This window comes from Phocaeicola coprocola, from assembly GCF_041333015.1.
GTDB classification, from domain to species: domain Bacteria; phylum Bacteroidota; class Bacteroidia; order Bacteroidales; family Bacteroidaceae; genus Phocaeicola; species Phocaeicola coprocola.
In genome coordinates this window covers 1,499,457-1,730,142 of sequence record NZ_JBGKGM010000001.1, presented here as the reverse complement: position 1 = coordinate 1,730,142, position 230,686 = coordinate 1,499,457, and the positions used below count along the sequence as shown (strand labels likewise).

At 41.6% G+C, this 230,686-nt stretch carries 169 protein-coding genes, 5 tRNA genes, 3 rRNA genes and 3 pseudogenes (2 of these 180 only partly in view); 93 read left to right on the top strand and 87 right to left on the bottom strand.

What is annotated here, in order from left to right:
• The 9 genes from leuC to ACDG22_RS07095 form a co-directional block, all read right to left on the bottom strand.
• Positions 1-455, bottom strand: partial view of a 3-isopropylmalate dehydratase large subunit gene (leuC, locus tag ACDG22_RS07135; RefSeq protein ID WP_007566940.1) — the 5' portion only. The gene continues 943 nt to the left of window position 1, outside the view; the window shows 455 of its 1,398 coding nt (coding positions 1-455); it begins with the start codon at positions 453-455; its stop codon lies off the left edge, out of view.
• A gap of 18 nt (positions 456-473) precedes the next feature.
• On the bottom strand, positions 474-1,970 hold the full coding sequence (locus tag ACDG22_RS07130) for a 2-isopropylmalate synthase (RefSeq protein ID WP_007566942.1): 1,497 nt from the start codon (positions 1,968-1,970) through the stop codon (positions 474-476).
• Positions 1,971-2,251: 281 nt separating this feature from the next.
• Positions 2,252-3,418, bottom strand: coding sequence for a nicotinate phosphoribosyltransferase (gene pncB / locus ACDG22_RS07125; RefSeq protein WP_007566944.1), 1,167 nt, complete (start codon positions 3,416-3,418; stop codon positions 2,252-2,254).
• Positions 3,419-3,476: 58 nt separating this feature from the next.
• Complete coding sequence (locus tag ACDG22_RS07120) at positions 3,477-4,799, bottom strand: alpha-L-fucosidase (RefSeq protein ID WP_178269875.1); 1,323 nt, start codon at positions 4,797-4,799, stop codon at positions 3,477-3,479.
• A gap of 122 nt (positions 4,800-4,921) precedes the next feature.
• Positions 4,922-5,031: ribosomal RNA gene (gene rrf / locus ACDG22_RS07115) — 5S ribosomal RNA — on the bottom strand.
• 86 nt (positions 5,032-5,117) lie between these two features.
• Positions 5,118-7,997 (bottom strand): 23S ribosomal RNA (locus ACDG22_RS07110).
• Between the two features lie 104 nt (positions 7,998-8,101).
• A tRNA-Ala gene (locus tag ACDG22_RS07105) sits at positions 8,102-8,178 on the bottom strand.
• Positions 8,179-8,259: 81 nt separating this feature from the next.
• Positions 8,260-8,333 (bottom strand) — tRNA-Ile (locus ACDG22_RS07100).
• A gap of 124 nt (positions 8,334-8,457) precedes the next feature.
• Positions 8,458-9,985, bottom strand: a 16S ribosomal RNA gene (locus ACDG22_RS07095).
• Together the 16S, 23S and 5S rRNA genes with 2 tRNA genes alongside form the textbook arrangement of a ribosomal RNA operon.
• Positions 9,986-10,506: 521 nt before the next feature.
• Between ACDG22_RS07095 and ACDG22_RS07090 the strand changes: the two genes are divergently transcribed.
• The 6 genes from ACDG22_RS07090 (at position 10,507) to ACDG22_RS07065 (ending at position 15,252) form a co-directional block, all read left to right on the top strand.
• Positions 10,507-10,686, top strand: a complete 180-nt coding sequence (locus tag ACDG22_RS07090; RefSeq protein WP_370858826.1) for a hypothetical protein — start codon at positions 10,507-10,509, stop codon at positions 10,684-10,686.
• Positions 10,687-11,222: 536 nt separating this feature from the next.
• Positions 11,223-11,747: a carboxypeptidase-like regulatory domain-containing protein gene (locus ACDG22_RS07085; RefSeq protein ID WP_270230848.1), complete on the top strand. Its 525-nt coding sequence runs from the start codon at positions 11,223-11,225 to the stop codon at positions 11,745-11,747.
• 2 nt (positions 11,748-11,749) lie between these two features.
• The gene (locus ACDG22_RS07080) at positions 11,750-11,863 is read left to right on the top strand and encodes a hypothetical protein (RefSeq protein WP_270213012.1); all 114 of its coding nucleotides are present in this window, start codon (positions 11,750-11,752) and stop codon (positions 11,861-11,863) included.
• Between the two features lie 932 nt (positions 11,864-12,795).
• Positions 12,796-14,151 carry a SusC/RagA family TonB-linked outer membrane protein gene (locus ACDG22_RS07075; RefSeq protein ID WP_333492532.1) on the top strand — a complete coding sequence of 452 codons (1,356 nt, stop codon included), beginning with the start codon at positions 12,796-12,798 and terminating at the stop codon, positions 14,149-14,151.
• A gap of 18 nt (positions 14,152-14,169) precedes the next feature.
• Positions 14,170-14,325 carry a hypothetical protein gene (locus ACDG22_RS07070; protein ID WP_270230842.1) on the top strand — a complete coding sequence of 52 codons (156 nt, stop codon included), beginning with the start codon at positions 14,170-14,172 and terminating at the stop codon, positions 14,323-14,325.
• A gap of 18 nt (positions 14,326-14,343) precedes the next feature.
• The gene (locus tag ACDG22_RS07065; protein WP_270673065.1) at positions 14,344-15,252 is read left to right on the top strand and encodes a hypothetical protein; all 909 of its coding nucleotides are present in this window, start codon (positions 14,344-14,346) and stop codon (positions 15,250-15,252) included.
• A 399-nt stretch (positions 15,253-15,651) separates the two neighbouring features.
• Here the strand turns inward: ACDG22_RS07065 and ACDG22_RS07060 are convergent, their stop codons facing one another.
• The 8 genes from ACDG22_RS07060 to pepT form a co-directional block, all read right to left on the bottom strand.
• On the bottom strand, positions 15,652-17,856 hold the full coding sequence (locus ACDG22_RS07060; RefSeq protein WP_270669074.1) for a DUF4838 domain-containing protein: 2,205 nt from the start codon (positions 17,854-17,856) through the stop codon (positions 15,652-15,654).
• 114 nt (positions 17,857-17,970) lie between these two features.
• Positions 17,971-19,137 carry a DUF1735 and LamG domain-containing protein gene (locus ACDG22_RS07055; protein ID WP_270669075.1) on the bottom strand — a complete coding sequence of 389 codons (1,167 nt, stop codon included), beginning with the start codon at positions 19,135-19,137 and terminating at the stop codon, positions 17,971-17,973.
• Between the two features lie 6 nt (positions 19,138-19,143).
• Positions 19,144-20,244: a glycoside hydrolase family 18 gene (locus ACDG22_RS07050; protein WP_270673067.1), complete on the bottom strand. Its 1,101-nt coding sequence runs from the start codon at positions 20,242-20,244 to the stop codon at positions 19,144-19,146.
• A gap of 47 nt (positions 20,245-20,291) precedes the next feature.
• Positions 20,292-21,455: an IS4 family transposase gene (locus ACDG22_RS07045; RefSeq protein ID WP_370858825.1), complete on the bottom strand. Its 1,164-nt coding sequence runs from the start codon at positions 21,453-21,455 to the stop codon at positions 20,292-20,294.
• Between the two features lie 149 nt (positions 21,456-21,604).
• Positions 21,605-23,185: a SusD/RagB family nutrient-binding outer membrane lipoprotein gene (locus tag ACDG22_RS07040; protein WP_270669077.1), complete on the bottom strand. Its 1,581-nt coding sequence runs from the start codon at positions 23,183-23,185 to the stop codon at positions 21,605-21,607.
• A gap of 12 nt (positions 23,186-23,197) precedes the next feature.
• On the bottom strand, positions 23,198-26,269 hold the full coding sequence (locus tag ACDG22_RS07035; protein WP_370858824.1) for a SusC/RagA family TonB-linked outer membrane protein: 3,072 nt from the start codon (positions 26,267-26,269) through the stop codon (positions 23,198-23,200).
• A gap of 636 nt (positions 26,270-26,905) precedes the next feature.
• Positions 26,906-27,997 (bottom strand): glycine cleavage system aminomethyltransferase GcvT, encoded by a 1,092-nt coding sequence (gene gcvT, locus ACDG22_RS07030; protein ID WP_370858823.1) that lies wholly within the window; start codon positions 27,995-27,997, stop codon positions 26,906-26,908.
• A gap of 137 nt (positions 27,998-28,134) precedes the next feature.
• Entirely contained in the window at positions 28,135-29,361 is a 1,227-nt protein-coding gene (pepT, locus tag ACDG22_RS07025; RefSeq protein WP_007570258.1) for a peptidase T, read from the bottom strand.
• A 211-nt stretch (positions 29,362-29,572) separates the two neighbouring features.
• On the opposite strand from pepT, the gene ACDG22_RS07020 reads away from it, so the two are divergent.
• Positions 29,573-30,781, top strand: a complete 1,209-nt coding sequence (locus ACDG22_RS07020; protein ID WP_370858822.1) for a BamA/TamA family outer membrane protein — start codon at positions 29,573-29,575, stop codon at positions 30,779-30,781.
• Positions 30,782-30,888: 107 nt separating this feature from the next.
• On the opposite strand, the gene ACDG22_RS07015 is transcribed toward ACDG22_RS07020, so the two are convergent.
• The gene (locus ACDG22_RS07015; protein WP_270213123.1) at positions 30,889-32,295 is read right to left on the bottom strand and encodes an amidophosphoribosyltransferase; all 1,407 of its coding nucleotides are present in this window, start codon (positions 32,293-32,295) and stop codon (positions 30,889-30,891) included.
• 618 nt (positions 32,296-32,913) lie between these two features.
• Between ACDG22_RS07015 and ACDG22_RS07010 the strand changes: the two genes are divergently transcribed.
• Together ACDG22_RS07010 and ACDG22_RS07005 are read left to right on the top strand one after the other, a co-directional pair.
• The gene (locus ACDG22_RS07010) at positions 32,914-33,081 is read left to right on the top strand and encodes a hypothetical protein (RefSeq protein ID WP_370858821.1); all 168 of its coding nucleotides are present in this window, start codon (positions 32,914-32,916) and stop codon (positions 33,079-33,081) included.
• Between the two features lie 662 nt (positions 33,082-33,743).
• The gene (locus ACDG22_RS07005; protein WP_370858820.1) at positions 33,744-34,250 is read left to right on the top strand and encodes a hypothetical protein; all 507 of its coding nucleotides are present in this window, start codon (positions 33,744-33,746) and stop codon (positions 34,248-34,250) included.
• 241 nt (positions 34,251-34,491) lie between these two features.
• Here ACDG22_RS07005 and ACDG22_RS07000 read toward each other — a convergent pair.
• Positions 34,492-34,565, bottom strand: a tRNA-Thr gene (locus ACDG22_RS07000).
• A 19-nt stretch (positions 34,566-34,584) separates the two neighbouring features.
• A tRNA-Thr gene (locus ACDG22_RS06995) sits at positions 34,585-34,658 on the bottom strand.
• 309 nt (positions 34,659-34,967) lie between these two features.
• Here ACDG22_RS06995 and ACDG22_RS06990 point away from each other — a divergent pair.
• The 13 genes from ACDG22_RS06990 (at position 34,968) to ACDG22_RS06930 (ending at position 52,484) form a co-directional block, all read left to right on the top strand.
• On the top strand, positions 34,968-35,504 hold the full coding sequence (locus tag ACDG22_RS06990) for a DUF4199 domain-containing protein (RefSeq protein ID WP_178270116.1): 537 nt from the start codon (positions 34,968-34,970) through the stop codon (positions 35,502-35,504).
• Positions 35,505-35,507: 3 nt separating this feature from the next.
• A complete protein-coding gene (locus ACDG22_RS06985) occupies positions 35,508-36,458 on the top strand; it encodes a glycosyltransferase family 2 protein (RefSeq protein WP_007570246.1) in 951 nt (316 codons plus the stop codon).
• Positions 36,459-36,460: 2 nt separating this feature from the next.
• On the top strand, positions 36,461-37,027 hold the full coding sequence (locus ACDG22_RS06980; protein ID WP_007570245.1) for a DUF6452 family protein: 567 nt from the start codon (positions 36,461-36,463) through the stop codon (positions 37,025-37,027).
• Complete coding sequence (locus ACDG22_RS06975; RefSeq protein ID WP_178270117.1) at positions 36,975-37,688, top strand: DUF6048 family protein; 714 nt, start codon at positions 36,975-36,977, stop codon at positions 37,686-37,688. The genes ACDG22_RS06980 and ACDG22_RS06975 overlap by 53 nt, the downstream gene beginning before the upstream one ends.
• A gap of 6 nt (positions 37,689-37,694) precedes the next feature.
• Entirely contained in the window at positions 37,695-38,264 is a 570-nt protein-coding gene (locus ACDG22_RS06970) for a manganese efflux pump MntP (protein ID WP_007570242.1), read from the top strand.
• Positions 38,265-38,286: 22 nt separating this feature from the next.
• Entirely contained in the window at positions 38,287-39,300 is a 1,014-nt protein-coding gene (locus ACDG22_RS06965) for an FAD:protein FMN transferase (RefSeq protein WP_022125409.1), read from the top strand.
• 14 nt (positions 39,301-39,314) lie between these two features.
• Positions 39,315-41,306: an OPT family oligopeptide transporter gene (locus ACDG22_RS06960; protein WP_302309594.1), complete on the top strand. Its 1,992-nt coding sequence runs from the start codon at positions 39,315-39,317 to the stop codon at positions 41,304-41,306.
• A gap of 269 nt (positions 41,307-41,575) precedes the next feature.
• Positions 41,576-42,418 (top strand): alpha/beta hydrolase, encoded by an 843-nt coding sequence (locus ACDG22_RS06955; RefSeq protein ID WP_370858819.1) that lies wholly within the window; start codon positions 41,576-41,578, stop codon positions 42,416-42,418.
• 109 nt (positions 42,419-42,527) lie between these two features.
• Positions 42,528-43,046, top strand: coding sequence for a 30S ribosomal protein S16 (locus tag ACDG22_RS06950; protein ID WP_370858818.1), 519 nt, complete (start codon positions 42,528-42,530; stop codon positions 43,044-43,046).
• A 536-nt stretch (positions 43,047-43,582) separates the two neighbouring features.
• Positions 43,583-46,840 (top strand): SusC/RagA family TonB-linked outer membrane protein, encoded by a 3,258-nt coding sequence (locus tag ACDG22_RS06945; RefSeq protein ID WP_370858853.1) that lies wholly within the window; start codon positions 43,583-43,585, stop codon positions 46,838-46,840.
• A gap of 13 nt (positions 46,841-46,853) precedes the next feature.
• A complete protein-coding gene (locus ACDG22_RS06940; RefSeq protein ID WP_370858817.1) occupies positions 46,854-48,890 on the top strand; it encodes a RagB/SusD family nutrient uptake outer membrane protein in 2,037 nt (678 codons plus the stop codon).
• A gap of 24 nt (positions 48,891-48,914) precedes the next feature.
• Positions 48,915-51,224, top strand: coding sequence for a hypothetical protein (locus tag ACDG22_RS06935; RefSeq protein ID WP_370858816.1), 2,310 nt, complete (start codon positions 48,915-48,917; stop codon positions 51,222-51,224).
• Positions 51,225-51,491: 267 nt separating this feature from the next.
• Positions 51,492-52,484, top strand: a complete 993-nt coding sequence (locus tag ACDG22_RS06930; protein ID WP_370858815.1) for a quinone-dependent dihydroorotate dehydrogenase — start codon at positions 51,492-51,494, stop codon at positions 52,482-52,484.
• 82 nt (positions 52,485-52,566) lie between these two features.
• On the opposite strand, the gene ACDG22_RS06925 is transcribed toward ACDG22_RS06930, so the two are convergent.
• The 4 genes from ACDG22_RS06925 to ACDG22_RS06910 all read right to left on the bottom strand — a co-directional run bounded on the left by ACDG22_RS06925 (position 52,567) and on the right by ACDG22_RS06910 (position 60,163).
• A complete protein-coding gene (locus ACDG22_RS06925) occupies positions 52,567-53,583 on the bottom strand; it encodes an endonuclease/exonuclease/phosphatase family protein (RefSeq protein ID WP_181975865.1) in 1,017 nt (338 codons plus the stop codon).
• A gap of 14 nt (positions 53,584-53,597) precedes the next feature.
• Positions 53,598-54,881 (bottom strand): DNA/RNA non-specific endonuclease, encoded by a 1,284-nt coding sequence (locus ACDG22_RS06920; protein WP_370858814.1) that lies wholly within the window; start codon positions 54,879-54,881, stop codon positions 53,598-53,600.
• Between the two features lie 94 nt (positions 54,882-54,975).
• Complete coding sequence (locus tag ACDG22_RS06915; protein ID WP_302451906.1) at positions 54,976-57,429, bottom strand: choice-of-anchor J domain-containing protein; 2,454 nt, start codon at positions 57,427-57,429, stop codon at positions 54,976-54,978.
• A gap of 25 nt (positions 57,430-57,454) precedes the next feature.
• Positions 57,455-60,163: a TonB-dependent receptor gene (locus ACDG22_RS06910; RefSeq protein ID WP_007570221.1), complete on the bottom strand. Its 2,709-nt coding sequence runs from the start codon at positions 60,161-60,163 to the stop codon at positions 57,455-57,457.
• 766 nt (positions 60,164-60,929) lie between these two features.
• Here ACDG22_RS06910 and radA point away from each other — a divergent pair.
• The 4 genes from radA (at position 60,930) to ACDG22_RS06890 (ending at position 65,013) form a co-directional block, all read left to right on the top strand.
• The gene (gene radA / locus ACDG22_RS06905) at positions 60,930-62,303 is read left to right on the top strand and encodes a DNA repair protein RadA (protein ID WP_007570213.1); all 1,374 of its coding nucleotides are present in this window, start codon (positions 60,930-60,932) and stop codon (positions 62,301-62,303) included.
• Positions 62,304-62,330: 27 nt separating this feature from the next.
• On the top strand, positions 62,331-62,504 hold the full coding sequence (locus tag ACDG22_RS06900; RefSeq protein ID WP_007570211.1) for a DUF3791 domain-containing protein: 174 nt from the start codon (positions 62,331-62,333) through the stop codon (positions 62,502-62,504).
• A 241-nt stretch (positions 62,505-62,745) separates the two neighbouring features.
• On the top strand, positions 62,746-64,395 hold the full coding sequence (locus tag ACDG22_RS06895) for an NAD(P)/FAD-dependent oxidoreductase (RefSeq protein WP_270230864.1): 1,650 nt from the start codon (positions 62,746-62,748) through the stop codon (positions 64,393-64,395).
• 30 nt (positions 64,396-64,425) lie between these two features.
• Entirely contained in the window at positions 64,426-65,013 is a 588-nt protein-coding gene (locus tag ACDG22_RS06890) for a helix-turn-helix transcriptional regulator (RefSeq protein ID WP_178270059.1), read from the top strand.
• Positions 65,014-65,026: 13 nt separating this feature from the next.
• On the opposite strand, the gene ACDG22_RS06885 is transcribed toward ACDG22_RS06890, so the two are convergent.
• The 12 genes and pseudogenes from ACDG22_RS06885 to ACDG22_RS06830 form a co-directional block, all read right to left on the bottom strand.
• Entirely contained in the window at positions 65,027-65,572 is a 546-nt protein-coding gene (locus ACDG22_RS06885; protein ID WP_178270060.1) for a hypothetical protein, read from the bottom strand.
• A gap of 65 nt (positions 65,573-65,637) precedes the next feature.
• Positions 65,638-65,943: pseudogene (locus ACDG22_RS06880) on the bottom strand (RagB/SusD family nutrient uptake outer membrane protein); the annotation flags it as partial.
• A gap of 145 nt (positions 65,944-66,088) precedes the next feature.
• Positions 66,089-66,667, bottom strand: coding sequence for an alpha/beta hydrolase-fold protein (locus ACDG22_RS06875; RefSeq protein ID WP_370858813.1), 579 nt, complete (start codon positions 66,665-66,667; stop codon positions 66,089-66,091).
• 10 nt (positions 66,668-66,677) lie between these two features.
• On the bottom strand, positions 66,678-66,887 hold the full coding sequence (locus ACDG22_RS06870; protein ID WP_370858812.1) for a hypothetical protein: 210 nt from the start codon (positions 66,885-66,887) through the stop codon (positions 66,678-66,680).
• A gap of 505 nt (positions 66,888-67,392) precedes the next feature.
• Entirely contained in the window at positions 67,393-68,625 is a 1,233-nt protein-coding gene (locus ACDG22_RS06865; RefSeq protein ID WP_118483951.1) for an anaerobic sulfatase-maturation protein, read from the bottom strand.
• Between the two features lie 67 nt (positions 68,626-68,692).
• Positions 68,693-71,041 (bottom strand): beta-glucosidase family protein, encoded by a 2,349-nt coding sequence (locus ACDG22_RS06860; RefSeq protein WP_178270061.1) that lies wholly within the window; start codon positions 71,039-71,041, stop codon positions 68,693-68,695.
• Between the two features lie 17 nt (positions 71,042-71,058).
• Entirely contained in the window at positions 71,059-72,741 is a 1,683-nt protein-coding gene (locus tag ACDG22_RS06855) for a sulfatase family protein (protein WP_118483955.1), read from the bottom strand.
• 90 nt (positions 72,742-72,831) lie between these two features.
• Complete coding sequence (locus ACDG22_RS06850) at positions 72,832-74,319, bottom strand: sulfatase (protein ID WP_118483957.1); 1,488 nt, start codon at positions 74,317-74,319, stop codon at positions 72,832-72,834.
• A 48-nt stretch (positions 74,320-74,367) separates the two neighbouring features.
• Positions 74,368-75,585 carry a transposase gene (locus ACDG22_RS06845; protein WP_370858811.1) on the bottom strand — a complete coding sequence of 406 codons (1,218 nt, stop codon included), beginning with the start codon at positions 75,583-75,585 and terminating at the stop codon, positions 74,368-74,370.
• A gap of 228 nt (positions 75,586-75,813) precedes the next feature.
• A complete protein-coding gene (locus tag ACDG22_RS06840) occupies positions 75,814-77,541 on the bottom strand; it encodes a sulfatase family protein (protein ID WP_118483959.1) in 1,728 nt (575 codons plus the stop codon).
• A gap of 10 nt (positions 77,542-77,551) precedes the next feature.
• Positions 77,552-78,943: a sulfatase-like hydrolase/transferase gene (locus tag ACDG22_RS06835; protein ID WP_118483961.1), complete on the bottom strand. Its 1,392-nt coding sequence runs from the start codon at positions 78,941-78,943 to the stop codon at positions 77,552-77,554.
• Between the two features lie 26 nt (positions 78,944-78,969).
• Complete coding sequence (locus ACDG22_RS06830; RefSeq protein ID WP_147334974.1) at positions 78,970-81,240, bottom strand: TonB-dependent receptor; 2,271 nt, start codon at positions 81,238-81,240, stop codon at positions 78,970-78,972.
• Between the two features lie 251 nt (positions 81,241-81,491).
• On the opposite strand from ACDG22_RS06830, the gene ACDG22_RS06825 reads away from it, so the two are divergent.
• From ACDG22_RS06825 to ACDG22_RS06810, 4 genes are all read left to right on the top strand, one after another.
• On the top strand, positions 81,492-85,526 hold the full coding sequence (locus ACDG22_RS06825; RefSeq protein WP_178269933.1) for a response regulator: 4,035 nt from the start codon (positions 81,492-81,494) through the stop codon (positions 85,524-85,526).
• Between the two features lie 126 nt (positions 85,527-85,652).
• Positions 85,653-88,028 carry a TonB-dependent receptor gene (locus tag ACDG22_RS06820; protein WP_204461885.1) on the top strand — a complete coding sequence of 792 codons (2,376 nt, stop codon included), beginning with the start codon at positions 85,653-85,655 and terminating at the stop codon, positions 88,026-88,028.
• Between the two features lie 242 nt (positions 88,029-88,270).
• Complete coding sequence (gene fldA, locus ACDG22_RS06815; RefSeq protein ID WP_178269935.1) at positions 88,271-88,777, top strand: flavodoxin FldA; 507 nt, start codon at positions 88,271-88,273, stop codon at positions 88,775-88,777.
• A gap of 37 nt (positions 88,778-88,814) precedes the next feature.
• Positions 88,815-89,177, top strand: coding sequence for a DUF2023 family protein (locus ACDG22_RS06810; protein ID WP_007570183.1), 363 nt, complete (start codon positions 88,815-88,817; stop codon positions 89,175-89,177).
• Positions 89,178-89,188: 11 nt separating this feature from the next.
• Here ACDG22_RS06810 and ACDG22_RS06805 read toward each other — a convergent pair whose 3' ends face one another.
• Genes ACDG22_RS06805 through metA form a run of 3 tightly spaced genes read right to left on the bottom strand, consistent with a single transcriptional unit; the run spans position 89,189 to position 92,884 of the window.
• The gene (locus tag ACDG22_RS06805; RefSeq protein WP_007570182.1) at positions 89,189-90,145 is read right to left on the bottom strand and encodes a hypothetical protein; all 957 of its coding nucleotides are present in this window, start codon (positions 90,143-90,145) and stop codon (positions 89,189-89,191) included.
• Entirely contained in the window at positions 90,132-91,961 is a 1,830-nt protein-coding gene (locus tag ACDG22_RS06800; protein ID WP_022125574.1) for a peptidase U32 family protein, read from the bottom strand. Before ACDG22_RS06800 ends, ACDG22_RS06805 begins: the two co-directional genes overlap by 14 nt.
• Complete coding sequence (gene metA, locus ACDG22_RS06795; RefSeq protein WP_007570177.1) at positions 91,961-92,884, bottom strand: homoserine O-acetyltransferase MetA; 924 nt, start codon at positions 92,882-92,884, stop codon at positions 91,961-91,963. The genes ACDG22_RS06800 and metA overlap by 1 nt, the downstream gene beginning before the upstream one ends.
• 344 nt (positions 92,885-93,228) lie before the next feature.
• Between metA and ACDG22_RS06790 the strand changes: the two genes are divergently transcribed.
• Positions 93,229-93,660 carry a hypothetical protein gene (locus ACDG22_RS06790; protein WP_178269937.1) on the top strand — a complete coding sequence of 144 codons (432 nt, stop codon included), beginning with the start codon at positions 93,229-93,231 and terminating at the stop codon, positions 93,658-93,660.
• Here ACDG22_RS06790 and ACDG22_RS06785 read toward each other — a convergent pair.
• Entirely contained in the window at positions 93,657-94,874 is a 1,218-nt protein-coding gene (locus ACDG22_RS06785; protein ID WP_007571179.1) for a transposase, read from the bottom strand. The two genes, ACDG22_RS06790 and ACDG22_RS06785, sit on opposite strands and share 4 nt — an antisense overlap.
• Positions 94,875-95,534: 660 nt before the next feature.
• On the opposite strand from ACDG22_RS06785, the gene ACDG22_RS06780 reads away from it, so the two are divergent.
• The 4 genes from ACDG22_RS06780 (at position 95,535) to tnpC (ending at position 99,941) form a co-directional block, all read left to right on the top strand.
• Entirely contained in the window at positions 95,535-96,881 is a 1,347-nt protein-coding gene (locus tag ACDG22_RS06780) for an IS1380-like element IS616 family transposase (RefSeq protein WP_004295325.1), read from the top strand.
• Between the two features lie 477 nt (positions 96,882-97,358).
• On the top strand, positions 97,359-97,727 hold the full coding sequence (locus ACDG22_RS06775; protein ID WP_227994625.1) for a hypothetical protein: 369 nt from the start codon (positions 97,359-97,361) through the stop codon (positions 97,725-97,727).
• A 1-nt stretch (position 97,728) separates the two neighbouring features.
• On the top strand, positions 97,729-98,073 hold the full coding sequence (gene tnpB, locus ACDG22_RS06770; RefSeq protein ID WP_370858786.1) for an IS66 family insertion sequence element accessory protein TnpB: 345 nt from the start codon (positions 97,729-97,731) through the stop codon (positions 98,071-98,073).
• Between the two features lie 86 nt (positions 98,074-98,159).
• Positions 98,160-99,941, top strand: coding sequence for an IS66 family transposase (gene tnpC / locus ACDG22_RS06765; RefSeq protein ID WP_227994627.1), 1,782 nt, complete (start codon positions 98,160-98,162; stop codon positions 99,939-99,941).
• 340 nt (positions 99,942-100,281) lie between these two features.
• Here the strand turns inward: tnpC and ACDG22_RS06760 are convergent, their stop codons facing one another.
• The 6 genes from ACDG22_RS06760 to ACDG22_RS06735 all read right to left on the bottom strand — a co-directional run bounded on the left by ACDG22_RS06760 (position 100,282) and on the right by ACDG22_RS06735 (position 107,862).
• Positions 100,282-100,470, bottom strand: coding sequence for a DUF6722 family protein (locus ACDG22_RS06760; protein WP_007570169.1), 189 nt, complete (start codon positions 100,468-100,470; stop codon positions 100,282-100,284).
• A gap of 84 nt (positions 100,471-100,554) precedes the next feature.
• Positions 100,555-101,730, bottom strand: a complete 1,176-nt coding sequence (locus ACDG22_RS06755; RefSeq protein WP_007570167.1) for a TolC family protein — start codon at positions 101,728-101,730, stop codon at positions 100,555-100,557.
• A gap of 2 nt (positions 101,731-101,732) precedes the next feature.
• Entirely contained in the window at positions 101,733-104,837 is a 3,105-nt protein-coding gene (locus ACDG22_RS06750; RefSeq protein WP_178270081.1) for an efflux RND transporter permease subunit, read from the bottom strand.
• Between the two features lie 47 nt (positions 104,838-104,884).
• Positions 104,885-106,024 carry an efflux RND transporter periplasmic adaptor subunit gene (locus ACDG22_RS06745; RefSeq protein WP_178270080.1) on the bottom strand — a complete coding sequence of 380 codons (1,140 nt, stop codon included), beginning with the start codon at positions 106,022-106,024 and terminating at the stop codon, positions 104,885-104,887.
• Positions 106,025-106,112: 88 nt separating this feature from the next.
• The gene (locus tag ACDG22_RS06740; protein WP_007570161.1) at positions 106,113-106,544 is read right to left on the bottom strand and encodes a DUF6769 family protein; all 432 of its coding nucleotides are present in this window, start codon (positions 106,542-106,544) and stop codon (positions 106,113-106,115) included.
• Positions 106,545-106,563: 19 nt separating this feature from the next.
• Positions 106,564-107,862 (bottom strand): hemolysin family protein, encoded by a 1,299-nt coding sequence (locus ACDG22_RS06735; protein ID WP_022125565.1) that lies wholly within the window; start codon positions 107,860-107,862, stop codon positions 106,564-106,566.
• A 262-nt stretch (positions 107,863-108,124) separates the two neighbouring features.
• Here ACDG22_RS06735 and ACDG22_RS06730 point away from each other — a divergent pair, with 262 nt between their 5' ends.
• The 7 genes from ACDG22_RS06730 to ACDG22_RS06700 all read left to right on the top strand — a co-directional run bounded on the left by ACDG22_RS06730 (position 108,125) and on the right by ACDG22_RS06700 (position 113,621).
• Complete coding sequence (locus tag ACDG22_RS06730; RefSeq protein ID WP_007570156.1) at positions 108,125-108,700, top strand: hypothetical protein; 576 nt, start codon at positions 108,125-108,127, stop codon at positions 108,698-108,700.
• Between the two features lie 63 nt (positions 108,701-108,763).
• Positions 108,764-109,993: a 3-phosphoshikimate 1-carboxyvinyltransferase gene (locus ACDG22_RS06725; protein WP_040312097.1), complete on the top strand. Its 1,230-nt coding sequence runs from the start codon at positions 108,764-108,766 to the stop codon at positions 109,991-109,993.
• Positions 109,994-109,999: 6 nt separating this feature from the next.
• Complete coding sequence (locus ACDG22_RS06720) at positions 110,000-110,419, top strand: hypothetical protein (protein WP_007570151.1); 420 nt, start codon at positions 110,000-110,002, stop codon at positions 110,417-110,419.
• A 39-nt stretch (positions 110,420-110,458) separates the two neighbouring features.
• Positions 110,459-111,274 (top strand): metal ABC transporter permease, encoded by an 816-nt coding sequence (locus tag ACDG22_RS06715; RefSeq protein WP_007570149.1) that lies wholly within the window; start codon positions 110,459-110,461, stop codon positions 111,272-111,274.
• Positions 111,275-111,324: 50 nt separating this feature from the next.
• Positions 111,325-111,750, top strand: a complete 426-nt coding sequence (gene tsaE, locus ACDG22_RS06710; RefSeq protein WP_178270079.1) for a tRNA (adenosine(37)-N6)-threonylcarbamoyltransferase complex ATPase subunit type 1 TsaE — start codon at positions 111,325-111,327, stop codon at positions 111,748-111,750.
• Positions 111,751-111,756: 6 nt separating this feature from the next.
• Positions 111,757-111,978, top strand: coding sequence for an immunity 17 family protein (locus ACDG22_RS06705; protein WP_007570145.1), 222 nt, complete (start codon positions 111,757-111,759; stop codon positions 111,976-111,978).
• 14 nt (positions 111,979-111,992) lie between these two features.
• Positions 111,993-113,621 (top strand): alpha-galactosidase D, encoded by a 1,629-nt coding sequence (locus ACDG22_RS06700; protein WP_370858810.1) that lies wholly within the window; start codon positions 111,993-111,995, stop codon positions 113,619-113,621.
• 127 nt (positions 113,622-113,748) lie between these two features.
• Here the strand turns inward: ACDG22_RS06700 and ACDG22_RS06695 are convergent, their stop codons facing one another.
• The 3 genes from ACDG22_RS06695 to dnaE are packed head-to-tail and all read right to left on the bottom strand — an operon-like array spanning position 113,749 to position 118,268.
• Entirely contained in the window at positions 113,749-114,084 is a 336-nt protein-coding gene (locus tag ACDG22_RS06695; protein ID WP_007570142.1) for a hypothetical protein, read from the bottom strand.
• A 24-nt stretch (positions 114,085-114,108) separates the two neighbouring features.
• Positions 114,109-114,426 carry a thioredoxin gene (trxA, locus tag ACDG22_RS06690; protein ID WP_007570140.1) on the bottom strand — a complete coding sequence of 106 codons (318 nt, stop codon included), beginning with the start codon at positions 114,424-114,426 and terminating at the stop codon, positions 114,109-114,111.
• Between the two features lie 44 nt (positions 114,427-114,470).
• Entirely contained in the window at positions 114,471-118,268 is a 3,798-nt protein-coding gene (dnaE, locus tag ACDG22_RS06685; protein WP_178270077.1) for a DNA polymerase III subunit alpha, read from the bottom strand.
• A 186-nt stretch (positions 118,269-118,454) separates the two neighbouring features.
• Between dnaE and ACDG22_RS06680 the strand changes: the two genes are divergently transcribed.
• The 3 genes from ACDG22_RS06680 to ACDG22_RS06670 are packed head-to-tail and all read left to right on the top strand — an operon-like array spanning position 118,455 to position 120,218.
• Entirely contained in the window at positions 118,455-119,150 is a 696-nt protein-coding gene (locus ACDG22_RS06680) for a phosphatidylserine decarboxylase family protein (RefSeq protein WP_007570135.1), read from the top strand.
• Between the two features lie 20 nt (positions 119,151-119,170).
• Positions 119,171-119,875, top strand: a complete 705-nt coding sequence (gene pssA, locus ACDG22_RS06675) for a CDP-diacylglycerol--serine O-phosphatidyltransferase (RefSeq protein ID WP_022124779.1) — start codon at positions 119,171-119,173, stop codon at positions 119,873-119,875.
• 55 nt (positions 119,876-119,930) lie between these two features.
• Positions 119,931-120,218 (top strand): DUF4834 family protein, encoded by a 288-nt coding sequence (locus ACDG22_RS06670; protein WP_007570131.1) that lies wholly within the window; start codon positions 119,931-119,933, stop codon positions 120,216-120,218.
• Between the two features lie 121 nt (positions 120,219-120,339).
• Here the strand turns inward: ACDG22_RS06670 and ACDG22_RS06665 are convergent, their stop codons facing one another.
• The gene (locus ACDG22_RS06665) at positions 120,340-120,822 is read right to left on the bottom strand and encodes an Lrp/AsnC family transcriptional regulator (protein WP_007570128.1); all 483 of its coding nucleotides are present in this window, start codon (positions 120,820-120,822) and stop codon (positions 120,340-120,342) included.
• A 134-nt stretch (positions 120,823-120,956) separates the two neighbouring features.
• On the opposite strand from ACDG22_RS06665, the gene ACDG22_RS06660 reads away from it, so the two are divergent.
• Entirely contained in the window at positions 120,957-122,246 is a 1,290-nt protein-coding gene (locus tag ACDG22_RS06660) for a M64 family metallopeptidase (RefSeq protein ID WP_178270076.1), read from the top strand.
• A gap of 13 nt (positions 122,247-122,259) precedes the next feature.
• Positions 122,260-122,805 carry a GNAT family N-acetyltransferase gene (locus ACDG22_RS06655; protein ID WP_178270075.1) on the top strand — a complete coding sequence of 182 codons (546 nt, stop codon included), beginning with the start codon at positions 122,260-122,262 and terminating at the stop codon, positions 122,803-122,805.
• A 539-nt stretch (positions 122,806-123,344) separates the two neighbouring features.
• On the opposite strand, the gene ACDG22_RS06650 is transcribed toward ACDG22_RS06655, so the two are convergent.
• The 8 genes from ACDG22_RS06650 to ACDG22_RS06615 all read right to left on the bottom strand — a co-directional run bounded on the left by ACDG22_RS06650 (position 123,345) and on the right by ACDG22_RS06615 (position 128,613).
• Complete coding sequence (locus tag ACDG22_RS06650; RefSeq protein ID WP_007570123.1) at positions 123,345-123,809, bottom strand: ExbD/TolR family protein; 465 nt, start codon at positions 123,807-123,809, stop codon at positions 123,345-123,347.
• A 2-nt stretch (positions 123,810-123,811) separates the two neighbouring features.
• On the bottom strand, positions 123,812-124,399 hold the full coding sequence (locus tag ACDG22_RS06645) for an ExbD/TolR family protein (RefSeq protein ID WP_007570122.1): 588 nt from the start codon (positions 124,397-124,399) through the stop codon (positions 123,812-123,814).
• Positions 124,400-124,435: 36 nt separating this feature from the next.
• Positions 124,436-124,900, bottom strand: a complete 465-nt coding sequence (locus ACDG22_RS06640) for a hypothetical protein (protein WP_007570121.1) — start codon at positions 124,898-124,900, stop codon at positions 124,436-124,438.
• A gap of 10 nt (positions 124,901-124,910) precedes the next feature.
• Positions 124,911-125,714 (bottom strand): MotA/TolQ/ExbB proton channel family protein, encoded by an 804-nt coding sequence (locus tag ACDG22_RS06635; protein ID WP_007570120.1) that lies wholly within the window; start codon positions 125,712-125,714, stop codon positions 124,911-124,913.
• A gap of 74 nt (positions 125,715-125,788) precedes the next feature.
• A tRNA-Ser gene (locus ACDG22_RS06630) sits at positions 125,789-125,876 on the bottom strand.
• Positions 125,877-126,034: 158 nt separating this feature from the next.
• The gene (locus ACDG22_RS06625) at positions 126,035-126,823 is read right to left on the bottom strand and encodes a TatD family hydrolase (protein ID WP_204459838.1); all 789 of its coding nucleotides are present in this window, start codon (positions 126,821-126,823) and stop codon (positions 126,035-126,037) included.
• A gap of 19 nt (positions 126,824-126,842) precedes the next feature.
• Positions 126,843-127,826 (bottom strand): polyprenyl synthetase family protein, encoded by a 984-nt coding sequence (locus ACDG22_RS06620; RefSeq protein ID WP_118485246.1) that lies wholly within the window; start codon positions 127,824-127,826, stop codon positions 126,843-126,845.
• Between the two features lie 100 nt (positions 127,827-127,926).
• Complete coding sequence (locus tag ACDG22_RS06615) at positions 127,927-128,613, bottom strand: energy transducer TonB (RefSeq protein WP_022124784.1); 687 nt, start codon at positions 128,611-128,613, stop codon at positions 127,927-127,929.
• 173 nt (positions 128,614-128,786) lie between these two features.
• On the opposite strand from ACDG22_RS06615, the gene cmk reads away from it, so the two are divergent.
• The 3 genes from cmk to pfkA all read left to right on the top strand — a co-directional run bounded on the left by cmk (position 128,787) and on the right by pfkA (position 131,406).
• Positions 128,787-129,479 carry a (d)CMP kinase gene (cmk, locus tag ACDG22_RS06610; RefSeq protein WP_118485247.1) on the top strand — a complete coding sequence of 231 codons (693 nt, stop codon included), beginning with the start codon at positions 128,787-128,789 and terminating at the stop codon, positions 129,477-129,479.
• Complete coding sequence (locus ACDG22_RS06605; protein ID WP_270230364.1) at positions 129,472-130,341, top strand: 4-hydroxy-3-methylbut-2-enyl diphosphate reductase; 870 nt, start codon at positions 129,472-129,474, stop codon at positions 130,339-130,341. Before cmk ends, ACDG22_RS06605 begins: the two co-directional genes overlap by 8 nt.
• Before the next feature lie 84 nt (positions 130,342-130,425).
• On the top strand, positions 130,426-131,406 hold the full coding sequence (gene pfkA, locus ACDG22_RS06600; RefSeq protein WP_007570112.1) for a 6-phosphofructokinase: 981 nt from the start codon (positions 130,426-130,428) through the stop codon (positions 131,404-131,406).
• A 65-nt stretch (positions 131,407-131,471) separates the two neighbouring features.
• Here pfkA and ACDG22_RS06595 read toward each other — a convergent pair whose 3' ends face one another.
• Complete coding sequence (locus ACDG22_RS06595) at positions 131,472-132,314, bottom strand: CvfB family protein (RefSeq protein ID WP_007570110.1); 843 nt, start codon at positions 132,312-132,314, stop codon at positions 131,472-131,474.
• A gap of 252 nt (positions 132,315-132,566) precedes the next feature.
• Between ACDG22_RS06595 and ACDG22_RS06590 the strand changes: the two genes are divergently transcribed.
• A complete protein-coding gene (locus ACDG22_RS06590) occupies positions 132,567-133,436 on the top strand; it encodes an endonuclease/exonuclease/phosphatase family protein (RefSeq protein WP_270230362.1) in 870 nt (289 codons plus the stop codon).
• Between the two features lie 86 nt (positions 133,437-133,522).
• Here the strand turns inward: ACDG22_RS06590 and ACDG22_RS06585 are convergent, their stop codons facing one another.
• Genes ACDG22_RS06585 through ACDG22_RS06575 form a run of 3 tightly spaced genes read right to left on the bottom strand, consistent with a single transcriptional unit; the run spans position 133,523 to position 137,041 of the window.
• Positions 133,523-134,173 (bottom strand): ABC transporter ATP-binding protein, encoded by a 651-nt coding sequence (locus tag ACDG22_RS06585; protein WP_007570106.1) that lies wholly within the window; start codon positions 134,171-134,173, stop codon positions 133,523-133,525.
• Positions 134,174-134,177: 4 nt separating this feature from the next.
• Positions 134,178-134,900 (bottom strand): tRNA threonylcarbamoyladenosine dehydratase, encoded by a 723-nt coding sequence (locus tag ACDG22_RS06580; protein WP_007570105.1) that lies wholly within the window; start codon positions 134,898-134,900, stop codon positions 134,178-134,180.
• Entirely contained in the window at positions 134,897-137,041 is a 2,145-nt protein-coding gene (locus ACDG22_RS06575; protein WP_270668825.1) for a cation:proton antiporter, read from the bottom strand. Before ACDG22_RS06575 ends, ACDG22_RS06580 begins: the two co-directional genes overlap by 4 nt.
• A 217-nt stretch (positions 137,042-137,258) precedes the next feature.
• Between ACDG22_RS06575 and ACDG22_RS06570 the strand changes: the two genes are divergently transcribed.
• Both ACDG22_RS06570 and ACDG22_RS06565 read left to right on the top strand, forming a co-directional pair.
• A complete protein-coding gene (locus tag ACDG22_RS06570) occupies positions 137,259-138,266 on the top strand; it encodes an aspartate-semialdehyde dehydrogenase (RefSeq protein ID WP_007570102.1) in 1,008 nt (335 codons plus the stop codon).
• Positions 138,267-138,371: 105 nt separating this feature from the next.
• Positions 138,372-138,920 (top strand): methylated-DNA--[protein]-cysteine S-methyltransferase, encoded by a 549-nt coding sequence (locus ACDG22_RS06565; RefSeq protein WP_007570100.1) that lies wholly within the window; start codon positions 138,372-138,374, stop codon positions 138,918-138,920.
• 182 nt (positions 138,921-139,102) lie between these two features.
• Here the strand turns inward: ACDG22_RS06565 and ACDG22_RS06560 are convergent, their stop codons facing one another.
• The 6 genes from ACDG22_RS06560 to xseA all read right to left on the bottom strand — a co-directional run bounded on the left by ACDG22_RS06560 (position 139,103) and on the right by xseA (position 144,392).
• The gene (locus ACDG22_RS06560; RefSeq protein WP_007570099.1) at positions 139,103-140,203 is read right to left on the bottom strand and encodes an Mrp/NBP35 family ATP-binding protein; all 1,101 of its coding nucleotides are present in this window, start codon (positions 140,201-140,203) and stop codon (positions 139,103-139,105) included.
• A gap of 20 nt (positions 140,204-140,223) precedes the next feature.
• Entirely contained in the window at positions 140,224-140,982 is a 759-nt protein-coding gene (gene trmB / locus ACDG22_RS06555; RefSeq protein ID WP_204459817.1) for a tRNA (guanosine(46)-N7)-methyltransferase TrmB, read from the bottom strand.
• Positions 140,983-141,132: 150 nt separating this feature from the next.
• Positions 141,133-141,744, bottom strand: coding sequence for a DUF975 family protein (locus tag ACDG22_RS06550; RefSeq protein WP_270230360.1), 612 nt, complete (start codon positions 141,742-141,744; stop codon positions 141,133-141,135).
• A gap of 30 nt (positions 141,745-141,774) precedes the next feature.
• Entirely contained in the window at positions 141,775-142,794 is a 1,020-nt protein-coding gene (locus ACDG22_RS06545; RefSeq protein WP_270230359.1) for a branched-chain amino acid aminotransferase, read from the bottom strand.
• Positions 142,795-142,872: 78 nt separating this feature from the next.
• Positions 142,873-143,091: an exodeoxyribonuclease VII small subunit gene (gene xseB, locus ACDG22_RS06540; protein ID WP_270230358.1), complete on the bottom strand. Its 219-nt coding sequence runs from the start codon at positions 143,089-143,091 to the stop codon at positions 142,873-142,875.
• A gap of 2 nt (positions 143,092-143,093) precedes the next feature.
• Entirely contained in the window at positions 143,094-144,392 is a 1,299-nt protein-coding gene (xseA, locus tag ACDG22_RS06535; protein WP_007570089.1) for an exodeoxyribonuclease VII large subunit, read from the bottom strand.
• A 98-nt stretch (positions 144,393-144,490) separates the two neighbouring features.
• Between xseA and ACDG22_RS06530 the strand changes: the two genes are divergently transcribed.
• Complete coding sequence (locus ACDG22_RS06530) at positions 144,491-145,852, top strand: MATE family efflux transporter (protein WP_270211984.1); 1,362 nt, start codon at positions 144,491-144,493, stop codon at positions 145,850-145,852.
• 51 nt (positions 145,853-145,903) lie between these two features.
• Positions 145,904-146,536, top strand: coding sequence for a cytidylate kinase-like family protein (locus ACDG22_RS06525; protein ID WP_007570085.1), 633 nt, complete (start codon positions 145,904-145,906; stop codon positions 146,534-146,536).
• Positions 146,537-146,680: 144 nt separating this feature from the next.
• Here the strand turns inward: ACDG22_RS06525 and ACDG22_RS06520 are convergent, their stop codons facing one another.
• Positions 146,681-148,798 carry an RNA degradosome polyphosphate kinase gene (locus ACDG22_RS06520; protein WP_270211981.1) on the bottom strand — a complete coding sequence of 706 codons (2,118 nt, stop codon included), beginning with the start codon at positions 148,796-148,798 and terminating at the stop codon, positions 146,681-146,683.
• A 61-nt stretch (positions 148,799-148,859) separates the two neighbouring features.
• Between ACDG22_RS06520 and ACDG22_RS06515 the strand changes: the two genes are divergently transcribed.
• Both ACDG22_RS06515 and rfbB read left to right on the top strand, forming a co-directional pair.
• The gene (locus ACDG22_RS06515; RefSeq protein ID WP_204459810.1) at positions 148,860-149,351 is read left to right on the top strand and encodes a metallophosphoesterase family protein; all 492 of its coding nucleotides are present in this window, start codon (positions 148,860-148,862) and stop codon (positions 149,349-149,351) included.
• 60 nt (positions 149,352-149,411) lie between these two features.
• Entirely contained in the window at positions 149,412-150,551 is a 1,140-nt protein-coding gene (rfbB, locus tag ACDG22_RS06510; protein WP_007566281.1) for a dTDP-glucose 4,6-dehydratase, read from the top strand.
• Between the two features lie 488 nt (positions 150,552-151,039).
• On the opposite strand, the gene thrC is transcribed toward rfbB, so the two are convergent.
• The 3 genes from thrC to thrA are packed head-to-tail and all read right to left on the bottom strand — an operon-like array spanning position 151,040 to position 155,999.
• On the bottom strand, positions 151,040-152,341 hold the full coding sequence (thrC, locus tag ACDG22_RS06505) for a threonine synthase (protein WP_270230357.1): 1,302 nt from the start codon (positions 152,339-152,341) through the stop codon (positions 151,040-151,042).
• A 6-nt stretch (positions 152,342-152,347) separates the two neighbouring features.
• Positions 152,348-153,562 (bottom strand): cofactor-independent phosphoglycerate mutase, encoded by a 1,215-nt coding sequence (locus ACDG22_RS06500; RefSeq protein WP_270230356.1) that lies wholly within the window; start codon positions 153,560-153,562, stop codon positions 152,348-152,350.
• A 4-nt stretch (positions 153,563-153,566) separates the two neighbouring features.
• Positions 153,567-155,999, bottom strand: coding sequence for a bifunctional aspartate kinase/homoserine dehydrogenase I (thrA, locus tag ACDG22_RS06495; protein WP_177593352.1), 2,433 nt, complete (start codon positions 155,997-155,999; stop codon positions 153,567-153,569).
• A gap of 553 nt (positions 156,000-156,552) precedes the next feature.
• Here thrA and frr point away from each other — a divergent pair.
• Genes frr through ACDG22_RS06480 form a run of 3 tightly spaced genes read left to right on the top strand, consistent with a single transcriptional unit; the run spans position 156,553 to position 159,188 of the window.
• A complete protein-coding gene (gene frr / locus ACDG22_RS06490; RefSeq protein WP_007571899.1) occupies positions 156,553-157,113 on the top strand; it encodes a ribosome recycling factor in 561 nt (186 codons plus the stop codon).
• Positions 157,114-157,165: 52 nt separating this feature from the next.
• A complete protein-coding gene (rsgA, locus tag ACDG22_RS06485) occupies positions 157,166-158,146 on the top strand; it encodes a ribosome small subunit-dependent GTPase A (RefSeq protein WP_007571896.1) in 981 nt (326 codons plus the stop codon).
• A 19-nt stretch (positions 158,147-158,165) separates the two neighbouring features.
• Positions 158,166-159,188 carry a M28 family metallopeptidase gene (locus tag ACDG22_RS06480; RefSeq protein WP_370858809.1) on the top strand — a complete coding sequence of 341 codons (1,023 nt, stop codon included), beginning with the start codon at positions 158,166-158,168 and terminating at the stop codon, positions 159,186-159,188.
• 245 nt (positions 159,189-159,433) lie between these two features.
• Here the strand turns inward: ACDG22_RS06480 and ACDG22_RS06475 are convergent, their stop codons facing one another.
• A complete protein-coding gene (locus ACDG22_RS06475; protein WP_004295325.1) occupies positions 159,434-160,780 on the bottom strand; it encodes an IS1380-like element IS616 family transposase in 1,347 nt (448 codons plus the stop codon).
• 240 nt (positions 160,781-161,020) lie between these two features.
• Between ACDG22_RS06475 and ACDG22_RS06470 the strand changes: the two genes are divergently transcribed.
• On the top strand, positions 161,021-161,845 hold the full coding sequence (locus ACDG22_RS06470; protein ID WP_004295324.1) for a class D beta-lactamase OXA-347: 825 nt from the start codon (positions 161,021-161,023) through the stop codon (positions 161,843-161,845).
• Between the two features lie 202 nt (positions 161,846-162,047).
• Here ACDG22_RS06470 and erm(F) read toward each other — a convergent pair whose 3' ends face one another.
• On the bottom strand, positions 162,048-162,848 hold the full coding sequence (erm(F), locus tag ACDG22_RS06465; RefSeq protein WP_004295323.1) for a 23S rRNA (adenine(2058)-N(6))-methyltransferase Erm(F): 801 nt from the start codon (positions 162,846-162,848) through the stop codon (positions 162,048-162,050).
• A gap of 241 nt (positions 162,849-163,089) precedes the next feature.
• Here erm(F) and ACDG22_RS06460 point away from each other — a divergent pair, with 241 nt between their 5' ends.
• The 12 genes from ACDG22_RS06460 to ACDG22_RS06405 all read left to right on the top strand — a co-directional run bounded on the left by ACDG22_RS06460 (position 163,090) and on the right by ACDG22_RS06405 (position 180,671).
• Positions 163,090-164,436: an IS1380-like element IS616 family transposase gene (locus ACDG22_RS06460; protein WP_004295325.1), complete on the top strand. Its 1,347-nt coding sequence runs from the start codon at positions 163,090-163,092 to the stop codon at positions 164,434-164,436.
• Between the two features lie 443 nt (positions 164,437-164,879).
• Entirely contained in the window at positions 164,880-165,956 is a 1,077-nt protein-coding gene (locus ACDG22_RS06455) for an efflux RND transporter periplasmic adaptor subunit (protein WP_007571890.1), read from the top strand.
• A gap of 14 nt (positions 165,957-165,970) precedes the next feature.
• Positions 165,971-169,006: an efflux RND transporter permease subunit gene (locus ACDG22_RS06450; protein WP_022124880.1), complete on the top strand. Its 3,036-nt coding sequence runs from the start codon at positions 165,971-165,973 to the stop codon at positions 169,004-169,006.
• Positions 169,003-170,325 carry a TolC family protein gene (locus ACDG22_RS06445; protein ID WP_270230616.1) on the top strand — a complete coding sequence of 441 codons (1,323 nt, stop codon included), beginning with the start codon at positions 169,003-169,005 and terminating at the stop codon, positions 170,323-170,325. Before ACDG22_RS06450 ends, ACDG22_RS06445 begins: the two co-directional genes overlap by 4 nt.
• A gap of 230 nt (positions 170,326-170,555) precedes the next feature.
• Positions 170,556-172,220 carry an amino acid permease gene (locus ACDG22_RS06440; RefSeq protein WP_270230617.1) on the top strand — a complete coding sequence of 555 codons (1,665 nt, stop codon included), beginning with the start codon at positions 170,556-170,558 and terminating at the stop codon, positions 172,218-172,220.
• 112 nt (positions 172,221-172,332) lie between these two features.
• Positions 172,333-173,145, top strand: a complete 813-nt coding sequence (gene cysQ, locus ACDG22_RS06435; protein ID WP_040312266.1) for a 3'(2'),5'-bisphosphate nucleotidase CysQ — start codon at positions 172,333-172,335, stop codon at positions 173,143-173,145.
• Between the two features lie 7 nt (positions 173,146-173,152).
• Positions 173,153-174,700: an SLC13 family permease gene (locus tag ACDG22_RS06430; RefSeq protein WP_022124876.1), complete on the top strand. Its 1,548-nt coding sequence runs from the start codon at positions 173,153-173,155 to the stop codon at positions 174,698-174,700.
• Positions 174,701-174,716: 16 nt separating this feature from the next.
• Complete coding sequence (cysC, locus tag ACDG22_RS06425; protein WP_204459794.1) at positions 174,717-175,319, top strand: adenylyl-sulfate kinase; 603 nt, start codon at positions 174,717-174,719, stop codon at positions 175,317-175,319.
• 122 nt (positions 175,320-175,441) lie between these two features.
• On the top strand, positions 175,442-176,353 hold the full coding sequence (gene cysD, locus ACDG22_RS06420) for a sulfate adenylyltransferase subunit CysD (protein ID WP_007571877.1): 912 nt from the start codon (positions 175,442-175,444) through the stop codon (positions 176,351-176,353).
• A gap of 14 nt (positions 176,354-176,367) precedes the next feature.
• On the top strand, positions 176,368-177,873 hold the full coding sequence (cysN, locus tag ACDG22_RS06415) for a sulfate adenylyltransferase subunit CysN (protein WP_022124875.1): 1,506 nt from the start codon (positions 176,368-176,370) through the stop codon (positions 177,871-177,873).
• 30 nt (positions 177,874-177,903) lie between these two features.
• Entirely contained in the window at positions 177,904-179,010 is a 1,107-nt protein-coding gene (locus ACDG22_RS06410; protein WP_007571873.1) for a sulfotransferase family protein, read from the top strand.
• Between the two features lie 233 nt (positions 179,011-179,243).
• Positions 179,244-180,671 carry a Na+/H+ antiporter NhaC family protein gene (locus ACDG22_RS06405; RefSeq protein ID WP_177593374.1) on the top strand — a complete coding sequence of 476 codons (1,428 nt, stop codon included), beginning with the start codon at positions 179,244-179,246 and terminating at the stop codon, positions 180,669-180,671.
• Positions 180,672-181,082: 411 nt separating this feature from the next.
• Here ACDG22_RS06405 and ACDG22_RS06400 read toward each other — a convergent pair whose 3' ends face one another.
• A complete protein-coding gene (locus ACDG22_RS06400) occupies positions 181,083-182,291 on the bottom strand; it encodes an ROK family transcriptional regulator (protein WP_007571868.1) in 1,209 nt (402 codons plus the stop codon).
• Positions 182,292-182,539: 248 nt separating this feature from the next.
• Between ACDG22_RS06400 and ACDG22_RS06395 the strand changes: the two are divergent.
• The 10 genes and pseudogenes from ACDG22_RS06395 (at position 182,540) to ACDG22_RS06350 (ending at position 200,655) form a co-directional block, all read left to right on the top strand.
• Positions 182,540-184,881, top strand: a pseudogene (locus tag ACDG22_RS06395) (glycoside hydrolase family 20 protein).
• 301 nt (positions 184,882-185,182) lie between these two features.
• Positions 185,183-186,349: a n-acyl-d-glucosamine 2-epimerase gene (locus ACDG22_RS06390; RefSeq protein ID WP_007571866.1), complete on the top strand. Its 1,167-nt coding sequence runs from the start codon at positions 185,183-185,185 to the stop codon at positions 186,347-186,349.
• Positions 186,350-186,391: 42 nt separating this feature from the next.
• Entirely contained in the window at positions 186,392-189,535 is a 3,144-nt protein-coding gene (locus ACDG22_RS06385) for a SusC/RagA family TonB-linked outer membrane protein (RefSeq protein ID WP_007571865.1), read from the top strand.
• A complete protein-coding gene (locus ACDG22_RS06380) occupies positions 189,522-191,186 on the top strand; it encodes a SusD/RagB family nutrient-binding outer membrane lipoprotein (RefSeq protein WP_270230619.1) in 1,665 nt (554 codons plus the stop codon). Before ACDG22_RS06385 ends, ACDG22_RS06380 begins: the two co-directional genes overlap by 14 nt.
• A 78-nt stretch (positions 191,187-191,264) precedes the next feature.
• A complete protein-coding gene (locus ACDG22_RS06375; RefSeq protein WP_270211966.1) occupies positions 191,265-192,350 on the top strand; it encodes an acyltransferase family protein in 1,086 nt (361 codons plus the stop codon).
• A gap of 27 nt (positions 192,351-192,377) precedes the next feature.
• A complete protein-coding gene (locus ACDG22_RS06370; protein ID WP_007571857.1) occupies positions 192,378-193,484 on the top strand; it encodes a DUF4434 domain-containing protein in 1,107 nt (368 codons plus the stop codon).
• 15 nt (positions 193,485-193,499) lie between these two features.
• Positions 193,500-194,915 (top strand): sugar porter family MFS transporter, encoded by a 1,416-nt coding sequence (locus ACDG22_RS06365; protein ID WP_007571854.1) that lies wholly within the window; start codon positions 193,500-193,502, stop codon positions 194,913-194,915.
• 14 nt (positions 194,916-194,929) lie between these two features.
• Positions 194,930-196,393, top strand: coding sequence for a calcineurin-like phosphoesterase C-terminal domain-containing protein (locus tag ACDG22_RS06360; protein WP_227994669.1), 1,464 nt, complete (start codon positions 194,930-194,932; stop codon positions 196,391-196,393).
• A gap of 164 nt (positions 196,394-196,557) precedes the next feature.
• Complete coding sequence (locus ACDG22_RS06355) at positions 196,558-197,961, top strand: DUF5009 domain-containing protein (protein ID WP_270230620.1); 1,404 nt, start codon at positions 196,558-196,560, stop codon at positions 197,959-197,961.
• Between the two features lie 126 nt (positions 197,962-198,087).
• Positions 198,088-200,655 carry a beta-N-acetylglucosaminidase domain-containing protein gene (locus tag ACDG22_RS06350; RefSeq protein WP_270230621.1) on the top strand — a complete coding sequence of 856 codons (2,568 nt, stop codon included), beginning with the start codon at positions 198,088-198,090 and terminating at the stop codon, positions 200,653-200,655.
• A 90-nt stretch (positions 200,656-200,745) separates the two neighbouring features.
• Here ACDG22_RS06350 and ACDG22_RS06345 read toward each other — a convergent pair whose 3' ends face one another.
• From ACDG22_RS06345 to ACDG22_RS06320, 6 genes are all read right to left on the bottom strand, one after another.
• A complete protein-coding gene (locus ACDG22_RS06345; RefSeq protein ID WP_007571846.1) occupies positions 200,746-202,389 on the bottom strand; it encodes a fumarate hydratase in 1,644 nt (547 codons plus the stop codon).
• A 156-nt stretch (positions 202,390-202,545) separates the two neighbouring features.
• Positions 202,546-204,315, bottom strand: coding sequence for a TlpA family protein disulfide reductase (locus tag ACDG22_RS06340; protein WP_270211963.1), 1,770 nt, complete (start codon positions 204,313-204,315; stop codon positions 202,546-202,548).
• A gap of 14 nt (positions 204,316-204,329) precedes the next feature.
• Complete coding sequence (locus ACDG22_RS06335) at positions 204,330-206,321, bottom strand: DUF4954 family protein (protein WP_302451951.1); 1,992 nt, start codon at positions 206,319-206,321, stop codon at positions 204,330-204,332.
• A 2-nt stretch (positions 206,322-206,323) separates the two neighbouring features.
• Entirely contained in the window at positions 206,324-207,580 is a 1,257-nt protein-coding gene (gene hflX / locus ACDG22_RS06330; protein WP_007571840.1) for a GTPase HflX, read from the bottom strand.
• Between the two features lie 225 nt (positions 207,581-207,805).
• A complete protein-coding gene (locus tag ACDG22_RS06325) occupies positions 207,806-209,299 on the bottom strand; it encodes a RagB/SusD family nutrient uptake outer membrane protein (RefSeq protein ID WP_007571838.1) in 1,494 nt (497 codons plus the stop codon).
• Between the two features lie 21 nt (positions 209,300-209,320).
• Positions 209,321-212,608: a SusC/RagA family TonB-linked outer membrane protein gene (locus ACDG22_RS06320; protein ID WP_302451895.1), complete on the bottom strand. Its 3,288-nt coding sequence runs from the start codon at positions 212,606-212,608 to the stop codon at positions 209,321-209,323.
• Between the two features lie 437 nt (positions 212,609-213,045).
• On the opposite strand from ACDG22_RS06320, the gene ACDG22_RS06315 reads away from it, so the two are divergent.
• The 10 genes and pseudogenes from ACDG22_RS06315 (at position 213,046) to ACDG22_RS06265 (ending at position 224,010) form a co-directional block, all read left to right on the top strand.
• A complete protein-coding gene (locus ACDG22_RS06315; RefSeq protein WP_007571834.1) occupies positions 213,046-214,203 on the top strand; it encodes a site-specific integrase in 1,158 nt (385 codons plus the stop codon).
• A gap of 187 nt (positions 214,204-214,390) precedes the next feature.
• A complete protein-coding gene (locus ACDG22_RS06310) occupies positions 214,391-217,372 on the top strand; it encodes a SusC/RagA family TonB-linked outer membrane protein (protein ID WP_270211959.1) in 2,982 nt (993 codons plus the stop codon).
• 21 nt (positions 217,373-217,393) lie between these two features.
• Positions 217,394-218,890, top strand: a complete 1,497-nt coding sequence (locus tag ACDG22_RS06305) for a SusD/RagB family nutrient-binding outer membrane lipoprotein (protein WP_007571830.1) — start codon at positions 217,394-217,396, stop codon at positions 218,888-218,890.
• 21 nt (positions 218,891-218,911) lie between these two features.
• A complete protein-coding gene (locus tag ACDG22_RS06300) occupies positions 218,912-219,598 on the top strand; it encodes a BT_2262 family domain-containing protein (RefSeq protein ID WP_270231032.1) in 687 nt (228 codons plus the stop codon).
• Between the two features lie 13 nt (positions 219,599-219,611).
• Entirely contained in the window at positions 219,612-220,109 is a 498-nt protein-coding gene (locus ACDG22_RS06295) for a lipid-binding protein (protein WP_007571827.1), read from the top strand.
• A gap of 387 nt (positions 220,110-220,496) precedes the next feature.
• A pseudogene (locus ACDG22_RS06290) lies at positions 220,497-221,712 on the top strand (transposase).
• Between the two features lie 94 nt (positions 221,713-221,806).
• The gene (locus ACDG22_RS06280) at positions 221,807-222,259 is read left to right on the top strand and encodes a lipocalin family protein (RefSeq protein ID WP_270230561.1); all 453 of its coding nucleotides are present in this window, start codon (positions 221,807-221,809) and stop codon (positions 222,257-222,259) included.
• A 121-nt stretch (positions 222,260-222,380) separates the two neighbouring features.
• Positions 222,381-223,340 carry an SPFH domain-containing protein gene (locus tag ACDG22_RS06275; protein ID WP_204481454.1) on the top strand — a complete coding sequence of 320 codons (960 nt, stop codon included), beginning with the start codon at positions 222,381-222,383 and terminating at the stop codon, positions 223,338-223,340.
• 15 nt (positions 223,341-223,355) lie between these two features.
• Complete coding sequence (locus ACDG22_RS06270; RefSeq protein ID WP_007571823.1) at positions 223,356-223,547, top strand: Arc family DNA-binding protein; 192 nt, start codon at positions 223,356-223,358, stop codon at positions 223,545-223,547.
• Position 223,548: 1 nt separating this feature from the next.
• Complete coding sequence (locus ACDG22_RS06265; protein ID WP_270211957.1) at positions 223,549-224,010, top strand: hypothetical protein; 462 nt, start codon at positions 223,549-223,551, stop codon at positions 224,008-224,010.
• A 218-nt stretch (positions 224,011-224,228) separates the two neighbouring features.
• Here the strand turns inward: ACDG22_RS06265 and ACDG22_RS06260 are convergent, their stop codons facing one another.
• The 6 genes from ACDG22_RS06260 to ACDG22_RS06235 form a co-directional block, all read right to left on the bottom strand.
• The gene (locus tag ACDG22_RS06260) at positions 224,229-225,710 is read right to left on the bottom strand and encodes an MBOAT family O-acyltransferase (protein WP_270230563.1); all 1,482 of its coding nucleotides are present in this window, start codon (positions 225,708-225,710) and stop codon (positions 224,229-224,231) included.
• Positions 225,688-226,644: a GDSL-type esterase/lipase family protein gene (locus ACDG22_RS06255; RefSeq protein ID WP_177593109.1), complete on the bottom strand. Its 957-nt coding sequence runs from the start codon at positions 226,642-226,644 to the stop codon at positions 225,688-225,690. Before ACDG22_RS06255 ends, ACDG22_RS06260 begins: the two co-directional genes overlap by 23 nt.
• Before the next feature lie 6 nt (positions 226,645-226,650).
• Positions 226,651-228,027, bottom strand: coding sequence for an SGNH/GDSL hydrolase family protein (locus ACDG22_RS06250; protein ID WP_177593108.1), 1,377 nt, complete (start codon positions 228,025-228,027; stop codon positions 226,651-226,653).
• Positions 228,028-228,088: 61 nt separating this feature from the next.
• Positions 228,089-228,727, bottom strand: coding sequence for a TetR/AcrR family transcriptional regulator (locus ACDG22_RS06245; protein ID WP_118483101.1), 639 nt, complete (start codon positions 228,725-228,727; stop codon positions 228,089-228,091).
• Between the two features lie 9 nt (positions 228,728-228,736).
• Positions 228,737-229,504, bottom strand: a complete 768-nt coding sequence (lpxA, locus tag ACDG22_RS06240; protein ID WP_177593107.1) for an acyl-ACP--UDP-N-acetylglucosamine O-acyltransferase — start codon at positions 229,502-229,504, stop codon at positions 228,737-228,739.
• 24 nt (positions 229,505-229,528) lie between these two features.
• Positions 229,529-230,686, bottom strand: the 3' portion of a protein-coding gene (locus ACDG22_RS06235) for a TolC family protein (protein WP_177593106.1). Its footprint extends 225 nt past the window's final position; 1,158 of the gene's 1,383 nt are visible here — the last part of the coding sequence; its start codon lies beyond the right edge, outside the window; the stop codon is at positions 229,529-229,531.

Here is a 230,686-nt window from a genome sequence, read left to right as displayed (position 1 = left end):
ACCATTTCTACTTCACTGGTTCCGATACCGAAAGCAACTGCTCCCATCGCTCCGTGAGTAGACGTATGTGAGTCACCACATACGATGGTCATTCCCGGCAAAGTAAGTCCTCTTTCCGGACCTACCACATGAATGATACCATTCTTCTTGTTCATCATACCGAAATGAGTCAGTCCGAAATCGGCAGCATTTTTGGCAAGCGTATCTACCTGCGTACGCGAAACCGGATCTTCGATAGGCTTATCCTGATCGTGTGTCGGAGTATTATGGTCGGGCATGCAGTAAATCTTTTCCGGACGGAAACATTTCAATCCACGGGCACGCATTCCCGCAAAAGCCTGAGGACTGGTCACCTCATGGCAATAAAGACGATCGATATACAACTGGGTAGGTCCTTCGTCCACCTTCTGCACCACGTGTGCATCCCATATCTTGTCGAATAATGTATTAGCCATACTTAAAATCTCATTTAGTTATTTTCTGAATTTATTGATACAATCTATATAAGCTTCTACTGATGCTGCAATGATGTCGGTATTTGCTCCGAAACCATAATACATCTGTCCGTCATATTCCACCTGCATGTGAACTTTACCAACATCGTCACTACCTTTGCTGATAGCCTGAATTGTAAATTCCTTCAAGGTCATCTGACGTTTAATAATCTGTTTTACTGCCTTGATGGCTGCGTCTACCGGACCGTTACCCGTTGCAGCAGCTTCAAAGTGTTCACCGGAGATGTTAAGTCCCAGACTGGCAACCGAACGTACTCCGACACCGCTGGTGACTTGAAGATATTCCAGCTTAATGTGATGGTTTACATTGCGATCGGCTCCGGCAAGTACGAGAATATCATCATCGGTGATATCTTTCTTCTTATCAGCCAGTTTCAGGAAGTCTTCGTACACTTTGTCCAGTTTTTCCTGATTCATTTCTACACCCAATACATGCAAACGGTGTTTCAACGCTGCACGACCGCTGCGGGCTGTCAGTACAATTGCATTATCGTCGATACCAACATCTTTCGGATCGATAATTTCATACGTCTGTACATTCTTCAATACACCATCCTGATGAATACCTGAAGAGTGTGCAAAAGCGTTTCTTCCTACAATAGCCTTATTGGGCTGAACCGGCATATTCATCAGGCTAGAAACCATGCGGCTGGTAGGATAGATTTTCTGAGTATTAATATTTGTGTCAATGTCAATGTCATTGTGACAACGTAAAATCATGGCAACTTCTTCCAGTGAAGTATTTCCGGCACGCTCACCGATACCGTTGATGGTAACTTCTACCTGACGAGCTCCATTCAACACACCGCTGATAGTGTTGGCTGTTGCCATACCTAAATCGTTATGACAGTGGGTAGAAATAATGGCTTTGTCGATACCGTCTACATGGTCAACCAGATATTTGATCTTTGCACCATATTCATCGGGCAAACAATATCCCGTTGTATCCGGAATATTCACTACTGTTGCCCCTGCCTTAATAACAGCTTCTACCACACGAGCCAGATATTCATTGTCTGTACGACCTGCGTCTTCAGCATAAAACTCCACATCGTCTACATATCGGCGAGCATATTTTACGGCAGCAACCGCACGCTCTATAATTTCCTCGCGGGTAGAATTGAATTTATATTTGATATGAGAATCTGAAGTTCCGATTCCTGTATGAATACGTTTGTGTTTGGCATACTTCAAAGCTTCGGCTGCAACGTCGATATCTTTTTGTACGGCACGAGTCAGTGCACAGATAGTAGGCCAGGTTACAGCCTTTGAAATCTCAATTACCGAATTAAAATCTCCCGGACTTGAAATAGGAAATCCTGCCTCAATTACATCCACTCCCAAAGCTTCGAGTTGCTTGGCAACCTGAATTTTCTCGACTGTATTCAACTGACATCCGGGAACTTGTTCTCCGTCGCGCAATGTCGTATCAAAAATAAATAATCTGTCACTCATAAACGTATATCTTTTATTGTTTCATTTTAAAGAAAAAGCCTTTCGCACCAGAAGTGAGAAAGGCTTTATATCATAAATCTTATACCGTCATGCACACGGCTCACTTCCCACTGGTTTCACCAATAGAATAATAATACCGCCTAGCAAAATATGTATAAGAAATGTATTCATAATTATCTGTTACTTGTTCTAAACGCTTGCAAAGGTAGAGAATATTTCGACAATACAAAATAAAATGAAAGTTTTTTATTCATTTTAGCAACAAATTAGTATTTAGCATACTATTTTAAGCGTAATTCATACAAGCATGCTTCGACTTCAGCGTTACTTCCCATGTGTTTTCCCATATCATCTGACAGTTTAACACATTCTCTCCATTCCTGGTTGTGATTCATCTTACAACGGGATAATTTCATAACAATATTTGACGGATGATATCCCGTATCATTTGTAAGATTCGTTCCGATACCGAAAGAACAGTTTATCTTGCCTTTACAATAATCGAAAAGATGCAAAGCCTTCTCAAAGTCAAGTGCATTGCTGAAAATAATTGTTTTCGTCCGCGGATCAATACCCAGTTCTTTATACCTGGCAATCAAGCGGTCAATAAATTCAAATTCATCTCCTGAATCGCATCGCACTCCATCGAAAAGCTTTGCCTGCTTCCGACTAAAGTTCGACAAAAATGAATCGGAAGTATATGTATCCGAAAGAGCTGTTCCCAAATCTCCGTCATATACATTCACCCAGTTTTCCAAAGCCATATAATTGGCATGCTTATAACCGAACTGTGCTCCATGGAACATAAACCATTCATGCGGATGGGTTCCCATCGGACGCATGTCATATTTCATGGCAAGATAGCAGTTTGACGTTCCGGTACAATAACGAGCATGTTCTTTCAGATAAGCGACAACAATATCGTGTACATCAAATGAGAAACGACGACGTGTTCCAAATTCTGAGAACGGCATCTGATGCTCATTGGATAATTCAACTTTCCCAGCCAACTTAGCTATAATTGATTCTTTATCCGGTATCCGGTTCAGGAACTGGTTTTTTATCTCAGAAACAATAGCCAGCAAAGGAACTTCATAAAGTGTCACTTTATAGAGGTAGTCTGTAACTTCGATATGCAAATGGTGTTCTTCGTCCAGATACACTTCTATCTTTTCAGGATCAAAACGGAAAGAAGACAGCCACTCCCAGTAAACATGCGGCAGGAAACGACAATGTGTATACATATACTCCAGTTCCTCTTTACGCAATGCAACCAGTGACAGATTATGAATCTCGTTTTTCAATGCTTCCAGGAAACCTTCTGTATATTCTGTTTCATCTCTATCTTTAAAAGTAAACGTACCTAATGCATAAGGAAAGAGTTTTATATATGCATATGAAGTAGTAAACTTATACAAGTCTGTATCTAAAATTGTTTTTATTACCATAACATCACTTTTATTTCTTTTTGTAAAGATAAACAAGAAAAATCATTTCCTATACATTTTACTTCAACTTAAGTGATATTATGCAGTCTACCGAAGGTTTCAAATTGGCTGTATGCAGAACTATACCTCCCTGAATTTTTTCATATTTTACCTTTTCTCCCGTATCAAACAAGGTAGCAGATATCACCTTTTCGTTCAATGGCAAAGTAACAAATTCAGGCATCTTCTGTGATAAAATATGTATATAGAGTGTGTTTCCTTTTCTGGTAGTAGTTCCCCAAGAAGCTGTAACAACATTGCCGGAAGTAGAACCGTAAATTGTTTCTCCATACTTCGACATCCACTCACCTACTCCTTTCAAACGTTCAACAGCTACTGCAGGTAATTCTCCATTAGGCTGAGGGCCAATATTCATCAATAAATTGGCTCCTTTTCCGGCAGCACGCACCAACAGATGAATCAACTCATTAACAGACTTATAATTCTGATCTTTGATCTTATATCCCCACATACCATTCATTGTTTCACAAGTTTCCAATGGCAAAGTACTGATAGACTGACCAGAAAGTCCAGCTTTATTTTCTCCGGGAAGATCACGTTCAAACATCTGAAAATCTTCTCCTGGGAAAGGAGATTTGTGATGATTGTTTCCGATCAAACAAGCAGGTTGTAATTTATGAATCAAAGCATACTGTTTATCCAGTCCCCAATTAAAATCGTCTGGCTGATCCCATAAACCGTCAAACCAAATAGCTCCTATCGGCCCATAATTGGTCAGTAACTCAGTCAACTGGTTATTCATGAACTGATAGTATGTACTCCATTCGCCATGGGAGGTACGTCCAGTTCCATGGCCAGTTCTACCTAAAGGATAATAATCCTCTCTACTCCAATCCAAGTGTGAATAATACAGATGCAATTTTATTCCCTGTTTCTGACACTCCTCCGCCAATTCTTTAATAATATCCCGCTTAAAAGGTGTAGCATCTACAACATTATAATCAGAATATTTAGTATCAAACATGGAAAATCCGTCATGATGACGAGAGGTGAAGCAAATATATTTAGCTCCAGAAGCCTTTATAGCTGCAACCCAATCGTGTGCATTGAAGCGTGAAGGGTAAAAGCCTGATGCAACCTTAGCATATTCGTGACAATCAATATCGGCATTATGCATATACCACTCTCCTTGCCCAAACATACTGTAAATTCCCCAATGGAGAAATATACCAAACTTACTGTCTTGAAATTCTTTTCTAGCTTGCAGATTCTCTGGAGCAGGTACGTAATCTGCTTCTGAATTCTGCGCATAAAGAGAAGATATCCCCAAAAGGCCACTTAAGCAAATAGCTTGCCAAAAACGAAAAGCACGTGTTTTCATATTCTTCCAATAAATTTATAAATGAGAAATTAGATTTGGTTTTCCAAAGATACAATAAAATTCTGAGTTTACAGAAAAAAAGAAAGCCCCGCGGCACTTGTGATGCTGCAGGGCTTCTCCTAAGACGGCGACTACCTACTCTCCCACTTGCGCAGTACCATCGGCGTGACGAAGCTTAACTTCTCTGTTCGGAATGGGGAAGAGGTGGAACCTTCGTGCAATAGTCACCTGAATATCCTTTATGTATTCATGACTAACAAGCAGGTAATTCAAGCACTTCTCAAGAAGCTGAAAGTATATATCACCCATCCTTCCTGACAAGGAAAGCATACGGGCAATTAGTAATGCTCGGCTTTGGTATCTCTACCTTTACACCTGCATCCTATCAACGTCATCGTCTTTGACGACCCTGAGAAATCTAATCTTGTGGCCGGCTTCGTACTTAGATGCTTTCAGCACTTATCCGATCCCGACTTAGATACCCGGCGATGCACCTGGCGGCACAACCGGTAAACCAGAGGTCGGTCCAACACGGTCCTCTCGTACTAGTGTCAGAGCCACGCAAATTTCATACGCCCACGATAGATAGAGACCGAACTGTCTCACGACGTTCTGAACCCAGCTCGCGTGCCACTTTAATGGGCGAACAGCCCAACCCTTGGGACCTTCTCCAGCCCCAGGATGTGACGAGCCGACATCGAGGTGCCAAACCACTCCGTCGATATGAGCTCTTGGGAGGGATCAGCCTGTTATCCCCGGAGTACCTTTTATCCTTTGAGCGATGTCCCTTCCATACGGAAACACCGGATCACTATGCTCTAGTTTCCTACCTGCTCGACTTGTCTGTCTCCCAGTCAAGCGCCCTTCTGCCATTACACTCTGCGGACGGTTACCGATCGTCCTGAGGGCACCTTTAGAAGCCTCCGTTACGCTTTTGGAGGCGACCACCCCAGTCAAACTACCCACCAAGCAATGTCCTCTTACCAAGAGTTAGAATTCAAACAAACAAAGGGTCGTATTTCAACAGCGGCTCCACAAACACTGGCGTGCCTGCTTCAAAGCCTCCGACCTATCCTACACATCGCGTGCCCAAATTCAATGCTAAGCTATAGTAAAGGTTCACGGGGTCTTTTCGTCCCATCGCGGGTAATCGGCATCTTCACCGATACTACAATTTCACTGGGCTCACGGTTGAGACAGCGTCCGGATCATTACACCATTCGTGCAGGTCGGAACTTACCCGACAAGGAATTTCGCTACCTTAGGACCGTTATAGTTACGGCCGCCGTTTACTGGGGCTTCAATTCAATGCTTCTCTTGCGATGACATCTCCTCTTAACCTTCCAGCACCGGGCAGGTGTCAGGCTGTATACTTCTACTTTCATATTCGCACAGCCCTGTGTTTTTGTTAAACAGTTGCCTGGACCTATTCTCTGCGCCCTCTCTTGCGAGGAGGGACCCTTTATCCCGAAGTTACAGGGTCAGTTTGCCTAGTTCCTTAACCGTGATTCACCCAAGCGCCTTAGTATATTCAACCCGACTACGTGTGTCCGTTTGCGGTACGGGTACCTCTGAAGTTATGTTTAGCGGATTTTCTCGGCAGTCTGATTACCTGCGCTGTTGGATTGTCCCGAAGGACGCTCCATACTGTCAAGTTCGGCTCTTTCCGTGGATTTGCCTGCGGAAATCAACGCCTACACTCTTTAACGGGCTATTCCGTCAGCCCGCGGCAGTGTCACTACTGCTTCCCCACGTCACCCTCAAAGGTAGTAACGGAATATTAACCGTTTCTGCCATCGGCCTCGCCGTTCGGCTGAGCCTTAGGACCCGACTGACCCTGATCCGATTAGCGTTGATCAGGAAACCTTAGTCTTTCGGCGAGGGGGTTTCTCACCCCCTTTATCGTTACTTATACCTACATTTGCTTTTCCATACGCTCCAGAATGGCTCACGCCACGCCTTCGACGCGGAATGGAATGCTCCCCTACCGATCATTGCTGATCCCACGGCTTCGGTAGACAACTTCATACCCGATTATTATCCACGCCCGATTCCTCGACTAGTGAGCTGTTACGCACTCTTTAAATGAATGGCTGCTTCCAAGCCAACATCCTAGCTGTCTTAGCAATCAGACTTCGTTAGTTTAACTTAGCTGTCATTTCGGGACCTTAGCCGGTGGTCCGGATTCTTCTCCTCTCGGGCACGGACCTTAGCACCCATGCCCTCACTCCTGCGGTAGAACTGATGCGCATTCGGAGTTTGTCAGGACTTGATAGGCGGTGAAGCCCTCGCATCCAATCAGTCGCTCTACCTCACATCAGTAACCCGCAAGGCTGCACCTAAATGCATTTCGGGGAGTACGAGCTATCTCCAAGTTTGATTAGCCTTTCACCCCTACCCTCAGCTCATCCAGAAGCTTTTCAACGCTTATTGGTGCGGACCTCCATCTGGTGTTACCCAGACTTCATCCTGGCCAAGGGTAGATCACTTGGTTTCGCGTCTGCCGCCGCTGACTTGACGCCCTGTTCAGACTCGCTTTCGCTTCGGCTGCGGGACTCATGTCCCTTAACCTTGCCAAAGACGGCAACTCGTAGGTTCATTATGCAAAAGGCACGCCGTCACACTTTCGTGCTCCGACCGCTTGTAGGCGCACGGTTTCAGGTACTATTTCACTCTTCTGTTCGAAGTGCTTTTCACCTTTCCCTCACGGTACTGGTCCACTATCGGTCTCTCGGGAGTATTTAGCCTTACCGGATGGTCCCGGCAGATTCACGCAGAATTCCTCGTGTTCCGCGCTACTCAGGATACCGCTATGCTTCGTCTTGCTTAGAATACCGGGCTGTCACCGTCTTCGGCCGAACTTTCCAGATCGTTCTTCTCGCAAAATTTCTTGCAACGACGCGGTCCTACAACCCCGTCCATGCCGTAACATGAACGGTTTGGGCTCTTCCCCGTTCGCTCGCCACTACTGGGGGAATCATTGTTATTTTCTTTTCCTGCAGGTACTAAGATGTTTCAGTTCCCTGCGTTAGCCTCCATCATTGATGGATGTTACCTCTTCAAGGTAACGGGTTGTCCCATTCGGAGATTCACGGATCAAGGGTTATTTGCACCTCCCCGTGACTTATCGCAGCTTATCACGTCCTTCATCGCCTCCGAGAGCCAAGGCATCCGCCATGCGCCCTTTCCTACTTTCCTTATCACGTGCACACTATATATTATAGTGCGGGATGATATATACTTTTAGCTTTCGTACTAAAATTACTTTTTGCTTGTTACATCATGTCATAGACCTATCTTTATGGTGGAGAATAACGGATTCGAACCGTTGACCCCCTGCGTGCAAAGCAGGTGCTCTAGCCAGCTGAGCTAATCCCCCGTTTTTTGCGGCTGCAAAGGTAAGCGTTTTCCTTCGTTACTGCAAATTTTTAAGGAAGTTTTTTTCTTCCTTCCTTTCGGGTAGTCCCAGGCAGAGTTGAACTGCCGACCTCTACATTATCAGTGTAGCGCTCTAACCAACTGAGCTATAGGACTAGCTTTTGTGATTCAGTTCAACCTAGTCTGTTACCGACTCGGCTTCATCTTTCTCTCTTCTATATCGTTAAACAAACCCCCATGCAGCACAAGGGACAAAACCCTTATTCAGGTCACGCTCCAGAAAGGAGGTGTTCCAGCCGCACCTTCCGGTACGGCTACCTTGTTACGACTTAGCCCCAATTACCGGTTTTACCCTAGGGCGCTCCTTGCGGTTACGCACTTCAGGTACCCCCGGCTTTCATGGCTTGACGGGCGGTGTGTACAAGGCCCGGGAACGTATTCACCGCGCCGTGGCTGATGCGCGATTACTAGCGAATCCAGCTTCGTGGAGTCGGGTTGCAGACTCCAGTCCGAACTGAGAGAGGTTTTGGGGATTGGCATCCCGTTGCCGGGTAGCAGCCTTCTGTACCTCCCATTGTAACACGTGTGTAGCCCCGGACGTAAGGGCCGTGCTGATTTGACGTCATCCCCACCTTCCTCACATCTTACGATGGCAGTCTGGCCAGAGTCCTCAGCTTAACCTGTTAGTAACTGACCACGAGGGTTGCGCTCGTTATGGCACTTAAGCCGACACCTCACGGCACGAGCTGACGACAACCATGCAGCACCTTCACAGACGCCTTGCGGCTTACAAGTTTCCTCGTAATTCGTCTGCAATTTAAGCCCGGGTAAGGTTCCTCGCGTATCATCGAATTAAACCACATGTTCCTCCGCTTGTGCGGGCCCCCGTCAATTCCTTTGAGTTTCACCGTTGCCGGCGTACTCCCCAGGTGGGATACTTAATGCTTTCGCTTGGCCGCTGACAGTATATCGCCAACAGCGAGTATCCATCGTTTACCGTGTGGACTACCAGGGTATCTAATCCTGTTTGATACCCACACTTTCGAGCATGAACGTCAGTTACAGTTTAGCAAGCTGCCTTCGCAATCGGGGTTCTTCGTGATATCTAAGCATTTCACCGCTACACCACGAATTCCGCCTGCCTCAACTGCACTCAAGGAAACCAGTATCAACTGCAATTTTACGGTTGAGCCGCAAACTTTCACAACTGACTTAATCTCCCGTCTGCGCTCCCTTTAAACCCAATAAATCCGGATAACGCTCGCATCCTCCGTATTACCGCGGCTGCTGGCACGGAGTTAGCCGATGCTTATTCATACGGTACATACAAAATCCTACACGTAGGAAACTTTATTCCCGTATAAAAGAAGTTTACAATCCGTAGGACCTTCATCCTTCACGCTACTTGGCTGGTTCAGGCTCTCGCCCATTGACCAATATTCCTCACTGCTGCCTCCCGTAGGAGTTTGGACCGTGTCTCAGTTCCAATGTGGGGGACCTTCCTCTCAGAACCCCTATCCATCGCAGGCTAGGTGGGCCGTTACCCCGCCTACTACCTAATGGAACGCATCCCCATCGTTTACCAATAAATCTTTAATGGTGTTATCATGCAATCTCACCATACTATCAGGTATTAATCTTTCTTTCGAAAGGCTATCCCTGAGTAAACGGAAGGTTGGATACGTGTTACTCACCCGTGCGCCGGTCGCCATCAAACTTAGCAAGCTAAGTTCATGCTGCCCCTCGACTTGCATGTGTTAAGCCTGTAGCTAGCGTTCATCCTGAGCCAGGATCAAACTCTTCATTGTAAAATATCTTTTTACTCTTGCGAGTACTTTTATCTCTGTTCAGGTGACCGAATGTTTCTTGATTGTTTAATCAGATTGACGGTTTTATCACTTCATCACGGATACACATTATATATATATATCACATGACTACTGCTTGTACTACATTTCGTTTGTTTATCTAAAGTCTTTCAAAGAACTATCTCTTATTTCTAAGCTTCCGTTTGTTAGCGAAAGCGTTTGCAAAGGTAAGAGGTTTTTTCTTAACCACCAAATTTTTTCGAAGTTTTTTTTTCGAAAAAATTTTCCAGCGGTCAGAAACCGGAACCGCAAGCCCTTCTCGCTCCCTTAGCACCGCTAAGGTAAGATACAAGGCAACAACCGAAAAACCGGAAACCTCACGTTCACTCTGTCAATGCTTCAGCGCGTTTCTCTCTCGAAAGCGGGTGCAAAATTACGCACTTTTTCGCAAACTCCAACTTTTACACGACTTTTTTTTGACTTTTCCTGAAAGTTTTTTCGTAAGACACTGGAAAACAGCTATGTTACGCGGCATATTTTTTTACCGGACGCAGAAGGAGGAGGAAAACATGCACAATAATATTTATTGCGCGGGCGGGCGCATGTGCGCGAAGGAAAACACACCGCATTATCCGCAAAAAACGGCACAATGGAAAAACAACGCCTTCTCTTCATCAAAACAACGGCATGTTTTCACCTAAAATACACCTTCTTTTTTTAAAATTACAGCATATTTTTTTCAGCATAATGAACAGACTGATTATCAGCAATGACGGAAAAAGGACTATATACTGAATTTTGCTATCAGTTTCTGACATAAATCCAGATCAAGCTAGCAGGTTAAATTCCCTATCATATACATGCAGGATATAAATTAAAGGTCTACACACATAAAAGTATTACAAATAGAAACTAAAACACAGAAAACAAATGCTTAAAATTTATCTTTTTCAAAAAAATTATACAAAATATTGATTCGTTAATATATTTTCCATACGTTTGCATCCGTAATCTTACAATAACTAATAACTATGAATTTAAAGAAGCATTCTAATTGCTTGTCGCAAGCCATCCCCCCAATCAAAAGTTGGCTACATGGCAACAAGCTTAACTATCTGGCTCTGGCCGTAAGTGTTTTTCCAATCGCTAGCCCACAGATACATGCAGCCACGGAAAACAATCTTAACCAAACTTTCAATCTGCTCAAAGCGATAAAGTTACCTACCAAGGCGTTGTCATCAATGAAAACGGCAATCCTTTACCGGGTGTAAACATTACCTATAAAAATGCTCATGGAGTAGGAGTCATAACAGATATAGACGGTAAATTTACTTTTGCCATCCCCTCAAACATCCACTCGCTCATATTCTCATATGTCGGAATGAAAACACAGACGGTTCGTGTTTCCAATCCTTCCGAGAAATTAAAAGTCCGCCTGGAACCGGATGCCGTATCCTTACAGGAAACCGTAATTACCGGCATCTATACCCGAAAGGCTGAAAGCTTTACCGGATCTATGGCTACTTATTCGGAAAAAGAATTGAAAACAGTCGGCAACCAGAATGTTCTGCAAAGTTTGAAAGTACTTGACCCATCTTTCATCATTCTGGAAAATAATCTTGCCGGATCTGACCCGAATGCAACCATGAACCTCAATATCGGAGGTAACACCAACATCGTAGGTCTGGAAACAGAATATAGCACCAACCCTAATTTATTCTGGATGGATTTGAAACCACTCTATCGACCATTACTGACCTGAGTATGGACCGAGTAGCAAGTATCACGATCTTGAAAGATGCTTCATCTACTGCTATTTACGGTTCGAAAGCAGCCAATGGTGTAGTAGTTGTGGAAACCAAAAAGCCAGAGGCCTGAAGACTGAAATTTAACTATAACGGTAACTTCGGTATCGAATGGGCAGATTTGACTGACTATAACCTGATGAACTCTTCCGAAAAACTTGAATATGAAAGACTAGCTGGCTATTATGGTTCACTCGACTCAAACGGTAATATCATCGATGAGTATTACAGGAGTCTTTATAACCTGCGTTTGCTGAGAAGTAAGCAGGGAATTGATTCATACTGGCTGAACGAGCCTTTGCAAACAGGTTTCACTCAAAGCCATAACATCTTTGCCGAAGGAGGTGATGCCGCTTTCCGCTACGGTGTCGGTATGACTTACACACAGACAAACGGTGCAATGAAAAACTCCAGCCGTGACATTCTGAACGGAAACGTACAATTGACTTACCGTATTGATAAGTTTGCATTTACCAACCAGACCAACATCACTAATACTGATGTAGAAAATCCAACAGTTTCGTTCAGTAAGTTTGCACAAACTAACCCATTTTACGACAAATACAATGAATATGGAGAAGTAGAGCAAGTCATGGAAGAGATTATATCTGCCACTTCCGGAACCCAGTACATCACCAATCCTCTGTGGGACTTCAATCAGAGCAGCTATGACAAGAGCAACCAGCTGACCTTTGTCAACAACTTCCAGATTGAATACCGTCCGATATCGGAACTCCGCATCAGAGGAAAGTTCGGTCTTACTGTAGGACGCTATAATGCCCAGGTATTCAAATCACCGGAAATGAGTGAGTTTCTGACTACCGAAGTTCTGAAAAAAGGAAGCTATAACGAATCGAACACAAAATCTTCTTCATACGACGGAAGCTTAGACGTTTCTTATGGTAAGACTTTCGGTAAACATACTGTCAACGCCATCGGAAGTATGCAAATCAGCGAAAACCAATCTAACTTATCTATCTTCCAAGCAATAGGTTATTCAGCGACATGTTCTCGAATCCGAACTTCTCAAACGGATATCCAGAAGGCGGTAAACCAAGTTCTTCGATTTCCAGAATCAGACATGCCAGCTATTATGCTAACTTCAACTACGGATATCAGTTGCGCTACTTGCTGGACTTCAACCTTCGTTCCGACGGTTCGTCTGTATATGGAGTAGATAATCCGTTCTCTACCATCTGGTCATTAGGTTTAGGATGGAACATTCACAACGAATCGTTCTTCCGTCAGAACAACATCCTCAACTACATGAAGCTGAGATACTCAGTCGGTAATCCGGGAAATGCCAACCTGAATGCTAAAATGGCTAACAGCGTATATACTTATTATACCAGCTATCCGAATATGTTCGGTCTGTCAGCTTTAGTCAAGACATGGGGTAACAGTGGACTGCAATGGCAACGTACCAATGAACAGAACTGGGGTCTTGATGTAGAAATGTTCCAGAACCGCCTGCGCCTGAACGTAGACTATTTCAGAAAGAAAACCGACCCGTTATTGCTGAACATCGACTTCCCGCCCTCTTCTGGTATTACATCTGTTCCGATGAACATTGGTGCCATGAGAAACCAGGGTGTCACTTTTACAGGAAGTTACATCATCATCAGAAAACCGAATATGAACTGGACAGTAAATGCCAACCTGCGTCATATTACATCGGAATATTACAACATAGGTGATCTGCTGGAGAAATACAACGAAAAAGAACGTACCAACCAAAGTCTGATCCGTTACTACGACGGAGCCAGCCCGACAGCTCTTTATGCAGTACGCTCAGCAGGTATTGACCCGATGACCGGTAATGAAATATTCATCCGTAAAGACGGTTCGTATACCTTTAAGTGGGATTCTGCCGACGAAGTAATCTGTGGTGACTCTACTCCGGATATGGAAGGAGCATTTGGTTCCAGCTTCTACTGGAAAGGATTCTCTATCAATGCAATATTCAGCTATCGCTATGGCGGACAAGCATTCTTGTCTACCCTGTTCAACAAAGTAGAAAATATCAGCGACGTTCAAGTAAAATACAATCAGGACAAACGAGCACTTTACGGCAGATGGCAGAAACCGGGTGATATCGCCAAGTTCAAACGTATCGACGATACCACTGTAACCAACATGTCTTCCCGCTTCATTGCCGACGACAACACACTGGAATTGTCTACTCTGTCAGTGGGATATGAAACCACTACCGAAAAATGGCTGCAATCCATCGGTGCTTCTTCATTCAATGTGCGCATCTATGGTAATAACCTCTTCCGCTTATCTACCATCAAAGAAGAACGTGGTATCGATTATCCGTTCTCCAGAAAAATATCAGCCTCTATAGGAGTTCGTTTCTAAATTATAAAACATACTATTATGAAAAAAACACTTATAACACTTTTATTTAGTCTGACACTGGCAACAGGTACCGTAACAGCTCAGACCAATTTCCGCAACATTGATTTCAATGAAGCGCTTAAACAGTCACAAGCAGAAAACAAACTTGTATTCATCGATTTCTATACAGACTAGTACGGTCCTTGCCGGAAGATGTCTAAAGAAGTATTCCCGCAAAAACAAGTAGGCGATTTCTTTAATGCACAGTTTGTCTGCATTAAACTGAACGCAGAAAAAGAAGGAAAAGCATTTGCACAGCAATTCAATATAAAGGCTTATCCGACTTTTATCATTGCCGACCAGCAAGGTAATGCAAAAGTAACCATTACCGGTGCTTTCCCCGCCGATGCTTTCATCACGAAGGTAAAGAACGAACTAAATCTGGAGCTGACTCCTGAGCGTATGAAACAACGTTACGAAAGTGGTGAAAGAACTCCGGAGCTCGTTAACGCTTATGCCATGGATTTCATGGAAAAAAAGAAATACGATGAAGGGTATAAAATCATTAATGACTATTTCAACTCACTGACTGACAAACAGAAACTTTCGGCAGAAAATCTGTTTGTTTTCTCACGATACACTTTTGACATCTCCGACCCGAAATGTCAATATTGGGTAAAACATATCAATCAGGCTGACGCAAAAGTAAAAGAAGAAGCATTGAGCCATATCCAGAAGCTATATCATTCGGCTCTTTCTACTTACCTGTCAGGCTATACGTTCGAAGAAAACAAATATAATGAAGCAGAATATCAGCAGACGAAAAAGGATATCCGTTCACTGAAACTTGACAAAAAGTATCCTTTCGCACCAATGTTCGAACTGATAGAATGTTATGCCAAAGGAGACAAAAAACAATTTTTCGAAATGGTAAAAAACAAGAAAGGAGAATTAGATCAAAAAGATTTCGAGCTTATTCTGCTCAATGTAACTCGTCTGTTCCCCAACTCACCGGAATTGACACCGGAAATTATCAGTTACATCAGAACTTCGCTTCCTGAGCTCCGTGGATCAACTATCATGATGCTGGGACGTGTATTAATGAATTTGGAAAAAAATTAATTGTCAGCTTTTTTAAAATTTCAAGAGAAACCTTGGCTTTTTGTCGGGTTTCTCTTTTTTTATATCCGGTACTTCCCAAAGTACGGACATAAAAAAAGGAGTACCGCTGTACTCCAACCTTTGTTAACCTTAAATCTAATACTATGAAAAACACAGTGCAAAGATACGGAGTATCTGGGAATTAGCAAATAACCAGGTCAAAAAACTGTGTTTTACAACATAAATTAAGAAAACAGACTCTGTTTGTAACAGTGATTCACAAATAAATGACTCCTTAGAGCCAAGAAAACAGACACAACCACAAAAGAAAACTGAGTTCCAAGAGGCAACATGCCATCTTTAGAACTCAGTCTATCTTAAAAAACTATGAAGCAAAAATATATTTTAAAGAAATAAAACTCATTGTACAGTAACTTCATCGATAAAGAACCAGGAAGGATGTCCTACTCCGTAATGCCAGTGAGGACATACCTTTGTTCCGGTAACCTCTACTTTCAGATAACGAGCCTGCAAAGGCACTTCCGAGTCGGCTTTTACACCTCTGAAAAGCACCATACCCGAACGCTCTTCAGGCATATCGATGGTCTTCCACAAATGATATTCTTTTCCGTCGGTTGAATAGCTGTATGATACACTCAGCGGGAAGAGAATCCACTGCCCTATCTGATGCAGGAAGTCAGTTTCAATACTTCTCACCTCTTTCACCTCGCCCATATCAAGAACGAAAGCTCCATCGGTTCCTTCCCAGCCTACCCAGCTCTCAACAAAACTGGAACCACCAAACAGTCCGTCGGTCAGTGCTGTTTCACCTAATTTCATATAACGGTCATGAGGTTTCTCCAGCCAGGTTACTTTGGCACCTTTAGCCAGATTGACTTCTTTTCTCGGCAAATAACGCTCGCGGTACAGTTTACAATAATCCATTGCATGATTATTACGTTCGTTTAAAGCCGGATCACCCATACGTTCTACTTCTTTTTCAAAATAATCTAGTTTCTGAACAACAGCAGTAAAGTCTTTTTCCTGTTCAGTACGCAAAAGTTCCAACTCAGAATAGAGCAGCGGAAGACGTGCTCTCTTTACACGTTCCAACAGCACCGGATCATTGCTTACCGAAGCTTCAGCCTCATCGAAAAGCTGCTGATAGCGCTTCATCAAAGCCGGACGAAGCATACCGTTTTTATGTGATACCGGAGAGTCGTAAATCCACAGACGCAATCCACTTCCCAGCAAAGCCCCTTCCATCACTTTGATATAGCGGTATAAATAATCTCCTGCTGCACCATAATAACCGTTCAGAAAATGCTTCATCAGCTTATCAACATCAGCATCCGGATTCCACATCAGTTTGGCAACAAGATAAGCTCTCAATTCGGCAAAATCGCCACACCAGCTACCTGCTATCTGAGAGAAATGCATCTTTACATGATGATCACGGAAGGTACGTATATTATCCTGCAGAATATGAAAATTCGGGAAAGGTGACAAATAATTGTCGAAATTAATTCCATAGTCCCATACAAAGAGATTGTCTGATATCTGCGACCAGCCTTCGAGGGCTTTCATAAACTGACGTCCACTGGCATTTTCGGTCAACGAAACTTCTCTCTCGCAATCAATATCACACAACATCACCGTTACATTAGGCAAAGGCTTGATATGCTTGGGAGGATTCATCGTATACAAATAAGCAAGTGTAGCAAACTCCTTGTCGGGGAAACGTGCAGCCAACTTATTCAAGAAATAAATCATAGAGCCAGACAAAGCTCCTTCTTCCTCGTCTATTTTCCGGCAATTTTCACATGTACAGTTTGTATAATTTCCATCATTCTGACTTACACAAATCAGCTTCCTGTCAGGATTCGCCTTAAAAATAGAATCTATACGCTGCGATACTATTTCGAATACGTCCGGATTGGTCAGACACCACTGACTGGCTTTTCCCGGATGTCTTTTTCCGTTGAAATATGCATAATACTCGGGATGTTTCTCGCCATATACTTCAGCCGGAAGCAACTTGTCGAAAGTATGTACCCAATATCCGGCTGCAAATGTTTCCTGAGGTTCTTCCAGGCGGTTCCACCATTTATAAATGGAATCGCTCCGCATGGCATAACACTGACTCTGACGATAGCGGAAAGCCGGGTTGTCCACTTTCTCTATCATGGGCAGGGAAATATCAGGCGACTGCTTCAGTGAATACTCGTTTTCTCCCCAATAATCTACTTCCAGATAATCTTCGAGCAGAGAAACCGCTCCATAAACTACTCCATTAGCCTCACCGGATATTTTTAAGATACCACCGGCAGTAGACAAAGCATAGCCGTCTTCTTTCACTCCGGCAGGAACCTGTCCACCAATCAGTATATCCCCTTTCTTTACTTTACGGTTTGCTACAACTGGAATATCAGCTCCCGAAATACGTCCTACAAAAAGTTGCAGGATATTTGCTGCTGTACGGTTCTCTCTGGTGTTATCTTGTAGAATAATTACCGATTTAGTCTTACCACCCCTGACTAAATCAACTTGTGCTTCTGCTTGCAGGCAGGAAGAAGCCAGCAAGGCACAAAAAGCCAATTTTGAAAATTGTCCTAGTGTTTTCATAATATATTTTATTAAATAAGAAAAAAGAAGGCGCCAAACCATCTTACTGGTAACGCCTTCTATATAATATTTTTACCTATTAAAAATAAATGTTGTAAATTTTAAAAACATCATTTATTGTTTTCCATCCAGACGTTCATTTGGTGACCACACTGTTGTACCAACTGAATATCCGTTATTACCGTGTCCTGTATAATCTTTAAAGTCATTTCCTGAACCTTCATCCATTTTCCAATAGGCTTCCAACCCTTCTGTTGTCGGGTCAATAGAATACATATTCTCTTTAATCTGAGTCTGAGATATAGCCTTAGTCCAGAATCTTAATTCTGAAACCTTTACATTTGCTTTCAAATAATCAGTATTACCAAATCCAAATTTATCCTTTCCAAGATTAGTAACCTTACCAGTCACTGCAATCTGATTATCCAATTCGCCATTCACATACAAAGAAAGAGTAACACCATCACAAACAACAGCCAAATGATACCATGTATTAGTACTAAACTCCATGTTAGAGTTAATCTGAGTACCCTGATTCTTTATCTGGAAGATATTCCCCTTTATAGGAGCATCACCAAAACGGGTATAAATCTCACCATCCATACCACCAGGAGCAAAAGCACTAAACATAGCCTGATTATTCAACTGTCCAATGCCAGTGCCTAGCCTGTCTATATTAACACAGAACTCAACAGACCATTGAGTTAATGAATAATCGTTTATCATGTTGAACTTAGCGTTATTCCCACTGTTAAGAATCGGAACTGTAACAATAGGAGTTTTTTCCAACTGATAAAGAATAGAAGAAGCACCTGCCAGCAAAGTTGTGTTAGCTCCTATAATCCCAACAGGAAGTGCATATTTTTTTCCACTATCCACCATTTCTTTCGACAAAGGCTTTATAGTTACTTCAACAGTTGAAGATAAAACCTCACCAGCTTTCAATGTGATTTCCTTATTCGAGAATTCTACATATTCATCTGGAACAACCTCTAAACTTGTACCATAACGAGCATTATATTGATTTAAAAAATCCTTATCAATGCCTAAAGACATAGTTACATCCTGATCCATTGGAGATATCAGACGTGGAGTAATTGTAAAATTATAATGTCCATCATCTGCTGAAATGATTTTCTTTCCAACCAAAGATTTTGTACTAGTCTCTGCCAAATAAAGTCCAGTATCTACAGGTTTATATTTAGCATCATCACAAGCACTGAAAGATAAGCCCATCAAAACAACGGACAGTAGTCCTAATTTTCTATATAATGATTTCATAGCCATTTATTTTTTTGCAGGATTCATAATCTGTATGGCATTGCGCAGGAACGGATAGTTTCCAGACATACCACTTACTTTATATTCATATTCCATGTGGAAAGTACCTACGCCTCCACTTCTGGAGAAAGTTTCACCATTATATTGCGGTTTCCAACGTGCCATACCTTCGAGCGACTTATAATTATTTCCCTCACGGTCGTAATAATATGATACTCCTCCTGTTTGTGCATAATTCTCAAAATTCTCACAAACGATGAATTTCTTAGCACATTCTTCCGGGGTAAGGACACCGTCATAATGGTTAATAATTCTAGCCAAACGTCCATCCAGGTCGCTATCACCCCATGAACTATACGCCTGTCCGATGAAATAATTGAAGTCTTTACCCATTTCAGCCGGTATTTCTGAATGTTCGGGCTCTCCATCGATTACGAGCAGTTTGCCTTTTCCAGCACGAGCACCCATTCCCCGGTCAATCAATGTTTGCAGGAAAATAGCTATTCGGCCATTCTTGCACATCTCCTTGTTAGTTTCGAAAGGCTGATCATATGAAGGCTCCCAATCCAGATCAAATCCATCCAGATTATACTTATCGATAGTATCAGCAAAAGCATTAGCAAATTTCACGATAGAAGCCTTGATAGCCTCTTCATCACCATCAACCCATCCCCAGAACTTATGACGGTCTTCGCGAGTAGCATTATATTCTTCCGGAGTAATCTGGTCACCCATTTCCATGATGATACAGCAAGCCAAAGCCTTTGTACCCTTTACAGTCTGTACATATTTCAGGTCTCTCTGCACTTCGGGAGTCATACCCTTCCAGCCTCCCCAAAGAGAAACAAAGTCGACACTATCAGGCAAACCTGCCAGACAGTTTTCGAGACTGACTCCAATACCTGTAGCATTACCATACCAACCAAAAGCTACCGCATGATCCGATTGCTTATAAGCTCTAAGTGCCTCGTAATATTCCTCAGATTTATCTGTCTGAGTCAAATCTTTTGCATATTTAGGTTCCAGTTCTGTCCAGTCACTACATGCAGTAATCATAAGTCCCAGTCCAAAAAACGGAATAATTATTTTATTCAATAAACTTTTCATATATTTATTCACATTAGTGTCCCGTTAAAATCGGGACGAATTAAATATTAATCAAACAACCCCGGGAAAAGGGGATTTAATTGCTCTTTGACATCATTGAAATTAGTCTTATTGAACAACTCTTGTAAAGGTGTTTTATCCGTTAATGAAATGCTCAAAATCTGTAGGACCTCATAGGTCGAACGGCTTAAGTGCAAATCATGTTGGATAATAGCTACCAAACAATAAGTGATAATAGCCACACTTATCTGAATACGGACTGCGTTTTCTGTGGCGCCCCAGAACCTTTTGATTTTAAGGTGCTGCTTCAACCATTTGAAGAACAGTTCTACAAGCCATCTCTTTTTATAGAGATTAGCTACATCAAGTGCAGATATATGTTTGGCATTTGTCAGGAAGGTAAATTCACGATCATCTTCTTCATCATAGAACCTGATAATCCTGAATGATTCCGGATACTTCTTTTCAGAGGTATATCCTGATAATTTCACTTCAGCATCAGATAGTATATTCTTTGGTAGTCTGCGTTTCCATTTGCAGAACTTAAATTTAAGATTCGACTTGGCTCTTACGACAAAGAAAGAGCCAGTAAGATGAATCCGATATAGTTCCTTAAACGAATCATACGCTCTATCAAAAATATAGTATGCATTTGGTTCATAATGAATTGCAGACATTGCTGTTGAGTCATGTTTTGAAGCTGTGGTTACTGTAAAAAAAGCCGGAACCTGAGCCTCAATGTCATAAAGGACATGTGCCTTGACTCCACCTTTTTTACTTCGAAATTTAGCCCAAGGAAATGTTGCCAAACATAACGGAATGGTGGTTGAATCAAAAGCGTACTTCTTTCCTTCGATATCCAGAATATGAGTAGCTCGTTTATCACTGGCTTCTTTCATCATGAAGAATGCAAAATCTTCAAAGATTCTGTAATCCCTATTTTGGTTAGCTGATGCAAGTGTGGTTTTGGCCAAGGGTTCACGACCCAATCCCAAATGATAACACTTGGCTTGATGTGCTTCCAATGCAACAATCAGGTCGCGTAGGCTCTCACGATTGCTTAGCTGTCCGAACATCATAGCAAGAAGCTGGTTCCAGCAAGTGAAATGTTTGACGTAACGATTTCCATCGTATTTGTCCACGATTCTTCTGAATTTATTGTTGTTCAAAAACTCTACCAATTGAGCGAAAACATATTTGTCTTGATTCATTTGAAGCCATTTGATTTGGTTTCAAAGGTACAATTTCAAATCGTCGCGCTTTACAAATAGAGTATAATAAGCTATATTTCAGTTATTTCAAAGAACTATTTATCCACTTTTACGGGACAGTAATGATTTATTCATTTAAAATTCTACCATTAGTTACCTTTCTGCCACCAAAGTTTAGTAGCAAAATTATCTTCTCCACCCAACAATCCAACAGCATTTTCTGTATTAGTCTTGTTGTTCAGATATTCATTGTAAGAGAATGGCAAACGATTTGGAACCGTTTCGATATTGTCATTTGCCTGATTTGGCAAGTTAAATACTTTAGGGAATCCTGTACGTCTGATTTCACTCCAAGCTTCCTGCCCCAGCGGATACAATGCAATCCATTTCTGAATCATTATCCGTTCCAGCTTTTCGCTAGCATTAGCAGATTCACTCCACTTGACAGTCATTGTACTAGGTGGATCCATCGTTCTATGCTTTCCTGCAGGATCAACATATTTATCAGGAACCGAAGTAGCATCTTCAATATAATCGGCAACCCCAGAAGCATTCCACTGCTCAAACGAAAGCTGTATACCTTGATTATAAAAAGTTTCAGGATCAGCAACACTTCCACCATCGCCAACATTCCATCCTAATAAACCGCCTTCAGCTCTACAAAAAGCAACTTCCGCTGCATTCAGCCACATCAAGCGGTCGGTCTTCATAATATTAGGAGCTGAATATTTTTTTGTATTAGTCTGCAAATCAACATACACTCCTGAAGGAATTGCCGCATATTCTACAGTACTCCAATCTCCTGTATGCTTCTGCATATATTTCTCCAGGCGCTTATCTTTATAACCGTTCATGTAGCACAAAATATCGGCGCACATACGAGCATCACCGTAACTATCCCACATCACATTGATTGGATTTCCTTTTTCATAATAATAGCTGGCATTATCTGAATTTGAAGTTATTACACCGAGCGAATGCTTAACAGCACTTTCAGCCTGTTCTCTAGCATAATCGGGCAACGCCTTACTAATACGCAATGCCATACGCAGTTTCAAAGAATTGGCATATTTAACCCATTGAGAGAAATTACCAGCATAAACATTATCATACTTAGCCATCGGAGCAGCTCCCGGATTGGCCTGAACGTAAGAAGTCAAAACCTCTATAGCTGCATTCAAATCATCAAACATTGCACGATACACATCCTCTTGAGAGTCGTAAGCCACTGTCAGTGAAGTAGAATTAATACTCTTATATGGAATAGGACCATAAGTATCAGTTAAACGCTGCATGAAACTTACTTTCAGAATCTGTGCCCAAGCATAGTTTGTACCTTTTTCTTCTGTCTGTTTTTTCACCTCATTATAAGCCGCATAAAACTCAGCCATATAATTAAAAGGAGAAGAATACCAATCTGAAGGGACATTACACAACGGAGGATTTTTCGCCGCGTTCCATCCATCATTTGTATACATCATATAACGTCCATAAATGTCACCTACCAAATTCTCTGCCATCTGATAGTGATTTTCCTGTGCCGGAACAACGAGGTCAGTCATAGGCAGGAAAAATGCTCCCAAGCCATAATTATCTCCCTCCAGATCTTCTTTAGAAATTTTATGTATTGGGTCATTCAGGTCATCGCTAATACATGAATTCAGCATGACAGTTCCCCCCATCATAAGCCCCAAAGCAAATATACTTAGTGTCAATTTATTTTTATTCATAATAATCAATGTTTAGAATTGAACTTTTACATTAAAACCAAAACTTCTTTGGCTCGGCTGCATAAAATAATCAAGCCCTTGATAATAAGTTCCTGTTGAAGCTGTAGCTTCCGGATCGAATGGAGCTTTACAGTAAATCATCCATAAATTACGTCCCACAACAGAAAGATTAATTTTCACAGCGTCATTAAACCACTTAGCAGGCAATGTATATCCTAATGACAATTCTTGCAAACGAAGGTTAGTTGCATCATACACATAATCCTCCAACAAACCGTTCGAACCACCCACTTTTGTATAATATGCTTGAGCATCGATTACCCCATTATTAACAGGAACTCCGCCATTATCACGAGCTATAGCCGTTGTTTCAGACACACCAAACTGATCCATAATAGCCTGAGTCTGCGAAAGAACAACTCCACCAAAACGAGCAGAGAACATAAATCCAAGATTTATTCCCTTATAATTGAAATCATTTCTAAATCCTAAATTTCCACTAGGCAATACCGAACCAACTTTCTTAGGTTCTGATAAAGTTTCAAGTACAACGTTGTTGTTTTCAATCATCACATTACCGTTCTGGTCGCGTTTCAATGCAGTCTTGACATACAAATCACCCATTGTACCACCTTCTGTTAAAATATACTGACAAGCATCGATTCCACCTTTTTCAATACGGTCTACAGAATAATGTATACCGGTTTCATCTACATAATCTTTCAACAATTCTGTCACCTTATTTCTATTAAAACTATAAGTTACATTAGAACTCCAGGAGAAATCACCCCATGTATTATTGAATCCCAAGGCAAACTCCATACCCCAGTTACGTACGTTACCAGACTGGCAATACATCTTTGTATATCCGGAAGTAGCAGACAATGGCACTTCTATAGTCTGATTTTTAGTATCCGATTTATACCATGTAGCATCCAAATTCAATTTTCCGTCGAAGAAACGTGCATTGATACCAGCCTCCCATGAATAAGTCTTTTCTGGAAGAAGTTCACCTAGCGGCTTATATGACATTGTCTGCCACTTACCTGTAGACTTATCCCATTCATAACTATAAAGTGAAGTAAGATTACGAGGAATAGAAGTACCCACAACCGCGTAAGAACCTCTTACCTTCAAATAGCTGAACCATTCAGGAAGCTTCACCATTTCTGAGATAACTCCAGAAAGACCCACTGAAGGATAGAAGAATGACTTATTAGGAGTATGTGCCAGAGCCGAATCCCAGTCATTACGTCCGGTTACAGTCAGATACAGCATATTTCTCCAGCCAGCTTCCACGCTTGCAAACAAAGCATTGGTACGCTGTCTCCATCCTTCGAATAAAGGATAAGTATCGCGTCCGTTCTTATCGATATTATAATAAGTAAATACATTAGGCATATCTCCAAGAGCTCCCTGATACCCAGAGTTCTTATAATTCAACTGAGTAGTACTTGCTCCTAAGTTGGCATTCAAAGTAAAACTTTCCCAAGTCTTAGAGATATTTGCGATAATATCGGCATATACCTGACGGTCATCTGTCTTATGGAATTTATAGAAACCCGTCGTACTAGCAAACAACGTATTAGTAGAAGCATAGCGTTTTTCTTCATAGTCAATAGAAGAGTTATCAATACGTACACGTCCTGTTACGTTCAACCAGTCTGTAATGTCGTATTTCAAGCTGGCATTGGCCATATAACGCTGCTTATTATTCGTACGTGGCATACGGTTCATCACCCAATAAGGATTCTGCATTTGCAGACCCTGGTCACCCCATTGCCAGTTTTGTGTATAGATATTACGTCCGATATCGAATGTTTCATAAGCCTGGATTGCACCAAAGTTCTCACCTCTCGGGAAAAGATAGACAGCTGAAAGAGGGTTAAAGTACTGGCCTTGAGCTGTCAAGTTCAAATCCTTCTGAATAATGAAACTGAATCCCACATCAAGAGTCAGCTTATCGTTCAGGAACTTAGTGGTATTACGTGAAGAGAAGTTATATCTCTCATATTCATTGTTAGGCAACATACCGTTCGCATTGGTTGTACCGACAGACAAATATGTCTGATTTTTTTCATTACCCACTGATAATGAAGCCGAATTCTGAATATTAGTTCCTGTACGGAAAAATCCCATAGGATCATAATCACCATAACTAGACGATCCCTTTTCACCCCAAGAAGAAAAACTTCCAGGCACATTTAAATAACTGTTTTGAAATTTAGGAGTAAAGAACGGCTTAGAAAAAGTTGTAGAGTTTGAGACAGTTACACTCACTTTACCTTCCTTACCTTTCTTTGTTGTAATCAAGATAACACCGGCAGAAGCAGCAGAACCATACAAAGCAGCAGCAGAAGGTCCACTCAACACCGACATACTTTCTATATCATCCGGATTAAGGTCCGAAATACCTTCACCTCTAGGCTGTTCAGAATAAGCACCTTCTGTTCCACCATTATTGGTATTAAAGATAGGTACACCATCAATTACGTACAAAGCATTATTATTATTGGCAATAGATTTAACACCACGCATAACTACACGAGTTGCACCACCAACACCCGAAGCAGAAGCATTGATATTGACGCCAGCCACCTTACCTGCTAAAGCATTCATAAAGTTAGCATCCTTTACAGTAGTTAATTCATCTCCTTTTACCTGCTGTACATTGTAGCTCAATGCCTTTTCCGAACGTTTGATACCAAGTGCGGTCACAACAACCTCTTCAAGCACTTCTGTATCTTCATGCATGACAATCTGGCCTAAATTAGGTTTAACAGCCAACTTCTGTGTTTTATAACCAATGTAGGAAATTTCCAATACAGCATTGGGAGAAACCTGCAAAGAGAATACACCATCAATATCAGTGATGGTTCCATTCGTAGTTCCCTGTTCGAGAATACTTACACCAATCAATGGTTCACCTTTTGCATCGACAACGACACCTTCAGTTTTCACATTGTTTGTTTGCTGGGACAGGGATGTCCTATTACTAGAAACATCATTCGAACCTGCCCACGCAACACCTCCTGGAGTTAACAACAAGAGCAACATTAGTTGCGCAAATTTACTTTTTTTCATAAAGATTAGTAAATTAAAGGTTTTTAACTTTTATTTTTTACACAGCATTTCAGTAAAGCCATAGTAAAGAATAAAGATTACAATAAAAAAATCAAATTTAGTTTAGTCTAATAACAAAATAGCAGTCAACAATATTGTCTCAGTTCCTGCAAAAAATAAACGTAGAGACCATTCCTTCTTTTTTACAAAACTTACACAATAAGATTTCAAACTTTCAAATAGAAATATTGAAAGCACTAAAAAGTTTCAATTGATTTTTTAAACAAAAAATTAACAAGGTATTTATAAGGTTAAACAAATAAAGAGAAAAGCCATTAAAGACTCTTTTCTTTAAAATATCGAGCAAATATAATAAATTTTTTATATAACTACCACAAGAAACAAAAAAAATAATAAATAGCAGATGTCATTTTATAACAAACAATCTGTATGTGAAAATAAATCAAACAAAAGTCAATAAGCGATATATTTATAAATCAGCTATGTATGAAAAGATCTAATTTAACAACAAAATAATGACATCCACAAAACCTGATAAATTATAAGCTTCTCATTTCAGAAAAATAAAAAATCGTTTCTTCCTTTTTAGATTAAAACAGGCAGAAACGACTTTTCTATGATTATTGCATCGAGGTATCAAATCATGTTCCGGAAAGGAGGCTTCACCACTTTCGCTTTCAGATGACGTCCACGATTATCCAGATAAATCTCCGTATCCGGTTTGGCAAATGCAATCTGTACATATCCTAATCCGATTCCGATTTTACGGGTTGGCGACATCGTTCCGGATGTTACATTTCCGATAACATTTCCCTCTCCGTCGGTCAGTGCATATCCATGACGAGGAATACCACGGTCTATCATCTCAAAGCCTACCAACCTGCGAGTTACACCTTCTGCCTTCTGTTTCTCCAGTGCCTGACGATTGGTAAAATTCTTGCCGCCGACAAATTTGGTAATCCATCCCAAACCGGCCTCCAAAGGAGAAGTTGTGTCGTCTATATCATTGCCATACAGACAGAATCCCATTTCCAGACGAAGCGTATCACGTGCTCCCAGTCCGACAGGTTTAATACCATATTCAGCTCCGGCTTCAAATATAGCATCCCAGATACGATCGGCATCCTGAGGATAAAAATATAATTCAAAACCACCCGCACCGGTATAACCTGTATTCGAGATTATCACATTCGGTACTCCGGCAAAATCACCTACACGGAAGGTATAATAAGGTATTTCCGAAAGATTAAGAGAAGTGAGTTTCTGTAAAGTATCAATAGCCTTTGGTCCCTGAACAGCCAACTGAGCAATACGGTCGGATGAATTTTCGAGTTCAGCCCCTACCGTATTATGAGCCACACACCAGTTCCAGTCTTTTTCTATATTAGCTGCATTGACCACCAGCATATATTTATCGGGTTCATAAAAATAGACAAGCAAGTCATCGACGATACCTCCGGTTTCATTTGGGAAACAAGTGTACTGCACTTTTCCCAGAGTAAGTACAGCCGCATTATTGGATGTAACCTGCTGAATAAACTCAAGTGCATGCGGTCCCTTCACCCAAAATTCTCCCATATGGGAAACATCGAATACTCCTACCGACTGACAGACTGTATGGTGTTCATCAAGAATACCCGAATACTCGATAGGCATGTTATAACCAGCAAATTCATGCATTTTGGCACCGAGAGCAATATGCTTCTCGGTAAAAGGAGTAGTTTTCATCAGATAGAATGTTTAAGGTTAATATTTTATATAATCACCACAGATTCCTAGCTTTCCTGTAAAAACCGACGGCTCATCTGGAAAAGCCAACAATCTGTGGTGAGATTGTGATAAATTTCTTTATCGGATCAGCTTTCTTAGTATCTCTTGGCAGTCAGTTCGGCTATCTTGACAATCACGTTCATAGCCTTTTCGATAGACTGAATAGGAACAAATTCGTAGCGACCGTGGAAATTCAGTCCGCCGGCAAAGATATTCGGACAAGGCAATCCCTTGAACGACAACTGAGCACCGTCTGTTCCTCCACGGATAGCCTTCACTTTCGGTTCCACTCCGGCTTCCTGCATGGCGGCAAAAGCAATATCGATGATATGCATCAACGGCTCTACCTGCTGGCGCATATTGTAATACTGATCTTTAATATCTACCCTAACCGTACCTTCGCCATATTTTTCGTTAACCTTTTCAGCACATTTCTGCATAAAAATCTTACGTGCCTCAAACTTCTGGCGGTCGTGATCGCGGATGATATAAGATACAGTAGCCTGCTCTACCTCACCTTCCATACCGATCAGGTGATAGAATCCCTCATATCCTTCGGTTGTAGCCGGTGTTTCGTTTTCAGGCAGCATACCTACAAACTCGTTAGCTACCAGCAGCGCATTAATCATCTTTCCTTTAGCATAACCCGGATGTACATTTCTACCCTTTACATGTACCTTGGCAGCAGCTGCATTGAAGTTTTCAAACTCCAGTTCACCTACTTCACCTCCATCCATTGTATATGCCCATTTACATCCGAATTTTTCTACATCAAACTTATGTGCTCCCAGTCCGATTTCTTCATCCGGATTGAAGCCTATGCGAATTTTTCCGTGTTCTATTTCAGGATGTTCTTTCAGATATGCCACAGCAGCAATGATTTCGGCAATACCAGCCTTATCATCAGCTCCCAGCAATGTACGGCCGTCGGTTACAATCAGATCCTCTCCTACATGATCGAGCAGTTCTGGAAACTGCTTGGGAGAAAGAATGATTCCCTCTTCCTTACACAGTGTAATATCCTCGCCTCCATAATTACGGACGATATTAGGATTTACATTTTCTCCCGACATGTCGGGGCTGGTATCCATATGAGCTATGAAACCGATTGTAGGTATATCTCTATCTACATTTGCAGGAAGAGTGGCAAACAGATAACCATTGTCATCCAACGAGATTTCCTCCAGTCCCAATGCCTCAAGTTCTGTTTTCAGATATTTGGCAAAAACCATTTGTTTGGGCGTACTAGGAGTTACACCGGTTGACTCGTCAGACTGTGTGTCGAAAGTTACATACTTCAAAAAACGTTCTATTACTGTCATTATTCTTTCGTTGTTAATAATTCTGTTGTGTAAAAATAGGAAATAGCTTTCGAACAGCCAAACGCATTACCATTTTTTAGCCGTTATTTATAAACGATACTCCCGTTTTAGCATAAAGCAGTTAAAAACACATACCATACCACAAAGTCTTATAAAAAGACGGGAGCTATAACGCTTTTTTTCTTACTTTTGTCATCGAAATTTATAATTTATGAAAAAAATAATTCTACTGTGCACCGCATGCTTGCTTACCATTGCCTGTCTTGCTCAAGAACCCACAGGCATCTTTGCAAGCGATACGCTTTCCACTCCATCTTCAAACATCAAAAAGAAGCATCAGAAAAAATCAGCAGAACGCAATTTACACTATAACATTCTGGGAGGTCCGAGCTTTAGCCCAGACTTCGGTCTTCTGGTGGGAGGTAGTGCGCTGATGACATTCCGTATGAATCCACAAGACACAACCATGCGGCGCTCTGTACTGCCCGTCGCAATGGCATTCATGTTTAAGGGAGGGCTGAACATCATGGTTAAGCCTCAGCTTTTTTTCAAGGATGACAAGTTCCGCATCTTCGGACAGTTCAGCTATAAAAATACTCAGGAAAATTTCTACGGAGTAGGATACAGCACAAACAAGGACTATGTGCGCAGCGATACTACCAGTCAATACCGGTACAACGGTATACAGATAAACCCATGGTTTCTGTTCCGTATAGGAGAAAGTAATTTCTTCGTCGGTCCGCAAATCGACTTGAACTACGACAAGATAACCGATCCTGCCAAGTATCTGACAGAACAGGAAGATTACAAAAGAGCCGGAGGAGGTACAAGCGGATACAGTAATTTCAGCTCCGGACTGGGATTCTTGCTGACTTACGATACACGAGATGTTCCCGCCAATCCGTACAAGGGAGTTTATCTGGACTTCCGTGGAATCATGTATCAGAAATGGCTGGGAGGTGATGACAACTTTTATCGCTTCGAGTTCGACTACCGACAGTACAAATCAGTTGGTCAGCGAAAAGTGCTGGCATGGACGGTGCAGACCAAAAATGTTTTTGGAAACAACATACCTTTAAATAAATATGTGCTTAGCGGTACACCTTTCGATCTGCGCGGTTACTACATGGGACAATACCGTGATAAAAGCTCGCACATCGCTTTGATGGAATACCGCCAAATGTTCAATACTGATCAAAGCAACCGGATAAAGAAGATCATTCATCACCTGGGTTTCGTGGCCTGGGGAGGAGCCGGATTCATGGGACCAACTCCCGGAAAAATTGAAGGAGTATTGCCTAACGCCGGAGTAGGTCTGCGCATAGAAGTGCAGCCTCGCATGAATGTCCGATTGGATTTTGGACGTAATTTCATCAACCGACAGAATTTGTTCTATTTCAATATGACAGAAGCATTCTGATACAGTGTAAACCTGCTTCAGAAGTCTATAAAAAGAATAAGCGCAGAATCCATCCGGAACTACCGGAATTATGGATTCTGCGCTTATTTCATATCAGAAAAAGCTGTTTAAAAGTGACTTGAACCGTCGAAACAGTGTGTGCACACCTTGCATTTCGGCAGACCGATAGCCTCTATCAGCGTTTCCAGTGTATTGAACTTCAATGATGTCAGTCCGAAGCGGGCACGGATGCGTTCTACCAGTTCCTTGTATTCAGGTGAGTCGGTAGTAGCATACTTGTCCAGCTTAGCATTTTCATCACCTTCTATTTCCTTAATGATACGGCGGGTAATCAGTTCCATATCGCTCTTTGAAGAAGTGAAACCGATAAACGGACAACCGTAAATCAGCGGCGGACAGGCAATACGCATGTGAACCTCTTTAGCTCCGTAATCGTACAACACATTCACATTGTCACGAAGCTGGGTACCGCGTACGATAGAGTCATCACAGAACAGAATACGCTTACCCTGCAACATGGCACGGTTGGGAATCAGTTTCATTTTTGCCACAAGCGAACGCATAGCCTGATTGCTGGGAGTAAAGCTACGTGGCCAGGTTGGTGTATATTTCGCAATGGCACGATGATAAGGAATACCCTTTCCTTCGGCATATCCCAATGCCATACCTACACCTGAATCGGGAATACCGCAGGCACAGTCCACTTCCGACTCATCGGTCTTACCCATTTTGTAACCGCTCATGAAACGAACTTCTTCTACATTACGTCCTTCGTAGCAAGATACCGGAAAGCCATAATAAACCCACAGGAACGAGCAAATCTGCATATCTTCATTCGGTTTGCGAAGCTGCTCCAGTCCGTCAGCACGCATACGGATAATTTCTCCCGGACCTACATAACGGTCGATTTCGTAATCCAGATTGGGCAGACTGCTTGATTCGCTGGTAGCTGCATAAGCACCATTTTTCTTTCCTATCACAATCGGAGTACGCCCCCACTTGTCGCGTGCCACGATAATGCCGTCTTCTGTCAGAATCAGCATCGAGCAGGAACCTTTGATTTTCTTGTAAACATTTTCAATACCGTCTACAAAATCTTTTCCCTGTACAATCATCAATGCAATAAGCTCTGTCTGGTTTGTTTTTCCCAAACTCATTTCCGCAAAATGCATATTTGCATCGAGCAAATCTTTTTCAAGTTCAGCCACATTGTTGATCTTCGCAACCGTTACAATGGCGAATTTTCCAAGGTGAGAATTTATCATGATAGGCTGAGGATCGGTATCGCTGATTACACCTATACCCGACTTGCCTCTGAATTTTGGAAGTTCCGATTCAAACTTGGTGCGAAAATAAGAACTTTCCAGACTATGAATAGAACGAACGAAACCTTCGCCTTCCGAATATGTTGCCATACCGGCACGTTTCGTACCTAAATGTGAGTTATAATCCGTACCGTAAAATAAATCGGTTACGCATTCAGCCATTGAGACTGTACCGAAAAAACCACCCATTCCTTTTTTATTTTATAATTAATAGTTCGATTTTCGAGTGCAAAAATACGCAAAAGACAAGAAGTACAGAAGAATGCAATGCGAAATCTTAATACGGTATATTGAAAATTTTCACTTCAAATGTTTTACAGAAGACTAAAGATTCAGTATATTTGTTTTATTACCTGCTTATTAACCTCTCTAATAATCAAACAAATGAGAAAGATCTCACTTACAAGGTCCGCGTTAGTTACCGGATGTATCCTTATCTCTTCCATACCACTTCAAGGGAAAGCAAAAAATCTCTTTCAGGAGCAAGACAACCGGATTACTGGATTAATCGTTTCGAGAATCACAAATACTTTGATACACACCAAGCACCTGTATTCGACTCAGTCAACATAAAGGCTTTATTACAGCAGAAACAACCAAGCAATATTCCCGAAAAAGAATAAACCTAATAACGGAATCCATTTTCCGCTATCAGGATACATCATACCACTGGCATGATTGCTGATATAATATTTTTTAACAAATAAATATAGGGGGATTCGGTTGCTTTGACGTTTATATGAAAAAGACATTAAAGACTTTCAGTCAAATCCGAAAAAACAATTATAAACCCAAACCATTACCTGCATGACAAAGATTATTTTACCACTAGACTTTCTTTTTGGGGGAGGCACGCAGACTGCCGCATGTGGCGATGAAGAACGAATGACTGAACCGACTGTTTCATCTGACCTTATGCCGAATCAGGGCAATCAGGAAATTCCTGCGAACGAATTGCAACAGTACATAGACTAAAATGTTAGTTGACAAACTGACATTTTGCATATTTTTCCCTTCGAGATTCGTTTCTTTTCAGCCTGCACCGAAGTCGATATTTTCAAAGGAACAATCTCGAAGAGATGCTGCTCATAACCAAGATGATAGATAAAATTTTAACACTTTATGAAGAACAAAACAGCTCCTTCCAGAAACATTAAAGCACCTTTTTTAAGGGTATCTGTACATGTTACCGGAAGAGTCAGCCAACTTATCGAGTCATTTTTTTAATTTATCTCGATGTTTTTTTAATTTTCCACAATATTTTTCCAAAAACATGAGGAAGAAATACGCATAAAAACAGACTTTTCTTTTATCTTTTATGCAGGAATCTGAATAATTTTTCAGTTTTCACTAGCTTACTTTTCTCTCGAACAACAAAATTTGATACAAGCCATGTCAATAATCTTCCGTTTTTCCTAACAAACAGACAACCGTTATCGCTTTATGCTTTCTTTTAGAATCCGGTTGTATACCTACGGCAAAGCCTGACTGAAAAATTTTAATAAAAAAACTGGAAGTTTTTTAAACAAAAACGGAACAAGATTGTTTTATATGCAGAAGAATTAAAGAGGAAAACGATTAGACTAGACTAATTTTATGTACACAAATGTCACCGCTACAACACCGGTGACATTTTTTTGCACTTAAATAAATTCTTTGGAGGGAATAATCGAGTAGGAGGAAAACGAAGTAGTTTTCTTCCTACTTTCGTTTTCCGACCTCTCACACCACCGTACGTGCCGTTCGGCATACGGCGGTTCTTTACTATGGATGCCTTTCGTATTCTTCGAAAGACACTTCCACGACATCTTCTTCAACCATCCATTTGTAGGTCTGCGCTCCTTTATACCCTTCGGATTCCGTCCTATCTCTTTAAAGGTAGCCCAATACTTCTGTTTTGGTTTTATGCATTCGTTCCAACAAACGGTAGTTTTCAGTTATGCCGTTTAAATAAAGTTTGGTCCTTCCCTATAGGCATACATGCCTTGGGTACTACGACCTCTGCTGACTTCTCACGGCAAGCTTTACTCCATCATGGTACTTCGAATCATTCATCCTCACCATATGTCCGTGAGACCTCCTCGGATAAGGGTATTAACTTTCAATCTTATGTCTGCTCCATTTACACTAACCGTCCCGAATAGCTATAGGGCTTTAGTTTGTTTCGCAACCTTACCCACGGTCATATGCCTTATATGAAGTTTCTGTTCGTCAGACCAGATGTTTGCCGCCAGCTTCTTTCAGATTCCAACTCGCGATGGACACCCTTGCTTTTGGCTGTATGATTCCCGCTATTAGGGCTCATTGGGGACTTGCACCCGTTAGCTAATACTCATGCCGAGCATACAAAAAGAAAAAGGTTGGATTCATATTCCAACCTTTTCGAGCCTCTTGTCGGATTCGAACCAACGACCCCGAGATTACAAATCACGTGCTCTGGCCAACTGAGCTAAAGAGGCAATAAATATGTTTTTTTCGAGCCTCTTGTCGGATTCGAACCAACGACCCCGAGATTACAAATCACGTGCTCTGGCCAACTGAGCTAAAGAGGCAGGTGGGCAAGCTTGCCATATCGCGCCGCTACAACCAACTACCTTTGCTGCGATCAAGCCCTGGAGGATTCGAAGGGAGCTGGCCGTATGGGACTTACCCATGTTATGTCTGCATCAGAGATTCATCATCGATGTTTCTCGATTGCGGGTGCAAAGGTACACATATTTTTTGAACCTGCAATACTTTGCCACAAAAAAATGCACAAAAATTGAAAGAAATACGTTTTTTACAAGTTTTATAGCCCGGAATATCTCCAAAAAGCGTACTTTTGTAGTCTTAATATATAAAGTTATAAAGTAAAGACAGAGATGCCAACAGACAAACCGATTACACTTCAGGAACACGCTATGCGGTTCGGTACTTTTATGGGAATATTCTGGATATTCAAATTCATTTTTCTTCCCTTGGGATTCACTATCCCTCTCCTTCAGCTATTGTTCGTACTGCTTACCCTGTTCGTTCCTGTGTTAGGATACATTTACGTACGCAAGTTCAGAAATACATACTGTAACGGTGAGATTTCATTTTTCCGTGCTTTTTTATTTACCCTGTACATGTATCTGTTTGCCGCATTGCTGGCAGCAGTAGCACACTATGTCTATTTCCGCTTTATCGATCAGGGATTTCTGACAGACTCATACCTGCAACAGCTGGAAAGCATCAAAGCAAGTGCCCAGGGCGAAATGGTATCTTCCATCGACCAGCTTATTCAGGCTTTTGATACGATTTCATCGTTGACTCCGCTGCAACTTACATTTCAGTTGATTTTTCAAAATATATTTTACGGCATCCTGCTGGCTATACCTACCGGCCTGGTGGCAATGAAACAAAAAAAACGTTTTTAAACTATGGATATATCAGTAATCGTTCCTTTATATAATGAGGAAGAGTCTTTACCCGAACTGCATGCGTGGATAAAGAGAGTTATGGACGCGAACGGATTCAGTTACGAAATCATCTTCGTAAACGACGGAAGTACCGACGGTTCATGGAAGGTCATCGAATCTTTAAGTAAGGACAACAAGGAGGTGAAAGGAATAAAATTCCGCCGTAACTACGGAAAGTCTCCGGCACTGTTCTGCGGATTCGAACGTGCGGAGGGAGATGTGGTCATCACAATGGATGCCGATCTTCAGGACAGTCCCGACGAAATACCGGAACTCTACCGCATGATTACTGTCGACGGATATGATCTGGTTTCGGGATGGAAGCAGAAACGGTATGATCCGCTGTCGAAAACAATTCCGACCAAACTGTTCAACGCTACGGCCCGCGCAGTTTCAGGTATCCATAACCTGCACGATTTCAACTGTGGACTGAAGGCTTACCGCAAGGAGGTTATCAAGAACATTGAGGTATATGGCGAAATGCACCGCTATATTCCTTATCTGGCAAAAAATGCCGGTTTCAGCAAGATAGGCGAAAAAGTGGTTCACCACCAGGCACGAAAATACGGAAAGACAAAATTCGGATTGAACCGTTTCGTCAACGGTTATCTGGATTTACTCACACTCTGGTTCTTGTCTAAATTCGGTATCAAACCGATGCACATCTTCGGCTTTCTGGGTTCTATCATGTTTATTCTCGGTTTCATAGCCGTAGCTATCATAGGAGTCAACAAGTTGTACGACCTGTATGCCGGTAATCCGTACAGACTGATTACAGACAGTCCGTATTTCTATCTGGCTCTTACAACCATGATTATCGGTACACAACTCTTCCTTGCCGGATTCATCGGAGAACTGATAGCCCGCAATGCTCCTGAGCGAAACAAATATCAAATAGAAAAAGAACTGTAACCATGAAGAAACTACCGGCCATATTAGGCTTGCTTTTATTAATATGCATATTCTTCCCGGGGTGTGAAGTAGAAAACTGTCCACCCAACTCCATGTCGTATGCATATTTTTCATTAGTAGACCAGCACGGAAGGTCTTTCAATACATCAGACACCATTACGATTGTGGGACAGACACATGCCGACATCGTAGTATACGATACCCTGCCCGACGGAAGCCTCCAGCCCCGTACCGTACAGGATTCACTCGTATCGGATACACTCATCAACAAGGAAGCGGGTGCCAGCAGTTTCGAACTCCCGTTCAGCTACGGCACTCATACACGGTTTGTCTTTATCTATCGCAGCCTGGAAAGACGGTATGCCGGTACTGATACCATCAATATCGAACACCGGAACATCCCGTATTTCACCAACCTGGACTGTGGCTCCATGATGTTTTACGAGGTCACCAAAGTAGAGAATACCCGTCACCGCCTCGATTCATTGACTATAACCAATCCGAATATAGACAATAATGAAAAAGAAAACTTTAAAATATATTTCACTGTTCTTGATACTGACGAGTAGTCTTTTCCTATTGCCGTCGCATGCATATGCACAAAAAAAGGACAAAGAGACATTGAAGGCAGAATACAAGGCTTCTCCGCTTTATCAGGGAACTTCCGTCGGCATAGAAGTTGCCGGCGCAGGAGGATATTTGCTGGGAGGTGACATTTTGAGCAGTGAAATCATCGTTCAGACTAACTTAAAAAACCGCTTCCTGCCCGTAGTGGAAATAGGATATGGAAAAACTGACGTCATCAATGATGCCAACGACATGCATTACAAGACGTCGGCTCCTTATTTCCGTATTGGTATGGACTACAATGTCTTCTACCAGAAACCTTATCTGCCGGGATACTTATATGTAGGCTTACGATATGGTATGAGCAGCTTCACTTACGATGCCAGCGGTCCTGACATGACCGACCCAAACTACGGAGGACATATAACAGTTCCTTTTGCCGATCTGGGTGTAAAGAGCAATGCCAGCTGGCTGGAAGGAGTTGTGGGGATTAAAGTTAAAATATACAAGCGTTTCCACATGGGATGGGCTGTACGATATAAAATGCGTATGAGCGTAGACAGTCACGAAAACTCTAACCCATGGTATGTTCCCGGTTTCGGTAAAAACGCCGGAAGCAGCTTCAATCTGACGTATAACTTAATATACAATTTACCTTTTTAAAAGCGCATGAGTACACTTGAAATATGGTTGCTTGCCGTCAGCCTGGCTATCGACTGCTTCACGGTTTCGGTGACAAGCGGCATCATACTACGCCGTATCCAATGGCGGACATTTTTAAAAATGGCTTTTTTCTTCGGGTTCTTTCAAGCTTTGATGCCACTGATAGGATGGTTCGGAGCCAGCCGTTTCAATCACCTTATCGAATCGTACGACCACTGGATAGCATTTGCCTTGCTGGCATTTCTCGGTATCCGTATGATACGCGAGCATTTTAAGGACAGCGAAGAATGCAGTTTCGACCCTACCAGCCTGAAGGTAATCCTTACCATGGCGGTAGCTACCAGCATCGATGCACTGGCAGTAGGAATCTCCTTCGCATTTACGGGATTCAACTCTATCGGCCAGTTGTTCTCTCCGCTCATTATCATCGGCATCGCTTCATTCGTTCTCTCGATAGTCGGAAACCTGATCGGTATCTTTTTCGGAAAACGCTTCAACCTGCGTATGGAACTTTTCGGAGGTCTGGTATTAATAGGTATCGGTGTAAAAATTCTTGTAGAACATCTTTTTTTATAAATTAAACTCAACGATATAATCTATGGCAAACAATAAAGGTTTAAAATGGCAACTGCCTTTTCTGGCATTCCTGATAATCGGAACGGTATTGATTCTCCGGAAACAAGCTCCTTTCCAGACAGACGAAGGACTGGTGTTCGGCACAATGTACAAGATAACTTACCAGTCGAAAGAAAACCTGAAAAAAGATATAGAAGCTGAATTGCAGAAAGTAAACAATTCGCTCTCTCCATTCAGTAAGGAATCGGTTATCACACGCATCAACAACAATGAAGAAATGACGGCCGACAGTATGTTTACTTATGTTTTCCGTCTGGCGAAAGATATTTCTCAGGAAACTTACGGAGCTTTCGACATTACCGTTGCTCCGCTGGTAAATGCATGGGGATTCGGATTCAAGAACGCCACAAACATACAGGCGCATACCATAGACAGTATACGTCAGTTTGTCGGATTCGAGAAAATAGACCTTATCGATGGGAAAATCGTCAAGAAAGACCCGCGTGTAATGCTCGACTGTAGCGCCATAGCCAAAGGGTTCGGAGTAGACTGTGTGGCACGCCTGCTCGACAGCAAAGGTGTAAAAAACTATATGATAAACATCGGAGGAGAACTGGTTATGAAAGGAGAAAACCAGAATATGGAAAGCTGGCGCATCGGTATCAACAAACCGATAGACGACTCACTGGCTGTAAATCAGGAATTGCAGACTGTGCTCGAAATCACCAACGCCGGACTTGCCACTTCGGGTAATTATCGCAACTTCTACTATAAAGACGGTAAAAAATATGCGCACACCATCGACCCGCGTACGGGCTATCCGGTACAACACAATATACTCTCGTCTACTGTCGTAGCAAAAGACTGTGCAACAGCCGATGCTTACGCCACTTCGTTCATGGTGCTCGGACTTGATTCGGCAAAGGCAATCTGCAATGCTCATCCTGAACTCGATGCTTATTTCATCTACGAACGTAAAGACGGGAAAATGGATATTTACTTTACCAATGGCATGAAGAAATATTTAAAAAACTAAATACCTGAAAAACCATGAAAGAAACAAACGAAAAACAGACAGGACTGCCGGAAAATGCATTCCGCCCACTGAAACCGGGAGAGCAGTATCACCCGCTGATGTCGCCCGACAAAAACTATCCGGAGGTAAACCTCTGGTCTGTATTATGGGGTATCGCCATGGCGATACTTTTCTCTGCCGCCTCAGCTTATCTGGGACTGAAGGTCGGTCAAGTATTCGAGGCTGCTATTCCTATCGCCATCATTGCCGTAGGTGTTTCGAGTGCAGCCAAACGTAAAAGTGCATTAGGTGAAAACGTCATTATACAATCCATCGGAGCCTGCTCGGGAGTTATCGTAGCAGGAGCTATCTTCACCCTGCCCGCATTATACATCTTGCAGGACAAATATCCGGAAATGACAGTCGACTTCTTCCAGATGTTCATCAGTTCACTGCTGGGAGGTGTGCTGGGAATCTTGTTCCTGATTCCGTTCCGCAAATATTTCGTCAGCGAAAAGCACGGAGAATATCCGTTCCCTGAAGCTACCGCCAGTACACAAGTGCTCGTTTCGGGCGAAAAAGAAGGAAGTCAGGCTAAACCGCTGCTCTTTGCCGGACTGATAGGTGGTCTGTACGACTTTATCGTAGCTACCTTCGGATGGTGGAACGAAAACTTCACAACCCGTGTCTGCGGATGGGGAGAAATGATAGCCGAAAAGGCCAAACTGGTTGTAAAAATCAATACCGGAGCTGCCGTACTGGGACTGGGTTACATCGTAGGTCTGAAATATGCTGCCATTATCTGTGCCGGTTCGCTTACCGTATGGCTGATTATCGTTCCGGGTATCTCACTGATCTGGGGCGATCAGGTACTGAACGCATGGAATCCGGCTATCACCGAAACTGTAAGCAGCATGTCGCCTGAAGCCATTTTCTCTCAGTATGCCAAAAGCATCGGTATCGGAGGTATCGCCATGGCCGGTATCATCGGAATCGTACGTTCATGGAGCATCATCAAGAGTGCCGTAAGTCTGGCTGCCAAGGAAATGGGTGGCAAGAAAGCGGAAGCCAATGTAGTACGTACACAGAAAGACCTTTCGATGAAGATTATTGCAATCGGCTCTATCATTACGATTATACTGGTAGCTCTGTTTTTCTACTTTGATGTAATGCAGGGCAATCTGCTTCACACCATTGTAGCCATTGTCCTGGTAGCAGGTATTTCCTTCCTGTTTACTACCGTTGCAGCCAATGCCATTGCCATCGTTGGAACGAATCCGGTATCGGGTATGACACTGATGACACTGATTCTGGCCTCTGTAGTGATGGTAGCTGTCGGTCTGAAAGGTGCAACCGGAATGGTAGCCTCACTGGTCATGGGAGGTGTAGTTTGTACAGCATTGTCAATGGCTGGAGGTTTCATCACCGACTTGAAAATCGGTTACTGGCTGGGTAGTACGCCTGCCAAACAGCAGACCTGGAAATTCCTGGGTACACTGGTATCTGCCGCTACCGTAGGAGGTGTTATCATGATTCTGAACAAGACTTACGGATTCTCATCGGGTGCTCTGGCTGCTCCTCAGGCTAATGCCATGGCTGCCGTTATCGATCCGCTGATGAACGGTGTAGCTGCCCCGTGGCTGTTGTATGGCATAGGAGCTGTACTGGCTCTCGTACTGACTTACTTCAAAGTACCGGCACTGGCTTTCGCTCTGGGTATGTTTATTCCACTGGAACTGAACCTGCCGCTTATCGTAGGTGGAGCAATCAACTGGTATGTAACAACCCGCAGCAAAGATGAAGCTGTCAACACCGCACGCGGAGAAAAGGGAACACTCCTCGCTTCCGGATTTATTGCCGGAGGTGCACTGATGGGAGTAGTCAGCGCTGCTATGCGTTTCGGAGGAATCAACCTCGTAAACGAAGCATGGCTTGAGAATCCGCTAAGTCAGGTTGCATCGCTAGTAGCTTACGTACTGCTGATTGTATATCTGGTAAAAGCAAGTATGAACATCAAGAAGTCATAATAATCAGATAGACATATATTTATACATTAAAGCAACATTCACCCACAGACATTCTGCTCCGACGGAAGTCTGTGGGTGTTTTTGTTATCTTAAAAGATTTATGCTATCTTTGAACCTGCCAATCCGACCATCCGGCAGTTATGATTCAAACCGTCATCGGACAACTTTATGTCCGAAAAAGCATATAGGCTCACTCCTATAACCATAACAGCGGATAAGGTACAAACAACCGGATAATATTCAAACAACCAAATAAAATTAATACACGTATGAAAAAACTATTTCTTATGAGCCTGGTCTTTTTTTCGACTATGCTCACAGCCCAAAAACCTGTGGAAATCAAATTATGGCCCAATGGAGCTCCTAACACAAACAACATGACTCAGCAAGTAGAAAACGGTCCGCTTTATGTAGCAGAACCCACTCTGACCGTTTATCCGGCTAAAGAAGGAAATGGAATGGCCATTGTTGCCTGTCCCGGAGGAGGATATACTCACCTTGCGATGAACCACGAAGGTCACGATCTGGCAAACTGGTTCAACAGTCAGGGTATCACCTATGCCGTACTTACCTACCGCATGCCAAATGGAAATAACGAAGTTCCGCTAAGCGATGCACAACAAGCTTTGCGCATCATGCGACAACATGCTGCTGAATGGAACATACAACAAGTTGGTATCATGGGATCTTCGGCAGGCGGACACCTTGCCAGCACTGCTGCCACTCATTTTACCGATGCTGAGACTCGTCCGGATTTCCAGATTCTTTTCTATCCAGTAATTACTATGGACCCGACTTATACTCACATGGGATCTCACGACAACCTGCTGGGCAAAAATCCATCGAAAGAACTCGAACAGAAATATTCCAATGAACTGCAAGTCACCCCACAAACTCCTCCGGCTTTTATCATGCATAGTAGTGACGACGGTGCGGTACCGGTAGCAAACAGCGTGAACTATTATATGGCACTGGTAAAAAACAAAGTTTCTGCCAGCCTGCACACCTATCCCATCGGAGGTCATGGATGGGGATTCCGTGATTCTTTTATCTACAAACGCCAGTGGACAGGCGAACTGGAAAAATGGCTTCGCGAAATAAATAACAAATAATAACTACTTAACCTTTTGTAATACAAATAAAAGTCGTACCTTTGCACCCGCTAATACGAGATATTAGCATAATTCAAATCATTAACATTAAAAAATTAACGTTTAAGAAATGGCAACTAAAATCAGATTGCAGAGAAACGGACGCAAAGGTTATGCGTTCTATTCAATTGTTATTGCAGATGCAAGAGCACCACGTGATGGTAGATTTACTGAAAAAATTGGTACTTACAACCCTAATACCAATCCTGCCACAGTAGATTTGAATTTTGAACGTGCATTACACTGGGTAATGGTAGGTGCACAGCCTACTGATACCGTACGCAACATTTTGTCACGCGAAGGTGTTTACATGAAGAAACACTTGTTGGGTGGTGTTGCAAAAGGTGCATTCGATGAAGCTGCTGCTGAAGCTCGTTTCAACGCTTGGAAAGAAAACAAGCAGAACGGTCTGGCTGCTTTGAAAGCTAAAGAAGAAGAAGCTAAGAAAGCTGAAGCTAAAGCACGTCTGGAAGCAGAAAAGAAAGTAAACGAAGAAATCGCTAAGAAAGTAGCTGAAAAGAAAGCTGCTGAAGCTGCTGCTAACGCAGAAGAAGCACCTGCTGCTGAAGAAGCTCCGGCTGAAGCATAATTCGTTACTTCAAAACGACATTACAAAGAGGTTGTCCGATGGGGCAGCCTCTTTTTTTATGCTAAAAAACAGAGATCTAAAAGGTTAAAAAAAGAAATGTTTAAAACATGTTAATAAATAAGACTTTTTCAACCAAATAAAACAAACGTTTATATATTTGCATCAAAATTTAATATAATTAATATTTGATAACCTAATCTATTACAAGATTCCTTTGTGGAAGATATATACAAACCAAACAAAATACGACACTAAAAAACATGATTTATGAAAACACATTTTTTTTTGATCTTTATCCGTGCGCGTTAACACACATTCTTTACTAGAGTTGATCTACTATTGACAGTCACATTACATCCGAAAATCTTCAATACAAGATTATTTCACAATTTAAGACACGGCAATAAAATTATTCATATGTATTGATCTAAACTTTATGTAACAACAAACTATTAATTACTATGAAAGACAAATTATCAATTTGGTGGAAATTCTGCCTGCTAACCCTTTTACTAGTATTAGCTCCACCTGAAATTATGGCACAAGGTTTAACCATAAAAGGACAAGTCTTAGATTCAAACAATGAACCTATCATTGGAGCATCTATCGTAGAAAAAGGGAACACTTCCAACGGAACCATCACAGACTTCGATGGTAATTTCAGTTTCAAGATCTCAGGCAAAGGAAAAACAATCGTTATTACCTACATCGGCTATCAGACTCAGGAACTGACTGTAACTTCCGGCAAAGCCTTGAAAGTTATAATGAAGGAAGATGCACAGGCTATGGACGAAGTCGTAGTCATCGGTTATACCAGCAAAGCACGTAAAGACCTTACAGGTTCTGTAGGTTCTGTTTCAGGAGTTAAAATCGCAGCTATTCCGGTCAGCTCGGCAGCTGTTGCATTGCAAGGTAAAATCGCCGGTGTACAGGTTACTACAGTCGATGGTGCTCCGGGAGCAGATATCAACATCCGTGTACGTGGAGGAACATCTGTAACCCAAAGCAACGAACCTCTTTATATCGTCGATGGTTTCCAGGTAGACAATATCAACGATATTCCTCCTACAGATATTGCATCTATCGATGTATTAAAGGATGCGTCTATTACAGCTATCTATGGAGCCAAAGGTGGTAACGGTGTAGTTGTAGTTACCACAAAATCGGCAAAAGCCGGAAAGATCCAGGTGAGCCTCAATGCTCATCTCTCTACCAGCCAGCTTGCTAAGAAACTGGATCTGATGAATGCAGCAGAATTTGCACGTTATCAGTATGAATGGTCTGCATGTAACGGTAGCCGTTCATCAAATGCCAAATTCTTCCGCGCAAACTTCGGTAACCCGCAAGACCTTGACATGTACAACACCTTACCTACTCACGACTGGCAAGATGAAGTTATGGGAGAAAATCCGATTAACTACTCTACCAATGTCAGCATCGGAGGAGGTACTGAAAAAATGCGTTTCAACGCTTCATTAACCCAGAGTGAAGATAAAGGTATCATCATGGGTTCTGGAGTTCGCCGTACTAACCTTAACATCAAGACAGCTATTGATATCACCAAGAACCTGACTTTGCAAATCAATCCTAAGCTCTCGTTCCGTCGCGATGAAGGAGCCGGTGGTGACAATATCGGTACAGGTGGTATCATCGATGTATTGCGCTATCGTCCTACCAATGGTTTACGTGAATTCGGATACATCGACCCGTCTTATGCAGACCCGGATGAAGAAGCTCTTTTCACTTACACCAATCCTAAGAGCGATATCAGCATTAACCAGCAGAAAAAGTATTCATACAACTATACCAATGCTTTCTCTTTGGAATGGAAACCGATCAAAGGTCTGGTACTCCGTTCTGAAGCAACAATCGGATTGACTTGGAAAGACCAGTACCGTTTCTATGGTGCACTAACCAGCGAAGGTCAGAAAAACAACTCACAGCCTGTTGCCAATATTCAGAAAGACTATACATTCAAGTATATCTGGACCAATACTGCATCATACGGCTTCACACTGAAAAATGTTCATAACATCTCCTTGCTGTTAGGACAGGAAATCTATCATAGCCAAAATACCAAGAACGTACAGAAGAACCGCTATTTTCCACGTGCATTCGAAGCTGATCAGGCTTGGGCAAACATGGGATTCGGTACTCCACAGGAATCGTATACACAGCTTTCTACTCCTGACCGTACAGCTTCATTCTTCGGACAGGCAAGTTATAACTACAACCACAAATACTTGCTTTCATTGACAATGCGTGCCGATGGTTCTACCAAGTTCGCACCAGGAAACCAGTGGGGCTACTTCCCTTCTATCTCCGGAGCGTGGGTGCTTTCTGAAGAAAACTTCCTGAATGATGTAGAATGGATCGATCAACTGAAACTTCGTGCTGCTTTCGGTCTGGCAGGTAATAACCGTATCGACAACGATATGTGGCGTTACTTATATTCTGTCAATTCTACTGGCGGTCCTGGTTTCGGAGAATCTACTCAGTTTGGTGAACAATGGTACGGCAACCAGGGAAATACTACCTTTGCCAACAAGGATATCAAGTGGGAAACTACATTGACACGAAACCTTGCTGCCGATATCACTTTGTTTGGCGGCCGTCTGACTGTAACTCCTGAAGTTTACTGGAATACTACCAAAGATTTGCTTTACAAATCAGACATACCTTCTTCTGTAGGTTATATCAGCCAGATGCAGAACATCGGTCAGGTAACAAACAAAGGTATCGAGTTGAGTATATCAGGCGATATCCTCAGAGGTAGAGATTATGTACTTTCTGCCAACCTTTCTCTTGGTATGAACAAAATGAAAGTAGACAAACTGAACGGTACCGACAATGTTATCTGGGACCAGAACAACCGCTGGAAATCAAGCTACAATGACTACTGTCTGAAAGTAGGCGACCAGGTAGGTCTGATCTACGGTTTCGTTTACGACGGACTGTACTCGATGGATGAATTCTATTTCGACCCGACAAATAACCTTCAGGCTCTGCCTTGGGGATCGACAGCTGCCGAAAACGGAACATCTAAAGACGCTCCGCTGGTAGATGAAAATGGAGTAGAACATCCTAAGACAGTCATCAACGAAGTATCAGGAAACTCTAACTCAGGTATTGCTACTCTTCCTGGAAAAATCAAATTCAAAGATTTGAATGGTGACGGCAAAATTACAGAAGACGACCGTACTGTCATTGGTAACACCAATCCGAAAGTACAGGGAGGATTTGGCGTAAGCGGACAATGGAAGAACTTCGACTTCGCCATGAACTTCAACTTTATGCTCGACTTCGATGTAAACAATGCAACAGCTTATCAGCTTTCTTCATCAGAAGGCAACGATAAAAAGTTCTATAATGTACTCGGTACATTTGCCGACAACGGATGGAGATATACTCGTGATGGCGACGGTGAATGTATGTACAAATGTTATTTCATCGATGGTTCTATCGACATGTACCGTCAGCTGAACGAAGGCAGAACACTTTGGAACCCAACCGATGTAACTCAGAAGATCACTCATTCTTACTTCATCGAAGATGGTTCATTCGTTCGTTGCCAGGACTTGACTATCGGTTACACACTGCCAGAAAAGCTGACATCAAAAATGGGTATTTCAAAAGCTCGTTTCTATGTTTCAGCATCCAATCTGTTTATCATTACCGGATATTCTGGTTACGACCCGGAAGTAGATATTCAGACAGGTCTGACTTGCGGTATGGACTACAACCGCTACCCACGTAGCCGCAGCTTCGTATTTGGAACAAATATCACCTTTTAAAACTTGAAAGTACATGAAACTCAAAAATATATTAGTCATAGGCTTGACTTCTCTGACATTGGCATCATGCAATGATTTTTTGGATGTCGAATCCCCGTCAAGCTACAGCGAAGAGTTCGTTTTCAGCCAGAAAACAGAAATCAACCGCGCACTTAATGGAGTATATGCATCTATCCTTGTAAACGACTTGTATGGAAAAGCTTTCCAGAGAAGCTTCATCCTCAACAGCGATGTAGAAATGATGATAAGCAGTACAAACGTAGCTACCCACAACAGTTATGCACGCTTCGACTGCGATGATCAGGGTAGCGAAATCAACAAGTACTGGCAAGCTGCATACAAAGCTATCGAAGATGCCAACCGTTTTATATACAATCTGGAAAACAGCCCGCTTTACAATGAAGAAGACGCTGAAATCATGCAGATGATGGGAGAAGCCAAATGTATCCGTGCTATGGTCTACCATGACATGGTCGTTATGTTCGGAGATATTCCTTTCACTTTCCGTCCGGCTTCACAACTGGGAGGTGATTACGTCATTCCTATCATGGACCGTAAAGAAATACAAGACAATCTGATAAATGACCTGAAGGCTATCGCTCCTAAAATGAGTTCATCCGCTTCTGTCACTGTAGAACATGCTTCACAGGAATTTGCATACGCCCTCATCGCACGTATTGCACTTACAGCAGGAGGATATTCACTCCATCCGGATAAAAACAATCCTAAAAGCTACGGTGTCATGAGCCGTCCGGAAAATTATCAGGACTACTACCGTATTGCCAAGGAATATACCAATCTGGTTATCTCGTCAGGTTCTCACTCCATAGGAACTTCTTATAAAGATGTATTCCTGAAAGAAAGTAATTTCGAACTAATCAGCAAGGGAGATCCTATTTTCGAAATACCTTTCGCTAAAGAATCAACAGGCGAAACTGGAAATATCCAGGGTCCTACCTCTACAGCCAATGAAGGACAGACACTTGGTAAGAACGTATGGGGAGCAGCCGACGGAAACGGCAGACTGAATGCATTCTACCGCTACTCATTCGATGAAAAAGACAAACGCCGTGATTTCGTCAACGGACTCTGGTATTACGGAAACAGTACAAACAATGTCAGTCAAGATTCCTGCCTGATCCGTTCAGACTACACCGTACACAACAACAAATGGTCTAAACTATGGGCCAATGCCGGACAATTCCTTAATACAAGTTCAGGAAGTACAGGTATCAACTTCCCTTACATGCGCTATGCCGATGTCTTGCTGATGAATGCCGAAGCTATCAACGAACTGGAAGGTCCGACTAAAGAAGCCCAAGAGTCACTCCGTCAGGTACGTAGCCGTGCCTTCGACGATCAGGGTGCTGTCAATACTTACGTTACCAATGCAGCTTCTTCGAAAGAGAAATTTCTCCAGGCCGTACTGGACGAACGTAAATGGGAGTTTGCAGGTGAAAACATCCGCTGGCGCGACCTTGTACGTAACAACCTGTACAGTCAGGAAGTAGTATACAGCTTCTTACGTTACCTGTCGGTTGCCATGTCAAACGCCGGTACATATACCGGATTTGAAGATGATATAGCCGAACACGACGGAAGCAATTATCTGGTCGAACTGCCAGAATATATGTATTACCATGTACTTCCTCAGAGTGCAGAATGGCGTGTAGATCCCAGTCAGGTATATGGTTATCCATACCCGAACACCACACTGGACATCCTCTATATTTACAATCCTTACAAATCGGCAAGCCAGCCGGCAACAGCTCTTACCGCTATCGATGGAAAAACATGGGAATCAGCCGAATTCTATCAGTGGAGTAGCGATTCTGAGCCAACCAACCAATGTAAATATTCATTCTATGGATATATCCGCCACACAGAACAAGGTACTATAGTATTGGTAAAAGACGGAACAGAAGTTCCATTGGAAGGCAACAGCGTTCCTTCAGTCAGCGCATTGCCTCCGGTACGTTATATTCTGCCTTATCCAAATGCAGCTATCCAGCGTTCTGCCGGAGCCTATAAGAACTATTATGGATATTAATAACAACACTCAAAAAAGATTACCATGAAAAAACTATTTCTATATTCCTTAATGCTATCATCTGTGCTTTCATTCAGCTCATGCTCTGACGAAGATGAAAGTTTTGGAGCGTCACTAGACCGGGAATGGATGACAATGTTCATCTGCGACAACAACAGAGGCAAGGGAGATGACTACGCATACAACTGTAAGGCAGAAGGTCCTAACGGAAACGATATTCATCTGTACTGGTACGGTGTAAATGACTGTGCCGGATACCAGATTCGCCAGGCACTCCAGCCTAATGTGTCAAACGGAGCTGATGCATGGGGAACATCTGCTGAAAACGGCTTACTGCTACTCGACACAATTGTGGGTCCCGACGTACTCGATCTGGTTATCAAAGACCAGCAGTACTCTACCGATTTCCGTTTTGCCATTCGTGTATTGTCGAAGAAAGATGACAATATAACCGACTTCTCACATGCATCCAAATGGTACGGACACGGCGATGGAAGACAATGGGCTGAATTTCTCGGTATTACTACAGCCGACCGTTATGCTACTCCATTCTGTGTATATGTCGACGGTTCAAAAACAACTGAAACAACCATGCGTGTCATGCTGAACCGTAATTTTGATGTAGTATCCGAAGGTGTATCCGAAGATGACAAAGCCATCTATCGTGAAAAATTTGAGCTGGATGCCAACAACAACTTCGTTTACCAGTGGCTGGAAGTAGCTCCTTCACCCAACAATCCGGAATCTACAGTAAACGAAAAATGGAAAAACTATAAACTCACAGAAGAAGACTTTGCAAGAGGTTATGTAGATATCGACGGACTTCAGAAAAACTCAGTATATGTCATCAACGTACGCAATGAAAACGTCAAGGTAAAATGGGATGCATATTACAATACCTATTCTGCACGTTCCGACGGTGAACCGGGAGAACCTATCCTTGTTACTCACGAACTGACAGCTCCAAGCCGTGACTACTTCGATACAGAAGAAGCTTACCAGACAGCTCTCGAACAACACGAAGTTGCACTGAAATATGACGCAATGCGTATCGACTTCATGCTGACCGACTTTATCTCGGATGTTAATCTGGCAGAAGGACAAACATACTATCTGGAAGGTGGAAAAACTTACTGTATGTTCGATAACCTGACAACCTGTAAAGGATTCATCCTCCGTACAAATCCGGAAGATGTAGCTGCTGGTAAACGTGCAAAAGTATTGCTTGGAGGTATGCATACAACAGGAACAAATGTCAACTCAATGAACCTGATGTTTGGTCGTCAACCACAAGCCGGAGAAGGTGGAGAAATCTACATGAAGATGCTTGAGTTCTATGACATCGATTTCGACTGTCCGCTTGCCCTCAACTATGGTGATAATATAGCTGGAGTTGGTTCTACTACAGGTAACTACTTCATCAATATGTTCTCTAACGGTATGGCAGTACACTTGGAAAACTTTGTTATCAAGAACTGTACATTCAAGAGACTTGTCCGTGGATTTATCCGTGAACAAGGACCTAACTACAAAATCTGGGATCATGTATTGATTGAAGACAACCAGTTCTTCGATTGTGGATACTACAGCAACGGAGCCGGAGGTTATCCTTGGATTGCTGGTTCGGGCAACAATGCCAACTCTAACCTTTACAAAGATTTTGTTGTTCGCGGAAATACATTCTACGATTGTCCGTTCCCGTCATTCTTCAATGAAACCAAACAGGCTAACTGGAAGGGCGGAGCATGGAATATCACATTCGAAAACAATACGCTGGTCAACTGGAATACCCGTGCTGCCGGCAATATCTTCGCCATGCGAAATATTCCTGACGGAAGTACCTATACCGTAAGAAATAACCTGATTATCCTGACCAAGCAAGATGGAGATGCCCGTAACATGATTATGGCAGGAGCTGATATCCGTAAGACTATGACTTTGCCAGACGGATCTGCCGGACATGTCACACTGAACTTTGAGAATAACTATTCTACAAATACTTTCCTCAGCAACGGACAGATATTCAGTAACAACCCATGGACTGCAACCAAGAACAACTTCGGTAGTCTGGTCAACGACGGTTCTGCAACTCTGAACGGTTCTCTGGAAGTTCTGGTAGACGACATCTCACCGCTGGAACTGATGATTGCTCCTAACCCACCTCACAAAGCTGCAACTAACAGTGACCGCTACATGCACCGTGCAGATGCATTGGACGGAACAGGTGGTGAACATGGTGTGAACCTGTACTACAGACAAGATAGTAAGGTATTGAATTCTAAGATTTACCAGCTGGGTATCGGTGCTCCAAAATGGAGAAACGGTCAGAAATAAGTCTGTAAAAAGAAATCTCAGAATCATTAAAGTCATATTCTGAAACCCCAAGCCCTATCATTACCCCGGAAAGGAGTTTTGATAGGGCTTTTTTATGTTCATCTTCTACACTGGCTATTGTCCGATAACAGTCAGAGCATCCTCAATACATTATTCCACAGCTGCCACCTAACAGTCGGGTAATAAGGGATAACTTTTTTTTATGGTAGATTCTCTTGAATATATTGTACCTTTGTAATGGAAAAAATCAAATAAACCATTACCACTATGTATAAATCAATTATTCGTCCCTGTCTGTTCCGTATCGACGCCGAAAAAATCCATGATCAGATTATAACCCTGCTTCATATATATCGCCATCTGGGGCCAATAAGAAGTCTGACTCGCTCACTGTTTCATCCCAAAGCTGTTCCCTTCCAATGGCATAATCTGAACTTCAGCAACCGTGTAGGATTGTCAGCCGGATTCGATAAAGAAGCAAGCTGTTTCGATGAACTGAGTGACCTGGGCTTTGGATTTATAGAAGCGGGAACGGTTACTCCACACAAAGTCGATGGAAATCCTTCTCCACGTATATTCCGGTTACCTAAAGACCATGCTCTCATTTCACGTACCGGATTCAACAATCCCGGAAAAGAAATGGTATTACAGAATCTGAGGCAGAAACAAAACGGGAAATATATATTGGGAGTCAATATCAATACCAATTATCCTGCCGACGAAGAGCTGGCTAGAACAGAAATTACAGATCTGTACAGCACTTTCAGCGAATATGCCGATTATTATACAATCAACTGGGGAAGCATTGCTCCAGAAATCCTCAGTTCCGTACTGATTGCAGTAGCAGACAAAAAGAAGCAGATTGGCAAACCTATATTTCTGAAGCTTCCGGCTGATGTACCTATAGAAAAGCTGGACGATATTATCAGCTTTGCCCGCCAGCATCATATCGACGGATTTATCGCAACCGGTCCGTCACAAGATCGCTCCTTGCTTATTCATTCTTCTCAAGCTGAAGTCACTCACGTAGGTGCCGGAGGAATCAGCGGACTGCCGATTATTTATAAATCAATAGAGGTTGTCAGATATCTTTCTGCACATGCTCCTAAAGAAATGCTCATTATCGGAGCAGGAGGAGTCATGACTCCAGCAGAAGCAACCAGCATGCTGAATGCCGGAGCACATCTGGTACAGATCTACTCAGCGTTCATCTACGAAGGACCCTTTGTCGTAAAACGTATTGCAGAAGCATGCAAATAAACAAGTGTTTGATATAAAAAGAAAATAGACCGTTCCGATTGGAGCGGTCTATTTTCTTTTTATATCATTAAAACGTAACGTATTACTTTTTAATAAAATATACTACAGTCGGAAGATGGTCGCTATATCCGTTCATCCATCTGCCTCCAGCCTGCGTACGCAAAGGATAGCCTTTGTATTTTCCATCCGCTTGCATCAGGTAATCACGCTTGAATATTTCATGAGTGAAATAACTCAGCTTTTTATGGCGCTTGTTCAGGAAATTACCAGTAAAAACAATCTGGTCGAACAAATTCCATTTACCTCTATACTTTAATGTACCATCGCCTCCGGCAAGCGTATTCCACCAAGGATTATATAAATCTTTCTTCTTCACATCTTTCATTTCACGCTTTGCTCCCAAGGCTTCTGCCATACTTTTATCCATAGGATCATCGTTCATGTCGCCCATGATTACAATCTTGATTTTCGAATCCAGACGTTGCAGCGAATCCTTCAGTGCACGTACCTGCATACCTGCACGCTCACGAGCCGGAGATTCAGCTCCACGCGACGGCCAGTGATTTACAATAAAGGCCACACGTTCGCCAGCCAGTTTACCGTCAGCAATCAGAAAACCGCGTGTCGGACGATCTGTCGGTTGAGCCAATACATAAGGAACCAGTTTGGTAGCTGTCACTGTATACAGTTTCGGGTTGTAAAAGAAAGCACAATCCACACCTCTTTCGTCCGGTCCTTCATAATGAATAATCTCATACCCGCGATCGGCCAGTGCCGGCTGTTTCAGCAAATCTTCCAGCACATGACGGTTTTCCACCTCAGCCATACCTATTACCGCAGCCCCCTCAGGTGTCTTGTCGGTAGCCAGCGATCCAAGTACCGTCGACATATTTTTCAGTTTCGACTGATATTTCTTATCGTCCCATTTATTTCTTCCGTCGGGCAGATATTCATAATCTTTCTTACCCTCATCGTGCTTCGTATCAAACAAATTTTCGAGGTTATAAAAGGCAACTCCGTAAACCGTACCTTTCTGCTCTTGAGCATAGCCCGCTATTACCAGACATGCCCAGAAAAACGCAAACAGATATTTCTTCATATATGTGCCTCCTGTTACCATGCCCAGTCATTCAGGTTACAAGCAGCCTCTACCTCATTTTCAAGTACATCAGGCAAATTACAGAAGAAATCAATGCCTGTTTCTTCTTCCAGTTTGTCTACAGAAACCACATATTCTTTCAGTTCGTCAGACGAAGGATTTCTGGTCATACCTTCTTTATGAGGTACCAGGAAAGCAATAGCATGGAATACATCGTCTTTCTGGCTCAGAACAGCCATATAGTAATATTCCGGACAAGCCAGTCCGTGTATAGTAAATCCGTTTGCGTCTGTTGTAGGAGTACCACCATCAACTGTAGTACCTTTGAAGTTTTTCAGCAGCTTATTCAGCGTACCACCTTTTGTAACATACACCTTATCGTATACACCATCGGCTGTAGAACGTCCCCATGTCTGTACACGAGTCTCCAGCTTACGCCAGAAACCACCATTGAAATCATTCAACTGCGGTGAAATGTTGCTGTAGTAGAAAGTCTGATCGTTTGCCTCCTTCAGGTACACACGGTCTTCCGAAGCGCACAGGTGTCCCCTATCAAAACCGTCGTTCTTATGATCGCTTTCCTGAACTTGCATTTCTGCCGGAAGCTTCGGATCTACGGACCAGGCATCTGTACGTTTCACATTATCAGCCGAAGTTGTAGTATCGAACGTAAAAGCTACCCAGTTGGCATGACGTTTTGTATTATCCCATTCTAATGCATAGTTCAGAATCTGTACTCCGTCCATTGTTACATAATGATCGGCGTATACATTCTGGTCATTCAAATGAGGAATTTCATAACCGGTTACCGAAACATTATCATAACCAGTATTTGCATTGACATTATCGTTCGGACGTTCTTCGGTCTGGTCGGTAACGACATACTCAATCGTTACATTGTTTCCATTAATATCAGATACACGGAATTTTACAAAACGATATACCGTTGAAGCAGCATAGCGAGCCCAGTAAGCCGCACCAGCTGTTACAGTAGCATCCGACTGCCATTCTACATTTGCAGGAACAGTTGTCATTTCATCCAGACGTGCAGCTGCTACCTGGGTAAAACTGTAAGCGTTTCCGGCAAACTTTTTATCCTGTATATAAAACGGAGAATCAAATCCTTCCGGTTGGAATACAGAAAAGCCTAATGCAGCATTTTCGTATCCTTTCAGAACAAGCGTAGATGCTCCTTCCTGAGTTGTCTGTACATAACCATTAGGTATGGTATTCTGATCATCACAACCGACATTGAACAAAGCCAGTGCCAGTCCTAAAATAAATAAATGTTTTTTCATGACTAAACCTGTTAGATTTCGTTAGTAAAGAGAAAAATATCCGCCGGTTCTCACCCTTCGGCAGAGAAAGAACCAGCGGATATACATTATAAAATTATTCTGCTTCGTTTACCAGAACATTCTTAATTTCCCAAGTAGGAGCAGCACTGCTTGTGCTCTTGTAAACAAAGGCAATACGGATAACCTGACCAACATATGCGCTCAAGCTATAAGGACCTACTTTGTAGAAGTCCCAGCTCTGTCCGTCAGACCACTGTGTTTCATCAACTTCAACGGTTTCCCATGTACAAGATTCTACATCGTCTATATAATCAGTAGAAACTTTTACCATCATGTATTCAGAAAGCGGATTACCGTTCAGGAACTTATGAGCTTCTTCGAATGACAGCTGAGGTGTCATAGCTTCCGACAAATCGATAGCCGGAGTCAGCAGCCAGCTTTCAGTTTCATAGTTCGTATTGTTCATAAACGCTGAAGCCTTCCATCCATAGCTTGCATCACTCTTCCATACATAACTTACACCTGTCAGTGCAATATCCTGTACGGTAAATCCTCCGTCATTGCCACCAGTCAGCGCTTCGTCCAGATAAACACCAGCCTGTGCTGTATATGTACCGTCGGCAGCTTTTTCGAAGATAGTAGTACGTGTAGAGTAGTTAGTAGAAGCAGCCCATCCACCGTTGAATGTATACTCTTCAACAATCGGGTTACTGTCGGCAGTCTTCTTATAGACTACAGCTACCTGTTCTCCCTTCACTGCATACGGGAACTTCTGTGCCAGATAAACCGGGAAGATAATAGATGGTTTAGAAACATAGTCAGTACCAATTTCAGCGTAGAACTTCGGATCAGCAACCAATACATTAACGTCTTCTTTAGCATATTCAGCCCATGTACCATTAGTGTAGACATACAATGCAGCAGTATTAGCATAAGCACCCGATGCACGTGTTGTCATACGCATCATAGCAGCAGCTACTTCGTTTTCAGGAACTTCCTTAAACAAGCATACATCCCAGTATTTTGCATCTTTTTCTTTCACTAAAGTGTTTTTCAGTTCTACAGTCGGAGCGCACTGGTCTGTACTCTTATAGCCGTATGCAATCACGATTTTCTGTCCCTTAAACTGGCTCAGGTCGATAGACTGATCGGTAAAGGTCCACGAGCTGCCCACCTTCGATGCATCGTAAGTCAGGTCTGTCCAGGTAGCGCCTGCCACATCACCCGTATAATTAGAAGAAACTCTCACGGTAAAGAAATCGGTAGCCTTGTTACCATTCAGGAAGTTGATAGCTAGGTTGAAGCTCAGCACCGGAGCAGTAGCATTCGAAAGATCGATTTCCGAAGATACCACATAACTTTCAGACGGCAGATTCTTTTTGTTTACGAAAGCAGAACCTTTATAGTAACCATATGAATCGATTTTCCATACATAATCAGAACCTTCCGGCAATTTTACATCCTTAATGGCAAACTTATCAGTTTCCTTATTCATCGGATCTGAGAAATAAGTATAAGTAGACTCCGGATAAGCACCGAAACTATATTTTTCGTTTACATACGTCAACTTCACAGTTTTGTTTTTCTCAACATTCTTCAGTGCGAATGTACCGTCACCGTTTTCACTCAAGGTCCATTCTCCACCTTCTGTCGGAACAGATGAAGTTACATTAAAGCTATTGAATGTACCGCTCATGTAAATATACTGCGACCAACCGTTCAGCAAGGTAAAGCCATTATCAGTCTTACCCAAAGTAACTACCTGTTCTGCACCGTCGGCATTTGCAATTACACCATTTTCACCAACTGTAATAGGCGACGGATTCATATATCCATAGTTATAGCTTTCCTTATCCAGCTTTCCGAACGGATAGTAGTTACCGTCGTCAGCCTTGGCAGCTATCACATAATTACCTCCCTCACCATCGAATGAAGTCACCTTCTGGTATACCATCGGAACAACTGAACCACCGCCACTACCGGGTTCAAATTCTGAATATGCATAATTCACAGCTACCATATCTCCTTCGGCAGGATTGCTCATAGCACCAGCCAGCACTTCCGGAAGTTTCTTCATCGTAGACGGAGAAAGGTAGGTAGCCGTAGCAGTTTCTGCCCATACCTTTTTATAATCAGCATTCGAAAGCGTATACTCTTTCAGATTCTTGAAGTCGGCCAAATAGGTAGACGGAGCTTTATACATGTTATATGAAACAGAAAAACGAGATCCGGCATCAGCCTGCGGATATTTTTCTGTAATAAAAGCTGGCAGGAACCATTCTGCTTCCGTTTTGTCTGCAAAATATCTGTTTTTACCAATTGCTTCAAGAGCAGCTACATATGTACCCTTTTCAGGATCTTTCGACAAAGCGATTTCCTTATTGGTTGCATTATTGGCAACTGTCGCATAATCTGCTGCAGCCAATTTGATAGCGACTCCCTTCTTGACATCCGAGATCTGAGAGCCGAGGTTAAACTGGTCATTGTAATCTTCACATGCAGTCAGTGAAGCTAACAATGCTGTAGATATAAATAATATTTTTTTCATAAATTCTTTTCTTTAAAACAGGTGATTAGAAATTAACTCTCAGTCTTAGACTATATGTACGTCCGAAAGCATAGTAACAGTAGATAGTTTCTTCCGAAACAACACCTGATTTAGGATTATATGCCTTAGAGATGTACTGGTAGTCAAGTAAGTTATTTACATTTCCTGACAATGTAGCATCCAGTTTGCCCAGTTTGAAACGATAAGAAGCATTCATATCGATCTGGCTTGCTGCAGGTACTTTCCATGGTTCAGCAATACTGATTTCCTTACCCAGTTTCAAATCGCTTCCGCTGAATGAATAGTAAGCATAGTTACGTCCGTAATAAGTCCAGTCAGCACCAACACGGATAGACTTGCCAATCTTGAAAGTTGCACCCAATGCAGCAGTAGTCTGTGCAGAACCACCCACACGTACACCCTTCAGGTTGATAGAAGCCGACACATGATCGGGAGCACCGATTCCGCTTGCCTGAGTACCGTCTTCCTTCAGCGGCATACCCTTGTCATCGTAAGCATAACCGGTAGCATTGCTGTCCCATTTCCAATCACCCAAAGAGAACATACCTGTAATATCCAACCATTTTACCGGAGTAACCTTCACATCCAGTTCCACACCTTTATGCAAGGCATTTACACCAGTCATATTCATATAGTATTCAGTACGTTCCTGATTATCCAGCTGACCAGATTTAGTCATCGCCTTATCCAGCCATTTGGTCCAGTAAGCATTGACATTAGCAGTCAACCAGCTGTTGCGGAAACCATAACCCAATTCGAAAGAAAGCACTTTTTCATTCTTAGCATCCTTGTTGATGGCATGACTTGCATTCGCCTGCATGAAAGCACCATAAGAGAATTTAGGCGCACGGCTAATATAACCCAAGTTGAAGAAAACGTTATGATTTTCAGTAATGTTGTAGTTAGCTCCACCTTTTGCAGTAAATCCGAGGAAGCTAACTTTATCTGATTTAGCATGAGCTTTGTCGTAGAACAAGCGGTCGTAACGCCAATAAGTAGTATTCGACAATGAACCGGCAACGAAAGCCGAAAGTTTGTCTTTATTGAATTCGCTCTGGAAGAAAGCACCTTCCTGCATTACATGTCCGTCATAATCACGGTAAACTACATCACCAACACCCAGCTTTTCATATTTCCACATCGGATCGGCAGCTGCGATATTATTTTCAGCCAACACATCACCACGAGTAGAGTCCATGAAATACTGACCACCGTACAAGTCCGAAATTTCATTGGTATGAGTTCCCTTGTAATAACGGAAGTCTACACCACCATAGAAGTCGATGTACTTACCGAACTTAGTGGTATAAGTCGACAGCAAACCATACCAGTTGTGATAGTTCTTTGACAAGCTCATGGCAAGCATAGAACCATATTCACTTTCCGCGTTGATATCCTGGATAGCTCCATAGTCGAATGTACCATCAGGATTACGGAACTTAGTCTGAAGCACACCATAGTTGGCACCTTTCCAATCCTGATAAGAATATCCGTAATATTCGTTACCTTGTCCGGAATAACCATAACCACGTCCGATAGAAACATAAGCAACAGTACTCAAAGAAGATTTGTCATCAATCTGCCACTGATGATTCAAGCTGATCTGCGGTTTGTGGTAAGAGTTGTACTCACTGGTTCTGCGACGACCTTCGTTGTCAAAACCGTAAGTTGAATTATATTTATAATTCTTAATGCCATACACTTCTTCAGTCATTTTCCAGTCAGCAATTGTCAAAGCGCCATTACGCTGATAGTGTGTTTGAGGAGCACCAAATACTGTAAACGACAGCTGATGAGCGTCATTCAATCGTTTTGAGACATTCAGGAAGTAGTTGTAGCCTTCAAAGTCAAGTCCTTGAGCATATCCGTTACCCCAGTTCTTAGAACCCAGCAAAGTCATAGCCCATCCTGATTTAGTAAGACCTGTAGAAACACTGAACAAGATTTTGTTCATACCATCGTTACCCAAAGAATACGATACTGTACCACCTTTCTTGCTTTCCAGACTCTGAGTAATGATATTGATAGTACCTCCCACAGAAGGAGCAGAAACTTTTGAAGCACCTAATCCACGCTGCGTCTGCATTGTACGAGTCACGTCAGTCAGTCCTGACCAGTTAGACCAGTAAACACCTCCCCATTCCATATCGTTCATCGGCACACCATTTACCATCACAGCAATATTCTCATTACCGAATCCACGCATATAGATTTCAGAGTCACCGTAACCACCACCATCTTTATTGGCATGCACACCCGGAGTAGATTTCAGGATTTCAGGAAATTCCTGAGTACCCAGTTTTTCTTCGATGAAGTCCATTGCCACGCTTGATACGGCAACAGGAGTTTTACGTGCTACCGCAATAGAAGAAGTTACTACGACATCATTCAGTACATGTGAATCGGCCTCCATCGAAACTGTACCCAAATCCACAGTACCCTTCTGAGTTATTTTCATTGTTTTGGTCTTATAGCCCAAATACTTAAATTCGACAGTAGTTCCCGATGTTGTAATTTTCAACGAGAACACTCCGTCGATATCGGTTACAGAACCTTCAGTAGAACCTTTTACGGAAACCGTTGCCCCGATAAGAGGCTCATTACTTTCCGCATCTACAATCTTGCCTTTCAATGTAGCCTGAGCTACTGCAGTGGCTGTACCAAAAATTACAAGCACCGCAAACAATAGAAAATGCTTCAATTGATTTTTCATACGTTTTCTTAAATTGTTTTTGTGTTATTAATAAATCAGAAACAAATATACTAAAAAAAATTAAAAAATCAGCATAAAAATTCAACTTTGTCAACACATTAACTTGTTTATGTTAATTATTCTATCAGCTTTCCAGACAGAATATTCAAGTAAAGCCAACTTATCCTTTTTATAACAAAACAGTATCACACTTAAACATGCAAAATTCCTTGCAAATTCAAACAACAATACACAAAACAACTAGCAAATTATCAGAAAGTCCAAATTTTAATCGGAATGTCACACACCTGCCGTACTTGCGATTTTAGCAAGTTTCCTATAACACAAAAAGCAGGCGGGCCACTAGTGTACCCAAAAGGTAGCATACCTACCACACTTATTTACAAGCTATTACAAGCTCCTACGGGCCACAACAGCACCACTAGTGTTGCCACCCTTTCCTATTATATATTAAAAGAAAGAGTAAAAGCAAGGGAAGTTTTTTCCGAAAAAACTTCAACCGGATTTTTTTTAAGAATTCGTCAGATCGTTTTTAACACTTCAAAGCATACTGTAAATCTCCTGCAAGAATACGATATATTTTGTACAAAGCATTTCTCTATTCGTACATAAATTAGAGAAAAGTTCGGCAAGTTTTCGCTAAAACACCAGCATTTTTCATTTTCAAAGACCACACAGCCACTAAAGAAAGACATCCAAACATGAGGAAAACAGTCCGGTTTTTAGTATCTTTGCAAAGATAAGCAATCAATCGGAATAAAAAATCATGGCGAAAGAAAAAACCGTATATGTGTGTACCAACTGCGGACAGGAATCTCCCAAATGGGCAGGCAAGTGTCCGTCGTGCGGACAGTGGAATACGTTTGTAGAGGAAGTGGTACGCAAGGAAATGCCCGTAGCCAAGCATGTGGCACACGGTATCGAATCGGTGCGTTCGAAACCCCAACGACTGCACGAGATTACCTCAGGCGAAGAACAGCGCATCGACATGGGCGACGACGAGCTGAACCGCGTACTGGGAGGCGGACTGGTAGAGGGCTCGCTTACGCTGATAGGCGGTGAACCGGGTATCGGAAAGTCGACGCTGGTACTTCAGACAGTGCTCCGCCTCACGGACAAGAAGGTGCTGTATATCTCGGGCGAAGAAAGCGCACGGCAGCTGAAATTGCGCGCCGACCGTATCCCCCATCCTGAAGCAAACAACCTGCTGATAGCGTGCGAAACGTCGCTGGAACAGATTTTCACAAACATCAAGAATACGGCTCCCGATCTGGTCATCATCGACTCGATACAGACCATCTCGACGGAAAACATCGACTCGTCGCCGGGCAGCATCGTACAAGTGCGCGAGTGTTCGGCTTCTATTCTGAAATTCGCCAAAGAAACAGGAACACCGGTTATTCTGATCGGTCATATCAACAAAGAAGGCAGCATTGCCGGACCGAAGGTGCTGGAGCACATTGTCGACACGGTGCTTCAGTTCGAGGGCGACCAGCACTACATGTACCGCATCCTGCGGAGTATCAAGAACCGCTTCGGAAGTACGGCGGAACTGGGTATCTACGAAATGCGGCAGGACGGACTGCGACAGGTGAGCAATCCTTCGGAACTGCTGCTTACGCAAGATCATGAGGGTATGAGCGGCATTGCCATCGCCTGTGCGGTAGAGGGTATCCGTCCGTTTCTCATCGAGGTACAGGCGCTGGTGAGTACGGCGGCGTACGGCATGCCCCAGCGCTCGGCTACGGGATTCGACCTGCGACGCATGAACATGCTGCTGGCGGTACTGGAGAAGCGTGTAGGATTCAAACTGGCGCAGAAGGATGTCTTTCTGAACATCGCAGGAGGGCTGAAGGTGAACGATCCGGCCATCGACCTGGCGGTAATCAGTGCCATTCTGTCGAGCAACATGGATACGGAAATCGAAGCAGGTGTATGCATGGCGGGTGAAGTGGGACTGAGCGGAGAAATCCGTCCCGTAAACCGTATCGAGCAGCGCATCAGTGAGGCCGAGAAACTGGGATTCACACGGATGCTCGTACCCAAGCATAACCTGCAGGGACTGGACCGCAAGAAGATTAAGATTGAACTGGTTCCCGTGCGCAAGGTGGAAGAAGCTTTCCGGCAGCTGTTCGGATAAAAGAGTGCAAAAAACAACATACAAGTCATGACGCAGAATGAAGAATTGGACAAGATTTTCTTTGTGACTTTCTGCATGGAACAGTACAAGCATGAGCACAATATGACAGGAAAAGAGGTTGCCGACCTTTTCTCCCAACAAGGAGCATTGACTTATCTGGAAGAAAATTTCGAAATTCTCCACACACAAAGCCGCCAGTGACTGATGGAGGAAATCAACCATCAAGGAGGTACATCTATGAATCTGGAAGTGACAGATAATAACCTGTATTTGTTTTTACCCGGCAAGATAGCCCGGATGATACAGATTTGCCCTGTTACGCTTTTACCGTTCTGATACATACCGCCGTCTTACAGACCAGTCAACCAAACTGTGGCATTATGATCCCACAGCCGTATGAAGAATTCATGGAAGAAGAAAACGTAAACAAGAACAACCAGTTATGATACAAGAATATCAGTTAAGAGTTCTGCCCGAGCAGGCAGCCAGCGAACAACATATCAAGCAATACGTGAGCCGTGAAAAGGGGCTCGACATTCGTACCATACACGCCGTACGGGTACTGAAACGGAGCATCGACGCCCGCCAGCGGACGATTTACGTAAACCTGAAGGTACAGGTGTTCATCAACGAAACGCCTACCGAGGAGGAGTTTGTACGGACGGAATACCGCAACGTGGAGGGAAAGCCTCAGGTGGTTGTGGTGGGAGCCGGACCGGGCGGTCTGTTTGCTGCCCTGCGTCTGATAGAGCTGGGACTGCGTCCGGTGGTGGTGGAGCGCGGAAAGAACGTGCGCGACCGCAAGACGGACCTTGCCCGCATCAGCCGTGAACACAAGGTGGACCCGGAATCGAACTACAGCTTCGGCGAAGGAGGTGCGGGAGCTTACTCCGACGGCAAGCTGTATACGCGCAGCAAGAAGCGTGGCAGCGTGGACAAGATTCTGAACGTGTTCTGCCAGCACGGAGCAAGCACATCTATCCTGATAGACGCGCATCCGCACATCGGAACCGACAAGTTGCCGAGGGTGATTGAAAACATGCGAAACACCATCCTCGCCTGTGGCGGAGAGGTGCACTTCCAGACGCGCATGGATGCCCTGCTCATCAAGGACAACAAGGTAGCAGGCATTGAAACGAATACTGGAAAGACTTTCCACGGTCCGGTGATTCTGGCTACAGGACATTCGGCACGCGACGTATACCGCTGGTTGTATGCCAACGGGGTGACCATCGAACCCAAGGGTATCGCCGTAGGGGTACGTCTGGAGCATCCGTCGATGCTGATCGACCAGATTCAGTACCACAACAAGAACGGACGCGGAAAGTATCTGCCGGCAGCCGAATACAGCTTCGTGCAGCAGGTAGAAGGCAGAGGGGTGTACAGCTTCTGCATGTGTCCGGGAGGATTTGTGGTTCCGGCAGCCAGCGGGCCTCACCAGCTGGTGGTAAACGGCATGAGTCCCAGCAACCGTGGCACGAAGTGGAGCAACTCCGGTATGGTAGTGGAATTGCGTCCCGAAGACCTGCTCCTGCCCGACTTGCAGCTTCAGGAGTGTGAAACCATTCAGGGTTCGGCAGAAGCGCAGACCGAAGAACTGATTGCCCGTTCGGGAAAACTGCCCGAGGGAAGCGTACATACACTGGCTGTAATGCACTTTCAGGAGAAACTGGAGCAACTCTGCTGGCAGCAGGGTAACATGCGGCAGACGGCTCCTTCGCAGCGTATGGCGGACTTCATCAACCGGAAAATCAGCTACGACCTGCCCGATACCTCGTACAGCCCGGGACTGGTTTCTTCGCCGCTTCACTTCTGGATGCCGAAATTCATCAGCAGCCGACTGAGCCGGGGCTTCCAGTTGTTCGGCAAGAGCTCGCACGGCTTCCTGACCAACGAGGCAGTGATGATTGCCGTAGAAACACGTACTTCGGCCCCTATCCGCATCGTACGCGACAATGAAACCTTGCAGCACGTCACCGTAGAGGGACTGTTCCCCTGCGGAGAAGGAGCGGGATATGCCGGCGGTATCGTGTCGGCAGGTGTAGACGGCGAACGGTGTGCCGATGCCGTAGCGGCGTACTTGCAAAAATGATTCTAATCCTCCAACAACCTATCAACCAAGATGCAACATATCCCTGAAATAACAATCGTAGAACAGAATACGCTGACAGCATTGGGCTTGCAGACCATTCTGGAAGAGCTTATCCCCGTAGCGACCATCCGTACGTTTCCGTCGTTCGCCAGACTGATAGACGATACGCCGGATATGTACAGCCATTATTTTGTTTCGGCACAGACATACTTCGAGCATACGTCGTTCTTTCTGGCACGCCGTCCGAAGACTATCGTGCTGGCGGCAGGCGAACAGCCTTCACTGAGCGGCATTCCCACGCTGAATGTCTGCCTGCCTCAGGACAAGCTGGTGAAAGCCATCATGCAGATGCGGAAACAGGGACACGAGGCGACACATCATCCCGTATCACCGCAGGAAATGCAGCAGGAGCATGATCTGTCGCCTCGTGAAATAGAGGTACTGACTCTGATTACCAAAGGGCTTATCAACAAGGAAATAGCCGACAAACTGAACATCAGCCTGACGACGGTTATTTCGCACCGAAAGAACATCACCGAGAAGCTCGGTATCAAGTCGGTTTCGGGGCTTGCCATCTATGCCGTGATGCACGGGTATGTAGAAGCGGACCGGATATGATACGGGGTACGTATCAGTCCAGTCTAATCTCCGCCAGCGGAAAGTCCATCTTCTCTCCGTCTACATACAGGCTGGAGTGTACGACAGGATTGTCTGTATTTATTCCGTCCACCCAAAAATCAAACGATATGTTCCACGTACGCCCTGTACCTAAATCGAGCGTAAAACATTCATTCTTGTACATCTTGGTCGGACCAAACTCACCGAACTTCAGGCAAGGTCCGCAGTCGTCTGTCATTCCCAGAGAAAGTCCGTTCCAAGCCGGTAAAAGCATACGTGTGGCTGGTACATCGGATTCCGGCTGTCCACCTCTTCCGGTTTCATCTGCCAACGGATAAACTTCTCCGGCATATTCTATCCGGATATCGTTTTCAAGAATATTTCCGGCAACACCGGCATCCAGCAGATTCGTTCCTTCCTGACTGGTAACATGCAGCACAATATCGGAAACGTTAAAGTCCCATTCGTAGTCAGCCGAAGGTTTTTCGGAATCATTGCAGGAAGTCAGACAACCCAGACTCAATGCCAGAAGCGAAACGATAAAGAAGAGCTTTTTCATATTCTCATTGTATTTAAGATTACGGATGCAATTTTAAAAAAAACGATAAAATAATTGTCTTAAGATAAATCTGTCAGACGACAGTTTTCGAGTGCTTTCTCCACACGACGTTCACGACGCATAGCCTGAATGTACTTGTCGAGGTTATGGAACGGATAATCAGCGTCAGTATTATATTCGCGGTCGAAATCTACATCCGGCATGTTCACACGAACGCGCAACGGATGCAAAGCTTTCTGAATTTCGCTGGCATTGTTTGCACCGTCCAGTTCAGCCAATGCCTCTGCATAGTTCAGCAGGATATCAGCATAACGTACCTGAATAGCCGGAGCCTGACTACGGTTTGCAGTAGTGTAGGCAGCTGTCTTAGCCTAAAAAAGGCTGACTGTTTTTTTAATTAAACCTGAAGTCTGTTGACTTCTTTATCTTATCCCTATAGTTTGTTGCCATAATATTTGTATTCTCACCCTTTGCCTGACGGTTTATAGCAGCAGAGAACAGACCTACATAACCGAACTAGTCAGGATTATTGGCAGAAATATAAAGAGAATGGAATCCACCCATCGACAGTCCGGCAATCGCACGGTGATTCTTATCATTTATAGTACGATAATGACTTTCCACATACTTCATGATATCCGGAAAGGCCTTTTCGAAAGAACCTTCCATTGTCTTCGGATTGGCAAACGAAGGCTTATACATACTGTTAGGATATTCACCTAGTACAGCTCCCTGAGCACCGTTTCCGTTAGGCATAACCACAATCATCGGCTCAGCTTTTCCTTGTGCTATCAGGTTGTCAAGTATCTGAATAGCTCTACCCAGCTCACTCCAGGCATTTTCATCACCTCCCGCACCATGCAACAGGTATAATACCGGATATTGTTTATTGCTGTCTTCATAACCGGCAGGTGTGTAAACCGTCATGCGGCGACGTTCCATACTCAATGTTGGACTAGGATACCAGACCTTCGATACGGTTCCGTGAGGAACTTCACGTACAAAATAGTTTTGAGACAATTCTCCATCGACCAGAAAATAATTGGTATACGTAGCAATATCACGAATCATATACACATTGCTGGGATCGAGCATACGCATGCCGTCAACGTAAAAACAATAAGTATGGAGTTCGTTCAAAAAAATCTGCCTCAACCACTACTTCTTTGGCATTTGAAGCCAGTAATTTAAAAGTTACTGTCTGGTTCTTCAACTCAGGAGAAACAATATCTCCCGTGTTTACAGCTACAGTTTCCTGAGCCCATGCGGAAAGAGAAATCAAACATCCTACCGCCAAACTTAAAAATGCTTTCATAACTAATTTATTTTTCATATAATTATCCTATCTGCTTATCGTTTCTCAAAGTTACAACTTTTCTTCCATCCAGACGCCGTATCAAAACAGCTTAGTAGAAAAATCAACTGGATGCCATCTTGTGTATCTGACAAGTTGGTAAGGAAAGTGACTACAGCATGGGTAACAACTTCCTGAACTTATACATTTAAAGTAGGAACATCAAGCAGAGATATTAAACTTGAAAAAGCTTTAGAAGTTAAATCGCATAAGCAAAAAACAACCAATAGCCTAAAACCGCAGATTACTTTGAATTTTTTGAAGCCATAAAAATAGCGAGCAATAAAATTTCTATAAACAAAGAATCATCAGAAAAGACGTTGTAAGTTCCTTTCTGATGATTCTTTTTGACACACAATATAATTATATACCTAAAGAAAATAGTCGCCGTCATTATACCCTATTCGGACAGATTGGACCAGCTAGGCCTATTCCGTCCAAATATAAGTATAACATCATATTACCTTTAAACAGTTATCTCGTTTTTGGCTACTGCTTCCATCACATTGGCTGGAGGACGCTGAGCCAGCAATTCTTTTTTCATGTAGTCCATATAAGGTGCAACATGCTTGAAGAATTGAAAATATCCTTTACACAAGTAATTCAGGCCAGGCTCTCCCGAAGCGGTTTTCATAAAACGGTTCTTCGGACATTCACCATTGCAGGCAAACAAGAACTCACATTCTTTGCACTGGGAAGGCAGGGAATCGAATTTATTCTTGCCAAAACGCAACTGCCGCTCACTATACATCATCTCCACCAAAGAATGAGTATAGATATTTCCCAGCTTGTACTCCGGAAAGACAAAATGATCGCAAGAATACACATCGCCATTGAATTCCATGACTCCTGCATGTCCGCAGGTCTTGGCCAACGTACAGATGCCCGGCTGACTTCCCACCCAGTTTGCCAGTGTAGCATCGAAAAGTTGTATGAAATACTCTCCCACATCCTCACGGACCCATTCATCAAAAATCGTACATAGAAAATTGCCCCACTGCTCGGGAGTGATGGAGAAATCGGCAAGTCCCTCTTCCGTTCCTTCATTCACGGCAGCAAGGTGTCTGCCGTCGCTGTGAGGAAGTATACGCTCCACAATCGGGGCAAACTGGATATACCGGCATCCTATCTGCTTAAAGAAGTGGTAAAACTCCAAAGGATAATCCGCATTGTAGTCGTTGACCACAGCCAAGGCGTTCCATTCCACATGATGCTTGTTCAACAGGCTGATTCCCTGCATCACCTTCACGAATGAAGGTTTCCCCTGCTTGTTCTTTCTGTATTCATCATGAAACTCCTGAGGTCCGTCTATAGATATGCCAACCAGCCAGTTGTTGTCATGGAAAAACCTGCACCAATCATCGGTAAGCAAAGTTCCGTTGGTCTGGATACAGTTGTCAACCGTACGTCCGCGGGCATACTTTTGCTGCAGACTGATCACCTTCTCGTAAAAAGAAATCGGACGCATCAATGTTTCGCCTCCATGCCAGGTAAAGAGAACCTGAGGCATCGTCTGGGCTTCTATATATTCTTTGATGAACTTTTCAAGCAGTTCGTCACTCATAATATGTTTTGGATTATCTTGGTAAAGATTCGACTTTTCCAGATAATAGCAATATTTACAAGCCAGATTGCATAAAGACCCTGCCGGCTTAGCCATTATATACAGAGGTTTTGCAAAGGGAGATAGTGTATTCATGTTATCAAATTTTTCAGGGTAATCCGGACATTGCTTAAAAATATGCAATGTCCGGATCGGTAGATTTCTATTTTATATATGTCAGTCTGTCCAACGGAGTTTTTAATAAAAGGATATTAGAAGTTTCTTGTTTCAAACCTTTGACTTCTGCACTCACTGATGCTCTGATGTCACGAGAAGAAGCACCAATCTTAAACTGATATTCTCCCTCATCGACCAACCACGAATGATGTGCCTCATCGTACGAAGCCAGGTCGGACACAGCAACCTTCAATGTGACTGTCTGACTTTCACCCGATTTCAGTTCTCCAGTCTTAGTAAAGTCCTTCAGTTCCTTTTCTGGTTTAACCAGACTCGTGTTCGAAGGAGCAGACACATACAGCTGTACCACTTCCTTTCCGCTGGCTTTTCCTACATTCTTTACTTGCAACGTCAGGACATAGCTTCCATTTTCAAACTTTATTTCCGGCTGTGAATAAGAGAACTGAGTATACGACAATCCATAACCAAACGGATAAGATACATTTTTGTGGAAAGTATCGAAATAACGATATCCCACATAAATGTCTTCTTCGTAATCCGTATAGTCCCAGTTTCTTACCTCATGCTGTTTATCCTTCGTGTCAGCATCAAAACTGACATAGGTTCCATCGGTAGGGAAATTCTTCGTAGAAGCGACATCTTCCAGTTTCTCGGGGAATGTCATTGTCAGCTTACCCGACGGAGATACCTTTCCGCTCAGGATATCTGTCACGCTGTTACCCCCCTCCTGGCCCGCAAGCCATGACAGCAGAATAGCATCCGGCTTATCTTTCCAGGAACTGGTTTCGATTACTCCTGCAACATTCAGAATGACCACCACCTTCTTATGACAAGCATGGAAGGCCTTGCATACATTCTCCAGCATCTGCCGTTCTTCCGAAGAAAGAGTAAAATCGGAAGAGGAACGATCGACAAACTCACCTGAACCACGCCCAAATGTCAGTATGGCCATGTCCGATTTCAAAGCCTGATTGTTCAAATCAGACACTGGCAGAACCAGTTCAGCAGGACGCTTCTTCGGCAGATATTGAGCCAGACGATCCTCGTTCTTTACCTTTGCCTGTTCCGCATAGAAGTCCGCATTGTACTTTTCATACAAATCTTTCAGGTTACCGTCGACTGTATATCCAGCATTGTTCAGGCCATCCAGAAGAGATACTGTATAAGCCCGGTTCACATTGCCAGATCCTGTTCCACCAGCGATGAAATCGTATGAAGTACAACCATACAAGGCAATATTCTTTATCGCATTGGAAAGTGGCAATGCCTGACCGTCATTTTTCAACAATACCATGCCTTCGGTAGCTGACTGACGTGTAACCGCGGCATGTGCCTTCAAGTCCGGCTTATTGCTATAAGCATATCCCTTGAAGCGAGGAGTCTTCACAATAAGGTTCAGGATACGTTTCACATTACGGTCGAGAACCTTCTCGTCAAGCGCTCCATTCTGCACGCCTTTTACGATAGCATCATACTGTTTAGGCAGACCAGGCTGCAACATATCATTTCCGGCATTCATCTGCGCAACGGCATCGCTTCCACCAAACCAGTCGGTCATCACCATTCCATCAAACTTCCATTCATCCCTCAGCAAAGTTGTAAGCAGTTCCTTACTTTCGGAGGTGTACGTACCGTTCAGATAGTTGTACGAAGACATGACTGTCCATGGGGAGGATTCCTTTATGGCAATCTCGAAGCCCTTTAAATAAATCTCACGCAGGGCTCTCGAACTGACATGAACTTTGTTCGATTTACGGTTACTTTCCTGATTATTGGCTGCAAAATGCTTGACGGAGGTACCGACACCATTGCTCTGCACTCCTTTTACATAAGCGGAAGCAATCTTTCCCGAAACCACAGGATCTTCTGAATAATATTCAAAATTGCGTCCGCACAAAGGATTACGATGGATATTCAATGCCGGTGCCAGCAGCACGTCGGCACCATATTCCAGAACTTCATTACCTATGGCTTTTCCCACATTTTCTACGAGTTCCTTGTTCCAAGTAGAAGCAAGTACCGTACCAATGGGGAAATGCGTACAATAATAAGTAGCCGTATCATTGTCACGGGTAGGAGATATACGGAGGCCCGCAGGACCGTCGGCCAGCACGATACCGGGAATGCCCAGCCGGGGAATAGGATAAGTAGTTCCCGCAGCACCGGGAACAAGTCCTTTTGTTTCACCCACAATGGCACTATCGCCCGACGTACCCTCCATGCCTGTACCGATTACAAGCCGTGCCTTTTCTTCCAATGTCATGGCAGCAATAACTTCGTCTATTGTATTCTTTCCCAACTGAGGCAAAGAAGGACCACACGAAACAAGCGTCATTGCTACAAACGACATTCCTATGAATTGAAGTTTTTTCATTTCTGTCTTTTTCAGATTTAATACTCAGTTACATTCAGTTTTGTACGATAATCATCAAGTAGCCCCTGAAGCTCCTTCGTAATTTCCTCATAACCGGGCTGACCGTAGAGGTTGTTCAGTTCGTTCGGGTCTTTCTCCAAATCATACAATTCATTGTAGTTTATATCCTCGCTCGAAGTCGGGAAATAATTAGCTTTACTCAACATGTTGAACGTACGGTTTTCACGCGTGCCAGGTTTCAGCATGTTCGGGGTAGCTCCTTCAACACCACCTTTGCCATAGAAATGAATCAGCTTGTAGCGGTCAGTGCGTACCCCATCATGACGACGAACCAGATGGAAGGTAGGATAATCATAATAATGATAGTAAAGGCTCTTTCTCCACTCTACTGTATCACGGTTTTCACCGAACAAAGGAACCAACGAACGGCCTTCCATCTGTTCGGGTACTTTTACACCGGCAACATCCAGCAACGTTGGCGCAAAGTCGAGATTCTGTACCAGACGGCTACAACGACTGCCCGCCTTGATAGCCTGAGGATAGCGGATGAGCAACGGAGTGCGGAACGATTCCTCATACATAAAACGTTTGTCGAACCAGCCGTGTTCTCCCATCCAGAAACCCTGGTCGGAAGTATAGACAATGATCGTATTGTCAAGCAGACCTTCCTTTTCCAGATAAGCCAGCAGTTCGCCGACACTGTCGTCTACCGACTTGATGCAACGGAGATAATCTTTCATGTAATTCTGATATTTCCATACAGTCAGCTCCTTCCCCGTTAGTTTGGCTTCCAGCAATTTCTTGTTTCTCGGGCCATAATGCTTGTCCCATGCAGCACGCTCTTCCGGAGTAAGACGACCGAGTTCTCCCATAAGACACACATAAGAGAAATGGCCTTCGGCTGTAGTTGTATCACATAATTCGGGAACTTTCAAATCTTGTGCCATCTCCATGGCATTGGCTATATTCAGTTTCTGTGTATGAGCCGCTACTCCACGGGTTTCATAGTCATCCCAGAATGTAGCTGGTACAGGAAATTCCACATCCTCATACAAATCAAGATATTTCTGTTCCGGCATCCAGTTACGATGAGGAGCCTTGTGGTGTACCATCAGACAGAAAGGCTTGCTCTTGTCGCGGTGATCAAGGAACTCGATAGCATGCTGAGTAATGAGAGAAGTAGCATAACCCTTTTCCTGAACATATTTTCCATGAGTTTCCTTACTTTTGAAAGTCGGATTATAATACTTACCCTGATCGTCCAGGATATGATAATAATCAAACCCTTTAGGCTCGCACATCAAGTGCCATTTACCTACGATTCCGGTTTCGTAACCATCGTCGTGCAGAAGCTCAGTAAAGAAAGTCTTTGTGGTATCTATGCCCTCGCAAAGCTGTTCCTGACCGTTCTGATGACTGTAAAGAGCTGTCATCAGGCAGGCACGGCTCGGAGCAGACAGGGAGTTCTCTACAAAAGCACGATCGAACAACATTCCTTCACTGGCAAGACGGTCAATGTTCGGTGTAGGAGCCAGTTTGGACACCTCACTGCCATAAGCACTGATAGTCTGGTAGGAATGGTCATCGCACATGATGTACAAGATGTTGGGACGAGTCTTTTCAACAGTCTGCTTAGTAGTACAACTGCTCAATACAGCTGTAGAAGCCAACAGTAAATTTATATAAGGAGAAATCTTCATAATTTGTTTATTTTTCAATTAATTGAAATAAAAATCTGTTTATAAATTCGATTCATGACGAAAAGTAAAAGAGCATTACTTTTTGATTCATTACTTTTCGATTTTTTTATAGAGCTTTTCCTGCAACTCTTTCTGTATTTTCTTATACTTTGGATTATTATACAAGTTATCGTTTTCATTCGGATCTACCTGATAATCGTACAATTCACCACCTTTTTCCCCATCGTTCCATTCTGTATATCTGTAGCGCTCAGTACGAATAGTTCTACCCAAAGCACGCTCTCCTTTTTTCATATATTTGATAAAGCGGTTAGGAGTACGCAACAAAACACTATAAGCAGCTCCGTCCCAGGCAGCATCCGGATTCTGAAGCAACGGAAGCAGATTCTTTCCCTGCAAATCCTGAGGAATATTCTTCAGATTACACAAGTTAGCCAATGTAGGATAGATATCCAGCATTTCTACCACACGTGAAGACTTTCCTTCATCGTTCGTCAATCCCGGAACAGAAATAATCAACGGTGTACGGGTAGTGTGTTCAAACAAGGCCTGTTTCTTCCACATACCATGCTGTCCCAGATTATAGCCGTTGTCGCCACAGAATACGATAATAGTCTTGTCTGCAACACCTTCTTCTTCCAACGTTTTCAACAGCTTGCCAATCTGTGCATCCATGAATGAAATGCCAGCATAATAGCCACGCTTAGCCTCTCTTAGTTTGGTTTCTTCAACTCCCCAGTTGATAGGATCGGTAAATCGTTCGTAAATAGGACGGTTTGCCCAGTCATCCTCAGGTACTTCCGGCAAAGTTATCTGATCCATCGGGTACAAATCAAAATACTTTTTAGGAGCGACATAAGGTGAATGAGGACGATAAAAGCCCATGGCGATAAAGAACGGCTTATTTTTGTTCTTCTTTATCATAGTGCAGGCTATATTGGCTCCAATTGCATCTGTATGTTCATCGTCAGAACCATCTGTAGCCATGTAGCACAAAGCAGTTCCTACAGGACGATCGGGAGTGACATTGATAACTTTATCTTCTTCCGTACGGTCAATGCCTATCGGATTATAAGTATCTATCCATGACTGTGGATCATCCATACCCGGTTTACCTATATCATTAGGCACATTTGCATGGAATACTTTACCGACTCGTGCTGTATAATATCCGTTCTTTTTATATAATTCCGGCAAGGTAACAGCCGCTGACAGATTGTCACGAAAGTTTGCCTTTAAATCAAGAACACCTGTACGGTCCGGAGTATATCCAGTAAGGAATGAAGCACGGCTTGGTCCTGAGAAAGGATACTGACAATAAGAATTGTTAAAACGTACGGCATGCTGACGCAGTTTATCCAAATTAGGAGTCTTCACGATAGGATCATCAAAACATCCCATATCACAATTCAAATCGTCAGCTACGATGAACAACACATTGTATTTTTTATTGCCATCATTCGAAGTTACATTTGATGCCACCTTCTCTTGTGCAAAGACATTGCCCTGATTGCACATAAGCATCGAAAACAAGATAACTTGTGCTTTTTCCTGAATATTAAAATTAAAAGGTCTCATATTTCTAATGTTTTAACTAAACAATAGTTCGTTAAAAATTCGCCAAGCCTAAGCGGCTCTGGCAGTAAATAAAATGAGTTCTTTGAAAAGTTTGTCAATAACTTGCGGGTCTGGGCTAATCCCAAACACGCAAATAAATCGTTCAAGCATATAAGCATTGTGTATGAATGACTTGCAGGAGGATATGGAATAGGCTATTCCGAGCCTCTTACATGCCGCTTTGGCCAAGTTGACAGCTGCGAGCGATGCATTGAAGTGAAAATCCAACTTCCTGAAGTCGGTTGACTGGCAGCTGGTGATTCCTGCATGCTGCTTGCCATCTCTAAAGCAAAATTCCAACTGGAACCTGGTTCTGTAATAATCCAGCACCTCGCGTCCATCCATGGAATCGTCTGTAGAGAAATAAAGTTGCCACTTGTCTGTTCTTCCGTCCATCGGATACCAGACGGCTAAGGAAACATACCTTTTGAAAGCTTTAGCATAAACCCTCAATCCGTATAGCTTTCCCTTGTTCACCTCGTATTCCTTGCACCGGGTCAAATCCAGATTGGCAAAGTCAATCCTGCCGTCAAACCACTTGGGATGGCCACGTTTTCCTGTTTTCTTTTCCAATGTCGGATAGTACAGGACAACATCATTCCTAAAGCGGCTGATAACATGGAAACCGTTCTCACACATAGGCGTTACGAAAGTTTCCTTGGAAAAGAATGCGTCTGCAACCACCGTTCTGGACAGGCTCTGTAGCTTGTCTTTTCTACTGATAAGATAGCTGCTGTACCAGTCAACGAGGTTCTTGTCCATATTATCCAAGGTCTTACAATCCGGTGTCTGAATGGAACCTAAAGTCATGCATTCATGATTGTCGATGTCAATGACACCGATGCCCATGATTTCCAGTCCACGCTTGTATTCTCCTGCACAACCGGACCAGAAGTAACCTATCCAAGGTGTCTTCTTGCCTGATTTGGGAATATAGGAAGGGTCGATGGCGATGGCTTTTCTTTTGCCTGTGAGATGCTTGCTGATGACAGATCCGTTGAACGCAAACCAGTCGAAAGTTTCATGCTCAAAAAGGTTGCGATAAGTCTGTTCTGAGAAACAGCCATATCTGCCCAATTGGAGGAAGTTTATACGATCCGGGATGGCCATGAATAATTTCATGGTGTCCATGAACGTTTTTTCAAAAGGTTTTTGTATATTCGCTACTGATTTGAGAGCCGACAGGCACTCGGATTGGTATTGCATAAGGAGTGTTTCTTTAGTCATAATCAGAAGAGTTCAGAGACTTCTTATTTACTAAGAAATAACGAATTATGCAATACTTTCCTCCTTTATTATCAGCAGGTTAGTTCTCTTTTTTCAGCACATTTCTTCATGCTTAACCATTCGTTTTTGACAACATTTCAATGACCTCTTTAGTGTTTCCGAACCAGCTTTTGCCGGTTCTGTTGTTTAACTTTTAATTTTTCGGTAAAAATTTACCGAAGTATTGAACTAAAAAGTAAAAGTTTTTATATTTTCCTCATATCCAATGCGTTTTGCATTGACAATCAGCGTATCACCCGGATTCAGTTTCAGAACAGTATTTTTCTGGTACACATTCCACGGAGTGCCGACCTGTATCTGCACATCATTCGGCTGAAGTCTGATCACGTAACCCATATCGAAAGACTTACGAGTCACATTTATTTTTTCGTCCTTTTCTCCTTTCTTTAAAATTTTATATCCAATGGAAGCTCCTATTGTTGGACATGACAACGTATATCCTCCCTCTACTTTATGCAGTTCAGGAGCTTCTGTTAACGGAGCATGCGATTCACCATGCCACCAGTTGGCGAGCATTTCTTTTTCAGGCATATACGACAAATCGCCGACTTCGTTCATCCAAGTACGGAAAGCTTTGCGCAATTCTTCCAATTTTTCTTTATAAGCAGGATCACTTGCCAAGTTATGCAACTCATCCGGATCATTCTCTACATCATACAATTCTTCCAGCGGTTTCGTTGGTTTAAACCAATCGTCCTGATATTCATTCAACTCACCCTTTTCATGAAGTTCCAACATTTCTTTCATCATCGGAAGGCCGCGTCTGTAACTTACATCCATGTATTTAGGCTGATTGGGCATAAAATTGTAAATATATCGGAACTGTTTATCACGAACACTGCGAACCCGATCGTAGCACTCATCCATACGGTCACGAGCTGCAAAAACATACCGGCGTTTTTCTGAAGAAGACTGTTTTCCCAAGAATGCCTGTCCCTGTATATAATTAGGAATATCAATCCCGGCCAAAGACAATATTGTCGGAGCGAAATCAACAGAACTAATCAAATCAGTATTCACTGTTCCGGCATTTTTTCCTTTAGGAAACTTCACGATAAACGGAATATGAGTACCCCTTTCCAGAATTTCCCGCTTCATCCATGGCATCGTACCTCCGTGATCGCTGAAGAAAAAGATATAAGCATTATCATATACCCCATCCTTTTTCAACTGCTTGATGATTTCTCCAACCTGATAATCCATCAGTTGCACGTTACTCAACATTCGAGCCATACATTTTCGAGCTTCCGGAGTATCTTTATAGTAAGGAGGAAGTGTAACATCCTCTGGCTTCACAAGCAGGTCCTCATGTCCTTTATACCACGGTGACTGCTTGAACAACTGAGATTCGTGCGTAATGAACAAATTGAATACACTGAAAAACGGTTTACCTTTCGGAGCTCTCTGATAGGTAGCAGCCGGACTACATTCATCCCAAACAGTAACAGGTTCTATAAATTGATAATCCGTTTTCTGATTATTCGATGTATAGTATCCATTCATACGTAAATATTCAGGAAAAGCCTTCACATATTCGGGAATAACTGCAGAATAAGGATATATGCCAAGTTTCTTGGAAACTGCCGGATTTCCTATCAAGGTACGCATGTGCTGTGTACCAATTGACATAGGATACATACCAGTGATTATACAAGAACGGCTTGGAGAACTGACTCCGGCAGTCGTATACACACTTTGAAACTGCTGACCTTCGGCTGCCAGCCGATCAATGTTAGGAGTCTTGACAACCTTATCTCCGTATGTTTCCATGTAGGGAGATATATCCTCGCACGTAATCCAGATAATATTGGGGTGCTCTTCTTGTGCATAAAGCCAAGTACCCTGCATAAACAGGGTACTACCGGCTAGAAAAATAGGATTAAACAGATTTTTCATTGAATCTTGATTATTTTGCCTTATTATGAGCAGCACCAGCTTTTACTGGTTCCAATCCAGGAAGAACTACCATCGGTACATTCTTTGAAGTCAAATCCCATTTAGGTAATTTGTCCATCATGGCTTTGAATTTTTCCTTGACAGCTTTCGCTTCCGGAGTCAATTTCTTCAAAGGACGCAATTCCTGAGGGTCTTCAACAAAGTCATAGAACTGTCCTGTAGAGTACAATTTATAACGATGATCTTTGAAATAACGTGCCGAATATTTTTCCAATCCTGCCTGTGGAACATGATTTGGTTTATAATGTACAAATACCCATTCTCTGGCATTTGGATTCTTTTCACCTTTCAAGACCGGCAAGAAGCTGACACCGTCTACATCCCATTCAGCTGGAACGTCAATCTTCATCGCTTCCGCGAATGTCGGCAGGAAATCTGTAAAGTCGACCAGGTCGGCAGTAGTGTGCTTCAGATATTCGTACTTGCCCCATCTTGCCAGCATGGGCACGGCTGTTCCGGTTTCCAAACTCATACCTTTACCTCCCTTGACAACTGAACCGTCTTTCATCGGTGTAAAGATATAGCGTGCTGTTCCGTTATCTCCTATAAAGATGACAATGGTATTGTCTGCTATTTTCAAATCTTCCAGCTTCTTCATAATTTTACCGAACAGTTTATCTGTATAGCTTACCATATCCGGGAAATATTTATCATTTTCGCTAAAACGCAATTTAGGATCAATATCCCAGTCATCGCTTTCCGGAGTCGGATTGAAAGGATCGTGCACCAAAGTCATAGCATAGTATGCAAGGAAAGGATGCTCCTTGTTCTCTTCCATGAACTTAAGCAAATAATCAGAGAAATAATCAGGTCCGTAATCGTTTTCCGTACAATTTTCATGACTTACTCCGTCTTCTTCAAACTGAGGCTGAGCATATTTGTTACCCTTGTAACGCAAATGGTACAGACAATAGTTATCGAATCCGAAATGTGCCGGCAACTTACTGTTGGTTCCCAACTGCCACTTTCCAGTAATCATAGTCTTGTAACCAGCCTGCTGTGCCAACTGTGCAAATGTATGCTCATCCTGATTCAAGAATCCGAACTTGGAATAATTTTTATGATTATAGCGTCCTGTAAGCAGTTCCACACGTGAAGGGGTGCTCAAAGGCTGTGAAGTAGCATAATTAAACTTCAGTCCTTCCTCTGCAAATCTGTCCAGATTAGAAGTATGGTATGTACTGCCATAAGTACCAAGACATTCTTTACCCATATCATCAGCCAAAATAAGCAGGATATTCGGACGTTCATCATTAGCCCTCTTATTTTGTTTGGCCTGAGAAACGGCAGGGATTAGGGAAAGACACCCTCCTACAAAGCATGATAAATAATGCAAATTCATAGTTCTTGTCAGTTAAAGGTTATACATTAAAATTTAATCTGTGTCTTGAATTCAACAGTGAACGGACGGATGTAAGTACCGGCAACCGGTGTATTATAATAAGGAGTCGGATCAATAGCTGTATTAGTTCCAGAAATACGTCCCTGAGCACCAGTCTGATTCAACAAGTTGACAACATTTACACTGAAATTGATATGCTTGTTGTATTTATAGTCAAATCCGGCAAAAGTTTCCCATCTTGAAGGGAAGTAAAGAGTAGCAGGATAACTGCAGGACTGTTTGCTGAAATAACGTGCGCTAGCCCATACTCTGAATTTGCTCCATGAATAGCTAGGGTCAATTTCAATCAATGTCTTCGAAGTAATACGTGCAGGCAGACCGCTATAATTATAATGTTCGCCAAATACATCAAATTCGAAATCCTGCATAACCGGATTCTGCAAAGTCAGCATCAAGTGCAGATTAAATCCCTTGAACGGAGTAATATTGGCATCGGTTGTCCATCCCAATGTTTCAATACCATAGTTAAAGCTCAGTTTTTCATTTTCACCAGCCGAATTATTGAAACCACCTGATGCAACCAGATTAGAACGGCTGATTCTGCTTACACGAGAAATAAGGCTGATCCACTTGCTGTTGTAGAAAATTCCACCAGCAAAATAAGGAACGACATTTGTTTTAGCCAGCGGGTCGTTAGCTGTCTTGTAGGCACTCAGACCATCGGTCACTTCAATATAATAAGCATCAGCAATCAGGCCGAAATTCTTTAGGATATTCCAAGTCAAAGTTGCTGTAAAACTCTTGTTGAAATTATCCTTTTGAATAGCTTGAGGATCTCCCGAAATATAAGTTTTATCATTCCAAGTATTTCTCACTTCATTAGGCGCCCACCATCCGTCAATATGATGCCATTCAAAACGAGCGCCTAAATCCAATGCAAGGTTGGAACAAATTTTCCAATTGGCAGTTGCATAAGCAGCATTCTTAAATTCAGAGCCATCGTAAAAGAACATAGATTTATTATAGTTCCATTGTCCATATTCGTCTGCCTGTGCATTTTGCCATACACCATCTACATTCTTCTGCAAAAGAACGCGTTGAGGATTCTCCGCAACTTCTTGTAAGAAAGTTACAATACCACTGGTATAATTATCGACCTTATAATAAGAAGAATTTAAACCAACCAACCACTGGATTTTATCATGCTTCTTGCTTAGTTCCAGACGTCCCATCACTGTATTTATAGGTACACCACTTGTATATTGTACCGTACCGTTCTGTACCAAACCGGAATACACCTGTGTTGTCGTTTTTCCAGCATAGATATATCGCTGATTGTCTGGCAAGTTTGTAGCATCTGTTATGGCAGAATAAGCAAACGAATTGGAACCGGCTTTTGAATGTTGATATCTAAAATTATAATCCAAATTCATGCCATTATCAAACTTATGATTACCCCAGACATCAAACATATGTGTACGTGAACCTGTATCACCCAACAAATCAATATCCTTATACTCTCCAGTCATCGGTTCTCTGAAATGCCATATACTCGAGTTACCCAGATAGTTTCCATGTGAGATATCAAATCCGTCCAAAGCAGTTACCTGTTCTCCATTTCTATAAATATAAGGAGACATCTTGGTATTAATCATCTGAGAGTTTGCATATTTGTATTGTACATTGAAAACACCTTTATCATAGCGTTTAGTCAACACTCCTTTATAAATCTGAGTTTTATCCAAAAAACGAGCAAAATTTACATTCGTAGTTCCGGGATCAAGATTGACAAAAGCATTGACTGCATATCCCCATCCGTTTTTAATAGGTCCACTTAAAGAAATATTACCATTTAGCAGACCAAATGAATTGGTCTTGAAATTTACAGCTCCTGCAAATTTCTTTCTACCTTGCTTGGAAACAGTACTCATAGAGACACCAACTTCACCAAGTTTAATAGCTGTTTCTGCCAAATTACGAGAAGCACCTTTTGTAAAACTACCATCCTGTCGCCATGCCTTATTAGTAGAAAGAGCATTTGTATCGTAGCTGACAGGCATACCATTTTCTGTTACAACCGTCCCTCCTGTCGCTTCTGGCAGCCCGACATTAATAAAACGTGGGGTACTTTCATCAGAGGCATTAAGCATCATGTTATCCGCATCTCTTCCTACAGAAGCTGTAGTAAGCGAATCCTTTTCAGCTATTTTAGCTTTCTTTTTCTGTGCATTCATCGGAACTGCACACATGGCCAGCAAAATCATTGTGGCTCCCAATTTTGCATTCACATTTCTCATAATGTATTAGTTATTGATTTCATCGGCAAAAATGGGAGTTTGCCGCACAACCGGCTTTTTCAGGCTTACAAATGATTTACATTTTATAAAATTTGATTTTCTTTTTCTTGCAATTTTTTATGTTATCTGACAAAACAAAATACATAAAGCACTAATTATCAACGCAATAAACACAAAATAAATTTCCGCATACGAACTGATATTTTTTTTCATTTTTTTAAGTTCTATCTTTGTAATATAAAATAATACCTATGAAAAAGCTTGTACAAACTTACATTTATATCATTCTATTGGGAGTATGCGCGTCATGTACTTCCCATAACAATCGATTGGTCAGATTATCAGCGACCAACCTTTTCCCGACTCTTTCTTCCGAAGATGTAACTGCTTTCGTCATGGATGAAAACGGATATATGTGGATTGGCACATCGAACGGACTGAATTTGTTCGACGGAAAAAATTACCGTCAATATATGTATATGCCGGGCGATTCTTCTAGCCTGATGGACAACTATATAAATTTTCTTTTCAAAGACCAGCGCAAAAGAATATGGATAGGAACAAATAGCGGTGTTTGCCAATACGCAGGCGCGGACCGGTTTAAAACAGTTGCCATCCCACAGGAATACAGAAAAATCAACCAAATCCTGGAGAACAGCGAGAAAGAAATATTTTTCGTGACAGAAACAGGAGTCTTATCGTATAATGAACAAAAGAACAAGTGCGAAGGAATCTTCACCTATTCATCATCCAGCAGAACCCGAAGTATCTTTTTTATTGATAATGAAAACCGCTTCTGGCAGGTAACGACCGATTCTATCTACTGCTATACCGACAGTCTCAATAAAATATTCTCCTGCTCAAATCCTGCCGCAAAAAATGTGGTGAACGCTGTCATGGACAATAATTGCATTTGGAGTGCCGGAGGAAACGGACTATTAAAGCTCGACCTTGCCACTCTAAAAACAACGGTCATACAAGATTCGGCATATTTCAACCAAGCTGATATCGTACCCCGGAATATCATTGCGTACAATCATAAGATATGGCTCATAGCCAAAAAGAACATCTACTCGTACAATGAATCTACCAACGAATTTCTGAATGAGAAAAAAATGACTACTGTCATTTTCAAACACTTTTCCTCACTCATCTCGGCATGGTACGCAGACAGCCAGAACAATCTCTGGTTCGGATTCCCCAACGGGGGGTATACCAATCTGAAACGGCTATCGAACGATGCCGCCCTGCATCATCAGCCATTGACAGAAAAACTGAACAATACTTCCATCCGTGCTTTGTCGGCCGAAGGCAATATGATATGGGGGCTTCAAGACAACAACAATGTTTTCTCTTACGATATTTCAACAAAAAAATTTCTACAGTTCAAAGGGGAGGAAGATATAGAAGGGATCTTCACACGAAGATTCCAACACAAAATAAACGACATATATTGTGTCAAAAACCACATATGGCTAGCTTCAAACTCCCGCCTGATGTGCTACAGCTATAAAAATGAGGCACTCTATCTGAAAAAGGTATTCCGTTTTGGAATAACAAACACATTCCTCGGTAGTACCTGTACAGACAATGAAGGAAATATATACGCAATCACGAACGACAACCGGATGTTAAAATTTTCTCCAGACGGCAGCCAAACGGAATCTGTCGCACTCAACTTTCCATTTTATGAGCGAGAGAGCGCCATTCTTTACTTAGAGCCGGAAATGATACTTGTCTGCACCAACAATTTACAACTGGCTACATGTACCTTTCCCGACGGTAACATAAAGCCTATCCGAACAAGAATACCGAATGACATAAAAGGAATCACCCCTATCTGTATGCTGGAGGACAAGCAAAGCAATATCTGGATAGGAACCAACAAGGGACTGTATGTAATGCGCATGGACTCCCAAACATTAACGCACATAGACGCTGTGCCAGATACCTATATCAGCAGCATAGTAGAAAATGGAAGCCAGGGATTATGGATCGGTACGCATCGAGGAATAGCAGAATATACACAGCAGGACAACAGAGTGACCTTCTATCCTACCACCATCAACTCACAAGATAAATATAGAGTCATATTCAACAAAAACAGCGCCGCCATCATGCAAGACTCTATTTATATCTTCGGGCATACCAAAGGATGTACGGTCTTTACAGCATCGGCAATGGAAAAGAGTGCACTGCCTACTGTTCATCTGGAAAAAATTCTGATCAACAAAGGTAACCAAAGCAAGGGTATCGACTTTCTGAACACTCCAGCTGAGTCAGTACGGTTAAACTATAAGGACAATGACATAACCATCAGTTTCGGAGCTGTATGCTACTCTGTTGCCCCACAATATTCCTGCTATTACAAAATGGAGGGATTCGATTCGGAATGGATTGAAAGCAATGAAAACAACCAAGCTATTTATTCTAATCTGCCGGCCGGCAGCTATACATTCAAAGTAAAGCTAGCCCTACCCGGAAAAGAAAATATCTTCTCAGAACAGCAAATCCGGATTTCCGTCGACAAAGCTCCATGGCTCTCGACCCCTGCCATATTTTTATACATCATCATAATCATCGGAGCCATTATGTATATCAACCGTCTATATCTACACATCAAATCAGACCGTCTGGTCATGCAGATGCTCCAACGTGACAAAGAGCGGGAACACCTCACCAATGAAATGAATATGAACTTCTTTGCCAATATATCCCATGAATTCAGAAACCCGCTGACCATGATTTCCGGACCAATCATCATGTTGCAGAATGACAAGAAACTATCAACGGAGAGTCACCAGTTACTTCATATCGTTTTACGCAGCATCAACCAGATGCTGAAGCTGATAGACCAGATGCTGGACTTCAACAAACTGGAAAGCGACGCCCTGAAAATGCAAGTAAGCAAACACGACATCGCCAATGAGATAGGCGACCTTGTAAAAATCTTCAGTGCAAGCACCGTTCAAAAAAATATTAAGGTGGAATATGCCGGAATGCAAACGTCTTTATTTGTATGGCTCGACAAAGACAAACTATCCAAAATACTCAGCAATCTGTTTACAAACGCCTTCAAGCATACTCCACAAAATGGCTGTATCAAGATAGGACTGGACTGCATCGACTATAAACAGGCCATTTCCATCATCGAAAATCTGCCCGAATATCAGAAATATATCCATATTTATGTGCAGGACAGCGGAAAAGGCATTCCCGAAGAACAGCTTAACGACATTTTCAAAAGATATTATCAGGCTGACAACAAATCCGGATTAAAATATGCCAACTGGGGCACTGGCATCGGACTGTACTATGTAAAGCGACTGGTCGAACTGCACCATGGAAATGTGAAAGCCCAAAACGTAGAGAACGACACGCAATGTACAGGAGCTATATTCCATGTACTACTTCCTGCTGACGAAAAAGCTTATGAGAAAGACGCCAGGATATCTGTCGAGAAAAACAATTTCGATGATATTTATTCGGAAACCCAATCATATATACCAATGAACGCAACTGTAGTAACGGATCCGTCAAAGCCTCACATGCTGATTGTTGACGATGACATACAAGCATCGGTGTACCTCAGAATGCTGTTCGAAAAAGAATATAATGTGACCAATAAATACGATGCCGAATCTGCTATAGCCGCCTTAGATAATTTAGAACCTGATATCATTTTGTCGGATGTTGTCATGAACGACATGTCAGGATACGAGTTTTGCAAAAAATTGAAGGCAAGTCAGCTTTATTGTCACATCCCGGTCATTCTGATTACAGCAAAATCGCAAATAGGAGAACAAGTAGAAGGGCTGAATATAGGGGCCAGTGGATATGTTACAAAACCATTTAATCCCGAATATCTGAAAGCGCTGGTTAAATCGCTCTTGCAGAACAGAGATAACATACGTTCCTTGCTGTTGTCATCATCGAAGCATTCACAAACAGTGACAAGCGCCCTATCTGCACAAGATATGACCTTCATGAATAATCTCTACCAACTAATGGATACGATGATGTCACAGGATAACCTAAACTTCAACCTCATAGCAGAAAAATTATGTATGAGCCGTTCCAAATTCAATTATAAACTAAAAGGGTTGACGGGAGAAACACCTATACACTTCTTCCTTAAGTATAAGCTCAACAAAGCGGCAGAACTGCTAAAAAGCGGAAAGTACAACGTTTCCGAAGTAGCAGACATCACCGGATTCGGAACCGTATCTCATTTTTCGGTAAGCTTCAAGAAATACTTTGGCGTAACCCCCAGCGAATACAAATAAAGAAACAGGTATTTTTTGAAAAAAGAACAGATAATTTCCTCCACATAATCCTCATAAATTAGGATTGCCGGATAAAGAGAATTGACGTTACTTTGCAACCGAATTACAAAAAACCACTAGACAGATATGAAACGTACAATTCTCGCTTCGCTGGCAGCAGCCGTGACAACAACCGTTTTTGCTGCCCCGACTGATACAGACAATGCATTGGTCAAAGATACAACTAAAGTGATAGACATCGAGGAAGTAGTTGTCATCGCTACTCCGAAGGAAAATAACCGTCTGCGCCAGCAGGCCATTTCGTCAACATCGCTTTCGCAAAATGAAATGCGTAACAACTCGGTGACCTCGGTCAAAGCGTTGTCGGGACTTGTACCCAATCTGTTCATCCCTGATTACGGCTCGAAGTTGACAACTTCGGTATATGTACGCGGTATCGGTTCGCGCATCAATACCCCAGCCGTAGGTCTGTATGTCGACAATATCCCATTCATCGACAAGTCGGCATTCGACTTCAACTACTCTGACATCGAACGAATAGACGTAATGCGTGGTCCGCAGGGAACACTGTACGGACGAAATACGATGGGGGGACTGATTCGTGTATTCACCAAATCACCTTTCACTTATCAGGGAACAGATATCCGTCTCAGCGCAGCTACATACAATGACTATAAGGCTTCTCTTACTCACTATCACCGTATTTCTTCACAGTTTGCGTTTTCTACGGGATTCTTCTACGAACACAAGGGAGGTTTCTTCAAGAACAACTTCAACAACAAGCGCATTGATACAGACGATGAGTTCGGAGGACGTTTCCGCGCCATTTATCTGCCTTCGGAAAATCTGAAGCTGGACTTCACGCTGAATTATGAATATACCAATCAGGGAGGATATCCATACGAATATACCGGACGTACCGATGACAAGACAGAAGACCGCGGTGAATATATCGGAAAAATATCTTATAACCGTGAATGTGGCTACAAGCGTAACCTGCTGAACGGTGGATTGAATCTGGAACATCAGGCAGACAACTTTATTCTGAGCAGTGTGACTGGTTTCCAGTATCTGTATGACCAGATGAATCTGGATCAGGATTTTACGGAAGCTGACATTTATACCATCATGCAGAAGCAGAACTCCAAGACTATCAGTGAAGAACTGGTGCTGAAATCGAAACCGGGCAATCGCTGGCAGTGGACTACGGGAGTGAGCGGATTCTACCAGTGGCTGAAAACCGACGGACCGGTTACTTTCCAGGAAGCTGGTATACAGAGTCTGATTGAAGACAATATCAATGCAGGGCTTTCTCATCTTCCTGCCGGAGCACCTACACTGGCAGCAAAGATTACCACACGTCCCTTGCCTGTTTCGGGAGTATTCGATACACCTATATTAAACGGAGCTATCTATCATCAGTCTACTATCAATGATGTGCTGGTAGAAGGACTGTCTGTTACAGCAGGACTTCGCCTGGACTACGAAAAGCTGAAACTGGATTATAACTCAGTATGCGACATGAACTTCGATTTCAGTGTATCGGCTCCTTTCCTTCCAACGGCGATTGTCAGACAACTGAATGCCAAGACACAGTTCATCGGAAAAGAATCGACCGACTACCTTCAACTGCTCCCCAAATTCACTATACAGTATGCATGGAACAGTAAGAACAATGTATATGCTACTGTCAGCAAAGGATATCGTTCGGGAGGATACAACATCCAGATGTTTTCCGACCTGATACAAAACAACATGCGAAGCGACATGATGAACGCCATCAAGCAGGACGAAGTACTCGGAAAGTTCGCAGGTATGATGCCTGACGTACCAGCCTCTGATGTAAACGTATCGGATGCAACACTTTATAAACCTGAATATTCATGGAACTATGAAGTTGGTTCACACACCACTTGGTTTGATGACAGACTGCAAGCCGACGTCGCTCTCTTCTACATGGATACTCACGACCAGCAAATCTCACGTTTTGCCGAAAGCGGACTGGGACGTATCACGGTCAATGCAGGAAAGAGCCGCAGTCTGGGAGCTGAAGCTTCCCTGCGTGCACAGGTGACTGATGCTTTCAGCCTGAACGGAAGCTACGGATATACATACGCTACCTTTACCGATTACGTAGTGAGCGATGAAGAAAACTATAACGGCAACTATGTGCCTTTCGTTCCCAAACATACATTTAATGCAGGAGCACAGTATGTGTTCGGTCTGCGTAACGGAGCTATATTCGACAACATTACTGTAAATGCCAACTACAAGGCTGCCGGACGTATCTACTGGACAGAACAGAACAATGCCAGTCAAGCACTGTACGGCACACTCAACGGACGTGTAAGTTTCAACAAAGGCAACGGACAGCTGGCTTTCTGGATAAATAACGCACTCAACACCGACTATCAGGCGTTTTACTTCGAAACCATGAACAGAGGCTTTGCACAGAAAGGTCGTCCGCTTCAGGTAGGTGTGGATATCCGCTGCCGCTTCTAAACTAAGGATTAAACAGAAGTTTTTTATTTTCTAACCGATATTTTATTAGTAAGGCTTTCTCAAACATAGAAAAAAATGAGAAAGCCTTGCTTTTTATATTTTCATACCAGCTATTACCTTCCGCCTATATTCACACTGTATTCCTCCTTGGAAATGCGCGCAAAATCATTATTTTTAGGTATTTCAAAACTCCTCCATACACCGTTACTTTGCAATGTCAAATCAACTAAAAGTATAAAGCAATGAAAAAAACTGGTGTATTTTACGGTTCTACAACAGGCACAACCGAGTCTGTTGCACGTACGATAGCAGAGAAGCTTGGCATTCCTTCAAGCGATGTATACAATGTAAGCAAAATGACTGCCGATGTAGCAGGAAGTTATGAAGCACTGATTTTGGGAACTTCTACCTGGGGCGACGGTGAATTGCAGGACGACTGGTACGACGGCATCAAGGTTTTAAAAGGAATGGACCTCTCCGGCAAGACGGTTGCCCTGTTCGGATGCGGTGATTCTGAATCTTACTCCGATACGTTCTGCGACGGCATGGGTATCTTGTTCGAAGACTTGAAAAACAGTGGCTGCCGCTTCATTGGTGCCGTTCCGGATGCAGACTATACATACAGCTCTTCCATTGCTGTAACTGATAGTAATTTCGTGGGACTCGCCATCGACGACATCAACGAAAGCGACAAGACCGACGAACGTGTAACGGCCTGGACTGAAAAATTAAAGACTGAACTGGGCTGAAAGCCTTGAATACAAACGTCACTAAAACCTAATCTCCATGACAGCTCCTGATATAAATCCCGTAGAACTGAAAGTTTTTCTAAACCACATCTACGAATACAAGAAAGGTGTACGCCAGATGGTGCTCTACACCACCAACCGAAAATACGAAGCATTCGCCGTAAACCGACTGAAAAGCCAGCGCATTAAGTTTGTGATTCAACCGGTAGATGAGGAACGTATCAACCTGTTTTTTGGTAAGGCAGAATGTATCAATGCTATCCGGCTGATGGTAACCCGCCCTTTAAATCTGCTTACGCCCGAAGAAGACTTTATTCTGGGAGCTATGCTGGGATATGATATTTGTGCACAATGCAAGCGTTACTGTACCCGCAAGGCACGCAGAAGCGTATCAAACTAAAATCATTTTTCCTATTCATTCAGTGCACCACAATGCGGACAAATCCCTTTTGTCCGCATTTTTGCTCCACACGCACCACAGGCGTACGGATATTTGTCCGATTTCTTTAAACGCTCGATACACCACACCGCATATACTGCCAGGCAGATGTATGCCGCATATACCCAGATGCAGGTAAAGAAGATATATAAGAAAATACAATACGAAGCCAGTCCCAGCAAATAGAAGAAAGCCGTTTCAAGCTTTACCTGATGGAAAAGGTCATCGAGCATAGCCACTCCAAAAAGCAAAATCATCCCTACACATACGATGAACAGTCCGAGAATAAAAGGAACTTCAAAAGGATTCAGTGTAGGATCATAATAATAATGCTCCCACGTTTCGGGAACGAAATGCTGAATACTGTTATATACGGTAGCCGCCACAGCCAGTAGAAATGACAGGATAATAGGAAATACACTGTCGATATCATTCAGACCTATCAGCTTAATCTGTTTCCTCTGTACTGCCCGATAGACAAACCATAGAAAGAATACGGCCAGCACCAGAAAGAAAGGCAAGGTATGCGAACTGCTGAACAAATGAATAAACTGCGAAATAGGATCGATCGGTACGATATTCTCCAGCAGCTTATGTTCCTGAATCCAGCCGATAGTTTCCTGGTCACGCGCGACCTTTACCCATACCGAATCGACTGAATCCTGAGGATGTACATCAAACTCCGCCACCACAAGCTGGTTCCCTTTCACAACGGGAATAGTATCCATAAACGGCAACTGATGAAGCCACAAAGTATCAGCCTCAACTTCAAAATTGCTGCTCAGTGCATAGGCACGCTTGTGTAAGGCCTCCGGAACTGAATCTGTCTTATTCTCTGAAGTCCCGTCTGCCGGCAGATCCGGATGATAATAACAAGCCACAAGCCCTACCAGCAACAGGAGAATCAATATGTACTTACTCTTCTGCATATACTTTCATCTGACACAGCTTACAGTCGAACTGTAAACGGAAACGTTTGCCATCGCTGCTCACCAAGAAATACGGTTCACGATAAGGAGAACGCACCTTATGATGTACCGGACACCAGCCCATGCTATAACGCAGACAATGCTTGCAGAACATCAGCACAGCCTTTTCGGGTGCTTCTTTCTCGAATGCCGGTGCAATACGACGTACCCCATGGTCATGATAGAAAGCAGCAGCAGCCCCATTCATGACATTTCCCAGATACGTCAGTTCCTGAGCCGGAAAAGCATGATGAGTTTCAGGCACACGCCATACTTCCCGCGGATAATTGATACGGCGGGCTTCCAGCAGTTTTTCTACTGCGCGTCGGCGTAAGTCTGACAGTTCGGATGAAGGAATAAACCAGTTGTCCGATAAAACGATTTCCACACTTTCCGCCTCGAACGGTGTATTTCCCAGCTTACTCAACTGATTCTTCAGGTTCTCCAGCTGAGGAGTACGAGCCAGTTCCTTCTCTCTAGGCATAGCCAGGCTGATACGGTTATCATCCTCATCAGTAACCGACAGGGTAAATCCGAAATTATTTTCTTCAAGTCTCAGCGTAACGGCAATTTTCCGTTCGGCCGACTTTTTCTGCATCACCCGCTCAAACTCCTGATCGAAGTTACGGTAAAGTCTGGTTTTAGGTTTCACACGAGGCATTTCCTGCGGATAGAGCTTGTTGCCGTCTACCCGGTTCACACGGAATCCGCACAACTTACCCCGCTCGTCAAGATAGCATAATCCATCGCCATTGCTGAACGACTTCACTCCCGCTACCGTCAGGTAATTGCCACGAATCTCTTTTACTGTTCCTACCTCTTCTCCCAGTGACTTCGGCGTATCGAACGAGAAAATTCCCGGATTACGCCCGTGAACAAAATAGTCGGTAAAGCCACGGCTGAAGCTCTTGTCCAGCTGCGGACGGAAAGCAAGCTTCACTGTACCCGACGAGGCACGTATGTACTCCTTACGACGTTTCAGAATGGCATCCAGTTTCTGACGATAATAAGCCGTCACATTCTTTACATACGAAACATCCTTCAGACGTCCTTCTATCTTGAGCGAAGAAGCACCAGCATCAAGCAAAGCCTCCAGATTCTCACTCTGGTTCATATCCTTAAGCGACAGCAAGTGTTTGTTTCGCGCAATGACTTTTCCATCGGCATCTACCATATCGAAACCTAAGCGACAGAACTGCGCACACTCTCCACGGTTGGCACTGCGGCCGAAGCATGCCTGACTGACATAGCACTGTCCGCTGTAGCTCACACACAATGCACCATGCACAAAAACCTCGAGCAACGTATCGGGACAGGCAGCATGAATTTTGGCAATCTCATCGAGCGTCAGTTCCCGAGCCAGCACCACCTGACGGAAACCGACATCAGCCAGAAACTTCACCTTCTGTACCGTACGGTTGTCCATCTGCGTACTGGCATGCAACGGAATAGGCGGCAGATTGAGCCGTGTTATTCCCATATCCTGAATAATCAGTGCATCTACACCGGCACGATATAAATCCCAGATCATCGCCTCGGTATCTTTCAGTTCCTCATCACGCAGGATCGTATTTACTGTAACGTAGATGCGAGCATTGTACACATGCGCATGCTGCACCAGTGCAGCAATGTCTTCCAGCGAATTGCCGGCTGCCGCACGCGCCCCGAAACGGGGAGCACCGATATATACCGCATCGGCACCGTGATTAATAGCCTCGATGCCGCACTCCAGATTCTTTGCCGGAGCCAAAAGTTCTATAGGACGTTGTCTGATCATTATTTAATCTGATTAATATCGTATGGAGTTTCCTGATATACATAATAGTTCAGCCAGTTGGAGAACAGCAGGTTTGCCGTACTCCGCCAGCGAACCAGCGGACCCTTTTCAAGATCATTATCGCGATAATAATTCTTCGGCATGTCGATAGGCAGACCTTTTCCCAGATCACGGCGATATTCTGTATCGAGGGTATAAGGAGAATATTCCGAATGTCCGGTCACGTAAAACTCACGTCCGCCACGAGCCATAACGATATGTACCCCCGAATCGTCCGACTCGGAAATAATAGTCAGCCCAGGATGTTTCTCGATATCCGCACGGCGTACCTCCGTATGGCGGCTGTGAGGCACGAAGAACACATCATCGAAACCACGGAAGATAGGCAGCTTGCTCATACCCTCGCAGATATGATGCTCGAAGATACCGAACATCTTCTTGTCGAGCGGATACTTGGGGATACCATAGTGATGATACAGTCCTGCCTGTGCTGCCCAGCAGATATAAAGTGTAGAAGTGACATGTGTACGTGTCCAGTTGAAGATATCCTGAATCTCGTCCCAATAGTTCACATCCTCAAATTCGAGATGCTCCACCGGTGCACCCGTAATAATCATTCCGTCGAACTTTTCATTCCGCATACATTCGAAATCGCGATAAAACGCCTTCATATGTTCGATAGGCGTATTCTTCGAAGTATGACTTTTCAGTTTCATGAAGCTGACCTCAATCTGTAGCGGTGAGTTAGACAACAGACGAATCAAGTCAGTTTCAGTAGTTATTTTTATCGGCATCAAATTGAGGATAACAATTTTCAGCGGACGGATATCCTGCGTACTGGCGCGTGAATTGTCGATGACGAAAATATTTTCCTCCTTCAGTATATCGATAGCCGGAAGTTTGTCTGGTAAATTAAGTGGCATTTCTTTATCCGTTAATTAGTTGCAAGTGCAAAATTAGGAAATAAAAATAAAATCTCCCTTATTCTTCCACCGGAAAGACTAAGTGAGAGAACAGATTATTTGAACATTACAGAGCTATCCGGACACTTTCTCTCTGTCTCAACAATAACCACCGATTACAATCATGCCACAATTACACTTTCTCCGTAACACAAACGAACGCTCACAAGCTTGCATATATTAAAAAATTTTACGAATATTGCATATAAGTTTGCCGATAACCTAATCTATAAGTCTAAACTTAAAAAAACCATTAACCTAAGTATCTATACAGCTACTTATATAATATTTAAACATAAAAGGGTATGAAAAAAATAAAATCATTCTATTATGAGATTGTAATTGCAAATATTTATTTGCTGGATATAAACAAACGAGAATATGATGAAAGCAGTGTTTACGATGGAATTTGGGTAACTTTACAGACATTTGTTGTATATACTGTCATAAGTTTTATCTTTATTCTTATACGCATCTTTGGTACTCTGCAAAATCCGTTAGCAACTGGCATAGGAGTTGTTATTTTGTGTCAAATAGCGGTTCATTTAATTATGAAAAAGCTTAAGAAAAGTAGTTATGTTCAGATAGTCCACGAAGAATATTTAAAAATGAATGTAGAAGAAAGAAAAAAACATTATAAGCGTGGATTATGGAAAGTAATACCTATATTCTTTTATCCTATTATAATTATTGCGTTCTTAAAGCTTAATAGTTCGTTAAAAATTCGCCAAGCCTAAGCGGCTCTGGCAGTAAATAAAATGAGTTCTTTGAAAAGTTTGTCAATAACTTGCATGTCTGGGTTAATCCCGAACACGCAAATAAATCGTTCAAGCATATAAGCATTGTGTATGAATGACTTGCAAGAGGATATGGAATAGGCTATTCCGAGCCTCTTACATGCCGCTTTGGCCAAGTTGACAGCTGCGAGCGATGCATTGAAGTGAAAATCCAACTTCCTGAAGTCGGTTGACTGGCAGTTGGTGATTCCTGCATGCTGCTTGCCATCTCTAAAGCAAAATTCCAGTTGGAACCTGGTTCTGTAATAATCCAGCACCTCACGTCCATCCATGGAATCGTCTGTAGAGAAGTAAAGCTGCCACTTGTCTGTCCTCCCGTCCATCGGATACCAGACGGCTAAGGAAACATACCTTTTGAGAGCTTTTGCATATACCCTCAATCCGTATAGCTTTCCTTTGTTCACCTCGTATTCCTTGCACCGGGTCAAATCCAGATTGGCAAAGTCAATCCTGCCGTCAAACCACTTGGGATGACCACGTTTTCCTGTTTTCTGCTCCAATGTCGGATAGTACAGGATTACGTCATTCCGAAAGCGGCTGATGACATGGAAATCGTTCTCACACATAGGTGTTATGAATGTTTCCTTGGAAAAGAATGCGTCTGCAACCACCGTTCTGGACAGGCTCTGTAGCTTGTCTTTTCTACTGATAAGATAGCTGCTGTACCAGTCAACGAGGCTCTTGTCCATATTATCCAAGGTCTTACAATCCGGCGTCTGAATGGAACCTAAAGTCATGCATTCATGATTGTCGATGTCAATGACACCGATGCCCATGATTTCCAGTCCACGCTTGTATTCTCCTGCACAACCAGACCAGAAGTAACCTATCCAAGGTGTCTTCTTGCCTGATTTGGGAATATAGGAAGGATCGATGGCGATGGCTTTTCTTTTGCCTGTGAGATGCTTGCTGATGATAGAGCCGTTGAACGCAAACCAGTCGAAAGTTTCATGCTCAAAAAGGTTACGATAAGTCTGTTCTGAGAAACAGCCATATCTGCCCAATTGGAGGAAGTTTATACGATCCGGGATGGCCATGAATAATTTCATGGTGTCCATGAACGTTTTTTCAAAAGGTTTTTGTATATTCGCTACTGATTTGAGAGCCGACAGGCACTCGGATTGGTATTGCATAAGGAGTGTTTCTTTAGTCATAATCAGAAGAGTTGAGAGACTTCTAATTTACTAAAAAACCAGCGAATTATGCAATACTTTTTTACCTTTATTATCAGCAGGTTAGCACATTTTTTTCAGCACATTTCTTCATGCTTAACCATTCGTTTTAGACAACATTTCAATGACCTCTTTAGTGTTTCCGAACCGACTTTTGCCGGTTTTATTGTTTAACTTTTAATTTTTCGGTAAAAATTTACCGAAGTATTGTAAAGCTGATAACTGTAATCTTTTAAGTTGACTCTTTCAGCTGTAACTGTTTATAAATAAGTACCTATGAAAGCAATACAAAACTGCTTACAGAAAATAGTTATCTATAAAATATATTCTTTAGAAAAGCAAAAAATGGAATATAATGACAATGAAGTATATAACCACATAGGAGTAGGTTTTTTGATTGTATTCTCATATATAGTAATTATATTGCTTTTTTTATCCGTACGATTATTTAATGAATTGAGAAACAATTCCACACTTATTGTTTGCGTTACAATATTATGTTTTTCGGCTAAGTATTTTTTCGTAAAACACTTAACCTGAATAATTCATAGTCTCCACAAAAAAGAGAACGCCCTTCTTGTATATTTGCAAGAAAAGCATTAACTTTAAGGTGTTAAAAATAAACTTAATACCGGCGTTCTCATGTGCAAAGATACAACAAATAACGGAGTCAGTCAAGAGAAAAATCTTTTTTCTTTTCAAGACGTGCTTCCTGACAGGAAAATTCAGGTCGATTTCAATGCCCCGGACATCTCGTCCAATGGAGGACTGGTGCTTGTCGGTCTAATGAAAGACAGCATAGCGCGAAAGATAGCGCGCCTAATTCCGGATTATCGAAATCAACTTTTCGTACAGCATTCCTACGAAGAGATGGTCTGCCAGCGTGTCGGACAGATAATGTGCGGCTACGAGGATGCCAACGACTGCGACCGCCTGCGCCACGACAGTGCCCTTAAGATGAGCGTGGGCCGCAAGGCATCGGATCCCGGCCTGTGCTCACAACCGACGATGACACGGCTTGAGAATCATATTGACAAAAGGACCTTATGGAAAATAGCAGAACTGTTTGTCAAGGACTACATCTCATCCTTCGACAAAGCTCCGCGTAAGATTATTCTTGACGTTGACGATACAAATGCCAACACATACGGGGCGCAGCAGCTGTCGCTGTTCAATGATTACTATGACGAATACTGCTACATGCCGATGGTTATTTTCGACGGTATGAACGGCAAGCTGATACTTCCTCTACTGAGACCGGGACGACGCAACAAGTCGCTGAACATCTTCGGTATACTGCGCAGAGTCATTGAATACATCCATAAGGAATGGCCTCACACAATAATAGAACTCCGCGGGGACAGTCATTTCTGCAGCCATGAGTTTATGGACTGGGTCAAGACACATCTTTATGTGAGATTTATCACAGGGCTGTCGGGCAATCCTGCGCTTATGAAGAAAATCGACAAGCAATTGCGCCGTGCCAAGGGGGATTTCGAACTTCACCATGAGGATGTACGCCGTTACTACAGCTTTGAGTACAAAGCCAAATCATGGAAATACAGACAGAGGGTGATTGCAAAAATCGAAGTCTCCGACAAGGGTGTAAACGTCCGCTTCATAGTCACAAGCAACCGTAACAACAAGCCCGAGACAGTATATCGACGTTACTGTAAGCGCGGCACAATGGAGCTATGGATAAAAGACCTGAAGTATTTTCGAGCCGACAGGATGTCGTGCAGTTCTTTCAGAGCCAATATGTTCCGGCTGTTTCTATATGGCGCGGCATATGTGACCGCATACCGTCTCAGGTCGAAGGCTTTCTCCAATACAGAGGTCGGCGCCTTCACGATGGACAGCTTCATGAAGCGGATTATGCTGAGTGCCGTCTTCATAGTCGAAAAAAAGACTTTTATAAGGTTCAGCTTTTCCCCACACCATCGACACCTTGAAGCTTTGTCGCAAGCCTTGACGAGACTCTCTGCCTGACAAGTGGAATAATCTGAAATCAACCTGAGTCCGATTCTGTAATCGGACTTATAAGTCATATCCGCTCCATAAAAATGGACGTGATAATCAGACCTGAGCATGCCGAAATCAAGGCTTCGGACAGGATTATAACTCTACATCAAGCGGTCATTCGATGATAGACATTAGTTGGAGGCTTCAGATTGTCCCCATATCTGTTTTGATAACCTGAAATGAATCCACTATGAATAATGTAGGTTAAAACAAAAAAATATGTTCAGGCAATTCACGAAGAATATTTACAAATGGATTTAAAGAAAAGAAAGGAAAACTATAAAATTGGATTATATTACGTTGTATTTGTTATTTTATTTCCTCTATTCAGCATACTGATCATGGAATTAATGACTATCATTATTGTAACCATTCTATTTTCCGCCTTGACACGCATGTTCCCTAAACCTACCTTTGCGCCGTAACCCTTAAACAACAATGATTATGGCAAAAGAAAAAGTAAACTACCAGGAGGTATATGACCTCTATCAGTTATGCAGTGAGACCAAGGATCTTCGTGAGTTCTGTGCGGATTATGGAGTAAATTACGACAAGTTCATGAACTGGCAGCGTCATCAGCTATGGAGCGAAAAGTTAGGCAAGACAGTTCAGGTTGAGCAACCCAAGGTTGCCAAAGTCCGGATAACCGGCAAGCCTTGCAACAGTCCAACCGTAAAGTTGGAGGTGAAACAACCTGAAGGTGAATCTCCTATAAGATGGGTTAAGCTGCAATTGACATCAGGTGCCACACTGTTCCTGAGAAACACCACAGTTCTTGACTTGAGCCTGTTGCTTAATAAAATGATAGGATGATATGCTTGGACTGAGTGCTAACCTGAACTATTACCTGTTTAACGGTAATGTGGATTTGCGGAAAGGAATCTTCCGCCTGTGTGAGAGTATAAGGGAAGAGATGTCACTTGACCCGAGCGATGCATCCAATGTATATATGTTCATGTCCAGGAACCGGAAGGTCGTTAAGATACTTCATTATGAACGCGGATTTTATGTGCTTTACGAGAAACGTCCTGTCATGGGAAAGTTCAAGAAACCTGTGTTTGATGAAGTTTCCAAATGCTACCGGATACAATGGTCGGACATGACCTATCTTACTGAAAGTATAGTAGTTGACAAGATGTACGTCAGTCCGAAAGATTAATATTAATACATTGATTATCAACAAAATGATACAAAATAAACGATAAAGAGTTTGCGTAACTGCCTGATTTTTCGTACCTTTATATCATGATTGATGAAAGGGCATACGAGTTACTTTGCTGCCAGCTGGGTCTGGCGAATGAGGAAAAGGCAGGGCTTCGCAAACAAGTAAACGAACTGATTGCGAGGCTTAAGGCTATTGAAGAATCAAACAAAGAGAACTCCAAGGCTCTGGTTGATACAATCAATGACCTCAAAGAATCCCTCGAAAAGCAATCGAGTACGGTTGAACATTACAGGAAAGAGATGGAACTTATGAGAAAGCAGCTTGAGGCAAAAGACGAGGTGAACATGATGCTGGCAAATGAGATATCCAATCTCAGGCTTCAGCTTGAGGGCAGCAGGAAACACCGTTTCGGCCGTACCTCAGAGCAAAGAAGGCTGCTGAACAACCGTAACATCGACAAGTCTGCAATGGAGAAGTCCGAGTACGACGGTTCTGGCAAGAAAGGTGATGATGATAATAAGACCGATGGTAACGGTACCGGCAGCAATACCTCTTCCGGTAACGTACCTGCACAGAACTGCAGGCCTTCAAGGAAAAAGGAAACTGCTCCCCGTGCAGCAAAGACCAGGCTGAAGGTGGATAAGGTAATTGTTCATGAAATAGAAGACTATTACCAACTCCCGGATGGTGCAAGGCTTATGAAGCGTAACGGAATGGCTGATGTGTGGGAATACAGGTTTATAGAACATGTGCGTGCTCATAACGTGGAGCATGTGTACAAGGTGGCAAGGGTAAAGCTTGCAGACGGCACTTTCACTAACACGATGGAGCATCCCTTGAAAAACCTTGGAGGAATCTTTTCCCCTGATTTGCTTGCCCGTCTGCTTTGTCTGAAATATGACTTCAGTATGCCTGAGAACAGACAGATAAGACTGCTTGCAAGAGAAGGCATCCACATAAGCAATACCACGCTGAACGGCTATATCCATAACGGAATCTCCAGGCTTAGGGAGTTTATGGAAGATGTCTTCAAGGAGTTTGTACAACAGGCAAAATACCTTATGGTTGACGAGACGACCGAGCTTGTCGGAGTTGAAACACCGGAAGGCAAGGCTTACAGGAGAAAGTATTTATGGGCTTTTTTTGCAAAGCATGTCAAGTTGGTTTACTATCATTACAATAACGGCAGCAGAGCCTCTGATGTAGCAAAGACCTTCCTTGAACATTTTATGGGATCTGTATCTACAGACGGATATACGGTTTACAGGATGTTCGACGGAGAAGACTCAAAGGTGCTTCATATAGGATGCTGGACACACTGCAGGAGGCTGTGGGTCGATGCCTTGCCATCAGACAGAACTGCGATGGATATAATAGACCCTATCGGTGATATGTTCAGAAATGAAGACTTGTTCCGCACAATGAAACTCAGCGGTGAGCAGATTAAGGAAAAAAGACTTAAGCTTACGAGACCTATTCTTGAACGTATCCATCATAAGGTGGTCATGATGATGCAGGATACCAAACTCATGGCAAACGAACTGATGAGAAAGGCTGTGAACTATACGATAAACCAGTGGAAATCCCTGAAAAATATCCTCAAGGACGGTTCTGCGGAAATATCGAACAACCTCTGTGAGCAAAGGATGAAACCTGTAAAGCTGCTGCTCAAGAACTGTATGAACATAGGCAGTGAGGATGCAGCAGGAAACTCGGCATTCATCTTTTCTCTGATAGAAAGCTGCAAGCTTAATGATATAGCCCCTCAGGATTACCTGAAGCACTTGTTTGAATGTATTCTTCATGGTAAGGACTGCGACAAGAAGGTCCTTCTGCCATGTTTTTATAAATCGGAATGTTAAAACTAAACTATTTTCTTGCGGACATTTTTATTTTATCGGCTGAAAAACAGCCGATAAAATTGTCGTGGCGGAAAATAGAATGGTTACATCATTATTTAAGAAGATCCTTTACTTTAACAGAATCAATACAACCATTCACAAAAAAAGAAAAGCCACTGGAAATATACGTCTCCAATAGCTTTTCTAACTTTATAAACTCAGGTAGTTCGAACCAATGTGTGTTACAAACTATCCTTTATTATTATTTTTCAATGCTTCTTTCTTGTCTTGATGATTAAAGTAAATCACACCGACAATAGCTATAACCGACACAAGTACTGACATGATAATTGCTCCCATATCATTCTCCTTCCTTTTTTTCTTCTCTTACAAGCCATAAGCCTGAAAGTAGTGTTAATACTATGGCAATAGACACAACAAAGTAAATTATCCAAGAGTCCTTTATGTCGTTGAAAACAGAGGACAACAAAACCGCTGTCGTCAAATACTTGGCTATATCCATCAGCCATTTACCTAATTCTTTCTTCATATTTGCAAAGATACAAAACAACTCTTAATCCGACAATATCTTCTGTTACCAATAGCAACTTTCAGAGAACAAATTATAGCCATTTTACAACCGATTTTTGTAAATGCTTGCCATCAGCTTCTGGTACTGATTCTCCAGTTCCATGTAAGCCTGCAAGTTACGATATACGTTGTCGGCTTCCGTATAGTAATCGATGATGGAAAGTTGTCCTGCGGTAACGGCTTCTTTCAGCATGTCCAGCGTTTGATGCATCAGCTCCACGTCGTATGCCTGCATGGCGGTAGTCAACTGCTGCATTTCGTTGAACTGGCTCTGGACCTGAGCCTCTGCCTGCAAGCGGGCATTATCCAACTGATACTGGGCACTGATAGCTTGTGCACGGGCTATCTGGTGCTTCTTCCTATTCGAAAAGATCGGTAAACTTCCTCCGATAAGGAAACCGTTGCTCTTTTCATCGAGTGAAGTGTTTCGACGATAGCCTATTTCCAGTTTCGGCAACCAGCTCTGACGACTTACACTGATGTTCTTCTCGGCAGCACGCGCAGCGGCATCAGCAGCCAGCAGCGTAGCATCGGTAGCCATCACCTCATCGTACAAGGCGTTATAGTCTTTCAGCGCTTCCACCTGCGGATAATCGCGTGAGGTAAAGTCCATCGGAAGATTGCCGTTCATGGCAAGCAACTGCTGCAAGGCGGTACGATGAGCCGCATTGTTCAGCGAAACTTCTGTCTGCACACTCATCCGTTCCATCTTGATTTTATTGACTTCCAGTATGCCGGCATCCCCTTCTTCCAGCCGTTTTTCGAACAAGGCAAGCAGTTCGTCGGCATTCTTTTTCCGTTCTTCCAGCAGACCTTGCTGTTTATTCAGCATTACAAGATCCAAGCAGAGATTCTTTGCATTCAGCAGTATATCGCGACGGGTAGCCTCATACTGACGGTGAAGGGCTTCACGCTGCAACTTTCCCGAACGGCTGCGTGCCGCATACAAGGTGGGAAAATCGAATCCCTGTGTCACGACCAGTTCCGAACTCGACATACCGGTAATACCTTTGGTATAAAACGGACTATATTCTACCGAAGGATCTTCCAGGTTATTCTGCGTCTGGACTTCCAATTGTGCAGCTCGTGTAGCATGTTGCTGTGACTGCAATTCTTTATTATTCTGTTCTATCTGACGGAGCACCTCATCGATGCTCTGTGCCTGCATGCCTGCCGTAAAAAACAGACATGCAGCCAATGTAATATAGGTATGTTTCATAATTACTGTTTATTAGCATCTGACTTCTTGCGGTTCATCAGTTCGTACACAATAGGGATGACAAAAGCATTGAGGAAAGTTGAGGTAAGCAAACCTCCCAGGATAACCTTTGCCATCGGACTCTGGATTTCGTTGCCGGGCAGACCTCCACGCAAAGCAAGAGGTATCAATGCCAGAGCAGACGACAAAGCGGTCATCAGAATCGGATTCAGACGGTCGAGAGAACCTCGAAGGATACTTTCGCGCAATCCCATTCCTTGTTCATCACGCAACGCATTGTAATGGCTGATAAGCAGCATACCGTTACGGGTAGCAATACCGAATAATGATATAAATCCGATGATTGCCGGAATACTGACTTCACCTGTAGTGCACAGCAAGGCAAATACACCGCCTATCAGGGCAAGTGGCAGGTTCAGCAAAATCACGCCACTCTGTGAAGCATTGCGGAACTGCATGTATAGCAACAGGAAGATGACCACAATACTCATCAGGGAAGTAAGCAATAAGGTACGACTGGCGGCCTGTTCACTTTCAAACTGTCCGCCGTATTCGATGTGATAACCTTCGGGCAACTGTATCTTTTCGTTCACCCGTGTCTGGATATCGTTTACTACACTGCGCAGGTCACGTCCGCTGGTATTTGCCGAAATGACAATCTTACGCTTTACGTTCTCACGGTTAATGGTATTCGGTCCCATAGACGATTCCACGCGCGCCACGTAGCTCAACGGTATCTTGCGTCCCTGAGCATCGTCTATCATCAGGTCTTTGATACGTTCCATCGAGCCACGGTTATCTTCCGCTGCACGTACCACAAGGTTGAAGGATTTTCCTTTTTCGTATACCTGAGAAACAACTTCTCCGGCCATGTTTACCGTAACAAATTCATTGAACTGTGCCAGTGAAATGCCATACTTGGCAAGCATTTCCCGGCGAGGTATAATTTTCAGTTCCGGACGCTCAATCTGTTGTTCCACATTCAAGTCAGCAATACCTTCCACATCGCTTACAGCCTCTTTTATCTGATTACCCAAAGAGAACATCTTGTTCAAGTCATCACCGAAAAGCTTGATAGCGATATTTGCCTGCGTACCACTCAGCATGGCATCAATACGGTGACTGATAGGCTGACCGATTTCGATATTTGCCCCAGTCAGCACCGACAATTTATGACGAACCTCTTCGAGTACTTCCTGATGGGAACGACCGTCCAGTTCGAACGGAGCTTCTATTTCCGAAACGTTTACACCCAATGCATGCTCGTCGAGTTCGGCACGTCCTGTCTTGCGTGCTACGGTCTTTATTTCGGGAATGGTAAGCAGCAGTTCCTCTGCCTGACGACCAATCTTATCAGACTCTTCCAGTGAGATACCGGGAAGAGAGCTTACATTGATGGTGAACGAACCTTCGTTGAATGGTGGCAAGAAACTGTGCCCCAACGTAAAGAACGCTCCCAGTGCCACGATAAACAAGGCTATAGTACCACCCAGCACCGTCCGCTTATGTTCCAGTGCCCAGAGCAGTCCGCGTTCGTAATGCTTTTTCATCCATACGGCAACAAAAGCCTCTTTGGGCAACCCGTTTTTCTTGAAATCTCCTCCCAGCAGATAGCTGCACAGTACAGGAGTAAGTGTCAGCGCTACAACTGTTGAAGCGAATAATGAAACGATGAACGCGATGCCCAGCGGAACCAGCATTCTGCCTTCCATACCACTCAAGAAGAACAGAGGTACGAAACTCACTACGATAATCAGGGTTGAGTTAAGGATGGGCATACGCACTTCACGCGAAGCATGGAATACGACATCCAATACGGGTTTACGTTCGCCGGCAGGAAGCATACGGTTTTCACGCAGGTGCTTCCATACGTTCTCCACATCGACTATGGCATCGTCTACCAGCGAACCGATGGCAATGGCCATACCTCCCAGACTCATGGTATTGATACTGAGTCCCATATAGTTAAGTACCAGAATAGCTACCACCAGCGATAAGGGAAGTGTAACCAGCGAAATGATGGTAGTACGTGTGTTGGCAAGGAAAAGGAAAAGTACGATAACCACAAAGATAGCTCCTTCATAAAGAGATTCCTGTACATTGCCAATAGAGCTTTCGATGAAACGTGACTGACGGAAGATATCGGTAGAAACCTTTACATCTGCCGGAAGATTCTTTTGTAAGTCTTTCAAAGCAGCTTCCAGTTTTTCCGTCAGCTCGATAGTTCCTGTATTCGGCTGTTTGGTAACAGTTATCAGTACGGCAGGTTTACCTTTTTCCGAAGCAAGTCCCAGTTTAGGCTGCTGGGCTCCTACCTGTACGTCGGCAATATCTTCCAGTGTGACCGGAGCACCGTCGACTGTCTTTACAACCGAACGTGCCATCTGGCGTACATTATCCGTAGAAACGACTCCACGCACGATGTATTCGTTGCCATATTCATAAATTACTCCTCCGTTGGTATTCTGATTCATGCCACGAGTTACTGCCATGACTTCTCCCAATGTCACACCGTAGTGCTTCATACGCTCGGGATGCAGCAGTATCTGGTATTCTTTAATGTCACCTCCCAACACGGCAACCTGAGCAACTCCTCCGGTAGACAGCAAACGCGGACGGATAGTCCAGTCGGCAAGTGTACGTAAATCGAGCATAGAGGTACTGTCGGCAGTCAGTCCCACAATCAGCAACTCACCTAAAATAGATGACTGTGGACCGAGTGTAGGATTGCCCACATTATCGGGTAAATCCTCACCTACCGTTGCCAGTTTTTCAGATACAATCTGACGTGCCAGGTAAATGTCCGTATCCCAATCGAACTCTACCCATACTACAGAAAATCCCGTTGTCGACGATGAGCGTACACGACGTACTCCCGTAGCACCATTCACTGCCGTTTCGATAGGGAACGTAACCAACTGTTCCACTTCTTCGGCAGCCATGCCTCCCGCTTCCGTCATTACGACTACGGTAGGTGCATTCAAGTCGGGAAACACATCCACTTCGGTATGAAATGCCGTATAGGTTCCTCCTATCAGCAATAATATCGAAGCCACCAGAACCAGCAAGCGGTTCTGTAATGAAAAATGTATGATTTTATTCAGCATAATATTCTATAATGATATACGTGTCTGTAACAAAACATGTCCGACGATTAATGATTGTGTGTATGTCCCGGAATGGTATTGCCGGCAGCAGCCAGTTTCACATGCATGGCTCCTACAGTCACCACTTTTTCTCCGCCTTTCAGTCCTGAAAGAACTTCCACACGGCAGCCATCGTTCATGCCAAGCTTTACTTCCTGTTTCTTGTAACATTCCGCATCTACCTGCAAGTATACGAAATTCAGTCCCTGCTCTTCGGTAATTGCCGAAACAGGCAGGCTGATAACTCCCTGACGCTCTTCCGACAACAGATATACCTCTACGAAAGAACCAGGTATCACGTCGCCACGGTTATCAAATTCAAAAGTTACCGGGATGTAATAGGATGCATCGCCCGATGATTTGCCATACGACAGCAGACGTCCTTTCAAATCATCCAGCCGATATACTTTGTCATCGTAAGTAGTTGTGAAATTAGCCGAAACAATCGATTTCAGTCCAGCATAATAACGTTCGGACACTTCAGCTTTCAACTGTAAACGGCGAGTCTGGGTAACGGTAAGCAAAGGCTGTCCCACGGTTACATAGTCGCCTTCCTTTACCAGACACGACTTGACATAGCCTCCTATCGGCGACTTGACAGCCACTCCTTTTCCGTCCTTGCTGGGAGAAAGTGCCTCGTAAGCTATGCGGGCATTTTCATAATTTTCTTTCAGCTGATTAAAATCTTTCTGCGAAACGATTTGCTTGTCCACCAGCTTGGCCGCACGTTCGTATTCACTCTTTGCCGTTTCGTAAGCAATACGGGCACGCTTTACCGGATCCCCCTCCTGAATATGCTGTGAAGAAACTGTAAGCAGTGCCATACCGGCAGATACTTGTGTACCTTCAATCAATGAACGGGTAAAGTTCACAACACCCGAAACAGCAGCAACGACAGTGGCTTCATCGCCTTGAGCAGCCAATACCTGTCCGCTGGTAGGAATCACACTACGAAAAGCAGCTGGTTGTACTTCCTCTACTTGTACACCGGCGGCCTGAGCTTTTTCAGGAGTTAAAACTATTTCGTCTGCGTGGGCAGCATGCGCCTCTTTTGCTTCCCCCTCAGCTTCGTGGTCATGTCCTTCATGACCTCCACAAGAGCCCAGCATACACGCTGCCAGAGCTCCCATAAAAATATAATGCTTCATAATGATGTAATTAATGTATTAAAGACAAAAACTTATTTCTCCGCACCGCGAAGGTACGGACATTGTCCTGCAACCGGATTGCAGTTTTTTATACAAGAATTACAGAAGCGGGAGGTGCACGTAACCCAGCTGTCTGAATAAACTGGTACGCATGCAGACTTTCTACAAAGAGCGCCCAGTCGGCATCAGCATCGTCAGTCGGTAAGGCCAGTACGCCCAATACGTTAACCAACGGATAAAGTATGGAATAAAAAGAATAATCGGGAGTTATGTCAGACAGATGCTGGTCAGGTGTACTGCATTGAAAATTGGTAACACACACACTGGTACACGAATGGCGGTCGGCATCGTCGCTATGATGCATATATCTGCTGCATGTTGCAGTAGCCTCATGTGCCACCAGATCGGTCGACAAACAGAATATTTCCGAATGATGATGATGTGGGAAAACCTGAGCAACCAGCATCAGCATGCAGATTGCCAACAAAAAATATGATTTGAATTCCCTTTTCATCATCATTCTGTATCACTTAATAATATCAAGCTTCTTCATCACCGTTATCTTCGGCTATCGGTGTGGTGACGAGTACCTTATCGATACGCGCTCCGTCCATATCGACAACCTCGAAAGTAAATCCGTTCCACTGGAGTGTTTCACCACTGGTAGGAATGTGCTGCAATTCCTTCAGCAGCAAGCCTCCCAACGTATGATACTCTGAAGCTTCGAATAAGTCACTGCGGTTAAAATAACACAAGAAGTCATATAATGAACACTGTCCGTCTACCAGCCAGCCTTCCTTATTTACTCGTTTGATGATATCCGGTTCTTCCTCCGGATCGTCTACATTACCCACTAATCCTTCCAGAATATCACGCAGCGTAATAATACCGGTACAGATACCAAATTCATCACAAACCAGTGCACGACTGATTTTCTGCATCTTCATCTGCTCAAGCACTTTATAAACGTTCATGCTCTCATGAAAATACGTAGCCTCATGAATCAAAGACGCCAGCTTAAAATCGGGATTAGACAGATGTACAACCAGATCTTTCAAGTTTACAATTCCTTTCACATGATCCAGGTCACCGTCGGCTATCGGATAAAACTCAAACAAGTTTTCATTTACTACCGCTCTGACTTCGTCGGCAGTCATATCCATGTCCAGCCAGACAATATCACTCTTGTGTGTCATGATCGAGCTGACTTTCAAATCTCCCAACAAGAATACACGCTGCATGATATCTTTCTCTACAGGCTGTACCTCTCCTTCTTCGGTTCCCTCCTCGATGATAGATTTGATTTCCTCTTCGGTCACCTTATTGTCGGTTTCCTTGATCCCCAGTAAATTGAAAATAATCTCAGTACTCTTGGAAAGCAGCCAAACGAAAGGAAGTGCGATAGAAGCAAGTACCCGCATGGGACGTGCAACCACTTTAGCAGCCTTTTCGGCAACACTCAATCCGATACGCTTCGGTACGAGTTCTCCGAAAATAATCGTAAGGTAAGTTACAACGACTACAATGATACCCTGAGCCAATGCCGAAGCATAGGTAACAGATACTCCCCACGAAATCATGGTTTCGGTCAGGTCGGCAGCAATGCGGTTTCCCGAATAGATACCGGTTAAAATACCAATCAGGGTAATTCCAATTTGTACTGTTGAAAGGAAGCGGTCGGGGTCGTTAGCCAGCTTTAAAGCTACTTTAGCAGACTTGCTGCCTTTTTTTGCATCTGAAGAAAGCCGAGATTTACGGGCTGATATTAATGCCACCTCGGACATAGCGAAAATACCGTTAAGTACTATCAATCCGATAATTATGATTATCTCATCCATATAATAAACAAGTGTGTTTGCCTCACAAATATAGCGCAATGTTCCATGACTATAAAAGATAGTTCCTACAATTAAACAGTTTTAACAAAAAAAACTGAATCACTCACCCGAATGCATACATTTTGTACGCAAACGGAATTTATGATAGTAAATTCTGCCAGTATTTTTTGCCAATTCCCTAAAGTTTGATGTCTGTTTTTCTGTTCATGCCTAATTTCCTAAACGTAAAAATGCCTATCTTTGGCAAAAAATAAGAAAACAGATGAATACAGAATATTTAAACAACTTTGAAGAGAAACTACAGCAAGAGTTACTGCACTTGTGTACCAATTACGGCATGCTCGACAGCACGCTACTTGCTGCCGATGACATAGACAACCGCTGGCACGACCTGGCTCCCGAATATGTAGCCGATGCAGTAGGACAAATTCGTGATTATCCTGTCGTATCAGTAGCTTGGGCTGCTTATCTTGGCCTGGGAGTCGCTTTTGGATGGGATGAAGACTGGGAATATTACGCACAGGTCAGCTATCAGTCGTATTACGGTGAGCAAGGTTTCGATGATATGGACGAACACATCGTACGCGATCTGCTGCAGCTACCGCTCGACAGCAAAGAAGCGGGTCAGCTGGAAGACATTATCCGCCGCTGCGGACAAGCTACAGTAAGCATGATACGCCATGAACAGATAGAACCTCAGAGTCCGATGGCTTTTCATGTTTTCGCACGTGCCTGCCGCACAATGTTCCGTATCGGTGCAGCCATCGAGCTGAAACGTCTGGGATACAAGTTCGAGAAAATAGAATTGGGACGGAATTTGAATGAGTTGCCCTCATAAATTCTTCGTTTTTTTCTATCTTTGCCACACAACAAATTTGCAAACAACAAGAAAAGATATAGCATGAAGCGGATAAAAGTCACTTCCCCCCACGGAATAAATACTTGCATACAGCTTCCTTCATCGAAAAGCATCTGCAACCGTGCACTGATAATCAATGCCCTTGCCAAAGGAAACTGTCACCCGGAAAACCTGTCCGACTGCGACGACACACGGGTGATGATACAGGCTTTGCAACACATGCCTTCCATCATCGACATTATGGCGGCCGGTACGGCCATGCGTTTCCTGACGGCTTTTCTTGCCGTAGGCGAAGGCACACACATCATAACCGGAACACAGCGTATGCAGCAGCGCCCTATCAGCATACTGGTCAATGCACTCCGTGCACTGGGAGCTGACGTAGAATATGCAGGCAATGAAGGTTTTCCACCGTTGCGCATCGTAGGACGCAAGCTGGTAAACAGTGAAGTGACTTTGCCAGGAAATGTAAGTTCACAATATATCTCTGCCTTGCTGATGATAGGTCCGGCACTGACTAATGGACTAAAGCTTACACTGACGGGAGAAATTGTATCTCGCCCATATATCGACCTTACACTGAAACTGATGCGCGACTTTGGAGCCAATGTTGCCTGGATCAGTGAAAATCAACTGGAAGTAAAGCCTCAACCTTATCAAGCTGTTCCCTATTATGTAGAGAGTGACTGGAGCGCGGCTTCGTACTGGTATGAAATCTGCGCATTATCGGAACAGGCAACAGTCTGTCTGCCGGGATTATTCCGCGAAAGCCCGCAAGGTGACTCGGAAGTAGCACGGTTATTCGAACAGCTGGGGGTAGAAACAGTTTATGGGGAACGTGAAGTGACTCTTCGAAAAACAGGAAAAATCACTGCACGCATGGAATACGATTTCGTTAATCAGCCTGACTTAGCCCAGACATTTGTAGTGACTTGTGCCGTAATGGGTATTCCTTTCCGTTTCTCCGGACTTCAGAGCCTGAAAATTAAAGAAACCGACCGCATAGCCGCTTTAATAGCCGAAATGAAAAAGCTGGGATACCTCATTACAGAAAGCGAAGGTTCCGTACTGTCGTGGAACGGTGAACGTTGCACTCCTGACACCAGCCCTTGCATAGACACTTACGAAGACCATCGCATGGCTATGGCTTTTGCTCCCGTCTGCATCCGATTGGGAGATATATACATCAATCATCCGCAAGTAGTTACCAAATCATATCCGCATTACTGGGAAAACCTGATACATGCGGGATTCAACATCACGGAGGAATAAATCATCATGTGGATACTTATTGTCATACTGATAGGAGTAGCATTATTCGGACTGGTAGCCGGATATTTCTATAACCGGAACATACAAAAGAAAATCGATCGTGGAGAGCTGGAAGAAGCTCCTCCTGTAGTAACCGTAGACAGTGAATGCTGCGGTCAGCATCAGATTTGTGAAAAAGAAAGTCTGCTGGCAGCTGTAAGCAAGCAAATAGAATATTACGACGACGAAGAACTGGACCGCTTCAAAGGACGTCCTTCTGACGGATATTCGGAAGAGGAAATCGAAGAGTTCCGCGACATTCTGTACTCCATGCAGGAAGTGGATGTGGCAGGATGGAGCCGGAGTCTGCAACTTCGCGGCATTGAATTGCCCGACGAACTGAAAGATGAACTTTTCCTTATCGTAGGAGAACGAAGATTTCATTAATCTTCCTGCCGGTCTGTCTCATTACCGAATACAACTATCATGGATATATTAGAACTGTTACAATATACTTTTTTCCAACATGCCTTACTGGGTAGTCTGTTTGCCAGCATCGCCTGCGGAATTATCGGAACCTACATTGTCACCCGTCGGCTTGTTTTTATCAGCGGAGGAATCACACATGCTTCTTTCGGAGGTATCGGAATCGGACTCTATACGGGTATTTCTCCCCTACTCACGGCAGCCATCTTTTCGGTGCTGTCAGCTTTCGGAGTAGAATGGCTCAGCAAGCGGAGTGATATGCGTGAAGATTCTGCCATTGCTGTATTCTGGACATTCGGAATGGCTATCGGAATCATTTTCAGTTTCCTTGCTCCGGGATTCACTCCCGACCTTTCTTCATTCCTTTTCGGAAATATACTTACCATCACACAAAGTGACATACTGCTGCTTGGTATACTGAGTATAGTGCTTATCATATTCTTTTCACTGTTTCTACGCCCAATTGTAGCTATCGCTTTCGACCGTGAGTTCGCGCGTTCACAACATCTTCCCGTAGCCACTTTCGAGTATCTGCTGATGATGTTTATCGCTCTGACTATCGTATCATGTCTGCGCATGGTAGGCATCGTGCTTGCCATCTCGCTACTCACTCTCCCACAGATGACGGCAAACTTGTTTACCAGCCGTTTCAAGAATATCATCTGGCTGTCTATCGGCATCGGCTATATCAGTTGTCTGGGCGGACTGCTGTTCTCATACAAATATCAGATTCCTTCAGGAGCAGCCATCATCTTTATATCCATACTGATATATGTCGCAGCAAAAATCTGCCGGCAGTTCCGTAAACAGGAATAAATATTCGCGATTTTTACTTACTTTTGCAAGAACAATAAAAACAGATACTTATGGAAATAAAAATTACTTCACTCGATCATATCCACGAAGCTGCCAAAGAGTTTATTGCAGCTATGGGCGATAACACAGTATTTGCATTCTACGGCAAAATGGGAGCAGGAAAGACTACTTTTACCAAAGCTGTATGCGAAGAACTGGGAGTAACAGATGTCATCAACTCACCTACATTCGCTATCGTAAATGAGTATCGTTCGGAAGCTACTGGAGAACTGATTTATCATTTCGACTTCTACCGTATCAAGAAACTGGAAGAAGTATACGACATGGGGTATGAAGATTATTTTTACAGTGGAGCTCTGTGCTTTATCGAATGGCCTGAACTGATAGAAGACTTGCTTCCGGGCAATGCAGTAAAGGTATATATCGAAGAAAACGAAGACGGCACTCGTACCGTCCGCTTCGATGCCGAAGAATAATGCATTATGGTGACACACTATATCATACAGGGCATATTTGTCCTGGTGGGGCTGCTGGCGTTGCTGGCTGCCCTATTCAACTGGGACTGGTTTTTTACGGCCCATAACACACAATTCATCGTAGCCAATGCCGGCAGAAACCGTGCACGTCTGTTTTATGCCGCCATCGGTCTGCTGATGATAGCTACGGGAGTATTCTTCTTCCTTTCCATTCAGGGATGCATCTAAGTAACAACTAATCTATGAAAAACACCAACCTCAAAAAATGCTTCACAGCAAGCTTACTCGGAATCATTGCACTGGGAGGCTATGCACAAGTCAATTACGTAGAACCACCTATAATGGGATGGAGTTCATGGAACACTTACCGCGTCAATATCAACGAAGAGCTGATCAAGAAACAGGCAGATGCCATGATTTCACAGGGCCTTGACAAGGTTGGCTATCATTTCATAAACATCGATGACGGATTCTTCGGATTCCGCGATGAGAAAGGTATCCTGCATACCCATCCACAACGTTTTCCAAACGGAATGAAAGGAATAGCCGACTATATCCATTCACTGGGACTGAAAGCTGGTATTTATTCGGAAGCGGGAGCCAACACATGCGGTTCGCTTTGGGATGGAGATAAAAACGGAATTGGGGTTGGTCTTTATGGATTTGAACATCAGGACGCCAACCTTTTCTTCAACGAATGGGGATTCGATTTTATCAAGATTGACTACTGCGGAGCCGGACAGCAGCTCGACCTTGAAGAACAAGAAAGATATACGGAAATTGTTAATGCCATCCGCGAAGTTTGCCCACGAAATATTTCTCTGAATATCTGCCGATGGGCTTATCCGGGTACATGGGTAAGCAGTCTGGCACGTTCCTGGAGAATCAGCGGAGATATCAATCCGTCGTGGGAATCTGTCAAATATATAATCGACAAAAATCTGTATCTCTCAGCCTTTGCCAGTAACGGACATTACAATGATATGGACATGCTGGAAATAGGACGAGGATTAAAGCCGGAAGAGGAGGAAACTCACTTTGGCATGTGGTGCATAATGAGTTCACCACTGCTGATCGGCTGCGATCTGACTGCCATCCCGGCATCTTCACTGCAACTGCTGAAAAATAAGGAACTCATCGCACTGAACCAAGATCCGCTGGGACTTCAGGCGTATGTAGTGCAACACGAGCATAGAGGATATGTACTGGTAAAAGACATCGAAGAAAAAAGAGGAACAGTACGGGCAGTAGCTCTATATAACCCGACCGAAGAAACCTGTTCCTTCCGGGTTCCCTTATCAGTACTCGAACTGGAAGGTACAACACGTATACGCGACCTTGTGAAACAAAAAGATGAACGTTCGGTAACAGACTTCATACAGTTTGATGTACTCCCCCACGGAACAAAAATTCTGAGAGTAGAAGGTGAAAGACGTATGGAACCTACCCGCTACGAGGCAGAACAGGCTTATCTGAATCAGTTTGACGACTTGGGAAAACGTAAACGGGGAATAGCTTTCATGCCTTTCGAAACAGCATCCGGAGGCATGACAATAACCAATCTTGGCGGACATAAAGACAACTACGCACAATGGAATGAAGTTTTCAGTGAACAAGGTGGTACGTACCAGATGACAGTTCAATACATACCTGCCGAAAAGAAAGAACGTGAAATAAGTGACCGCCGCCTGGAAGTTACCGTCAACGGAAACATGACAGTGGCCGACAAACTGGAAACAGACCGTTCTAAAGGTGTCGCTCAAACGACATTCACCGTAAATTTGCAAAAAGGATATAATGTGATAAGAATAGGAAGCCGATTCAGCTGGTCTCCCGATTTAGACTGTTTTACCCTCACTCCTGTAAAATAAATTCGCAGTAGCTTATTACACAAGAAAACTGCATAACACAAATATAAAATTCTTAAAAAAAACATCAAAAAAAGAGGCTTCCTCATTTTTGAAGAAAGCCTCTTTTTCCCTATTTCTTGCTGACAAATCAATCGACTTGTCCCAATGAATTTCCGTATTCCATTTCGCCCTGAACTACAAAGAACACATCGTCGGATTCGAAAGGTCCCATACCGTCTTTTGCAGCCTCTTTGACTATGTAGTTTACAATTTCATCCTGGTCGATGTTGATGTAACCTTCTTCGTCAGGTTGAGCGTCCAGACATCCGCTGGTTGTATAATAGTCTACTATCAAGTCGAGAATGTAATACAAATCGTCGTCTGTAAACTTCTCTTTCAAATCCTGAGGCAAATAGTTCTTAATAAACTCGATGGTCTTTTCATCGTCCTCATCTTCCAACAAGAAATCGTCTTCCATTCCCATAGTCTTAGCGCGTTTTAAGTTATTTTATTTCAATAAAGCTTCAACTTTTTCTTTCAAAGCAGCCTTTGTAGTAGCACCAACCTGTTTGTCTACCACTTCACCGTTCTTGATGAACAATACGGTAGGAATATTACGTACACCAAACTGTGCAGGAAGATCAGCGTTATCGTCTACATCACATTTACCGATGTTTACAGTATCTTTATACTCTTCTGCCAATTCTTCGATGTAAGGAGCAATCTGCTTACAAGGTCCACACCAAGTAGCCCAGAAATCCAATACTACAGGTTTTCCTTCTGCTACAATAGCTTCAAAATTGTCATCTTTAATGTTCAATGCCATAATTCTAGTTGTTTAGGTTATTCAATTATATACGCAAATATATACTAATTTATTTTATAGTCCAACAATGGCTGACTTTTTAAATAATTTACAATGTCTTTTCGTACTGATATTTTCATCGTACGTGACATCAGATTGACATACATCTGTCCGTCTTCATCTCGGATATAGAAGTACAGTTCGGCATTTCCAGGATTTTCTTTTACCAGCGAACTCAGCTCCATAATCATCTCGTCGTTGACAGCAGACAAAGGAGCGGTAACCGTCAGCTTTTCTATCAGCCGGTCTTTTACTTCCGACAGCAGTTCGATGTTATTGATCTTCACTTCCCATTCTTCCTGCTTCCACTGGCGAGGCTGACACTTACCGTGCATAAATAAAAACATTCCTTCGGCAAAAAAGTTTTTCTTTTCTACCCATTCATTGCCAAAAAATGCAAATTCGGCCGTACCGGAATAGTCTTCCACTTTTGCCACGCCAAAAGGTTTTCCTGTTTTGGTATATCCTTCGCGTACACCGGTTACGATACCTCCCAGTGTCAGGTCATGATTCTGCAACGGAGTCAGATCAGACAGTTGTGCCATATGGGTATTGCATACATTTTCAAGTATTACAGAAAACTCATCCAGCGGATGTGCAGACAGATAAATACCTACTAGTTCACGCTCTTTGTTCAAGCGTTCCAGATCGCTCCATGCCGATGCACGGACAATTTCGGGAGTAGCTATTTCCACCTCATGCTCACCACCAAACAACGAATTGGCGGCAGCTGCCTTATCCATCTGATATTTGTTTCCATAACGCACCAGTACTTCGACAAATGTTTCGTCTTTGGCATTCTTTACAAAGAAGTCTTCGCGATGAATGTTCGGGAAGCTGTCGAATGCTCCGGCCAAAGCCAGATTTTCGATATTCTTACGGTTACATGCCGAAAGATTCACACGCTGCACAAAGTCGAAGATATCTTTAAACGGTCCGTTTTTCTGCCGTTCGGTCAAGATGCTTTGTACAGCAGATTCTCCCACTCCCTTAATAGCTCCCAGTCCGAAACGGATATCTCCATGACGGTTTACAGAGAATTTCAGGCTACTTTCGTTTACATCAGGACCCAGTACGTTCACCCCGGTAGCCTTACTTTCGTCCATCAGTTTGGTAATTTCGGTAATGTTCGAAATGTTACGGCTCATGGTAGCCGCCATATATTCCGACGGATAGTTGGCTTTCAGATAAGCAGTCTGATAGGCAACCCACGAATAGCAGGTAGCATGCGACTTATTGAAGGCGTAGGAAGCAAATTTTTCCCAGTCTGCCCAGATCTTTTCCAGAATCTTCGGATCATGACCGTTTTTCTTACCTCCCTCGATAAACTTAGGCTTCATATGATCCAGCTTGTCGCGCAACTTCTTACCCATCGCCTTACGCAAGGCATCCGATTCACCACGGGTAAAGTCGGCAAGCAGACGCGACAGCAACATCACCTGCTCCTGATAGACAGTAATACCGTATGTATCTTTCAGATACTTCTCCATGACGGGAATATCGTACTCGATAGGCTTACGTCCTTGCTTACGGTCGATAAAGTCGGGGATATAATCCATCGGTCCCGGACGGTAAAGGGCATTCATGGCAATCAAATCCTCGAACGTAGTCGGCTGAAGTTCACGAAGATATTTCTGCATACCAGCCGATTCGAACTGGAACGTACCGATGGTTCTACCCTCACTATAAAGGCGGTAAGTAGCAGGGTCGTCGATAGGTATCTCGTCTATATTCAGGATAATTCCTTTACTCTGCTTAATATTTTCGAGAGCTTCCTTGATGATGGAGAGTGTCTTCAGCCCCAGGAAGTCCATCTTGATCAGTCCCGTATCTTCAATAACCGAACCTTCATACTGGGTAACGAGCATCTTCTCGCCGGTTTCTTTATCGTCGGCCGTACTGACAGGAACCCAGTCAGTAATATCGTCACGGCAGATAATAGTACCACAGGCATGTACACCCGTATTGCGGACGTTTCCTTCCAACATCTTGGCGTACTTAATGGTATCACGAAGCACAGGATCCGACGATACTTCGGCTGCCTGAAGCTCGGGCACATAGGCTATTGCATTGGGCAAGTTAAGTTTCTTATCAGGAATCTTATCGGGTACAAGCTTACACAAACGGTCGGACTCCGAAAGAGGCAATTTCTGTACACGTGCTACATCCTTAATGGCAAGCTTGGTAGCCATCGTACCGTATGTAATAATATGAGCAACCTTTTCCTGTCCGTACTTCTCGGTTACCCAGTTCAACACGCGTCCTCGTCCGTCATCATCGAAGTCGACATCGATATCAGGCAAAGAAATACGGTCAGGGTTCAGGAAACGCTCGAACAGCAAATCGTATTTGATAGGGTCGATCTGCGTAATACCCAGACAGTAGGCTACAGCCGAACCGGCTGCTGATCCACGTCCCGGACCGACAGATACATCAAGTTGATTGCGGGCCGCAGAAATAAAGTCCTGTACAATAAGGAAGTAACCCGGGAAACCCATGGTTTTCATGATATGAAGTTCGAACTTGATACGTTCTTTTACTTCATCTTCCAGATGCTCACCATAACGGCGGCGTGCTCCGTCGTATGCCAGCTTTGCCAGATAATCGGCTTCCAGCTTGATACGATACAGCTTTTCGTAACCTCCCAGTCGCTCAATCTTGGCCTTTGCCGACGCTTCATCCATGACCACATTGCCATTTTCATCTTGGGTAAATTCATCGAACAAATCTTTTTCGGTGAATTTCTTACGATATTCCTCTTCTGTTCCGAAATCTTCGGGAATGGCAAAAGTAGGCATGATAGGCGCATTATCGATCGAATAAAACTCTACCTGATCGCATATATCGCAAGTATTCGCCAGTGCTTCGGGCACATCGGCAAACACTTCGTTCATTTCTTCACGGGTTTTCATCCACTCCTGTTTGGTATAAAGCATACGGTTAGGATCGTCCAGATCCTTACCCGTACTCAAACAGATTAGACGGTCGTGTGCTTCAGCATTTTCTTCATCGACAAAGTGTACATCGTTTGTACACACCAGTTTGATATTATATTTTTTTGAATACTCTACCAATTTTTGATTTACAACTTCCTGAAGCTTGTAAGTTTCATGATTTGCACGAGGTACAGTAGCCTTGTGACGCTGAAGTTCAAGATAAAAATCATCGCCAAACAGATTCTTATACCACTGGATAGCTTCTTCTGCCTCTGCAAACTGACCTGCCGTAATGCGGCGTGGAATCTCTCCACCCAAACATGCCGAACAGACAATCAGTCCTTCGTGATATTTTTCCAGTTCCACACGGTCGGTACGCGGACGCATATAGAATCCCTCGGTCCATGCTTTCGATACCAGTTTGATAAGGTTGTGATAACCCTTCAGGTTTTTAGCAAGTACCACCAGGTGGTATCCACTCTGGTCAGCCTTTCCTTCCTTATCAGTCAGACGACGGCGTGCGACATACATTTCACAACCGATAATCGGCTTGAAGAGCTTCTTCTTGGCAGCTTCCAACTGTTCACGGCAAGCAGCAAGGTCGGCTTCCGGATTCTCCGACTCAGCTTTTCCACTTTCCAGTGCAGCTATCTTTTTCTTCAAATCCTTTATTTCACCGTTGGTCCCGCCATTCTTCTTATTTACATAATTGAAGAATTCCTTTATACCGAACATATCACCATGATCGGTAACAGCAATGCCTCGCATGCCGTTGGCTATGGCTTTATCTACTAAACGGGGAATTGATGCCTGACCATCGAGAATAGAATATTGAGTATGGACGTGCAAATGAACAAAATCTTGCATATTTTCATTATTAAAAACAGAGTTCAAAGATACCGAGCTTTCGGAGAACAACCAACTACAAACGATAAAACTTGTAACGAATGAATACTTTTTAGTAAAAAAAAGGCATAAAGGACAATTCTAACGGTTGTTTATTTGGCAGGTTTTTAAATTAAATATATTTTTGCACGATAAATAAACTTTGTTATGACCCGATTGAACAAAATAAAAAAGATAAAGAAAATAAGATTACACCGGGAAGGTACTCACATTCTAATCACCAGCGCACTTTTATTGCTTATTGTCAACGCAGCATTGTATTGGGGATTAGAGTGCAAAATGCCTTTCTACATCATAGCTTTTGCCAGCATCATTCTTTACCTGCTGATGGCAAATTTTTTCCGTTGCCCTATCCGTCTGTTCGATGGTGAAACAGAAAAAATTGTCGTAGCCCCTGCCGATGGTCGTATCGTTGTGATAGAGGAAGTAGATGAGCATGAATATTTTCATGACCGTCGTCTGATGATTTCTATCTTTATGGATATTACAAACGTTCATGCCAACTGGTATCCGGTAGATGGAGTTATTCGTCACGTTGATCATCATAACGGGCGTTTCATGAAAGCATGGTTACCGAAAGCGAGTACAGAAAACGAACGCTCGATGGTGGTAATAGATACTCCGGAAGGACATACGGTCATGGCCAGACAGATTGCGGGAGCAGTAGCACGCCGTATCGTTACTTATGCAGAAAAAGGAGAAGACTGCTACATTGACGAACACATGGGATTCATAAAATTCGGATCACGTGTAGACGTATATTTGCCTCTGGGAACTGAAGTGTGCGTTAAGATGGGGCAAAAGACAACAGGTAATCAGACTGTCATAGCAAAATTAAAGTAATACAGGAAGGAAGCAAAAACATGGCAAACGCAATCGTTCGCAATATTCCCAATACACTTACAAGCTGCAACTTGTTTTCAGGTTGTATAGCTGCGTATATGGCTTTTCATGGCAATTATAAGGAAGCCTTATTATTCATTGTATTAGGTGCTATGTTCGATTTCTTTGATGGAATGACCGCACGTTTGCTACATGTATCATCTCCTATCGGTAAAGAACTAGACTCACTGGCTGATGACATTACATTCGGACTGGCTCCGGCAGCCATTGCTTTTTCCTTGTTCAAGGAAGTATATTATCCGGATTTTTTAATGCCGGTAGCAGGCATTATGCCATACACGGCTTTTCTGATTGCTGTATTCTCGGGATTAAGACTAGCCAAATTTAATATAGACGAACGCCAGACCAGTTCTTTTATCGGCATGCCTACGCCTGCCAATGCATTATTCTGGGCTTCATTGGCTGTAGGAGGACATTCTTTTTTAATATCCGACAATTTTAATGCTATCTATCTTTTTGTATTAGTGGTAGTCATGTCATTACTGCTTGTCGCAGAACTGCCAATGTTCTCATTGAAGTTTAAAGATTTGTCTTGGGGACACAACAAAGTCAGTTATATATTTTTGATTGTCAGTCTGCCATTGCTTATCATTTTCCAGTTAAGCGGTATAGCAGCGGTCATTATCTGGTATATTCTCCTGTCATTGGCAACACGTAAAAAATAATTAAAACAATAATCGCGGCACGGTTATTGTTACTTTATGAATAAAAACAATAACTATGTTTCATATTTTAGGATTTCTATTTTTTTTCATTCTGATAATTCTTGTTATCGGACTTGCCTTAATCTCCAAGGTGATACGTACAATATTAGGAATCGGTCGTCGTATGACAACCGGAAACGCATCTTCCTCGACTAATACGAGTTCGCGAAACAGTCAGTATAACTCATCATCTTCCAGCGAAAGCAATTCACAGCGTCAGCCCAATGAAACTACATCGGGCAGGAAAAAGATATTTGGAAGTGACGAGGGTGAATATATTGACTTTGAAGAGGTAAAGGAATAAGAAACTGAGAATATTCAATGTATATAAGTAATTTCCCCACTTAAAAAAGACTTTCTTTTTACAGATAAGTCTGTTTTTAAGTGGGGAAACTTTTTTATATCTCTATACTCAATATATCAGGTTATTCTTCATCATCGTCCACCAAATCTTGTATCGGCATCTGACGCTTAATAGCCTCACGGAAAGAAATAATGGTTTCCGAACGCGCCAATCCCAAAGGCTGCAACTTATCGTGGATAATATTTAGCAAGTGATGATTGTTTCTGGCGTAAATCTTTATGAACATGTCATATTGTCCGGTTGTATAATGACACTCTACCACTTCGGGAATACATTTTAGAGCTTCTGTCACCGAATCAAATTGTTCGGGATCTCTCAGAAACAAACCAATATAAGCACAAGTTTCATAACCGACCTTTTCAGGATCTATTATAAACTCGGAGCCTTTCAGTATTCCCAAGTTTGTCAACTTTTGAATACGCTGATGAATCGCTGCACCCGAGACATTACAAGCACGAGCTACTTCCAGAAATGGAATACGAGCATTGTCAGCAATCAAGCGCAAAATCTGTTCGTCTAATTTGTCTAATTGATGATGTCCCATTGATTAATGTTTTATTTGGTACAAATATAGTATATTTATTCCATACGCTAGATACCAATTATAACTTTTATCTTTGTTTTAGCAGTAAATTGGCAGATAGTCCTATCTTTGTAAAAATTTAAATCTTTTGAATTATGAGAAAAAATATATGGGCAGCATTGCTGATTTCAGCATGCACGCAGATTGGAGCATATGCACAAAACTTCGATGATTTCTTTATTAATAAAACACTGAGAGTAGATTATTTGTTCAACGGAAATGCGCAAAAACAAGAAATAAGCCTTGATGAACTGGTATCACTTCCCGGATGGGCCGGAAGAAGAAATTTTCTTGATAAACTTCCGTTAGAAGGCAACGGACAGATTACAATGAAAGATAAGGCATCTGGAAAGGTAATATACCGTACATCCTTTTCCAGCCTATTCCAAGAATGGGTAAGTGAAGAGGAAGCCAGCCGTGTGACCAGGGGATTCGAAAACACTTTTTTACTTCCCTGTCCTAAACAACCAGCAACGGTAACCATCGAACTGAAGAACGTTTATCATCAGGCCTGTGCTTCACTCACGCATGAAATCAATCCGGATGATATCCTTATTCACCAACGCGGTACAACGCATATAACTCCTCATCGCTATCTGCTTCAAAACGGTACACCCGAAAAATGTATTGATCTCGCTATCATGGCTGAAGGATATACCGAAGACGAAATGGAAACCTTCTACAAAGACGCCCAGACTGCTTGTGAAGCAATATTTGCTCACGAACCATTCAAGCATCTGAAAGAACGTTTCAACGTCGTAGCAGTAGCTACACCTTCTCACGATAGTGGAGTGAGCATTCCGAGAAAAAGGAAATGGAAAAATACTGCTGTCAGTTCTCATTTTGATACATTCTATTCCGACCGCTACTTGACAACTCGCAGCGTAAAAGCCATGCATAACTGGCTTGCTGGCATTCCTTATGAGCATATCATTATTCTGGCCAATACTGACACTTACGGTGGAGGAGGTATCTATAATTCATACTTGCTGACTACAGCACATCACCCGATGTTTAAGCCCGTAGTAGTACATGAGTTAGGCCATAGTTTCGGAGGATTAGGTGACGAATATGCGTATGACACAGCTCCCAGTCCGCAATACCCATATAGCGTAGAACCATGGGAACCTAATATAACTACACTGGTTGATTTTGAAAGCAAATGGAAAGATATGCTTCCGGCACAAACTCCTGTCCCCACTCCAGCAGAAACAGACCCTAATACGATATACACTAAAGTAGGTGTATACGAAGGAGGAGGATATACATTAAAAGGAATCTATCGTCCGACAACAGAATGCAGAATGAAAATAAACGAAGCACCTCGTTTCTGTCCTGTTTGCGAACGTTCACTCGAAAAAACAATTCATTTCTATACCGATTAAAATATTTAAAACCATGTTGACATTTACCAAAATCCAAACGAATCACAAACATTATGACTTTGTAGAAGAACTTTTACATCAGTCATTTCCTCTTAACGAGCGCAGAGATGATGATTGCCAACGGTTTAATACAGACAACAACCCGTTATTCCACTGCTATTTGATTACAGAAAACGTGGATGAAAAAGAAGAGAGTCTTATCGGATTGATTACAGTCTGGGAATTAAATGGTTTTCGATATGTAGAACATTTGGCTACCTCACCAGCCATACGTAATAAAGGCTATGGTAAACTTATCATGGAAGCTCTCAAAAAGAAATTCTCAGGAATTATCATCTTGGAAGTAGAAAGACCAGAAGATGAAATAAGCAAGCGCCGAATAGAATTTTATAAGCGATGTGGCTTTTCTCTTTGTGAAAAAGACTACATTCAGCCAGCCTACAGAAAGGGAGGTGAAGGAGTACCTTTATATCTGATGTATATTGGAACAGATAACATAGATCCGCAATATCCTGAAATAAGAAATGAGATCTATCAAAAAGTATATAATGTAAATTAGAAACGGCCTCAATTACCATCGCAATTCTCATAAACACATAAATATAGCTGAAGATATATCAATCTCTAATTGCATAAAGATAATCGTATAAGTTGACGCTTGAATATCTTTATCGAAAATAGAAAGACGCTACCAAAAGATAATGTGTTTTCTAAAAATGAGGCTATTTCAAAATAGAACAGCGAAAGTAAAAATCTTACAGATTAAAACTGAGAAATAAAATCTCCTGCTTTAGTCTTTATTTATTATAATAATAGGACTAAAAGCAGGAGTTTTTTATGTCGTAATTTATATAGATGATAAGTAAACCTATCTCAGTTTTTTATTTTGATACAGCTCCATTTTAATGGAGCATACTGGCCTTTTCATTATAGATTTACCTCCCTTTAATATTTCTGAATATTCGTTTTAATCTAACAGAATCTGCAAGAATAAGCCTGAAAGACAATAAGAAACGGCATACTTTGATTATCTCAATAAAAAAAGAGAGGTTACTCTTCAACGGAGTAACCTCTCTCATTATAGCTTATCTTAAACTATTACTGACGCTGTGTAGCAGAATAGTTAATCTTCAAAGCATAAGCCTGACGAAGTGCCTGTTTTACTTCTGTTACAATACCCATCTTAGTCTTAGCATCGACTTTCAATGATACAGTCATAAACGGCTTATCAGCTTCTTTCATGTTTTCACGTTCCTGATAGATGTAGTCCTGAACTTCTGATGCTTCAGCAAACTTATCATTCAACTGAATACGGTCAGTAGTACCCATCTTCTTCTGGAATTCCGGCAAAGGTTTACCGATATAGATGAAAGAAACCAAAGATTTCTTTTCAAGCTTTTCCAATTCTGTAGCCTGAGGAACCTTAAACTGAACCTTCAATGTAACTTCACGCATAGTTGTTACAATCATGAAGAAGAACAACATGGTAAAGATAAGGTCAGGCAAAGAAGAGGTGTTCAATTCAGGCATCTCACGCTTGCCACTCTTATTAAATTTTCCCATGATTAGTTTCCTCCATATTTTTTAGGTTCTGCTTCAGAAATCTTTTGTGGATAGTAATCCATAATAGCATCCTTCTCTTCCTCTGAACATTCTGCATATTCCTTACCAAACTTAGACTTAGCAAGTTCGCTACGTAATTCGTTATATGCAGCTACCAATTCATTCTGAACCTGAAGGTAAGCTTCATAGCTTGTACCAACGTCGTTCTGTACAGAAATTACATGCTTTTCAGTAATCATCACATCACCAAAGAATGGGATATTCTTTGCATGCTTTTCAGGCATGTTAGGATCATCATTCGGGTTTGCAATGAATTCTTTAGCCTTTTCTCTTAATTGCTTAATATCAGACCATTCTCCACCAACCATCAACTGGTCGTCTTTGTTCAAACGAACCTGGAGAACGTTTCTTTCCTTAACAATGATATCATCTTTCTGATCTTTGTTTTCTGGTGGAGGCGGCAAACGTCTCGCCAAACCACGGTCAGTATCCATTGATGTTGTAATAAGGAAGAAGATAAGCAACATGAAGGCGATATCTGCCGTTGAACTAGCATTAATTCCCGGCACTTTTCTATTCCTTTTTGCCATTTTTACTTACTTCGTTTAATTAAACTTCAATGATAATTACTTTTTAAAGATACCAGACAAGTTAATCAATGTACCGATAGCTGCGATACCGAACAATACATAAGTAGAGTAAAGCAACATATCAGAAACTTTCAACATTGTTACATCTGAATATTCAGATCCGTCACCTAAAACAACAGTTTCAGAAGAACCGATATTGTAAGTTACGATTAACAGTACAACCAATAAGATCAATCCCAGCAAAGATTTAACAGCGCCTTTCGGATTATCTTTCAATGCTCCACCAAACTGAGCGATAGCACCAATAAGTGTAGCAATAACAGTCACAGCAAACATTCCGTACATTAAGTACATCAGAGCTGGCGTATTAGCAGGTTCAACCAAACCTGCTGCATTTGTTTCGTTGTATCCTACTCCGAAGAACATGCCAAGCACAACCAAGATAAGGGCGATGCAGACATAGAATACGTAGTAAGAAACTTTGTATGATAATTTAGCCATTGTTCAAAAATTATTTTTTGTATTTCAAGTTGTATTTCATGATCATATCAAGCAATGTGATAGAAGAATCTTCCATCTGGCTTGTGATAGCTTCAATCTTAGAAAGAATGTAGTTATAGAATACCTGAAGAATCAATGCTACAATCAAACCGAAGATAGTAGTGATCAACGCAACTTTCATACCACCAGCAACAACTGTCGGAGAGATATCACCTGCACGCTGGATATTATCGAACGCCATAACCATACCGATTACAGTACCCAAGAATCCCAAAGACGGAGCCATTGCGATGAACAGTGTAATCCAAGAACATCCTTTTTCAAGGTAACCAGCCTGAACACCACCGTAAGATACTACAGAACGTTCAACAACGTCTACACCTTCGTCGATTCTCATCAGACCCTGATAGCAGATAGAAGCAACAGGACCACGAGTGTTACGGCAAATAGTCTTAGCACCTTCTACATCACCTTTTTCCAAAGCTGCTTCAACTTTAGCCATCAATTTTTTAACGTCAACTTCTGCCAAGCTCAAGTAAATGATACGTTCGATACAGAAAGCCAAACCAAGTACCAATGCGATAGCAACCAATGACATAAAGCCAGCGTCACCTTCGATAAACTTAGTTTTCAACTCTTTGTGCATACTGCCTTCTTCAACTGTAGCAGTAGCTACTTCTTCAGTTGCAGCAGGTGCAACCTGTTCTGTTTGTTCTGGAGCTGCTGTAGCTGTAGAATCCTGAGCCATAGCTGTCTGAGTCATTCCAAATGAGAGGACTCCCATCACTGCAAGAATTGCAAATAACTTTTTCATTGTGTGTCTAATTTTTAAGATTAAATAATTAATAGTTATAAATTGTTTTTAATTGTTTCATCTTTTTCTCACTGCGGAGAGAACGGGATTCGAACCCGTGATACGCTTTTGGCGTATACACGCTTTCCAGGCGTGCCTCTTCAACCACTCGAGCACCTCTCCTCATGACCTCGCTTGAAAGCCTTTTTCTTAAATCGAACGCAAATTACAAATAAAAATGCGAACGGCAAGCGATTTCAGCCACAAATGTATTCTTTTTTTTCGTCTTACATAACATTCACTAGCCAAAAGTTTATTTATACCCCTAAAATTAATAAACTTTAAAAACTATTCTCGGCATTTTTAAAAACTTTCAGCGCGTTTTCCGAGGTCACACGACCTATTTCCGACAAGGAAACATCATACACTTCGGATAGTTTTTCGGCCACTTTTACCAGGTATGCACTTTCATTGCGCTTTCCTCTATAAGGAACTGGTGCCAGATAAGGTGAATCTGTTTCCAGGACTAAACGCTTCAAAGGTACAGATTTCAAAACCTCCGGCAAAATACTTTTCTTAAAAGTTACGACTCCATTTATGCCAAACATAAATCCGGAATACTCCATCAGCTTATGTGCGTCCTCTATTGTACCGGTAAAACTATGAAATATTCCGGTAAGTGATGTTTTACGATAGGGTTCCAGAACTTCAAGCAACTCCGGATAAGCCTCACGACAGTGAATAATCAGCGGTAAATCATACTCAAGAGCCCATTTCACCTGAATATCGAGTACCTCCATCTGCTCTTTTTTAAATGTCTTATCCCAGTATAAGTCCATCCCTACCTCTCCGATACCATAGAAAACTTGCTCCGAGCGCAACCATTTTTCTACCGTACCCAGACGCTCTTTCCAGTTTTCATCTACCGAAGTCGGATGAAAACCAATCATAGGGTAGCACCCATCGTGAGAGTTACATAAAGCCAACATAGCTTCTACTGAAGTATCATCTATATTCGGCATAAAAAGACGTGTCACTCCTGCCTCTGTAGCACGAATAATTGCCAACTCACGATCTTCATCAAACTCTTCTGCAAAAAGATGTGTATGTGTATCGATTAAAGCTACCATATTGCTTATTTATTAAACGTTATAAATTACGTTCCATCAAACTCATTACAAAATCAGACAGATTTTTCTTGTATTCTTCTTCCACGTTCACCTCTTTCAGCAGCCTCATTCCTTCATGATAATATTCATTTATCTTATCTCGGCATATATTCTGCAAGCCCACCTTATTATATATAGCAGTAACAGCTTCTATCTTCTGGGCTGGTACATAGTCTTCAGCTTTCAACCATTCTTGCAAGGAAGCACGTGTCTTGTCATCCGACTTTTCCAATGCTGTTATCAGCATAAACGTTTTCTTATTACATAAAATATCACCTCCGATATTTTTGCCAAATACCAGTGGATCACCATATACATCCAAATAGTCATCCTGCAATTGGAAAGCAAGCCCTATCTGTATACCAAAATCATAAAGCAACTGTGCATCTTTTTCCGAAGCTCCTCCAAGCACCGCTCCTATTTTTAAAGCACCGGCAAGCAGAACTGAAGTTTTCAAACGAATCATTTCCATATATTCATCAACAGTCACATCTTCTCTGGATTCGAATTCCATATCCCATTGCTGTCCATCACAAACTTCCAGAGCCGTACGCGAGAAGATATCCATAACCTGATGTGTATATTCTACCGGACACCCCTGCATCATAAACTGAAAAGAAAGTATCAGCATTGCATCTCCGGAAAGAATAGCTGTATTTTCATCCCATTTTTTATGAACGGTAGGTTTTCCACGGCGCATATCCGCTTTATCCATCAAGTCATCATGCAAAAGCGTAAAGTTATGATAAGTTTCTATTGCCGCAGCCTGAGAGAATATTGCCTGCACATCTTCCTTAAACAGGTTATAGGCAAGCAGCATTAACACCGGTCTCAGTCTTTTACCTCCCAGTCCTAACACATATTCTATCGGGTCGTACAATCCTTTAGGTTCATGAGAATAAGGCAATGATTCGATATAAGCATGAATTTGCTTCAATAATTCTTTTGAAGTCTGTTGCTCCATGATTTTTCTTTTTATTAAGGTTATAAAAAATTTTTAGGCACGAATGCACAGTTTTCAATTCTGCGCAATCCGTGCCTAAACAATATTATCTAGGAAAAGCTTACTGCAACTTGAATGTTACAGGTACGGTATATTTTACACGTACAGCTTTACCACGCTGCTTACCTGGTTTCCACTTCGGCATCATCTGGATCACGCGAAGTGCTTCCTTGTCCAAATACGGGTCAACACTACGAACAACAACCGGATCGACGATAGAACCATCCTGGTTTACAACGAACTGTACGATAACACGTCCCTGTACACCATTTTCCTGTGCGATAGTCGGATACTTGATGTTCTTAGCCAAGAACTTCAAACATTCTGCCATACCACCCGGGAATTCCGGCATTTCTTCTACCACCTGGAAGATCTGCTGTTCTTCAACTTCCTCTTCTTCTACGACTTCAGGTACATACTTGATTTCAACAGCTTCACCTTTATCTTCGTTAGACTGAATAGTAGATTCTTCTACATCTGCATCATTTTCTGCAATCTGCAAAACTTCTTCTACTTTCGGTGCTTCGGGAGGAGGAGGAGCTTGTTTCGGTTCTTCCTGTTCCGTAATAGGAACCATTTCTTCTTCAAAAGGCACATCTACGATACCACTATCGGCAGTGATTACGACATCACGTTTGGTCCATTCAAACGCAACGAACATTGCTGCCAATATCAGCACGAGCCCGATCAGTAAACCAGTGGTCTTCTTGCCTTCAAGATCGGCTTTCGGCGATTTTTTAATTTCCATAAAAAAACTTTTATAGGTTAATAAATTCTCTGTTCGGCAAATGTAGTGCAAATCTTCGAATATGCAACAAGATAAGGGTAAAAAATTGCAAAATACGTTCATTCCGTACTATCTGTCACGAAAATAGACTATCTTTGACTTCTGATTCTTTTTAACTCTATAATAAATAAGGTATGAACAAAATCATCATTGCAATCGACGGGTTTTCTTCCTGCGGAAAAAGTACAATGGCAAAAGATCTGGCTAAAGAAATCGGTTATATATATATAGACAGCGGAGCAATGTACCGGGCTGTTACTCTTTACTGTATCGAGCACGGACTTTTCCTGGCGGATGGAAGCATCGATGAAGATAAACTAAAGCAGCAGATGAGCAATATTCATATATCATTCCGTCTAGATACAGAAAGCGGACGTCCTCGCACATTTCTGAACGGAACGGATGTAGAAAACCAGATCCGGACATTAGAGGTATCCTCACATGTCAGCCCCGTTGCAGCTTTGGGATTTGTACGTGAGGCTCTCGTACGCCAGCAGCAGGAACTTGGTAAAGAAAAAGGTATCGTAATGGACGGAAGAGATATCGGCACAGCGGTATTTCCTGATGCAGAACTGAAAATATTCGTCACTGCATCTGCCGAAATTCGTGCACAGCGACGCTATGACGAACTGAAAGCCAAAGGACAGGAAGCGTCTTTCGAAGATATCCTGCATAACGTAGAAGAGCGCGACCGCATAGACCAGACGCGTGAAGTAAGTCCTTTGCGCAAAGCAGACGATGCAATACTGCTGGACAACAGCAACATGACTATTGCAGAACAGAAAGAATGGCTTATGAATCAATATCTTCAGGCAACTCATGCTTAAAGTAGAAATAGACGAAGGATCAGGCTTCTGTTTCGGAGTAACTACTGCTATCCGGAAGACAGAAGAGGAGCTGGCAAAGAGCGATACGCTTTATTGCCTGGGAGACATTGTGCATAACGGACGTGAATGTGAACGCCTCAAACAACTGGGACTGAATACAATCGACCACGAGGAGTTTGCACGACTTAAAAACACCAAAGTTCTGCTCCGTGCTCACGGAGAACCTCCCCGCACCTACGAACTGGCTAAACAGAACAATATAGAACTTATTGATGCAACCTGCCCTGTCGTACTTCGCCTGCAGAAGCGAATCAAACAAGAATTCGACACTCCAAATCCGGAAGGACGGGAAAAACAAATCGTAATATTCGGGAAAAACGGACACGCTGAAGTATTGGGACTGGTAGGCCAGACCAACGGTCAGGCTATCATTATAGAAAATCTGGAAGAAGCCGAGAAGCTTGATTTCAGCAAAGACATCCGTCTGTACTCACAGACAACCAAGTCACTGGATGAATTCCGGCAGATCGTTGCATACATTCAAGAACATATTTCACCCAATGCGACTTTTCAGTATTACGATACAATATGCCGTCAGGTAGCAAACCGCATGCCTGATATACGCAAGTTTGCAGCCCGCCACAATCTGGTATTCTTTGTATGCGGACATAAAAGTTCAAACGGGAAGATTTTGTTTCAGGAATGTCTCAAGGTAAATCCTAATTCTTATCAGATAGACCGACCAGAGGAAATCGACCGGAAACTGCTGGAAGGCGTGCAGTCCATCGGAATATGTGGGGCAACCTCCACACCGAAATGGTTGATGGAAGCCTGCCGAGAAACAATTTTGTCGTATTCTTGACATCCAAAAATACAGACTTTTATTTGCTTGTAAACTAGTTTTTTAATACTTTTGCTCCAAAAGATTTTAATAAAGAAATAACATATGGGAATTATTAAATGTATTGGTATCTTGACTTCAGGTGGCGATGCTCCTGGAATGAATGCTGCAATCCGCGCCGTCACTCGTTCGGCTATATACAACGGACTGACCGTAAAAGGTATTTATCGAGGATACAAAGGCCTCATCACCGGTGAAATTCAAGAGTTCAAAACCCAAAATGTCAGCAATATCATACAGCAGGGAGGTACTATCCTGAAAACTGCACGCTGTCAGGAATTCAAGACTCCGGAAGGACGTAAAATAGCTTACGAAACCATGCAGCGTGAAGGCATTGACGCACTGGTAGTCATCGGTGGTGACGGTTCACTTACCGGAGCACGTCTGCTGGCACAAGAATTCGATGTTCCTTGTATCGGATTGCCTGGAACAATCGATAACGATTTGTACGGAACAGATACAACAATCGGATATGATACAGCTCTGAACACAATTCTGGATGCAGTCGACAAAATCCGCGACACTGCAACTTCACACGAACGTTTGTTCTTCGTAGAGGTTATGGGACGCGACGCCGGCTTCCTGGCGCTGAACGGAGCTATTGCAGCAGGTGCCGAAGCTGCAATCATTCCTGAATTCAATACAGAAGTCGACCAGCTGGAAGAGTTCATTAAGAACGGATTCCGTAAATCAAAGAGCAGCTCTATCGTACTGGTAGCCGAAAGTGAAATCACAGGTGGAGCTATGCATTATGCAGAACGTGTAAAGAACGAATATCCGCAATATGATGTACGTGTAACTATTCTGGGACACTTGCAACGTGGTGGTAAACCGACTGCACACGACCGTATCATTGCCAGCCGAATGGGTGTAGCAAGTATTCAGGCTTTGATGGAAGGACAGCGCAATGTAATGATCGGTATAGAAAATGACCAGATTGTTTATGTTCCGTTTACAAAGGCTATCAAAAACGACAAGCCTATCGACCATGAACTTGTCAATGTTCTCCACGAATTATCAATCTGATAAATAGAAGTTATATATATAAAAAACTCCTTCATGAAAACATGAAGGAGTTTTTTATGAGGTAGTTATTCTTTTACGAGCCTTATACCGTCATCTTCCAATACTATCAGACGCTTTTTATATAAATCTCCGACAGCCTTCTTAAATGTCTTCTTGCTTACCCCGAACGTATTATATATCTGTTCGGCATCTGTCTTGTCATTTATCGGTGTATATCCGTCGTTATCTTTGATATACTGCAACAGAAGTTCTGCAAAATCATCGACCTTCTTCACTCCTCTTTTCTGAAGTTCCAGGTCTATTTTTCCATCTTCACGCACACGTTTCACATAAGCATGCAAACGCATTCCCGGCTCCAGCGGCTGGAAAATCTCATTATGAAACAACATGCCCGAATATTTGTTATCTACAATAACCTTGAATCCCAAATCGGTTTTCTGCCATACAAGCACCTCAGCTTCATCACCCTGATTATACTCAGGACGTTCCTTCGACAGATAATGCTCTATCTTAGCCGATGCCACAATACGGTAACTTTCCTCATCCAGATGTACATGCACCAGATATCGTCCTCCTTTCTGCATCTTGGCCTTCTGTTCACGGAACGGAACAAAAAGGTCCTTCATCAGTCCCCAATCCAGAAATGCACCATACTGGTTTACCCATGCTACTTCCAGACAGGCAAATTCTCCTACTTGAACATAGGGCTCCAGCGTAGTAGCTACCAAGCGCTCATCCATATCAAGATAAATGAACACGTTCAGCACATCGCCCGGTTTACATCCCTGAGGCACATAACGCTTGGGAAGCAATATTTCGCCATCTTCATCACCATTAAGGTACATGCCGAAATCAACTTCCTTAACAACTTCCAACTGATTATATCTTCCTAACTGTATATGACTCATAACAATCACTTATTTCTGCCAAAGATAGCACAAAAAACTTATATACCCGACAAATGAGAGCTACAAAAGAAAGTCTGACAAACCTATTGACTACATTTGCTAAGTCTGAAAGTCATGAAATAAAGTTTTATGGTTATTTTTATCAGAAAATTTATTCCGCCTATAAGTGAAAAACATCATAAAATTGTTTTACTTAGCGGAACATTTTCAAACGAAAAACAACATATAGCATATCATTAAATTTTTTATTCTATGAAACACTCACTTTTCACTTTGGGAATCGTGGCAGCTTCACTTTCTGTCGCCACTCTTTCGTGCACAACTCAACAACAGCCTACAGAAGTTACTTGGGGAACATTCAACATCCGTTATGATAATCCAGGCGACAGCCTGAACAACTGGCAATACCGGAAAGACAATGTAGCTCAATTCATCAAATCACAGGACATCGACATCGTTGGTATGCAAGAGGTTCTTCACAATCAGCTGGAGGATTTAAAATCACGCCTGCCAGAATATGCAGAAGTTGGTGTAGGACGTGAAGATGGAAAAACAAAGGGAGAATACTCACCTCTATTCTACAAGAAAGACCGCTTCGAAGTACTCGACAGTAACACTTTCTGGCTCTCACAATATCCGGACAGTATAGGATTTATCGGATGGGACGGAGCTTGCAGCCGCATTGCAACATGGGCAAAACTGAAGGACAAGAAAACCGGAAAGATCTTTATGGCAGTAAATACCCATTTCGACCATGTAGGAACGGAAGCCAGAAGAAAAGGAGCCCTGCTGATCATTGAAAAAATTAAAGAAATTGTGGGCGATCAGCCGGCTGTACTGACTGGAGATTTCAACGTAACAGACCAGTCGGAAGCTTATGAAACTATAACAACCAATGAGTTTGTACTGAAAGATGCGTATAAAGAAGCTGCACAACGCGAAGGAGTAGATTACACCTTCCACGACTTCGGACGTATCCCTGCCGACTCTTGCGACAAGATTGACTTCATCTTTGTTACCCCACAGATCAAAGTTGAAAGCAGCTATATTCCTCAAGAAGCTGAAGAAGCCGGACAATTCTTGTCTGACCACAACCCTGAGGTAGTTCATCTGTCATTCTAAATGGATTTTATAAAAAAGATTTGCATCAGAAAAGACTGTTCAAAGTCAATTCTGATGCAAATCTGCATATGTAAAGATGTAGCTTGCTATTTTATCATTCCATCTACAATGTGAATTGTACGGTCAGTCTGCGCAGCCAGTTCCTCATCGTGGGTTACAATAACAAAAGTCTGTCCCAGTTTATCACGCAAATCGAAGAACAAGCGGTGAAGTTCAATCTTATTCTGTGTATCCAGACTGCCAGAAGGTTCATCTGCCAGTACGACAGAAGGATGATTTATCAGTGCACGCGCTACGGCAACACGCTGTTTTTCTCCTCCCGACAGTTCAGCCGGTTTGTGCGAGGCACGTTCGGCAAGTCCCAGAAAATCCAACATTTCACGGGCATTTTTCTTTGCCTCAGAAGCAGAAATTCCCTGAATTAAAGCAGGAATCATTACATTCTCCAATGCCGTAAATTCAGGCAACAGCTGATGAAACTGAAAAACGAATCCGATTTCCTTGTTTCTGAAAGCCGACAGTTCTTTCTCTTTCAGACGGTTTACTTCCGTATCATTCAGCACTATCCTTCCGCTATCAGGTTTATCGAGCGTACCCATTATCTGAAGCAAGGTAGTCTTTCCTGCCCCGCTAGGTCCGACAATACTTACTACTTCTCCTTTATTTATTATAAGGTCTATCCCTTTCAATACCTGCAGTGAACCAAAGCTCTTGGTTATTCCTTCCAACTGAATCATCGTTCTACAATTTTCGTATTACATATTCTGCCAGATAACAGCCAAATACGGCGGGCATATAGCTCACTGTTCCGGCTGTAGACTTTTTATTCTGTTCATCGTCTACCAGTATAACAGCATTCGGATCTGCCTGTTCGGTACTGAACACTACCGGCAACTTACGTTTCATTCCCATTTTCTGCAAACGTTTACGCACTGCCTTACTCAGTCCGCAATGATAAGTTTCCCATAAGTCAGCAAAACGCACCTGCGTAATATCTCGTTTGGCTCCGGCCCCCATGCTGCTTACAATCTTAATACCACGCTGCAAGGCATGGTAAATAAGATAACACTTGGGAGCTACCGTATCAATTGCATCAACCACAAAGTCGAATTTGGCACTGTCAAGCAGTTCAGGTATTGCTTCATCCTTCAGATACACTGGCAATACCGTAAGTTGAAGTTCCGGATTTATATCGAGAAAACGCTCTGCCAGAACCTCAGCCTTCTGTCTGCCTAGTGAAGAGTGTGTAGCAGGGAGCTGCCTGTTAATATTGCTGGGTTGTACTGTATCGGCATCTACAATAGTCATCCGGCCTACTCCAGCACGGCAAATCATTTCCGCTGCATAGGCTCCCACTCCTCCGAGTCCGACCACCAGTACATGTGCCTGTCTTAAACGGTCGGTCTTATCTTTTCCCAACAACAACTCGGTGCGTTGCTGCCAGGCCTTACTATCTTCGCTCATGAATTCTTTTTAAACCATTTATAGAACCAGTTGCCCACCTTATCATAATATTGTGTTTCAGCCCATCCGCGCGGATCGGAGAACGACAGACTTTCATTCGGATCACCCTTCTGTTCGGGATAAAGCAACATGATGCTGTTATTATTAAAATATTTAGATATCTGCATCGGCAATCGCTCAAAAGCTGAATCATATGAGATAGAGCCACGGCGTGCACTGATGATTACCAGCAAATGATCATAGTTCACCTGTCCGGTCAAAAGAAGCAAGTCATCCCAGTCCTCCAGCTCAGAATAAGCCACACGCGTATCCTTATGCTTTTTCTGTATATATCCACGTATATAACCCAATGTCTGGGGATGAGCATAGAAGTGTACCCTACATCCCAACCGGCTGCTCATACGACACATGTGAGTTATCCATTTCATAAATCCGTGTTCGAACTCAGCTTTCGGAGGTACAGCCACGATAATACGCCTCAACGTATTGACAGGAATCAGGAAGCGTGCTACCATCACTTGCAGATAAGTATTTTTCAGCAGATTTTCTGTCAGATTACCAAAGAAAGAATCGACGATACTCATTTTACAATGCAGACCAATGATGATATTCGTCGCTTCGTATTCCTTCGCAGTATGCAAGATACCGGTAGTAATATTCAAGTCGAAACGCGATACGGTTTTCAGCCTTACGCTGGTCGAAGCCGCTATCTGTGCTGCACGTTCCAGACTGCGTTTGCCACGCATTTCCTGTTTTACCGAACCGTTATTATCGTTGATTACGTTTAGAGCTACCAGATTATCCGGCTGCTTTTCGTCGCGTACCACCATAGCCAGACTCATCAGACTTTCCAGCGTTTCAGGATTTGCTACTGGAATCAGGAATTTTTCTTTTTCCTGAGCCTTCTCGTCACTCACTTCCGCATCGTCCATTGCAATACGTTTGGCCGCATGCTCTGTAATAAACGAACTAACCACACAGGTCACCAGAATAAGTAAGATTGTTCCATTCAGTACATCTTCGTTCAACAGACGTTCTCCATTGGGAAGAATGATATTATATCCCACCAGTACGGCTGCCAGTGTAGCAGCTGCCTGTGCATTGCTCAAGCCGAACATCAGTTCACGCTCCAAAGCACGCATCTTATATATCTTCTGTGTAAGCCATGAAGCAATCCATTTACCCAACAGTGCAACAATAATCATCACTACAGCTACCTTGACAGAATCTATATGACCGAACAAGACATTTACGTCGATCAACATTCCCACACCGATAAGGAAATAAGGAATAAACAAAGCGTTTCCTACAAACTCCAGATGACTCATCAGCGGAGAAACATGAGGTATCAGCCTGTTTAATACCAGACCGGCAAGAAAAGCACCCAAAATACCTTCCATTCCCACAAACTCCATCAGTCCGGCTCCGAGGAAAACCATTGCCATTACAAAGATATACTGCACTACATTGTCACTGTAACGACGGAAGAACCACCGTCCGATACGAGGGAAAGCATACATAATGACTACGCTCAGCACAACAACTTTCAGCACCAGCCATATCCAGAACATTTCGGAAGTTTCACCCTTATACATACCTCCCACTACTGCCAGAACCAGCAATGTCAGTGTATCTGTCACAGCAGTACCTCCCACGGCAATGCTTACAGCCCGCTGACGGTTAATGCCATAGCGGATTACAATAGGATAAGCAATCAACGTATGCGACGCATACATACTGGCCAGCAAAACCGAAGTAGCCAGACTATAACCAAGCAGGTGAAGATTGGTCCATATACCTATTCCCAACGGAAAAATAAAAGCCAGCACTCCCAGCACGGTAGCCTTTACACGAATGCTCTTAAAATCCTCCATGTTCATTTCGAGTCCGGCAAGGAACATGATATAATAAAGTCCCACCTTGCCAAACAGCTCAAAACTGCTGTCACGTGCCAATATATTGAATCCATGCTCACCGATAACGACTCCCGCCAGAATCATACCGATAATGTGAGGAATACGCAACCGTTCCAAAACAATGGGAGCGAACAATATAACAACCAGCACCAGGAAAAAAATCCACGTAGGGTCGGTGACAGGAAGATGAAAATCAAAGTTTACAAAATCGAGCACTTCTTTCATAAATAGGCGTTACTATTTCATTTTAGAAACAAAAATACAAAAAAACTTCCTATTTTCCGTATTAATAATTCAGAATGTTTTATTTTTGCAATCGGAAATATTGGCAGACGAAACACATCGTTTCAAAAACAAATAAGTTTCTTAACAAAGAGAAGATAAAACAGTCTGCACAGTAAGAAAATGTAAGTATTAACAGTTTAAGAATTTGTAAAAGAAAATGAGAGTAGCTATTGTTGGTGCAAGCGGAGCAGTAGGACAGGAGTTCCTGCGTGTGCTTGATGAGAGAAATTTTCCGATAGACGAATTGTTATTATTCGGTTCTTCACGCAGTGCAGGACGAAAATACACGTTCCGCGGAAAAGAAATCGAAGTGAAACTGCTGCAACACAATGATGACTTCAAAGGTGTTGATGTTGCCTTCACTTCTGCAGGAGCAGGTACTTCTAAGGAATTTGCCGAAACTATCACCAAATACGGCGCTGTAATGATAGACAACTCAAGTGCATTCCGTATGGATGCTGATATTCCTTTGGTAGTACCCGAAGTAAATGCTGAAGACGCTTTAAACCGTCCGCGTGGTATTATCGCTAACCCGAACTGTACTACTATACAGATGGTGGTAGCATTGAAGGCTATCGAAAAACTGTCACATATCAAACGTGTACATGTTTCTACTTATCAGGCTGCCAGTGGAGCTGGTGCAGCTGCAATGGACGAACTCTACGAACAATACCGTCAGGTACTTGCCGGCGAACCTGTAACTGTTGAAAAGTTCGCTTACCAGCTTGCGTTCAACCTGATACCTCAAATCGACGTATTTACCGACAACGGTTATACTAAAGAGGAAATGAAAATGTTCAACGAAACACGTAAGATCATGCACTCTGACGTAAAAGTAAGCGCAACTTGTGTACGTGTTCCGGCTCTTCGTTCTCACTCAGAAAGCATCTGGGTAGAAACAGAACGTCCGGTTTCTGTAGAAGAAGCTCGTCAGGCTTTTGCTGAAGGAGAAGGTCTGGTACTGATGGATAATCCTGAAAAGAAAGAATATCCGATGCCGTTGTTCCTCGCAGGTAAAGATCCTGTATATGTAGGACGTATCCGTAAGGATCTTGCAGACGAAAACGGTCTGACATTCTGGATTGTTGGTGACCAGATAAAGAAGGGTGCTGCGCTGAATGCTGTACAGATTGCCGAATACTTGATTAAAGTAAAGAACATCTAAGAAACCAATTCCATTCATTATACACGAAGAGATAAAACATCTTCTGTCGCCACGTAACAGGGAAGATTGTTTTATCTCTTCTTTTTATTTTCTGCTTTTCTATCTATGGAATACACCAGCCATTATAATTCTCCACTCGGACAGATCACTTTAGCCAGTAACGGAACATGCCTCACCGGTTTATGGTTCGAAGGCCAAAAGTTTTTTGCACGTACGCTGGCCAATTGCACTCAAGAAAAAGATCTTCCCGTTTTTCACCAAACATCCGAATGGCTGGATTGCTATTTCAGTGGAAAGAAACCTGACTTTACCCCTGCTCTCCAGCTGAATGACACACCCTTCCGAATTGCTGTATGGAAAATCCTGCAACAGATACCTTACGGAGAAGCAGTTACTTATAAAGATATTGCTCAAGAAATAGCACGACAGAAAGGTATTTCAAGCATGTCGGCACAAGCTATAGGAGGAGCAGTAGGACACAACCCTATCAGTATTATCATTCCTTGCCACCGTGTAATAGGAAGTAACGGTAACCTGACGGGATATGCAGGAGGGCTTGACCGGAAAATAAACTTACTAGCTCTTGAGGGTGCTGACATTGCAAAATACCTCATATCCACAACTGATTTCATACACGTTAAAAAAACATGCTGATGTTTCTTCTAAAAGATGCTCATGTTTTCCCAAAAAGATGCTGATGTTTTACAGAACTTTTGCCCATATTTTTCAAAAACATGCTGATGTTTTCAGTACACCATACCTCTAAAAAGAGAACACCATCTTCTGCACATGCAAAAGATGGTGTTTTCCTTTCAATATCTGTTATAAAGATATTCTTATTTATGCGTTTTTACAATCTGAGTCGGAGCTAGTTCGGCATTACGCTTTTCAGTCTGTGCTACAACGTTACGTGCCAGTTCAAGGAAAGCTTGTCCGGTCACAGAGTTTTCATCCAGCGCAACCGGTGTACCTTTATCTCCGTTTTCACAGATACTCTGTACGATAGGAATCTGTCCCAGCAACGGAACATTCAGTTCTTCGGCCAGTTTCTTTGTTCCTTCTTTTCCGAAAATATAATATTTGTTTTCAGGCAGCTCTGCTGGAGTAAACCACGACATATTCTCTACCAGTCCGAGAATAGGTACGTTTACCTTATCGTTCATGTACATATTGATACCTTTGCGTGCATCGGCAAGAGCAACCTGCTGAGGAGTGCTGACGATAACAGCTCCTGTAATAGCCAACGTCTGAAGCAAAGTCAGATGAATATCGCTTGTTCCCGGAGGAGTATCGAGAATAAAATAATCCAAATCTCCCCATTTGGCATCACCGACCAGCTGTTTCAAGGCATTGCTAGCCATACCTCCACGCCATAAAGTAGCCTGATCCGGATCGACAAAGAAGCCGATAGAAAGCAGTTCGATACCATACTTTTCAATCGGAACAATCAAATCACGACCATCTACCATTTCAGCATAAGGACGAGCATCTTCTACCTGGAACATTTTAGGTACAGAAGGTCCGAAGATATCCGCATCGAGCAAACCTACTTTATAACCCAGTTTCGAAAGTGCTACTGCCAGATTGGCCGCTACGGTAGACTTTCCTACTCCACCCTTACCGGAAGAAACGGCAATCACGTTCTTTACCTGCGGAAGCATCTTTCCCGGTTCCGGACGGGCAGCCTGACGACTTTCTGTAGCAATCGTTACTTCTACATCCTTTGATATATAGGTGTGAATAGCAGTTTCGGCAGATTTAACTACCGATTTCATAAACGGATCGGTCGGTTTCTCGAATATCAATGAGAAGCTCACCTTCATCCCGTCAATACGAATATTATCGGCCACCATTTCGGCTTCTACAATATTCTTTCCATTTCCCGGATAACGCACCGTTGCCAGCGCATCAAGAATAAGTTTTGGATAAAGTGTCATAATATCTCAAATTATTATTATTATTTACTTGTTTTCAGCCCGCTGCGTTTGCTGCGGTTGTAACTGCGATAATCATCCAGTTCAATTTCTACATCCGGTTCCTGCAACTCTCCTTCCTGAGGCAGACGGAACTTGATGTACTTTATATTTAAGCCACGATCCAGCCATTGCTGTTCGTAATAGGTACGGATACTCAGAATATCATCATCCATACCCGAATGGTACAGGTCATCGGTCATAAACTCTACCGGCAGATTATTGGCTTCTATCATGTATTTGGTGTAAGTATACATGAAATTACTGTCGGTCTTGAGATGTACCAGTCCGTCGGGCACAAGAAACTTACGGTAACGGTTCATGAAATAGGTAGAAGTAAGTCGCTTGGTAGCCTTCTTCATCTGCGGATCAGAGAAAGTCAGCCAGATTTCACTCACTTCTCCCGGAGCAAAGAAGCGGTCGATAATTTCGATATTGGTACGCAGAAAAGCAGCGTTTTTCAATCCTTCATTCAAGGCTTCGGTAGCTCCTGTCCACATACGTGCACCTTTTATATCTACTCCGATAAAGTTTTTGTCGGCATAACGTCGTGCCAGTCCCACGGTATATTCACCGCGACCGCACCCCAATTCCAATACAATCGGATTATCGTTCTTAAAGAAATCCTTGTTCCATTTTCCTTTCATCTCGAACGGAACATCATCTACCACCGAATATGGATATTCGAACACATGCGGATACTCCGCCATATCTGCAAACTTTGCCAGCTTTCCTTTTCCCATTTTTTACTGAGTTCTTCTTGTTTTGGGCACAAAGTTACGTTTTTTCACCGGAACGGACAAAAAAGATTTACTACAGAAACACCACGGGCAGACAGAGATTTCAACCTCTCTGCCTGCCCGTTATATATACAATGATTACAACTATCCGTATTATACTTCTTCGCTGGCGTTTCTACTGCTCAATTCTGCTTTCAGATCTTCATAAAAAGCTGCACGTGCAGTAGACATATAAGGCTGCAAAAACAGTAATCCGATACCCAAAGTCAATACAGATAAAATCATCCAGCCGATAAAACTCAAATCAAGCAAGAATAACTTCATCTTATAACCGTTCATCATGCTCATACTTTTTTCGATAGCAGCATTGTATTTCAATTCCGGTTCATCTTTTAATATATAATAAGTCATAGCATAAGAATACGATTTGATAATACCCGGAACAATCAGCAGACAAGTCCATAACACCGTATAAATAGCGACTAAAATACCCGTACCCCAAATTCTTCCGAAATTCTTGAATCCATCAAACAGTTTTCCAATCTCAAGCGGTTTTCCTTCGCGGAACAAGTCGAGGAACAATATGGCAAATCCATACACAAGCGGATACGTTATTATAAGTGAAACAACAGTTCCCACCTTAGGAATAGAACTAACACCTCCTGCTATCAGTAAATATAGCAACGTAACAAGTGCAGCTATCGTCCAGTTACCCGACAGTGTAGTACGTGAAGCTGCGCGCAATTCAGAATTAAGTTTTAACATAGTATTAGATTTTAAAGGTTAATAATTCATTTACTCTACAATCATTACCCATCCGTATGAATCTGCTTCATCACCATACTGGATAGCACGCAGTTTGTTGTAAAGCTTTTCACTGATAGCACCCGGCTTACCGTCTTTTGCGATGACATACGATTTATGGTTTTCCAAATCGTCGATACGTTCAATCGGACTGATAACGGCTGCTGTTCCACATGCACCTGCTTCTTCGAATGTAGCAAGTTCTTCTTCCGGAATAGGACGGCGTTCTACCTTCATACCCATATCTTCTGCAAGCTGCATCAAGCTGCGGTTTGTAATAGAAGGAAGGATAGAAGAAGACAACGGTGTAACATATGTGTTATCTTTGATACCGAAGAAATTGGCAGCTCCACACTCATCAATATATTTCTTTTCCTTGGCATCCAGATAAAATTCACTGGCATAACCTGCATCGTGAGCCATCTTATTGGCACGAAGACTGGCAGCATAGTTACCACCGACCTTGAATGTACCGGTTCCCAGCGGAGCAGCACGGTCGAACTCACGAATAATAACATAAGGATTGGTTGCAAAACCACCTTTGAAATAAGGACCTACCGGAGTAACGAAAATGACAAAAAGATATTCGCTTGCCGGATGAACACCTACCTGTGCACCCGTACCGATCAGCAACGGACGAATATAAAGAGATGCACCGCTTTCATAAGGAGGAATGAAACGCTCGTTTGCCTTTACAACCATACGTACAGCTTCACAGAACTTTTCAGTCGACAGTTCCGGCATCAGAATACCTCTACAAGTACTTTGCAGACGTTCTGCATTAGCCTGCGGACGGAATACACGGATTTTTCCATCTTTTCCACGATAAGCCTTCAATCCTTCGAAAGCTTCCTGTCCGTAATGCAGACAAGTAGCAGCCATATGAATATTCAATGTTTCTTCCGAACAAAGTTCCAGTTCACCCCATTTTCCGTCGCGATAGTAGCAACGTACATTGTAATCTGTCTTCATATAGCCGAAAGACAGTTTAGACCAATCTATTTCTTTCATTGTTAATATAATGTTTATGTTTTACATTCCGTTACAAGTATTTAAGCAAAAGTAAAGTTTATATTTGCAAAATCCAACTTAATCACAGCTTTTTTCCACTTTATCACCCTCATCGAGCATCTTTTTGATTTCAGCATCTGCTTTATACAGTTTATCCCGACAATACTTTATCAGTTTTTGAGCTTCTTTCAGATTATCGCCCAGCTCGTCTATATCGAGTTCGTTGCTTTCTATTCGTGCCACGATAGCTTCCAGGCGTTTCATTGCTTCGGTATAAGTTTCTTTTTTTGTTGCCATAATTATATCACTTTACTCTTAAATTCTCCTTTCGCTACTTTAGTAACAACTTCATCACCGGGAAGAAGTTGTGTTGCATCCGTTACCGCTCTCCCATTTTTTAAGGTAATACTGTACCCTTTCTTTAACAACAGTTCCGGAGAAGAGGCCTTGACTTGTTGTTCGATCAGTGCCAGACGATGCTTTTCCCGTTGTAGAATCACCTCCAAAGCCGTAGCTATACGACGGTCAATCTGCAACCGGTGTTCTTCTTTCAGGAAACGTGTCTGCCATCCCATCTGTATCTGCTTGGTCAGTCTTTCCTGACGGAAATGTTCATGCTGGAGGCGCATCTGTACCCGTACAGGAATGCGAGATACCCAATGCTCAAACTGTTCCTTTTTACGAGTAAACAAAACCGGCAGTTCCTGATAAATAAATTGTGTATAGCGTTCAAGGCGTTCTGCTGTCTGCCTCAAATGATTTATCAGAAACTCGGCAGCAGCAGTCGGAGTTTTAACTCGTGTATGCGATACCATATCGAGTACCGTATCATCACGTTCATGACCAATGCCGGTTATGACAGGTAATGGAAACTGTGCACAGTGTGTAGCAAGCTCATACGTATCGAATCCGGACAAATCGGATGTAGCCCCTCCTCCACGGATAATGACAACGACGTCCCAACGGTCGCATTCTGCATTGATCCGTTCCAGAGCAGAAATAATAGAACTTTCTACAGCTTCTCCCTGCATGACTGCCGGAAACAATCGAGAATGGAAAGCAAAGCCAAAGGCGTTGTTCTCCAATTGATTACAAAAATCACCATAACCGGCTGCTGTAGCCGAAGATATAACCGCGATACGCTGTGTAAGTTCCGGCAATTCCAGTTCCTTATTCAGTGTCAGGACACCCTCTTCATCCAGACGTTTCAGAATTTCTTTCCGGCGAAGTGCCATATCACCCAGCGTGTAAGTAGGATCTATATCTGTTACAGTCAACGAATATCCATAAAGTTCATGAAAATCGACACTGACCTTCACCAATACCTTAATACCCGAAACGAATGCCTGACCGGTTTCCCGTTCGAAATAAGCTTTCAGCTGATAATATACATTACTCCAGATAATCCCCCTTGCCTTTGCAATCAGGGCATTGCTTTTTGCATCCTTCTGCACAAACTCCAGATAACAATGGCCGGAATAATTTGCCCGCACATCGCTAAGCTCCGCCTGTACCCAATAAGTATCAGGAAGACAAGTACGAATACTTTTGCGTACCAGTGAGTTCAGTTCTTGCAAAGATAAAGATGAATGTTCCATAAAATCTGACACTTTCGATGATGCAAAGATAAAGAAAGTTTTTCCTTGTATGGAATTTTAAGTACCTTTACCGCGAATTTAATCGTAAAAAGAGTTTTATGACACAAAAAGGAACAGCAACCGAACTGGGAAACCAACCCATCGGCAAACTATTGACGCAGTATGCCATTCCGGCCATTATCGCGATGACAGCATCTTCACTTTATAACATGGTAGACAGTATTTTTATCGGACATGGAGTAGGTGCCATGGCTATTTCGGGTCTTGCCATTACTTTCCCTCTGATGAACCTGGCTGCTGCTTTCGGTTCACTGGTAGGTGTAGGAGCCTCTACCCTTGTTTCTGTTAAGTTAGGACAAAAAGATTATTCCACAGCCCAACAGATTTTAGGGAATGTAGTATCCCTAAACCTGATTATCGGTATCTTGTTTACGATACTGACACTTGCTTTTCTTGATCCTATCCTGTACTTTTTCGGAGCCAGTGAAGTTACTCTACCCTATGCACGCGACTATATGGTCACCATTCTTCTCGGAAACGTAGTTACTCATATGTATCTGGGACTAAACTCCGTACTGCGTTCTGCCGGTCATCCGCAAAAGGCAATGGCAGCAACCATACTGACCGTCGTCATCAATACCCTATTAGACCCTTTGTTCATTTACGGATTCGGTATGGGAATACGTGGAGCAGCTATAGCAACCATTCTGGCACAGATTATATCTTTATGCTGGCTAATTAAAATATTTTGCAATAAAAACGAACTTTTACATTTCCGCCGCGGTATTTACCGATTGAAAGGCGTGTTGGTAGAAAATATTATCGGAATCGGTCTTGCTCCTTTCTTCATGAACGTAGCCTCTTGTATGATAGTGATTCTGATCAACAAAGGGCTGAAACTGTACGACGGCGACCTTGCCATAGGAGCCTTCGGTATAGTAAACCGAATTGTATTTCTTTTCGTAATGATTGTCATGGGGTTAAACCAAGGTATGCAACCTATTGCCGGATACAATTTCGGGGCACGTCAATTTCATCGGGTAAACCATGTAATGAAACTGACCGTAATAGCTGCTACAATCGTCACATCTACCGGCTTTCTTGTTGGTGAACTTATACCGGAACTTGCTGTATCGGCTTTTACAACCGACAGCAAGTTGATCGAACTGTCCGCACGGGGACTCCGAATAACTGTCATGTTCTTCCCGATTATCGGATTCCAGATGGTAACATCTAACTTTTTCCAGAGTATCGGAATGGCAAAAAAGGCCATTATCCTTTCATTAAGCCGTCAGGTACTGATTCTTATCCCATGCCTGCTGATACTTCCTTTATTCTGGGGAGCAGACGGAATCTGGTTCAGCATGCCGATATCCGATGTCCTAGCCAGCCTGATTGCAGGATTTATGCTATACAACCAGTTCAAGCAATTCAAGCAAAAGGCAGCAGAAATAAATTAAAAGCAAAAATTTTTATTTATATTTGCCTTACAAACCAAACCTCATTCAATTATGAACAATCACTATATAATTAACCTCGGACGTCAGCTGGGCAGCGGCGGAAAGGAAATTGGTGAAAAACTGGCTAAAGACTTAGGTATAGCTTTCTACGATAAAGAACTGATCAATCTGGCTTCTAAAGAAAGCGGACTATGTAAAGAGTTCTTTGAAAAAGCAGACGAGAAGGCTTCGCAAAGCATCTTGGGAGGATTGTTCGGAACACGTTTTCCTTTTATAACAGAAGGAGCTTATCCATATAACTCTTATTTAAGCAACGATTCGCTGTTCAAGATACAAAGTGATGTGATACGTCATCTGGCAGAACAAAAGTCGTGTCTGTTTGTAGGACGCTGTGCAGATTATATTTTACGCGATTTCCCGCGTTGTGCCAACATTTTCGTATCAGCTTCTCCCGAAGCGCGCATTGAAAGACTGATGAAACTGCATAACATCAGTGCAGAAAAAGCAGAAGAACTGATGGAGAAAGCAGACAAAAAACGTTCTTCATATTACAACTACTACAGCTATAAGACATGGGGAGCAGCTGCAACCTATCACCTTTGCATCGATTCTTCGGTTTTAGGCATTGACGGAACTGTTGAATTCATCAAACAATTCGTAAAGCTGAAATTACAGCTTCCTTAAATTCTTAGAAAGTTATTTCACAGTCAAAAGAGAATATGTCTAAACCATATATTCTCTTATATAATAAAAGAACCATATCATTACTCACCCAATTAGAATCTGATATGGTTCTTTTTTATTTAGCTTATCGGTTGCTACACTTTTTCAAACTTTCTGTTTAGTTTTACGAGCTTTCTCCTCACACAGATTTTGAGAATTATCAGAACAGTTCTCAATATTTTTCTTATACAAATACTGATAAAAATCATATTGAGCACGTACTTTCGGTTCGTCAGGAGTACGTTTGAATATATTCTTCAGTTCCTTGTCTACCCAGCAAGCTTTCCAGTTAGCACGAAGCTGCATATCGAGCATATCTATTAATTCCTGCTTCAAGCTCTTGTCCAAAACAGGTGTTACAGCCTCTATACGGCGATACAGATTACGCCTCATCCAATCAGGAGAACCGATAAACAACCGCGGATCTCCATCATTACCGAAATACCATACGCGGGCATGTTCCAGAAAACTGTCGACAATACGGGTAACACGAATATTGCTACTAAACGACTCTCCGGAAACCAGACAGCATATTCCTCGTACAATCAGATCTATTTTTACCCCGGCCTCGCTTGCTTTGTACAGTTCGTCTATCATGGTGAGGTCTTGTAAAGCATTCATCTTAAGAATAATTCTCCCCTGCCTGCCAGCTTTAGCCAAAGCAATTTCATGATGAATCATACGTTTTAACTCTGGAAGCAAGTTAAAACGGGCTATCAGCAAACGTTTAAACCGAGGTTCATCCACTTCCTTACGCAAAAAACGGAACAGCGTATGCATATCTTCCACTATCACCCGATTGCACGTAAATAGCGCAATATCGGAATAAATCTTAGCTGTTTTCTCATTGAAATTTCCTGTACTTACATAGGCATAGCTACGTATTTGTTCCCCTTTTTTATTATAACGTAATACAAGTGCGACCTTAGCATGTACCTTGAGTCCCGGAATACTGTACAGTATCCTGATTCCGGCTTTCTTCATCAGTTCGGCCGTAGCCAGATTGTTTTCTTCGTCGAAACGAGCCTTCAGCTCTACAAACACTGTTACCTGTTTACCGTTTTGCGCGGCGGCAATCAGCGTATTGATAACCTCCGAATGTTCGGCTACCCGATATTGGGTAATCATAATCTCCCGACATAAGGGATCGTGAACAGCCTCGTAAAGAAAATGTGTAAAATGATCGAAACTATGATACGGATAATGCAACATCAAATCCTTACGAGCTATCCGGCGATACATAAAATTCTTACCTTCCAGTCCGGAAAGCCTCATCGGAACCGGCTTAGCCAAAGGCTTCAAATCTGGATTCGGATTAGGTAGTGAAGACAAATCTTCCAAATTCAAATGTTTATCTCCCGGAACCAGTTCCTCATTGTCGATAGAAAAAGCATCGGTCAGAAACTCCAGGAAATCAGCAGGCATCTTACGATCGTACACAAAACGTGCTATCGCTCCAATCTTACGCTTCTTAACTTTCTCTTTCAGTTTCTCCACCATATTTTCCGAAGGAACATCATCTACAAATACATCCGCATCACGCGAAATTTTACAGCAATAGCTGCAATCTACATCGTAGCCGACAAAAACTTCAGCAAGATTAGCCTTTACGATATCCTCCAGAAACATCAGATAATAATTATCACCTTGTTTGGGAAGTTCCACGAAACGAGGTACCTTGCTGTATGGCATCTTGATAATGAAATACTCCATCCGTTCTGTTTCATGGCAACGCACCCGTACCGCCAGATACTGGCGTTTATCACGAAGAAACATCCTGACCTTCTCTTTTTCAATCTTTACCGGTTGCAAGTAAGGAAATACTTCCTCCATGAAAAAGCGATGTACAAAATCACGGTGAAAATCTTCCACTTCCCTTTTCGACTGATAAAAGATTATATGATTCTGACGGAGTCCGGGCAATATCTTCTGCTCGTAAATCCGGATTCTGTCTTCCAGTTGTGCATTGACTATCTCCGCAATTTTACGAATCAGCTCATGTGCCTGGTCTACAGTCATGTCTTCGCTTTTTCCACCGGAAGCAACAACTTTATGTTCGGCAACACGGACCTTATAGAACTCCTCCAGATTGGATGAATAAATTGCAATGAAGTTTATCCGCTCATACAATGGCAAATCATCGTCATCAGCTTCAAGCAACACACGATGATTGAAGGAAAGCCAGCTTATGTCGCGGTTAAAATATCTATATTGTTTTTCCATAATGCCATGAATCAAGGTTGAGTCAAAAATACTATCTTTGTCCGACAAAACCAAAGAAAAAATGACAAGAATCGGATTATTATCGGACACTCACGGCTACTGGGACGAACGTTACCTGAAATATTTTGATCCGTGCGACCAGATATGGCATGCCGGCGATATCGGTTCGATGGAAGTAGCAGAACGACTCGCAGCCTTCCGCCCCCTGAAAGCAGTATATGGAAATATAGACGGACAAGACATGAGGCACACGTTTCCTGAAACAGCACGCTTCACCGTCGACGGAGCAGATGTACTGATGAAACATATAGGAGGATATCCCGGTAAATATGATCCTTCTATCCGCTCTGTCCTTTTTGCCAATCCTCCCAAGCTTTTTATAAGCGGTCATTCACATATTCTGAAGGTGAAATATGACCAGACACTCGGATTACTGCACATAAATCCCGGAGCAGCAGGAATATACGGATTCCATACGGTCCGTACTTTAGTACGTTTCAGCATCGACAACGGAAACTTTTCCGACCTGGAAGTAATAGAATTAAACAAGTAATTGTTTGCCTGATTAAAAAAACTTTCCGAAATTTGTAACCGATTTTAAGCAACATCTTATATGAAAACTTATTTAGTAACAGGAGCAGCCGGATTTATCGGCGCCAATTATATAAAGTATATCTTAGCAAAACACGAAGACATTAAGGTTGTTATACTTGACGCTTTGACTTATGCCGGAAATCTAGGTACTATTGCCAAAGATGTAGACAACGAACGTTGCTTTTTCATAAAAGGCAACATATGCGACCGTGAGCTTGCCGACCGACTTTTTTCAGAATATAAATTCGATTATATCGTAAATTTCGCTGCCGAAAGCCACGTAGACCGCAGTATAGAAAATCCACAGCTGTTCCTTCAGACTAATATCCTGGGAACTCAAAACCTGCTGGATGCAGCCCGCCGTGCATGGGTTACCGGAAAAGACGAAAACGGTTATCCTACATGGAGAAAAGATGTACGCTATCATCAGGTATCAACCGACGAAGTATATGGTTCGCTGGGTGAAGAAGGCTTCTTCACTGAAGAAACTCCTTTATGCCCGCACAGCCCATACAGTGCGTCAAAGACCAGTGCCGATTTAATCGTAATGGCATATCGTGACACTTATAAGATGCCGGTTACTATCACACGTTGCTCAAACAATTACGGTCCTTATCACTTCCCGGAAAAACTGATTCCGTTAATTATCAAAAATATCCTTGAAGGAAAACGCCTTCCAGTCTATGGAAACGGTACAAACGTACGCGACTGGTTGTATGTAGAAGACCACTGCAAGGCTATCGATCTGGTAGTACGCCAGGGTAAGAACGGAGAAATTTACAATGTAGGCGGACATAACGAAAAACAGAATATAGAAATCGTAAAACTTACCATTGCTACAATCCGACGTTTAATGGAAGAAGAACCTGCTTACCGTAAGGTTTTGAAGAAAAAAGAACTGGATGAAAATGGTGAAATCCGCATCGACTGGATAAACGATTCACTGATTACTTTTGTAAAAGACCGTTTGGGACATGACCAGCGTTATGCTATCGACCCGACTAAAATTACTCGTGAACTAGGATGGACTCCCGAAACTAAGTTCGAAGATGGTATTGTAAAAACCATTATCTGGTATTTGAACAATCAGGACTGGGTAAAGAGCGTTACTAGCGGTGACTATCAGAATTACTACGAAAACATGTATAAAAACAGATAAATATATTTTTATCTGAACTGCTATATAACAAAAAATGTCCCGCAGGATTGAAAACAAATCCTGCGGGACTTTTTGTCTTTATACCTCATACATACAATACATTATTATTGTTTAGCAATCTATATTAACTTTCTACCAGCAAACTGACATTCTTTTGAGGCTCAAAATAGAAAATAACAGACTTACTTATATTGTATCCATACGTTAGAGTACAAAAAATCCCCTGCTTTAGCTTTGTTCATATTGATAATGTGGCTAAAAGCAGGAGATTTTTTACTATTAAAGTTTCAACCTATAAGATTTTTACTTTATACTTTATTTTAAGACAAGTTCGGAAAGCTGATAAAACATCAGGAAAAAGCCTTATTTTTTTGTACAAAGAAGTACAACTTTTGTAGAAAAATAAAAAAAACATCAGCATGTTTTCTCTGCCTTTTCAGCAAAAATAAAAACACTTTCCCAAATGAATCATAAAAAGCTGTCAATCACTACTGTTTCAGCAGATAAGCTTTAAATGACGCAAAGTCTTTTTGCATAGGTACACTTTGTTTTGTACCACGCATGAAAGCCTGTAGCTTTTCGGGTATCTTTACTTCTGTACCGATAATCGCTTCTACTGTTTGCAGGAACTTCGCCGGATGAGCAGTTTCAAGAAAGACCCCGTTTTCTTCAGGCTGCAAGTCTTCTGCCAAGGCACGATACCCACATGCACCATGAGGATCGAGCAGATATCCGGTTTCTTCGTAAGTTTTCTGTACTGTTTCACGTATCTGTTCGTCGGTATAAGTCTCCCCACTAATTTCGGATGCTATAGCATCGTGACTACCTTCATATAAATCGAGGATACGGGCAAAATTACTCGGATCTCCTACATCCATAGCATTGGCAATGGTTGCTATTGAGGGTCGAGGACTGTATTCTCCAGTCTTCAGGTATTGATAAAAGATGTCATTACGGTTATTTGCCGCAATGAAGCGTTTCACGGGTAGTCCCATACGCTTACCAAACAGGCCGGCTGTTATGTTTCCGAAGTTTCCGCTAGGCACGCAAATCACCAAATTGTCTGCTTTTCCTCGCTTTTTCATCTGTGCATACGCATAGAAATAATAAAAAGCCTGAGGCAAGAAACGGGCCACATTGATAGAGTTTGCCGAAGTGAGCTGCATATGTTCGTTCAGTTCCTTATCCATAAAGGCATTCTTCACCAGTGCCTGACAGTCGTCGAACGTACCGTCTACTTCAATAGCCGTTATATTCTGTCCGAGTGTAGTAAACTGCTTTTCCTGAATCTCGCTGACTTTACCTTTCGGGTAAAGCACATATACATGAATCCCTTCTACCCCCAGAAAACCATTTGCTACGGCACTGCCTGTATCTCCGGAAGTAGCAACCAGTACATTCACCTGTTTCTTGCCTTCCTTACGGATGAAATATCCCAGCAAGCGTGCCATGAAACGTCCGCCTACATCCTTAAAAGCCAATGTAGGACCATGAAACAGTTCCAGCGAGTAAATATTGTCCTTCACCTTCACTACCGGAGCATCAAAACTAAGTGTATCGTATACAATGTGTTTCAACGTTTCGGCAGGAACATCTTCACCGAAAAAAGCATCAGCTACACGATAAGCTATTTCCTGAAACGAAAGATTTTCTATCTCATCATAAAAAGACTGAGGCAAAGCCTTGATGGCACGAGGCATATACAAACCTTTATCGCCTGCCAGTCCACGTACTACAGCTTCCTCAAGTGTTGCGTCGGAAGCCTTCTTATTTGTACTGTAATATTTCATAACTCTCTAGTGTAAATTCATAAACTCATTCATAAACTCATCTTTTTCCATCGTACCGTATCCTCCTTCCCGGCAGGCTATTTCATCGTAACTCTGCACGCTATCGGGAGTAATACCTGGATAATAAATCAGGAAAGGTATCGGTTCGGCTGTATGTGTACGCAGTTCGCACGGAGTAGGATGATCGGGCAACACAGCTATCGCTACCGGCTCATCCCAGTTTTTTACTTCTTCGTAAATAGGTCCGACTGCACGGCTGTCCAGATATTCAATGGTTTTCAGCTTCAAGTCTATATCTCCTTCATGTCCGGCCTCATCACTAGCCTCGATATGCAGGTAAACAAAGTCATCAGTTTTTAACGCTTCGATAGCTGCCTGAGCCTTGCCTTCGTAATTCGTATTGTAAAGTCCGGTAGCTCCCTCTACATCTATACAACGCAGCCCCGCATAACGTCCGATACCACGAATCAAATCGACAGCTGTAATGACCGCCCCTTTATGAATGGAAGGGTATTTCTGTGATAAAGGTTCCATCTGCGGACGATACCCCGGGCTCCACGGCCAAATGCTGTTGGCTGCATCTTTTCCTTCCGCCAGACGCTTCTGATTGACCGGATGAGTGGCAAGCAATTCCTGCGACTTCAGAATCAAGGCATTCAGCAAGTCGGCAGTTTCTTGTGCTTCCGGACATAAGGCTTTTACCAGATTCGGACGGAAAGGCTTCAACGGAACATCGTGTGGCGGCACACAAGCCAGACGTTTGTCGCCTCCTTTGATGACAAGCAAATGACGATATTGTACTCCCGTATAAAAACGAATACGGTCTGTACCTAATTTCTCATCAAGAAACTTAATCAGCTGGTCGGCTTCTTCGGTCGTGATATGTCCTGCCGAATGATTTTTCAGGATATCTCCTTCTACACAAATCAGGTTGCAGCGCATAGCCATATCGCCCGGTTCCAGATCTACACCGATACTGGCAGCCTCAAGTACGCCTCTTCCTTCGTAAACTAACGGTAGGTCGTAACCCATAACCGACATGTTCGCAACTTCACTTCCGGGATGAAAACCGTCGGCAACTGTTTTCAGCATCCCCGTACGCCCCATCTGGGCTAGTTTGTCCATGTACGGAGTATTTGCATATTGTAGCAATGTTTTGTTTCCCAGCGATGGTACGGCCCAGTCCGCCATACCGTCGCCTAAAATAATAATGTACTTCATAAGCCTAAATGTTTGCGATACTCATTATATCGGCAAAGACTCCGGCTGCGGTAACACCTGCTCCGGCTCCATAACCCTGAATGAGCATCGGGTACTCGTTATATCGTTCAGTTGTAAGCAAAATAATATTATTACTGCCTTCCAGTGTATAGAACGGATGATTCCGGCCTACTTCCTGCAAAGCCACGACTCCATGTCCATTTTCCAGACTAGCTACAAAACGCCAGTGTTTTCCTTCTTTTTCCAACACTTTACGACGTGCTTCAAATTCATCGTCAAGAGCTGGAATCTTTTTCCAGAAGTCATCCAGTGAACCTTCGAACAATTCGTTAGGAATAAACAAGTGCTTCTCTACATCTTCCTGATTCAACCGATATCCTGCTTCGCGTGCCAGAATAACAAGTTTGCGGATAACATCTTTCCCGCTCAGGTCGATACGCGGATCAGGTTCTGAATATCCTTCTTCTTTTGCTTTATGAATAGTTTCACTAAGAGGTACATCGGCACTGATAGTATTGAATATGTAGTTCAGTGTACCGCTAAGTACAGCTTCAATCTTTACAATTTTATCTCCACTGTTTATCAAATCGTTTATCGTATTTATCACAGGAAGACCTGCTCCCACATTTGTTTCAAACAAGAATTTCACTCCACGCTGGCGAGCAATCTGCTTCAGTTCCGCATAATTCTCGTATTCCGACGATGCGGCAATCTTATTGGCTGCTACAACCGAAATATTGTGACTTAAAAATTCCTTATAAAGTCCGGCTATTTCTGGGCTTGCAGTACAGTCCACAAATACAGAATTGAAAATATTCATGCCAACAATCTCATCCTGAAGTACCTGAGGAGATGAAGGTATTCCTTTTTCATCCAATTCCTGACGATAGTTAGACAGGTCGATTCCTCTGCGGGTAAATAAAGCTTTATGTCCATTGGCTATACCTACCACATTCAGCATCAGTCCACGTTCACGTTTCAGTCGTTCCTGCTGACTGCTGATCTGTTCGATAAGACTATGCCCTACCGTTCCGATACCACAAATGAAAAGGTTCAGTACCTGGTATTCGGACAAGAAGAAAGAATCGTGAATAACATTCAATGTCTTACGCAACGAAGCTCCTTCTACTACAAACGAAATATTTGTTTCGGAAGCTCCCTGTGCACAAGCTATCACGTTGATACCGTTACGTCCCAGTGTACCAAACAACTTTCCGGCAATACCCGGTGTATGCTTCATGTTCTCTCCTACGATAGCCACAGTAGCCAGTCCGCTTTCCGCTTTCATCGGGCTGATTTCGCCCATTTCTATTTCCTTGGCAAACTCTTCATTCAATACTTCGCAAGCTAGATCAGCATCCACGGTCCGTACACCTATAGACGTTGAATTCTCCGAAGAAGCCTGTGAAACGAGGAACACACTGATACCATTTTCAGCCAATGTCTTGAATATTCGGTAGTTCACTCCAATCACACCGACCATTCCCAGTCCGGTCATGGTTATCAGACACGTGTCATTAATAGAAGAAATACCCTTAATGGCTTTCGATGAGTGATCAGCCTCCTGTTTTACGATAGTTCCCGGAGCATCTGGATTGAACGTATTCTTTATTAAAATAGGTATATTCTTATGACAAACCGGATAAATAGTAGGGGGATAAACTACCTTCGCACCAAAGTTACACAACTCCATTGCCTCTACGTAACTCAATTCCGTAATAGGATATGCAGTACTGATAACTCTCGGATCGGCTGTCATGAAACCATCTACATCTGTCCAAATCTCCAGCACATCGGCATCCAGTGCAGCTGCCAGAATAGAAGCTGTATAATCGGAACCGCCTCGTCCAAGATTGGTCACTTCTCCTGTAGTCTTATCAGTAGAAATAAATCCAGGAACAAGTGATATAGAAGGAATTTCATGGAACGTTTCACGAACCAGACGATTGGTTAGTTCCGAATCAAGTATATGTTTGTTGTGTTTCTTTTCTGTTTTAATAAACAGACGGGAATCAAACCACTGGGCTCCTTCTATCAGTGTTGCTACGATAATAGAAGAAAGACGTTCGCCATAGCTTACAATTGTAGCCGAAGTCTTTGGCGACAAATCACGTATAAGATATATTCCCTGAAAAATATCTTTCAGTTCACTCAGCAGTTCATTCACACAGTCAAGCAGCAATTCACGTTTCTGTCCTGCCGGAATGACGGTATAAACCATTTCTATATGACGGTTTACAATCTCCTTCATCTCCTTTTCATAACCGGAATCACCGTTGGCAGCCATAGTCGAAGTCTTAATCAACTTATCAGTTATACCACCCAATGCTGAAACGACTACTATCACTTTATCATCAACCGCTTCAACAATTTTCTTTACATTCAACATGCTGCTGACAGAACCCACTGATGTTCCACCGAATTTTAATACCTTCATGTACTTATATTTTTATAACAAGGACTGTTCTTTCATACAAGAAAGCCCACTTGTCAGATAAAACAAAATAAATAATTGATTAAAATAAAACGAAATGCCTGAGTCCACAGGCGTGTAACACGTAGAAACACCTAAATACAATCTCTCACCCCCGAGGGGTCATCCCGGTTACAGATGTGAATGTTGCAGTGCGCCCCATTCCGACCATCATTGTGATATGAAGAGAGTATTTGTTCATGTATTATTGTTTTGTTGTCGGCAAATATAGTAACATTTTTCTTCAATCAAACATTTTTCAACTATTTTTTCGCATAAAAAGTAGAAAAATTGGGACAAAACGTTTATTTCATCACTAAACCCATCCTCTTTTCATAGAAGGCACATTTATTTATTCACAATAAAAATCCCGCTCTTTTATCATACTAAATACAGACATTCACTCATAGCCATTAGCATAATTATCAGTAAACTATTGCAGAAAAATAAAAAATCATGTATTTTTGTTCACATTAATTTAGCATAAGTCTAACCCGATAAACTTTAGAATTTTAATATGGCAGACTCAAAGACAATTCTCAGCGGAGCTGAAGAGAAAATGGATATGGCAATTATGTATCTGGAAGATGCACTGGCACACATCCGTGCAGGAAAAGCAGACGTACGCTTGCTGGACGGCATCCGCGTAGATTCTTACGGAAGCATGGTCCCCATCAATAATGTAGCAGCAGTGACTACCCCTGATGCACGCAGTATCGCTATAAAACCTTGGGACAAGAGTATGTTCCGTGTTATTGAAAAAGCAATTATCGACTCTGAATTGGGTATCATGCCCGAAAACAATGGAGAAATTATCCGTATAGGTATTCCTCCTTTGACAGAAGAGCGTCGTAAACAACTGGCAAAACAGTGTAAAGGTGAAGGCGAAACAGCTAAAGTCAGCGTTCGTAACGCACGACGTGATGCTATCGATGCTTTGAAAAAAGCCGTAAAAGACGGTATGCCTGAAGACGAACAAAAGAACTCTGAAGCAAAATTGCAGAAATCTCATGACAAGTATATCAAACAGATCGACGATATGCTTGCTGCTAAAGACAAAGAAATCATGACTGTTTAATTAATTTTATAAAGGATGAAGAACGAAGCTTCAACGACGCTCTGAAAACAGAATGCGTCAGCTTTTCTTCATCCTTTATCTTTCATCCTATAAAAATTTGGAAAAAGGCTTAGTCATTAAAAACACAGGAAGTTGGTATCTCGTCAAAACAGACGACAACCGGCAAATAGAATGTAAAATCAAAGGAAACTTCCGCCTGAAAGGAATCCGTAGTACCAATCCCATTGCCGTAGGCGACCGGGTACAAATCTCAATCAACGCTGAAGGTACAGCTTTCATTACAGAAATAGAAGACCGGAAAAATTATATTATCCGTCGTGCATCAAATCTGTCCAAACAATCGCATATTATTGCAGCAAATCTGAACCAGTGCATGCTGATAGTTACTGTCAACTATCCGGAAACATCAACTACGTTCATCGACCGTTTTCTGGCATCAGCAGAAGCTTATCGTGTACCTGTCTGTCTTGTATTCAACAAAATCGACCGGTATTCGGATGAGGAACTTCATTATCTGGAAGCATTGACCAATCTTTACACACATATCGGTTATCCTTGCTTCAAGATTTCTGCATTAAATCAGACAGATATCGAAGAAATAAAAAAAGAGCTGAAAGGAAAAGTCACCTTATTTTCCGGACATTCCGGAGTTGGAAAATCGACATTAATTAACGCCATCCTTCCAGATCAAAAAATAAAAACAGGAGAAATATCGACAGTACATAATAAAGGTATGCACACTACGACTTTCTCTGAAATGTTTCCTATAGGTGAAGAAGGTTATATCATTGACACTCCGGGAATTAAAGGGTTTGGTACTTTTGACATGGAGGACGAAGAAGTAGGACATTACTTCAAAGAAATCTTTGAGTTCTCAGCTAAATGCAAATACGGTAATTGTACCCATCGACATGAACCGGGATGCGCCGTACGTGAAGCCGTGGAAAACCATTATATCAGTGAATCACGTTATGCTTCTTACTTAAATATACTGGAGGACAAAGAAGAAGGGAAATACCGCTCAGCTTATTAATCTTTTAAATCTAACAGACATGAAAAAATTCACTTTTTGTATACTACTTGCAACCATGTCGTGGTTTGCAACTACAAATGCATATGCAAAGAAAAACTCAGGACCTACTCCAGAGGAAAAAGGACTTGCTCAAATCAACCAGGCAAATGCAGAAGCTTTTGTCCGTTTCCTGGCAGCAGATGAGCTGAAAGGCCGGGAAGCCGGAACAGAAGAGGGAAGAATAGCCGGAAACTACATTGCTTCGCTATTACAGCAATGGGGTGTTTCTCCGGTATTCGACAGCTATTTCCAACCGTTTGAAGCATACCGTGTAGAACGACAGAAAAAAGGCAAGTTGCAAGTTCATCCCGATTCAATCCAACTAATCAAACAGGGAGTACATCAAAAATATCACATGCGCAATGTACTTGCAAAAATAGATGGAAAGAACAAGGACGAGATCGTCATAATAGGTGCACATTATGATCATATCGGTTACGATCCCATGCTGGATGGTGATCAGATTTATAATGGCGCCGATGACAATGCATCGGGAGTTTCAGCCGTTCTACAGATTGTGCGTTCCTTCCTGGCTACAGGCAAGCAACCAGAACGTACTGTTATTTTTGCCTTCTGGGACGGAGAAGAAAAAGGATTGTTAGGTTCAAAATATTTTGCACAGACCTTTCCGCAAATCAAGCAAGTGAAGGGATACTTAAATTTCGACATGATAGGAAGAAATAATGATGAGTCACGTCCCTGGCATGTAGTATACTTCTTTACCAAAGGAACACCTGCCTTCGGTGAATGGCTGAAAGAAGATATCGAGCATTACAATCTGAATCTACAGCCCGACTATCGTGCATGGGACAATCCTGTAGGAGGTAGTGACAACGGAACCTTTGCCAAACTGGGTATTCCAATTATGTGGTATCACACAGACTGGCATCCGGATTATCATCTTCCGGGTGATGAAGCTGATAAAATAAACTGGGACAAGCTGGTAGAAATAACCAAAACATCTTTCCTTGGGCTATGGAAAATGGCAAATATATCTTTCTAAATATCTAACCTACATTATTCATAGTGGATTCATTTCAGGTTATCAAAACAGATATGGGGACAATCTGAAGCCTCCAACTAATGTCTATCATCGAATGACCGCTTGATGTAGAGTTATAATCCTGTCCGAAGCCTTGATTTCGGCATGCTCAGGTCTGATTATCACGTCCATTTTTATGGAGCGGATATGACTTATAAGTCCGATTACAGAATCGGACTCAGGTTGATTTCAGATTATTCCACTTGTCAGGCAGAGAGTCTCGTCAAGGCTTGCGACAAAGCTTCAAGGTGTCGATGGTGTGGGGAAAAGCTGAACCTTATAAAAGTCTTTTTTTCGACTATGAAGACGGCACTCAGCATAATCCGCTTCATGAAGCTGTCCATCGTGAAGGCGCCGACCTCTGTATTGGAGAAAGCCTTCGACCTGAGACGGTATGCGGTCACATATGCCGCGCCATATAGAAACAGCCGGAACATATTGGCTCTGAAAGAACTGCACGACATCCTGTCGGCTCGAAAATACTTCAGGTCTTTTATCCATAGCTCCATTGTGCCGCGCTTACAGTAACGTCGATATACTGTCTCGGGCTTGTTGTTACGGTTGCTTGTGACTATGAAGCGGACGTTTACACCCTTGTCGGAGACTTCGATTTTTGCAATCACCCTCTGTCTGTATTTCCATGATTTGGCTTTGTACTCAAAGCTGTAGTAACGGCGTACATCCTCATGGTGAAGTTCGAAATCCCCCTTGGCACGGCGCAATTGCTTGTCGATTTTCTTCATAAGCGCAGGATTGCCCGACAGCCCTGTGATAAATCTCACATAAAGATGTGTCTTGACCCAGTCCATAAACTCATGGCTGCAGAAATGACTGTCCCCGCGGAGTTCTATTATTGTGTGAGGCCATTCCTTATGGATGTATTCAATGACTCTGCGCAGTATACCGAAGATGTTCAGCGACTTGTTGCGTCGTCCCGGTCTCAGTAGAGGAAGTATCAGCTTGCCGTTCATACCGTCGAAAATAACCATCGGCATGTAGCAGTATTCGTCATAGTAATCATTGAACAGCGACAGCTGCTGCGCCCCGTATGTGTTGGCATTTGTATCGTCAACGTCAAGAATAATCTTACGCGGAGCTTTGTCGAAGGATGAGATGTAGTCCTTGACAAACAGTTCTGCTATTTTCCATAAGGTCCTTTTGTCAATATGATTCTCAAGCCGTGTCATCGTCGGTTGTGAGCACAGGCCGGGATCCGATGCCTTGCGGCCCACGCTCATCTTAAGGGCACTGTCGTGGCGCAGGCGGTCGCAGTCGTTGGCATCCTCGTAGCCGCACATTATCTGTCCGACACGCTGGCAGACCATCTCTTCGTAGGAATGCTGTACGAAAAGTTGATTTCGATAATCCGGAATTAGGCGCGCTATCTTTCGCGCTATGCTGTCTTTCATTAGACCGACAAGCACCAGTCCTCCATTGGACGAGATGTCCGGGGCATTGAAATCGACCTGAATTTTCCTGTCAGGAAGCACGTCTTGAAAAGAAAAAAGATTTTTCTCTTGACTGACTCCGTTATTTGTTGTATCTTTGCACATGAGAACGCCGGTATTAAGTTTATTTTTAACACCTTAAAGTTAATGCTTTTCTTGCAAATATACAAGAAGGGCGTTCTCTTTTTTGTGGAGACTATGAATTATTCAGGTTAATAATTTAGCTTCTGTGGAAACACATCGGCTACGTCACTGCTAAATTGAACTTTTTGTCCAATTTATCCGCCACTTCGCCAATGCGTTTCCCGTTAGTGGCAACAAAAACAAACGATAATTAGACAATAAATGAAAAATATTTTATTTGTAGTTTTTATTTCAATGATATTTTTATTTGTTTGCTGTAACACAACAACGAATAAAAACATAATTGAAACAGAAATTTCTGATTTTGACAAAATTTTAGATAGTTTTCAAGTAAATGGTTCAATTCTAATTTATGATAACGACAAGAATACTTTTTACTCAAATGACTTTGATTGGGCTAAAAACGGAAAATTACCTGCATCAACATTCAAAATTCCAAATTCTATAATTGCTGTTGAATTAGGCATTATTGAAAATGATACAACTATTTTAAAATGGAATGGCGAGCAGAGAAAAATGGATATTTGGGAAAAAGATTTATCATTTAAAGATGCTTTTAGAATTTCCTGTGTTCCTTGCTATCAGGAAATTGCAAGGAAAATCGGAACAATTAAAATGAAAGAATATTTAGAAAAATTTGAGTATAAAAATATGATTTTTGACAGTTTAACGATTGACAATTTTTGGCTTGAAGGAAATTCAAAAATATCTCAAAAACAACAAATCGACTTTTTAAGGAAATTCTATTTTTCAAAATTTCCAATTTCTGATAGGACAATAAAGATTGTCAAAAATATTATGGAAATTGAGCGAACTGAAAATTACATTTTAAGCGGTAAGACTGGATTAAGTTCGATAGAAGAAAAATATAATGGTTGGTTTGTTGGTTATGTTGAAACAAAATCTAATGTTTATTTTTTTGCAACAAATGTAATTCCGACAGACGGATTGAATGTTGATGATTTTATTTCATCGAGAATTAATGTAACAAAAAATGCGTTAAAGCAAATGAATATAATGAAATGATAAATGCCACTAACATATGGTAGCCGATAATTGCCGGCTTTCGTGCCAACTTGATACTTTGGTGCTTTTAACGAACCGAAGTGCTAAATTGATACGAAAGTGCTGTAAATCCGGCAACTACGGCTACCATTTTTCGTTATGCGGCAGCTTAAAAGACGACACCAAACCAGAAAAATCATCTTGACAACCACCCGACTTTGAACTACGAAGGATGAAATTTTTCAGGGACAACTTCCAGCATTTCCAAAAAACAGTTTACCCATTGACTTGGAGACAAACAAACAATTTGAGCATTAAGGTTTAAACCGAATTTTTCCGAAATTGACCTGACCTGACTTTTCCTGAAAATCGACTTTAAAGCTGTTTTTACAGATAAATCAGGTTTCTCTAACAGACAGGAAATAAATGCTAAGTATTTGGCTTTAAACTTAAAATCAAAAAATAACTGTTTTCTTTTAATGTTTAACAGGGCTGATTTGACAGTTGGCGGTGGAAAGAAACTTTCAGGACCTACCTCATAGACAAGTTTCAAATCAAAAAAAGTATGATAGAAAACGGTATATGGATTGTAAAGCTTCCTCGAAAATAACTTTTGTGTAGGTTCTAACTGAAGGACAATGGAACCTCCCAGAAAATTTCCAAGACTCTCAAACATCAGGATTTTGAAAATATCGGAAGTAATGCCATAAGGAATATTTGACACCACTTTGAAAGGAAATTTCGGAACTGCAAAATTCCTAAAATCACAACCGACAACTTGAACATTTCGGGCATCAGAAAATAATTTTCGTAAATGTTCAACCAAAGCTGTGTCGTTTTCAATAGCAACAACATTGTTGGCGATTTTTAATAAATGAACAGTAAGAAACCCCTTGCCTGCCCCAATATCTAAAACCGTATCCTGATTACTTATATTTGCTTGTCTTATTGCATCTTTTATTAGCACTTTATCAATAGTAAAGTGCTGACCCGTAAAACGAACGGGCAATTTCTTTTTTGTCATTAGTAACTTCTTACAGGTGAATACTTGAATTCAAATCGTGGAGAAATACATAAAATGTGAATTATTTGAATACAAAGATACTAAAAATTCCTTCACATAACATCGCATTGGCAAAATGGCAGGTTAAGTGCTAACCTGAATAATTCATAGTCTCCACAAAAAAGAGAACGCCCTTCTTGTATATTTGCAAGAAAAGCATTAACTTTAAGGTGTTAAAAATAAACTTAATACCGGCGTTCTCATGTGCAAAGATACAACAAATAACGGAGTCAGTCAAGAGAAAAATCTTTTTTCTTTTCAAGACGTGCTTCCTGACAGGAAAATTCAGGTCGATTTCAATGCCCCGGACATCTCGTCCAATGGAGGACTGGTGCTTGTCGGTCTAATGAAAGACAGCATAGCGCGAAAGATAGCGCGCCTAATTCCGGATTATCGAAATCAACTTTTCGTACAGCATTCCTACGAAGAGATGGTCTGCCAGCGTGTCGGACAGATAATGTGCGGCTACGAGGATGCCAACGACTGCGACCGCCTGCGCCACGACAGTGCCCTTAAGATGAGCGTGGGCCGCAAGGCATCGGATCCCGGCCTGTGCTCACAACCGACGATGACACGGCTTGAGAATCATATTGACAAAAGGACCTTATGGAAAATAGCAGAACTGTTTGTCAAGGACTACATCTCATCCTTCGACAAAGCTCCGCGTAAGATTATTCTTGACGTTGACGATACAAATGCCAACACATACGGGGCGCAGCAGCTGTCGCTGTTCAATGATTACTATGACGAATACTGCTACATGCCGATGGTTATTTTCGACGGTATGAACGGCAAGCTGATACTTCCTCTACTGAGACCGGGACGACGCAACAAGTCGCTGAACATCTTCGGTATACTGCGCAGAGTCATTGAATACATCCATAAGGAATGGCCTCACACAATAATAGAACTCCGCGGGGACAGTCATTTCTGCAGCCATGAGTTTATGGACTGGGTCAAGACACATCTTTATGTGAGATTTATCACAGGGCTGTCGGGCAATCCTGCGCTTATGAAGAAAATCGACAAGCAATTGCGCCGTGCCAAGGGGGATTTCGAACTTCACCATGAGGATGTACGCCGTTACTACAGCTTTGAGTACAAAGCCAAATCATGGAAATACAGACAGAGGGTGATTGCAAAAATCGAAGTCTCCGACAAGGGTGTAAACGTCCGCTTCATAGTCACAAGCAACCGTAACAACAAGCCCGAGACAGTATATCGACGTTACTGTAAGCGCGGCACAATGGAGCTATGGATAAAAGACCTGAAGTATTTTCGAGCCGACAGGATGTCGTGCAGTTCTTTCAGAGCCAATATGTTCCGGCTGTTTCTATATGGCGCGGCATATGTGACCGCATACCGTCTCAGGTCGAAGGCTTTCTCCAATACAGAGGTCGGCGCCTTCACGATGGACAGCTTCATGAAGCGGATTATGCTGAGTGCCGTCTTCATAGTCGAAAAAAAGACTTTTATAAGGTTCAGCTTTTCCCCACACCATCGACACCTTGAAGCTTTGTCGCAAGCCTTGACGAGACTCTCTGCCTGACAAGTGGAATAATCTGAAATCAACCTGAGTCCGATTCTGTAATCGGACTTATAAGTCATATCCGCTCCATAAAAATGGACGTGATAATCAGACCTGAGCATGCCGAAATCAAGGCTTCGGACAGGATTATAACTCTACATCAAGCGGTCATTCGATGATAGACATTAGTTGGAGGCTTCAGATTGTCCCCATATCTGTTTTGATAACCTGAAATGAATCCACTATGAATAATGTAGGCTAAAGGATTTATAAAATATATTTTATCAAAACAGCTGTAATTCCTTTCATTCTTTAAAGTCTTACGTTTACAGGCAAAAGAATGAAAGGATTTTTTATTTGCAAATTTTTGCAAATAAGGTATTCTCTATTTAAACAATTCCTTAAGTTTGTTATCAAAGTTAATAATCATTATTTCCAAATCTTAATTTATACCATAAAAACACATGGACAAACGAGTAAAATGGGGAATTATCATTCTGGTAGGAGCCGGATTAATCGGCTTAGGAATCCATAATTTCACTCCCAAAGAAAATGAAGAACTAAATGAAGCTAGCCCAACAATAAAAACAAATAAAAAGAAAAGTCTGAATGTAAATGCACAGATCATTAAACCACATTTACTGACCGACCAGTTATTTGTCAGTGGTAAGCTTATGCCCGACGAAGAGGTAGATTTGTCTTTCGAGACTTCAGGAAAAATCATCGACATTAATTTCACGGAAGGTAGTTTTGTTACTAAAGGTCAGTTGCTGGCAAAAGTAAATGACAGTCAGTTACAAGCACAATTAGACCGTCTAAAGGCACAAATGCCACTTGCCGAAGACCGAGTATTCCGACAGAATGCACTATTACAACGAGATGCAGTAAGTAAGGAAGCATACGAACAGGTTAAGACAGAACTCGCTACGCTTCATGCAGATATAGAAAACATCAAAGCCAATATTGACATGACCGAGCTACGTGCTCCTTTCGATGGTGTAATCGGTCTGCGCCAAGTCAGTGTAGGAGCATATGCCTCTCCTACTACAGTTATAGCCAAACTCACCAAAATTACCCCACTAAAAGTAGAATTTGCCGTACCGGAACGTTATGCACGACAAATCAAAAAAGGAACCAGATTATCTTTCAAAATAGAAGGAAGACTGGATGCTTTCGATGCTCAAGTATATGCAACGGAATCGAGTATTGATCCGGAAACCCATACCTTGACAGTGCGCGCCTTATACCCAAACACCAATGGTGAACTGCTTCCCGGACGGTATGCCGACATCACATTGAAACAAAACGAAATTAAAGATGCCATAGCTATTCCATCGGAAGCCATCGTTCCGGAAATGGGAAAGAATAAAGTGTTTGTTTATCGTTCGGGCGTTGCCCAACCGGTAGATGTCGAGATTGGAATCCGCACAGAAGCAGAAGTGCAAATAGTACGAGGGTTAGCCGCAGGAGATACAATCCTTACCTCCGGAACCTTACAGCTGCGTACCGGCATGCCTGTTGTTCTTGACAATATCAATTAATACCTGTCCGCCGTATGAATATATCCGAACTTAGCATCCGCCGACCGGTATTGGCTACCGTACTCACCATTATCATCTTGCTTTTTGGATTAATTGGTTATACAACGCTGGGAGTACGCGAATATCCCTCGGTAGACAATCCGATCATCTCCGTTACGTGTAGTTATTCAGGAGCCAATGCCGACATTATAGAAAGCCAGATCACCGAACCGCTTGAACAAAATATCAACGGTATTCCCGGTATACGTTCTCTTTCAAGTGTAAGCCAGCAAGGACAATGCCGTATTACTGTTGAATTTGAATTGTCTGTCGACCTGGAGACTGCCGCCAACGATGTACGCGACAAAGTTTCACGTGCACAGCGTTATCTCCCGCGCGACTGCGACCCTCCTACTGTTTCCAAAGCTGACGCCGATGCCAGCCCTATTCTGATGGTGGCCATCCAAAGCAATACACGCTCACTGCTAGAGTTGAGCGAAATAGCCGATCTCACCGTCAAGGAACAGTTACAGACAATATCCGATGTAAGTAGTGTTTCCATTTGGGGAGAAAAACGCTATTCAATGCGTCTGTGGCTGGACCCGACCAAAATGGCCGGCTACGGAATTACTCCTGTAGACATCAAAAATGCCATAGATAATGAAAATGTGGAACTTCCCTCCGGCAGTATAGAAGGTAACACAATGGAACTTACCTTACGTACTATGGGACAGATGCACACGGCTACCGAATTTAACAACGTAGTAATAAAGGAAGTAAACGGACAGGTTATACGCTTAAGCGATATCGGCTATGCCGAATTGGGAGCTGCCGATATTAAAAGTTATATGAAAATGAATGGAGTTCCTATGGTAGGAGTAGTAGTCATACCTCAACCGGGAGCAAACCATATCGAAATAGCGGATGCTGTTTACGAACGTATGGAGCAAATGAAAAAAGATTTGCCCGAAGACGTTAGTTTTTCTTATGGATTTGACAACACGAAATTTATCCGTGCCTCTATTGCCGAAGTAGAAAGCACCGTATACGAAGCTTTCATTCTGGTAATCATTATCATCTTCCTTTTCCTGCGCGACTGGCGTGTTACTCTTATACCTTGTATTGTAATTCCAGTTTCGCTAATCGGGGCCTTTTTCGTAATGTACGTAGCAGGTTTTTCTATCAACGTGCTTACGATGCTCGCCGTTGTCTTGTCGGTTGGATTGGTAGTAGATGATGCCATTGTGATGACTGAAAATATTTACATCCGCATAGAGAGAGGTATGAAGCCTTTCGATGCCGGTATAGAAGGGGCCAAAGAAATATTTTTCGCTGTTATTTCTACTACCATAACATTGGTTGCTGTGTTCTTGCCTATCGTATTTATGGAAGGAACCAGTGGCAGACTTTTCCGGGAGTTCAGCTTCGTTGTAGCTGGTTCGGTATTAATCTCTTCTTTTGCAGCATTGACATTTACCCCAATGCTTGCGACCAAAATGCTTGTCCATCGAGAAAAGCAAAGTTGGTTTTACCGAAAGACTGAACCGTTTTTTGAAGGAATGAACCGCATCTACAGCCGCTCCCTCAATGCATTCTTAAAGAAACGTTTTATTGCTATTCCTGTTTCTATTATCACCTTAATTCTAATCGGTGTATTATGGAATGTAATACCAGCAGAAATGGCGCCTTTAGAGGACCGTTCGAAAATAACCATTAGTACAAAGGCTGCCGAAGGAGCCAGTTATGAATACATACGCGATTACACTGAAGACATCAATGCTTTGGTAGATTCTATCATTCCCGATGCAGAAGCCGTTACAGCACGTGTGTCAAGTGGTAGTGGAAATGTCCAGATTACATTGAAAGACATCAAAGACCGTGACTACTCCCAGATGGAGGTGGCCGAAAAAATATCGAAAGCAATCAAGAGCAAAACGAAGGCAAGGGCATTCGTCCAGCAGCAATCTTCTTTCGGAGGAAGAAAAAGCAGTATGCCTGTACAATATGTATTGCAGGCGACCAGCATAGAAAAACTGGAAAAAATCCTGCCCGAATTTTTAAATAAAGTGTACGATAATCCTACCTTCCAGATGGCCGACGTTGATTTAAAGTTCAGCAGCCCCGAAGTACGGGTAAACATCAACCGAGATAAAGCAGGAACAATGGGGGTAAACGTGCGTGATGTTGCCGAAACACTTCAATACGGACTGAGCGGACAGCGTATGGGATATTTCTATATGAATGGTAAGCAGTATGAAATATTAGGACAGATAAACCGCCAGCAACGTAATCAGCCGGCAAACATCAAATCTATTTACATCCGTAACGATGCAGGAGAAATGATTCAATTGGACAATCTGGTAGAATTCGTGGAATCCATTGCGCCTCCTAAGCTTTACCACTACAACCGATTCATATCGGCAACAATATCAGCCGGACTGGCAGAAGGAAAAACCATCGGACAGGGATTGGAAGAAATGGATAAAATAGCATCTGAAACACTGGACGAAACATTCCGTACAGCCTTATCGGGCGACTCGAAAGATTATCGTGAAAGCTCATCCAGCCTGATGTTCGCTTTTATTCTTGCACTCGTGCTGATATATCTGATTCTGGCAGCACAGTTCGAAAGTTTTAAAGATCCATTCATCATCATGCTGACAGTACCACTTGCCATTGCTGGAGCTTTGATATTCATGTATTTCGGTGATATAACGATGAATATATTCAGTCAGATAGGCATTATTATGTTGATTGGACTGGTAGCCAAAAACGGTATTCTGATTGTGGAATTCGCCAATCAGAAACAAGAAGCTGGAGAAGATAAAATGCTGGCTATACGCGACGCGGCCTTACAGCGCCTACGCCCGATCTTGATGACCAGTGCATCAACAATTCTAGGCTTGATACCATTGGCATTCGCTACAGGAGAAGGCGCTAACCAACGTATTGCAATGGGAACAGCCGTCGTAGGAGGTATGTTAATATCTACTTTCCTTACGATGTATATCGTACCAGCTATCTACACTTACATTTCTACTAACCGAATAAAAAAAGAGAAAAAAGCATGAAACATTTTGCATATATATCACTGATAATCTGGTTTGTCACTACCCTTCCGGCCCACGCACAATATGAATACACATTAAAGCAATGTCTGGAGGAAGGACTGTTGAACAATTACTCTCTCCGCATCTCTCGCAATGAAGAACAGATAAGCAAGAATAATGCAACGCTTGCCAACGCCGGTTATCTGCCTACAATAGACTTGACGGCAGGGTATACCGGAAACATTGACAATACCAACTCTACACAACGAAATGACGGAAGTGTTGTCAAAGAACGAAACGTATTCGACCAGACTCTTGATGCCGGTGTGGATCTGAACTGGACCATCTTCGACGGATTCAACATCAGTACAACATACAAGGAACTCAAGGAGCTGGAACGCCAGGGAGCAACCAATACCCGTATAGCAATAGAAGACTTTATCGCCAGTCTGACAGCAGAATATTACAATTATATTCAGCAGGAAATACGCCTGAAAAATTTCCGTTATGCTGTTTCGTTATCAAAAGAACGTTTACGTATCGTAGAAGAGCGCTATCACATCGGAAACTTCTCTCGTCTGGATTATCAACAGGCAAAAGTCGATTTTAATGCCGATAGTGCACAGTATATGAAACAGCAAGAGCTGGTACATACCTCGCGTATCAACCTGAATGAAATGATGGCAAATAAAGATGTGGACCGTCCGATAAAAGTAAAGGATTCTATTATCGAGCTGAAGCATTCGCTCGATTTCAATGAATTGTGGAATGCTACGCTAAACACCAATGCCAATTTATTGAAAGCTGACCAAAATTCAACTTTAGCTGAACTGGACTATAAGAAAGTGTTGTCACGCAATTATCCTTATCTAAGGCTGAATGCCGGATATGGCTATACCCTGAACAAATATGATATCAACTCCATCCAACGACGGAACAACTGGGGATTTAATGGAGGTATTACCATCGGATTCAACATTTTCGATGGCAATCGTCGACGTGAAAAACGCAATGCAAGCCTTGCTATACGAAATGCCCAACTTGAACGCGAACAACTGGAACAAGGTTTACGTGCCGATCTCAGCAATTTGTGGCAGGCATACCGTAACAATATTCGCTTACTCAATCTGGAACGTCAGAACTTGATTGCAGCAAAAGAAAATCACGAAATAGCCAAAGAACGATATCTGTTAGGAGATTTGTCTGGTATTGAAATGCGTGAAGCACAAAAGAGCCTGTTAGATGCAGAAGAACGAATACTTTCTGCCGAATACGATACAAAGATGTGTGAAATATCTCTGTTGCAAATTAGCGGAAAAGTTTCTTTACACCTGAAATAAAAACATTCGCAGACTCATAAACAATGCAAGTATCCTTTATATAAACAATCTTTCAATCAGCACAAATAATAACAAAAACGTCCTGATAGTTTTGGTTAAAGTACATATAATTTACCCAAAACATCAGGACGTTTTTCTGTATATATCAACAAGATACATATAAAAAAGAGTCACACATCCAGAATAAATACTATCTTTGCAACCTATAACATTCAAGCAAATACTTCAAAATGGGATTATTTATAAGAAAAAGTATTGAAACCCTACAAGCAGAAGCACAGCAGTCGGGTAGTAAAACGTTGAAACGTGTACTCGGACCAGTCAGCCTGGTAGCTTTGGGAGTAGGTGTCATTATTGGAGCCGGACTATTTTCCATTACCGGAACCGTAGCTTCCGAATATACAGGCCCGGCCATTACTTTATCCTTTATCGTTGCAGCCATAGGTTGCTGTTTCGCCGGATTGTGTTATGCAGAATTTGCATCCATGATTCCAGTAGCAGGAAGTGCTTACACCTATTCGTATGCAACAATGGGAGAACTGATAGCCTGGATTATAGGCTGGGACCTCGTATTGGAGTATACCGTAGCAGCAACGACCGTCAGCATCAGCTGGAGCCGTTATCTGGTTGTCTTTCTGCAAGGTATAGGCATTGAGTTGCCACATGCCCTCAGTGCATGTCCGTGGGATGGAGGTATAGTCAATATTCCTGCCATGCTGATAGTAGTACTCATGAGCCTGATTCTGATGCGTGGCATAGCAGGCAGTTCTTTATTCAACGGATTTATTGTTTTCCTGAAAATAGGTGTTATTCTGGTATTTGTTATTCTCGGCTGGAGATTCATCCAAGCAGAAAATTATGTGCCTTATATTCCAGAGAATACAGGTAAACTTGGAGAGTTCGGCATTTCCGGCATATTGCGTGGAGCAGCCATCGTATTCTTCGCTTTTCTAGGCTTCGATGCAGTAAGCACTGCTGCTCAGGAAACCCGAAATCCACAACGAAACATGCCTATCGGAATCCTCGTTTCTCTGCTGGTATGTACCATCCTGTACATTCTGTTTGCACATGTCATGACAGGAGTAGCACACTATACAGAATTCAAAGGACAAGAAGGTATCGCTCCCGTGGCAGTAGCTATCGAACATATGGGAAGTACAAATGCAGCAGGTGTATTCGTGCAAGCCTATCCATGGCTGAATAAAGCCATCATTCTTGCCATTCTCTTCGGATACTGCTCGGTCATCATGGTAACATTACTCGGACAAAGCCGCGTATTTTTAAGCATGAGCCATGACGGACTGTTGCCTCCATTTTTCTCACGCATCAACGAGCGTTTCCGCACTCCTGTACATAGTAATTTCCTCTTTATGATTGTAGTCAGCCTGCTGGCCGGATTTGTGCCAGCCCAAGTGGCAGGAGAAATGACAAGTATAGGAACACTGCTTGCATTCACATTAGTATGTGCAGCTGTATTAATCGTACGAAAAACCATGCCCAATGTGCACCGTACCTTCAAGACACCGTTCGTCCCCTTCGTTCCTATTATGGGTATCCTTACCTGCCTGTGTATGATGTGTTTTCTTCCGGCTGACACATGGATAAGACTTGTTCTCTGGATGTTGATAGGTCTGGATGTATATGCTTCGTATGGTAGAAAATACAGCAAGCTGGAACCGGGACAAGCACATCGTAAAGGAGATATCGTATTAAATATCTTAGGACTTGCTCTGTCTGTACTATGTATCATTACCGGATTATGGCATCAGCAAACCGTAGGATGGGATGCAGACAAAACATTATTGACTATTTCGTTCATATTTGCATTTACTCATTGCGCGTATTATATGCTACGAGTATGGAAGCAGTCGAAAGAGATAAAACCACTCGAATAAAAGCGGTTTCTGCTTAAAAGAAGTTATAAACAATGACGAAGGCCAAAAAAAGCGAAGATTAAACTACTAACAATAGGATAAAATGTTGTTATTTTACAACGATTTAGATAATATGGACAAGAATTTATTACTTACAGCCATCCGCGCATCACTGGAAGCCGGATCAGAAATAATGAGTGTATACACCGATCCTAACGCGGATTTTGAGATAGAGAAAAAAGCAGATAACTCACCACTGACTATCGCCGACCGCAAGTCGCATATGGTCATTGCAGCACGATTAGCTTCAACTCCTTATCCTGTTCTCAGCGAAGAAGGGAAAAAAATTCCGGTTGAAGAACGGCAAAGCTGGAATGAACTTTGGATTGTTGATCCGTTGGACGGAACTAAAGAGTTTATTAAACGTAACGGAGAATTTACCGTCAACATTGCTTATGTAAAAAATGGAAAGCCGGAAGCAGGAGTTATCTATATTCCTGTAAAAGAGGAATTATACTTTGCCGACAGCCAGTACGGAGCTTACAAAATAGAGCATATCACTCAATTGGATTCAGAGGAAACAGTCGACAGCCTTATCAGCAAGGCACATCGTCTGCCCTATCAGGAAGAAGCGCAGCGAAGCAGTTTCATAATAGTTGCATCCCGCTCTCACCTTACGCCGGAAACAGAGGCTTATATCGAAGAGATGAAGCAAAAACATCAAGAAGTGGAAACCGTATCGAAAGGTAGTTCACTGAAGCTCTGTCTGATAGCTGAAGGAAAAGCAGACGTATATCCCCGTTTTGCTCCTACTATGGAATGGGATACCGCTGCCGGTCACGCCATAATTCGTGCCATGGGAAAAGAAGTCTATCAGACCGGCACCCAACATCCTTTGGTATACAATAAAGAAGACTTGTTAAATCCATGGTTCATTGCCGAATAACCTATTTATGACATTAGAAGTTATTATTGTACTTGTCGCGCTTGTTGCCATGCTGACTGCGCTGATAATGGATAAGATGCGTCCGGGAATGATTCTATTCTCGGTCGTTGTCATATTCCTTTGTACCGGAATCCTCAGTCCTAAAGAAATGCTGGAAGGGTTCAGCAACAAAGGTATGATCACCGTTGCCATGCTGTTCCTGGTAAGCGAAGGTATCCGCCAAAGTGGTGCACTGACACAAGTTATAAAAAAGCTATTGCCTCAATCACAGACTACTGTTTTTAAGGCACAGGCACGCATGCTGCCCACGATTGCTTTTATTTCAGCTTTTCTGAATAATACTCCGGTTGTAGTTATCTTTGCTCCTATTATCAAGAGATGGGCAAATTATGTAAAACTACCCGCAACCTATTTTCTGATACCTCTGTCGTATGTAACTATCCTGGGAGGTATCTGTACACTGATAGGTACTTCAACCAACCTGGTAGTACACAGTATGATACAAGAAGCCGGAATGAAAGGATTCAGCATGTTCGAGCTAGGGAAAGTCGGTATTTTCATAGCCATTGCAGGCATTATTTACCTGTTCCTTTTCTCTAGTAAACTTCTGCCGGCCGACCGTCCTGAAACTCTGTCAGATGAAGAAGAAGAAAACAATCCCTCCCTCCATCCTGTAGAAGCCGTCATCGGTGCACGTTTCCCCGGTATTAACAAGCGGGTTAACGATTTCGACTTTAAACGCCATTATGGTGCAGAAGTAAAAGAACTCCGCCGAGGAGGTAATACCTATAAGGACCTGAGCGAAATCCGTTTCCGTGAGGGTGACACACTGATATTACTTGCCGACGACAGTTTCGTGAAGACCTGGGGAGAATCTTCTGTATTTATCATGCTTGCCAATGGTAAAGATTATGAACCGGCAGGGAAAAAGAAACGCTGGTTTGCCTTGTTCCTATTGCTTTTTATGATCATAGGAGCAACTATTGGTGAATTACCTGCTATACAGAAACTCCTGCCAGAAGGCATTAAGCTGGATATGTTTTTCTTTGTATCCATCACAACGGTCATTATGGCATGGACCAAGATATTCCCACCTCGCAAATACACTAAATATATTTCATGGGATATCCTGATAACCATCGCATGTGCCTTTGCAATCAGCAAGGCAATGGAAAACTCAGGAGTAGCAGACTTACTTGCAGGTTACATTATCGATCTCAGCCGAAGCCATGGTCCATATATTCTGTTGGCCGTACTGTTCATTATTACCAATATCTTTACAGAACTGATAACCAACAATGCTGCGGCAGCTTTATCTTTCCCGTTGGCTCTTTCTCTGTCACAGCAGCTGGGAGTAAATCCGATGCCTTTCTTCGTTGTAATATGTATGGCAGCTTCAGCGAGCTTCTCTACTCCAATCGGTTACCAGACAAATCTTATCGTACAAGGTATTGGAAACTATAAGTTTACCGATTTTGTACGAATCGGATTACCATTGAATATTATCACATTCTTAATTTCTGTATTCGTCATACCTCAAATATGGCCTTTTTAATTAACTAACAAACGATATGGAAGAAACTAAACATATTTACCCGATATTCGACCGCATGCTAAGCCGTTCTGATAAAGAAGAATTATTAAAACAACATAGCGTAATGATTTGGTTTACCGGACTGAGCGGCTCTGGAAAAAGTACTATCGCCATTGCTTTAGAGCGTGAACTTCAAAAGCGCGGATTACTTTGTCGTATCCTGGACGGTGATAATATCCGCAGCGGAATCAATAATAATCTGGGATTTTCTGCCGAAGACCGTATAGAAAACATCCGCCGTATTGCCGAAATAGGCAAACTGTTTGTCGATACAGGTATCATTACCATTGCTGCCTTCATCAGTCCGAACAATGACATTCGAGAAATGGCAGCAAATATTATAGGTAAGGAAAATTTTATGGAAATTTACGTAAGCACTCCTATCGAAGAATGCGAACGTCGCGACGTAAAAGGTTTGTATGCCAAGGCACGCAAGGGGGAAATCAAGAACTTTACAGGTATATCTGCACCGTTCGAAGCTCCGCAACACCCAGCTCTTTCACTGGATACTTCCAAACTTTCCGTAGAAGAATCAGTCAATAAACTGCTGGAATTAATCCTGCCGAGAGTAACCCGGTAAACATGTCAGGACTACGACTTTTGCACAAGAAACTACTGGTTTATGAAATAATATGAGTACTTTTGTGCGAGTCTGTTTTTCACTTATCCAAAAATTTGAACAAAAACATTCATAATTCAGATATGAAAGAAGAATATAAATTAAGCCACCTGAAAGAACTCGAAGCCGAGTCTATCCATATAATCCGTGAGGTGGCTGCCGAATTTGAAAATCCGGTTATGCTATACAGCATCGGAAAAGATTCATCTGTAATGGTACGACTTGCCGAAAAGGCTTTTGCTCCAGGAAAAGTCCCATTTCCATTGATGCACATCGATTCGAAATGGAAATTCAAAGAAATGATCCAATTCCGCGATGAGTACGCAAAAAAATACGGCTGGAACCTAATTGTAGAAAGCAACATGGAAGCTTTCCGCGCAGGTGTGGGTCCGTTTACTCACGGAAGTAAAGTACATACCGATCTGATGAAGACACAAGCTCTGCTACATGCACTCGACAAATATAAGTTTGACGCAGCTTTCGGAGGTGCCCGTCGCGATGAAGAAAAGTCACGTGCCAAAGAACGTATCTTCTCCTTCCGTAACGAATTTCACCAGTGGGATCCCAAAAACCAGCGTCCGGAACTTTGGGACATATACAATACCCGTATCCGCAAAGGAGAAAGTATTCGTGTATTCCCGTTGAGCAACTGGACCGAACTGGACATCTGGCAGTATATCCGTCTGGAAAATATTCCTATCGTTCCATTGTATTTTGCCAAAGAACGACCGGTTGTCAACATCGACGGACAGCTGATCATGCCAGACGACGACCGTTTGCCGGAAAAATACCGCGATAAAATAGAAATGAAAAAAATCCGCTTCCGTACGCTGGGATGCTGGCCTCTGACCGGTGCTATCGAAAGTGAAGCCGACACGATAGAAAAAATCGTAGAAGAAATGATGACTACTACCAAGAGTGAACGTACAACCCGCGTCATCGACTTCGACCAGGAAGCTAGTATGGAACAGAAAAAACGTGAAGGATACTTCTAACAAAACTGAAAATCATGGAAGAACTAGATAAAAACAAATCGGGAAACCCAATGGAAGGTGAAGCCAGAGGGACTATGTCTATCGAAGAATTTCTTAAAAAGGACGAGCAGAAAGACTTGCTCCGTTTTCTTACAGCCGGATCGGTAGATGATGGAAAGTCTACACTTATCGGACGCCTTCTCTTTGACAGTAAGAAACTGTATGAAGACCAGCTCGACGCATTGGAACGTGACAGTAAGAGAATGGGAAATGCCGGAGAACACATCGACTATGCTCTGCTGCTGGATGGACTGAAAGCTGAACGTGAACAAGGTATTACTATTGATGTAGCATACCGCTATTTTTCAACCAACAACCGTAAGTTTATCATAGCCGACACTCCGGGACACGAACAGTATACCCGTAACATGATTACCGGTGGTTCGACTGCTAATCTTGCCATCATTCTTGTTGACGCCCGCACAGGAGTCATTACACAAACTCGCCGCCATACATATCTGGTATCCCTGCTGGGAATCAAACACGTAGTTCTGGCAGTCAACAAAATGGACCTGGTAGATTTCTCCAAAGAAGTCTTCGACAAGATTGTTGCCGACTATAAGGCATTTATCGACCCGCTGGGAGTACCCGATGTAAATTGTATTCCGCTGTCAGCACTCGACGGTGACAACGTGGTTGAAAAATCCGACCGTACTCCGTGGTACAGCGGTCCGTCACTGCTGGAATTCCTCGAAACCGTACACATCGGCAACGACCACAACCTGACTGATTTCCGCTATCCGGTACAGTATGTACTTCGTCCAAACCTTGACTTCCGCGGATTCAGCGCCAAAGTTGCTTCGGGAGTTGTACGTAAGGGAGATGAAGTAATGGCATTGCCTTCAGGCAAGAAGTCACGAGTAAAGAGCATTGTTACTTACGACGGTGAACTGGATTATGCTTATCCTCCAATGTCGGTAACCCTGACACTGGAAGACGAGATAGACGTATCACGTGGCGAAATGCTGGTTCATCCGGATAATGTTCCTATGATAGGACGTAACTTCGAAGCCATGCTGGTATGGATGGATGAAGAAAAAATGGACATGGAGAAATCATTCTTCCTAAAGCAAACCACCAACACCAGCCGCACCCGTGTAGACAGCATTAAATACAAGGTGGATATCAATACAATGGAACATCTGAGCGTAGAAAACGGACGTCTGACCAAAGAAGACATCCCTATGCAGTTGAACCAGATTGCTCACGTTGTACTGACCTCATCCAAAGAACTGTTCTTCGACCCTTATACCCAAAATAAGGCAACCGGCTCTTTCATACTCATCGACCCGATTACCAACAATACCAGTGCCGTTGGTATGATTCTGAACCGTGTAGAAGACAAGGATATGCACAATACGATGGAATTGCCAGTTCTCGACCTGCCTAAACTGGGCATTGCTCCCGAACACTATGAAGCTATAGACAAAGCTGTAAAAGAATTGTCCAGACAAGGCATTGCCATCGAAGTAAAAAAATAAGTTTTTAAAGTATCAACTTAAATTTATAAAATGGGATTACTTGAATTCAGTAAACTGCCTATCAATACCCTTGTAGGTGCAGACTGGAAAACATTCAACCAGATAACAGCAGGTAGAACGATAGATCAGACATATAAAGGGAAATACCGCCTCACCAAGGCGGTATGCCGTCTGCTTTCTACCTTAAAGCCGCTGCAAGACAAGCGTTACGAAAAATTGCTTGCCAACCAACCGCTGGAACACGATCCGGTATTTATCCTGGGACACTGGAGAAGCGGAACAACTTTCATGCATAACGTCTTTTCATGCGACAAGCACTTCGGTTATAACACTACATACCAGACTGTATTTCCACACCTGATGATGTGGGGACAACCGTTCTTCAAAAAGAATATGAGCTGGCTGATGCCCGACAAACGTCCGACAGACAACATGGAGCTGGCTGTCGATCTGCCTCAGGAAGAAGAATTTGCACTGGCAAATATGATGCCGTACACATACTACAACTTCTGGTTCTTGCCTAAGCACATGCAAGAATATGCCGACAAGTACCTGTTGTTTGACGACATCAGTGATGAAGAGCTGAAAGTATTCGAAGAAACATTTACCAAACTGATTAAAATCTCCTTATGGAATACCCACGGAACACAGTTCTTAAGCAAGAACCCTCCGCACACCGGACGAGTAAAAGAGTTGGTAAAAATGTTCCCGAATGCCAAGTTCATTTACCTGATGCGTAATCCATATACGGTATTCGAATCAACAAGAAGCTTCTTCACCAATACCATCCAGCCGCTGAAATTACAGGATATCAGCAACGAACAGTTACAAGAAAACATCCTCTCTGTTTATGCCAAACTGTATCATAAATACGAAGCTGACAAGAAATTCATTCCGGAAGGTAATCTGGTAGAAGTCAAATTCGAAGACTATGAAAAGAATGCTTTCGACCTGACCCAGGAAATTTATCAGAAACTTTCTATTCCTGGATTCGACGAAGCTCGTCCTGCTATCGAAGCATACGTGAACAAAAAGAAAGGTTACAAGAAAAACCAATATCAGTACAAACCTGAAACGGTAGAACTGGTAGAAAAGAACTGGTCGTTTGCTCTCGACCAATGGGGATATAAACTCTAAATATAAAAGACACAGACTTTGTGCTTAGAAGTAAATTCCGGCCAAACACCCAATCAGAATTTACTTGTTCAGGCATCAGGTCTGTGTCTTTTTTATGCCTTCATTTCACGAGAAACATACATATTCATGCATTTTATCTAAAATTTTCACGCATTTTATCCACTCAAAATGCATATTTAAACAGATTTGTTGTATCTTTGCGCCCGCTAAACAATTAAGATATAATGAATTCAATAAAAAAATTCCCTTCACCACTGATTTCTTTTTTACCGATAATTATACTGATATGCATGTTAGTTGCTACCATCAGTACATTCGGGAGCGACGCACTAAACGGCGGTAGTCAGATTTCCTTGCTGGTAACCACCGCTGTCTGTATATTTATAGGAATGGCTTTCTACCGCATTCCATGGAAAGATTATGAACTTGCCATAACGAACAATATTTCGGGGGTTGCTACAGCCATTATCATTCTGCTCATCATCGGAGCATTGAGTGGAAGCTGGATGATAAGCGGTATTGTTCCCACACTTATCTATTATGGAATGCAAATTATTCATCCAGACTTTTTTCTGACATCTACCTGCATCATCTGCGTACTTATCTCTGTCATGACAGGAAGTTCGTGGACAACAATCGCCACCATCGGAATAGCATTGCTAGGTATAGGCAAGTCACAAGGTTTTCACGAAGGCTGGATAGCTGGAGCAATCATTTCAGGCTCTTACTTCGGTGATAAAATCTCCCCACTGTCTGAAACAACGATTCTAGCCTCATCCATTACGGAAACTCCTTTGTTCCGCCATATCCGCTACATGCTCATCACGACCATCCCTTCACTGGTAATCACACTCATTCTGTTTACCATCATGGGATTCACCCATAATGCCCATACTATGGAGCATATGACAGAAGTAGCAATAAGTCTGGAAAACAAATTCAACATTACCCCCTGGTTACTTATCGTCCCCGTCGTAACCGGAATCCTGATAGCCCGAAAGGTTCCTTCTATCATAACTCTTACGATTTCTACATTTTTAGCCTGCATAGCAGCAATCATTTTCCAACCTAACCTGTTGAATGAAATTGCCGGAGAAGAAAACTTGTTTAAAGGAGTGATGATAACCTGTTACGGAAGTACCAATCTTGAAACCGGTAATGCAGCTCTGACAGAGCTCGTTGCCACACGGGGAATGGCAGGCATGACAAACACGATCTGGCTGATACTATGCTCCATGTGCTTCGGAGGGGCCATGACCGCAAGTGGTATGTTGGGAAGTATCACATCTGTTTTTGTACGTTTTATGAAAAACCGTTTCAGTCTGGTTTCATCAACAGTATGTTCTGGTTTATTCATGAACTTAGCCACTGCCGACCAGTATATAAGTATCATTCTGACAGGAAGCATGTTTGGTAATATATACAGAAAACAAGGATATGAAAGCAGACTGTTAAGCCGTACAACCGAAGACTCAGTAACGGTAACTTCCGTATTGATTCCCTGGAATTCATGTGGTATGACACAGGCTACCATCCTGAATGTTCCTACCCTGACCTATCTGCCTTATTGCTTCTTCAATATTCTCAGCCCGATTATGAGTATCATCGTTGCAGCTATCGGATACAAAATAATCAAACATCCAACACCTGAAAAACAATAGTTTATTAAAAAAAAGGCTGTTTCAAAATAAAAAACTGAGATAGGATTACTTATAATCCATTAGTTACAACATAAAAAACTCCTGCTTTTAGTCTTGCAATTGAAATAAACAACGACTAAAGCAGGAGATTTTTATTTCCCGGTTCTATTTTAAGGAAGATTCCTTTTACATTTACACTTTTAAATCATTGATTTACAACGTCCAATAAAAGCTCTAAATTTTCGTACAAATTTTTCAAAAATATCAAGAAGAATTCTCCAAAATATGCTGATATTTTCCAGAAAACAAGGTATTGTTTTTTGTCCTGCATCTTTCTTCCCTTCACCCGATAGTACAATTATATGGGAAACGTCTTCATTCTCACATGCCATGAAGAAAGTGAAGGGCCAAAAAGAAGAAACAATCTACCATTTATGACTCAAACATACTTCTACGCGATAACATACAAGCTCCTATGACTCCAGCCTTATCGAGCAACTTCGACAACGCTATAACTGAATCCTTATTTACCAAATTCAATGAATACTTACGGACCGCACTCTTTATCGGTTGCAGAATATAATCTCCCGTCTGAGCTAAAACTCCACCAATAATAACAAGTTCGGGATTAAGCAAATTAATCAATCCAGCCAGATAACGTCCCAATTTCTGTCCGATTTCCTCAACCAGTTCGATACAAAGCAAATCTTCTTTGTTGGTTGCAGATATGATTTCATCTAATGTCAAAGAAGTATCGCCATGTAAGATGCGTTTGGAAAGAATAGACTGTTTGCCATCTTGCACACATTGCACCAGCTTCCGATGCAAAGCAGCTCCAGAAACCTCCGTTTCCAGACATCCACGCTTACCACAATGACAAAGAATCTCATTATCGAACACATTAAAATGTCCAAACTCTCCCGAAAAGCCTGACTTTCCGGTAAAAATATCTCCATTTATTACCAATCCGGCTCCAAGTCCCCAACTCAAATTTATAAAGATGATATTTTTTTCTCCTTTCACCAACCCTTTGACCATTTCTCCATACGTCATGGCACGGGTATCATTATCAATTGTAACCTTATAGCCTATCTTTTCAGTCATAATCTCTGCCAGCGGACGTTCCTCGAAATTAAACAGACTGAAACTGTATCCTAACTCAGGATTGACCCGACCGGAAATATTGACTCCTATATTCAAAATCTTCTCTTTATCAATATTTGCATGATTTATGAAATCTGTGATGTATCCACACAGTTTATTCAATCCCTCCGGACTATTTTCTGTTTCGTAAGGGATACCCATCTTCAGGTCTACAAAATCTCCCACAAAATTCATAAGTCCAATGTTTAAACTGAACTTCTTAATGTCAACTCCTATAAAATATCCAGAATCGGAAGTCAATCCATACAAAGTAGGAGGACGCCCTTCGCTGGTTTCCTGCTTTCCGTAACTCATGATGTACCCTTCATCACACATCTCCATAATAAATTTTGTAACGGTAGGTACACTTAAATCAAGTTCTTTCGACAAATCTGGTATAGTAGATGAACGGTTATACATATAATAAGTAATAATCCGTTTCTTGGTCAGTGCATTCTTCGACCCCCTTTCGATTTCTTCCAATAACTTTCGAGTCATATTTCCTTCCTTATTAATTCCTCTTTCAAATATAATAATATTTTTTAGAAAGCATCTCTTTCAAATATAATAAATCAAATTACCCTATAAATAAATTCATATTCAAGGAATTCTGCCTTAAACAGACAAAATTGAATAAGCTTATAAAAAACATTAAACTGTATACCCATCGTTACATTAAGAAAAAATTAATTATATATTTGCGATAATTAATAATTAATTTTATTAACTATCTAATTTGTTATATTATGAAAAGAACCATAAAACTTTCCCTTTGCCTACTATCAGCCCTACTTACACTTTTGTCTTGTCAAGAAGAAAGCATACAAGCTGATTACCAAATCATCCCATTGCCTCAACAAATCCAATTAAAAAGTAATGAAGATCCATTCATTATCAATAAAAAAACAAACATACTATACCCAAAAGGAAATAAAAAATTGAAAAAGTACGCACAACTATTGGCACAATATATAGAAGAAAAAACTCATAAAGAAATAACAATAGACTCCGGCACTAAGGCAAATAACTCTATTATTCTACAAATTGTACCCCAAAGTACTAATTTGGAAGGATATCAGATAGACATCAACTCCCATCAAATTACCATTAGTGGCAACAGTGAGGCTGGTATTTTTTATGGCATACAAAGCTTATGGAAAGCATTGCCTATAGCACAAGAAAATAAAGTTATAGCACTTCCAGCTGTACACATTAACGATTTTCCCTACTTCCAATATAGAGGAGCACATCTTGACGTAAGTAGACATTTTTTCAGCGTTAACGAAATCAAGACATATATCGATATGATGGCCATGCACAACATGAACACCTTACACTGGCATCTTACAGACGACCAAGGATGGCGTATAGAGATAAAAAAATACCCTCGTTTAACACAAATCGGCTCAAAAAGAGAAGAAACATTAATAGGACATCTCAATGATTATCCTGAAAAATATGATGGAAAACCTTACCAAGGATTTTATACCCAAGAACAAATAAAAGACATAGTCAGCTATGCATCTCATAAACAGATTACAATCATACCAGAAATAGATTTACCAGGACACATGCAAGCAGCATTAGCATCATATCCAGAATTAGGCTGTACAGAAGGTCCTTATAAAGTATGGACCAAGTGGGGAATTTCAGAAAATGTACTCTGTGCAGGAAACCCCAAGACACTCCAGTTTTTAGATGATGTCTTTAATGAAATTATCGAAATGTTTCCTTCCACATACATACATATAGGAGGCGACGAATGCCCTAAGACCCAGTGGCAGCATTGTCCTAAATGCCAGGCATTTATTCAAAAACAAAACATAAAATCAGATTCAATATATACAAAAGAACAATATCTGCAAAGCTTTATAATGAAGCACGTATCAGAATACCTTAAGAAAAAAAATAGAAAAACAATTGGATGGGATGAAATTCTAGAAGGCAATGCTGATCCTCAAGCAACAGTTATGTCCTGGCGTGGAGAAGCCGGTGGAGTAAAAGCTGCTCAACAAGGACACGATGTCATTATGACCCCTAATACTGTTATGTATTTTGATTTCTATCAAGCATTAGATACAGACAAGGAACCTTTAGCTATAGGAGGATATATTCCTATTGAAAAAGTATACAATTACACTCCAATCCCCAACCAACTAACCCAAAATCAGCAAAAACATATCATAGGAGTACAATCCAATTTATGGACTGAATATATACCCGACTTTTCACATGTGCAATATATGACACTCCCCCGATGGGCAGCACTAGCAGAAATTCAATGGAATAACCCCAAACAGAAAATTATAATGAATTTCTTAATAGACTAAGAAATATGCTAAAACTATATGATTTAGAAAAATACAATTACGCTAAACATGTACTAAACGTAGATGCTACCTATGTATCTAACCCTGAAACAGGATACACAGAAGTAACTTTATCTACATTAGGAAACGCACCCATACACTATACACTCGACGGCACTATTCCAACAAACCAATCACCTGTATATCAGAAAAAACTACAAATAAACAAAACAACAACTCTACAAGCTATTGCAATCCGCCCAGAAGGAAACAGTGAAATCTACAAAGAACAATTTCATTTCAACAAAGCAACCAACAAACCTATAATACTAAAATTCCCTGCCGACGAAAAATATAACGGACAAGGGTATGGAACATTGGTAGACGGAATCTCCGGAAATACAACTTACGGAAGTGATAAATGGCTAGGATTCAGTAATGGAAATGACATGATTGCAACAATAGATCTAGAAAAAGAAACACCTATTACATCAGTCTCACTCAACACATGCATAGCGACTGGTGATGGTATATTTGACGCGCAACATATTTGCATAGAGCTATCAAGTGACGGGAAAAACTATAAAAAAACAGCATCACAAATCTATACGATGCCAACAGAGCATAGAAAAGAAGTCAAGCAACATACACTAACTTTCCAAACTCAAACAGCACGATACGTCAGAATATCGGCTACATCAGAAAAGAAACTGCCTTCATGGAGTGGACTTCCAGCCATACCTGCCTTTATTTTTGTAGATGAAATATCAATAGAATAATCCTACCTTATAAACCAACCATGACTCAAACCAAAAACACCATATATCCCTAGCACAACAAACCGTACATATTACAAATATCTCACACTATCAACGCATTTAATAATAATCTAAAACAAAATACACAATATTAATAATATTGTAAAACAAAAACAACACCAAATAGTAACAAATAGCCAAAAGAAATTAAATAAAAAATAAAATAATACACCAATAGTATAATAAATAAAATATTTTATATATTTGCATTATAAGAGTACTCTACATTTATTAATACAATTAAATCGATAAATAAAGTATTATGGACGATTTAAAACAATTAAAAGAACAGTATAAGGAAGAATTACTTAATAATGTACTTCCTTTTTGGATTCAACATTCCCAAGATAAAGAATGCGGTGGTTATTTCACATGCTTGGATCAATTCGGAAAAGTTTTCGATACCGACAAATTCATCTGGCTACAAGGTAGAGAAGTCTGGATGTTTTCTATGTTATATAATAAATTGGAGAAAAAGCAAGAATGGCTGGACTGTGCCATACAAGGTGGCGAATTCTTAAAAAAATATGGACACGACGGTAATTACAACTGGTATTTCTCATTGAACAGAGAAGGAAAACCTCTGGTAGAGCCATATAATATTTTTTCATATACATTCGCAACAATGGCCTTTGGACAGTTAAGTCTGGCTACCGGTTGTGAAGAATACGCTGACATTGCCAAAAAGACATTCGATATTATTCTTTCCAAAACAGATAACCCGAAAGGAAAATGGAATAAACTCCACCCCGGTACACGAGACCTAAAAAACTTTGCTCTTCCTATGATTCTTTGTAATTTAGCCTTAGAAATAGAACATTTACTCGACAAAGATTATCTGCAAAGTACAATAGATACGTGTATACATGAAGTAATGGATATCTTTTACCGACCTGAATTAGGAGGACTCATTGTAGAAAATGTAAATAGTGATGGAACCTTGGCCGACTGTTTTGAAGGAAGACAAATAACTCCCGGGCATGCTATTGAAGCAATGTGGTTTATTATGGATTTAGGAGAACGTCTCAATCGTCCTGACCTGATAGAAAAAGCTAAAGATACAGCATTGAACATGTTCGATTACGGCTGGGATAAAGAATTTGGTGGTATTTTCTATTTCATGGATCGCAAAGGTTTTCCACCTCAACAATTAGAATGGGATCAAAAATTATGGTGGGTTCATATTGAAACATTAATCGCCATGATAAAAGGTTACCAACTGACAAAAGACAACCGATGTCTAGAAGTTTTCAAAAAGGTTCATCAATATACATGGAGTCATTTTAAAGATCCAAAGTATCCGGAATGGTTTGGTTATCTAAATCGAAGAGGTGAAGTTTTACTTCCACTAAAAGGTGGTAAATGGAAAGGATGCTTCCATGTTCCTAGAGGGCTTTATCAATGTTGGAAAACACTGGAAAAGCTATAATACATAACCTATCTTTACCTTAATCTTTAAAACCGCATTCTTATGAAAAAAAATTTCAAACGCGAAAAATGGATTTCAAGGATATCACTTGTAACCATTGCTTTAACCTGCCAAAATGCAGTATATGCCACTGATGTTCTATCAGGATCAACCGTGGTATCATCTATTATACAACAAGAAGGTCGTACGATTTCTGGTACTGTAACAGACGAACAAGGTAATAGTATTCCTGGTGCAAATATTCTTATAAAAGGGACTTCTATCGGTACAATTTCAGATATGAACGGAAATTTCGAAATACTAGTTCCCAGCAATCAAAATATCCTACAAGTTTCCTTTATAGGCTACAAGAATAAAGAAGTTACCATAGGGAATAATAAAAGATTGAATGTCCAGCTAAGTGTTCAGTCAGAACAACTCAATGAAGTAGTTGTCACAGCACTGGGTATCAAGCGAGAGAAAAAAGCGTTAGGATATGCCATGCAGGAGGTTAAGACAGATAATCTGACAGAAAACAAATCTATCAGTCTCAGCAATATGCTACAAGGAAAAGTAGCCGGTGTACAAATTGCACAATCAGGATCCGGAATGGGAGGATCAACGCGTATCATTATGCGTGGTCTAAACTCACTAAGTGGCAAAAATCAACCTCTTTGGGTAATTGACGGCATTCCTATTAATGATGATTCAAATGGTGATGCCGATGAATATGGAGGTACAGACCTTGCCAGTGCAGCTTCACAAATTAATCCGGAAGATATTGAAAGTATTTCTATCTTAAAAGGAGCCAATGCTGCCGCACTTTATGGTTCAAGAGCACAAAGCGGAGCCATCATAATTACCACGAAGAAAGGAAAACAAGGGCAACCTTTACAGCTGGAATATAACGGCAATATCCAATTCAGCAAAGTATACAATCCATACGACTATCAAAATATTTATGGTCAAGGGTCCAGTGGGGTATTCAGTACTTCAGCCAAAGGTAGCTGGGGTCCGAAAATGGAAGGTCAGATGGTTGACAACTGGAAAAATGTCATCTATGGCAATACAGATTATGGTCAATATGCATTGCTTCCACAAGATGACTACATCAAGGAATTCTACGATACCGGCGTACAATATTCAAACACTGTAACAGCATCAGCAGGAAGCGACAAACTTACGGGACGTTTATCATTTACAGACAGCAGAAACAATGGTATTGTTCCTAACCACTCTATCAATCGACAATACTTCGACTTAAACACTGAATTCAAAAGCGATTTTCTGACTATCGGAGCAAAAGCCAATTACATGATAGAAAAGACTAATAACGCTCCGGCACAAGGTAGTTACGGGTTAATGTCGCAGTTCATTACCATGCCACGTGGTATTCGTCTATCTGACCTTAGCACTGATATGTTTAAATCAAACGGACAGGTACAAAACTGGACAGGCCCGGCAGAAAACTATACCAACCCTTATGGAATGATATTGCCCGATAACGGAAATAAAAATACCAGAAACCGTTTCTTAGGACAAATCAAGGCATCGTTAAAACTGACCAGTTACCTGAACTTGACGGGACGAGTAGGTGTAGACTGGTACAACGACCAGTACCGGAAATACGCTATTCATCAGTCTGATGGATCGACAGCTTCACAATATGTTCATAGTGAAACTTCTCATAAGGACTTTACTGCCGATTTAATATTGAACTTCAACAAGACATTCGGAGATTTCGGTGTAACAGCCAATCTCGGTACTTCTGTCGAAAACCAATCGTATGAAGGTCTTGCAGGCGATGCAGGTACTTTCCAGATTACCGACTTCATCTGGATGGGCAACGGCGACAAACGAGAAGCATCTGAGTCTTTCTATAAAAAAGAAATTCAATCTGTATTCGGTAATGCATCTCTGAGCTGGAAAAGTATGTTATACTTGGATGTGACCGGACGTAACGACTGGTCTTCCACTTTACCTAAAGAAAATAGATCGTATTTCTACCCTTCAGTCAGTCTGAGTGGTATTATCTCTGAAATGCTGAAAATGCCAGAATGGACCGATTACCTAAAGGTTAGAGCATCATGGGCAAAAGTCGGAAATGATACTGATCCTTATAAATTGGCTTATGCATACAGTAAATATGGTAGTCTGGTAAATGGAGGAACCATTCTTGAAATGCAATTACCGGATGAACTTCCACTGAGCGACTTGAAACCGGAAAGTACCAATTCATACGAAGCTGGCTTAGAATGGCGTATGTTCAAAAACCGATTAGGTGTTGACTTTACTTATTATCAAAGTACAACTACCGATCAGATTCTTGCCATCAATACTCCGGTTCCATCAGGATATACCAGCAAGTTGATCAACGCAGGTAAGATTCGCAGTAAAGGTTATGAATTGACCGTAACAGGAACACCTATTCTGACCAAAGACTGGAAATGGGATATCACATTAAACTGGGGATCAAACCGAACCGAATGTATAGAACTAGGTGGAGGAATCAAACGTTATACACTAGGTAGTACCAGTATCGCATCAGTTGTTATCAACGAAGGTGGAAAATACGGTGATATTGTTGCAACCAACGCTTATCAGAGAGATGCCAATGGCAATATTTTGATTGGTGATGATGGACTACCTCTTACTGAGACAGATAAGGTTATTGGTAATATGTTACCAAAATGGACAGGTTCAATAGGCACCGGATTACAGTGGAAAAATCTGTCTCTTAATGCTTTGATCGATATACGTTATGGTGGCGACTTTATCTCTATGACTGATGCCAACGCATGTTCTGCAGGAACATCTGCACGAACATTGGAAGGACGTGACAAAATGGTTGTAGATGGCATTTTAGCTTCAACAGGAGAAGTAAATACCATTCCTGTTACAGCACAAGAATTTTATACTAAAATAGGAAGTTCAAGTGGTGTAGCCGAAGAATTTATGTATAAAGGAACCTATGTAAAAATGAGAGAACTATCTATAGGATGGAATCTTCCAACTTCCTGGCTTAAGCCACTCAAGCTACAAGCTGTTAAGGTTTCTGCAGTAGGACGTGACCTCTTCTATTTCTACAAAGATGCACCTGTAGATCCAGAATCAGCTATTTCTAGTGCTGACTATGCTCAGGCATTCGAATATGGTTCAATGCCTCCTACTAGAAGTTTTGGATTTTCTTTAAATGTTAAATTCTAAATTTAGAGCTATGAAACAATCTTTGATTTTATCCAGTATATTTTTGGTTGGTATGGAACTATTCAGCAGCTGTACTGATAAGTTCGAATCCATGAATACCAATCCCGGAGCTGTTACAGAAGCAAGTTTAAAATATATCTTGCCTTATGTACAGGAAGTAGGTGCTCACCTTGATTGTACACCCTACCAAAGAGCAGACAACTTATATGCACAAATGTATTGTCAATATTTTGCAAATGCAGACGCCGGCTTTGCATCCGACCGATACGGTTACAACGATTCATGGTCCAATGAAGGGTTTTGGCAACCATATTACAAAACTCTAAAACACATGAAAGTAGCAAAGCAAACAGCTGAGAATAATCCAGAAGAAACAAATATATGCCAGATGATTCGTATAACACAAGCCTATAACACAGCTGGCATGACAGATACATTTGGAGATATTCCGTACTCAGAAGCTGGATTAGGAGAGACAAAAAACAAATATGACTCTCAGGAATCTATCTATCAAGATATTTTTAAAGAATTAACAGAGGCTGTAAACATATTAAAAGAAAACAGAGAAGGACAAACAACCTGTACTTCAGACAATGATCTAGTCTTTGGAGGCAATATTCAAAAATGGATCCGTTTTGGTAATTCATTAAGATTACGCTATGCACTGAGAATTTCATATATCGATCCGGCACGTGCAAAATCAGAAGGTGAAGCAGCCTTGGCAAGCGGAGTAATGACCAGCAATGATGACAATGCCTATATGACAGCCTCTGCTACCGGAGATTGGGGATGGGGACATCCTTTATACATGATGAGCTTATGGAACGGATTCTGTATGAGTAAAACTATGGAAAATATTTTAAAAAATGAAAGTACAGTCACTGATCCACGTATGCCTCTCTGGTTTGGACAAACACAAGATTACGTTGCAGCTTTAAGAAATGGAGACAATACTTATACTGGAGAACAATTTGCCGGCATGTCAAACGGAATGAATGCAACAGAAATCGGATTGCCGGAAAACGGAGTAAGAAGACATTCTGTTTGCCTTGGATTACAAGCATATCCCGACTGGAATTCTCAAACAACTCCTTCGGAAGATGTATTAAATATAACAGTTACTCTTCCTCTAAAAATCATGACTTACGGTGAAGTTTGTTTGTTAAAGGCTGAAGCAGCTCTACTTGGTTGGAACGGCGCTGGAGATGCTGGAGAAAATTACAAAGAAGGCATTAAAGCTTCTTTAGCAGATGAGCGTTCATTCTTAAGTGACGCTTCACTGTCTCCATCAACCAACGACGAAACTTATATGACAACAGGTAAAGTTGCATGGAACGACAACGATACAAAAGAACAGAAATTAGAAAAAATCGGAACACAAAAATGGCTAGCCCTTTATCCTAATGGCATAGAGGCATGGGCAGAATGCCGTAGAACAGGATATCCGAAACTTTCACCTGTTCTGCATAGTGAAGATGCTAACATTAATCCTGCCAATCATGAATTCATCAGAAAATTAAGATATACCGACGATGAACGACGTGAGAACAGTGAAAATGCAACAAGCTCCTCCCTTAATCAAAATCAAGGAGACGGCTCTACTGTACACGTTTGGTGGGATACAAATCGTCAGCAAGAAGTTCAGCAATAAATAAGTGCCTTATAAAGATACAGATTATCAAAGATGTTGATAATCTGTATCTTCAAACTGATATAAAACCTTATCATTATGGAAAAAGCACAGCGCCTTATCTCCTTGGATGTTTTAAGAGGAATTACAATTGCAGGTATGATTATCGTCAACAATCCTGGCTCATGGAAACATGTCTACACGCCATTGACGCATGCTGTATGGAACGGACTAACACCGACAGATTTGGTGTTTCCTTTTTTCATGTTCATAATGGGTATCTCAACTTATATATCACTCAAAAAATTTAATTTTTCATTTAGTTTACCATTAATAAAGAAAGTAATTAAACGTACCATCTTATTATTTCTCGTCGGATTATTCATCAACTGGTGTGCTAAGGGTATGTGCAGCTTTCAAGAATTAAGAATACCAGGAGTATTGCAGCGCCTAGCTCTTTGTTACTTTTTTACAGTTATCATATGTACAAATATTCACGAAAAATATATTCCTGCTTTAATCACTGTATTACTCCTCATATATCAAATTATATTAGTGACTGGCAATGGATTTGTCTATGGACCACAAAATATAATCGCTGTTATTGACCAATATATTTTAGGAGCTTCACATCTTTACAACGATCATGGTATTGACCCTGAAGGAATATTAAGCACGATACCATCCATATCACATACACTCATCGGATACTGTATTGGCAAAATTTGCATTGAAAAAGAAAATATACACAGTAAATTAGAGAAACTTTTTCTGATAGGTACTGTACTCTTGTTCGCCGGATATCTATTCAGCTATGGCTGTCCGATAAACAAGAAAATTTGGTCGCCCACTTATGTATTTATGACTTGTGGTGCCGGCATTCTACTATTATCTTTACTTATTTGGATAATTGATATCCGAAAATATCAAAAAGGATTCAAACTTTTTACTGTATATGGCGTCAATCCATTATTCTGCTATACAGCAGGCGAACTATTATTCATCGCTCTGATACATATTTCAATTGGAGGAAACACACTTCATACATGGTATTATCAGCATGTATTAGCTCATTACTTTGGAGATAATTGTTTTTCATCGCTACTCATGGCATTATCTATAGCTGTTGTTATCGGAATAATAGGATACACATTATACAGAAAGAATATTTATATCAAAATATAAAACAGAAAAAATTAAAATTTAAGCAATATGACGAACCGTAGAGATTTTATAAAAAAGACATTACTGACAGGTGCCGCAGCTTTTGCAGCTCCCTCCTTCCTGCACTCAGAAAATGAAATGCCCGCTATTGCCTCATTGGCCAATGAAAGCAATATGAAAAAAGAAAATGATAACAATCCGTTAATTATTCCCAAAAACAATGGCTTACGCATCACTGGGACTTTTTTGGATGAAATATCACATGACATACCACATCAGAATTGGGGAGTAAAAGAATGGGATCGTGATTTTCAATATATGAAAAACATTGGAATCGATACTGTAATCCTTATCCGTTCTGGTTATCGTAAATTTATTACTTATCCATCAAAATATCTATTAAATAAAGGATGTTACATGCCATCAATGGACCTAGTAGATTTATTTTTGCAATTAGCTGAAAAATATAAAATGAAATTCTACTTCGGGCTATATGATTCGGGAAAATACTGGGATACAGGTGACCTTACATGGGAAATAGAAGATAATAAGTATGTTATCGATGAAGTATGGGAACAATACGGTACCAAATATAAAAGTTTTGGAGGATGGTATATAAGCGGAGAAATCAGTCGAAAAACTAAAGGAGCTATTGGTGCCTTTCAAGCATTGGGGAAACAATGTAAAGATGTATCAGGAGGACTTCCTACGTTTATTTCACCTTGGATTGACGGTAAAAAAGCCGTTATGGGAACAGGTAATCTAACAAAAGAAGATGCTGTATCCGTACAAGAACACGAACGTGAATGGAATGAAATATTCGATGCTATACACAATGTAGTAGATGCTTGTGCTTTCCAAGATGGGCACATCGACTACGATGAACTTGACGCTTTTTTCAGTGTCAACAAAAAGCTAGCAGATAAATACGGCATGAAATGCTGGACAAATGCAGAATCATTTGATCGTGATATGCCTATCCGCTTCCTTCCAATCAAGTTCGATAAACTACGAATGAAGCTAGAAGCAGCTAAAAGAGCCGGATATGATAAAGCTATTACTTTTGAATTTTCGCATTTCATGAGTCCTCAGTCTGCTTATCTGCAAGCAGGACATCTTTACGACAGGTATAAAGAATATTTTGACATTAAATAATAAGGAGAAATTATAATGGAATCAACTAAATTCAATCTGGGATATATGATTTTTCTTTCCTTTGTTGCAGCCATAGGAGGATTACTTTTCGGTTATGATACTGCTGTCATTTCTGGAACTATCAGTCAGGTTACCGATCAATTCCAACTCGATGCATTACAACAAGGTTGGTATGTAGGATGTGCTTTAATTGGTTCTATATGTGGTGTAATGTTTGCAGGAATGTTAAGCGACCGTTTAGGACGAAAATGGGTAATGATTATCGCTGCTCTTTTATTCTCTATATCAGGTATCTGGTGTGCAGCTTCATCTGATTTCAATCACTTAATAGCTGCCCGTATTTTAGGAGGTATTGCTATTGGAGTAGTTTCAATTGTTTCCCCTCTATACATATCCGAAGTTGCAGCAGCACAGTATCGAGGTAGGCTAGTGTCACTTTATCAAGTAGCTGTAACCGTAGGCTTTTTAGGAGCATACATTGCTAATTTTTATTTATTGAGTTTCTCACAAAGCGGATTCGAATCAAATATAGAATGGATTAATAAAATATTTATATCAGAAGTATGGAGAAGTATGCTCGGGATGGAATCAGTACCAGCTATTATCTTTCTGATAACAATATTCTTTATTCCCGAAAGCCCACGTTGGCTTATTGTCGTACAAAGAGAAAATCAAGCTCAGAAAGTACTTCAAAATATTTATCTTACCACTTCTGAAGCACAATTACAAATAGAACAGACCAAAGCTATTCTGGCAAACGAACATCAATCCAGCTGGTCTATGTTGTGGCGACCTGGCATATTAAAAGCAGTTATCATCGGAGTATGTATAGCTATGCTTGGACAATTTATGGGAGTAAATGCCGTACTCTATTATGGACCTTCTATCTTTGAAGATGCAGGATTATCAGGAGGAGATTCCCTATTCTACCAAATTCTAATCGGCACAGTCAATATGGTAACAGGAGTTTTGGCTTTGCTAATCATTGATAAAATAGGACGTAAAAAACTCATTTATTATGGAGTCTCAGGTATGATTATATCTCTTATCGCCATTGGAATCTATTTCTTGGCAGGAGAGAAAGTTGGTTTATCTAACACATATTTATTACTATTCTTCCTAGCATACATATTTTTCTGTGCAGGTTCTATCAGTGCTGTTATATTCGTTTTGCTTTCTGAAATGTATCCAACAAAAATACGAGGACTGGCAATGTCTGTAGCCGGATTATCCTTATGGATCGGAACTTATTTAATAGGACAGCTTACTCCTTGGATGCTAGAAACACTTACTCCTGGCGGAACATTTTTCTTATTTGCATTCATGTGTCTTCCCTATATGCTAATCGTATGGAAACTGATGCCGGAAACTGCTGGAAAGACACTTGAAGAAATAGAACTGTTTTGGACTGGACAAAAATGTAAATCTTAATAAAAAAATATCTGATGAGACATATTTTATGCATATTATTATCGGTTTTTGGATTAACAACCGGAATGACACAGCACCTGCATCAGATAAGAGGTACTGTATTTTGCGAAAATAAAGGCATTTCTGGTGTTGTTGTTTCCGATGGAAAGAATTGCGTACAAACAGATAAACAAGGTAACTATAGCCTCAATATTGATAATGAAAGTCGATTTGTATTTATATCCACACCATCTGGATACCTGACAGAAATCAAAGAAAATACGATTCCATTATTCTATAAGCCAATAGATCGTTCTGTAGATAAGAACTATAATTTTCATCTTAAAAAGAACCCTCATGATGACTTAAATCATGTATTCTTTGCCCAAGCCGATGTTCAAGCTATCAGACCTGAAAATTTAGAAACATATCATACTTTTCTAAATGATTATCAGGAAGAACTTGCATCATATCGTAATACGGATATCTTCGGTATTGACTGTGGAGATATTACGGGCGATAATGCCCAACTATTTCCACCATATATTGAAGCAATCAAGTCATTGAACATCCCTGTATACCGTGCCATAGGAAATCATGATATGGATTATAACGGACGTTCTTTCGAAACCTCACAGCATAGCTTCGAAAGCTTTTTTGGTCCTACATGCTATTCCTTCAACAAGGGTAAAGTACACTATATTATTTTAAATAATAACTTTTACATCGGAAGAGAATTTTATTATATCGGCTACATCGACGAAAAAACTTTTCGATGGATGGAAAAAGATCTCTCTTTTTTAGAAGAAGGAACTCCACTTGTAATTGTCATGCATATACCTACCCGACTTACAGAAAAACAACAACCGTTCCAATTCGACTATAATACACTAGCCGACCAGACTGTCAATGCAGAAGCATTTCACCAGTTAATTAAGGATCATCCCACGCACATTATTTCAGGACATATGCATTACAATCTCAATATATGTTACAATGACAAACTTATGGAACACAATACAGCTGCAATCTGTGGTACTTGGTGGTGCTCCGATATCTGTCTAGATGGTACTCCACGAGGATATGGTATTTATCAAGTCAACGGCAATCAGCTTATCTGGAAATATAAATGCATCGGAAAACCTGATAACTATCAGGCCAGAGTATATCTGCCTGGAGCCTCAAAAGAATTTCCACAAGCAATAATCGCTAATGTATGGAATTGGGATAAGCTATGGAAAGTTGAATGGATGGAAGATGGAAAACTCATGGGAGAAATGACTCAGTATACAGCTTATGATCCACTAGCTGAAAAGATGTGTCAAGAAGCTGTACAGACATATAGCTGGATTGCTCCGGTTAAAACAAATCATCTATTCAAGGCTATACCCCAAAACCCACAAGCTCAAATAAGTGTAAAAATAACCGACCGATTTGGACATGAATATATACAATCGGCACAAGATTTTTCATCTTTCTTTTTACAATACCAGAAATAAATTTCATAAGTTATATTAAGGTTTTTATTGATTAATGATGGAGGGATAACGCATAAAAAGGTGACCATCATTTATAGAGGCGTCAGTCATTCAATCTCGATGAGATGAGAACTACGCCTCTATTTGCAGAATATTTATAAAACATAAATCTAAACACACAACCAATGAATCAAAGAGCTTTAGCACTAGACGCTTTACGAGGATATGCTATCATCACAATGGTATTATCAGCTACCATTATATCCTCCATTTTACCAGGATGGATGAGTCACGCCCAAACCCCTCCTCCTGAGCATATTTTTAACCCGGAAATACCTGGTATCACATGGGTAGATTTAGTTTTTCCATTTTTCCTTTTTGCTATGGGAGCTGCATTTCCTTTTTCCATCGGCAGACATGCAGAAAAAGGAAGAAGCAAATTAATGCTATGCTATGATGCGATCAAAAGAGGAATACAATTAACCTTCTTTGCTATTTTTATCCAACATTTTTATCCTTACGTAATAAGTTCTCCACAAGACTTACGTTCCTGGTTATTAGCAATAACTTGCTTTATGGTTTTATTTCCTATGTTTATGCGTATTCCATATCAACTACCTGAAAAAATACATAAAATCATAAAACTATCAGCCTATCTAATCGCCATTATTATGTTGGTAACGACACAATATGCCAATGAAAGAAGCTTTTCCCTATATTTTAGTAATATTATCATATTAATATTAGCCAATATGGCTATATTCGGCTCGTTACTTTACATATTTACTATACATAATCGCTTGCTAAGAATCTGTATTTTAATCTTATTAGGAGCTTTGATGATAAGTAAAGATATCGAAAGCTCATGGGTAGAACATTACCTGAATATTTCTCCTATACCTTGGCTGTACCGGTTTGAATATCTGGAATATCTGTTCATTGTTATCCCAGGAAGCTTTGCAGGAGAGATTCTAAAAAAATGGCTCTCAGAGAACCATGAGAATATCTATCCGACAAAAGTCATAACAGGAGTTGCTTTATTGAGTATTCTGGTATCTGTCATATTAGTAAATCTATATTGTTTATATAATCGATTTCTTGAAGCAAACCTGATTATTACTATTATTTTACTAACAACCGGATATTTATTACTTAAAGGTAAACCTAAAACTGATATTAGAACACTTTGGTACAAACTGTTCGACCTAGGAAGTTTCTTCCTGCTATTAGGGCTTTTTATTGAACCTTTTCAAGAAGGTATCAAAAAAGATTATGCAACATTCAGCTATTTCTTTGTTACATCAGGATTAGCTTTTATGACATTGATTATTTTCAATATTATTTGTGATTACTTCAAATGTGTTCGTTCCACACGTTTCTTAATCATGTCTGGACAAAATCCGATGATAGCCTATGTAGCAACAGATCTTTTGATATATCCAATACTAAATATCTTAGGAATAACTCCTTTATTAAAATATTTTTATTCATCTCCTTGGCTAGGATTTTTACACGGAATTATATTAACAAGCTTAACTGTATTTATAACTATGTTTTTTACTCGTATCAAATGGTATTGGCGAACTTAAAATAAAAGATGAAACAATAGTATCTTTTATTAAAGTATATTTTTCAAGTTCAAGCAAACATTTTGCCCTAAAACAACTTTCTTTTACAAGGAAATCAATAGCTTTGTAAAGCAAAACCTATTTTATATGGAAAAAAGATACTATAAAAAATCACTAATGGCAGGAGTAATATGCGCAATGGCATGCAGTAACCTCCTTGCACAAGAAACTGAGTTTGATTTATCGTCACAACGACTGGAAATCCAACAAGTATTGCCCGTTCCCGGAAAGAAGATAGACCATCAGGGAATTATCATCAATCCGACTCCCCACAAACTAACAGTAGATCGAAACAATATGTTGGATATTGCTGGTGGATTGGTTCTTAAAGATAAACAAGAAAAATTTTCAGAAGATCTGAAATTTCTTACTCTGACAAAGAAAGGAGTGAAACTAACTATCGATTTTGGAAAAAAGGTGGCACTTAAGCAAGGGGTCAAGGAGATTTCTGGAGCTTACACCATGCGTATTGACAAAAAAGGAGTTACAATCGTTGGATATGATGAACGAGGAGCTTTTTATGGCATCCAAACATTGCGCCAACTTATAGAAAGCCCTATCGCTGCAGAAAAACAATTACCTTATTTGGATATCAACGATTATCCAGACTTACCCAACCGTGGTGTAGTAGAAGGTTTTTACGGCACACCATGGTCACATCAGGTACGTATGTCATTAATTGATTTCTACGGAAAATTCAAAATGAACACTTACTTATATGGTCCTAAAGATGATCCATTTCATAGTTGTCCGAACTGGAGACTTCCTTATCCCGAAAAAGAAGCTCAGAATATCAAGGAACTGGTTCAGGCGTGTAAACGGAATCGCGTAGATTTTGTATGGGCCATCCATCCGGGGCAAGACATCAAATGGAACGAAGAAGATTATCAGAATCTGGTCAATAAGTTTAACTGGATGTACGACCTGGGAGTAAGAGATTTCGCAATTTTCTTCGATGACATTTCAGGAGAAGGAACCAATCCGTTAAAACAGACAGAATTACTAAACCGTCTGACTGATGACTTTGTAAAAGCCAAAGGTGATGTATCTCCATTGACAGTCTGCCCGACAGACTACTCTAAGCTTTGGGCTAATCCTACTCCGCAAGGGAGCCTGGCTATTTATGGAAATAGTTTGAATCCAGATATAAAAGTATTCTGGACAGGAGATGTGGTATGCAGTGACCTGACTCCGGAAACAATGGAATGGATTAACTCACGTATCAAAAGACCGGCATATTACTGGTGGAACTATCCGGTAACCGATTATATCCGTAACTTCATTCTACAAGGTCCCGTATACGGTCTGGATACTTCGCTGACTAAAGAAAATGTCTGTGGTGTTGTCAGCAACCCAATGGAACACGGTGAGGCTTCCAAGCTTGCTTTGTACGGAGTTGCAGACTACACATGGAATATCGCAAACTATAATCCTATAGACAGTTGGGAAAGAGGATTGCAGGAGTTGACTCCAAAAGCCAAAGATGCTTACCGTACATTTGCCATTCACTCCAGTGACACTGAAAACGGATATCGCAGAGATGAATCTTGGGAAACTAAGACATTCCGGATTGCAGAATGGAATGATGCCACGGCTCAGGCTCTTAAAACAGAATTCGAAAAAATAGAAAAAGTCCCGGCTGAAATGGAACAGGGATGTGAGAATAAAGCCCTGCTGCAAGAACTCCGTCCGTGGCTGACAGAATTCGGGAAGCTGGGAACAAGAGGGAAACAAGCTATTGAACTGGCTCAAATTTATCGCTCAGGCAACGACGACAGTAGCTTCTGGAACAAATATGTGCAGAACTTGATGAGTAAAGAAGATCGTAAAGCTTATGAAGCTCATAAATTCGGAACACTCAAACTGCAACCGTTCTATGAAAATGCAATGGACGATATGGCTCATGGTTTCTTAAAGAAACTGCTGGGTACAACACCTAAAGATTATAAAGGCATTGGTTCGTTTGGTAACTCTGGTACAATCCTTACTAAATTAATGCTTGATAATGACACTACTACTTACTATACGTCAGGTATCGGACAAAAAGAAGGTGACTGGATTGGAGTAGACCTGAGAGACATCCGTGACGTGACAGAAATATCAATCCTGCAAGGACGAAATTCTGTAGACGATGTAGACTACTTTGACCATGCGATTTTGGAATGTTCTGCTGACGGCAAAACATGGACTCCCCTTATCAAAGAATTGAATAAGCAATATGTCATCAACTGGAAAGGAGATGCTGTAAAAGCACGTTACGTACGACTGAAAAGACTGGAATCTGAACGCAAAAATTATGCTTCTGTCCGCTCTTTCGAGGTCAACCCGCTTCATGTTGAAAATCTAGGATTCAAACTGGAGTCAGAGAATCCACAACAAGTTGTTTATGCATTCGATCAAAATCTGTCTACTTTTTATAAGGTTTCTAATGCATTAACTTTCGAAGTTCCTCAAGGAACAAAAACTTATACATTATTGATGGATAAACTTTCAGCTCCGCTCAAAGTCAAACAATTTGATAAAAAAGGAGAATTGGTATCCGAAACAAGTATTTCTTCGCCTTTCTTCAAACTTGAACTGACAAACGATAAAGTAACCAAAGTCACTCTGGAAGGCAAAGCTGAAATATTCGAAGTCGTCGCTAATCCTCAATAATAAACCGACTAGGAACATAAAAAGAAAAGGCATCATCCTCTTTCAAATCAGTAGAGGATGATGCCTTTCTTATAGTTGGAAATAAATTACTTATTTACAGTTTCCAGTACAACGTGGTTTGATCTGTTTAAAGAAATCATTACCCTTATTGTCAACCAGGATAAATGCAGGGAAGTCTTCTACTTCAATCTTCCAGATTGCTTCCATACCCAGTTCAGGATATTCTACACATTCGATGCTCTTAATATTATTCTGAGCAAGAATAGCAGCCGGACCACCGATAGAACCCAGATAGAAACCACCATGCTTCTTACAAGCATCGGTTACAGCCTGGCTACGGTTACCTTTAGCCAACATAATCATGCTACCACCATGACTCTGGAACAAGTCAACATACGGGTCCATACGTCCGGCAGTTGTCGGTCCCATAGAACCACAAGCCATACCTGCAGGAGTCTTGGCAGGACCAGCATAATAAATAGGATGGTCTTTAATGTACTGAGGCAAATCTTCACCACGATCCAAACATTCTTTCAGTTTAGCATGAGCGATATCACGACCAACAATAATAGTACCATTCAGTGACAGACGAGTGGCAACAGGATATTTATCGAGTTCTGCAAGAATTTCCGGCATCGGACGGTTAAGGTCAATCTTCACAGCATTACCTTCACCTGCCTGACGCAATTCTTCAGGAATCAATTCACCTGGATTTGAATCCAGTTTTTCAATCCAGATACCATCTTTATTAATCTTACATCTGATATTACGGTCAGCAGAACAAGAAACACCCAAGCCAACCGGACAAGAAGCACCGTGACGAGGCAAACGAATGATGCGTACATCGTGAGCATAATATTTACCACCAAACTGTGCTCCCAAACCAATACGGTGAGCTTCTTCCAATACTTGCTTTTCAAGTTCTACATCGCGGAATGCACGTCCGTATTCATTGCCTGTAGTAGGCAAGTTGTCATAGAAACGAGTAGAAGCCAATTTCACAGTCAGCAAGTTCTTTTCAGCAGATGTACCACCAATTACAAATGCAATATGATAAGGAGGACAAGCAGCTGTACCTAAAGTCTTCATCTTTTCTACCAGGAACGGAACCAATGTAGCCGGATTCAAGATAGCTTTGGTTTCCTGATACAGATAAGTTTTATTAGCAGAACCACCACCTTTTGTTACACACAGGAAGTTATATTCCATACCTTCAGTAGCTTCCAGGTCGATCTGTGCAGGCAAGTTACAACGTGTGTTTACTTCTTCATACATACTCAACGGAGCATTCTGAGAATAACGCAAGTTGTTTTCTGTATATGTTTTATATACACCCAGTGACAAAGCTTCTTCATCACAGTATCCAGTCCATACTTGCTGACCCTTTTCACCATGTATAATAGCAGTACCGGTATCCTGACAGAAAGGTAAAACTCCTTTTGCTGCAACTTCAGCGTTACGCAAGAAAGTCAAAGCAACGTATTTATCGTTTTCGCTAGCTTCCGGATCATTCAATATTTTGGCTACCTGTTCGTTGTGAGAACGACGCAACATGAAAGAAACATCGTGGAATGCAGCGTTAGCCATTGCAGTCAATCCTTCTTTTTCAATTTTCAGGATAGGTTTTCCTTCGAACTCGCTTACAGACACATAATCTTTTGTAAGCAAATAGTATTCAGTAGTATCCTTTCCGTGTTCAAACATCGGCTGATACTTGAATTCTGGTGTTGCCATAATGATAAGAAATTAATTGTTAGTTACTATGCCAACAAAGGTACGAAGTATTATCGAAATTTTTCCTTAATTAAGATAAAATCTTTGTTCCGAATGATTCAAAAACTCTGCCGTATTTCACTTTCATGATTCAGTAAGAGATTTACTGAAACTCTCCTACTCCATAGCTCTCAACAAATCTCTCTGCAAAATGTCAACTCCAGGAAATCCTACATAACGATCCTGAAGCTTACCATCGTAACTGATTACCAGATATCCCGGAATTCCTGTAATGCCATACGAATTACAAAGATATTCCCATTGTTTCTGAGTCAAACGATAATGTATACCATTTATTTCCGCAATAGCAGTCTTCCAGACTTCTTTTGGAGAAGATGGTCCTGTAACATAAACATATACTACATCTTTCGATGACATCCGCTGCTTTAGTACATTTACCGCAGGCATGCTTTTCCGGCAAGGACCGCACCATGTAGCCCAGAAATCAACAAGTACAGCATTACCCCGATGCTGAGATATGATAGCAGGCAATATATCAGCTCCCGACACTAATGTATCCAACTCTGCAATAACATATTTTTCAGAAGCCTTTGCCCGTTCGGCAACAGCCTGCATGGTCTTTATCTTTTCTCTTACATATGCACTTATTTCCGGATGTTCTATCGAAGCCAGCATTTTTTTGTCTGCCGATTTCAGACGTTCTTCTTTAACAACATTCTGATAAATATTTCTTGCCTTTTTTATATCTTCCCACAAATCTAACGTTTCCCCCGTATCACGTTCCCGATACTGTAAGTATGTCACATAATCGTAACCATATTTATCATAAGGAGAGTTTACAATCCCCTGCATTTTAGTACGGGCACCTTGCAGAACAAGAGCATTTATCTGCATATTTGCAGATACGTATTCCTTATACGCTTTACCGGCTCGTTGGTCATGGTCTAAATCCGATTCAAGTCTTTCCAGCTCAGACTGCACCTGTTTATTATATTCTTCATCAGATAAATCCAGCGTCTTACTTGAGAAATCAGGATCATCGTTAAGAGCCAGAGGATATCCCCAGGTAGCCAGTTCCGTATTCAACAAGGATTCAGCTCCATCAAACCACGCTTTCTGCTTCCGGTCATACTCATCCTTCAACAAACGGGAAGCCGACATACTCAATCTGGGAAGATGAATATACACAGTCATTTCTTTACCTGGTAAAAGGAAAAGATCCAACTGTGCCTTATTTATCTGAAGTTTTGCCCCTCCGGCGAGCAGTAAATCGGTTTCAATATGAAAAGAACCATCCTGACGTACCTTTACAGTCTTTCCCCAATCATTATAAAACAGCCAGTCTGAATGACGAAAAACAACATCCAATGCAATTTGAGGATCATAACCTAATATATAACCGTTTATTATAGACTTACCTGCTTTTAACCGGGGAGCAGGCAAATCCTGACTTTGCTCCAGATGATTAGTTTGCAAAAAACTTGGTATATATACATAGGGTTCTGCCTTACTTAGTTGTACTCCCCATATAATCCATCCTTCTTCTTTCTCTACAAAATCAACAGCATGCACCCCTGCAGGAATCGGAGCAAAAGAAAGAGTTACATGATGCTTCCCCGACTTCGAAATAAGCTCCGGCTCGGTTTTTCCATCAATAGACACCCCTTCAGCTTCACGCAAGCTAAATTCTTGCTGCGTGGTACGCAGACATGTTTTCGAAGAGATAACAGCAGCTTCTCCCGGCTCACCATACAAAACAGCATCTACCTGCGTCTGCTCATCCGTTAATATGATTTTCTTTATTTCTATTTTCGACGTATTTGTCGTAATAAAGCACGGGCGGCTAACTTCTCTTTTACGATAAGTTCCCGCCTGCAAAAACAAAAACATACAACTAAAAACAAAAAATAGCCATACGCCTTTCATAAATCACATTCTTTTTAATTATATATATTGCTTAAACGAGCAACTAATTCATTTCCAAGTTCAGTCTTCACTTCTATATGCTTCAAAACGGCTGTTACAAAAGGATTACTTTCGAACACACCGCGCACTTGTTCAAAGTCAAGCATTTGCTCTTCCTTACTACCATCAGCACCAAAGCCAGTCATCGAAGACAAAGAAAATTCTTTCTTTGCATCTTCATATACCATCTTATCCAGCCATACCACAGACTGTTGCCATTGATGCACAATGTTTATAATATCCTTTGCAGTTATTGTTTCGGCATCCAGTCTGTAGAACTCCAGCATTTTTCCATACGCCCAAGTCCATTCATAGGTATAATAATTGGCATGCATTTCTGCAAAACGGTCATGTATCTGGTCAACAGTATGCAAAACACCTGTTTCTATATCGCTCATCAATCGCTCTATCTCTGTTTTTGGAGCTATTAAGCCAGAAATGTCAACCCATTCACCTTGTCCGATCGAAGTATCCGGCAATAAACGCTGTCGTACTTCCTCATCATTCTTAAAATGTATTTCCTCCAGACGCTTGATAACCGAATTACCCAGGAATTTATGAATAGCTGTTTCATAAAACTTGATACCTTTATTCAACGCCGAGTTTTTAATCTTTGCGCTCTGATAAGAATATGTTTCCGAAGTTTCTCCCGATACTCTTTCCAACTCTTTCAGAATACTCCGTCCTTTCATCATCTTCTGAATTGTGTATGGACTGAGCAAATTATAATTAATCTGATCCAGACGGAAAGGATCTTTACGCAAATCACGTTTCGGCCATTTCTGTGCATCACGAATTGTGCCGACGCTACGAAGATTAACCCCCGGAACCAGATAAGTCGTATTTTTATCCTCTATCAAATAAGAGAAAGGTAAATCCGATGTATCAGGATGATTGACATGACGTCCCATTACAAGTGAAAAGGCTCCGATACGTGCAGACCAAAGGATATATGAATCCGAAGTAGTCTTAGCACCTCTTTCCAACGCTCCCTGATGAATCGGCCCCAGCTTATACATATGATTACTCTGGTTAGATCCTGAACCCGCATTCATAAATGAAAACATCCCGGCAATCAGCAAAGTTGACTTATGATGAGTCACCGTAAACGGTCCGGCAAAAATAGCACATGCTTCTCCATTTTCCTCCTGACAATTGCTGAAAAACAAAGAATCCGAAGCCGAATAATTATGCCCCATATGACAAGCCTGTCCCACAAAACAGCGAGTCATCATCGTGCCATCCTCTATGTGCGAACCACTGGAGATAATAAAATCATCACATACCACTCCGTAACCGATATGTACCGGATCGTCAGCATTACTGTTAATACTACCGTTCTTCAGTCTGCCAGCTCCCTCTATTTCACAATGGTCACCGATACGCACATTTTTAATATATCCCGAATTGACAATCGTGACGTGCGAACCTATCGTTCCTCTATCCGAAGCATGTTCGTCTGCATAAGCCTCAACCAACGCTTTCATACGCTCAATGAGCTGCGGACGATGACGGTAAAGTGCCATAATATATGCCTGATGTGCAGAAAGACGGTCATGAATCATAACCTCACGACCTCCTGTTTCATTCAAGACAGACACCTCTACCCCATTTCCAAAACGAGATTTCCGGTCTACCAGAATAATATCCACATTCTCGATAAATGTATATGCCCCAATCTCATAGTTAGCAATGTAATTCTTTACATTTTCAATGCAACAGTTATCTCCCACTGTCACATTATGCAGAGTCACATACGATAATTCGGAATGCTTACAGATACCTCCCGGCAATGTAAATTCGTGTTCAAATACTCCCAGACACACCTTCCCGGAAAAACGAGCATGATGTACATAGTCAGGAGTGAAACGTTCAGCCACCCGTACATCCTTCCAGTCGGAAGCCGAACAAAGCTGCGATTCCAGCCTGTTTATTTCTTCATCAGTCAGCGAACGGTAATTTATCATAATTATTCTTCATCATAAGTTTGATAAAGGAAATCATTATAAGGATACTTCTGCACATGCAACTCTCTTACTTTCTTATAAACAATTTCCTTCAGTTCATCGATATTCGTTTTATTTCGAGCCGAAATAAAGATACAATTATCATTCATCTTAGCCATCCATGTATGCATAAGCTCTTCCAGCGTAATATTCTCCTTCGTTTTCGGAGTCAAATCATCTTCAGCCTTTTCTACATAGGTATACGCATCTATCTTATTGAATACAATCATGGTAGGCTTTCCTCCTGCTCCTAAATCAGCAATTGTTTTATCTACCACCTGTATCTGCTCCTCAAAATCAGGATGAGAGATATCTACCACATGAAGCAATAAATCAGCTTCACGCACTTCATCCAGTGTAGATTTAAACGAATCGACCAAATCAGTTGGAAGTTTACGAATAAAACCTACCGTATCGGAAAGCAGGAAAGGCAAGTTTTCAATAATCACCTTACGTACTGTCGTATCAAGAGTAGCAAACAGCTTATTTTCAGCAAAGACTTCACTTTTAGCCAATAAATTCATCAATGTCGATTTTCCGACATTCGTATATCCAACCAGAGCAACACGAATCAAGCGTCCGCGATTTTTACGCTGAGTAGATTTCTGAGTATCTATTTCAGCCAGACGCTGTTTTAGTAAAGCCATACGATTCAAAATAATACGACGGTCCATTTCAAGCTGAGTTTCACCCGGTCCACGAAGACCAACAGAACCCTTACCACCTCCGGCTCCGGAACCACCACCCTGACGCTCAAGGTGAGTCCACAAACGTTGCAAACGGGGTAGCATGTATTTATATTGTGCCAATTCAACCTGTGTCTTGGCATTGGCAGTTTGTGCACGCATCGCAAAAATATCCAGAATAAGCGATGTACGGTCCAGAATCTTTACATTCAGCTCCTTTTCGATATTACGTATCTGTTTGGCAGAAAGTTCATCATCAAAGATAACCATACCCACTTCTTCTCCTTCTTCCTCCTTTTTCTGAAGAAGATATTCTTTAATTTCCTGCAACTTACCTTTACCTACGTATGTCACAGTATTGGGATAATCCATTTTTTGAGTAAAACGTTTTACGACCTCAGCTCCTGCCGTTTCTGCAAGAAAAGCAAGTTCATCCAAATATTCATTCGTTTTACGCTCGTTCTGTGTCTGGGTAATCAAACCCACCAATGCAGCCTTTTCAGTCTGCGCATCTGATATAACAAATTCTTTCATTCAGTATAGTTGTATGTCTAATTGTGGCAAATATAGCGAAAAAGCACGCACCAAGTATTTTATCAAACAAAAAATTAAAGAAACATTCATACAATAAGTATTTATCATACAGCCCCAAACATCATGCTATGTATTTTATGAAAATCATCCGAAACAATAAAACCCCGTCATCAACAGTTTAATGCCAATGACGGGGTTCTAAAATATCAGTGCTTATGCTTTAACTTAATCATCCAAATTCGGATTATTTATAATCTCTTTTTCTGGAATTTTAAATGTCAAGCGTTCATCTTTATAATCATAAGTTTGTCCAGGAAGCATAGCATCTTCTGCACAACGAGTAATACTCTTCTGGAAACGCTTCATTGTAAGCAATCCACGTCCTTCAGCCCATAATTCCAAACGCCAGTTAAAGTAAATTTCATCCAAAAGCCCTTCTTTACCCATCTGTTCTACTTTTGCGGCTGCTTCTGTATCACGCTCATCCAATAAAGCTTTCAAAGAAATTTTCGCATCAGAAAGATTATTCTCTCGTGCATTAGCTTCTGCATTTATCAAATACATTTCAGCGACACGCATATATACTTCATCGTCATACCATTCTCTGTTTCCTAAGATACGCTTGCTGTTATAGAATTTCCACCAGTTTGTCAATTCATATTGTTCTCCCTTTTCATCTGTTTCAGTAAACCATTTTTTACGAACATCTGTATCCGGTATAGAATTATACAAATTAGTATCAATCAATTTTTCACCGCCGGCATACGCATAGCTATATGTAAACAAGTCCATATGTCCCCAGAATGTAGGCAGAGCCGGAGAGTTACTTGTTGTCAGATCAATAGCCCACATCCATCCAGGAATAGAAACAGAACTAAATCCTGAATTGATAACTTCCGTTCTATTCATCAAGGTAAACTCTTTCGAATCAATCACCTCTTGAGTCAATCGAGCCGCTTCTCCATTTTCACCCATCATAAGATAAGCATAAGCCAGCATACCTTTTGCTACCGCCTGATTAATCTGGTCCTTTTGTCCTGAAGGACGTTCATATCCTTCAAGCATAGGAATAGCATCTGTCAAATCTTTAACAATCAGTTTATAAACTTCTTCTACACTTGATTTCTTTGCAGCTTCCGAAGTTAATTGAGTACGATAAATAGGTATTGCTAAAGCTGTTTTATCTTCCTGATAAGGACGGGCATATAAGTTTACCAAGTTAAAATAAGAATGCGCTCTCAAAGCTTTGGCTTGTGCAAAATACACACCATTTTCTCCAGTAGGTTTCGCTTCATCACCTCCAGCAGCATCAATAATTTCATTGGCAGCTTTGATAAGACGATAATAATATCTCCAGAATTGATAAGAGAACTGAGATGCTGTACGAGTTGAACAAGTCAAATCACCAGCATATTCAAACCAGCCATATCCTTTCATCATAATGACCATATCTCCACTCATCAAGTCTGTTGCTATATCAACAGCTTTCTGTCCGAAGTCATCATGACCTTTTACATCACCTGTAGACATTGCAAATGTTGTAGAATAAGTACCTAATGCTTGTCCCATCAATATATTGGTATTCCATTTAGCCACTTCTTCCAAATCACCAGATGTGATATAATCCGAAGGACTTTTTTCCAAAAATGAATCTGAACATCCACTGTTTAGAAGCATCAAACTTAAAGCAGCAACCGGAATGTATTTATTTAATTTCATAAATTTCTGATTTTATTTTAGTTAAAACTGAACTTTAATACCTCCCATAATTGTACTCAATGGGCTGTATTGGCTTCTGCCTGATTCTCCTGAGTCATTATTATTATCATTGTTGACCGTATCTCTACTACCTGAAGAAGCATTAGCCACATAACCTTTACGAGCCGAAAGGAAGAACAAGTTGTCTCCAGATACATATACGCTCAGACCTCCCAGGTGCAGTTTAGAAGTAATGCTTTGTGGGAAAGTATATCCCAAACGAAGATTAGACAGGTTCAGATAAGAACGGCTAGTCAAGAAACGTGTTGAAGTTGCATTAGCATAACTAGTACCGTCATCCCCTCCACCATAGTTATTGGTAAGTCGAGGAACATCTGTAATATCACCAGGCTGCTGCCAACGGTTTTCAATATCTTTATGCCAATTATGCTTTCCAGCCCCATCATTATGCATTAATTCCTGATAATTATAATCGTAACCATATCCTCCCAAGCTATATGAGAATGTCGCATTCAAAGTAAATCCTTTTGCATATAAATCAAAACCAAAACCACCTTGTAAAGCAGGTATTGCTGATTTATCAACAAATTTCTTAGTAGCTTGACTCCAGTCGCTTGTCTGCTCTACTTCCAGTTTATTGATGGTTTTAGTTGATTTATAAGTTTCCATATCTGTAATCAACTCTTTAGTACCATCAGGCAATACATTATAATACTGATTATACATAGCGTATCCGGTCTGAGGATCTACACCTGCATATTCACGCATGTAGAAATCATACAAAGAATGTCCTTTTGCCCATCCATAGTAAGTGCTTAATTCCAAAGCCTTCTCTTTACCTGTAGTTTCATCAATAGGCATCTTAGTCATTTCATTCTTATAATATCCACCATTAACACGGAAATCGAATTTATAATCTTTCTTATTCAAAAGATGTGCAGTCAAAGAAAATTCTACACCCTGATTTACCAGCTCTCCATCATTAACAGGATAAGAAGCATATCCCAAAGAAGGAGCTACCTGCTTCATAAACAACATATCAGTTGTCTTTTTATGGAAATATTCAACTTCACCTTCAAGTATACCAGCAATATCAAATTCAATACCAGTATTAATAGTAGAACTTCTTTCCCAAGTTAAATCAGGATTACCTTTATAAACAAAGCTGAAAGTATAATTATCGTTCAAGTTGTTAATCTGATACAAATCTTCATATGGATAGTATCCAGCGACAACAGGACTTGTTATAAAATCCTGATTACCAAGAACACCCCAGCTCAATTTATATTTCAAATTCTTCAACCATTTGATATCTTTCATAAATTCTTCGTTAGTAATAGCCCATGCAGTTCCAATAGATCCAAATGTTCCCCACTTATGACCTTTAGCAAAACGTGAACTACCATCAGCACGAAGTGTTCCGTGAATAAAATATTTATTATCCCAGTCATAACGCAACTGACCAAAATAACTTTCAATCGCATAACCATAAGTATACGATTCCATATAATCCATTATAACAGCATTACTCCATTCTGTATTATCCGGACGAACCATTTTTGATTTAGCACCATATGATACGTTGGTTGTACTATTTGTTGATTCATGAGCAACAAAAGCTTCAAAATTATTTCTTCCAAAACTTTGAGTCCATGATAAAATCTGGTTAGCAGTAAAGTTCAAATAATTCACCTGAGTTTTCACAATTTGTCCTTTACCAGCACTATCACCATAATATGGATTTGTCAATTCGTTTTCAGCCTGACCATAATACTGCAAACCAACATTAGCAGTTGCTTTGAAGTGTTTCAAGAAACGAGCCTCAAATGAAGCATTACCATTAAACTGGTGTGTCTTGATTTCATCTTTATCCAAAAGCAATGCACCAGCAGGATTAATACCAGCAGCAAACGGACGGCTATAACCGGCATTCATACCATAATCGTATTTATTTCCTCCAATGCTTGTATCTTGTACAATATTTCCGTTTTCATCACGTTCAAAAACAGGGAACAATGAAGGCATACCGTTTATAAACTGGAAACCATTGTTCATATTACTATCAGACTGTCCCGGCTTATTGGTAATCATATATGCATACGATAATGATGTTGTAGCTTTCAACCAAGGGGCAATCTGATTACTCATATTGTTACGAACATTGAATCGTTCGTAATCCGAAGAAATATAATATCCTTCATCCTTCAGATAACTAAAAGCTGTATAATGGGTCATTTTCTCGTTACCACCTGAGATTTTAAGGCTAGCATCAAATTTCTGACCTGTTCTAAACAAATAATCCTCCCATTTTTCCGGAGTATATTTACGTGTAATGCCACTATAAAAACGTCCTGTAGAAGGATCAATCAACTTGTCACCATCTGCGTTCCACATATTATATATAGGAGCAATACCATTTTGTCCTCCGAACAACTGTTGTGAAGCCCATGTTGCAGCTGTAGCACGATCATACCCACCAGCAACTTCTGCATAACCACGTAAACTTTCCCAAGTAAGCTCTGTAAATCTTTCCGGACTATCAATTACATCATAAAGCGGAGTCAAACGCATGTTTGCACCATATTTAACTTCAGCATCAACACGTGTTTTACCTGCTTCACCTTTTTTAGTAGTAATCAAGACTACACCATTTGCAGCACGAGATCCATACAATGCAGTAGCAGTAGCATCTTTCAAAACTGTCATAGAAGCAATATCACTTGGATCGATACCACTTAAATCAGCTTCAAAAGGAATACCATCTACAACATACAACGGAGAACGGCTAGAATATGCTGAACCTAAACCACGAATACGGATACTAGCATTACTTCCAGGTTGTCCAGAAGTAGACATCACTTGTACTCCGGCAACTTCTCCAGCCAATGCTTTAGATAGTTCAGTCGGATTCTTCAACGAGATTTGCTCTCCACCAATTTCAGTAGCTGAACCTGTAAAAGAACGTTTGGTAGCTCCTCCATAAGCAACAACCATAACTTCATCCAATTGTTCTGAATCTGAACGAAGTACGACCTTAACAGTAGGCTTGATAGTTACTTCTTGGCTTTCCAGACCAATGAACGAAACAACCAAAGTTTTTGCCGGACTAGGCACATTGTTGATTGTAAAGTTACCGTCGATGTCTGTTACAGTACCTACAGTAGTACCTTTAACTAAGACAGACGCTCCAACAACCGGCAAACCGTCTTCTTCAGAGGTGACTGTACCAGTAACCTTTGAAACTTGCGCGTTTACCAGACCTATACCTATCATCAGGAAGGTCATTAAAAGCATCAATTTTCTTTTCATAAGATTCTCTCTTAAAGTTTAACTTTGAATTAATAATTTTTCATTAGTTATATTTCTCGGTCGCAAAAATAGTTAAAAATGTAATAACTGTATACTTTTCGATAGAAAAAACTCAATATAAACCTTTTATTTTAACACTTACACCACGTTTTTTACACCAAAATGCTTCTATTTTCAACTCTAAAGCATTTCACTTTGTCATTATTAAAAGCTATATAAGAAAAAAACAAAATATAGAAAATGACAATAATTTCTTTGTTATTATTACGTTTTTCTAAAAAAAGCGATGGTTAATATTCAATTTCTAAGTCTATTTTTGTAAAGAGACCTATATGTTTTTTTAGACCATCAATGCATATATATTCACTAATTGTATATATAAACGCAATAAAGATTATTTAAGATAAAGATATAATACTTTCACATAATAGTTGAAAATGAAAAAGATTAAGTATCGCATAGTTTATAACCGCAAAAAACGGTTAGATAGCCAGGGAAAAGCTTTAGTTCAAGTGGAAGCTTATCTATTAGGGAAAAAAGCTTATTTTTCTACTCATATTTATATTAAACCCGACCAATGGAATAGTCGTAAATCAATAATTTGCAACCATCCCCATGCTGAAGAATTAAATTACATGTTAGAAGAATTCATATTGAATTTGCAAATGCGTGAGATAAATGCTTGGAAACAAGGAAAAGAAATTTGTTTGGAATTACTAAAGGAAATGGAAGAAAAAACAAGTTCCGACAATAAAATAATTTCTTTTGGTAGAAAATGGATAGAAAATTCCCCCATACGCAGTAGTACAAAAAATAATTTGTATACCACACTTACCCTATTAGAAAGTTTTGCTCATGAGATTACTTTTAAACAGATGGATTACAAACTTTTATTATCATTCGAGCAATTTATGAAGAACAAAAAATTAGGAATAAATACCATCGCAAAACATTTACGACATATAAGAACGATTATAAATGAAGCTGTCCGTCAAGGAATTATAGCTAAAGAAGATTCACCTTTTACAGAATATAAGATAAAAACAACAGAAAGCCACCATACATACTTATTACCAGAAGAATTGGATAAGTTAGAACATATCAATCTTTCCAGAAAGAAGAATACACTTCGCCATACTCTCGACGCATTCTTATTTTGCTGCTATACAGGCTTACGTTATTCTGATTTTATAAGTATGAAAAAACAAAATCTTATTCAAACTGATAAAGAATTATGGCTGGTTTTCAAATCACAAAAAACAGGAACTGTCACTCAACTTCCCCTTGGCTATTTATTTCAGGGAAAAGCTATCCGCATTTTATATCATTATCCAGATATAGAAGAATTTTTTCATATAAAGCCTAACGCTTCGGTTAATAAAGAATTAATTCGTATAGGAAAACTAGCAGGAATAACAAAACATTTTTCTTTCCATACAGCACGTCATACGAATGCTACCTTATTAATATATAAAGGTGTACAGCTTTCTACCGTGCAAAAACTATTAGGACATCGTAATATAAAAACAACCCAAGTTTATGGTGAAGTACTACCGCAAACGATAATCAAGGAACTAAAAAAATGCAAGTTTTGATTAAACAGGTAAATGTAGAATGTATAATAGAAGAATTAACCTAACAACAAATAGGTAGAAAATCAAAGTATTCCATTAGACAAAAGTACACATTGCATCTAGATATATTATCAGAATCTACATGAAACTGTTTTTATTATGTATCAGTTTTCCCAAAACTGCCTATTAGTTTAGTCCGGCAAAAACTTTGGTTGTTTCGTTCATTGGTCTGGAAAGCCAAGAAGTAACTATCAAGCCTACTGTTAAGGTTGTACTTCGTTCAGATGCAGAACAATTGGATGAAGTTGTTGTAACAGCAATGGGTATAAAAAGATCGGAAAAAGCATTAGGCTATTCCGCTACTTCGGTAAACGGTGAAAAGATTTCTGCAAGCCGTACTTCAGATGTAATGTCCAGCCTTGCAGGTAAGGTTGCCGGTGTACAGATTTCTGCCACATCCTCCGACCCAGGAGCATCAAACTCTGTTATCATCCGTGGTGTAAGCTCATTAAGTGGCAGCAACCAACCTTTATATGTTGTTGATGGAGTACCTTTGGACAACTCATCTGTATCTTCTAGCGATGGGTTGAATTCAGGGTTCGACTTTGGTAATGGTGCTAATGCTGTAAATCCAGATGACGTAGAAAACATGACTATCCTGAAAGGAGCTGCTGCTACAGCCTTGTACGGTAGCCGTGCAGCCAATGGTGTAGTAATGATTACTACAAAAAGCGGTAAAAAAGGTAAAGGATTAGGAATTGAATACAATGGTGGTGTTCAATGGTCTTCTGTTTTACGCATGCCTGAAATGCAGAATGAATTTGGTATGGGATGGAGTGGATCACATACTACGCTAGAAAATGGTTCTTGGGGACCACGTTTTGACGGTTCAATGCAGTTGTATGGTAACGTATATAACAATTCACAAAAGATAAAACCTTATGTCGCTGTAGAAGACAATATGAAAAACTTCTTCGATACAGGTTTCAGATATAATAATAGTTTATCTTTCAACGGAGCTACAGATAAAAGTACCTACTTTGTATCATTCTCACAAATCAGTGATGATGGTATTATTCCTACAGATGCAGACTCATATAATAAGTATACTTTCTCTGGAAGAGGTAGTCATAAAATTGGTAATCTGACATTTAGTACTTCTTTGAACTATGCATATCAGGATAATAAGTTTGCAACAACAGGTCAGGGACTGTCAATGGCTAATTCTCTATGGCAGACTCCACGAGATATTAATGTAGAAAGCCTAGCCGATTTGAATGATCCATTCAATACTCCGGGATATTATTATACTCCTTACGGCGTTATGAACCCTTATTATATATTGGAACATAATTTAAACACTTATAATTCTGAACGTTTTTATGGTAAGTTCCAATTAGATTATGATTTTTTGAAATACTTTAAGTTTACATATCGTATGGGTTTGGATTCTACAACAGGACAAACTGAATATGGAACAGAAAATCTGTACGCGTTATATTATGAAGGAACTCCTAATGGAGAAGGTATGGGAGCAAGTAGCCCGTTTGCCGGTCAATACGGAGAATATAGCATCATGACGACTCGCCGTCGTGAAATCAACCAAGACTTCTTGTTATCTTTTGACATGCCAATCAACGATTTTCATGTAAATGCATTGGTCGGATTCAATGGAAACGAACGTAAATACTCTTATCAAAAATCAGCAGTAAACAACCTGACCATTCCTACTTGGTTCAATCTGTCAAACTCATCACAAACTCCAACTGTAACTCAATATAGCGAACTCCGCCGTTTAATGGGTGTATTCGGACAGTTTGAAGGTTCATGGAAAAACATGTTGTATTTAACAGTAACAGCTCGTAACGACTGGTCATCTACCTTACCTAAAGGAAATCGTGATTTCTTCTATCCTGGTGTTACTGGTAGTTTCATTTTCAGCGAACTTTTAAATGACGAAATAAAAGACATCATTACTTTCGGTAAAGTACGTGCCAGCTGGGGTAAAACAGGTAACGATGCTGATGTATATATGTTAAGCCCAGTATACGGTTCAGCTCAATATTCCATTCCATTTGGTTATCTGAAGTTCCCATTAGGTGGAGTAAACTCTTATACATTAGGAAATATTTTAGGAAGTAATACTTTAAGTCCAGAAATGACAACCGAATACGAATTCGGATTAAATATGGCTTTCTTCAATAATCGTCTTTCTTTCGACGCTGCTTATTACAATCGTAATTCTGATAAACAGATCATGTCTTTAAGCATGGATCCAGCAACAGGATATGGTTCTCAAAATATCAACTTAGGTAAGATCAGCAATAAAGGTGTCGAATTATTAGTAAGCGGAACTCCTATCCAAACTAGAGATTTCAGTTGGGATGTTACAGTAAACTTTACCAAAAACTGGAGTAAAGTTGTAAGCTTACCAGAAGAACTGGGAGGTGAAACAGTTATATATGGATTGAACGGTAGTACTAGTATGTATGCAATTGTAGGACAACCATTAGGTGTATTCAAAGCCGAAGCTGTAGAACGTGATCCGCAAGGCAGAATCGTAGCTGATGCCAATACAGGTCTGCCAGTTGCAGCAGCAGAATTTGCTACTTACGGTGATATGAATAACCGTTATCAGATGGGTGTTTCTACTACACTTACTTACAAAGGTGTATCATTAAGTGCTGATTTTGATATTCGTCAAGGTGGTATCATGTATTCAAAGACAAAGAATACTCTTTACTTCACAGGTAATGCAATACAAACAGCATACAACGACCGTAATACATTCATTATTCCCAACTCTGTAAATAAGGTTACTAATGCTGATGGCAGCATCAGTTATGTAGAAAATACAACACCTGTTTCAAGCGCAGATATCTGTAACTACTATTACGACCCTATGGGAGGTATTGGTGGAGAAATCGATTTAATAGACAAATCATATGTTAAGTTGCGTACTGTTGTGTTAAGCTGGGATTTACCAAAAAAATGGTTAGCTAAAACTCCGCTACAAGGGGTTCGTATTTCAGCATACGGAAATAATCTCTTTATCTGGACACCATCAAGCAACACATTTATCGACCCAGAAACAACATCATTTGGTAACGACCTGTCAGGTAATTACGGTGAATACTCTTCAAACCCAACTTCACGTAACTTCGGTATCAACTTAAATGTGAAATTCTAACGATTAAAAAGAAGTTTATATATGAAAAAATTAGCATTATATACCTTATTAATGGCAAGTTTATGCACAAGCTGTGACCTTGACATTAATGAAAATCCCAACTACCCAAGCAATGAGCAAATGACGCCAGACTTGATTTTTCCTTCTGTTGAAGCAGGTATTGCAGCTGCTGTAGGAGGAGAAATTCATAACTATGCGGGGTATTTTGCACAGTATTATGAACAGAATCCAGAACAAAGCCAATACATAGAAATCAGTCAGTATATGTTCAATGAGTCTTCACAGCTGATGGACTATTCATACCGCATTATTTATGCAGGGGCACTGATGGATGCTCAAGAAGTTCTAGAAAAAAGTACAAACCCTGCTGACCGTTTTGCTACAACAGTATTGCGTGCATATGTCTTACAGGTAATGGTCGACAATACTAACGAAGCTCCATATAGTGAAGCGTTAAAAGGTAACTCAGTCAGCAATCCGAAATGGGATAACGGAGAAGATGTATACAAAGGTGTATTGGCAGAAATGGATGCAGCAGAAGCAGCTTTGACAGATAATGCATCTATGGATAGCCAAGATCTGATTTTTAACCGTGATATGAAACAATGGAAAGGATTGGCTAACGCATTACGCTTACGTATGTATCTGCGCTTCATAGATGCAGGAGTAGATGCTGCTACCTATACTGAAAAAGTAAAAACTTTAGTAGCAGAAAATAATTTCTTTACTGGTGATGCTGCATTTACAGGTTTCGCAGACGAAACATCAAAACGTAATCCATGGTATGAAACGAATGCAGTAAATACACCGGGTAACCAGTGTGCAGCTTATCCGATCGTAGCTTACTATCAGGCAAATAATGACCCACGTATAGCTTACGCTATCAATAAAAACAAAAAAGAAGGCAAATATTTAGGACAGATTCCGGGTGGTAGAACAAAATCTGATGACAACAACGGTTCGGATACTTGGAAGAATGAAAATGTAAGTGCCATCAATTATCAACATTCTGACGGAAACGGAGCAACTCAGCCATTCTATCTGTTTACTCAAGCAGAACTTCAGTTCCTTATCGCAGAAGTTAATTTACGTTTCCTGAATGATGAAGGAAAAGCTCAAAATGCTTATAATGCTGGAGTTACAGCCGATTTTGAAGCACGTAGTATGAGTGGTCAAGAAGCAGGAATTTTGGCATTATGGGACAATGCTACCTCAACAAACGATAAACTTCATTTAGTATACATGCAAAAGTGGGCAGCTTTATTCTGTATGGATCATATGGAAGCATGGAGTGAAATACGCCGTACCGATTGTCCGAATATTACTACTGTTTCTCAGTTAGATATTTTTAAAGGTAACTCAAGTTATGTTCCGGGTGATTTAATAGAGCCATGGATCAACGGTCTTGGTAATGGACTGGTAAAACGTATGACATACCCATTGAGTGCACGTATGTATAATGTAAACACTCCCAAAGCAGTACCAGTAAGTACTCCTGTATGGTGGGACAAGAACTAATAACTTAAATGTTTTATAGAAATGAAAAAAATATTTTATTACATACTCATGGGAGCATTCTTATTGGGAACTGCCACCTCATGTGAAGACTCAGTAAAAGACCTTTCTAAGGTAACATATTTTGCAGAATTAAACTTGAAAGGAGATGATTTTGTAAAACTATCATTAGGTGAAACTTATACAGAGCCTGGATATGAAGCAACCGAAAACGGGGAAGATATCAGTGAAAAGGTAAAGGTCACTGGTAGTGTAGACAGCTCAACACCTGGATTTTATAACTTAGTTTATTCTGTAGCCAACGTTGATGGATTTTCAGTAACCAAAACTCGTCAAGTAATGGTAGTTAATCCTGATAGTTTTGCAAGTGCATATCAGGGAGAATCACAGGCTGGAACTCGTCACTATACAGGCGCACCCATCTTGATTACAGAAAATGAAGATGGAACTTACCTTATTGATGATTTATTGGGAGGCTTGCAGTTTTATGGAATGAATCCGGGATTTGAGCCAATGTACGATTTCCATGCTGAAGCAAAATTAAAACTGAACGCAGATAATACACTCACTTTAATTAAAGTAGGAAACTGGTATTTTGCTTCAGAACTTGCATTGAGCTTAACAGAAGGAAAATATAATCCAGAAACAGGCGTAGTCACTATGACCGTAGATTATGGAGGAACACCTCTAAGCGTTACACTAACTAAATAATTATTGAAGCTTTATGAAAAAATATATCATATTTTTATTTGCCATATTGGCTGTAGGACTAACTTCTTGTAATGACGATACCGAGCCAGGAGGAACATCTGTTGAAAAGATGGCAGGCGACTGGTGGGTTACTGCCACTGCTATAAGTAACGGACAAGAGCTTGGTGATGTAGGTTTAGGACATTTTCGCATGTACACATACAATACAGCTGCCAATGTATCTACTGAAATGTGGCTAGAAGACGGAGCAAATTTTTGGGATTATAAAGTTAAAGTAAATGTAGACTATAATAACAGAACATTTACAACCAACGACTTCATTGACAATACTTCATACGATTGCAAAGTGAAGATAACTGATGGAAAAATACTCGAAGGAGCAGCCCTTACTCCTAGTGGAATGCCTGCCGACAGTATTGTGTACATGATACAGTTTGATGATGACCCAGACGGACTGACTTATAAAGTTTCAGGATTCCGCCGCACAGGTTTCCCTGCTGATGATTTTTAATTTATTTTGCAAATCTATAAATGAAAAAACTCCTGCTGTTTTTCAAAATGGCAGGAGTTTTTTTATAAAGGATACCCTGATAATCCTAAATTTACACCTCATATATACAGTAAAAATCAATATAGTCATAGAACCATAAAAACTGTATTGTATATTCTCGTCAATACTTCGGTAAATTTTTACCGAAAAATTAAAAGTTAAACAATAGAACCGGCAAAAGCTGGTTCGGAAACACTAAAGAGGTCATTGAAATGTTGTCAAAAACGAATGGTTAAGCATGAAGAAATGTGCTGAAAAAAGAGAGTTAACCTGCTGATAATAAAGGAGGAAAGTATTGCATAATTCGTTATTTCTTAGTAAATTAGAAGTCTCTGAACTCTTCTGATTATGACTAAAGAAACACTCCTTATGCAATACCAATCCGAGTGCCTGTCGGCTCTCAAATCAGTAGCGAATATACACAAACCTTTTGAAAAAGCATTCATGGACACCATGAAATTATTCATGGCCATCCCGGATCGTATAAATTTCCTTCAATTGGGCAGATATGGCTGTTTCTCAGAACAGACTTATCGCAACCTTTTTGAGCATGAAACTTTCGACTGGTTTGCGTTCAACGGATCTATCATCAGCAAGTATCTCACAGGCAAAAGAAAAGCCATCGCCATCGATCCTTCCTATATTCCCAAATCAGGCAAGAAGACACCTTGGATAGGTTACTTCTGGTCCGGTTGTGCAGGAGAATACAAGCGTGGACTGGAAATCATGGGCATCGGTGTCATTGACATCGACAACCATGAATGCATGACTTTAGGTTCCATTCAGACACCGGATTGTAAGACCTTGGATAATATGGACAAGAACCTCGTTGACTGGTACAGCTGCTATCTTATCAGCAGAAAAGACAAGCTACAGAGCCTGTCCAGAACGGTGGTTGCAGACGCATTCTTTTCCAAGGAAACTTTCGTAACGCCTATGTGTGAGAACGGTTTCCATGTCATCAGCCGCTTTAGGAATGATGTTGTCCTGTACTATCCGACATTGGAAAAGAAAACAGGAAAACGTGGTCATCCCAAGTGGTTTGACGGCAGGATTGACTTTGCCAATCTGGATTTGACCCGGTGCAAGGAATACGAGGTGAACAAAGGAAAGCTATACGGATTGAGGGTTTATGCTAAAGCTTTCAAAAGGTATGTTTCCTTAGCCGTCTGGTATCCGATGGACGGAAGAACAGACAAGTGGCAACTTTATTTCTCTACAGACGATTCCATGGATGGACGCGAGGTGCTGGATTATTACAGAACCAGGTTCCAGTTGGAATTTCTTTAGAGATGGCAAGCAGCATGCAGGAATCACCAGCTGCCAGTCTACCGACTTCAGGAAATTGGATTTTCACTTCAATGCATCGCTTGCTGCTGTCAACTTGGCCAAAGCGGCATGTAAGAGGCTCGGAATAGCCTATTCCATATCCTCCTGCAAGTCATTCATACACAATGCTTATATGCTTGAACGATTTATTTGCGTGTTTGGGATTAGCCCAGACCCGCAAGTTATTGACAAACTTTTCAAAGAACTCATTTTATTTACTGCCAGAGCCGCTTAGGCTTGGCGAATTTTTAACGAACTATTGTTCTCGTAGCTTTATACACTTTTGAAAAAAAATAAAAATTAATAAAATTAATCCAATAAAAAAGATTTTGTTTTTAGCAACACTCCTGATCAGTATTTTTTGTTTTTCATCATGTTCTAAAGACGATGAAGCTATCGAAGTAAATCAGTTAGAAGGAGTATGGGGTATGACTGCCGTTAACGGATATTACTATTATGAAGGTGAAAAAATTTCTTATAATGAAAACTTCAATCCTTTTGAACCTACAGATGACTGCGAAAAAATTACTATAGAAAAAACAGACGGTAATAAATACACTGTAACTCACTATGAATACTATAGTGGTACTTGGCGTCAATACGATAGTGAAAACTTCTACCTGGAAGGAAACAATATGATTCCGGAAAGCATGGAGGGAGTCGATGTATCTACCGCAAAAATACTTGAAGCTTCTTCAGACAGACTTGTTATCGAAACAACTGGAGCAGACGAATACGGTAGTTTCTATGATAAATATACATATACACGCATGGCAGAATAATCTGCATTTCAATAAAACAACACGAGAGAGGATGCTAAACAACATCCTCTCTCGTGTTGTTTTATTTATTCTTTATCCATAAATTTGTGATATCAAAATAATATCAATTAAATATGAGTTTATGGAAGCAAAAGAATTAAATTTCAGAGGATTTAAAGCTAACGGATTTCTCATGCTGGCTATGCACCTGTTATTGATCTCAGGCATCATTATTTGCTGCTTTATGCAAATGACAACTCCATTCTTCATATTGGGTGGAGTACTCTTGCTTATCTGGTTTATTTTATTTGGTGGTTATATGCAACTGGAACCTAATGAAGCGCGTATCATGGTCTTTTTCGGGAAATATAAAGGAACTTTCAAAGAGACAGGATTCTTTTGGGTAAATCCTTTCATGAACAAGAAAAAATTATCCTTACGTGCCCGTAACCTTGATGTAGAACCGATCAAGGTAAACGATAAAATAGGAAATCCGATTCTTATCGGTCTGGTACTGGTATGGAAACTGAAAGATACATACAAAGCCATGTTCGAGATTGATTCACAAACTATGGCGAGCGATACGACCTCTTCTGGTAACGGCAAAGAAATCAGTGTTGGAAATGCTGTAGCCAATCGTATGAATGCTTTCGAGAACTTTGTGAAAATACAGAGTGATGCAGCTCTCAGACAAGTAGCCGGACAATATGCCTACGATGACAATGAAGCGGGAACTGATGAACTTACTCTACGTTCGGGAGGAGAAGAAATCAATGAACAACTGGAACAAAAGCTGAACGAACGTCTGGCTATGGCCGGCATTGAAGTCGTAGAGGCACGTATCAATTATCTGGCATATGCACCGGAAATTGCTGCCGTCATGCTACGTCGTCAGCAAGCTTCTGCTATTATCAGCGCACGCGAAAAAATCGTAGAAGGAGCCGTATCAATGGTGCACATGGCGCTCGACAAGCTTTCTCAGGAAGATATCGTAGAGCTGGATGAAGATAAAAAAGCTGCTATGGTAAGTAACTTGCTTGTTGTGCTCTGTGCCGACGAAGCCGCCCAGCCGGTTGTGAACACAGGAACGCTGAATCATTAATCAAGAAAACGGCCAATGGCAAAAAAAGAGAATACGACTAAAAGTTTCGTTCTACGTGTAGATGCCGCAACGATGGAAGCTATCGAAAAATGGGCTGCGGATGAATTTCGCAGTACCAACGGGCAACTTCAGTGGATTATCAACGAAGCATTACGCAAAAGCGGAAGATTAAAGAAAACAAAGAAAACTGATACAAAAGAAGAATAATATGTTCACCATCAATTTAGGTCCGTTTTCCGGAAAAAACGCTCCTGAAATACATTATCATCCATCTATCGCAGATAGGATATTGGAAGGTACAGCAGCTCTCTGCTTGCTTTCTGGCATCGGAATAGTATGCTGGAATTATTTCCATACAGACCTCCTCTCCGATTATGGAGTATATGGAATATTCATCAGTATAGTAGTATTTGCTTTATTGTTTGGAGGAGCCTATGCTCCCGTACGTTGTATCAATTTTCCGGTACGCATTGGAAAACATAATGTTGTCAAACAATATATACTGGTCATTAAACTCATACGTATCTTCAATATCTTTTTGACAATGTTTATGGTTGCAGGCATTTTATCTGACTATTATAAATGGGCAGCAATCTTAAAAGTTATTTCATTGATAATATGTGTTTTATCAATTGGTGTATATTATATACTGGCATTCCGATACAAATAAAATCTACAAAATAAGAAAGGACAGCAAATTCTACTGAAAATCTGTACAAATCATTGTAACTTTTGTACAGATTTCTATAAAAAATTGCTGATGTTTTCATGAAAACATCAGCAATTTTTTTCTTAAACAAGTTTTCTTATATTTTTCCCCTTTTGCACCCTTCACATATATGAGTTATTATACGATAAAAGGAAAAATCAATCACCCCATTTTTCAGTCTAGAATTGGAAATAAATAAACGGCTGTATGTCGCTGCTCTTTACCTGTATGACCAGAAATATCAGGGCTATCAGAATCAATGCCTGTCCTACCAACGGCATGCGTGTCATGCCACGGCTACATGCATTCTGCCAGCTATCCGGACACCAATGAAGCATATAGCCTATTCCCATCAGCACGAATACTTTCCAGTATCCTTCTACGAGTTGTACGAACAGTTCGGGATGGAAAGAAGTGAATATCTGACGAATCATCGATACTGAACCCTCGAATTCGGTGTTACGGAAGAATATCCAGCAGAAACATACGAAATGGAAGGTAATGATGACAGCAAAAACACGTCGCCAGCCGGTACTGCGGTAGTTCCTGGGGCGATGGAACAGACTGCGGATAAATTTATGCACGGCCAGAGCTACACCGTGAAGTGCTCCCCAGATAATGAAATTCCATGAGGCTCCATGCCACAGACCTCCCAGAAGCATGGTCAGAATAAGATTGATATAGGTACGTATCTTGCCTTTCCGGTTCCCTCCCAACGAAATATACAGGTAGTCGCGCAGCCAGCTGGACAGAGATATATGCCAGCGATGCCAGAAATCGGTTACACTGTCCGACTTGTAGGGTGAATCGAAGTTTATCGGGAAACGGAAGCCCAACAGCAAAGCAATACCGATTGCCATATCACTGTATCCGGAAAAGTCGCAGTATATCTGTAAGGCATAGCCATAAACACCAAATAGGTTCTCCAAACCGGAATACAGACTGGGATTATCGAAAATACGCTCTACAAAGTTTATACTTATATAATCGGATATAACGGCTTTCTTAAATAATCCGCTCACAATAAAGAATACTCCTTGTCCGAACATTTCTTTCGAAACAAACAGGGGCTGACGGATTTGCGGAATAAAGTCACGGGCACGTACGATGGGACCTGCTACAAGCTGTGGAAAGAATGAAACATAAAACACATAGTCCAACAGACTGTCTAGAGGCTTCAAATCACGGCGGTATACATCGATAGTGTAGCTGAGCGACTGGAACGTAAAGAAAGATATTCCTACGGGAAGGAAGATATCGAAAGCTTCATAATGGCCGTTCCACAACGGACAGAGTATTTCATAGAAAAAGTTAGTATACTTGAAATAGCACAACAGCCCTAAATTGATACATAAGCTCACTACAACCAGCATTTTACGTTTCCAAAGAGTTTCGGTACGTGCCATTCTAGCGGCCAAGAGATAGTCGCTTACAGAAACGACTCCCAATAAAAAGAAATAGACACCGCTACTCTTATAATAAAAATAATAAGAGAAAGCTGATACAAAAAGCAGACGTGCCGTAGTACGTTTCTGCAAAAGTGCGTATATCAGGCTGAATCCGAGGAAAAGAAACAGAAACAGTCCGCTGCTGAATATCATCGGCTGCCGGGGATCGTAAGTCAGTATGTCTGCCAGTTTAGTCCAATCTAGTTGCCACATAATTATTGTATGCTTTTATAAATGCTTCATGTAATAATAATCCTTGTAAAGTATATCCTTCGCGGGTAAAATGTATTTTATCTCGCTGATACATTTTTGCTGCATTCCAGTTAAGGCAGGCACGTTGTCGGCCTCCTACGATGTCATACATATCCCAGATAGCAATGCCATGCTCACGGGCAAATTCCAACTCGTTTTCTACAACCAGCGGTATACGTGGATTGATAACTCTGCCTCTTCTCCCGTTTCTGACATATGCTCCCGGAGGAGTTGTCATGAGAAAATGAACATCAGGACACGCTGTCTTCAACATATTTATCAGATGGCTCATAGCTTGTGTATGCTCCGATGCATTATAACGACGTGCGTGTGCCTCATTGGTCCCGAATGACAGTATGACCAGATCAGGATGTAAATCTACAATTTCATGAATGCGTTCCGGAGTAGAATAAGTCTGGCAGGTTGCTCCGTTTACACCAAGAATATGGTATACTATACCGTTCGAACCTGTTTCCTTTGCTATTCCAGAGGTATGGTACGATACAGGAATATGCTCTACTGCCTTTGCTCCAAAATCATCTTCCAGACAGCAACGCATTACATAGGGAAAAACATGACCTCTGACGTGTGAATCGCCTATATGTACAATACGTAACGGACGGTCTAATTCTCCGAGCTTTTCCCAAAAAGGATATAAAGAGCCCGCAGGATCTGTCAGTTCGTTTTCTGTAACATTCTTGAAAACATCGGGCATCGGGCTGTCTACTGCAACAAACTGCATGAGTTGTTTCATCTCACGGCTTGGATAGACGGGAGATGAATGTGTATCCGGCTTTGGACATACAGGTATAGCATCCTGTGCATACCCCGGCCTCACAACTAATAGTCCCAGAGCACTAAGCAGATAAAAAATCAGAACATTCAGCTGTTTCATAGTGCATTAATTTTCATATGCCTTACGCTTTTCGTATTGTTCCTTGTCGTACATCAGCGCTTCGAACAATATTTTTGCCAGATGTTTTCCTCCTCGGAAATTAATATGCGTATAGTCATAATTTGCCATTGCCGGTTTGCTGTTTACCATTTCTACCATACTTCCTTCACCTCCCATCGCTTCGAACATATTCCAAAAAGCAACATGAGTATTTGCAGCCAAAGCCTGCTGGTAGCGGATGAGATTTTTTACTCCAGGCATAGTTCGCAACTCTCCGGTTTCTGTTTTATTTTCTCTGTCGCCGATTCCGATTATCAGAATAGCTGCTTCAGGAAAAGCTTCTTTCAGATGTCTGACAACTTTCTCCATTTCGTGTGTGTAATAAGAATAGTTCGATACATTTTCGGAAGCGACATTCAATCCATATTGCAAAACAATCAGATCGTAGGTACGCAAGCGGTTGTATGCTTTCAGGATAGACAGAGGAATGCTGGCCAGTTGCTGTCCGCTACTGCCTCGGGTACTGAAATTATCGAGTATAACTCCTTCTTTCGAATCCATTGTAGCCGCAAAGCACCGGGTATTTTTTCCAGCCTGCAATACGTTCCAAGATACATTTCCTATTCTACCTTCTACCTGGGCAACCTGCATTCCCGTACTGTCGCCGGGGAAAATGTATTCTGTATCCTCACCTCCATTGACTTGCACGGACAGTTTTACGGAATCAGACGAAAAGAAATAGAAAGAAGATATATCGCATGTATCCAAACAAGAAGTATAATTTTTACCACCTTTCAGACTGACAGATGCTCCCTGACGAGGGATAAAATAATGATTGGATATATCTTGCATGGAACGATGAAAGGCTACGGAATCGGTTATAGCATGGCTCTCCCACCCGCTGAAAGTGTGTTTTACAGTGGGACGGAATCCAGCAATACGGGAAGTTACAGGCACGTATCCTACACCTCTTCCTCCAAACTTCTGCTGGAACAGAGTACGTAAATCGGCTGTCAATATATCACCTTCTATAAAGGAATCGCCAAAATAAGCGATACGAACGGGACGATTGAGTGAAGCACGATTCTCCAAAGCTTCATAGAAAGCTCCCATTCCCAACTCCAGAGAATCTGCATAGTCTTCTATACAGGTCATACCAGCCTTACAAGTATCAACAAATATAGGCTTTGCCACAACAGGCAAAGGTATGGAATCGGTATCGGAAACTTCTTCGATTACAGGATCAGGACGTAAGTCGGATAATAAATCGACCTTACGCAAAGGACTCCCGTTAAAATTTACAGGAGGCAAATAATAGAGTGCCAATAGTCCGCAGACTACCAGTAATGTAAAGGCAAAAGTTATTGTTATTTTATTCTTCATCGATGATTCTTTGCAAACAGCTGCAAAGATAGAGGTTTTTTGAAGAATATAGGGGGTATTATCAAGGCTTTTCTTTTACTGACTGTAAAAAAGCATCTACCATCTGCATACCTTTCGGGGTAGTAATTCCTCTCATATGCAGGAAAGTAACTTCACTATAGATTTCTGAAATAGGGTAATTTTCTGTTATATCCGAATATATCAGCATTTCCATCTGCATCGACATTGCCTGATTAATAATGGCAAAATTTATATCATTACGGAATATGCCTTCTTCTACTCCCTTTTGGAAATGTACCAATGCCGCTGCATCGTTCAATTTCTGATGTTCGCGTATATATGTCAACACATTAGGATACTTACGTAAATCGCGGAAGAAAAGCGGATTTATCTGTCCCAACTCATTCAACTTACGCTTATAAAAAGCAAAGATTACTTCCAGAGCATTCTCAGCTCTGGAAGCAACTTCGCTAATGTATGTACTCATCTCTTGCTGGTGCATGGCAAACACTTCCAGCAAAAGCTGTTCTTTATCGCAGAATAGCTCGTAAAGAGTCCGTTTGGATATAGAAAGTGCGCACGCAAGACTGTCCATATGAACATTCTTGATGCCAGATTTGGCAAAAGCACGGGAAGCTTCTAGTATTACTCGTTTCCTCAGCTCTGCTCTGTCACACTTATTTCTCTTTACGCCTGCCATAAAATACAATTAATGAATAATGCCTAACTTCGATGTTTTTACAAACTCTATAATCCGTTCGATTTCCGGACTATTAGGAACCTGTTCCTGAATACGAAGCAATGCATCGTGCTGAGAAGTATTTGCCTTATACAGAATACGATATGCCTGAGCAATATGTTTAATCAGAGTTTCAGAGAAACCAGCAAGCTCGAGCACTTTCGTATTTATGCTGTAAAAAGCAATAGGTTCGTGAGCTGCCACGATATAAGGAGGAATATCTTTGATAAAACGGCATCCTCCCTGTACCAGAGAGTAACTTCCCAAACGTGTGTTACCCTGCATCAGCACATTGGATGTAAGAATCGCACAGTCCTGGATAATACAATTACCAGATACCTGCGAGCCATTTCCGATAATACAATGATTTCCAACTTCAACATCATGTGACAGACGTGCACCTGTCATAATGAAGTTTCCATCGCCAACGCTTGTAGCATGTCCGGCATGTGTACCACGAATAATCACAGCATTTTCACGGATTACATTATTATTGCCAATATAGGCTAATGTATCTTCACCTGTATAAGCAAAATCCTGTGGAACTGCAGCAACAACAGCTCCCTGATACACTTTATTGCCATTTCCCATGCGAGTACCACTCATCAAGCTGGCATAAGGCATAATCACATTATCGTCGCCTATCTCGACATTTTTGTCGATATAAGCAAACGGATGTACCGTAACATTTTTCCCAATCTTGGCAGACGGGTCAACGTAAGCTAAAGGACTAATCATAGTTTCTTTCATATTTAAGGTTAATTATTCTCTTCCTCCTCCCAAAGCACTATACAAGTTTATAACAGCTTGCATACGCTGGAAACTATCAGAAACCTCGCTCAGCTGTGCACTCAGCAAATTCTGCTGTGCTGTCAGAATTTCCAGATAAGTGGCTTCTCCACTCTGGAACAAAGCTTTGGTATAAGTAACAGCTTTATCCAACTGTTCTACCTGTCCACGGTCTTCTATAAGTTTCTTGTTCTGTGTATCATATAAGAACAATGCATCACTTACTTCCTTACCAGCTTCCAATATCGTCTGCTGATAGTTCATCTTGGCAATTTTTTCTTCTGCCTTAGAAACTTTCAAATTGGCTACCAGTTTGCCGTTATTGAATATAGGTTGAGCCAATGAAGCCAGTGCCTGCAACATAAATTCACCCGGATTAACTACAGATATACCTGAACCGTTTGTCCATCCGGCTGTTCCTGTTATGTTTAAACCTGGATAGAATGCTGCACGGGCAGAGTTCGTGGTATAATAAGCTGCTGCCAATGTCATTTCTGCCATCTTTACATCAGGACGATTTTCCAGCAACTGCAATGGTACACCGGCTGTCAATTCTTCAGGCATTACCTGTTCGCCCAGAGTATTACGGTCGATAGTTTGCGGAGCTTTAGCCAGTAATACAGCCAGAGAGTTTTCTGTTTCGCGTACCTGACGTTTCAAATCCATCAGCGAAGCTTCTACCTGATGACTAGCAGCACGCATTTGTGCAACTCCCGCTTCGGTTGTCATACCAGCCACTTTCATAGCTTCCATTACACGTACATTTTCTTTGTAGATGGCAGCAGTTTCTGTTGTAATTTCCACCTGACGGTCGAGCATCAGCAACGAATAATAGATATTGGCTATGCCACAGATAATCTGTGAACGTACTGCCTGTTCCGCATACTTGCTTTGTTCATAAGCAACTTTCTGTCCACGTTTTGTATTGAGAATCTTGCCAAACAAATCGATTTCCCAACTTGCAACAGCTGGAAGTTGATAAGCTTTTACATAACTTCCTCCTCCCATACTAGTTGTTGTTCCTTGAGGAGCCAGATTAATAGAAGGAAGATACGACAGTTTAGCGGCAGTCAGCATCACTTTAGCTTCCTGTACACGAAGAGCTGCAGCCTGCATATCTACATTGTTTGC

Coding starts and splice junctions, on each gene's coding strand:
- ACDG22_RS06520 (WP_270211981.1), bottom strand. CDS start 148,798: ATGGAAAAACAATATAGATATTTTAACCGCGACATAAGCTGGCTTTCC.
- ACDG22_RS06530 (WP_270211984.1), top strand. CDS start 144,491: ATGACACAAAAAGGAACAGCAACCGAACTGGGAAACCAACCCATCGGC.
- ACDG22_RS06320 (WP_302451895.1), bottom strand. CDS start 212,608: ATGAAAAGAAAATTGATGCTTTTAATGACCTTCCTGATGATAGGTATA.
- ACDG22_RS06735 (WP_022125565.1), bottom strand. CDS start 107,862: ATGGATGAGATAATCATAATTATCGGATTGATAGTACTTAACGGTATT.
- ACDG22_RS06300 (WP_270231032.1), top strand. CDS start 218,912: ATGAAAAAAATATTTTATTACATACTCATGGGAGCATTCTTATTGGGA.
- ACDG22_RS06605 (WP_270230364.1), top strand. CDS start 129,472: ATGCTTAAAGTAGAAATAGACGAAGGATCAGGCTTCTGTTTCGGAGTA.
- metA (WP_007570177.1), bottom strand. CDS start 92,884: ATGCCACTTAATTTACCAGACAAACTTCCGGCTATCGATATACTGAAG.
- ACDG22_RS06930 (WP_370858815.1), top strand. CDS start 51,492: ATGTATAAATCAATTATTCGTCCCTGTCTGTTCCGTATCGACGCCGAA.
- ACDG22_RS06430 (WP_022124876.1), top strand. CDS start 173,153: ATGACATTAGAAGTTATTATTGTACTTGTCGCGCTTGTTGCCATGCTG.
- ACDG22_RS06820 (WP_204461885.1), top strand. CDS start 85,653: ATGAAACGTACAATTCTCGCTTCGCTGGCAGCAGCCGTGACAACAACC.
- ACDG22_RS06440 (WP_270230617.1), top strand. CDS start 170,556: ATGGGATTATTTATAAGAAAAAGTATTGAAACCCTACAAGCAGAAGCA.
- thrC (WP_270230357.1), bottom strand. CDS start 152,341: ATGAAATATTACAGTACAAATAAGAAGGCTTCCGACGCAACACTTGAG.
- ACDG22_RS06935 (WP_370858816.1), top strand. CDS start 48,915: ATGAAAAAACTATTTCTATATTCCTTAATGCTATCATCTGTGCTTTCA.
- ACDG22_RS07065 (WP_270673065.1), top strand. CDS start 14,344: ATGTCTAAAGAAGTATTCCCGCAAAAACAAGTAGGCGATTTCTTTAAT.
- ACDG22_RS06475 (WP_004295325.1), bottom strand. CDS start 160,780: ATGTGCAAAGATACAACAAATAACGGAGTCAGTCAAGAGAAAAATCTT.
- ACDG22_RS06780 (WP_004295325.1), top strand. CDS start 95,535: ATGTGCAAAGATACAACAAATAACGGAGTCAGTCAAGAGAAAAATCTT.
- ACDG22_RS06665 (WP_007570128.1), bottom strand. CDS start 120,822: ATGGGACATCATCAATTAGACAAATTAGACGAACAGATTTTGCGCTTG.
- ACDG22_RS06655 (WP_178270075.1), top strand. CDS start 122,260: ATGTTGACATTTACCAAAATCCAAACGAATCACAAACATTATGACTTT.
- ACDG22_RS06645 (WP_007570122.1), bottom strand. CDS start 124,399: ATGGCAAAAAGGAATAGAAAAGTGCCGGGAATTAATGCTAGTTCAACG.
- ACDG22_RS06855 (WP_118483955.1), bottom strand. CDS start 72,741: ATGAAGATTTCTCCTTATATAAATTTACTGTTGGCTTCTACAGCTGTA.
- fldA (WP_178269935.1), top strand. CDS start 88,271: ATGAAAAAAACTGGTGTATTTTACGGTTCTACAACAGGCACAACCGAG.
- ACDG22_RS06340 (WP_270211963.1), bottom strand. CDS start 204,315: ATGAAAGGCGTATGGCTATTTTTTGTTTTTAGTTGTATGTTTTTGTTT.
- ACDG22_RS06865 (WP_118483951.1), bottom strand. CDS start 68,625: ATGAATACACTATCTCCCTTTGCAAAACCTCTGTATATAATGGCTAAG.
- ACDG22_RS07060 (WP_270669074.1), bottom strand. CDS start 17,856: ATGAAAACACTAGGACAATTTTCAAAATTGGCTTTTTGTGCCTTGCTG.
- cysD (WP_007571877.1), top strand. CDS start 175,442: ATGAAAGAAGAATATAAATTAAGCCACCTGAAAGAACTCGAAGCCGAG.
- rfbB (WP_007566281.1), top strand. CDS start 149,412: ATGAAAACTTATTTAGTAACAGGAGCAGCCGGATTTATCGGCGCCAAT.
- ACDG22_RS06950 (WP_370858818.1), top strand. CDS start 42,528: ATGGCAACTAAAATCAGATTGCAGAGAAACGGACGCAAAGGTTATGCG.
- radA (WP_007570213.1), top strand. CDS start 60,930: ATGGCGAAAGAAAAAACCGTATATGTGTGTACCAACTGCGGACAGGAA.
- pfkA (WP_007570112.1), top strand. CDS start 130,426: ATGGGAATTATTAAATGTATTGGTATCTTGACTTCAGGTGGCGATGCT.
- ACDG22_RS06445 (WP_270230616.1), top strand. CDS start 169,003: ATGAAACATTTTGCATATATATCACTGATAATCTGGTTTGTCACTACC.
- ACDG22_RS06460 (WP_004295325.1), top strand. CDS start 163,090: ATGTGCAAAGATACAACAAATAACGGAGTCAGTCAAGAGAAAAATCTT.
- ACDG22_RS07010 (WP_370858821.1), top strand. CDS start 32,914: ATGACAAAGATTATTTTACCACTAGACTTTCTTTTTGGGGGAGGCACG.
- ACDG22_RS06380 (WP_270230619.1), top strand. CDS start 189,522: ATGTTAAATTCTAAATTTAGAGCTATGAAACAATCTTTGATTTTATCC.
- pssA (WP_022124779.1), top strand. CDS start 119,171: ATGGCAAACGCAATCGTTCGCAATATTCCCAATACACTTACAAGCTGC.
- ACDG22_RS06725 (WP_040312097.1), top strand. CDS start 108,764: ATGAAGCGGATAAAAGTCACTTCCCCCCACGGAATAAATACTTGCATA.
- ACDG22_RS06295 (WP_007571827.1), top strand. CDS start 219,612: ATGAAAAAATATATCATATTTTTATTTGCCATATTGGCTGTAGGACTA.
- ACDG22_RS06745 (WP_178270080.1), bottom strand. CDS start 106,024: ATGAAGCATTATATTTTTATGGGAGCTCTGGCAGCGTGTATGCTGGGC.
- ACDG22_RS06255 (WP_177593109.1), bottom strand. CDS start 226,644: ATGAAACAGCTGAATGTTCTGATTTTTTATCTGCTTAGTGCTCTGGGA.
- ACDG22_RS06840 (WP_118483959.1), bottom strand. CDS start 77,541: ATGAAAAATCTGTTTAATCCTATTTTTCTAGCCGGTAGTACCCTGTTT.
- ACDG22_RS06830 (WP_147334974.1), bottom strand. CDS start 81,240: ATGAGAAATGTGAATGCAAAATTGGGAGCCACAATGATTTTGCTGGCC.
- trmB (WP_204459817.1), bottom strand. CDS start 140,982: ATGGGAAAAGGAAAGCTGGCAAAGTTTGCAGATATGGCGGAGTATCCG.
- ACDG22_RS06980 (WP_007570245.1), top strand. CDS start 36,461: ATGAAGAAACTACCGGCCATATTAGGCTTGCTTTTATTAATATGCATA.
- ACDG22_RS06900 (WP_007570211.1), top strand. CDS start 62,331: ATGACGCAGAATGAAGAATTGGACAAGATTTTCTTTGTGACTTTCTGC.
- ACDG22_RS07050 (WP_270673067.1), bottom strand. CDS start 20,244: ATGAAAAGTTTATTGAATAAAATAATTATTCCGTTTTTTGGACTGGGA.
- ACDG22_RS07070 (WP_270230842.1), top strand. CDS start 14,170: ATGAAAAAAACACTTATAACACTTTTATTTAGTCTGACACTGGCAACA.
- ACDG22_RS06450 (WP_022124880.1), top strand. CDS start 165,971: ATGAATATATCCGAACTTAGCATCCGCCGACCGGTATTGGCTACCGTA.
- ACDG22_RS06800 (WP_022125574.1), bottom strand. CDS start 91,961: ATGATCAGACAACGTCCTATAGAACTTTTGGCTCCGGCAAAGAATCTG.
- cysQ (WP_040312266.1), top strand. CDS start 172,333: ATGGACAAGAATTTATTACTTACAGCCATCCGCGCATCACTGGAAGCC.
- ACDG22_RS06760 (WP_007570169.1), bottom strand. CDS start 100,470: ATGAAGAAAGAATTAGGTAAATGGCTGATGGATATAGCCAAGTATTTG.
- ACDG22_RS06545 (WP_270230359.1), bottom strand. CDS start 142,794: ATGAAAGAAATAGATTGGTCTAAACTGTCTTTCGGCTATATGAAGACA.
- ACDG22_RS06850 (WP_118483957.1), bottom strand. CDS start 74,319: ATGAGACCTTTTAATTTTAATATTCAGGAAAAAGCACAAGTTATCTTG.
- ACDG22_RS06970 (WP_007570242.1), top strand. CDS start 37,695: ATGAGTACACTTGAAATATGGTTGCTTGCCGTCAGCCTGGCTATCGAC.
- ACDG22_RS06590 (WP_270230362.1), top strand. CDS start 132,567: ATGAAACACTCACTTTTCACTTTGGGAATCGTGGCAGCTTCACTTTCT.
- ACDG22_RS06720 (WP_007570151.1), top strand. CDS start 110,000: ATGTGGATACTTATTGTCATACTGATAGGAGTAGCATTATTCGGACTG.
- ACDG22_RS06910 (WP_007570221.1), bottom strand. CDS start 60,163: ATGAAAAATCAATTGAAGCATTTTCTATTGTTTGCGGTGCTTGTAATT.
- ACDG22_RS06615 (WP_022124784.1), bottom strand. CDS start 128,613: ATGGAAATTAAAAAATCGCCGAAAGCCGATCTTGAAGGCAAGAAGACC.
- ACDG22_RS06270 (WP_007571823.1), top strand. CDS start 223,356: ATGGCAAAAAAAGAGAATACGACTAAAAGTTTCGTTCTACGTGTAGAT.
- ACDG22_RS06245 (WP_118483101.1), bottom strand. CDS start 228,727: ATGGCAGGCGTAAAGAGAAATAAGTGTGACAGAGCAGAGCTGAGGAAA.
- frr (WP_007571899.1), top strand. CDS start 156,553: ATGGCAGACTCAAAGACAATTCTCAGCGGAGCTGAAGAGAAAATGGAT.
- ACDG22_RS06470 (WP_004295324.1), top strand. CDS start 161,021: ATGAAAAATATTTTATTTGTAGTTTTTATTTCAATGATATTTTTATTT.
- ACDG22_RS06660 (WP_178270076.1), top strand. CDS start 120,957: ATGAGAAAAAATATATGGGCAGCATTGCTGATTTCAGCATGCACGCAG.
- ACDG22_RS06575 (WP_270668825.1), bottom strand. CDS start 137,041: ATGAAAGAAGTGCTCGATTTTGTAAACTTTGATTTTCATCTTCCTGTC.
- ACDG22_RS06975 (WP_178270117.1), top strand. CDS start 36,975: ATGAAAAAGAAAACTTTAAAATATATTTCACTGTTCTTGATACTGACG.
- ACDG22_RS06335 (WP_302451951.1), bottom strand. CDS start 206,321: ATGATAAATTACCGTTCGCTGACTGATGAAGAAATAAACAGGCTGGAA.
- ACDG22_RS06325 (WP_007571838.1), bottom strand. CDS start 209,299: ATGAAATTAAATAAATACATTCCGGTTGCTGCTTTAAGTTTGATGCTT.
- ACDG22_RS06480 (WP_370858809.1), top strand. CDS start 158,166: ATGAAAAAATTCACTTTTTGTATACTACTTGCAACCATGTCGTGGTTT.
- ACDG22_RS06560 (WP_007570099.1), bottom strand. CDS start 140,203: ATGACACTTTATCCAAAACTTATTCTTGATGCGCTGGCAACGGTGCGT.
- ACDG22_RS06375 (WP_270211966.1), top strand. CDS start 191,265: ATGGAAAAAGCACAGCGCCTTATCTCCTTGGATGTTTTAAGAGGAATT.
- ACDG22_RS06750 (WP_178270081.1), bottom strand. CDS start 104,837: ATGCTGAATAAAATCATACATTTTTCATTACAGAACCGCTTGCTGGTT.
- pncB (WP_007566944.1), bottom strand. CDS start 3,418: ATGGTAATAAAAACAATTTTAGATACAGACTTGTATAAGTTTACTACT.
- ACDG22_RS06370 (WP_007571857.1), top strand. CDS start 192,378: ATGACGAACCGTAGAGATTTTATAAAAAAGACATTACTGACAGGTGCC.
- ACDG22_RS06700 (WP_370858810.1), top strand. CDS start 111,993: ATGAAAAACACCAACCTCAAAAAATGCTTCACAGCAAGCTTACTCGGA.
- ACDG22_RS06305 (WP_007571830.1), top strand. CDS start 217,394: ATGAAAAAATTAGCATTATATACCTTATTAATGGCAAGTTTATGCACA.
- ACDG22_RS06525 (WP_007570085.1), top strand. CDS start 145,904: ATGAACAATCACTATATAATTAACCTCGGACGTCAGCTGGGCAGCGGC.
- ACDG22_RS06625 (WP_204459838.1), bottom strand. CDS start 126,823: ATGGTAGCTTTAATCGATACACATACACATCTTTTTGCAGAAGAGTTT.
- ACDG22_RS06570 (WP_007570102.1), top strand. CDS start 137,259: ATGAGAGTAGCTATTGTTGGTGCAAGCGGAGCAGTAGGACAGGAGTTC.
- ACDG22_RS06705 (WP_007570145.1), top strand. CDS start 111,757: ATGGTGACACACTATATCATACAGGGCATATTTGTCCTGGTGGGGCTG.
- ACDG22_RS06915 (WP_302451906.1), bottom strand. CDS start 57,429: ATGAAAAAAATATTATTTATATCTACAGCATTGTTAGCTTCACTGACT.
- ACDG22_RS06985 (WP_007570246.1), top strand. CDS start 35,508: ATGGATATATCAGTAATCGTTCCTTTATATAATGAGGAAGAGTCTTTA.
- ACDG22_RS06515 (WP_204459810.1), top strand. CDS start 148,860: ATGACAAGAATCGGATTATTATCGGACACTCACGGCTACTGGGACGAA.
- ACDG22_RS07045 (WP_370858825.1), bottom strand. CDS start 21,455: ATGAATCAAGACAAATATGTTTTCGCTCAATTGGTAGAGTTTTTGAAC.
- ACDG22_RS07035 (WP_370858824.1), bottom strand. CDS start 26,269: ATGAAAAAAAGTAAATTTGCGCAACTAATGTTGCTCTTGTTGTTAACT.
- ACDG22_RS06920 (WP_370858814.1), bottom strand. CDS start 54,881: ATGAAAAAACATTTATTTATTTTAGGACTGGCACTGGCTTTGTTCAAT.
- ACDG22_RS06550 (WP_270230360.1), bottom strand. CDS start 141,744: ATGTTAAAACTTAATTCTGAATTGCGCGCAGCTTCACGTACTACACTG.
- tnpC (WP_227994627.1), top strand. CDS start 98,160: ATGATTGATGAAAGGGCATACGAGTTACTTTGCTGCCAGCTGGGTCTG.
- tnpB (WP_370858786.1), top strand. CDS start 97,729: ATGCTTGGACTGAGTGCTAACCTGAACTATTACCTGTTTAACGGTAAT.
- tsaE (WP_178270079.1), top strand. CDS start 111,325: ATGGAAATAAAAATTACTTCACTCGATCATATCCACGAAGCTGCCAAA.
- ACDG22_RS06945 (WP_370858853.1), top strand. CDS start 43,583: ATGGCACAAGGTTTAACCATAAAAGGACAAGTCTTAGATTCAAACAAT.
- ACDG22_RS06455 (WP_007571890.1), top strand. CDS start 164,880: ATGGACAAACGAGTAAAATGGGGAATTATCATTCTGGTAGGAGCCGGA.
- ACDG22_RS06595 (WP_007570110.1), bottom strand. CDS start 132,314: ATGAGTCATATACAGTTAGGAAGATATAATCAGTTGGAAGTTGTTAAG.
- ACDG22_RS07130 (WP_007566942.1), bottom strand. CDS start 1,970: ATGAGTGACAGATTATTTATTTTTGATACGACATTGCGCGACGGAGAA.
- ACDG22_RS06565 (WP_007570100.1), top strand. CDS start 138,372: ATGGAATACACCAGCCATTATAATTCTCCACTCGGACAGATCACTTTA.
- ACDG22_RS07075 (WP_333492532.1), top strand. CDS start 12,796: ATGTTCTCGAATCCGAACTTCTCAAACGGATATCCAGAAGGCGGTAAA.
- ACDG22_RS06265 (WP_270211957.1), top strand. CDS start 223,549: ATGTTCACCATCAATTTAGGTCCGTTTTCCGGAAAAAACGCTCCTGAA.
- ACDG22_RS06825 (WP_178269933.1), top strand. CDS start 81,492: ATGAAAAAGCTTGTACAAACTTACATTTATATCATTCTATTGGGAGTA.
- ACDG22_RS06640 (WP_007570121.1), bottom strand. CDS start 124,900: ATGGCTAAATTATCATACAAAGTTTCTTACTACGTATTCTATGTCTGC.
- ACDG22_RS06695 (WP_007570142.1), bottom strand. CDS start 114,084: ATGGGAATGGAAGACGATTTCTTGTTGGAAGATGAGGACGATGAAAAG.
- ACDG22_RS06350 (WP_270230621.1), top strand. CDS start 198,088: ATGGAAAAAAGATACTATAAAAAATCACTAATGGCAGGAGTAATATGC.
- ACDG22_RS06650 (WP_007570123.1), bottom strand. CDS start 123,809: ATGGGAAAATTTAATAAGAGTGGCAAGCGTGAGATGCCTGAATTGAAC.
- pepT (WP_007570258.1), bottom strand. CDS start 29,361: ATGACAGTAATAGAACGTTTTTTGAAGTATGTAACTTTCGACACACAG.
- ACDG22_RS06740 (WP_007570161.1), bottom strand. CDS start 106,544: ATGATGATGAAAAGGGAATTCAAATCATATTTTTTGTTGGCAATCTGC.
- ACDG22_RS06940 (WP_370858817.1), top strand. CDS start 46,854: ATGAAACTCAAAAATATATTAGTCATAGGCTTGACTTCTCTGACATTG.
- ACDG22_RS06365 (WP_007571854.1), top strand. CDS start 193,500: ATGGAATCAACTAAATTCAATCTGGGATATATGATTTTTCTTTCCTTT.
- lpxA (WP_177593107.1), bottom strand. CDS start 229,504: ATGATTAGTCCTTTAGCTTACGTTGACCCGTCTGCCAAGATTGGGAAA.
- ACDG22_RS06785 (WP_007571179.1), bottom strand. CDS start 94,874: ATGACTAAAGAAACACTCCTTATGCAATACCAATCCGAGTGCCTGTCG.
- ACDG22_RS06845 (WP_370858811.1), bottom strand. CDS start 75,585: ATGACTAAAGAAACACTCCTTATGCAATACCAATCCGAGTGCCTGTCG.
- ACDG22_RS06955 (WP_370858819.1), top strand. CDS start 41,576: ATGAAAAAACTATTTCTTATGAGCCTGGTCTTTTTTTCGACTATGCTC.
- ACDG22_RS06805 (WP_007570182.1), bottom strand. CDS start 90,145: ATGCAGAAGAGTAAGTACATATTGATTCTCCTGTTGCTGGTAGGGCTT.
- ACDG22_RS06275 (WP_204481454.1), top strand. CDS start 222,381: ATGGAAGCAAAAGAATTAAATTTCAGAGGATTTAAAGCTAACGGATTT.
- ACDG22_RS06400 (WP_007571868.1), bottom strand. CDS start 182,291: ATGACTCGAAAGTTATTGGAAGAAATCGAAAGGGGGTCGAAGAATGCA.
- ACDG22_RS07080 (WP_270213012.1), top strand. CDS start 11,750: ATGGACCGAGTAGCAAGTATCACGATCTTGAAAGATGCTTCATCTACT.
- ACDG22_RS06870 (WP_370858812.1), bottom strand. CDS start 66,887: ATGAAAGCATTTTTAAGTTTGGCGGTAGGATGTTTGATTTCTCTTTCC.
- ACDG22_RS06755 (WP_007570167.1), bottom strand. CDS start 101,730: ATGAAACATACCTATATTACATTGGCTGCATGTCTGTTTTTTACGGCA.
- ACDG22_RS06260 (WP_270230563.1), bottom strand. CDS start 225,710: ATGTGGCAACTAGATTGGACTAAACTGGCAGACATACTGACTTACGAT.
- ACDG22_RS06250 (WP_177593108.1), bottom strand. CDS start 228,027: ATGAAGAATAAAATAACAATAACTTTTGCCTTTACATTACTGGTAGTC.
- ACDG22_RS06895 (WP_270230864.1), top strand. CDS start 62,746: ATGATACAAGAATATCAGTTAAGAGTTCTGCCCGAGCAGGCAGCCAGC.
- ACDG22_RS07090 (WP_370858826.1), top strand. CDS start 10,507: ATGTTACGCGGCATATTTTTTTACCGGACGCAGAAGGAGGAGGAAAAC.
- gcvT (WP_370858823.1), bottom strand. CDS start 27,997: ATGAAAACTACTCCTTTTACCGAGAAGCATATTGCTCTCGGTGCCAAA.
- ACDG22_RS06355 (WP_270230620.1), top strand. CDS start 196,558: ATGAATCAAAGAGCTTTAGCACTAGACGCTTTACGAGGATATGCTATC.
- ACDG22_RS06990 (WP_178270116.1), top strand. CDS start 34,968: ATGCCAACAGACAAACCGATTACACTTCAGGAACACGCTATGCGGTTC.
- ACDG22_RS06620 (WP_118485246.1), bottom strand. CDS start 127,826: ATGGAGCAACAGACTTCAAAAGAATTATTGAAGCAAATTCATGCTTAT.
- ACDG22_RS06730 (WP_007570156.1), top strand. CDS start 108,125: ATGAATACAGAATATTTAAACAACTTTGAAGAGAAACTACAGCAAGAG.
- ACDG22_RS06890 (WP_178270059.1), top strand. CDS start 64,426: ATGCAACATATCCCTGAAATAACAATCGTAGAACAGAATACGCTGACA.
- cysN (WP_022124875.1), top strand. CDS start 176,368: ATGGAAGAACTAGATAAAAACAAATCGGGAAACCCAATGGAAGGTGAA.
- ACDG22_RS06790 (WP_178269937.1), top strand. CDS start 93,229: ATGAAAAAAATAAAATCATTCTATTATGAGATTGTAATTGCAAATATT.
- ACDG22_RS06360 (WP_227994669.1), top strand. CDS start 194,930: ATGAGACATATTTTATGCATATTATTATCGGTTTTTGGATTAACAACC.
- ACDG22_RS06635 (WP_007570120.1), bottom strand. CDS start 125,714: ATGAAAAAGTTATTTGCAATTCTTGCAGTGATGGGAGTCCTCTCATTT.
- ACDG22_RS06500 (WP_270230356.1), bottom strand. CDS start 153,562: ATGAAGTACATTATTATTTTAGGCGACGGTATGGCGGACTGGGCCGTA.
- ACDG22_RS06965 (WP_022125409.1), top strand. CDS start 38,287: ATGGCAAACAATAAAGGTTTAAAATGGCAACTGCCTTTTCTGGCATTC.
- trxA (WP_007570140.1), bottom strand. CDS start 114,426: ATGGCATTGAACATTAAAGATGACAATTTTGAAGCTATTGTAGCAGAA.
- xseA (WP_007570089.1), bottom strand. CDS start 144,392: ATGGAACATTCATCTTTATCTTTGCAAGAACTGAACTCACTGGTACGC.
- ACDG22_RS06345 (WP_007571846.1), bottom strand. CDS start 202,389: ATGGCAACACCAGAATTCAAGTATCAGCCGATGTTTGAACACGGAAAG.
- ACDG22_RS07040 (WP_270669077.1), bottom strand. CDS start 23,185: ATGAATAAAAATAAATTGACACTAAGTATATTTGCTTTGGGGCTTATG.
- ACDG22_RS06715 (WP_007570149.1), top strand. CDS start 110,459: ATGGATATATTAGAACTGTTACAATATACTTTTTTCCAACATGCCTTA.
- cmk (WP_118485247.1), top strand. CDS start 128,787: ATGAACAAAATCATCATTGCAATCGACGGGTTTTCTTCCTGCGGAAAA.
- ACDG22_RS06315 (WP_007571834.1), top strand. CDS start 213,046: ATGAAAAAGATTAAGTATCGCATAGTTTATAACCGCAAAAAACGGTTA.
- ACDG22_RS06960 (WP_302309594.1), top strand. CDS start 39,315: ATGAAAGAAACAAACGAAAAACAGACAGGACTGCCGGAAAATGCATTC.
- ACDG22_RS06680 (WP_007570135.1), top strand. CDS start 118,455: ATGACCCGATTGAACAAAATAAAAAAGATAAAGAAAATAAGATTACAC.
- ACDG22_RS06810 (WP_007570183.1), top strand. CDS start 88,815: ATGACAGCTCCTGATATAAATCCCGTAGAACTGAAAGTTTTTCTAAAC.
- cysC (WP_204459794.1), top strand. CDS start 174,717: ATGGAAGAAACTAAACATATTTACCCGATATTCGACCGCATGCTAAGC.
- ACDG22_RS06585 (WP_007570106.1), bottom strand. CDS start 134,173: ATGATTCAGTTGGAAGGAATAACCAAGAGCTTTGGTTCACTGCAGGTA.
- ACDG22_RS06390 (WP_007571866.1), top strand. CDS start 185,183: ATGGACGATTTAAAACAATTAAAAGAACAGTATAAGGAAGAATTACTT.
- ACDG22_RS07120 (WP_178269875.1), bottom strand. CDS start 4,799: ATGAAAACACGTGCTTTTCGTTTTTGGCAAGCTATTTGCTTAAGTGGC.
- ACDG22_RS06580 (WP_007570105.1), bottom strand. CDS start 134,900: ATGAGCGAAGATAGTAAGGCCTGGCAGCAACGCACCGAGTTGTTGTTG.
- ACDG22_RS06775 (WP_227994625.1), top strand. CDS start 97,359: ATGGCAAAAGAAAAAGTAAACTACCAGGAGGTATATGACCTCTATCAG.
- dnaE (WP_178270077.1), bottom strand. CDS start 118,268: ATGCAAGATTTTGTTCATTTGCACGTCCATACTCAATATTCTATTCTC.
- xseB (WP_270230358.1), bottom strand. CDS start 143,091: ATGGCAACAAAAAAAGAAACTTATACCGAAGCAATGAAACGCCTGGAA.
- ACDG22_RS06925 (WP_181975865.1), bottom strand. CDS start 53,583: ATGAAGAAATATCTGTTTGCGTTTTTCTGGGCATGTCTGGTAATAGCG.
- ACDG22_RS06860 (WP_178270061.1), bottom strand. CDS start 71,041: ATGAAAAAACTTCAATTCATAGGAATGTCGTTTGTAGCAATGACGCTT.
- ACDG22_RS06875 (WP_370858813.1), bottom strand. CDS start 66,667: ATGCTCGATCCCAGCAATGTGTATATGATTCGTGATATTGCTACGTAT.
- ACDG22_RS06385 (WP_007571865.1), top strand. CDS start 186,392: ATGAAAAAAAATTTCAAACGCGAAAAATGGATTTCAAGGATATCACTT.
- ACDG22_RS06670 (WP_007570131.1), top strand. CDS start 119,931: ATGTTTCATATTTTAGGATTTCTATTTTTTTTCATTCTGATAATTCTT.
- ACDG22_RS07015 (WP_270213123.1), bottom strand. CDS start 32,295: ATGGGTGGTTTTTTCGGTACAGTCTCAATGGCTGAATGCGTAACCGAT.
- thrA (WP_177593352.1), bottom strand. CDS start 155,999: ATGAAGGTATTAAAATTCGGTGGAACATCAGTGGGTTCTGTCAGCAGC.
- rsgA (WP_007571896.1), top strand. CDS start 157,166: ATGCGTCAGCTTTTCTTCATCCTTTATCTTTCATCCTATAAAAATTTG.
- ACDG22_RS07020 (WP_370858822.1), top strand. CDS start 29,573: ATGAAAAAAATAATTCTACTGTGCACCGCATGCTTGCTTACCATTGCC.
- ACDG22_RS07055 (WP_270669075.1), bottom strand. CDS start 19,137: ATGAAATCATTATATAGAAAATTAGGACTACTGTCCGTTGTTTTGATG.
- hflX (WP_007571840.1), bottom strand. CDS start 207,580: ATGAAAGAATTTGTTATATCAGATGCGCAGACTGAAAAGGCTGCATTG.
- ACDG22_RS06410 (WP_007571873.1), top strand. CDS start 177,904: ATGGGATTACTTGAATTCAGTAAACTGCCTATCAATACCCTTGTAGGT.
- ACDG22_RS06885 (WP_178270060.1), bottom strand. CDS start 65,572: ATGAAAAAGCTCTTCTTTATCGTTTCGCTTCTGGCATTGAGTCTGGGT.
- ACDG22_RS06835 (WP_118483961.1), bottom strand. CDS start 78,943: ATGAATTTGCATTATTTATCATGCTTTGTAGGAGGGTGTCTTTCCCTA.